Source organism: Auritidibacter ignavus (assembly GCF_029853775.1).
In the GTDB taxonomy this organism is placed as follows: Bacteria; Actinomycetota; Actinomycetes; order Actinomycetales; family Micrococcaceae; genus Auritidibacter; species Auritidibacter ignavus.
This window is the reverse complement of the sequence record NZ_CP122564.1, coordinates 1,268,776-1,498,280: the sequence shown is the minus strand read 5'-3', so window position 1 is coordinate 1,498,280 and position 229,505 is coordinate 1,268,776. Positions and strand designations below refer to the sequence as shown.

At 58.7% G+C, this 229,505-nt stretch carries 214 protein-coding genes, 4 tRNA genes and 6 pseudogenes (2 of these 224 only partly in view); 134 read left to right on the top strand and 90 right to left on the bottom strand.

Translation table 11 applies throughout. The features are described 5' to 3' along the window. The 4 genes in view from QDX22_RS06845 to mnhG are tightly spaced (at most 6 nt apart) and all read left to right on the top strand, a layout consistent with a single transcriptional unit that may run on beyond the window. Positions 1-956 carry the 3' portion of a Na+/H+ antiporter subunit D gene (locus tag QDX22_RS06845; protein ID WP_279717662.1) on the top strand. The gene continues 784 nt to the left of window position 1, outside the view, so 956 of the gene's 1,740 nt are visible here — the last part of the coding sequence; its start codon lies beyond the left edge, outside the window; it ends in the stop codon at positions 954-956. Next, positions 949-1,593 (top strand): Na+/H+ antiporter subunit E, encoded by a 645-nt coding sequence (locus tag QDX22_RS06840; protein WP_122548935.1) that lies wholly within the window; start codon positions 949-951, stop codon positions 1,591-1,593. The genes QDX22_RS06845 and QDX22_RS06840 overlap by 8 nt, the downstream gene beginning before the upstream one ends. Continuing rightward, on the top strand, positions 1,593-2,000 hold the full coding sequence (locus QDX22_RS06835; RefSeq protein WP_110098050.1) for an MrpF/PhaF family protein: 408 nt from the start codon (positions 1,593-1,595) through the stop codon (positions 1,998-2,000). The genes QDX22_RS06840 and QDX22_RS06835 overlap by 1 nt, the downstream gene beginning before the upstream one ends. 6 nt (positions 2,001-2,006) lie before the next feature. Further along, on the top strand, positions 2,007-2,426 hold the full coding sequence (mnhG, locus tag QDX22_RS06830) for a monovalent cation/H(+) antiporter subunit G (RefSeq protein WP_110098049.1): 420 nt from the start codon (positions 2,007-2,009) through the stop codon (positions 2,424-2,426). On the opposite strand, the gene QDX22_RS06825 is transcribed toward mnhG, so the two are convergent. The 3 genes from QDX22_RS06825 to QDX22_RS06815 all read right to left on the bottom strand — a co-directional run bounded on the left by QDX22_RS06825 (position 2,423) and on the right by QDX22_RS06815 (position 6,773). After that, entirely contained in the window at positions 2,423-2,728 is a 306-nt protein-coding gene (locus QDX22_RS06825) for a DUF4235 domain-containing protein (RefSeq protein WP_158278442.1), read from the bottom strand. The genes mnhG and QDX22_RS06825 overlap by 4 nt on opposite strands. Before the next feature lie 113 nt (positions 2,729-2,841). After that, positions 2,842-4,020, bottom strand: a complete 1,179-nt coding sequence (locus QDX22_RS06820; protein ID WP_279717661.1) for a glycerate kinase — start codon at positions 4,018-4,020, stop codon at positions 2,842-2,844. 128 nt (positions 4,021-4,148) lie between these two features. Next, positions 4,149-6,773, bottom strand: a complete 2,625-nt coding sequence (locus QDX22_RS06815) for an MMPL family transporter (protein ID WP_279717659.1) — start codon at positions 6,771-6,773, stop codon at positions 4,149-4,151. Between the two features lie 238 nt (positions 6,774-7,011). Here QDX22_RS06815 and QDX22_RS06810 point away from each other — a divergent pair, with 238 nt between their 5' ends. Together QDX22_RS06810 and cls are read left to right on the top strand one after the other, a co-directional pair. Then, the gene (locus QDX22_RS06810; RefSeq protein ID WP_279717658.1) at positions 7,012-7,551 is read left to right on the top strand and encodes a TetR/AcrR family transcriptional regulator; all 540 of its coding nucleotides are present in this window, start codon (positions 7,012-7,014) and stop codon (positions 7,549-7,551) included. A 101-nt stretch (positions 7,552-7,652) separates the two neighbouring features. After that, positions 7,653-9,152 carry a cardiolipin synthase gene (cls, locus tag QDX22_RS06805; protein ID WP_279717657.1) on the top strand — a complete coding sequence of 500 codons (1,500 nt, stop codon included), beginning with the start codon at positions 7,653-7,655 and terminating at the stop codon, positions 9,150-9,152. Between the two features lie 48 nt (positions 9,153-9,200). On the opposite strand, the gene QDX22_RS06800 is transcribed toward cls, so the two are convergent. The 3 genes from QDX22_RS06800 to QDX22_RS06790 form a co-directional block, all read right to left on the bottom strand. Next, positions 9,201-9,392, bottom strand: coding sequence for a hypothetical protein (locus QDX22_RS06800; RefSeq protein WP_110098044.1), 192 nt, complete (start codon positions 9,390-9,392; stop codon positions 9,201-9,203). Positions 9,393-9,400: 8 nt separating this feature from the next. Then, a complete protein-coding gene (locus QDX22_RS06795; RefSeq protein WP_110100713.1) occupies positions 9,401-10,015 on the bottom strand; it encodes a nucleoside/nucleotide kinase family protein in 615 nt (204 codons plus the stop codon). 205 nt (positions 10,016-10,220) lie between these two features. Further along, on the bottom strand, positions 10,221-10,739 hold the full coding sequence (locus QDX22_RS06790; RefSeq protein WP_110100712.1) for a Dps family protein: 519 nt from the start codon (positions 10,737-10,739) through the stop codon (positions 10,221-10,223). Positions 10,740-11,245: 506 nt separating this feature from the next. Here QDX22_RS06790 and dnaK point away from each other — a divergent pair. From dnaK to QDX22_RS06760, 6 genes are all read left to right on the top strand, one after another. Beyond that, entirely contained in the window at positions 11,246-13,105 is a 1,860-nt protein-coding gene (gene dnaK, locus QDX22_RS06785) for a molecular chaperone DnaK (RefSeq protein ID WP_110100711.1), read from the top strand. A 124-nt stretch (positions 13,106-13,229) separates the two neighbouring features. After that, a complete protein-coding gene (locus QDX22_RS06780) occupies positions 13,230-13,886 on the top strand; it encodes a nucleotide exchange factor GrpE (RefSeq protein ID WP_110100710.1) in 657 nt (218 codons plus the stop codon). A gap of 121 nt (positions 13,887-14,007) precedes the next feature. Then, entirely contained in the window at positions 14,008-14,988 is a 981-nt protein-coding gene (locus QDX22_RS06775) for a DnaJ C-terminal domain-containing protein (RefSeq protein ID WP_110098040.1), read from the top strand. Next, positions 14,988-15,611 carry a heat shock protein transcriptional repressor HspR gene (locus QDX22_RS06770; protein WP_110098039.1) on the top strand — a complete coding sequence of 208 codons (624 nt, stop codon included), beginning with the start codon at positions 14,988-14,990 and terminating at the stop codon, positions 15,609-15,611. Before QDX22_RS06775 ends, QDX22_RS06770 begins: the two co-directional genes overlap by 1 nt. Then, positions 15,584-16,531 carry an alpha/beta hydrolase gene (locus tag QDX22_RS06765; protein WP_110098038.1) on the top strand — a complete coding sequence of 316 codons (948 nt, stop codon included), beginning with the start codon at positions 15,584-15,586 and terminating at the stop codon, positions 16,529-16,531. The genes QDX22_RS06770 and QDX22_RS06765 overlap by 28 nt, the downstream gene beginning before the upstream one ends. Positions 16,532-16,621: 90 nt before the next feature. Further along, positions 16,622-19,486, top strand: coding sequence for an ExeM/NucH family extracellular endonuclease (locus QDX22_RS06760; RefSeq protein WP_279717656.1), 2,865 nt, complete (start codon positions 16,622-16,624; stop codon positions 19,484-19,486). Between the two features lie 186 nt (positions 19,487-19,672). Here QDX22_RS06760 and trmB read toward each other — a convergent pair whose 3' ends face one another. Further along, the gene (gene trmB / locus QDX22_RS06755; protein ID WP_279717655.1) at positions 19,673-20,524 is read right to left on the bottom strand and encodes a tRNA (guanosine(46)-N7)-methyltransferase TrmB; all 852 of its coding nucleotides are present in this window, start codon (positions 20,522-20,524) and stop codon (positions 19,673-19,675) included. 122 nt (positions 20,525-20,646) lie between these two features. Between trmB and QDX22_RS06750 the strand changes: the two genes are divergently transcribed. Beyond that, the gene (locus tag QDX22_RS06750; protein ID WP_110100708.1) at positions 20,647-21,294 is read left to right on the top strand and encodes a hypothetical protein; all 648 of its coding nucleotides are present in this window, start codon (positions 20,647-20,649) and stop codon (positions 21,292-21,294) included. A 78-nt stretch (positions 21,295-21,372) separates the two neighbouring features. Here QDX22_RS06750 and QDX22_RS06745 read toward each other — a convergent pair whose 3' ends face one another. Both QDX22_RS06745 and QDX22_RS06740 read right to left on the bottom strand, forming a co-directional pair. Continuing rightward, on the bottom strand, positions 21,373-22,074 hold the full coding sequence (locus QDX22_RS06745; protein WP_110098035.1) for a class I SAM-dependent methyltransferase: 702 nt from the start codon (positions 22,072-22,074) through the stop codon (positions 21,373-21,375). Between the two features lie 3 nt (positions 22,075-22,077). Then, positions 22,078-23,373, bottom strand: coding sequence for a YihY/virulence factor BrkB family protein (locus QDX22_RS06740; RefSeq protein ID WP_279717654.1), 1,296 nt, complete (start codon positions 23,371-23,373; stop codon positions 22,078-22,080). 123 nt (positions 23,374-23,496) lie between these two features. On the opposite strand from QDX22_RS06740, the gene QDX22_RS06735 reads away from it, so the two are divergent. Together QDX22_RS06735 and clpB are read left to right on the top strand one after the other, a co-directional pair. After that, positions 23,497-24,372, top strand: coding sequence for a hypothetical protein (locus QDX22_RS06735; RefSeq protein WP_166769852.1), 876 nt, complete (start codon positions 23,497-23,499; stop codon positions 24,370-24,372). 99 nt (positions 24,373-24,471) lie between these two features. After that, positions 24,472-27,063: an ATP-dependent chaperone ClpB gene (gene clpB / locus QDX22_RS06730; RefSeq protein WP_279717653.1), complete on the top strand. Its 2,592-nt coding sequence runs from the start codon at positions 24,472-24,474 to the stop codon at positions 27,061-27,063. A gap of 125 nt (positions 27,064-27,188) precedes the next feature. Here the strand turns inward: clpB and QDX22_RS06725 are convergent, their stop codons facing one another. Next, the gene (locus tag QDX22_RS06725) at positions 27,189-27,950 is read right to left on the bottom strand and encodes a septum formation family protein (RefSeq protein ID WP_110098031.1); all 762 of its coding nucleotides are present in this window, start codon (positions 27,948-27,950) and stop codon (positions 27,189-27,191) included. Between the two features lie 264 nt (positions 27,951-28,214). Here QDX22_RS06725 and QDX22_RS06720 point away from each other — a divergent pair, with 264 nt between their 5' ends. After that, the gene (locus tag QDX22_RS06720; protein WP_110100702.1) at positions 28,215-28,439 is read left to right on the top strand and encodes a DUF3073 domain-containing protein; all 225 of its coding nucleotides are present in this window, start codon (positions 28,215-28,217) and stop codon (positions 28,437-28,439) included. A 54-nt stretch (positions 28,440-28,493) separates the two neighbouring features. Beyond that, on the top strand, positions 28,494-29,492 hold the full coding sequence (locus QDX22_RS06715; protein WP_279717652.1) for a Sir2 family NAD-dependent protein deacetylase: 999 nt from the start codon (positions 28,494-28,496) through the stop codon (positions 29,490-29,492). On the opposite strand, the gene purM is transcribed toward QDX22_RS06715, so the two are convergent. From purM to QDX22_RS06690, 5 genes are all read right to left on the bottom strand, one after another. After that, complete coding sequence (gene purM / locus QDX22_RS06710) at positions 29,489-30,649, bottom strand: phosphoribosylformylglycinamidine cyclo-ligase (RefSeq protein ID WP_244924652.1); 1,161 nt, start codon at positions 30,647-30,649, stop codon at positions 29,489-29,491. The genes QDX22_RS06715 and purM overlap by 4 nt on opposite strands. 26 nt (positions 30,650-30,675) lie before the next feature. Further along, on the bottom strand, positions 30,676-31,134 hold the full coding sequence (locus QDX22_RS06705; RefSeq protein WP_146206239.1) for a hypothetical protein: 459 nt from the start codon (positions 31,132-31,134) through the stop codon (positions 30,676-30,678). Between the two features lie 110 nt (positions 31,135-31,244). After that, positions 31,245-31,649 (bottom strand): sterol carrier family protein, encoded by a 405-nt coding sequence (locus QDX22_RS06700; protein ID WP_110098026.1) that lies wholly within the window; start codon positions 31,647-31,649, stop codon positions 31,245-31,247. Further along, complete coding sequence (locus tag QDX22_RS06695; protein WP_279717651.1) at positions 31,649-32,707, bottom strand: asparaginase; 1,059 nt, start codon at positions 32,705-32,707, stop codon at positions 31,649-31,651. Before QDX22_RS06695 ends, QDX22_RS06700 begins: the two co-directional genes overlap by 1 nt. Further along, a complete protein-coding gene (locus QDX22_RS06690; protein ID WP_110100698.1) occupies positions 32,704-33,033 on the bottom strand; it encodes a hypothetical protein in 330 nt (109 codons plus the stop codon). The genes QDX22_RS06695 and QDX22_RS06690 overlap by 4 nt, the downstream gene beginning before the upstream one ends. Positions 33,034-33,180: 147 nt before the next feature. Between QDX22_RS06690 and purD the strand changes: the two genes are divergently transcribed. Further along, positions 33,181-34,467 (top strand): phosphoribosylamine--glycine ligase, encoded by a 1,287-nt coding sequence (gene purD / locus QDX22_RS06685; protein ID WP_110122954.1) that lies wholly within the window; start codon positions 33,181-33,183, stop codon positions 34,465-34,467. Between the two features lie 68 nt (positions 34,468-34,535). Continuing rightward, complete coding sequence (locus QDX22_RS06680) at positions 34,536-35,471, top strand: phosphoribosylaminoimidazolesuccinocarboxamide synthase (protein ID WP_110122953.1); 936 nt, start codon at positions 34,536-34,538, stop codon at positions 35,469-35,471. Here QDX22_RS06680 and QDX22_RS06675 read toward each other — a convergent pair. Beyond that, positions 35,449-36,417, bottom strand: a complete 969-nt coding sequence (locus QDX22_RS06675) for a metallophosphoesterase (RefSeq protein ID WP_341849177.1) — start codon at positions 36,415-36,417, stop codon at positions 35,449-35,451. The genes QDX22_RS06680 and QDX22_RS06675 overlap by 23 nt on opposite strands. A gap of 18 nt (positions 36,418-36,435) precedes the next feature. After that, positions 36,436-38,628, bottom strand: coding sequence for a transglycosylase domain-containing protein (locus QDX22_RS06670; protein ID WP_279717650.1), 2,193 nt, complete (start codon positions 38,626-38,628; stop codon positions 36,436-36,438). A 158-nt stretch (positions 38,629-38,786) separates the two neighbouring features. Between QDX22_RS06670 and sp36 the strand changes: the two genes are divergently transcribed. Both sp36 and QDX22_RS06660 read left to right on the top strand, forming a co-directional pair. Next, positions 38,787-38,987 (top strand): Sp36 family protein, encoded by a 201-nt coding sequence (gene sp36, locus QDX22_RS06665; RefSeq protein WP_110100694.1) that lies wholly within the window; start codon positions 38,787-38,789, stop codon positions 38,985-38,987. A gap of 59 nt (positions 38,988-39,046) precedes the next feature. Beyond that, entirely contained in the window at positions 39,047-39,511 is a 465-nt protein-coding gene (locus tag QDX22_RS06660) for a RidA family protein (protein ID WP_122548922.1), read from the top strand. Between the two features lie 98 nt (positions 39,512-39,609). Here QDX22_RS06660 and QDX22_RS06655 read toward each other — a convergent pair whose 3' ends face one another. Next, entirely contained in the window at positions 39,610-40,287 is a 678-nt protein-coding gene (locus tag QDX22_RS06655) for a Crp/Fnr family transcriptional regulator (RefSeq protein ID WP_110100692.1), read from the bottom strand. Between the two features lie 384 nt (positions 40,288-40,671). Here QDX22_RS06655 and QDX22_RS06650 point away from each other — a divergent pair, with 384 nt between their 5' ends. The 13 genes from QDX22_RS06650 to QDX22_RS06590 all read left to right on the top strand — a co-directional run bounded on the left by QDX22_RS06650 (position 40,672) and on the right by QDX22_RS06590 (position 51,664). Beyond that, positions 40,672-41,853 (top strand): MarP family serine protease, encoded by a 1,182-nt coding sequence (locus QDX22_RS06650; protein WP_279717649.1) that lies wholly within the window; start codon positions 40,672-40,674, stop codon positions 41,851-41,853. A gap of 156 nt (positions 41,854-42,009) precedes the next feature. Continuing rightward, positions 42,010-43,620 carry a sodium-dependent transporter gene (locus QDX22_RS06645; protein ID WP_110100690.1) on the top strand — a complete coding sequence of 537 codons (1,611 nt, stop codon included), beginning with the start codon at positions 42,010-42,012 and terminating at the stop codon, positions 43,618-43,620. Then, complete coding sequence (locus QDX22_RS06640; RefSeq protein WP_110100689.1) at positions 43,617-43,778, top strand: methionine/alanine import family NSS transporter small subunit; 162 nt, start codon at positions 43,617-43,619, stop codon at positions 43,776-43,778. The genes QDX22_RS06645 and QDX22_RS06640 overlap by 4 nt, the downstream gene beginning before the upstream one ends. Positions 43,779-44,006: 228 nt before the next feature. Next, a complete protein-coding gene (locus QDX22_RS06635; RefSeq protein ID WP_110100688.1) occupies positions 44,007-45,365 on the top strand; it encodes a hypothetical protein in 1,359 nt (452 codons plus the stop codon). Then, a complete protein-coding gene (gene nth, locus QDX22_RS06630) occupies positions 45,362-46,159 on the top strand; it encodes an endonuclease III (protein WP_110100687.1) in 798 nt (265 codons plus the stop codon). Before QDX22_RS06635 ends, nth begins: the two co-directional genes overlap by 4 nt. A gap of 53 nt (positions 46,160-46,212) precedes the next feature. Continuing rightward, a complete protein-coding gene (locus tag QDX22_RS06625) occupies positions 46,213-47,022 on the top strand; it encodes an NUDIX hydrolase (RefSeq protein WP_233487902.1) in 810 nt (269 codons plus the stop codon). A gap of 117 nt (positions 47,023-47,139) precedes the next feature. Continuing rightward, positions 47,140-48,198, top strand: a complete 1,059-nt coding sequence (locus tag QDX22_RS06620) for a hypothetical protein (protein ID WP_110100686.1) — start codon at positions 47,140-47,142, stop codon at positions 48,196-48,198. Further along, positions 48,195-49,400: a TadA family conjugal transfer-associated ATPase gene (locus QDX22_RS06615; RefSeq protein WP_110100685.1), complete on the top strand. Its 1,206-nt coding sequence runs from the start codon at positions 48,195-48,197 to the stop codon at positions 49,398-49,400. The genes QDX22_RS06620 and QDX22_RS06615 overlap by 4 nt, the downstream gene beginning before the upstream one ends. Beyond that, positions 49,397-50,056: a type II secretion system F family protein gene (locus QDX22_RS06610; protein ID WP_110098011.1), complete on the top strand. Its 660-nt coding sequence runs from the start codon at positions 49,397-49,399 to the stop codon at positions 50,054-50,056. Before QDX22_RS06615 ends, QDX22_RS06610 begins: the two co-directional genes overlap by 4 nt. Beyond that, entirely contained in the window at positions 50,049-50,498 is a 450-nt protein-coding gene (locus QDX22_RS06605; RefSeq protein ID WP_110100683.1) for a type II secretion system F family protein, read from the top strand. Before QDX22_RS06610 ends, QDX22_RS06605 begins: the two co-directional genes overlap by 8 nt. Positions 50,499-50,560: 62 nt before the next feature. Beyond that, a complete protein-coding gene (locus QDX22_RS06600; RefSeq protein ID WP_110098009.1) occupies positions 50,561-50,776 on the top strand; it encodes a DUF4244 domain-containing protein in 216 nt (71 codons plus the stop codon). A 160-nt stretch (positions 50,777-50,936) separates the two neighbouring features. Further along, positions 50,937-51,266 carry a TadE family type IV pilus minor pilin gene (locus tag QDX22_RS06595; RefSeq protein WP_110098008.1) on the top strand — a complete coding sequence of 110 codons (330 nt, stop codon included), beginning with the start codon at positions 50,937-50,939 and terminating at the stop codon, positions 51,264-51,266. Then, positions 51,263-51,664, top strand: coding sequence for an Rv3654c family TadE-like protein (locus tag QDX22_RS06590; RefSeq protein WP_110100682.1), 402 nt, complete (start codon positions 51,263-51,265; stop codon positions 51,662-51,664). The genes QDX22_RS06595 and QDX22_RS06590 overlap by 4 nt, the downstream gene beginning before the upstream one ends. On the opposite strand, the gene QDX22_RS06585 is transcribed toward QDX22_RS06590, so the two are convergent. Further along, the gene (locus tag QDX22_RS06585; protein ID WP_233487901.1) at positions 51,558-53,915 is read right to left on the bottom strand and encodes a DEAD/DEAH box helicase; all 2,358 of its coding nucleotides are present in this window, start codon (positions 53,913-53,915) and stop codon (positions 51,558-51,560) included. The genes QDX22_RS06590 and QDX22_RS06585 overlap by 107 nt on opposite strands. 134 nt (positions 53,916-54,049) lie before the next feature. Then, positions 54,050-54,808, bottom strand: a complete 759-nt coding sequence (locus QDX22_RS06580) for a GNAT family N-acetyltransferase (protein WP_158278511.1) — start codon at positions 54,806-54,808, stop codon at positions 54,050-54,052. 92 nt (positions 54,809-54,900) lie between these two features. On the opposite strand from QDX22_RS06580, the gene trhO reads away from it, so the two are divergent. The 6 genes from trhO (at position 54,901) to proC (ending at position 63,224) form a co-directional block, all read left to right on the top strand. After that, the gene (gene trhO / locus QDX22_RS06575) at positions 54,901-55,839 is read left to right on the top strand and encodes an oxygen-dependent tRNA uridine(34) hydroxylase TrhO (RefSeq protein WP_279717648.1); all 939 of its coding nucleotides are present in this window, start codon (positions 54,901-54,903) and stop codon (positions 55,837-55,839) included. Continuing rightward, complete coding sequence (locus QDX22_RS06570; protein ID WP_279717647.1) at positions 55,836-57,515, top strand: DUF7059 domain-containing protein; 1,680 nt, start codon at positions 55,836-55,838, stop codon at positions 57,513-57,515. The genes trhO and QDX22_RS06570 overlap by 4 nt, the downstream gene beginning before the upstream one ends. An 88-nt stretch (positions 57,516-57,603) precedes the next feature. Beyond that, on the top strand, positions 57,604-60,354 hold the full coding sequence (gene topA, locus QDX22_RS06565) for a type I DNA topoisomerase (protein WP_110100679.1): 2,751 nt from the start codon (positions 57,604-57,606) through the stop codon (positions 60,352-60,354). A gap of 57 nt (positions 60,355-60,411) precedes the next feature. After that, positions 60,412-61,449 carry a Ppx/GppA family phosphatase gene (locus QDX22_RS06560; RefSeq protein ID WP_110098002.1) on the top strand — a complete coding sequence of 346 codons (1,038 nt, stop codon included), beginning with the start codon at positions 60,412-60,414 and terminating at the stop codon, positions 61,447-61,449. Between the two features lies 1 nt (position 61,450). Further along, positions 61,451-62,383: a sugar phosphate isomerase/epimerase family protein gene (locus QDX22_RS06555; RefSeq protein WP_369859708.1), complete on the top strand. Its 933-nt coding sequence runs from the start codon at positions 61,451-61,453 to the stop codon at positions 62,381-62,383. Further along, complete coding sequence (gene proC, locus QDX22_RS06550) at positions 62,376-63,224, top strand: pyrroline-5-carboxylate reductase (protein WP_208392142.1); 849 nt, start codon at positions 62,376-62,378, stop codon at positions 63,222-63,224. The genes QDX22_RS06555 and proC overlap by 8 nt, the downstream gene beginning before the upstream one ends. A gap of 41 nt (positions 63,225-63,265) precedes the next feature. Here the strand turns inward: proC and QDX22_RS06545 are convergent, their stop codons facing one another. Both QDX22_RS06545 and QDX22_RS06540 read right to left on the bottom strand, forming a co-directional pair. Continuing rightward, positions 63,266-63,940 (bottom strand): potassium channel family protein, encoded by a 675-nt coding sequence (locus QDX22_RS06545; RefSeq protein WP_110098001.1) that lies wholly within the window; start codon positions 63,938-63,940, stop codon positions 63,266-63,268. Continuing rightward, complete coding sequence (locus QDX22_RS06540) at positions 63,940-65,364, bottom strand: TrkH family potassium uptake protein (RefSeq protein ID WP_110098000.1); 1,425 nt, start codon at positions 65,362-65,364, stop codon at positions 63,940-63,942. The genes QDX22_RS06545 and QDX22_RS06540 overlap by 1 nt, the downstream gene beginning before the upstream one ends. A gap of 102 nt (positions 65,365-65,466) precedes the next feature. Here QDX22_RS06540 and QDX22_RS06535 point away from each other — a divergent pair, with 102 nt between their 5' ends. The 4 genes from QDX22_RS06535 to QDX22_RS06520 all read left to right on the top strand — a co-directional run bounded on the left by QDX22_RS06535 (position 65,467) and on the right by QDX22_RS06520 (position 67,880). Then, positions 65,467-66,720, top strand: a complete 1,254-nt coding sequence (locus QDX22_RS06535; protein ID WP_122548913.1) for an acetoin utilization protein AcuC — start codon at positions 65,467-65,469, stop codon at positions 66,718-66,720. 226 nt (positions 66,721-66,946) lie between these two features. Continuing rightward, positions 66,947-67,162, top strand: coding sequence for a helix-turn-helix domain-containing protein (locus QDX22_RS06530; protein ID WP_110098187.1), 216 nt, complete (start codon positions 66,947-66,949; stop codon positions 67,160-67,162). A 173-nt stretch (positions 67,163-67,335) separates the two neighbouring features. Then, positions 67,336-67,431, top strand: coding sequence for a 30S ribosomal protein bS22 (locus QDX22_RS06525; protein WP_110097998.1), 96 nt, complete (start codon positions 67,336-67,338; stop codon positions 67,429-67,431). A gap of 140 nt (positions 67,432-67,571) precedes the next feature. Further along, entirely contained in the window at positions 67,572-67,880 is a 309-nt protein-coding gene (locus QDX22_RS06520; protein ID WP_110097997.1) for a glutaredoxin family protein, read from the top strand. Positions 67,881-67,903: 23 nt separating this feature from the next. Here QDX22_RS06520 and QDX22_RS06515 read toward each other — a convergent pair whose 3' ends face one another. Next, the gene (locus QDX22_RS06515) at positions 67,904-68,857 is read right to left on the bottom strand and encodes a hypothetical protein (protein ID WP_122548912.1); all 954 of its coding nucleotides are present in this window, start codon (positions 68,855-68,857) and stop codon (positions 67,904-67,906) included. Positions 68,858-68,965: 108 nt separating this feature from the next. Here QDX22_RS06515 and QDX22_RS06510 point away from each other — a divergent pair, with 108 nt between their 5' ends. From QDX22_RS06510 to QDX22_RS06480, 7 genes are all read left to right on the top strand, one after another. After that, positions 68,966-69,631: a histidine phosphatase family protein gene (locus tag QDX22_RS06510; protein ID WP_279717646.1), complete on the top strand. Its 666-nt coding sequence runs from the start codon at positions 68,966-68,968 to the stop codon at positions 69,629-69,631. Positions 69,632-69,766: 135 nt separating this feature from the next. Beyond that, complete coding sequence (locus tag QDX22_RS06505; protein ID WP_110097994.1) at positions 69,767-70,381, top strand: TlpA family protein disulfide reductase; 615 nt, start codon at positions 69,767-69,769, stop codon at positions 70,379-70,381. Positions 70,382-70,398: 17 nt separating this feature from the next. Continuing rightward, positions 70,399-71,205: a cytochrome c biogenesis CcdA family protein gene (locus tag QDX22_RS06500; protein WP_110097993.1), complete on the top strand. Its 807-nt coding sequence runs from the start codon at positions 70,399-70,401 to the stop codon at positions 71,203-71,205. Further along, positions 71,205-72,884: a cytochrome c biogenesis protein ResB gene (resB, locus tag QDX22_RS06495; RefSeq protein WP_110097992.1), complete on the top strand. Its 1,680-nt coding sequence runs from the start codon at positions 71,205-71,207 to the stop codon at positions 72,882-72,884. The genes QDX22_RS06500 and resB overlap by 1 nt, the downstream gene beginning before the upstream one ends. 83 nt (positions 72,885-72,967) lie before the next feature. Beyond that, a complete protein-coding gene (gene ccsB, locus QDX22_RS06490) occupies positions 72,968-74,140 on the top strand; it encodes a c-type cytochrome biogenesis protein CcsB (RefSeq protein ID WP_110097991.1) in 1,173 nt (390 codons plus the stop codon). Positions 74,141-74,284: 144 nt separating this feature from the next. Further along, on the top strand, positions 74,285-74,686 hold the full coding sequence (locus QDX22_RS06485) for an alanine:cation symporter family protein (RefSeq protein WP_233242919.1): 402 nt from the start codon (positions 74,285-74,287) through the stop codon (positions 74,684-74,686). After that, the gene (locus QDX22_RS06480; RefSeq protein ID WP_244924650.1) at positions 74,604-75,761 is read left to right on the top strand and encodes an alanine/glycine:cation symporter family protein; all 1,158 of its coding nucleotides are present in this window, start codon (positions 74,604-74,606) and stop codon (positions 75,759-75,761) included. The genes QDX22_RS06485 and QDX22_RS06480 overlap by 83 nt, the downstream gene beginning before the upstream one ends. Before the next feature lie 19 nt (positions 75,762-75,780). Here QDX22_RS06480 and QDX22_RS06475 read toward each other — a convergent pair whose 3' ends face one another. Next, entirely contained in the window at positions 75,781-76,251 is a 471-nt protein-coding gene (locus QDX22_RS06475; RefSeq protein WP_110100676.1) for a PLD nuclease N-terminal domain-containing protein, read from the bottom strand. Between the two features lie 80 nt (positions 76,252-76,331). On the opposite strand from QDX22_RS06475, the gene QDX22_RS06470 reads away from it, so the two are divergent. After that, a complete protein-coding gene (locus QDX22_RS06470) occupies positions 76,332-76,703 on the top strand; it encodes a DUF4229 domain-containing protein (protein WP_110100675.1) in 372 nt (123 codons plus the stop codon). Positions 76,704-76,715: 12 nt separating this feature from the next. Here QDX22_RS06470 and QDX22_RS06465 read toward each other — a convergent pair whose 3' ends face one another. The 3 genes from QDX22_RS06465 to QDX22_RS06455 form a co-directional block, all read right to left on the bottom strand. Further along, positions 76,716-77,585, bottom strand: coding sequence for a 1,4-dihydroxy-2-naphthoate polyprenyltransferase (locus QDX22_RS06465; protein WP_122548909.1), 870 nt, complete (start codon positions 77,583-77,585; stop codon positions 76,716-76,718). Between the two features lie 87 nt (positions 77,586-77,672). Beyond that, positions 77,673-78,893: an AMP-binding protein gene (locus QDX22_RS06460; protein ID WP_243857481.1), complete on the bottom strand. Its 1,221-nt coding sequence runs from the start codon at positions 78,891-78,893 to the stop codon at positions 77,673-77,675. Positions 78,894-78,922: 29 nt separating this feature from the next. Beyond that, positions 78,923-79,930 (bottom strand): 1,4-dihydroxy-2-naphthoyl-CoA synthase, encoded by a 1,008-nt coding sequence (locus QDX22_RS06455; protein ID WP_122548908.1) that lies wholly within the window; start codon positions 79,928-79,930, stop codon positions 78,923-78,925. 99 nt (positions 79,931-80,029) lie between these two features. On the opposite strand from QDX22_RS06455, the gene QDX22_RS06450 reads away from it, so the two are divergent. Next, a complete protein-coding gene (locus QDX22_RS06450) occupies positions 80,030-80,731 on the top strand; it encodes a tyrosine-protein phosphatase (RefSeq protein ID WP_122548907.1) in 702 nt (233 codons plus the stop codon). On the opposite strand, the gene QDX22_RS06445 is transcribed toward QDX22_RS06450, so the two are convergent. From QDX22_RS06445 to QDX22_RS06430, 5 genes are all read right to left on the bottom strand, one after another. Continuing rightward, on the bottom strand, positions 80,728-82,086 hold the full coding sequence (locus QDX22_RS06445) for an MFS transporter (protein ID WP_122548906.1): 1,359 nt from the start codon (positions 82,084-82,086) through the stop codon (positions 80,728-80,730). The two genes, QDX22_RS06450 and QDX22_RS06445, sit on opposite strands and share 4 nt — an antisense overlap. Before the next feature lie 980 nt (positions 82,087-83,066). Next, entirely contained in the window at positions 83,067-84,245 is a 1,179-nt protein-coding gene (locus QDX22_RS06440) for a CaiB/BaiF CoA transferase family protein (RefSeq protein ID WP_110123304.1), read from the bottom strand. A 109-nt stretch (positions 84,246-84,354) separates the two neighbouring features. Next, entirely contained in the window at positions 84,355-85,059 is a 705-nt protein-coding gene (locus tag QDX22_RS12095) for an alpha/beta fold hydrolase (protein WP_425248481.1), read from the bottom strand. Positions 85,060-85,113: 54 nt separating this feature from the next. Continuing rightward, positions 85,114-86,493 (bottom strand): 2-hydroxycarboxylate transporter family protein, encoded by a 1,380-nt coding sequence (locus tag QDX22_RS06435; protein WP_110123306.1) that lies wholly within the window; start codon positions 86,491-86,493, stop codon positions 85,114-85,116. 29 nt (positions 86,494-86,522) lie between these two features. After that, entirely contained in the window at positions 86,523-87,419 is an 897-nt protein-coding gene (locus QDX22_RS06430) for an HpcH/HpaI aldolase/citrate lyase family protein (protein ID WP_110123307.1), read from the bottom strand. 202 nt (positions 87,420-87,621) lie between these two features. Between QDX22_RS06430 and QDX22_RS06425 the strand changes: the two genes are divergently transcribed. Further along, positions 87,622-88,551 carry a LysR family transcriptional regulator gene (locus QDX22_RS06425; protein WP_122548905.1) on the top strand — a complete coding sequence of 310 codons (930 nt, stop codon included), beginning with the start codon at positions 87,622-87,624 and terminating at the stop codon, positions 88,549-88,551. Positions 88,552-88,839: 288 nt separating this feature from the next. Here QDX22_RS06425 and QDX22_RS06420 read toward each other — a convergent pair whose 3' ends face one another. The 4 genes from QDX22_RS06420 to QDX22_RS06405 form a co-directional block, all read right to left on the bottom strand. Beyond that, positions 88,840-89,799 (bottom strand): diaminopimelate dehydrogenase, encoded by a 960-nt coding sequence (locus QDX22_RS06420; protein WP_122548904.1) that lies wholly within the window; start codon positions 89,797-89,799, stop codon positions 88,840-88,842. Between the two features lie 168 nt (positions 89,800-89,967). Beyond that, a complete protein-coding gene (locus QDX22_RS06415; protein ID WP_122548903.1) occupies positions 89,968-92,169 on the bottom strand; it encodes a S9 family peptidase in 2,202 nt (733 codons plus the stop codon). A gap of 40 nt (positions 92,170-92,209) precedes the next feature. Then, on the bottom strand, positions 92,210-93,733 hold the full coding sequence (locus QDX22_RS06410) for an NCS2 family permease (RefSeq protein WP_110097982.1): 1,524 nt from the start codon (positions 93,731-93,733) through the stop codon (positions 92,210-92,212). A 41-nt stretch (positions 93,734-93,774) separates the two neighbouring features. After that, complete coding sequence (locus tag QDX22_RS06405) at positions 93,775-94,947, bottom strand: phosphatase PAP2 family protein (protein WP_110110241.1); 1,173 nt, start codon at positions 94,945-94,947, stop codon at positions 93,775-93,777. Between the two features lie 52 nt (positions 94,948-94,999). Between QDX22_RS06405 and QDX22_RS06400 the strand changes: the two genes are divergently transcribed. Both QDX22_RS06400 and menD read left to right on the top strand, forming a co-directional pair. Beyond that, positions 95,000-96,115, top strand: coding sequence for an o-succinylbenzoate synthase (locus QDX22_RS06400; protein ID WP_279672807.1), 1,116 nt, complete (start codon positions 95,000-95,002; stop codon positions 96,113-96,115). A 10-nt stretch (positions 96,116-96,125) separates the two neighbouring features. After that, positions 96,126-97,892, top strand: a complete 1,767-nt coding sequence (menD, locus tag QDX22_RS06395) for a 2-succinyl-5-enolpyruvyl-6-hydroxy-3-cyclohexene-1-carboxylic-acid synthase (RefSeq protein ID WP_110110243.1) — start codon at positions 96,126-96,128, stop codon at positions 97,890-97,892. Here the strand turns inward: menD and QDX22_RS06390 are convergent. Further along, a complete protein-coding gene (locus QDX22_RS06390) occupies positions 97,879-99,282 on the bottom strand; it encodes an isochorismate synthase (protein WP_110110244.1) in 1,404 nt (467 codons plus the stop codon). The genes menD and QDX22_RS06390 overlap by 14 nt on opposite strands. 190 nt (positions 99,283-99,472) lie before the next feature. Here QDX22_RS06390 and QDX22_RS06385 point away from each other — a divergent pair, with 190 nt between their 5' ends. Continuing rightward, complete coding sequence (locus QDX22_RS06385; RefSeq protein ID WP_110110245.1) at positions 99,473-100,525, top strand: polyprenyl synthetase family protein; 1,053 nt, start codon at positions 99,473-99,475, stop codon at positions 100,523-100,525. Positions 100,526-100,534: 9 nt separating this feature from the next. Here the strand turns inward: QDX22_RS06385 and QDX22_RS06380 are convergent, their stop codons facing one another. The 3 genes from QDX22_RS06380 to QDX22_RS06370 all read right to left on the bottom strand — a co-directional run bounded on the left by QDX22_RS06380 (position 100,535) and on the right by QDX22_RS06370 (position 103,552). Continuing rightward, positions 100,535-102,316 (bottom strand): HNH endonuclease signature motif containing protein, encoded by a 1,782-nt coding sequence (locus QDX22_RS06380; RefSeq protein ID WP_110110246.1) that lies wholly within the window; start codon positions 102,314-102,316, stop codon positions 100,535-100,537. 173 nt (positions 102,317-102,489) lie between these two features. Further along, positions 102,490-103,008, bottom strand: coding sequence for an HIT family protein (locus tag QDX22_RS06375; RefSeq protein ID WP_110097975.1), 519 nt, complete (start codon positions 103,006-103,008; stop codon positions 102,490-102,492). Continuing rightward, entirely contained in the window at positions 103,001-103,552 is a 552-nt protein-coding gene (locus QDX22_RS06370; protein WP_279695956.1) for a hypothetical protein, read from the bottom strand. The genes QDX22_RS06375 and QDX22_RS06370 overlap by 8 nt, the downstream gene beginning before the upstream one ends. A 232-nt stretch (positions 103,553-103,784) precedes the next feature. On the opposite strand from QDX22_RS06370, the gene QDX22_RS06365 reads away from it, so the two are divergent. Together QDX22_RS06365 and htpX are read left to right on the top strand one after the other, a co-directional pair. Further along, positions 103,785-105,236, top strand: a complete 1,452-nt coding sequence (locus QDX22_RS06365; protein ID WP_110110248.1) for an FAD-dependent oxidoreductase — start codon at positions 103,785-103,787, stop codon at positions 105,234-105,236. A gap of 97 nt (positions 105,237-105,333) precedes the next feature. Beyond that, the gene (gene htpX, locus QDX22_RS06360) at positions 105,334-106,230 is read left to right on the top strand and encodes a zinc metalloprotease HtpX (protein ID WP_110110249.1); all 897 of its coding nucleotides are present in this window, start codon (positions 105,334-105,336) and stop codon (positions 106,228-106,230) included. 35 nt (positions 106,231-106,265) lie between these two features. Here htpX and QDX22_RS06355 read toward each other — a convergent pair whose 3' ends face one another. Both QDX22_RS06355 and QDX22_RS06350 read right to left on the bottom strand, forming a co-directional pair. Then, positions 106,266-106,772 carry a hypothetical protein gene (locus tag QDX22_RS06355; protein WP_110097971.1) on the bottom strand — a complete coding sequence of 169 codons (507 nt, stop codon included), beginning with the start codon at positions 106,770-106,772 and terminating at the stop codon, positions 106,266-106,268. A 52-nt stretch (positions 106,773-106,824) separates the two neighbouring features. Further along, positions 106,825-107,313: a YajQ family cyclic di-GMP-binding protein gene (locus QDX22_RS06350; RefSeq protein ID WP_110097970.1), complete on the bottom strand. Its 489-nt coding sequence runs from the start codon at positions 107,311-107,313 to the stop codon at positions 106,825-106,827. A 140-nt stretch (positions 107,314-107,453) separates the two neighbouring features. On the opposite strand from QDX22_RS06350, the gene QDX22_RS06345 reads away from it, so the two are divergent. Both QDX22_RS06345 and trxA read left to right on the top strand, forming a co-directional pair. After that, a tRNA-Tyr gene (locus tag QDX22_RS06345) sits at positions 107,454-107,538 on the top strand. Positions 107,539-107,670: 132 nt separating this feature from the next. Next, entirely contained in the window at positions 107,671-108,030 is a 360-nt protein-coding gene (gene trxA / locus QDX22_RS06340) for a thioredoxin (RefSeq protein WP_110097969.1), read from the top strand. On the opposite strand, the gene QDX22_RS06335 is transcribed toward trxA, so the two are convergent. After that, complete coding sequence (locus QDX22_RS06335) at positions 108,027-109,013, bottom strand: DNA-3-methyladenine glycosylase family protein (RefSeq protein ID WP_110110285.1); 987 nt, start codon at positions 109,011-109,013, stop codon at positions 108,027-108,029. The two genes, trxA and QDX22_RS06335, sit on opposite strands and share 4 nt — an antisense overlap. A gap of 150 nt (positions 109,014-109,163) precedes the next feature. Between QDX22_RS06335 and QDX22_RS06330 the strand changes: the two genes are divergently transcribed. The 5 genes from QDX22_RS06330 to QDX22_RS06310 all read left to right on the top strand — a co-directional run bounded on the left by QDX22_RS06330 (position 109,164) and on the right by QDX22_RS06310 (position 114,606). Beyond that, positions 109,164-110,681 (top strand): pyridoxal-phosphate dependent enzyme, encoded by a 1,518-nt coding sequence (locus QDX22_RS06330; protein WP_279673082.1) that lies wholly within the window; start codon positions 109,164-109,166, stop codon positions 110,679-110,681. A gap of 58 nt (positions 110,682-110,739) precedes the next feature. Continuing rightward, entirely contained in the window at positions 110,740-111,921 is a 1,182-nt protein-coding gene (locus QDX22_RS06325; RefSeq protein WP_122549401.1) for a cystathionine gamma-synthase, read from the top strand. A 267-nt stretch (positions 111,922-112,188) separates the two neighbouring features. Then, complete coding sequence (locus tag QDX22_RS06320) at positions 112,189-113,955, top strand: DEAD/DEAH box helicase (protein ID WP_122549400.1); 1,767 nt, start codon at positions 112,189-112,191, stop codon at positions 113,953-113,955. Positions 113,956-114,048: 93 nt separating this feature from the next. Beyond that, positions 114,049-114,420, top strand: a complete 372-nt coding sequence (locus QDX22_RS06315) for an iron chaperone (RefSeq protein ID WP_279723911.1) — start codon at positions 114,049-114,051, stop codon at positions 114,418-114,420. Positions 114,421-114,534: 114 nt separating this feature from the next. Next, a tRNA-Thr gene (locus QDX22_RS06310) sits at positions 114,535-114,606 on the top strand. An 83-nt stretch (positions 114,607-114,689) separates the two neighbouring features. Here the strand turns inward: QDX22_RS06310 and QDX22_RS06305 are convergent. Together QDX22_RS06305 and QDX22_RS12090 are read right to left on the bottom strand one after the other, a co-directional pair. After that, positions 114,690-115,343 (bottom strand): threonine aldolase family protein, encoded by a 654-nt coding sequence (locus tag QDX22_RS06305; protein ID WP_122549398.1) that lies wholly within the window; start codon positions 115,341-115,343, stop codon positions 114,690-114,692. 22 nt (positions 115,344-115,365) lie between these two features. Further along, a pseudogene (locus QDX22_RS12090) lies at positions 115,366-115,689 on the bottom strand (beta-eliminating lyase-related protein); the annotation flags it as partial. Between the two features lie 205 nt (positions 115,690-115,894). Here QDX22_RS12090 and QDX22_RS06300 point away from each other — a divergent pair. Next, positions 115,895-115,968 (top strand) — tRNA-Met (locus QDX22_RS06300). Between the two features lie 460 nt (positions 115,969-116,428). Continuing rightward, positions 116,429-116,584: a hypothetical protein gene (locus QDX22_RS06295; RefSeq protein ID WP_166769856.1), complete on the top strand. Its 156-nt coding sequence runs from the start codon at positions 116,429-116,431 to the stop codon at positions 116,582-116,584. A gap of 19 nt (positions 116,585-116,603) precedes the next feature. On the opposite strand, the gene QDX22_RS06290 is transcribed toward QDX22_RS06295, so the two are convergent. After that, the gene (locus QDX22_RS06290) at positions 116,604-116,912 is read right to left on the bottom strand and encodes a hypothetical protein (protein WP_110097962.1); all 309 of its coding nucleotides are present in this window, start codon (positions 116,910-116,912) and stop codon (positions 116,604-116,606) included. 600 nt (positions 116,913-117,512) lie between these two features. Between QDX22_RS06290 and QDX22_RS06285 the strand changes: the two genes are divergently transcribed. Further along, positions 117,513-118,193: a DUF4190 domain-containing protein gene (locus tag QDX22_RS06285; RefSeq protein WP_208392144.1), complete on the top strand. Its 681-nt coding sequence runs from the start codon at positions 117,513-117,515 to the stop codon at positions 118,191-118,193. A gap of 476 nt (positions 118,194-118,669) precedes the next feature. Next, positions 118,670-119,521, top strand: a complete 852-nt coding sequence (locus QDX22_RS06280; protein WP_279717643.1) for a DUF4190 domain-containing protein — start codon at positions 118,670-118,672, stop codon at positions 119,519-119,521. Here the strand turns inward: QDX22_RS06280 and QDX22_RS06275 are convergent. Next, the gene (locus tag QDX22_RS06275) at positions 119,493-120,800 is read right to left on the bottom strand and encodes an ISL3 family transposase (RefSeq protein WP_117328628.1); all 1,308 of its coding nucleotides are present in this window, start codon (positions 120,798-120,800) and stop codon (positions 119,493-119,495) included. The two genes, QDX22_RS06280 and QDX22_RS06275, sit on opposite strands and share 29 nt — an antisense overlap. 20 nt (positions 120,801-120,820) lie before the next feature. Between QDX22_RS06275 and QDX22_RS06270 the strand changes: the two genes are divergently transcribed. Next, positions 120,821-121,204 (top strand): hypothetical protein, encoded by a 384-nt coding sequence (locus QDX22_RS06270; protein WP_279717642.1) that lies wholly within the window; start codon positions 120,821-120,823, stop codon positions 121,202-121,204. Positions 121,205-121,284: 80 nt separating this feature from the next. Next, the gene (locus QDX22_RS06265) at positions 121,285-121,746 is read left to right on the top strand and encodes a DUF4190 domain-containing protein (RefSeq protein WP_279695972.1); all 462 of its coding nucleotides are present in this window, start codon (positions 121,285-121,287) and stop codon (positions 121,744-121,746) included. A gap of 59 nt (positions 121,747-121,805) precedes the next feature. Here the strand turns inward: QDX22_RS06265 and QDX22_RS06260 are convergent, their stop codons facing one another. Next, complete coding sequence (locus tag QDX22_RS06260; protein ID WP_279723910.1) at positions 121,806-123,185, bottom strand: Na+/H+ antiporter family protein; 1,380 nt, start codon at positions 123,183-123,185, stop codon at positions 121,806-121,808. A gap of 442 nt (positions 123,186-123,627) precedes the next feature. On the opposite strand from QDX22_RS06260, the gene QDX22_RS06255 reads away from it, so the two are divergent. Beyond that, positions 123,628-125,028, top strand: a complete 1,401-nt coding sequence (locus QDX22_RS06255; RefSeq protein WP_110100653.1) for an L-serine ammonia-lyase — start codon at positions 123,628-123,630, stop codon at positions 125,026-125,028. 144 nt (positions 125,029-125,172) lie between these two features. Beyond that, entirely contained in the window at positions 125,173-125,793 is a 621-nt protein-coding gene (locus QDX22_RS06250; RefSeq protein WP_279672810.1) for a hypothetical protein, read from the top strand. A gap of 36 nt (positions 125,794-125,829) precedes the next feature. On the opposite strand, the gene QDX22_RS06245 is transcribed toward QDX22_RS06250, so the two are convergent. Beyond that, a complete protein-coding gene (locus tag QDX22_RS06245) occupies positions 125,830-127,029 on the bottom strand; it encodes an IS110 family RNA-guided transposase (RefSeq protein WP_279717641.1) in 1,200 nt (399 codons plus the stop codon). Positions 127,030-127,294: 265 nt separating this feature from the next. After that, positions 127,295-128,287: an NAD(P)-dependent oxidoreductase gene (locus QDX22_RS06240; RefSeq protein WP_122549299.1), complete on the bottom strand. Its 993-nt coding sequence runs from the start codon at positions 128,285-128,287 to the stop codon at positions 127,295-127,297. A 432-nt stretch (positions 128,288-128,719) separates the two neighbouring features. On the opposite strand from QDX22_RS06240, the pseudogene QDX22_RS06235 reads away from it, so the two are divergent. Beyond that, positions 128,720-130,029 (top strand): annotated as a pseudogene (locus tag QDX22_RS06235) (ISL3 family transposase). A 226-nt stretch (positions 130,030-130,255) separates the two neighbouring features. Here QDX22_RS06235 and QDX22_RS06230 read toward each other — a convergent pair. Together QDX22_RS06230 and QDX22_RS06225 are read right to left on the bottom strand one after the other, a co-directional pair. Continuing rightward, positions 130,256-130,683 (bottom strand): annotated as a pseudogene (locus QDX22_RS06230) (transposase); the annotation flags it as partial. Positions 130,684-131,194: 511 nt separating this feature from the next. Then, the gene (locus QDX22_RS06225) at positions 131,195-131,761 is read right to left on the bottom strand and encodes a hypothetical protein (protein ID WP_110110954.1); all 567 of its coding nucleotides are present in this window, start codon (positions 131,759-131,761) and stop codon (positions 131,195-131,197) included. 384 nt (positions 131,762-132,145) lie between these two features. On the opposite strand from QDX22_RS06225, the gene QDX22_RS06220 reads away from it, so the two are divergent. The 4 genes from QDX22_RS06220 (at position 132,146) to QDX22_RS06205 (ending at position 136,649) form a co-directional block, all read left to right on the top strand. Further along, positions 132,146-133,447: an extracellular solute-binding protein gene (locus tag QDX22_RS06220; protein WP_183145637.1), complete on the top strand. Its 1,302-nt coding sequence runs from the start codon at positions 132,146-132,148 to the stop codon at positions 133,445-133,447. Next, entirely contained in the window at positions 133,444-134,427 is a 984-nt protein-coding gene (locus QDX22_RS06215) for a carbohydrate ABC transporter permease (RefSeq protein ID WP_244924691.1), read from the top strand. Before QDX22_RS06220 ends, QDX22_RS06215 begins: the two co-directional genes overlap by 4 nt. A 35-nt stretch (positions 134,428-134,462) precedes the next feature. Beyond that, a complete protein-coding gene (locus QDX22_RS06210) occupies positions 134,463-135,326 on the top strand; it encodes a carbohydrate ABC transporter permease (protein WP_110099443.1) in 864 nt (287 codons plus the stop codon). Between the two features lie 66 nt (positions 135,327-135,392). After that, on the top strand, positions 135,393-136,649 hold the full coding sequence (locus QDX22_RS06205; protein WP_279717640.1) for an ABC transporter ATP-binding protein: 1,257 nt from the start codon (positions 135,393-135,395) through the stop codon (positions 136,647-136,649). Here the strand turns inward: QDX22_RS06205 and QDX22_RS06200 are convergent. Together QDX22_RS06200 and QDX22_RS06195 are read right to left on the bottom strand one after the other, a co-directional pair. Further along, complete coding sequence (locus QDX22_RS06200) at positions 136,646-137,185, bottom strand: gamma carbonic anhydrase family protein (protein WP_110099391.1); 540 nt, start codon at positions 137,183-137,185, stop codon at positions 136,646-136,648. The two genes, QDX22_RS06205 and QDX22_RS06200, sit on opposite strands and share 4 nt — an antisense overlap. Before the next feature lie 44 nt (positions 137,186-137,229). Continuing rightward, on the bottom strand, positions 137,230-138,108 hold the full coding sequence (locus QDX22_RS06195) for a formyltetrahydrofolate deformylase (RefSeq protein WP_122549542.1): 879 nt from the start codon (positions 138,106-138,108) through the stop codon (positions 137,230-137,232). 163 nt (positions 138,109-138,271) lie between these two features. Between QDX22_RS06195 and QDX22_RS06190 the strand changes: the two genes are divergently transcribed. The 5 genes from QDX22_RS06190 (at position 138,272) to QDX22_RS06170 (ending at position 140,795) form a co-directional block, all read left to right on the top strand. After that, positions 138,272-138,649: a hypothetical protein gene (locus tag QDX22_RS06190; protein ID WP_279717639.1), complete on the top strand. Its 378-nt coding sequence runs from the start codon at positions 138,272-138,274 to the stop codon at positions 138,647-138,649. Positions 138,650-138,656: 7 nt separating this feature from the next. Then, entirely contained in the window at positions 138,657-138,821 is a 165-nt protein-coding gene (locus QDX22_RS06185; protein ID WP_166769891.1) for a hypothetical protein, read from the top strand. Next, a complete protein-coding gene (locus tag QDX22_RS06180; protein ID WP_166769890.1) occupies positions 138,802-139,086 on the top strand; it encodes a hypothetical protein in 285 nt (94 codons plus the stop codon). The genes QDX22_RS06185 and QDX22_RS06180 overlap by 20 nt, the downstream gene beginning before the upstream one ends. Further along, positions 139,062-139,622, top strand: a complete 561-nt coding sequence (locus QDX22_RS06175; RefSeq protein WP_166769889.1) for a fibronectin type III domain-containing protein — start codon at positions 139,062-139,064, stop codon at positions 139,620-139,622. Before QDX22_RS06180 ends, QDX22_RS06175 begins: the two co-directional genes overlap by 25 nt. 525 nt (positions 139,623-140,147) lie before the next feature. Beyond that, positions 140,148-140,795, top strand: a complete 648-nt coding sequence (locus QDX22_RS06170; protein ID WP_122549539.1) for an LPXTG cell wall anchor domain-containing protein — start codon at positions 140,148-140,150, stop codon at positions 140,793-140,795. A 125-nt stretch (positions 140,796-140,920) separates the two neighbouring features. Here QDX22_RS06170 and QDX22_RS06165 read toward each other — a convergent pair whose 3' ends face one another. Continuing rightward, entirely contained in the window at positions 140,921-142,378 is a 1,458-nt protein-coding gene (locus tag QDX22_RS06165; RefSeq protein WP_110099388.1) for a catalase, read from the bottom strand. A 45-nt stretch (positions 142,379-142,423) separates the two neighbouring features. Next, entirely contained in the window at positions 142,424-142,972 is a 549-nt protein-coding gene (locus QDX22_RS06160) for a Fur family transcriptional regulator (RefSeq protein ID WP_122549538.1), read from the bottom strand. 400 nt (positions 142,973-143,372) lie between these two features. On the opposite strand from QDX22_RS06160, the gene glyA reads away from it, so the two are divergent. Both glyA and QDX22_RS06150 read left to right on the top strand, forming a co-directional pair. Next, positions 143,373-144,653, top strand: a complete 1,281-nt coding sequence (glyA, locus tag QDX22_RS06155) for a serine hydroxymethyltransferase (RefSeq protein ID WP_110099386.1) — start codon at positions 143,373-143,375, stop codon at positions 144,651-144,653. Positions 144,654-144,680: 27 nt separating this feature from the next. Next, positions 144,681-145,568 (top strand): bifunctional methylenetetrahydrofolate dehydrogenase/methenyltetrahydrofolate cyclohydrolase, encoded by an 888-nt coding sequence (locus QDX22_RS06150; protein ID WP_122549537.1) that lies wholly within the window; start codon positions 144,681-144,683, stop codon positions 145,566-145,568. Here the strand turns inward: QDX22_RS06150 and QDX22_RS06145 are convergent. Then, the gene (locus QDX22_RS06145) at positions 145,565-146,026 is read right to left on the bottom strand and encodes a MarR family winged helix-turn-helix transcriptional regulator (protein WP_279717638.1); all 462 of its coding nucleotides are present in this window, start codon (positions 146,024-146,026) and stop codon (positions 145,565-145,567) included. The genes QDX22_RS06150 and QDX22_RS06145 overlap by 4 nt on opposite strands. Before the next feature lie 121 nt (positions 146,027-146,147). On the opposite strand from QDX22_RS06145, the gene QDX22_RS06140 reads away from it, so the two are divergent. The 4 genes from QDX22_RS06140 to trpS all read left to right on the top strand — a co-directional run bounded on the left by QDX22_RS06140 (position 146,148) and on the right by trpS (position 150,559). Further along, a complete protein-coding gene (locus QDX22_RS06140) occupies positions 146,148-147,728 on the top strand; it encodes an MDR family MFS transporter (RefSeq protein ID WP_341771021.1) in 1,581 nt (526 codons plus the stop codon). 70 nt (positions 147,729-147,798) lie between these two features. Then, positions 147,799-148,362, top strand: a complete 564-nt coding sequence (locus QDX22_RS06135) for a hypothetical protein (protein WP_183145635.1) — start codon at positions 147,799-147,801, stop codon at positions 148,360-148,362. A gap of 35 nt (positions 148,363-148,397) precedes the next feature. Next, the gene (locus QDX22_RS06130) at positions 148,398-149,321 is read left to right on the top strand and encodes an exodeoxyribonuclease III (RefSeq protein WP_424923552.1); all 924 of its coding nucleotides are present in this window, start codon (positions 148,398-148,400) and stop codon (positions 149,319-149,321) included. 167 nt (positions 149,322-149,488) lie between these two features. Beyond that, positions 149,489-150,559 (top strand): tryptophan--tRNA ligase, encoded by a 1,071-nt coding sequence (gene trpS / locus QDX22_RS06125; RefSeq protein WP_208392220.1) that lies wholly within the window; start codon positions 149,489-149,491, stop codon positions 150,557-150,559. An 18-nt stretch (positions 150,560-150,577) separates the two neighbouring features. Here trpS and eccCa read toward each other — a convergent pair whose 3' ends face one another. From eccCa to QDX22_RS06105, 4 genes are all read right to left on the bottom strand, one after another. Continuing rightward, a complete protein-coding gene (gene eccCa, locus QDX22_RS06120; RefSeq protein WP_279717637.1) occupies positions 150,578-154,831 on the bottom strand; it encodes a type VII secretion protein EccCa in 4,254 nt (1,417 codons plus the stop codon). Then, positions 154,828-155,763, bottom strand: coding sequence for a P-loop NTPase family protein (locus QDX22_RS06115; protein WP_122549533.1), 936 nt, complete (start codon positions 155,761-155,763; stop codon positions 154,828-154,830). The genes eccCa and QDX22_RS06115 overlap by 4 nt, the downstream gene beginning before the upstream one ends. Positions 155,764-155,826: 63 nt before the next feature. Then, positions 155,827-157,134 carry an EsaB/YukD family protein gene (locus QDX22_RS06110; protein ID WP_166769887.1) on the bottom strand — a complete coding sequence of 436 codons (1,308 nt, stop codon included), beginning with the start codon at positions 157,132-157,134 and terminating at the stop codon, positions 155,827-155,829. Continuing rightward, a complete protein-coding gene (locus tag QDX22_RS06105) occupies positions 157,131-157,412 on the bottom strand; it encodes a hypothetical protein (RefSeq protein WP_183145634.1) in 282 nt (93 codons plus the stop codon). Before QDX22_RS06105 ends, QDX22_RS06110 begins: the two co-directional genes overlap by 4 nt. A 480-nt stretch (positions 157,413-157,892) precedes the next feature. Between QDX22_RS06105 and QDX22_RS06100 the strand changes: the two genes are divergently transcribed. The 8 genes from QDX22_RS06100 to QDX22_RS06065 all read left to right on the top strand — a co-directional run bounded on the left by QDX22_RS06100 (position 157,893) and on the right by QDX22_RS06065 (position 162,899). Continuing rightward, a complete protein-coding gene (locus QDX22_RS06100) occupies positions 157,893-158,228 on the top strand; it encodes a hypothetical protein (RefSeq protein WP_110099380.1) in 336 nt (111 codons plus the stop codon). Positions 158,229-158,301: 73 nt separating this feature from the next. After that, the gene (locus QDX22_RS06095; protein ID WP_110099379.1) at positions 158,302-158,610 is read left to right on the top strand and encodes a pore-forming ESAT-6 family protein; all 309 of its coding nucleotides are present in this window, start codon (positions 158,302-158,304) and stop codon (positions 158,608-158,610) included. Between the two features lie 181 nt (positions 158,611-158,791). Beyond that, the gene (locus tag QDX22_RS06090; RefSeq protein WP_110099378.1) at positions 158,792-159,130 is read left to right on the top strand and encodes a DUF6507 family protein; all 339 of its coding nucleotides are present in this window, start codon (positions 158,792-158,794) and stop codon (positions 159,128-159,130) included. 119 nt (positions 159,131-159,249) lie between these two features. Next, complete coding sequence (locus QDX22_RS06085) at positions 159,250-160,401, top strand: hypothetical protein (RefSeq protein WP_279723909.1); 1,152 nt, start codon at positions 159,250-159,252, stop codon at positions 160,399-160,401. A gap of 72 nt (positions 160,402-160,473) precedes the next feature. After that, a complete protein-coding gene (locus tag QDX22_RS06080; RefSeq protein ID WP_279717633.1) occupies positions 160,474-160,989 on the top strand; it encodes a hypothetical protein in 516 nt (171 codons plus the stop codon). Next, positions 160,986-161,780 carry a hypothetical protein gene (locus QDX22_RS06075; RefSeq protein ID WP_279717632.1) on the top strand — a complete coding sequence of 265 codons (795 nt, stop codon included), beginning with the start codon at positions 160,986-160,988 and terminating at the stop codon, positions 161,778-161,780. The genes QDX22_RS06080 and QDX22_RS06075 overlap by 4 nt, the downstream gene beginning before the upstream one ends. Before the next feature lie 47 nt (positions 161,781-161,827). After that, positions 161,828-162,220, top strand: a complete 393-nt coding sequence (locus tag QDX22_RS06070) for a hypothetical protein (RefSeq protein ID WP_279717631.1) — start codon at positions 161,828-161,830, stop codon at positions 162,218-162,220. Between the two features lie 286 nt (positions 162,221-162,506). Continuing rightward, positions 162,507-162,899, top strand: a complete 393-nt coding sequence (locus QDX22_RS06065) for a hypothetical protein (RefSeq protein WP_279717630.1) — start codon at positions 162,507-162,509, stop codon at positions 162,897-162,899. A 530-nt stretch (positions 162,900-163,429) separates the two neighbouring features. On the opposite strand, the pseudogene QDX22_RS06060 reads toward QDX22_RS06065, so the two are convergent. From QDX22_RS06060 to QDX22_RS06045, 4 genes and pseudogenes are all read right to left on the bottom strand, one after another. Further along, positions 163,430-164,470 (bottom strand): annotated as a pseudogene (locus QDX22_RS06060) (IS256 family transposase); the annotation flags it as partial. After that, positions 164,466-165,433: pseudogene (locus QDX22_RS06055) on the bottom strand (IS481 family transposase). The pseudogenes QDX22_RS06055 and QDX22_RS06060, both read right to left, overlap by 5 nt. Before the next feature lie 97 nt (positions 165,434-165,530). Continuing rightward, positions 165,531-165,848, bottom strand: a pseudogene (locus QDX22_RS06050) (transposase); the annotation flags it as partial. A 430-nt stretch (positions 165,849-166,278) separates the two neighbouring features. Beyond that, positions 166,279-166,503: a hypothetical protein gene (locus QDX22_RS06045; protein ID WP_110111064.1), complete on the bottom strand. Its 225-nt coding sequence runs from the start codon at positions 166,501-166,503 to the stop codon at positions 166,279-166,281. A 2-nt stretch (positions 166,504-166,505) separates the two neighbouring features. Between QDX22_RS06045 and QDX22_RS06040 the strand changes: the two genes are divergently transcribed. Next, entirely contained in the window at positions 166,506-167,009 is a 504-nt protein-coding gene (locus QDX22_RS06040; protein ID WP_146206316.1) for a hypothetical protein, read from the top strand. A 170-nt stretch (positions 167,010-167,179) separates the two neighbouring features. After that, positions 167,180-167,521: a hypothetical protein gene (locus QDX22_RS06035; RefSeq protein ID WP_110101163.1), complete on the top strand. Its 342-nt coding sequence runs from the start codon at positions 167,180-167,182 to the stop codon at positions 167,519-167,521. Here QDX22_RS06035 and QDX22_RS06030 read toward each other — a convergent pair whose 3' ends face one another. The 5 genes from QDX22_RS06030 to QDX22_RS06010 form a co-directional block, all read right to left on the bottom strand. Then, the gene (locus tag QDX22_RS06030) at positions 167,522-168,073 is read right to left on the bottom strand and encodes a hypothetical protein (RefSeq protein ID WP_110099653.1); all 552 of its coding nucleotides are present in this window, start codon (positions 168,071-168,073) and stop codon (positions 167,522-167,524) included. It abuts the gene before it with no gap. 469 nt (positions 168,074-168,542) lie between these two features. After that, positions 168,543-168,941 (bottom strand): NUDIX hydrolase, encoded by a 399-nt coding sequence (locus tag QDX22_RS06025; protein ID WP_158524647.1) that lies wholly within the window; start codon positions 168,939-168,941, stop codon positions 168,543-168,545. A 38-nt stretch (positions 168,942-168,979) separates the two neighbouring features. After that, positions 168,980-169,519 carry a cob(I)yrinic acid a,c-diamide adenosyltransferase gene (locus QDX22_RS06020; protein WP_110099651.1) on the bottom strand — a complete coding sequence of 180 codons (540 nt, stop codon included), beginning with the start codon at positions 169,517-169,519 and terminating at the stop codon, positions 168,980-168,982. Beyond that, complete coding sequence (locus QDX22_RS06015; protein WP_279717629.1) at positions 169,516-170,631, bottom strand: ABC transporter ATP-binding protein; 1,116 nt, start codon at positions 170,629-170,631, stop codon at positions 169,516-169,518. Before QDX22_RS06015 ends, QDX22_RS06020 begins: the two co-directional genes overlap by 4 nt. A 19-nt stretch (positions 170,632-170,650) precedes the next feature. Then, positions 170,651-171,007 (bottom strand): ABC transporter permease subunit, encoded by a 357-nt coding sequence (locus QDX22_RS06010; protein WP_279718183.1) that lies wholly within the window; start codon positions 171,005-171,007, stop codon positions 170,651-170,653. 64 nt (positions 171,008-171,071) lie between these two features. On the opposite strand from QDX22_RS06010, the gene QDX22_RS06005 reads away from it, so the two are divergent. Next, positions 171,072-172,430 (top strand): IS256 family transposase, encoded by a 1,359-nt coding sequence (locus QDX22_RS06005; RefSeq protein WP_425248464.1) that lies wholly within the window; start codon positions 171,072-171,074, stop codon positions 172,428-172,430. On the opposite strand, the gene QDX22_RS06000 is transcribed toward QDX22_RS06005, so the two are convergent. The 7 genes from QDX22_RS06000 to sdhC all read right to left on the bottom strand — a co-directional run bounded on the left by QDX22_RS06000 (position 172,400) and on the right by sdhC (position 180,457). Next, positions 172,400-173,560: an ABC transporter permease gene (locus tag QDX22_RS06000; protein WP_279717627.1), complete on the bottom strand. Its 1,161-nt coding sequence runs from the start codon at positions 173,558-173,560 to the stop codon at positions 172,400-172,402. The two genes, QDX22_RS06005 and QDX22_RS06000, sit on opposite strands and share 31 nt — an antisense overlap. A 263-nt stretch (positions 173,561-173,823) precedes the next feature. Then, positions 173,824-174,906 carry an ABC transporter substrate-binding protein gene (locus tag QDX22_RS05995; protein ID WP_166769883.1) on the bottom strand — a complete coding sequence of 361 codons (1,083 nt, stop codon included), beginning with the start codon at positions 174,904-174,906 and terminating at the stop codon, positions 173,824-173,826. Between the two features lie 330 nt (positions 174,907-175,236). Continuing rightward, positions 175,237-176,544, bottom strand: a complete 1,308-nt coding sequence (locus QDX22_RS05990; protein WP_117328628.1) for an ISL3 family transposase — start codon at positions 176,542-176,544, stop codon at positions 175,237-175,239. A gap of 321 nt (positions 176,545-176,865) precedes the next feature. Next, positions 176,866-177,657, bottom strand: a complete 792-nt coding sequence (locus QDX22_RS05985; protein WP_110099647.1) for a succinate dehydrogenase iron-sulfur subunit — start codon at positions 177,655-177,657, stop codon at positions 176,866-176,868. Next, positions 177,657-179,450, bottom strand: coding sequence for a succinate dehydrogenase flavoprotein subunit (gene sdhA, locus QDX22_RS05980; RefSeq protein ID WP_110099646.1), 1,794 nt, complete (start codon positions 179,448-179,450; stop codon positions 177,657-177,659). The genes QDX22_RS05985 and sdhA overlap by 1 nt, the downstream gene beginning before the upstream one ends. An 82-nt stretch (positions 179,451-179,532) precedes the next feature. Continuing rightward, positions 179,533-180,036 carry a succinate dehydrogenase hydrophobic membrane anchor subunit gene (locus QDX22_RS05975; RefSeq protein WP_110099645.1) on the bottom strand — a complete coding sequence of 168 codons (504 nt, stop codon included), beginning with the start codon at positions 180,034-180,036 and terminating at the stop codon, positions 179,533-179,535. 1 nt (position 180,037) lies between these two features. Beyond that, the gene (gene sdhC / locus QDX22_RS05970) at positions 180,038-180,457 is read right to left on the bottom strand and encodes a succinate dehydrogenase, cytochrome b556 subunit (RefSeq protein ID WP_255410766.1); all 420 of its coding nucleotides are present in this window, start codon (positions 180,455-180,457) and stop codon (positions 180,038-180,040) included. A gap of 283 nt (positions 180,458-180,740) precedes the next feature. Here sdhC and QDX22_RS05965 point away from each other — a divergent pair, with 283 nt between their 5' ends. From QDX22_RS05965 to ilvA, 18 genes are all read left to right on the top strand, one after another. Then, positions 180,741-181,865 carry a mannose-1-phosphate guanylyltransferase gene (locus QDX22_RS05965; RefSeq protein ID WP_244924687.1) on the top strand — a complete coding sequence of 375 codons (1,125 nt, stop codon included), beginning with the start codon at positions 180,741-180,743 and terminating at the stop codon, positions 181,863-181,865. Between the two features lie 149 nt (positions 181,866-182,014). Beyond that, complete coding sequence (locus QDX22_RS05960) at positions 182,015-183,271, top strand: amidohydrolase (protein WP_122549530.1); 1,257 nt, start codon at positions 182,015-182,017, stop codon at positions 183,269-183,271. A 5-nt stretch (positions 183,272-183,276) separates the two neighbouring features. Further along, positions 183,277-183,699, top strand: coding sequence for a cytidine deaminase (locus tag QDX22_RS05955; protein ID WP_244924688.1), 423 nt, complete (start codon positions 183,277-183,279; stop codon positions 183,697-183,699). Between the two features lie 46 nt (positions 183,700-183,745). Continuing rightward, on the top strand, positions 183,746-185,044 hold the full coding sequence (locus tag QDX22_RS05950; RefSeq protein ID WP_279718166.1) for a thymidine phosphorylase: 1,299 nt from the start codon (positions 183,746-183,748) through the stop codon (positions 185,042-185,044). A 25-nt stretch (positions 185,045-185,069) separates the two neighbouring features. Further along, positions 185,070-185,786 (top strand): DedA family protein, encoded by a 717-nt coding sequence (locus QDX22_RS05945; RefSeq protein ID WP_110110595.1) that lies wholly within the window; start codon positions 185,070-185,072, stop codon positions 185,784-185,786. Further along, positions 185,783-186,985: an adenosine deaminase gene (locus tag QDX22_RS05940; protein ID WP_110110594.1), complete on the top strand. Its 1,203-nt coding sequence runs from the start codon at positions 185,783-185,785 to the stop codon at positions 186,983-186,985. The genes QDX22_RS05945 and QDX22_RS05940 overlap by 4 nt, the downstream gene beginning before the upstream one ends. Then, positions 186,978-187,766: a MazG nucleotide pyrophosphohydrolase domain-containing protein gene (locus QDX22_RS05935; protein WP_110099639.1), complete on the top strand. Its 789-nt coding sequence runs from the start codon at positions 186,978-186,980 to the stop codon at positions 187,764-187,766. The genes QDX22_RS05940 and QDX22_RS05935 overlap by 8 nt, the downstream gene beginning before the upstream one ends. Positions 187,767-187,774: 8 nt before the next feature. Next, positions 187,775-188,020 carry a hypothetical protein gene (locus tag QDX22_RS05930; RefSeq protein WP_147472562.1) on the top strand — a complete coding sequence of 82 codons (246 nt, stop codon included), beginning with the start codon at positions 187,775-187,777 and terminating at the stop codon, positions 188,018-188,020. Positions 188,021-188,078: 58 nt separating this feature from the next. After that, positions 188,079-189,359, top strand: a complete 1,281-nt coding sequence (gene eno, locus QDX22_RS05925; protein WP_110122817.1) for a phosphopyruvate hydratase — start codon at positions 188,079-188,081, stop codon at positions 189,357-189,359. Positions 189,360-189,594: 235 nt separating this feature from the next. Next, positions 189,595-190,212, top strand: a complete 618-nt coding sequence (locus QDX22_RS05920) for an FtsB family cell division protein (protein ID WP_110099636.1) — start codon at positions 189,595-189,597, stop codon at positions 190,210-190,212. Positions 190,213-190,255: 43 nt separating this feature from the next. Further along, positions 190,256-191,935 carry a DUF501 domain-containing protein gene (locus tag QDX22_RS05915; RefSeq protein WP_279718165.1) on the top strand — a complete coding sequence of 560 codons (1,680 nt, stop codon included), beginning with the start codon at positions 190,256-190,258 and terminating at the stop codon, positions 191,933-191,935. 1 nt (position 191,936) lies between these two features. After that, positions 191,937-193,373, top strand: coding sequence for a S8 family serine peptidase (locus tag QDX22_RS05910; protein ID WP_279718164.1), 1,437 nt, complete (start codon positions 191,937-191,939; stop codon positions 193,371-193,373). Positions 193,374-193,495: 122 nt separating this feature from the next. Further along, entirely contained in the window at positions 193,496-194,905 is a 1,410-nt protein-coding gene (locus tag QDX22_RS05905) for an NAD(P)/FAD-dependent oxidoreductase (RefSeq protein ID WP_110099633.1), read from the top strand. A gap of 132 nt (positions 194,906-195,037) precedes the next feature. After that, a tRNA-Leu gene (locus QDX22_RS05900) sits at positions 195,038-195,111 on the top strand. Positions 195,112-195,252: 141 nt separating this feature from the next. Beyond that, positions 195,253-196,113 (top strand): SurA N-terminal domain-containing protein, encoded by an 861-nt coding sequence (locus tag QDX22_RS05895; RefSeq protein WP_279675387.1) that lies wholly within the window; start codon positions 195,253-195,255, stop codon positions 196,111-196,113. 145 nt (positions 196,114-196,258) lie between these two features. Next, positions 196,259-197,077 carry a Bax inhibitor-1/YccA family protein gene (locus tag QDX22_RS05890; protein ID WP_279718163.1) on the top strand — a complete coding sequence of 273 codons (819 nt, stop codon included), beginning with the start codon at positions 196,259-196,261 and terminating at the stop codon, positions 197,075-197,077. Positions 197,078-197,300: 223 nt separating this feature from the next. Continuing rightward, a complete protein-coding gene (locus tag QDX22_RS05885) occupies positions 197,301-198,491 on the top strand; it encodes an AI-2E family transporter (protein ID WP_279718162.1) in 1,191 nt (396 codons plus the stop codon). Positions 198,492-198,545: 54 nt separating this feature from the next. Then, on the top strand, positions 198,546-199,820 hold the full coding sequence (gene ilvA, locus QDX22_RS05880) for a threonine ammonia-lyase (protein WP_279718161.1): 1,275 nt from the start codon (positions 198,546-198,548) through the stop codon (positions 199,818-199,820). Between the two features lie 15 nt (positions 199,821-199,835). On the opposite strand, the gene QDX22_RS05875 is transcribed toward ilvA, so the two are convergent. The 3 genes from QDX22_RS05875 to QDX22_RS05865 all read right to left on the bottom strand — a co-directional run bounded on the left by QDX22_RS05875 (position 199,836) and on the right by QDX22_RS05865 (position 201,957). After that, positions 199,836-200,504, bottom strand: coding sequence for a GPP34 family phosphoprotein (locus QDX22_RS05875; RefSeq protein ID WP_279718160.1), 669 nt, complete (start codon positions 200,502-200,504; stop codon positions 199,836-199,838). 183 nt (positions 200,505-200,687) lie between these two features. Beyond that, positions 200,688-201,185, bottom strand: a complete 498-nt coding sequence (gene greA, locus QDX22_RS05870; protein ID WP_110099629.1) for a transcription elongation factor GreA — start codon at positions 201,183-201,185, stop codon at positions 200,688-200,690. A 256-nt stretch (positions 201,186-201,441) separates the two neighbouring features. Beyond that, entirely contained in the window at positions 201,442-201,957 is a 516-nt protein-coding gene (locus tag QDX22_RS05865) for a DUF4307 domain-containing protein (RefSeq protein WP_279675384.1), read from the bottom strand. 228 nt (positions 201,958-202,185) lie between these two features. On the opposite strand from QDX22_RS05865, the gene mca reads away from it, so the two are divergent. The 4 genes from mca to QDX22_RS05845 all read left to right on the top strand — a co-directional run bounded on the left by mca (position 202,186) and on the right by QDX22_RS05845 (position 205,784). Beyond that, on the top strand, positions 202,186-203,097 hold the full coding sequence (gene mca / locus QDX22_RS05860; RefSeq protein ID WP_279675444.1) for a mycothiol conjugate amidase Mca: 912 nt from the start codon (positions 202,186-202,188) through the stop codon (positions 203,095-203,097). Next, positions 203,097-203,468, top strand: a complete 372-nt coding sequence (locus tag QDX22_RS05855) for a hypothetical protein (RefSeq protein ID WP_110099627.1) — start codon at positions 203,097-203,099, stop codon at positions 203,466-203,468. Before mca ends, QDX22_RS05855 begins: the two co-directional genes overlap by 1 nt. Before the next feature lie 9 nt (positions 203,469-203,477). Continuing rightward, positions 203,478-204,257, top strand: a complete 780-nt coding sequence (uppS, locus tag QDX22_RS05850; RefSeq protein WP_122549413.1) for a polyprenyl diphosphate synthase — start codon at positions 203,478-203,480, stop codon at positions 204,255-204,257. A gap of 201 nt (positions 204,258-204,458) precedes the next feature. Continuing rightward, a complete protein-coding gene (locus QDX22_RS05845; protein WP_233242962.1) occupies positions 204,459-205,784 on the top strand; it encodes an RNA 5'-3' helicase PhoH2 in 1,326 nt (441 codons plus the stop codon). A gap of 43 nt (positions 205,785-205,827) precedes the next feature. On the opposite strand, the gene QDX22_RS05840 is transcribed toward QDX22_RS05845, so the two are convergent. Further along, a complete protein-coding gene (locus QDX22_RS05840) occupies positions 205,828-206,499 on the bottom strand; it encodes a rhomboid family intramembrane serine protease (RefSeq protein ID WP_110101148.1) in 672 nt (223 codons plus the stop codon). A gap of 141 nt (positions 206,500-206,640) precedes the next feature. Between QDX22_RS05840 and QDX22_RS05835 the strand changes: the two genes are divergently transcribed. The 3 genes from QDX22_RS05835 (at position 206,641) to QDX22_RS05825 (ending at position 208,921) form a co-directional block, all read left to right on the top strand. Then, positions 206,641-207,174 carry a prepilin peptidase gene (locus QDX22_RS05835; RefSeq protein WP_110099623.1) on the top strand — a complete coding sequence of 178 codons (534 nt, stop codon included), beginning with the start codon at positions 206,641-206,643 and terminating at the stop codon, positions 207,172-207,174. Positions 207,175-207,305: 131 nt separating this feature from the next. Further along, on the top strand, positions 207,306-208,553 hold the full coding sequence (locus QDX22_RS05830; protein ID WP_279718159.1) for an amidohydrolase: 1,248 nt from the start codon (positions 207,306-207,308) through the stop codon (positions 208,551-208,553). An 86-nt stretch (positions 208,554-208,639) separates the two neighbouring features. Then, the gene (locus QDX22_RS05825) at positions 208,640-208,921 is read left to right on the top strand and encodes a hypothetical protein (RefSeq protein ID WP_279718158.1); all 282 of its coding nucleotides are present in this window, start codon (positions 208,640-208,642) and stop codon (positions 208,919-208,921) included. A gap of 100 nt (positions 208,922-209,021) precedes the next feature. On the opposite strand, the gene QDX22_RS05820 is transcribed toward QDX22_RS05825, so the two are convergent. From QDX22_RS05820 to QDX22_RS05810, 3 genes are all read right to left on the bottom strand, one after another. Beyond that, positions 209,022-210,449, bottom strand: coding sequence for a class II fumarate hydratase (locus QDX22_RS05820; protein ID WP_279718157.1), 1,428 nt, complete (start codon positions 210,447-210,449; stop codon positions 209,022-209,024). A 73-nt stretch (positions 210,450-210,522) separates the two neighbouring features. Next, the gene (locus tag QDX22_RS05815) at positions 210,523-211,167 is read right to left on the bottom strand and encodes a carbonic anhydrase (RefSeq protein ID WP_279718156.1); all 645 of its coding nucleotides are present in this window, start codon (positions 211,165-211,167) and stop codon (positions 210,523-210,525) included. Beyond that, positions 211,164-211,862, bottom strand: coding sequence for a DUF4245 domain-containing protein (locus tag QDX22_RS05810; RefSeq protein ID WP_279696504.1), 699 nt, complete (start codon positions 211,860-211,862; stop codon positions 211,164-211,166). The genes QDX22_RS05815 and QDX22_RS05810 overlap by 4 nt, the downstream gene beginning before the upstream one ends. 158 nt (positions 211,863-212,020) lie before the next feature. Between QDX22_RS05810 and glpX the strand changes: the two genes are divergently transcribed. Next, the gene (gene glpX, locus QDX22_RS05805; RefSeq protein WP_122549415.1) at positions 212,021-213,034 is read left to right on the top strand and encodes a class II fructose-bisphosphatase; all 1,014 of its coding nucleotides are present in this window, start codon (positions 212,021-212,023) and stop codon (positions 213,032-213,034) included. Positions 213,035-213,043: 9 nt separating this feature from the next. Here the strand turns inward: glpX and manA are convergent, their stop codons facing one another. From manA to QDX22_RS05785, 4 genes are all read right to left on the bottom strand, one after another. Further along, entirely contained in the window at positions 213,044-214,393 is a 1,350-nt protein-coding gene (manA, locus tag QDX22_RS05800) for a mannose-6-phosphate isomerase, class I (RefSeq protein WP_279718155.1), read from the bottom strand. Between the two features lie 15 nt (positions 214,394-214,408). Then, the gene (locus QDX22_RS05795) at positions 214,409-216,133 is read right to left on the bottom strand and encodes an LCP family protein (protein WP_279696501.1); all 1,725 of its coding nucleotides are present in this window, start codon (positions 216,131-216,133) and stop codon (positions 214,409-214,411) included. Positions 216,134-216,192: 59 nt separating this feature from the next. Then, on the bottom strand, positions 216,193-216,714 hold the full coding sequence (gene purE / locus QDX22_RS05790; protein WP_279696567.1) for a 5-(carboxyamino)imidazole ribonucleotide mutase: 522 nt from the start codon (positions 216,712-216,714) through the stop codon (positions 216,193-216,195). 107 nt (positions 216,715-216,821) lie between these two features. Next, positions 216,822-218,009 carry a 5-(carboxyamino)imidazole ribonucleotide synthase gene (locus QDX22_RS05785; RefSeq protein WP_279718154.1) on the bottom strand — a complete coding sequence of 396 codons (1,188 nt, stop codon included), beginning with the start codon at positions 218,007-218,009 and terminating at the stop codon, positions 216,822-216,824. 140 nt (positions 218,010-218,149) lie between these two features. On the opposite strand from QDX22_RS05785, the gene QDX22_RS05780 reads away from it, so the two are divergent. Further along, positions 218,150-218,746, top strand: coding sequence for a GtrA family protein (locus tag QDX22_RS05780; protein WP_110099612.1), 597 nt, complete (start codon positions 218,150-218,152; stop codon positions 218,744-218,746). Here QDX22_RS05780 and QDX22_RS05775 read toward each other — a convergent pair. Beyond that, positions 218,709-219,341 carry a hypothetical protein gene (locus tag QDX22_RS05775; RefSeq protein ID WP_279723946.1) on the bottom strand — a complete coding sequence of 211 codons (633 nt, stop codon included), beginning with the start codon at positions 219,339-219,341 and terminating at the stop codon, positions 218,709-218,711. The genes QDX22_RS05780 and QDX22_RS05775 overlap by 38 nt on opposite strands. A gap of 511 nt (positions 219,342-219,852) precedes the next feature. Between QDX22_RS05775 and QDX22_RS05770 the strand changes: the two genes are divergently transcribed. The 5 genes from QDX22_RS05770 to ahcY all read left to right on the top strand — a co-directional run bounded on the left by QDX22_RS05770 (position 219,853) and on the right by ahcY (position 228,188). Further along, a complete protein-coding gene (locus QDX22_RS05770) occupies positions 219,853-220,416 on the top strand; it encodes a WhiB family transcriptional regulator (protein WP_110099610.1) in 564 nt (187 codons plus the stop codon). A gap of 11 nt (positions 220,417-220,427) precedes the next feature. After that, positions 220,428-224,126 (top strand): glycosyltransferase, encoded by a 3,699-nt coding sequence (locus QDX22_RS05765; RefSeq protein ID WP_279718152.1) that lies wholly within the window; start codon positions 220,428-220,430, stop codon positions 224,124-224,126. Positions 224,127-224,131: 5 nt separating this feature from the next. Continuing rightward, the gene (locus tag QDX22_RS05760; RefSeq protein ID WP_279718151.1) at positions 224,132-225,949 is read left to right on the top strand and encodes a DUF5719 family protein; all 1,818 of its coding nucleotides are present in this window, start codon (positions 224,132-224,134) and stop codon (positions 225,947-225,949) included. A 105-nt stretch (positions 225,950-226,054) separates the two neighbouring features. After that, complete coding sequence (locus QDX22_RS05755; protein WP_180342606.1) at positions 226,055-226,579, top strand: DUF3499 domain-containing protein; 525 nt, start codon at positions 226,055-226,057, stop codon at positions 226,577-226,579. Between the two features lie 82 nt (positions 226,580-226,661). Then, positions 226,662-228,188: an adenosylhomocysteinase gene (ahcY, locus tag QDX22_RS05750; RefSeq protein ID WP_136089522.1), complete on the top strand. Its 1,527-nt coding sequence runs from the start codon at positions 226,662-226,664 to the stop codon at positions 228,186-228,188. Between the two features lie 77 nt (positions 228,189-228,265). Here ahcY and QDX22_RS05745 read toward each other — a convergent pair whose 3' ends face one another. Next, complete coding sequence (locus tag QDX22_RS05745; RefSeq protein ID WP_110099606.1) at positions 228,266-229,063, bottom strand: RDD family protein; 798 nt, start codon at positions 229,061-229,063, stop codon at positions 228,266-228,268. A 121-nt stretch (positions 229,064-229,184) separates the two neighbouring features. Here QDX22_RS05745 and QDX22_RS05740 point away from each other — a divergent pair, with 121 nt between their 5' ends. Continuing rightward, a protein-coding gene (locus QDX22_RS05740; protein ID WP_279718150.1) for a stage II sporulation protein M crosses the window boundary here: on the top strand, positions 229,185-229,505 show its 5' end (the start). 615 nt of this gene lie beyond the right edge of the window; only the first 321 of its 936 coding nucleotides appear in the window; the start codon lies at positions 229,185-229,187; its stop codon lies beyond the right edge, outside the window.

Below are 229,505 nucleotides of genomic sequence, written 5' to 3'. Positions count from 1 at the left end.
CCATCGTGCGCACCGAAACCCTGCTGTTCCCAGGCAACCGGCTCAACGATCTGTTGCTGGTGGTCGCCGGGCTGACCATGGTGATCGGTATCCTCGGTGCCCTGGTGCAGTCGGATATCAAACGTGTGCTGTCGTTTACTTTGGTCTCCCATATCGGCTACATGATCTTTGGGCTGGCCCTAGCCAATGTGGTGGGGCTGGGCGCCACCGTGTTCTACGTGGTCCACCACATCACCATCCAGACCTCGCTGTTCTTGGTCACCGGGCTCATTGAATACCGGGCCGGTACCGCCAATATCGACCGCCTGGGCTCGATGCTGAAGATTTCACCGTTGATCGGGGTGCTCTACATCATTCCGGCCCTGAACCTCGGGGGTATCCCGCCGTTTTCCGGATTTATCGGCAAGGTCGGTCTGCTACAGGCCGGTGTGGGGGAGGGCTCCCCGTTGGCCTTCGCCCTCGTCATTGCCTCGGTAGTCACCTCCCTGTTGACCCTACTGGTGATGGTCCGGATCTGGGCCCGCGTCTTCTGGCGCCGAGCTGAGGACGTCGAAGATGCCACCTTGCGCGTGTCCGAAGAAGCCGAAGCCGCCGAGAATAACCAGCCACCCATCCGCAAAAACCTAGCCGGCCTGGTGGCCCCCACCGTCGGACTGGTCGCCGTGGGTGTAGGCCTTACCGTGGTCGCCGGCCCACTGTATAGCTTCGCGGACCAGGCGGCCGAAGATATGCTCGCTCGCACCCCGTATATTGAATCCGTGCTCGGCGATGAGGCAGCCGCCCAAGCCGCCGAAGACCTCCAGGAACTCAACGGATATGGCATCGAATTAGCTTCCGAGTCCTCGAATGGTGCCGGTGAAGACGACAATGACCCCGAAGAAGCCACCGATGCTGCCACCGGCGCATCGGATGCTACATCAGAGACTCTGGGCAGGAAGGAGGCTCGCGATGAATGATCAGGCACCCCCCGCGTCGACACCCAAGAACGACTCGGACGCGCGCGTCATTGAAAATAAGCCACCCTGGTGGACCCAATGGCCCATGTTCTTGCTCCTGGTGCTGATCTGGTGTGCGCTGTGGCAAGACTTCCGCATCGGACAAATCATCATGGGCGCGATCACCGCGGTGCTGGTGATGTTCATTTTCCGCCTGCCACCGATTCCCTTCGGCGACCGGTTCAACTTCTACTACGCGGTGAAATTCCTGTTCATCTTCCTGTGGAAGATCACCTGGGCCTCGATCGATGTGGGGATTAAAGCCATCGTCCGAGGCCCGCGGATCACCAATTCGGTGCTCGCTGTCCAGCTACGTAGCCACGACGACCTCGTGGTTACCCTGGTGGCTCACGCCTACGCGCTGATCCCCGGGTCCTTGGTCATTGACGTGGACCGAACCACCTCCACCCTCTACCTACACGTGCTGGATGTGCCCAATGATCAAGCCGCTGAAGACTATAAACGCGATTCACACAATATCGAGAGCCACATCATCCGAGCCATCGGGTCTAAGAAGGACTACGCCTTGATTCGTGGGGAACACGACACCAGCGAGCCTGCTCCAGACCAAACTCAACACCCGGGAGGTGAGCGCTGATGCATGTCCTTCAGTTGGCAGGCTGGATCTGCCTGGTTTTCTTGGCGATCGGTGCGCTGGCCTCGGTCTACCGCATCGCACGCGGGCCGGCGACCTTGGATCGTGCCATTGCCACCGACGTGCTACTGATTACGGTCTCCTCAGCGCTGGTGGTCATCATGGCCCTGACCGGGCTGACTGACTACATCATGTTTGTGGTTGTTGCCAGTGTGATTGGCTTCGTCGGATCGGTGACCCTGTCCCGCTTCACCGTGGACGGTACCACCGCCAACCCGGGGGCCTCCGAAGAACGGCTGGAGTCCCAAGACCACAAAGACACCTATGTCGGTCACGCACAGGGGCCGGGCCGACGCGCTTCCAAGATCGGGCCCCAGCAGTCGAAGCCACAGCAGGGAAAGGGGGAGTGATCGACTATGATCGAATTTGAGTCAGGGTGGGAGATCGCCGGCGCGATTCTCATTGTGGTGGGCTGTTCCCAGTCAGCCACGGCAGGAATCGGTCTGTTGCGCTTCCCGGATGTGCTCTCGCGTATTCACGCAGCAACCAAGCCACAGGTATTCGGTCTGTTAACGGCATTGGCCGGCCTGGGATGCATTTGGCAGTCGTGGTGGTGGGTTCCCGTCTTGGTCGTCGCCTGGGTACTACAGCTGGTGACCGCACCGGTCTCGGCGCACCTGGTGGGTCGAGCCACCTACCGTTCCCGGCATCTGGACCCGGAGTTGCTCTATGTGGATGAACTGGCTGAAGTGATTACTCGCCAGGATGAAAAAGATCAGCGCGCTGATCACGATCAACCTGACGAGTCAGCCCAGAAGCCAGCCCAGAACTCCTAGACTTCGGCGTCGCCGACTCGACGCGCGGTCCGCTTGGTTTTCTCCTGCTTCTTGGCGCGGGCTTCCATGGCCTTGCGGACACCGCGCTGAGAACCGGACGTAATCAGCGACGAGATCGCTGCCGAGATCGCCGCGAACGTCACGATTTTCGCGATCGAGGTTTGTTGCTCATCGTCTTCCGACGGAGCTTTCTCACCGGTCATAGCCTTCCAGCCCAGATCGACGATCTTGGTGCCGAGATAACCGCCGGCCAGCGAGACACCGGTGGTCAGAACCTTTTGCATTAGCTTATTGCTATCCATCACTCCTGCTTTCTTCTGTGTTGATGACCGGGTCCAGCGCATCCGGACCGAGCTCTCCTGCGGGAGAGGGTTGCCGACTACCAGCTTAGCGAGTCCACGGCCTTTTGAGACAACTACTGGCTTGCTTGCGGAACGCCGATCGTCCCGACGCGACGCAACAGCCGGAATAAGTTCTCACTTTCTCGTGTGAGATCATCGGTGGTCTGACGTATGGCCGCCTGCAGGCTCTGGGGACCGGAACCAATGGGGAACACCGCCGTCAGACCCTCGGCATAGAGGTCCTCGAGCTCATCGCCCAGTGCCCCAGCTAGGGCAATCACGGGGATAGCCCGGCCGGTACGTGCAGCCACGGTACGCGTCGCGCGAGCCACCCCGACCGGGACCTTACCGGACAACGACTGGCCATCAAGACGTCCCTCACCGGTGAGCACCACATCGCAATCGGTCAGCTGGTCTTCAAAAGCCAGCAGATCGAGCAAGGTTGCAATGCCCGAGACCACGCTCGCCCCGGCCACACTTGCTAACCCTGCGGCGAGACCTCCGGCGGCCGCAGCACCGGGCAGCTGAGCCACGGACACGCCGGTGTCGCGGGCGATCACCGCCTCGGCGTGAACCATTCCGGCCTCCAGGTCGATCAGTTGGCGGTCGGTAGCGCCTTTCTGTGGGGCAAATATCGCAGTCGCCCCCTGCGGTCCGGTCAGCGGGTTGTCAATATCGCACAGCACCTGCAACCGGGCGGAACCGAGAGTGTCGGCCACCGCCGAGACATCAACACGATCGAGCTCGCGCAATCGTGACCCGGTGGGGATGAAATCCTCGCCCTCAGCGGTATAAAACCGGGCCCCTAACGCCCAGGCTGCACCAAGTCCCAAGTCATGCGTCGCCGAACCGCCGGCACCGATCAGTAACTCAGTTGCCCCAGACTCGATTGCGTGCCGGATGAGCTCGCCCACGCCCCGGGTTGTGGTAGCTCCCGGATCCAGATGTCCGGCAGCCAAGGGTAGCCCGGCCGTGGCGGCCATCTCGATCACCGCGGTGGTCTCCGTTAGCAGCGCATAGCTGGCCCTGACAGTATCGCCGGGGAAGACTCCGGTGACAGTTGCGGTGACCCGTTGGCCACCTCGAGCAGCCAACACCGTCTCGACGGTGCCCTCTCCGCCGTCGGCCAGCGGAAGCTGGTGCACGACAATCGAGGGATCAGCACGGTGGATACCGGTAGCAATGGCGTGGCAGACCTCCGCAGCGGTGGCGGCTCCCTTATACGAATCGGAGGCAATCAGCACAGTTTTCATCCTGAGGTCCACAGTACTGGATACCGCGGGTCTGGATACCCCGGTGCCCTTAAACGCCGGTGGCCCGGTAATTCCCCACAGAGGAACCACCGGGCCACCGGAAGAAAACGTGCTAACCGGATCAGTGCTTAGGCCTGAGCCGTTGCGTCGTCCTTTTCCTTGCGACTGATCTCTTCGTCCAGGGACGAGCCCTCGACATCAACGTTCGGCACGATCTTGTCCAGCCACTTCGGGAACCACCAGGCACCTGCACCGACCAGGTGCATCAGAGCCGGCATGAGCAACAGGCGGACCACGAAGGCGTCCAGCAATACACCGAAGGCCAACGCGAAACCGATCGGGCGGATCATCACATCATCGGCGAAGATGAAACCACCGAAGACCGAGATCATAATGATCGCCGCTGCAGTGACCACCGAGCGGCCGGACTTGAAGCCCTGCATGACCGCGGTGCGTGCGTCAGATCCGTGGACGTAGGCTTCACGCATACCGGTAGAGATGAACAACTGGTAGTCCATGGCCAAACCGAACAACACACCGATCAGAATGGTCGGCAGGAAGCTCAGCACCGGGCCGGGGGTCGAGACCTGGAAAATGGTATCTAGCCAACCCCACTGGTAGATGGCGACCACGCCACCCATACTGGCCAAGCAGGAAAGCACGAAACCACCGGTGGCGATCAACGGGACCACCAAAGAGCGGAAAACCACGATCATGATCAGCAAGCTCAGACCCACCACGACTGCCAGGTAGACGGGCAGAGCTTCGGCGAGTTCATCGGAGATGTCGATGAACCCGGAGGTCATACCAGCCACACCCAGGTCAAAGGCATTGGTTTCCGGAGTGGTGTCGCGCAGTTCGTAGACCAAGTCCTCCGTGGAAGGCTCGTTCGGGCCTTCTTCGGGGACGACCTGCAGGGCCAAGATGGAGTTGTCATCATTGGTTCCCGCCGGAACTACCTGGTCCACCCCATCCATCTCGGAGATTTGGGTGGCCAATTCCGCGGTAATAGTCATCGCATCATCATCCGAGGTGTCCTCTTCCAGATCCGCGGTAACCACCAACGGGCCGTTACGTCCGGGACCGAAGGCATCATCGATGGCCATGTAGGACTCATACGCGGCCGATCCTTCAGGTTCAGCCGAACCGTCGGGAAGGCCCAGTCGCATCTGGGAAGCCGGGATGGCCAAGATGCCCAGCACAGCGATCGAAGCCACAGCGGTGACGATCGCACGAGTCCACGACATGGGCTGGGTTTGGGGGTCATGGTGACCGGTAATCTGCGAGGAGGAGCCTTCATCAGATTCCTCGGCAGAGTGCTTGGCTTGGCTTGAGTGCTGTTCGTCTCGCTTCCGGCGTTCCTTCTTGCTCAAGGCACGCGGGCCGATGAAGGACAGCATTGCCGGGGTCAGCGTCAGAGCCACCAGCACAGCCAGTAGCACACAGACCCCACCGACAAGACCCATCAGGCCCAAGAACGGAATACCCGTAATGCCCAGGGCTAGCAGGGCGATGACCACGGTCGACCCAGCAAACAGCACTGCGGTACCAGCAGTTCCGTTGGCCAAACCAATCGAGGTACGCACATCCATGCCGGATTTGAGCTGTTGGCGGTGCCGGTTGATGATAAACAGCGCGTAGTCGATACCCACGGCCGAGCCGAGCATGATGCCCAACACAGGGGTGATGGAGACCATCTCCACCACGGAGGAGAAGGCCAGGGAACCGACGGCACCCACACCGACGCCGACCAGTGCGTTCAGCAACGGCAGACCTGCGGTGACGAAAGTACCCAACATAATGAACAGCACAATGGCCGCCACCACCATACCGACGATCTCAGTCGGGCCAATAATCTGCGGGATCGTCTGGGACACCTGCTGAGTGGGAAGGATTTCCACCCCGTCAATCTCGGCTTCCTCGAGGGCGGCCATGACGCCCTCGCGGTCCTCCTCTTCAATATCGAGCGGAGGCTTATTGAACATGATGATCGCTTCAACGGTGGTACCGTCTTCTGAGACCAGTGAGAAACCTTCTGAGGCATCGAGAAGGTCTTGGGCATCCTGAAGTTGGTCGCGATTGGTCTCGAGCTCTTGCTCCGCCTCGTCCAGCTCGTCCTCTTGAGTCGCTAACTCAGAACGGGCTTGTTCGAGCTGTTCGCGGCCCTGATCAATCTGCTCTTGCAGCGGGGCAGCCTGTTGCTCGGCGGCTTCTTGCGGAATGCCTTGAGCCACGGCCTGCTCGATGCCGGCGTCAACCTGTTCTTGGCCTTCGTCCAGCTCCTGTTCAGTCGCACTCAGTTGCTCGCGAGCGTCGTCAAGCTCCTCGCGACCGGTGGCCAGCTTCTCCTCGCCGTCGTCGAGCTGTTGTTGACCATCTTCGATTTCTTGAATCTGGTCCTGTCGTTGCTCTTCGGTGTCGAAAGGATTCACCGTTTCGTTCACCGCGTCGAGCTCATCGAGATCAGTGAGCAGGTCCCCGATCTCGTTCTTTTGCTCGTCGGTAAATTCCGAACCATCCTCGGTGCGGAACACGACCGGCCCGGTGCCCTTGGCGGCATCGGGGAATTCTTCCTCGAGTCGGTCGGTGACCTGCACGGTCGGAGTATCGGGAATGGTGATGGTCGATTGTAGCTGACCACCAAAAGTGAAAAAGCTAATCACGGCAATGGCGACAAGCGCCAGCCAGGATATTAAGACAGTCCACGGGCGCGCAGCGGCGCCCAGCCCAAGTTTGTTCAGAAGTTTAGCCACAGTACATAGTCCTCAAGTTCGAGATATTTAGGCTCGATCGCTACTATAGTTGACGGAGCGTCTCGAAACTAATGGTGAGACTCTTTTCGGCACCGTAAAGATCATCACCTCGGCTCATTCAAAGTCCTGCTTTCGCCTGGGGAGCGGGCAGAATAGGGCTGATGGCCATCCATCTGGTCCGGAAGCAAGTAGGAATATGACCGAAGAACAGAAATCGCGAGGCGGCAGACCACGGTCAGTGGCATCGCATGAAGCGATCTTGCAGGCGACATCCGAACTGCTGGCTGAAGGCGGACACCATCAAGTGACGATGGAAAGCATTGCCACCCGCGCCGGGGTGTCCAAACAGACCATTTACCGCTGGTGGTCGTCCAAAAATGATGTGGTCCTGGAAGCGATCTCGCAGGGAAAGGTCACCTACTATCCGGCACCGGCTCCTCACACTGGTCATCTCAAAGCCGATCTGCTCGCGTGGATGTCCACAGAGTTGGACAAAATCTTCGACGATGCCGACACCCCGCAACTAGTCCAAAACCTGATCTCGATGGTCGCTGCTGCCGGAGAAGATGCTGAACAACTCTTCCGTCCGATCTCCGATCCACTGATGAATGTGCTGATCGGTCGGCTCCGACATGCTGAGCGAGAGCGACCCGGAACCTTGCGATCCAGCCCCGAGATCATCGCTGAAATGGTGGCCGGAGCACTGCTCTGGCGACTTCTGATCAAACGCCCCGTCCCCGAGCACTGGGCTGAATCCATCCTTGATGCGGTCCTGTAGGTTGAGTGCCTGTAGGTTGAGTGTTATTGACTGTTGACCGACCGCCGTCTCCGAGCTGGCGTTACGGTACTGAGCCCGCTCGATGAGTAGAATGTCACCCTATGTACTGGACCCTTTCCGAGATTGCTGATTGGCCGATCTGGCTTGCGATCCTCGTGGTGATTCTCGACCTGGGCATTCGTATTTTGCTGCTGGGAATTGTTCCGGGTAATCGGCGTCCCGCGGTGGCGATGGCCTGGCTGTTGGTGATTTTCTTCCTGCCCTGGATTGGGGTCTTGCTCTTCTTGTTGCTGGGCTCGTTCAAACTCGGCGGTCAGCGACGCTCGCGCCAGAAAGCCGTTAATGAGGAACTCCGGCGTGCTACCGCGCACTGGACGCTCCCTGACCAGATCCACGAGGTACCCCAGTACGTCGAGTCCTCGGCTGCGTTGACCCGTCAGCTGACGGGGTTCCCCATGCTGGATGGCAATAGCTTCCAGTACTACACCGACTACCGCAATTCCTTGCACGCCATGGCCCAAGATATCGACCGGGCCCACGACTATGTGAACATGATGTTCTACATCTGCGCGGTAGACCCCGTAGACCGACGGGGTTATAGCTCAGTGGTTTTTGATGCGTTGATCCGTGCTAAACAACGTGGCGTCACGGTGCGCGTCTTATTTGACCATATTGCCTCGCTACGCGTGCGCGGCTATCGGGACTTGTTGAAACTCTTGCGGGAGCACGACATTGAGTATTACCGGGCCATGCCGGTGCGTCCCCTACGCGGCCAGTATCAGCGACCCGACCTACGCAATCATCGAAAGTTGATGGTGATTGATGGAACCGTGGCCTACACCGGATCTCAGAACCTGATCGAACCCGGGTATAAGAGGGCCTCGGCTCACAAAATGGGTCGAGAATGGGTCGATGTCATGGCCCGGATTACCGGGCCGATCGTGGCTTCACTGGACATCGTTTTCGCCACCGACTGGTACTCCGAGACCGGACAACCCACTCAAGAAAATCTGCGTGATCTCACCACCGAAGAGATTGAAGATCACCGGGGTATCTCCGCGCAGGTTATCCCCTCCGGCCCGGGTTTTGCGAACGAAAACAACCTGCGGGCCTTCAACCATCTGTTCTACTCCGCCACCCGCACTCTGCGGGTGGTGACCCCTTACTTGGTGCCGGATGATTCCATGCTTTACGCGCTCACTACCGCAGCCCAGCGCGGAGTGGATGTCGAGATGATCGTGTGTCGTCGCGCGGACCAGTTCATGGTTCACCACGCCCAGCAGTCCTACTACGAGGCGCTCCTACGCTCCGGGGTGCGGATCTTGCGCTATCCCGACCCCAATGTCTTGCACTCGAAAATGTTCACGGTCGATGACGATGTGGCCGTGTTTGGATCGTCGAATATGGATATGCGCTCGTTTTCGCTCAACGTGGAAGTTACTGTGCTGGCAGTGGGCGCGGAGATCGTAGCGGCGACCGAACGTGTCATGGACGAGTATCGGGCCGAGTGCGAGGAACTCACCTTAGAACAATGGTTGGCCAGGCCACGATATAAACGATGGTTGGATAACGTCTTCCGCCTGACCTCGGCCTTGCAGTAACGCTAGGTCGCCACGTATTTTGTGCTGGTCCTCGCTGGTCTCAGCTGGCTAGTCTAAGTCGGAATCCACGTCGTCTTGTTGGTGTTCCTTGCTCAAAGCCGGCCACAGCAGGATGATGAAACCGATGGCCAACAGAGCAAACCCCAGCGGATAGCTAAACGGCGTTGAGGGTGCAAAATTCAGCACCGACATGCCGAGGGCGATAATGAGTAATCCGCCGTAGATCTGCAACTGAGTCATCACGGGAGCTAGTTTAGTCCCTGTGCTGAGGAGCTAGAGGCTCCGTTGGTGGAGATTTCAAGGCGCAACATCGTATAGGCGGCTTCTTGGACCGACTCGGCGGGACCTGAGGTGTCTAGGACCAAATCGGCAACCGATTCGACTCGGTCGCGGTCGGTAAAGTCTTGCTCTTGAGATGACCACCGTTCCCAGTTTGGCCCGTAGTTCTCTCCGCCTCGACCCACAGCGCGGTCCCGGCGGGATAGTTCGGGGGCATTCAACCAGATCAGAGAGTTGAGATGTTCCCGGGCTGCGCGAGCGCCGGTTCCAAAACCCTCAATAATGGTGATCTGGCCTGGAGCGAAGGTCCTCTCCGGCCCCAATGCTCCGTCGGGGGCATTACTCGACCAGTCCCAGTCTCGGTAGGTGACGGTTTCACCCTGTGCCAGGGCTGGGAGCAATTCGTGGGTATACAGAGCAACTCCAGCCTCCAACCCGTCCCAGCCACGGTAGAGCTGGTCGAGGCCGAACACCGCAACGGAGAGTTCGGGGTGTTCCGCGTGGATCCGTTGTTCCAAGGCGTCGGCGAGTTCGGTCTTGCCGGCCCCGGAACGGCCGTCGATACCAAGAATCAGGGGTTTCATGGCTCCATCCTAGTCTCCGGGCTGAGAACAACCCAGAGGTTACTTCTGAGCCGTTCACATCAGCAGGCCACCGGGTGCGATCCGATATGACAGACGTGACGCCAAGCGATCATCGCTTGACGCCACGTCGTCGAGTCGTGTCTCAGTGCGCTAGGCCCTCACGGTAACTTGCGCACCGGCCGGTGGCAACCGACTGAGCGGGTCATTAGTCCTGCACGTGTTCGATGTCGCCCTCGGGGGAGGTGATGAACGAGCGCAGGAACCAGTGGAATAGCTCTAGGCCACGAGCCTGCTCGATCAGGATGTCCTCGGACATCGGGTCAACCTTGCCGACCTCGGAGATCGCAGCGCGCAGGTCAGCGATAATTCCGGTGTAGACCTCGTCCAGAGCGGAGATATGAGCCAGGGTCGAACCGCGCAACAGGGAGTAGTCTTCCCAGGTACGCTCGGAGACGATCGCGCCCGGGGTGCCCTTCGGAGCAACACCCAGGGTGGCGATGCGCTCAGCGAGGGTGTCGGCGTAGTCGCGGACCAGGTCGATCTGCGGGTCCAACATTTCGTGCACGGAGATGAAGTCGCGACCCACAACGTTCCAGTGAGCCTGCTTCAGGGTCAGTTGCAGGTCGTTCATTGCGTGCAGACGAGTCTGAAGAACCTCAGCGACGCGGTGGCCTTCTTCAACTTCCAGGCCGGGGGTGGTGTAGTTTGCGTTTGCTTCAGTCATGTTGCTCCCTTTCTTCAGAAAGTGCCCGGTGAGTGCATCTCACTCACGGCGGTTTCTGCGGTCGGGGCCACGATTCCGGCGGAATCCTGGTGCTCCCTGCGACCTTGGTTATAACTAAACCGTGTTCTCAGATCGCCGGCAAGGTACGTAAGGCTACCCTAGGTAATTATGAATGGCTCAAAATAAGGGCTGTTGCGAAATCCTCAGATCTAAGTTCACTCCCGGCGAAAAAAGAGGCGCAACGAGAGGGCTCCAGCTAGTTTTCTGCGGGGTTTCTGCGCGTATTCCAGGTGTTAGGGGCCGTGATGTCGGGCCTCTGGTCCGTCTCTCCAAAAAATTTTCCCACCCGGGAATGTTTTTCGAGGTGGCATGGTTGCACAGAATAAGAAAACTTGAGTCCCTGTCGCTCAAGGTTATTTGACCGGATGAGCGATGGTGGTTATCTTGAGTGGAGAAGGCTCAAGGAGCCACAAGGGATTGATAATCCGATGGAAAGGATGACTGGAATGGCACGTGCAGTAGGTATTGACCTCGGAACGACGAACTCTGTCGTTGCCGTGTTGGAAGGTGGCGACCCCACCGTTATCGCAAACGCTGAAGGCGCTCGCACTACCCCGTCGGTGGTGGCGTTCTCCAAGTCTGGTGAAGTTCTCGTTGGTGAAATTGCCAAGCGCCAGGCTGTGAACAACCCCGATCGCACCATTTCCTCGGTCAAGCGTCACATGGGGACCGACTGGACCGTCGATGTTGACGATAAGACCTACACGCCGCAGGAAATTTCAGCGCGCATCCTGATGAAGCTCAAGCACGACGCTGAAGAGTACTTGGGCGAAGACGTGACCGAGGCCGTGATTACGGTTCCGGCGTACTTCAACGACGCAGAGCGTCAGGCCACCAAGGAAGCCGGTGAAATTGCCGGGATGAAGGTCTCACGCATTATTAACGAACCGACCTCGGCAGCTTTGGCCTACGGTCTGGACCGCGGTAAGGAAGAAGAGCAAATTCTGGTCTTCGACCTCGGCGGTGGTACCTTCGACGTCTCCCTGCTGGAAATCGGCAAAGATGAAGACGACTTCTCGACCATTCAGGTTCGGGCTACCGCAGGCGATAACCGACTGGGCGGTGACGACTGGGATCAGGCCATCGTGGACTGGTTGCTAGAGAAGGCCAAGGCCTCTGGTGCGGATCTGTCCAAGGACAAGATCGCTTTGCAGCGTCTGAAGGAAGCCGCTGAGCAGGCCAAGAAGGAACTGTCCTCGGCTACGTCAACCAATATCTCCCTGCAGTACCTCTCGGTCAACGAAAACGGTCCGGTGCACTTGGACGAGCACCTGTCTCGGGCGAAGTTTGAAGATCTCACCTCGGACCTGTTGCAACGGACCAAGAAGCCCTTCGAAGATGTCATCAACGAAGCCGGCATCACCGTGGGCGATATCGACCACGTGGTGCTGGTTGGTGGCTCGACCCGTATGCCCGCGGTGGCCGATTTGGTCAAGGACCTAACCGGTAAGGACGCCAACAAGGGTGTCAACCCCGATGAGGTCGTAGCGGTCGGTGCTGCGATCCAGGCCGGCGTGCTCTCGGGTGACCGCAAGGATGTGTTGCTGATCGACGTCACCCCGCTGTCGCTGGGTATTGAAACCAAGGGCGGCGTGATGACCAAGCTGATCGAGCGCAACACCGCCATCCCGACCAAGCGGTCCGAGACCTTCACAACCGCTGAGGACAACCAGCCTTCGGTGTCCATTCAGGTCTTCCAGGGTGAGCGGGAGTTCACCGCCGACAACAAGCCACTGGGCACCTTCGAGTTGACCGGTATTGCTCCGGCTCCGCGGGGGATGCCACAGATTGAGGTCACCTTCGACATCGACGCCAACGGTATTGTCCACGTCTCGGCGAAGGACAAGGGTACCGGTACTGAGCAATCGATGACCATCACTGGCGGTACCTCGCTGTCGGATGAGGACATCGACCGCATGGTCAAGGACGCGGAAGCTCACGCTGAGTCCGATAAGAAGCGTCGTGAAGCAGCGGAGCAACGCAACGCTGCCGAGCAGAGCGCCTACTCGGTTGACAAGCTCATCAAGGATAACGACGAGAAGCTTCCGACCGATGTGAAGGAAGAAGTTCAGGCCGACGTCGACGCGCTGAAGGCCGCATTGGAGAAGGAAGACAACGACGACGAGGTCAAGGCTGCCTTCGAGAAGTTGCAGGCTTCCCAGACCAAGCTGGGTGAAGCGCTGTACGCTTCCAGCCAGGATGAAGCCGGCCAGGCTGCCGGTGGTGAGGATGCAGGATCCTCCGACGATGAGGATGTTGTAGATGCCGAAGTTGTCGACGAAGATGACGACAATAACAACAAGTAAATCCTGCGCCCAATCACTAGCGGTGTCAGTCCATCCGGGCTGAGGCCGTGTGAGCCAGCGATGGGCCGGCCAACCGGCCGGCCCATCGCGCTACCGCCCCGGCTTTGTAGAAAAGGAATGTGTGATGACAGACCAGCACAACTCCCAGGATCCAGACAAGGGTCGCGACGAGGAAATCCGTTTCACCGATAAGCGCAAAATTGACCCGGAGACCGGAGAGGTTCGTGACCCGGTCACCCAGGCAGAAGACATTCTCAGCCAGGCCACTGACCAGCAAGGCACCGATGCGGGACAGGGCATCGACAACGAGCACAGCGAGCCGGCAGACAGCTCTGGCGAGGCCTCAGCTGAAGCCGCCGAGTTGCGCGACGATCTGCAGCGTTTACAGGCGGAGTTTATTAACTACCGTCGTCGTGTCGAACGGGATCGGGACGTGGCGAGGGATAACGCCACGGTGGCCATGCTTGAAGCGCTGTTACCAGTGCTTGATGACCTCGATGCGGCCCGTGAGCACGGTGATCTTGTTGACGGCCCCTTCGCCGCGATTGCCCAAAAACTAGACTCAGTGTTGAGCCAGTTTGGCCTCCAGCGCCAGGACCAGCAGGCTTTGGCAGGAGAAGAGTTCAATCCCGCGCACCACGAGGCCATGTTGCGGCAACCCTCCGACGAGGTACCTGCCGAACACATTGTGCAGGTCTTCCGTAACGGCTACGTGCGCCATGATCGAGTGATTCGGGCAGCGCAGGTGATGGTTTCGGCCGGACCGGCCGACGAACAGTAGGGCGCGCAGTAGGACGCGCAACAGGACGAGACGACAACGATTCGAGACCACATCGAGACCGGCCGGAGGTGACAGCATGGTCGGTCGTGGTGGTCACTGATGATGAGCGAAAGGAGGCACCATGGCCTCACAGGATTGGGTGGATAAAGACTTTTACGCCACCCTGGGTGTCTCCAAAGACGCCTCTGAATCCGATATTAAAAAGGCCTACCGGAAACTGGCCCGCAAATACCACCCGGATCAAAACCCCGGTGACGAAACCGCGGAGAAAAAATTCAAGGACATCACCGAGGCCAACGCGGTCTTGAGTGATCCGGAGCAACGTCAACAATATGATGCGATTCGGGCCATGGGCTCTGGCGCTCGGTTTACCGGCGGACCGGCCGGTGGTACCGGTGCCGGAGGAGCCGGGACTAGTGGTGCTGGATTCGAGGATATCTTTGGCGGCCTGTTCAATCGTGGCGCTTCGGGAGGATTCTCCCGGGGCGGGGCACAGGGCCCGGACTTTTCGGACCTCTTTGGTGGATTTGGAAATTACTCGCCACCCCGGCAAAAAGGCGCTGACCGCAAGGCCGAGACCAGTATTTCCTTTGGCGGAATGGTGCGTGGCACCACCGTGCAACTACGGGCCGCCGACGGGGAAATCACCGAGGTTAAAATTCCCGCCGGCATTAAGGATGGGCAGACGGTGCGCGCTCGCGGTAAGGGCCAGCCGGGCTCGGGCGGACGCGGGGACCTGTTGGTCACCGTCCACGTCACATCTCACCCCTATTTTGTCCGCGACGAGCGACACCCGGAAAACGTACGCGTGAGGGTACCGATCTCCGTGGACGAAGCGATCCTCGGGGCGACCGTGGAAGTACCGACTCTGGATTCTTCCGTGAAGGTGAAAGTCCCAGCCGGATCGTCCTCGGGTAAAATTCTGCGACTGAAGAAGCGCGGTATTAAAACCAAGAAGACGGAAGGTGACTTGCTGGTCGAGCTGGAGATCGCCGTTCCGGATCAGCCCAACGATGAGGTTAAGGCCGCCGCTGAGGCCTACGCGCAAGCAACCCAGGGCAATAATCCCCGAGCCGGGCTAGCACAGAAAGCGAGCCTGTGATGACAGCCCGCTCCGGACGGAAAGATTGGGAGAACCTGTTCGCAGAGTTTGAACAATTCGACCCCGACCACCCGGCAGCCGCCGACCCGATCTTTGTAATCTCGGTGGCTGCCGAGCTGGCTGATATGCATCCCCAGACCCTGCGCCAATATGATCGTCTGGGATTGGTGGTCCCGCACCGCCAGGGTGGGGGACAGCGCCGCTACTCGGTGAGCGATGTGCACCGGTTGCGTCGCATTCAACAGCTCTCCCGCGATGGTATTTCGCTGGAAGGCATTCGTCACGTAGTGGAGTTGGAACGTGAAGTCCACTCGCTCCGGCAAACCATTTCCCACCTGGTTGATCAGGTGAACCTCTTGCACGCCTACGGTCGTGTTCCCCGGACTTTCACTGCAGCGGCCGGGGGAGACGTTGTGACAGACTTCCGCTCGGCAAACATGGATGTGGAACCGGAACAAACCCAGTCTCCACCAGCACACCGGCAGTCGCCACAGCGTCGCGGTGATCACGATCAGCGACGCGAAGTGACAACCGTGCAACGCGCTCGCGTTTTGCGGGCCCTGGATTCCCGCCTCTCCAGCTCTAAAGCACTGCCATGGCGCCCCGTGGATTACGTGGATTAATAGAGCGCCACGAGCAGGCCTCAGCCCGGCTCAAGACCATTCAGCGTCACCGGGAACGCCTCTCGCCCGAGGAACGGCGCGTCCTGGACGGAATCGTCCACGCACTGAAACCGGACTCCATGAAAGACCTGCTCGCCCCGCGCCATCTGCTGGACTTTGACCTGGCCCGGGAACGGGTGCTGATCGGGGTTGGCGAGCTCGACGAGCCCACCCACGTCAGTTGGCAAATCTCCGGGATGAGAATTAGCGCCTCGAACAACACCTGGGGTGCTGCGCGGGAGGCGGCCCAACTGCACCTAGCTCAAACCATGGTGTTACCCCATGCTCGTCCCCTGGTGATTAGCTGGCTGGGGCACCCGGCCACCTCGGCGGTCGATGTGCTCGGGGTGCGGGCGGCCTATACCGTCGCGGACCATCTCGCCACGGACTTATGGGACTATCTGGGATACTGCCCACAGATCACTCCGGATGTTCACATCGGGTTAGAAGCCCACTCCTACGGTGGATTATTCACACTGAAGGCTGTCCACCGCATCGCGTTGTGGGCACAAACTCGTAGCGACCGAATTCACCCGTGGTACTGGTGGAGAATCAATAGCGTTATCTTTTCCGGCCCGGTGGGTATTCCTCAGTCATTACATGTGCAATTGAAAAGACTCCGAGAACTTCAGGTGCCGGTGATTCAACAGGCCTGGCAAATCCGTGCTCGCGGCGACTGGCTGTCAGTCATTGGCCGGGTATTCTCGGGACGCCGACGCCTGAAAGTGCCCTCACTTTCATCCGGCGCAGCTCGCGAGGTTCCCGAACTGGTCGTGGCCACCGGGCATAACACCACCAGTGGGACCGGGTATCGAGATCTGGGGACTAGCACGCTATACCGGCTGGCACAGGCCAGCCTGGGAATTGTTGAGAAGACTTAATCCGTTGTTCAGTGAAACTTCTGTCGCCGTCTAGGTGTCCCTCCTAAGGTCGGTATGTCTCAACACCATTACTTGCCTTGAGGAGGGTACATGAGCGTGCGCAACAAAGTTGTTGCTGTTCTGACAGCATCAGCACTGAGCGCCTCGGCACTGGTGGGGTTATCCCAGATCAGCCAGGCAGCCGTCGTTGACGAACCGGTGATCAATGAATTTGTCACCGATGAACAGGGAACAGATACCTACGAGTTCGTTGAAATCCTGATCCCTGAAGGATTCGACACGACCGAGCTACGCATCCTGGGCGTTGAGGGCGATAGCAATAATAACCAGGGCAACGTCGTGCACAACTACGACGCCAGTGGTCTTGACTATGACGCCGACGGCCGCGGGTTGCTCACCGTTCCGCAGAATGGCTTGCAGAACGGGTCACTGAGCTTGTTGCTGGTACGCGGCAACCCGGGCACCAACGCTGTGGTCGACGCTGACCGCAACGGTGAGATTGACGCCGACGTCAACTTTGAGGTTCTGGACGCTGTCGGAATCCACGACGGAGATAATGGCGACTTGGCCTACGGAACTGAATTGCGCGCCTCGACCTTCGAGGGCTACACCGGTGCACTGGGTGGCGCCTCCCGGGTTCCTGATGGATCTGACACCTGGGTGCCGAACGCCTACAACGGTGCTGGTCTGCCCGGTAACACCGACCAGCCTCGGGGTGACTTTGAAGTGGCCAGCACCCCGGGTGAACCAAACGGTGAACAACCCTCCGAAGACCCGACGGAAACTTCGACGCCGACCCCGACCGATCAGCCCACCGAGGTTTGCCAGGCGGAGGCCACCCCGATTAACCAAGTGCAGGGTGAAGGCACGGAAACGCCGCTCAAAGGCCAGAACGTGACCGTCCGTGGTGTGGTTATCGGTGACTTCTGGAATAAATCTGGGGGTTCCAACGGTTTCTGGATCCAGTCGCTCCCCGATGATGTCGATGACAACGACCAGACCTCCGAGGGCCTGTTTATTCACAATCCCGGTCACGATGCACCCGAGAACGGCACCGTGGTGACTGTGGCCGGCACCGCCGGTGAGTACTATGAGCAGACCCAGCTCTCGAAGACCACTGTCACCGAGTGCGATACCGCTGAGCTTCCCGAGCCGGTCGAGATCACCTTCCCGGTGGAAGACGACCTGGAGCACCTGGAGGGCATGCGTGTCAATGTTGCTGAATCGGTCGTACTGGAGACCTACCAGTTCGCTCGGTTCGGTGAGATCGTCGTGGGACCGCAGCGCCAGTATACGCCGACCGCTATTCATGCCCCGGATTCTGCCGAGGCCGAAGAGCTGTACGAATCCAACCAGGCCAACCGCCTCACCATTGATGACCGCAACTCGATCCAGAACGTGCACCCGGCTATGCACCCCAATGGCGAGCCCTTCACCGTGGACAACATCTTCCGCGGTGGGGATCAGTTCAACAACATCACCGGTGTGATGGATTACCGCAACAACAGCTGGAAGATTCAGCGCACCGAGGCTGCCGAGCACCTTGCCGCGAACCCGCGTGACACCGAGGTACCCGAGGTGGGTGGAGACATCAAGGTTGCTGCCTTCAACGTGCTGAACTACTTCACCACCTTCAACGAGCGTGGGGCTCGCAACGAGGAAGAGTTCCAGCGCCAGAAAGAAAAGCTGGTAACCGCTATCGCCAAGATGGACGCCGACGTTGTGGGCTTCATGGAAATCGAGAATAACTCGGATGTGGCATTGCAAAACCTTGTTGACGGTGTCAACGAGTACTTGGGCGAAGAGCGCTACGTCGCCGTGGAAACAGGCAAGCTGGGTACCGATGCGATCACCACTGCCATGATGTATAAGCCCGATGTGGTCACCCCTGTTGGAGACCACCAGGTACTGGACGCTGGCGTCGATGCCCGGTTTGACACCAACCGCAACCGTCCCGCCCTGGCCCAAACCTTCACCGCGAACACCGAAGACGGTGCAGATAACGAGCTAGGCGAGTTCACCGTGATCACCAACCACTTGAAGTCCAAGGGCTCCGAGTGCGGTAACGAAGCTGATAACACCCACCTCGTCGGTAACTGCGATCCGGTACGCACCGAGGCCGCCAAGGCGCTAGTGGACTGGTCCAAGGACATGCCCAAGCCGGTCATTATGGGCGACCTGAACGCATACGACCATGAGAACCCCATTACCACCCTCACCGATGGCGGATTCGTGGACCTGAAGAAGAAGTACGAGGGTGAATACGCTTACTCCTACGTCTTCGACGGCCAGCTGGGCTACCTGGATTACGCACTAGCACACGACTCCTTGGAGCCATTCGTCACTGGCGCTGCGTCCTGGAGCATCAACTCCGACGAGGTGCCAATTCTCGGTTACGAAACCCGATACAATACCGATCCTGCACAGTCGGAGATCTACGAGCCGAACGAATTCCGTTCTTCTGATCACGATCCTGTAGTCTTCGGGCTACGGTTGACTGCTACCGATGAACCGACTGAAGAGCCCACCGAGGAGCCGACTGAAGAGCCCACCGAGGAGCCGACTGGGGGTACGCAGGATCCGACGGAGGGCACTGAGGAGCCGACTGAGGGTACTGAGGATCCGACGGAGGGCACTGGGGAGCCCACTGAGGTGCCTACCGAGGGTCCGACTGAGGGTACCGAGGGTCCGACTGAGGGCACTGGGGAGCCGACGGATGCTACCACCGAAGACTCGACCGAGGACACTTCCGACGGTGCTCAGGATCCATCCAAGGATGGCGACGAGTCAACTGAGAACCAGGGCGACCAGGTCGCTGGTGAGGATCAGTCCAAGTCTGACTCGGACAAGGGTGGTGCACTGGCATCCACCGGTGCCGGCGTCGTAGCGATCATGCTACTGGCAACTGGACTGGTATTGGCAGGCATCTTGCTGACCCGTCGCCGGGCTCACTAATCACTGACCCGGTACTCTAAATAGTCCGCCCGCGGGGCCACCTGATGCAGGTGACCTCGTGGGCGGACTGCTACCTGCTCCGTAAAACGAAGTGGCACGACGTCGCGTGAAGAGACTAGGCGGGATCAGCGAACAACAGCTACGCGAGCCGTGCGATGGCCGTTAGCCGCCGAGAGCAGACGTTGGTTAGTGATCTGCCACGCGTTGATAGCACAAGTCGAAAATATAGCGACCTGCCTCAGTTGCTTTCCGCTCGAAACTAGTGACCGGACGGGTTGTAAATCGTGGTGCCCAGCCACCGATGGTATCCAGAGCTTCGGCTTCTTGTACGGGCTGGTTATTATCAGTGCCCTCACGCTTCGCACGTGTCAACGGAGAGTCTGGGCCGCGCAAACGGTGCGGATGAAGATTCGTGAATTTCGGGTGCTGGTCCATGACGGCGCGCATTTGCTCGGCGTAATTGGACCAATCAGTGGCCAGCCGTAGAGTGCCTCCTGGACGTAGCACGGTGGCAAGTTTGGTGACGAAACCGGTCTGAATCAGCCGACGCTTGTGATACCGGGCTTTTTGCCACGGATCGGGGAAGAAAACCCAGACCTCCTGGGCCTGGCCTTCTATAGCGTCAATGACCTCCGGGGCGTTGGCCTCAATTCCCCGGATATTGTCGAGCCCCTCGTCCACCATCGCTGCGAGGAGTTTACCTAATCCTGGCGTATAGACCTCCACGGCCAGAAAATCACGTTCCGGGTGGGCCTTCGCGCCGGCGATGGTGGATTCCCCGTGACCAATCCCGATGTCGATCACGAGCTCAGCGTCACGACCAAAGAGTGCAGACGGTGAAATCACAAAATTAGGGTCTACCGACATCGAGGTGTGATGCCGTGGCACATCGACGATCCACTGGCCCAGCGATTCATCCCAGAGCTTTTGGCGGTTAGGGGAGAGCTTCGTTGAACGGCGCACAAAAGACACCGGAGTCCGATGATATTTCTCCGGAATAGCGTTGTCAGAGGTCGGTGAAGAGTCTGAAGAGGTCATCCCCATCAGTTTAGGCCGGTTAATATCCTCGCTCAGCCGAAATTGTGAGAAGGGTCGTGATATTTCCAGTGCAAACCCTATAAAGTGGGATCCGGAAAACGTTTCTTGAGGAAGGACTTCCGATGAGCATTGTTCAAATCCCTCTCCGCCTAGCGGCCGGCGCATTTGTGCTGAACTCCGGGCTGAATAAGCGCAAGATCTCCGATGAACAAGCTGAAGGTCTGCGCGACATGGCTGCCCGCGGTGTCCCTGCTGTGAAAGATATGTCCGGCGAAGAGTTCAAGAAGTTCATTACCACCACCGAGATTGGTGTGGGTGCTTCGTTGCTGGTTCCGATGGTTCCTGGTTGGGTCGCTGGTGCTGCCCTGTCCGCCTTCTCCGGTGGTTTGGTTTCGATGTACCTGAACACCCCAGAAATGACTGAATCCGACGGCATCCGTCCTTCCGAGTCGGGTACTGCGGTTGCTAAGGACATCCTGTTCTTGGGTAGCGGTATCGCCATCACTCTGGACTCGCTGTTCAACCGAGGCGGTAAGAAAAAGAAGGCCGCGGCCAAGCGGGCCAAGAAGATCTCGGCTGCCAAAGACGATCGAGTAGAAGCTATCCAGGAAGCCACCGACCAGAAAGTCGAAGCGATCGAAGAAGCTCGCCAGAAGTTCAAAGCCGATCGTAAGCAGGCCCGTCAGGAGCAGAAAGAAGCCCTGAAGAAGGCTGCCAAAAAGGCGAAGAAAGGCTCCAAGAAAGTTGCTAGCAACCTGAATCTTGGCTAAGTCTGAGAGACTCTTGCTGTGATAGGCACAGCAGAGGTGTAGTTGTCACCGGTGCGGGATGGGACTTCTGTGGAGGTCTCATCCCGCACTGCTATTCTGGCACTTGGCTGTGGCTGACTGATCGGATCGAGTCAGCACCGCGACCAAGAAATCGGAGTCCTCGTTAAAGGGGTGGGCTTGCCAGGAGGAGAATAGTTGCTCGATGTCAAAGCCACAGGCTCTAGCCTCGGTAAGAAAATCTCGGAAGTCCCAGCCACGGCCGGCGCCGAAGCCAATGATTGCGCGCGAGTGTGCCTGCGGTGCCAGTAGCTGACAGAGGCTCGTGAGAGCGGGGTGCCGACCGTTCTTCGACAAAAAGCCCATAACGTTGCCCGCCGAAACGATGAGATCAAACGGTTCAGACAGATCGAGTCGAGCTTGTGCTGACAGGCTGGCCGGTAGTTGCTCCAGATCGGCTACATGCCAGCGACCATTCGGGAAATCCTCACGGGCCACGTCAATCAAGTACTCGTCCAGATCAAGGCCAATGACAGTATGCCCGCGGGTGGCAAGATAGCCTCCGGTCCGTCCGGTCCCGCACCCAGCATCCAGGATTCGGCTGGATCGATCGGCTAACGCATCCACCAGTCGGGCCTCACCGTCAAGGTCTTTCCCCTCACGGTCGAGGTCACGCCATCGTTGCGCATAGCGCACCGAATGTTCCGGGTCGCGAGCGATCATAGAACGCCAGGTGTTGTGGTCGGGTAAAGGGCAGCCGGATGATTCAGCCAAGAGGTTCATGAACTAGTCTCCTGTTCTTTCTTCGAAGCCGCTGGAGTCTTCTTGAAGTTGCTGGCGACGTTCGTTGATATTGGACCGGGTTGGTCGCTGGGGCGGATAGACCAACCGTGCCCCGGTCTCTGGATGAACTCGTTGGCCCTCATAGATGTTGTCTCCGAAATCTTCGGGAACAAAGACGGACCGGTAGGGCTTTCCGGTCGAGCTGGACCTGCGGGGCCTATTGATGGCGAAAATACTTTTATTCTCGGCTAATTGCGCGGTCTTCAAAGTGGTGATGGGTTCTTCAGTGTGCACCGAATAAACCACGACGTGGCCGACATAGTCGGTGAACCGTGACCGGTAGTCCAGGACCTCGAGCTGTCGAGTGTGTTCGGGAGACAACTGCAACCGGTCCCATGCGGGCAATCCCTCGGCCAACTGCTTGGCGCGCAGATACTCAGCATCCCAGGCGGCCCCAGCAATCATCACGATCGCACCGACCCAGAGAAACAGGATCACGTAAATCGTTCCGTAGAAGGTGTCGAGTACTCCGTCAAAGATGGAGAAGTTCTCTAGCAACCATCCAGTGAGGACTAGCCCGGCGAACAGTGTGAGCACGGTGAATGCCCCGCCCGCAGTGATAAACCGGTAACGGGGCAGATTCACATTGGGCCCGCGGTAGTAGGCGGCTGTAATCAGCAAGATCAACACCAGCAGGATGATGGGCCATTTGACCGTATTCCAAGCATTGACCGATTCTTCGGAGAGGTTCAGCATCCCACCGATGCGACGGGAAAAGTCGCCTCCAATAATGATCAAACCGACCAAGGCCAGTGAGGACACCATCAGCACAATGGTTTCGACGAAGACCACCGCGCGCATCATGAAGAAGTTACGTCCCTCACGGGTCCCGTAGAGAGTATTCATGGCGCGGTGGAAGGCGGCAATGACTCGTCCGGCTGAGAACATCGATCCCAAAATGCTGATCACAATCGTCAGGACAGAACCAGATGTTTCTGAAAAAGCCATCAAGGTCGTGGTAATGACCTCGGTATCTAGTGTCGGAATCAACTCGTGAATGAGCTCGGCGACCGTCCCGATGGTTTCATCGGCCAAACCGAGAAGTGAAACGACCGAGACCAAAACAATCAGGGCCGGCAGGACCGAGAGCAACAGAAAGAACGTCATCGTGGCAGCAACATCCCACACCTGAAGTTCGAGTAGTCGCGTGATCGTACAACGCAGTACGAACCAGACGGTGGGCCGAGGGTTTTGATACGTCTGACGTTGTTTCCTGGCCAACCGGCGGGTGAGAGGCATAATATGAGCCTATCGAATCATCGCCGGTCAGCCGAGAGAACGTGCAGGGCCAAGGACAGGTACCGCGTCGATACTGCTGGGGGTATGGGATAAGACGGTACGATATTGACTATGAAATTGACTATGAAGAAACGCGGTCACGTTCCCTCCTCACCGTTGCAGCCTATGGTGCTGAGCGCCCTGTTCCTGAGTCTTGGGCTGGCCCTGAGCGGTTGTCAAACAGAAGAAGGCGGTCCGGAACCGGAGGACTCGGCCAATACGTCTAGTTCTCCCAGTGATGAATCGTCTGTCGAAACCAGCCGTGATGACCTATCGGAAATCCTGATTCCGGCAGAACATTTGCCTGAGGGGGGAGCCACCGAGTTTTCGATTGAAAGTTTCCAGAGCCAGCCATTGAGCCTCTACCTGACACTGACCGGTTTTGAACCCGAGGGTACATGTGGTGAGGCGATTGATGCGGTCAACTCCTACACCTCACAGGTATCGCACGGTGTAACCGGCGTATACGACTATGGCGCCGACGCCTCTGACTCCCCGTCGCCCTCCGAATCTGAGGAAACCTCGGATACTAGCTCCGACGGTCCCGAGACCCAGGAGCTCTCCGGAGAACCACACGTGGAGATCATGGTGTTTGAAACCGCTGAGGAAACCCGGCCAATGAAGTTGTTCTCCGAGGTTGCCGAAAGTTGCGACACCATCGAATCCGATAGCGTCGACGGAGCCGAAGCGACCTTCGAACAACTGGAATCCTTGCACGCGGTGCACGTGGGCATTAAAGCCAGTCGTGATGATGACCTCGAGAACCTCTATCTCGGTGGTGGTTCCGTGGGTGGACAATACCACGTCTATATTGTGGCCAATAACATCAGCCCCGACGACGCGTTGAGTCTCTATACCGAGCAGATTCAACGTCTCGAGCAGCTCGTGGACCCCGCAGAAGTTGACGATACCTCCTCAGCAACAGAGTCTGCCTCGCCGGACGAAAGCTCCAGTACCTAACGGCTGCAACCCGGATCCTGTGGAATAAAACCTCCCACCGCAGGGTTGAGTTAATTAGACTCAAGTATTATTCGTGAATGAATCAAGGGAGGAGATGTGATGGACGCGCAGTTCACCACAAAATCTCAAGAAGTGCTCTCGGCGGCGTCGATGAACGCTTCGACAGCCGGTAACCCCCAAATCGAACCGGCACACGTTCTCAAAGCACTCATGGACCAGCGCGGTTCCATTGCAGTGTCCATCCTGAAAGCAGCCGGGGCTAACCCCGATGTGGTGTCCACCGCTGCTTCGACAGCAATCCAAAAACTCCCGAAGACCTCGGGTAATTCCGTGGCTCAGGCGAAGCTCTCTCGTGCCGGCTTACAGGTGATCCAAGCGGCTCAGAATGAGGCCAGCTCACTGCAGGACGAGTTCATCTCGACTGAACACCTGTTGCTGGGCCTGGCGGCTGACACCGGTGAAGCTGGAGTGGCCCTGCGGGACGCCGGTGCACAGATTGACGCGTTGCGTGCAGCGCTGACAAGTGTGCGTGGCGATCAGCGGGTCACCTCTGCTGATCCGGAAGGCACGTTCCAGGCACTGGAAAAATACGGCACCGATATGACGAAACTAGCCGAGTCTGGCAAGTTAGACCCGGTTATTGGTCGTGACGCCGAGGTCCGACGGTTGATTCAGGTGCTCTCGCGCCGGACCAAGAACAACCCGGTGCTGATCGGTGAACCCGGTGTGGGTAAGACCGCAGTCGTTGAAGGACTGGCCCAACGCATCGTGGCCGGCGACGTTCCTGAGTCCCTGCGAGGCAAGAAGCTGATCTCTCTCGATCTCGGCTCGATGGTGGCCGGTGCGAAGTACCGCGGTGAATTCGAAGAACGTCTCAAAGCCGTCTTAGAAGAGATCAAGAAATCCGACGGTCAAATCGTGACCTTTATCGACGAGATCCACACGGTGGTCGGTGCCGGAGCCTCGGAAGGATCGATGGATGCCGGCAACATGCTCAAGCCCATGCTGGCCCGCGGTGAGTTGCGCTTGATCGGGGCGACCACGCTAGATGAGTACCGAGAGAATATTGAAAAAGACCCGGCACTGGAACGCCGGTTCCAGCAGGTGTACGTGGGCGAACCCACGGTGGACGACACCATTGCGATTCTCCGTGGTCTCAAAGAGCGCTACGAAGCCCACCACAAGGTCGCGATTTCCGACAGTGCGTTGGTGGCTGCCGCGAACCTCTCGGATCGATACATCACGGAGCGTCAGTTGCCTGATAAGGCCATTGACCTGGTGGACGAGGCTGCCTCCCGATTGCGGATGGAAATCGACTCAGCCCCGGAAGAAATCGATCAGTTGCGCCGTGCGGTCGACCGGTTGACGATGGAGGAAATGGCCCTGGACGGCGAAACGGACCAGGCCTCGGTGGAGCGTTTGGCTGCCCTGCGCGAGGAAAAAGCCAATGAGCAGGAAAAACTCACCGCGCTGACGGCCCAATGGGAGAACGAAAAGGCCTCCCTGAACCAGGCCGGTGACCTGCGTGCTCAGCTGGACGAATTGCGCTCGCAGGCCGAGAAGGCTCAACGTGAAGGCGATCTGGGAGAAGCCTCCCGGATACTCTACGGTGAGATTCCTGATGTCGAGCAGCAATTGCGTGCCGCAGAAGCCAGTGAGCAGGACCAAAAATCCGAAGAGACCATGGTCTCTGAGCAGGTCTCAGCTCACGATATTGCCGATGTCATCGAATCCTGGACCGGCATTCCAGCTGGACGGATGATGACCTCCGAGCAAGAAAAGCTCCTGCAGATGGAGGACGTGATCGGCAACCGGTTGATCGGGCAACAGTCCGCGGTCACTGCTGTGGCTGATGCTGTGCGACGTAGTCGGGCAGGGATCTCGGATCCGAATCGGCCGATCGGTTCGTTTATGTTCCTGGGACCCACCGGTGTCGGCAAGACCGAGCTGGCTAAGGCGCTGGCGGAGTTTCTCTTCGATGACGACCGAGCCATGGTCCGGATCGATATGAGTGAGTACTCCGAGAAGCACTCGGTGTCCCGACTGGTCGGTGCCCCTCCGGGGTATGTCGGTTACGACGAAGGTGGTCAGCTTACCGAGTCAGTCCGACGTCGGCCGTATTCGGTGGTATTGCTCGACGAGGTGGAAAAAGCTCACTCGGAGATCTTCGACATCCTCTTGCAGGTTCTCGACGATGGGCGCTTGACCGATGGTCAAGGTCGGACCGTAGACTTTCGGAACACCATTCTGATCCTGACCTCGAACCTGGGGTCGCAGTATCTGGTGGATTCCGCGCTGTCGGAGGAGGAGAAAAAGACGTCCGTGGAGGCAACAGTACGGGCGGCTTTCAAACCCGAATTCCTCAACCGGTTGGATGACATCATCCAGTTCGAGCCACTCTCGCTGTCGGACCTGACCAAGATCGTGGATCTGCAAGTCAAAGACCTCGGCGAGCGACTGGCACAACGTCGGCTCACTTTGCAGGTCGCCGACGCTGCCCTGACTTGGCTGGCCGATACCGGCTACGATCCTGCCTTCGGCGCACGTCCGTTGCGTCGGTTGGTGCAACGCGAAATTGGTGATCAACTCGCCAAGAAGATTCTGGCCGGGGAGATCACCGACGGCGACACCGTGGCAGTGGACCGGACCCCGGACGGGCTTGACGTCCACGCGGTGAGTACCCAGAACTGATCCTGGTCTCTGCCGTGCTCAGCAACCACCGCAGAGACCAGCGACAACGGCCAGCTAGCCTGTACCAAGCAGGGTAGCTGGCCGTTTGCGTCGCTGAGGCTACGGTGCCCAGGAGGCTACAGAGATTAGCCCTCAGAGGTTTCCTCCTGGGTGGCAGCGCTGGTTTCTTCGCTGGTAGTTTCTGCGTCGTTGCTGTCGCGGGAGGGCTGCTCGGAGAGGTTCTGATCCTCGGCGACATCCAACACCGGCTGGCCGATCAAGGAATTTGTCAGAGTCCCAGATTCTTCAGCTTCGACGAAGCAGTCAATTCGGCGGTCACCGGTCTCATTCCAGGACGCCTCCGAGGGGCTGGAGACTCGGGTGACGACGCTGGCATCGGTAGAACCGGTCAGCTCAATAGCCGCGCAGAATTCGTCGGCACGGGTGCGCATCTGATCCGCACCGGGATAGGTCTCCGCTTCGGACAGAATCTGACGTCCCACCAGCTGTGCGTCGTGAGCGTAGTCGCAGTCCACGATCGTCGAGACAGACTCAGTATCGGTAAAGTCCGTCAAACAATCTCCGGGCTCCAGGTCTTCGGGCCACACCTCGGTGGCAACAACACCATCCAAGCCAGGGGAGGGGTTGCGGGAGACGTCCTCGGAGGCTTCCGGAGAGTCATCTCCGTCGAAGACACCGGAGCGGATCAACCAGCTGGCCCCGATACCGATGAGGAGAATGACCAGCACGATCACGCCGGTGAGAATCCATCGGCGACGGCTTTGACGACGCCGACGCATCTCACGACGCGAGGGACGCTGTGACCGAGGCGAGCGTTCAGAACTGGTCTCGGACGGCACTGCTCTGCTACCCCGGCGGGACGGTTCCTCGTTGACCGGCTCTGTCATGGGTTATCCAGTCCTTTCGTCAAAACCGAAGACGGCAGTGCTCAGCGGTGGATGAGTAGTTTAGCGTGACGTAATTGACACATGTGACAGTCTACTGCCAATGCTTCGCTATCGGTTGAGCACCACGATATGTGGCGGCACAACACCTGAAAACATGTTAAACTGGTGAGCACGAACCAGTTTGAACACATGACCTCCGGCACCAGCATGAGCCTTATGTTGTGCCCATTGGAGGGCTAAGAGACCGCGAAGGGGGTCACGCTCATGGGGCGCGGCCGTCAAAAGGCAAAAGCAGCACGTCAGGCTCGGGATATCAAGTATTTTTCCCCGGCAACCGATCTCGCAGCACTGGAGCGAGAACTCTCTGGGAAGAAACATGACGAACCCACGGTTAGCGACGAATACGCTGACTACGCGGATAAGTACAACGTCTACGAGGACGAAGACGATCACGACGAGGATGACTACGGGTACTCGTCACCTCGGTAGTTTGTGTGGCGTCGGTGTTCCACGCCCAGCGCGCTTGATAACCGATCGGATCCGATGAACTCTTCATCAGACCGATCGGTTCCTTACGTTGATGAGGCGATCTCTGTTGATCATCCGGCCTACGCAACCCACCAAGCGGCCCTGCGTTCCATCGCTCGCGTCGTCGACGATTCCCGACCGCTGCAAAATGACCGGGTGGCCTCAGCAGGAATCGGGCAACTCCTCCGTTTGCGCCCAGCGGTGCTGACCGGAGCCGGGATTTCGACCGGTTCTGGCATCCCCGACTATCGGGGGCCCAACGGTTCGTTGCGCCACCACCGCCCGATGACCTATCAGGAGTTCCGATTCGACCCGGTGGCCCGCCACCGGTATTGGGCTCGATCGTTCGTGGGGTGGCGTCACCTGGAGCATGCCCAACCCAACCCTGGACATCAGGTCTTGGCCCAATGGGCTCAAGCCGGCATCATTTCCGGCATCGTGACTCAGAACGTCGACGGGCTCCATCAGCGAGCCGCTCAAGAACTCGGCGATGATTACTCCACCGTGGTTGCTCTGCACGGTGATATGAGTGAGATCCAGTGCCTGAACTGCGGGGCCGTGGAATCACGAGCGAGCTTGGACCGTCGGCTGGAAGAGGCGAATCCAGGTTTTCTGCAACGAGCCGATACCGGCACAGAAGACATCAACCCGGATGGCGACGCACGCCTAGAGTTGCGGTGGATCAACGAGTTCCAGATGGTTGGTTGTCTGCGATGCGATTCCACCGCGTTGAAGCCCTCGGTGGTCTATTTCGGTGAAGCCGTTCCGGCTGAGCGTAAGCATCGCGTCAACGAGCTGTTGGCTGGCTCCGGAGCGCTGTTGGTGGTGGGATCCTCCGTGGCGGTCATGTCGGGCTACCGAATGGTGCTCGATATGGTCCACCGCCACCAACCGGTGGGGGTTATCAACGCCGGCCCCTCCCGAGCCGATGCCCGGGCGACCTTCCGGTGGCGGGCCGATACCTCCCAGGCCTTACAGTGGCTGGATGACCAGGTGAAAAAAGAGTTCCCCTAAGCGACGGCGTAGGTACCCTGCAACACGACCGTGCCACCGTCAACACCCTTTGCACCCTGCACGACGTCTTCGGCGACAGTGTTGTCGATGAGTTGTTGGTCGAGCGTATCGACAGTACCGATCTGCCAGGATGGCACCTCGTGGTCGCGTAGATATGCCAGTGCCTTTTCGACGTGATCCGCCTCAACCACGGCTACCATGCCCACCCCCAGGTTTAGGGTCCGTTCCGCATCGGCCTGGGGCACACCGCCGGCCTCGGTGAGCACCGAGAACACCGGGGGAATGGACCAGGTTCCGCGGTCCACGATCGCCATCAGCCCAGCAGGTAACACACGTGCGAGGTTTGCGGCTAGCCCGCCCCCGGTGACATGCGAGAAGCCGTGCAACGGTGCTGGCTTTCCGGCGCGGTGAGCTTCACCATTGAGGTGATCGACCAGTCCGGCACAGACCGAAGCATAGATTCTGGTGGGCTCGAGGAGCTCTTCACCTAGGCTCCGACCAAATTCGGGCAGGTGCTGGTGATAATCCCACCCCTGAGCGCTGACAATCCGGCGCACCAAAGAGTAGCCGTTGGAGTGAATACCCGAGGAGGCCATGGCAATGATGGCATCCGAGGAGGTGACCTTCTCTGGCCCGAGGATGTGGTCAGACTCGACCACTCCGGTCACAGCTCCGGCCACATCATATTCATTCTCCGCGAGTAGTCCGGGGTGCTCTGCGGTTTCACCACCGATCAGTGCAGTTTCGGCCAGTGAACAACCGGTGGCGATGCCCCGGACAATATCGGCGATACGCTCTGGGATGACCTTACCGGTGGCAATGTAGTCGGTCATGAACAGTGGCTTGGCCCCGACCACCACAATGTCATCAACGACCATTCCTACCAGATCTTGGCCGATGGTGTCGTGGATGTCCAGCGCCTGGGCAATGGCAACCTTGGTGCCGACCCCGTCGGTGGAGGTGGTCAGCACCGGACGCGAATAGCTGGTCAGCACCGAGGCATCCCACATTCCAGCGAAGCCACCGAAACCGCCAAGAACGTGCTCACCGTGGGTGGCTTTGACGGCATCCTTCATCAAAGCCACGGCAACATCACCGGCTTCGACATCGACACCTGCGCCTGCGTAGGTGATGTGTTGATCATCTGGGCTGGTCACGAGTTCTTCCCTTCCCGGTGAGCTAATCAGCTGGATTTCTTCTGGTTTTTGCGTGCCTGTTTGCGGGCTTGAAATTGTTCGTCGGCTAACCGCCGGGCAGTTTGGGAGCGCCATGCCGACCACTCGTCATCGGTGACCGCATAATCAGCTTGGCGGGGATCATCGACAGGACGCGAATAGTAGGTGCGGGTATGTTTTTTCGATTGGCGATCCAAGACCAGCCACAACAGGCCACCGAGAGCAACACCGGGAACGGCGAACAGCACCGCGAAGAACCCGAGGGTGGCCATCAGCGTGTAATCCTCGCTGGTGCCTTGGATCCCGACCATCACCAAAGCAACCAGGACTCCCAGCAACGCTCCGCCGACGAGAAATGGGGCGATCTTGGGTGCCCGACGAAACACGACGGTTTCCTGCTCGGGTTGTGGGGATCCGTCGGGCTGGTCAGGATCCGGCGCGGATTGTGGAGAAACTGGTGAGGACATCGGGACCCAGTTTAGCGAGAAAAACCTCTGCGCCGGTTCGTGTGTAGCCGGCAACAGTCAGGATCGAGTTGGCACACAGCGCGATAGGACAAGGCGGTCAACAGTTCTGACTAGGTGCGGTCTTCCGAGGGTGGCGCCGTGCGGGGCGGGTGAAATAGTGGCAACCAATCAGTGAGGTCGGCTCGTGAACCGGAGGCCTGCAGCCGGCCCGAGGCCACCGCTTGGTCCCAGTCGATTTCCCCGGTGATGAGCTCCATCCAGGTCTCAGGATTGGTTTCGATCACGTTCGGGGGAGTGCCCCGTGTGTGCTCGGGGCCGTCGATGCACTGGGTGACCCCAAACGGCGGGACTCTGACCTCTACGGTTTTTCCCGGGGCACGATCGGCCAACTCCTCGAGGCTGAACCGGATGGCCGTGGCTTGTACCGCACGGGGGAGGCTGGCGTAGTCGGCATGGCTAAATAGCTCATCGACGGCTGCTCGCCCCTGGTGAAGATCAATTTTGCGACGTGCCATCAGGAACCGATCACCCTCAGGACTTCATCGGAGAGTCGGGTGCGACCGACGTGGCGGCCGGCAGAGGTGATCTGGGGAGAGACCGTCTCTAACACCTGTGTCAGTGCGGAGACATCCGGTCGCGGGTCGCTGAACTGGGCTAGCAACACGGCCGCGACGGTATGGGCTGCCCGGGAGGAACCGGACAGCATCTTCACCGCTACCGCGGTGCCGTCGCCACTGGCCATGGCCACGACCCCTTCGGACCCGGTCTTACACAACACCTGGAGTTCTTTGAGCACCACCGAGTCGAACCCGGTGGGGGACTGCACTGCATCAGGGGCCTCCAACATTGAGCGGGCCACCATCACTGCCGTCCATTCCGCCGTCCGGTCATGCACCGAGGCTGCCAACTGCGAATACCCACGGGCCAGGGCCGTCAGTGAGGTGATAGCCGCCGGAGCGCCACACCCATCGGCGCCGTGCCGTGCGATGGTGGTTTGCAAGTATTCTTCCAGCACCCGGTCCACTTCGTGTTGTATCGGATGTCCCGGCTCGCAATAGGATTTCACCGGATCACCGGCGGCGACGCTGGCCGCGAGGAATGCGGCGTGCTTTCCCGAACACGGGTGAGCAATCCGTCGCGGATTCAAGTGCACTGGCGCTTGAGCGGCTGCCATGCGGGCGACTTCTTTCGGGGAAGACGGCCACGACGGTGGGCACTGTAGTGCGGAACTGTCTAACTCGTAGTCGGACAGCATCGACGCTGCCAGTCGCTGGTGGTATTCCGTGCCGGTATGCGATCCAGTTGCCAGGGCTAACTGTTCGGTATCCAGCGTTGCCCCGTGGCGCAGACTGGCCAAGGCCTGAAACGGTTTCAGTGCCGAACGCGGGTAGATCAATGCCGCCGGATCACCCAGCTTGGCCTGGATAGCCCCGGTGCGATCGACGACCACCGCGGAGCCGATAAATCGGGTCTCAATAAAGTCGTTGCGAATCAGCTGGGCCAGCTCCACGGAATCCGAGCCCAGCGCAGTACCGGCTAACGGTTTTGAGTAGTTCGAGGTCCGGGAACTCATCGTGCCCTGCTTTTGCGGAAGAGGATCAGCGCTACGGTGCCAATAATCAGCCCACACACGATGCTGATTGTCGCTTGCGTCATATCGCCACGTTGGGCGCCAGTAAACAACCGGAATAAAAACCACGGGACGATCGAACCGGCTAGGGCACCCATGACCCACACGAACAGGGATGCTGCCCAGTCCGGCAACATCGATTCACCGGGGGCGAGCTGGTTGAATAAATCGGCGCGGTGTTGCACCCAGCTTTTTGATCGGGGCTCGTCTCCGGGCCGGCGTGAGCGGTCATTGGAGGGCTCGTGGTGGGGATCGTGCTGATCTGCCATACCTTCCAGTCTAAAGCCATACTGCCGTCGCGGGGCGAATTCTTGGCAGCTACTCTGGCGGGCTTTTCTCGGTGGATTTCTCCCGGTCTGCCCGTCGCAGTCATTGCACCGCGACGGCAGGGGAGGGAAACGACTACCCTGGGAACTGTGAAAATTCTTGTGCTAGGCCCCGGCGGGCGTGAACATGCGTTGGTCCGTACCCTGTTGGCAGACCCCGACGTCACCCAGGTTGATGCTGCTCCCGGTAATGCCGGGATTGCGGCCGAGGTCCCCGTGCACCAGATTGACGCCAATGACCCCGAAGAGGTCGTGGCACTGGCGCAACGGCTCGGCTCGGACCTGGTCGTCATTGGCCCCGAAGCGCCTCTGGCAGCCGGGGTTTCCGATGCTCTGCGAGCTGTGCACATCCCGGTCTTCGGCCCCAGCGCCGCCGCTGCGCAACTGGAATCCTCCAAGGTCTTCGCCAAGCAAGTCATGACCGTTGCCGGAGTACCCACCGCTGCCTCGGTGCACGCGAAAACCGCCGAGCAAGTCCGGGCCGCCTGTGTCGAGTTCGGTGCCCCCTACGTGATCAAGGATGACGGGCTGGCCGCTGGTAAAGGCGTGGTGGTGACCGAGGATCTCGCGGCTGCTCTGGCTCACGCAGAATCCTGTTTCGCCTCCGGCTCCACCGTGGTGGTCGAAGAATTTCTCGACGGGCCCGAAGTTTCGGTATTCGTGATCGCCGACGGTACCCCGGACGGGGCAGTTGCGCTCAGTCCGGCTCAAGACTTCAAACGCATCCATGACGACGACCAGGGTCCCAATACCGGGGGAATGGGGGCCTACACTCCGTTGGACTGGCTGCCGGAGAACTTCACCGAGCAGGTGCTGGACCAGGTTGCCCGGCCGGTGCTGGCTGAGATGGACCAGCGTGGCACCCCGTTTTTGGGTGTGCTCTACTGTGGACTGGCTGTGACCACCCGGGGGATCCGGGTGATTGAGTTCAATGCTCGCTTCGGTGATCCCGAAACCCAGCCGGTATTGTCTCGATTGACCACACCGCTGGGACAGCTGTTACTCGCCGCGGCACGCTCGGAACTGGCCGAGCGTCCGGAGCTGACTCCGCGGTTTACTGATTCCTCCGCCGTTGCAGTGGTGCTGGCCTCCCCGGGATACCCGGGAACCACTCGCACCGGTGCGGTGATGACCGGAATTGCGGATGCTGAGGCTCTGGAGAAGGTCGCCGTCTTCCACGCCGGGACAGCCGCCAACGACAGCGGTGAGTATCTCTCCGCCGGTGGACGAGTGTTGGCTGTTGTCGGTCAAGGTGACACGCTCGCGCAGGCACGGCGACGGGCCTATCAGGGCCTGGAGCTAATTCATCTGGAAGACGGCCAGTACCGCACCGATATCGCCCGCCGTGCCGTGGCTGGCGAGATTCAGCTTCCCTAACTAACGCAGTGCCCGCCCGGGCTACTGTTGTCCACGTGAACCGTCAATCCGTCCGCGATGAAAGTTAGATGATGACCTCTCACGACGTCCTTGAACTTGCTGGCTGGCGCCACATCTATTCCGGCAAAGTCCGTAACCTCTACGAGCCCAGCGATCAGCCCAGCGGTGAATCAGATCGCCTGCTGGTGGTCGCTACCGACCGGGTTTCGGCCTTCGACCACATCCTCAGCCCCGGTATCCCCGATAAGGGCAAAATCCTCACCCAACTGTCGTTGTGGTGGTTCCAGCAGCTCGCCCAGCCAGCCGAAGACCTGGATCCGATTCCGCATCATGTGATCTCTGTGGACGTTCCGGAGCAGGTCGCCGGACGCGCCATGATCGTCAAGCGTTTGCAGATGCTACCGGTCGAATGCATCGCCCGAGGCTATCTGACCGGCTCCGGGCTGAAGGAATATCAAGCTTCCGGTACTGTCACCGGTATCCCACTACCCGATGGGCTGGTGGATGGCTCTCGTCTAGACCCACCTCTTTTCACCCCTTCCGCCAAGGCAGCGGTGGGCGAGCACGATGAAAACATCACCTTCGAGCAGCTGAGTGAACGCGTCGGTTTGCTACGGGCCGCCCGCTTGCAGGAGATGACCCTGCAACTCTACAGTCAGGCCGAGGAGATTGCTCGCAACGCCGGGATCATCCTGGCCGATACGAAGGTCGAATTCGGTATTGATGTCTCCACCGGATTGATCACCTTAGGTGATGAGGTGCTTACCCCGGACTCCTCACGGTTCTGGGACGCCGGAGATTACGAACCAGGACGCCCCCAGCTCTCCTTTGACAAGCAGTTTGTCCGTGACTGGCTCAGTTCCGAAGAGTCCGGCTGGGACCCGGCCTCTGGGCAACGGCCTCCCGCATTGCCTGAGCATATCGTGGAGAAAACTCGTCAGCGGTACCTGGAAGCCTACCGTCGGATCACCGGGGAAGAATTCAGCGCGACACCGCAGGGATAAGATCCAGCACCACCGCTTCGGGGCGGCAGGCAAAACGGACCGGAACTTTGGGGGCCGCCCCGATACCGGCGGAAATATTGACGATGGTCGTAGCAGATTCGACGGGTGCGTTCCGCCCTGGCACGAGATCAGGCCATCCGAACAGGCCTGCGGCTTGCCGGGGTGGTAAATCACAGTTAGTCACCAGCGGTCCCACCACGGGTAGAGCAATTTGTCCCCCGTGGGTGTGTCCGGCCAGAATCAGTTGCGCGCCGTCGGCGGCCATGGTATCGAGTACCCGGGTATAGGGGGCATGAGTGACCCCGAGGGTGAGATCTGCTGTTCTCGCGTGAGAACCAAACCCGGGCCAGCGGTCACGGTCGAGGTGGGGGTCATCGGTGCCGGCCACCGCGAGGCGATGACGGGCGAGGTGCAGATCGTGATGTGCGTTAGTGAGGTTCACCCAGCCCCGGTGCTCAAATTCGCTAAAAAGCTCCCGGTAGGGCAGGACCTCGCGGTCCGCTAAACGTGCTGCGGATCCGTGCTTGCTCGAGGGCCCACGGAAATACTTCAGCGGATTCGCTGGCTGAGGAGCGAAATAGTCGTTGGAACCGGGAACAAAAACTCCGGGGAGATCTAAGAGCGGACCCAGTGCATCAAGCACCGGTTTCAGACCGTCACGGTGACCGAGATTGTCACCAATATTGACCACCAGATCGGGCTCTAGTTCAGCCAGCGAGCGGGTGAAGTCGATCTTGGCACGGTTGGATGGGACCATGTGCAGATCGGCAATATGCAATACCCGCAACCGAGGACGACCAGCGGGCAAGACCGGCACCTGTTCGTGACGGATTTTAAACCAGCGGGCCTCCAGACACGCGCCGTATACCAGGCTCGCAACACCCGCGACGGCCGTAACGGCTGTGGCACCGGCGAACCGGCGCCACAGCGTGGCGGATGTGATCACCTCTACCACCCCAGGGTCTTAGTTCGAAGACTCTGCGGACTCTGCTGAAGGGTCGTCCGAGGACTCGTTGTTCTCGTCGTCATCGGAGGAGTTTGAACCACCCTTTTTGGCTGAGGAAATGCTTCGCGGGCTCGGCGACCCATCATCACGGATTTCTCCATGCGGGTAGTCCTCGGCGACCTGTTTCATGTAGTCGATCCACATCGGACCGGCGATCAGCGAGCCCCACACGTCTTCGTAGTAGGTGCCACCGATGGTGTTACCCTTCAACGTTTTGGCCACCGACTGGTAGTTACCCACCCAAGCGGCGGTCGTGAGGCCTTCGGTGTAGCCGACGAACCACGTGGAGGATTCGTTGTTGTTTGTACCGGTCTTGCCAGCAATGTCAAAGTCAATATTGCCTTCGGCGATACGGTCCTTAGCGATGGGTTTCAGCGTGGAATTCAGCTGGACGATGTGGTCCTCATTCAGCACATTCTCGTTACACTGCACCGGTGGCACTTCATACTCGTTGCCGGCGGCATCGGTGACCTCGGTCAGGGCACGCGCTTCACAGTAGTTACCGTAGGAGCCCATGGTTGAGAAGGCCGAGGCCATCGTCAGCGGGGAGACTTCTTGCGCACCCAACAAGAACGACGGGTGTTGCGGGTCCAAACCTTCTTCACTCACTGCGCCGTGAACACCGGCAGCATCGGTGATATCGGTAATGGAGCACAGATCGGTGGCGAAGGCGGCACCGACGGTTGCGGTGTTAATCGACCAGTACAGACCGTAGTTCATCGGCATCGGTTTCTTCATGTTGCCAATGGCGTTATTGATGTTCCAGCCGTCTGTTCCGATCTGGGCTTTGCCTCCGTCGAGGCAGTAAGCGGGGAATTTCGCTCCCGTGTAGTCATCGCGGGAGGCGTTGACCGTGTCGGACATGGAGTGACCGGCACCGAGCCAGGCCAGTGACACAAACGGCTTCAGAGTCGAACCGGCCTGGAATCCCTGGCCACCACCGTCGGCGTGGTCGACAGAATAGTTGATCTGCGTGTTACCGGCTCCATCCTCGGGGCTATAAACAGTGTTCTGAGCCATGGCCCGGATATTTCCGGTGTCCTGCTCAACAGTCACAATGGAGGAGCCGAAGCCCTGAGTCTCTTCGCGAGGGACGGCCTTATTCGCTTCTTCGGCAGCTGCCTTCTGCATTTTCGCATCAAGCGTGGTCTTGATGGTCAGGCCACCGCGGTCCAGCAATTGCTGACGCGACTCCGGGTCCGGGCCGAACGCTGGATCGTTGAGGATCTGGCGGTGCACGTAGTCGCAAAAGTAACCCGAATTGTGTTGCGCTGCGATGCAGCCGGAGTTCTTTGGAGTGATATCCAACCCGAGATCTTGGGCCTGAGCTTCCTCTTTCTCTGCCGTGGTAATGAATCCTGCATTCTCCATTGATTGCAGGACAACGTTGCGACGGTTCTGTGTGGCCTCCGGATTGGTTTCGGGGTTCAACGCATTGGGTGATTGCACCATACCGGCCAAAATCGCCGCGTCCGACAGGTCCAACTCTGAGGCAGACTTATTGAAGAAGTGGTTGGCTGCAGCTTCAACGCCATAGGTCCGCCCGGAGAACAACACAATGTTGAGGTAGCCCTCGAGGATCTGCTCTTTAGACATCTTCTTCTCTAGCGCTACAGCCAGCTTCATTTCACGCAATTTATCGGCCGGTGTCTTGGTGCCCGACACTGTGGTGCGCAGGCCGTTGAGGTTCTGGTAGTTCACCAGCACGTTGTTGACGTACTGCTGGGTCAAGGTTGAAGCACCCTGACGGGTATCGGAGGTGGCATTATTGACCACCGCGCGTGCCAGACCCTGAGGGTCCACACCAGAGTGCTCGTAGAAGCGCTCATCCTCAATGGCGATAATGGCCTGCTGCATTTCTTCAGATATCTCATCCAAGGACACCGGTTCGCGGTTTTCCGCATAAAACGTGGCCAATTCGGTACCGTCCTTGTCAACGATCCGAGAGGGAACCGACATGGGCTCTTCCTGTAGTTCAGCAGGAAGCTCATCCAGCAGTTCTGTGCCGGTCGTTGCGGCAGCGCCGGTAACCATTCCCAAGGGTAATGCCAGTCCCGCTGCCAGCCCCCCGCAGAGAGCAGAGACGCCGAAGAAGGCAAAAATCTTACCCATAGTGGTCGCCATGTCGAACATTGCAAATTTTTTGGCCATGGTGCAATTCTATCTACGTCAGGTGATCTACTGACCCGGGGCCACCGGGGTGGAGGCGTGACAATCCCCACCGGTTTCGCGTTTTGTGTCCGGGTGTGGTGCAAACAGTGCGAGCGTCATGTCTATTCTTGACGGCCTTTCAATTATAGCCTGGGGAGATGACCGAAACCCAAAAAACACCAGAACCCGCGTCGGCTCCGGAACCAACTCGCTGGGAGTACGCCACGCTACCGTTGATTATTCACGCCACCAAACAGATTCTGGATCAGTGGGGCGATGAAGGATGGGAACTCGTCACGGTATTGCCAGGACCAGATGGTAACGCTCCGGTGGCTTATCTCAAGCGTCCTAAACCCTAGCCACCCAGATCGTCGCCGTGCTCTACCCCTGAGATGTTCAACGATACCGAGGAGGATTTATGTCCGCAGTTGAAGACCGTCTCCAGGAAGCTGGATTCACCCTTCCCGAGGTTGCCACCCCGCTGGCTGCCTACGTGCCTGCTTTACGTGAAGGTCAGTTGATCTACACTTCTGGTCAGTTGCCCCTGCAGAACGGGGAGCTGGCTACCACCGGAAAACTGGGCGCTGATGTCAGTGTCGAGGAAGGTCAAAAGTTGGCGCAGTTGTGTGTGTTGAACGCTATGGCTGCCGTGAAAAACCTGGTCGGCGACCTCGATCAGGTTGCTCAGGTGGTCAAGGTGACTGGCTTTGTCGCTTCGGCCCCGGATTTTTACGGGCAACCGCAAGTCATCAACGGCGCCTCAGAACTGCTGGGCCAGGCTTTCGGTGCGGCTGGTTCCCATGCTCGTGCTGCCGTCGGGGTGGCTGTTCTTCCCATGAACGCCCCCGTCGAGGTCGAAATCACCGTCAAGGTTCAGGACTAATCAGCGCACAGTCCTACACAAGACATGGGTGGGCCGGAACATGCTAGGTGTTCCGGCCCACCCATGAGGAAGAGACGAAGAGAAGAAGAATTCTCCGGTTAACGTGCGCGCTGTCGTAGTCGTTGCAGGTCCAGAATGACCACGGCTCGGTTTTCCAAGCGCAACCAGCCACGCTGGACGAATTCGGCCAAAGCCTTGTTCACCGTCTCGCGGGAAGCACCGACCAACTGGGCCAGCTCTTCCTGAGTTAGATCGTGAGCAACGAGCAGGCCGTCGGAGGCGGTGCGACCGAAACGGTCGGCCAAATCCAGGATGGCCTTGGCAACGCGACCTGGCACATCGGAGAACACCAGGTCAGCCATCGACTCGTTGGTGCGCGTCAGGCGCTTAGCCAAGGCGCCCAGCAACTGCATGGAGACCTCCGGGGAGGAGTAGATGACCTTGCGAAGGTTTTCGTGACGCAGACCGGCCAAACGGGTTGCGGACACAGCAGTGGCGGTTGCGGTGCGTGGCGCGGGCTGGAAAAGGGCCATCTCGCCGAAGACCTCGCCGGGACCGAGGATGGCAAGCAGGTTTTCACGTCCATCGGTAGCTGTGCGACCAACTTTGATCTTGCCGGAAATAATGACGTAGAGCTGATCACCATCGTCGCCTTCGTGGAAAGCAGACGCCCCGCGAGACAATTCAACTTCGGTCAGCTCTGCAGTCAACGCATCAAAGACTTCATCGTCAAGATGGGTAAAAAGCGGAGCATTGCGCAGAACATCCAAATCCATATGCGAGATCTTCCTAACTGGCCAGAACGGCCGGGTAAACGTTTTTCGGCGTAAGCTCGTTGTTAATTCTGCATCATCGGGATCACACTGTGAATACCTCGAGTGCAGTTACTCACATAATTATTCTACAGGCAGTAGAAATTGCCGGATGATCTGCTGGTATTCATCTGTGAGCGATCAATGTGGTCGTCAACCGTTCCACCGAAAGATGGTTACAACGCTGGACAATGCAAGTCTTCACGGCATTTTTCCAGTCGTAGGGTTTAGGGTGGAGACACTGCGGAGATACGCGACGGTGTAGAAGACGCCACCGGATGCGCGTCGGGACGCGTAGCACGGAGAGAGTCGGGACGCGTAGCACGGAGAGAGGGGTGGCGCAGCGTAGTGTTCTTGACCTGGCTGGATTGGGTTCTTCTTGTCGTACTGGTCATCGTGTTCATCAATGGCATTCGACAGGGTCTCTGGGTGTCGGCCGGACGGATGCTGGGATTCGTTCTCGGCACCATTGCTGCCTTCTTTTTGATGCCCGAAGTCAACCGTTTCGTGGATTCTCCGATGTGGCGCATCGTGGCTATGGTGGTGTGCGCAGTTGTCCTCGTCGGCATCGGGATGGCCATTGGAGTGGCCGTTGGTCGAGCCGTACGACTACGGGTTAACGCTCCGATTGCCCGACGTGTGGACAAGGTGCTTGGAGGAATTGTCAATACCGCCATCGCCTCGGTGTTGATTGCCCTATTGGCCTTCTCTTTGTCATCGATGGGTATGCCACAACTAACGCAGACCATTAAGGAATCCCGGGTCATCGCTTTCGTCACCAAATTGACTCCTGAGTCTGGACGGACCTTCGTGGCTTCATTGTGGACCGATTTCTTGGATTCAGGGGTGATTCCCGAGTTGGGGCCGATGCTCGAGTCGCAAGGCCCGGTGGAGGACAATGCTGTCCGCCCTCCCAATGATGCCGTGCAACAGGCCGGACAGGCTACGGTCCGTATCACCGGAACTGCATTTGAATGCGGTCAGAACCAAACCGGTTCAGGATTCGCCGTGGAGCCGCAACGAGTGGTGACCAACGCCCACGTTGTTGCCGGAGTTGAGGGACCGACCGTCGAAGATCTCGACGGAAACGTCTATCGTGCTTCGGTGGTCTACTTCGACCCGGAGACCGATCTTGCGATTCTCCAGATTCCCGACGCCGATCTTCCAACGTTGGAGGTCGGTCGTGGATTAAGCATCGATGATGATGCCTACGCTCTCGGGTTTCCTGCCGGTGGTCCATACCGCATTACGACTGGCAAAGTGCAAGCTGAAGGTCCGGCCACGCTGAATAACATCTATGGTCAAGATCCGCATTTGACCGGCATTTATCAGTTGGCCTCCGATATCCGTGAGGGGAACTCGGGCGGCCCACTCGTCGACGACGCCGGCCAGGTTGCCGGCGTCATCTTCGCCAAAGCTCCCGATGCCCAGGTCGGCTACGCAATCACCGCCGAGGAAGCTGGGTCGGTGCTGACCTCAGCGCAGAGCTACACCGAACCGGTATCAACGGGGCAGTGTTTGGCTGATTAATTCATCACCGATGAACTAACGGTTGCATGCCTGCTGTTTCCGTGCGAGGCATGGTTTTCCGCGCGTTGCTCTTGTGAAATTTCATGTTTCGTCATACTCTTGTGATCACTATCACACTCATCACGCTGGTAGGCCCTGAAGATAAAGGAGTTGGGCATGGCCCTGACACAAGAATCACTCACCGCGGGGAGACAGCAACGCGAACAATTCAGTACCCGCTGGGTCTTCCTGTTGGCGGCAATCGGATCTGCCGTGGGACTCGGAAATATTTGGCGCTTTCCCTATGTCGCCTACGAAAACGGTGGTGGCGCATTCATCCTGCCGTACATGGTGGCGCTACTGACCGCAGGTATTCCGCTGTTGTTCTTTGACTACGCCATTGGACACCGCTTTAAAGGATCCCCACCACTGGCCTTCCGTCGGCTCAGCCGGTGGACTGAAGCCATCGGCTGGTGGCAGGTGATGATCTGTGCCGTGCTTGGACTGTTCTATGCCGCCATCCTGGCCTGGGCCACTTCCTATATTTGGTTCTCGGTGACCGAAGCCTGGGGAGATGACCCAGAAGGCTTCTTCTTCGCGGACTACCTGCAAGCCACAGAACAAGCCGAAGTGAGCTTCCAGATCGTTCCAGGAGTCTTCTTCCCGCTACTAGCTCTGTGGATCCTGGTGCTGACCATCCTCGCACGCGGGGTGGGCAAAGGCATCGGGGTTGCTGCCACGATCGGTATGCCTCTGCTGGTGATCATGTTCGTGATCTTAGTCGGCATTGGTTTGAGCCTGCCGGGCGCAGCCACCGGTTTGGATGCGCTGTTCACACCGGATTGGTCGGCACTGACAAGACCAGAAGTGTGGGTGGCCGCCTACGGTCAGATCTTCTTCTCCCTTTCGGTCGGCTTCGGCATCATGCTGACTTACGCTTCCTACCTGAAGCGACGCTCTAACCTGACCGGATCAGGTCTCGTTGTTGGATTCTCCAACTCCGGTTTCGAGCTGCTTGCCGGCATCGGCGTCTTCTCGGTACTGGGCTTTATGGCCCAGGCATCTGGGCTTCGGGTCGACGAGGTCGCTAGTTCCGGCATTGGTTTGGCTTTCGTGGCGTTCCCCGCCATCATTTCCGAAGCCCCCTTGGGGCTGGGCCCGATTATCGGCGTCCTGTTCTTCGGGTCGCTACTGTTTGCGGGAATCACCTCGCTGATCTCGATTACCGAAGTGGTGATCTCCGGCATTATGGACAAAACTGGTTGGTCCCGCGCACGGGTGGTGGCTATTGCTGGTGGGCTCTCCGCTGTGGTCTCGCTCCTGGCCTTCAGCACCACCTCCGGAATCCACCTCCTTGACGTCACCGACGCCTTTGTGAACAACATCGGTATTGTCGGGGTCAGCCTGGTGGCGGTCTTCGTGGTCTCCTGGGTGCTGTTCCGACTCAACGAATTCGTCGGGCACCTGAACTCGGTGTCTTCCTTCCGCCTGGGCTGGATCTACAAGATCTTGATCTCCGTGGTTATGCCAGTCGTGCTGGGTATTACGCTAGTCCAGTACATTCTGCAGGTTGTCAATGAAGGCTATGGGGGAATGCCCTCCTGGTATGTCGGCACCTTCGGATGGGGCATGTCAGCGCTACTGGTGGTGCTGGCCGTCGTGGTCGCACTGATCCCCTGGGCGAAAAACTCCGGGATGCAAGACGATCAGCACGAGCAAGATTTCGACATCAAGAACACACCCCGGCACGCAGACCAACCGGTCACTACTCAGGAGGTCAACCAGTGAGCACCATAGCAATTGTGATGATGATCATCTGCCTCGGGGTCGTATGGGGTGGCCTGGCCGTGGCGATCGTCCACCTGCGAGGCAACCCGGATGAGACCACGGGAGAGCTCGGCGCCGACGGAGCTGTTCCCCCCGCCCAGCAGATCAACCAGAGCTGACGCGCAGGTTGTCGCATCCCCATCTGTTGCGGCCTGAACCCGCTGAACCACCGGTTCTGAGAGTTACCCAGGACCGGTGGTTCAGCGGGATCGGCAGTTAAAAGCAGATGAGGAGCAGACTTTTACCCAAAAGATATCCCGCATTCTCGACAGATGTGGTTCACTGGGAGAAGATCTTCAGGAGCAAACCTGAGGCCCGAGAGACCTGAGATGTTAAGAAGGGTTACCGTGTCGAATCAGAATTACCAGCCACCGCAGGGATATCCACATCAGCAGCAACCCGGTGCTGGTGCTTCGCAACAGTACTCGGCGCCTCGTCCGGGCGTGCAGAATCTGCAAGGCGGCTCCTCCATGCCGGCCGTGGCCGTGATGATTACGGCAGCCGCCGCCCTGGTAGCCGGTGCCGGTCTGTGGGCGATGATCAACGACATTACGTATTACAACCAAACACGCGGATACATTGGTGATCAGGCGGCGAGCTTCAATATCCTCTGGAATGCGGAGTTTTTGCTCAACCTTGTTCTGAACATCGGTGGTGGAATCGTGGTGATGGTCCTGGTGCTCAGGGCCAAGGGATTGGACGGATCTCGTCCCATGTTGGGGTCGTTCACCTCCAAACACCTGGTGCAAGCCATTTCCTGGGCCATTGGCGTTTACGCGCTCTTGAACTTCATTGCTTTCGACTACTTCTACTGGGCGTCTGAAGCGTTGATGACAATCTTGCTGTTCTTGGTGGCAACAGCCTTGGTGTTGTTCGTCACCTGGCCACAACTATTCAACGGCTCCGCTAGCGCACAGCCTGCAGGAGTACAGCCAGCAACGCCACCGTACCAGCGCCATGCTTACATGGGGTCAGCCCAGCCTGTCCGAGCACAACAGCCCGTCGCCTACCAGGACTTCGGTCAGCCGGTAGCGTCTCAGCAGACCGGCTATCAGCAATTCCAACAAGGTGGCACCGACCAGGTCACACCGGGGGCACCGTCTCAGCAACAGCCCGAACCGGTAGACCCCTTTGTCGCCGCCGCGTCTGCACAGCAGAACCAGACTCAGGCCCCGCAGCAGGTTCACCAGGAGGAAGACAAGCCGTCCGGGCGTCGGGCTGCCCAGCCTTCGACTGAACAGCACGGCGAACAGCCCGGAGGCCAACCCGCTCCGACTGAAGCCGAGCCCGTAACACCGGCACACCCTGGCCAGGATGCCTCCACCGAATCCCACGACGAGACCGAACCTGACCAGAGCTGGAACCGTCCTGAAACGTCTGCCGAAACCCACGAGCCAGCAGTCGGTGTCGACCCAGTGGTCGACGCGCAGGTGGAAACCGGTGGTCGGTCCTCGACAGTCGGGGCCGACTCAGCACTTACCTCGGGCGGACTGACTCCCGCCGACACCGCCCAGCCGTTCTGGTTTGCGGTCTACACGCCCCGCCGGGCCGTGACTGAGCAGGGCGAACCGGCATTCGCGCTGGAACCGGGCCAGTGGATTCTGGCCTTGGAAGACCGTGGACACGAATTCCTCGTGCAATCCTACGATGGACAGCGTGGTCTGTTGCGTGAGCTCGAGGGGATTGAACGGGCACCGCAACAGTGACCGCTCGTGATCCCGAGGATGAAACACCACTAGCTCGAAAGCGTCGCGCTCGGAAAATCAATCGGGTGTTGGCGGAGTTCTTCCCTTATGCGGTCGCGGAACTGGATTTTGACAATCCCTTTGAGTTGCTGGTGGCCACCGTCCTGTCAGCCCAAACCACCGATGTGCGGGTCAATTCCGTTACCCCGGACCTTTTCGCCCGATTCCCGGATGCCGAAGCGCTCGCTATGGCCGATGAACGCGAAGTCCAAGAGTTGATCCGGCCGACCGGTTTTTATCGGTCCAAGACGAGCTCGATTATGAAACTCTCCCAAGCGCTGGTGGAGAAGTTCGCCGGATCGGTCCCGGACAATCTCAAGGATCTGACTAGCCTGCCCGGGGTGGGACGGAAAACCGCCTTCGTTGTGTTAGGCAACGCTTTTGGCAAACCCGGTCTGACCGTCGATACCCACTTTGGTCGAGTGTCCCGCCGTCTAGGCTGGACCACCGCTGAAGACCCCGTCGCTGTGGAAACCGCGGTGGCAGAGCTGTTCGAACCCCGCGAGTGGATCATGCTCTCCCACCGGCTGATTTTTTTGGGCCGGCGCATCTGTCACGCGCGAAAACCGGCCTGCGGGGCCTGCCCGGTCGCCCGCTGGTGCCCTTCGGCCGGGATCGGCCCGTTGGACCCCTACAGTGCCAGTAGGCTGTTGAAGTATGAGCTAGCACCTGGGCGCGAAGAACTCCATCAGCGCATGCTCGAAGGAGCAACCCGTCGCCAGCTCCGTGCCGAGGGCTACTCGCTACAGGCCTAACTCCGCCACGATGACAGTCTGCACCACCCGCACCTCAGGAGGCGACCCAGCCCGTGCAGCCCGAGAAGACCACCCTGGAGACCGTCCAACAAGATTTGGTGGACCTGGTCAGTCGCTACGGCACGCTCAACGCGGAGCTTCCCGAGTGCGCATTTAGCACGCCCACTAAGGAACTCGATCCACGGGGTTTCCGATTTCCCCGCATGACCACCGAGAACGCCACACCGTCGGCGGTGCTGATTCTCTTCGGCGCCCTCGACGACGTGCCGGCCGACTATCGGAGCGAGACGGTGCCTAGTTCACTGGATGTCTTGCTCACCCAACGCGCCGTGACCTTACGCAAACACCCCGGCCAGATTTCCTTCCCGGGTGGTCAGCGCGATCCTGCCGATGCCGATGACACCGCCTGTGCATTGCGGGAAGCTAGCGAGGAAACCGGCCTCGATCCATCCTCCGTCACCGTGTTGGGACAACTACCCACCGTGGGACTGCCCGTGACCAATTTTTCGGTCACCCCAGTCATCGGATGGTGGTCCACCCCCGGCAGTGTTGACGTGGTCGACGATCATGAAGCGACCCGCGTTTTTCGCGTCCCCGTCGCCGATCTGATCGACCCCGATCACCGAGTCTCGGTGCTGATGACCTCACCGCAGACCGGAGAACTTCTCCGCCCGGTCATGCCCGGATTCCTCGTGGCCGACACGCTGGTGTGGGGGTTTACCGCCTTGCTCATCGACCGCATCCTGGATCTTCTGGGATGGACGCATCCTTGGGATCGGGCCCAGTGCGTAGACGTCACCGGGTGGGACGCGACGCAACCCGCCCCGAAAATTTTTACCTGCCACGAGCACCTGTCTGACTAGCTGGGGCCGTCACGGCGCGACCCGCCCGTCCACAGTTGGACGGCGAGCGACGATCCTGTTCCACAGTCGCGGGCACCTGCTGGGACGGGCCTGGCTGTGCCAGGCACAGTAGAGGGCATGAGAGCACTCCCGAAACGTCCGCGTCACCAGCGCGCTATCGCAACAGCGACGATAGACCGCCCGAGCAGGCTCAGTGCCGAACAGCAACAGACCTACCGTTACCTGCTGGGGTTATTAGCCAGCCTGGGTATTGAGATTCTATCCGGTGACACGGCCACAGCACCCCAGCCGTCCTCGGCGCGACAGATGCAACCACGCCAGCTCCAAATCCGGCTGAACTCAGGTCATCACCGCAGGGTGAGTATTGGTCCATTCAGCTGGAGGCTACCCGACGATACCGAGGCGCTACTCGAGCATTTACACCACGACCCCGCCGACCCCGGTCACCCGCCAGGTGCTCGCGCCAAGCACCCAGACCAGGTGGTACTGGTGCGGACCACCACCGCCCCGGCAACACCCTGGGCCGGATGGAACCTTGCTCGGGTGACCCGCTACGGCGCTCCCACACTGCTGGTCGACGCCGACCCCCAGGCCGCCTGTTCGCGCGCGCTCGTGCCCCGGTTGCATCACCCCTCACGGCGGGGCTGGGTGTGCTGGGCTACCGTGCAGGACGGGCTGGCAGTTGGAGAACGATGTTTTACCGGGCTCAGCTCGCGACATCGGGACACACCGCTGGCCTTCCTGGGCTTCGAGGTTCCCGATGACACGGACTCTGTCGTGGGGGCCATGCCAGATCAGCACGATGTGGTTCAGGTTCTTGAGGCAACCGCCCGCATGGGTATCACCACGGTCACCGATGTTGGGTTCGACGCCAATCGAGCAACCGAGTTGCAGTCCCGTGGCGCCACCCTGGTTACTCTCGCCACCACCGGCGTCTCTCCCGCTGGGCTGACTCCCGACATCGTGGTGCGCTTCCCGGGCCCGGGAGGGGTGGTGCCACGTATCCGTCACCGGGTACTGCGCCTGTTGACTACCTCGCTACCCTCGACAGACCCTCCGACCATCTTCCTCCCGCTCAGTTGGGGGTGCCGTCCCCGCAATCTGGACATCACACCACAACGAAGCGACCGACGCCTCTACACCACCCTGTTTGGCCACCGGAGGTGGCCTCGATGAGACATTTCGTCCCTGACCTGCCTCCGGCTCCAGCGACTGACCGGTGGGCTCAGGCAAAACTCTGGCTGGCTTCACGCCTGGCCGGCGCCGGGGAACAATCCCAGGAGGAGCACACCGCCGAAGCCATTGGCCGACATGTCGATTCGTTGGGACCGACACACGCCCGGCATTTGATGACCCGGCTGCTCGACGACCTGCAAGGACTCGGGCCGCTGGCCGACTATCTCCGCCAGGAAGGCGTCTCCGACATCATGGTGACCGGAGAGGGGCACGTCTGGCTTGACTGCGGGCATGGGGTCGAACCCACCGAGCACCGACTGCCCCGGGCAGAGGTCATGAACCTGGCCCGGAGGCTACTTTCTCAAGGCGGACGACGCCTAGATGAGGGCCAGCCCTTCGGTGACGTGTTTCTGGCTGGGGCTCGCATTCACGCACTGATCCCACCGGTGGTGGAGCACCCTCAGCTCAGTATCCGCTTGCCCCATCCGGACACCCCGCGACTTGAGCAACTCAGTCAGCAATGGCCCCACCGCGAGTACTGGTTACGCGTGTGTGAATTCCTTGTCCAATGTCGCGCAAATGTCCTGATTTCCGGAGCCACCGGCTCGGGCAAAACGACGCTAGCCTCCAGCCTGCTCTCCACGGTGGACGACCACGAACGCATCATCACTATTGAGGACACCCCTGAACTACGTATTGACCACCCACATGTGGTCAACCTGCGCACCCGGGAAGCCAATATTGAAGGGGCCGGCGCCATCGAAACGCGGGAGCTGATCCGACAGTCGTTGCGTATGCGACCCGATCGGTTGATCGTCGGAGAGTGCCGCGGAGCCGAAATCGCCGAATTCCTTACGGCGATGAATACCGGGCATCAAGGCGCGATGGGAACCCTGCACGCCAACTCTACGGCCGATGTCCCAGCCCGCCTCCACGCGATGGGCGGTTTAGCCGGGCTTTCCCCAGAGGTCCTCACCCTGCAAGCCCGGTCAGGCGTCGACGTGCTGATGCATATCTGCCGAGACGAATATGGCCGGCACCCCGCCGAATTAGCCGTGCTGGCGCCGGAAGAACGAGCCGGTCAAGCCTTGACAGTACTACCGGCTCTGACGCAACGCGGTAGCACGCTGTATGAAGGCCCGGGCCTGGCCGTCGTCGAACAACTGGGCACCAAACCAGAATGGAAGGGGCTGCCCCGATGAGCCGAACACCAACCACGCTCGCCCACCGTAGCAAAAACCTCCTCGCCACTACCCCGCTCGGCCCATTGCTGGGCCTAGCCGAACCAGGAGAACTGTCCGAAATTATCGAGATGCTCCGCCAAGCCGCCGCGTTGCTGGATGCCGGACGCGACCCCCAACGTGTCTGGAGCGAACTAGCCCTAGGTTACCCGGCGTGCCCACGCTCCGTAGCTACCGACGATACCGACCCGGGATGTTGTCTGCACCATACCTTGGCAGCCCAGCAGGGATTGGAAGTCCTCGCCGAAACCCCACTACAACACGTCACCGGTCCAGGAGAACCACACTATTGGCAACAGATCAGTGGCAGCCTCGAACTCGCCAGAGATACCGGAATGAAACTCTCCACACTGCTCAGCCGACTTGCCGACGCTCTTGAAGCCGGAGAAGATGTACACCAAGCTCGGCAAACCGCGGCCGCCGGGCCACGTTCGACAGCCACACTTTTGGCGTGGCTTCCCGTAGCGGGCATGGCCCTGTCCGCGATGATCGGGGTCACTGTCTTCCACCTGTTACTCGAACCGATCGGGTGGGTGCTGTTGGCCACTGGCATAGGCCTGGCCACGCTAGGTCGGTGGTGGAGCCAACGGCTGGTGAAAGAGGCCCAGAATGTCTGAAAGGTCTCGCGATTACCTGGACCCCGCTCTAGCCATGGACCTGTTAGCTGCGTTGTTGTCCTCCGGCATCGGTCTGGCGAGCGGTCTGCAACACATCGGTACGCGTTTTCCCCAAGCCCGCGAGCTCTCCGAGGTCGGGCTTCGGCTCCATCACGGATTCAGTTGGCAGCAAGCCTGGGAACCGGTTGCCGGTATCACTGAGTACCAGACCCTGGCCGAACACCTGTATTTCCCGTTTACAGCCGCCGTCCCTAGCGCCACCGTGATTCGCGGGGCGGCCTCCAGCCTGCGTCGACACCGACAACGAGCCGCCGAGAAACGCGCAGCCGAGCTGGGCATCAAACTCGTGGTGCCCATGGGCGTTTGTCTGCTTCCCAGCTTTATCTGCCTGGGCGTGATGCCACTGGTGGTCACCCTGTTTCCCGACGTGATGAACCTATAACTGAATAGTCCCTGTCCGTCAAACAACATCACAACATCCCATACAACAGAAAGGAGCTCGTCATGAGCGACCACATCCTGTCCTCGCACAACACTGCTGCTGTTTCCGACCAGGAATTTCAGGTTGATCTCAGCGACGAATCTGGAGCTCAAACCGCCGAATACGGCATCGTGATGCTCGCCGCCGTAGGATTCGCCGGCTTGCTGGCCGTCATTCTCTCGGGTGGGGCCGTCCAAGACCTGCTGAATGGTCTGGTTGAGCAGGCCTTGCAGTTCTAAAACGGCGGTGTGAATCGGGTTGCCGTGGCATTCAGCGGTGAGTGCCACGGCAACCCGGCCACCATATCTCCATCTGACAACCAGCCACGATGTGGCCCGGAAGGTAGGGACGACGATGTCTCAGGCATTTAGATACCGAGTAGGCCGAGATACTGGGTCGGTGACCGCGGAATTCGCGGTGGTGCTCCCAGTCGCCATGATAGTGGCGGCGATGCTGGTCAACGCCGTGGTGATCGGTGTCCAACAAGTTCGGCTCGAGCAAGCTGCCGCCGCGGCAGCTCGAGAACTGGCCCGTGGGGAGCCCGCCGATGGGGTGACAGCTACCGTATCGCGGATGGCGGGAAGCCAGGCCTCCGCCCAGCAGGAGATCTCCGGTTCGTGGGCCAGCGTTACCGTGTCGAGGCCCACCCCGGGTCCGGTTGGCTGGCTCAACATCGGCACGTTGGAAGCTCGTGCTCATGCACCGTATCAGTGGGTGATTTCCCCATGAACATCCCACCAGCGTCATGGGACGACCAGCAGGGTTCTGGCACCGTTGTGGTGGTTGGCATCATCGGCTGTTTAGCCACACTGCTTATAGGAGGGTTGATGCTCGTCCAAGCCACGGTCGCTTCCTCGCGGGCTGCTGCGGTCGCAGACCTAGCAGCCTTGGCTGCCGCCGATGCTGCCCGGTCACTGATTCCAAGCGAACCGTGTCAGATTGCCGAACAGACCGCAACGCGCCATCACGTCAGGATGGAATCCTGCCAGTGGGAATCCGACGATACGGTGCGGGTCTCGGTTACCAATGAGCTCGTCGCCGGTTCCGGGACCCTCGGGTTGGTCGCAACAGCGGAATCACGGGCTGGCCCTGACCGGATGATGGAAGGTACCGCAACAGATGAGTGAGTACTGCCACGGCCCCGGGTTTATCCAAGGGCGAGTTACGGTTCCCACATTTAGGTGATTGCACGCAGGAAGGGCATCCTTGCTCGCATTCACAGGCCAGAATTGCGTCACGGGTGGCCTTGACCCACATCCGCGCCGTGTTAAAGCCACGACGAGCGAATCCCGCCCCACCGGGGTATCCATCGTAGATAAAGACCGTGGGTTGGGAGGTGTCCGGGTGCAACACCATCGAGACCCCTCCGATATCCCACCGGTCGTTGGAGGCCACCAGTGGCAACATACCAATCATTGCATGTTCAGCAGCGTGTAATGCTCCAGGCATCCGGTCGGTGGTCAGCCCTGCGGCGATCAGCTCGTCGGAGCTTGTGGAAAACCACACCGCTTCGGTGAACAGCTCTTGTGCGGACAGTTCGAGTGGTTCTTCTCCGAGTATTTGAGAAGTGATCACTTCTCGCCGCTGGTAGGACACGACTCGGGTCGTGACCTTGACGTTGCCGAGGTTCCAGGTCAGTCGGGTTGGTTGTGTCGCCGAGTCCGGAACGACTTGTTCGAGCGTGTTGAGAATCGCGACCTGTGTGGTTTCTCGAGCCTGGGTGTAGAAATTGGGTTCAGCACGAACGACGAGCACTACCCCGTTGTCCTCATCGAGGACGGTAACCAGCCACGTGCGCCCCTGGTGGACATACACCGCTCCGGGGTGGGCTTGGGAATGTGATTGTTCGGCGCTGATGGTACCTAAAACGGTGCCGGTCTCTTCGTCGACGATCTCCAACGGCGCTCCGCCGATATCGCGCAACCCGATCGTTGCGGCCGGCCGGTCGGGGTGGGTCCAGAACCAGCCGGCGGGACGGCGCCGCAGATAGCCTTCTGCGGTGAGGTCCTCAAGGAGGCGGTGAACGTGTTCTTCGGGACCAAAATCTGGCAGATCCTCGGGGGTGAGTGGAAGTTCAGTGGCCGCCGCGCACAGGTGTGGACCGAGAATATAGGGGTTCGTGGGATCAATAACCACGTCTTCGACCCCAATGTCGAAAATTCGTTCCGGGTGATGCACCAGGAAGGTATCTAGCGGATCCTCACCGGCCACATAGATAGCCAAAGAATCTTGACCGCTACGACCGCTACGTCCCAGTTGCTGGAAAAAGCTGGCGCGGGTGCCAGGCCAACCGGTAATGATCACCGCATCCAGCCCCGAAATATCAATGCCAAGTTCCAAAGCGGGCGTGGTGGCCACCGCCAGGAGCTTCCCATTGTCTAAGGCTTGTTCCACCTCGCGCCTTTCCTCCGGCAAGAGTCCAGAGCGGTAGGCTGCTACCCGCGAGACAAGATCCGTCTTTACCTCGCTGAGCTGTCGCTTGGTCGATTGCGCCATGGCCTCCGCCCCGCGACGGGAACGGATGAAGGCCATGGATCGAATCTGCTGGATGGCGAAATCAGTGAGAAAGTCTGCTCCAGTAGAGATCAGCGAACGACGCCGTTGAGCACCGTGTTCTCCGGTGTCATCGGAGAATTCGGGCTCCCAGAAGCCCACTGAGACGGCGCCGTGCCCGGATGTATCACAGGTGACTGCTCGCACCGGTGCACCAATGAGTTCTGCGAAACTCGTCGCGGGATCCGAGGAGGTCGCAGAGGCACCGATGAAATGCACGTCGGTGTTGTGATAGTGAGCGCAGACTCTGCGCAGACGGCGCAACACTACCGCCACATGAGAACCAAATACGCCGCGATAGGAGTGGGCCTCGTCGATGATCACCCACCGCAATCGCCGGAAAAACCGGGTCCACTGGTGGTGCTGGGGCAAAATCCCAAGATGCAACATGTCCGGGTTCGTGAGCACAATATTGGCGTGGTCGCGTACCCACCGTCGAGTCTGCGGATCCGTATCGCCGTCGTAGGCTTCAGGGCGTAAGCCGGCCCGGAGACGATCTGCCAGCTGGGACCAGGACACCAATTGGTCGGCACCCAGCGCCTTGGTTGGAGCGAGATACAGTGCCGTCGCTGTCGGGTCCGCGAGAACGCTGGAAGCCACCACGGCCTGGTATGCCAATGATTTTCCCGAGGCGGTTCCGGTGGCCAGAATGGTGTGCTCAGACCCGAGAGCTATCTCGATGGCCTGAGCTTGGTGTAACCACGGGCGGTGAATCCCGCGGTGTGCAAAGGCCTCACGGACCGCTTCAGCAATACCCTGTGGCCAGTCGGCATAAGTTGGTTCGCGTGCGGGAATGTAACGACCGTGGACGAACTGGGCCGGCACTGTGGAATATCCCAGGGCCTCTCGCAGCTGATTGAGCGCAAGACGTTCTGCCGCCTGCCCAGCACTATCCGGGCAACCAGACAGATCGCGGTCAGCGGAGTCGGGATCGTCGAGCGGGTGGATCCTGTGTGCTCCTAGACCTGGAAATGCTCGTGAGTCTGAACATGGTCATCGGAGACATCAGGGTGAGCTAACACCACGACGTCGGCGAGCGGAGTCCAGCCCAGGTGCTTGTACAGTGCCTGACCATCGGCCCCGGCAATGAGGAGGCCTTCTTCGACGGCTTCTTCCAAGGCCAGGGAGCCAAGGTAACGCATCACCAGTGAGCCCAGTCCCTGACGACGGAACTCGGGGTTGGTCCAGATCCGGTCAAAGACGGCGTGTTGACCGACGACACCCACACGTCCGCGAGCGGCGGTGTGGTCCGGACCGGTGGGGTGCTCGTCGGTGGTGATAAAGCTCAGTGAGTACCACCCGTCCTGCCGACGGACATCGGCGATGAACTCGTCGGGGACAACAGGTTCTTCCACATCGTGGCTGGCCATGTCAGTGACCATCAGCTTCTCACCCACACCGATGGCCTTCAGGCCGGTTTTTTCAGCCAGGCGTTGAGCGGCGGCCTCGGCGGGCTCAGGTTGCGCGGGCAGATCGGAAGCAACGATCAAACGACGGGTGGGGTGCTGTTTGATTTCATCGGCCACAGTATTCAATACGTGGTCGTCGGTGTTCGCGATGACGTACTCCCACAAGTCTTCGGTCGCATCATCAGAGATGGCCGGTCGCAACGCAGCGTGGATTTCTCCGTGGGACGTCAGGTGGTGGTTCCGGATACGGGCGCGCCCTGTCAGCCAATTGGTGACAAGTTCGTCAGTCAGCGATGAGGAGATAGCCATGACATTAAGCATACCTGGCAGGGCCGGCCAGGCCCACACACGTAATCAACTTGAGATGAAAAGATTTGTCGTTGTGTCTTACCCTGAGACATGTGAGTTCCGTATCCGCTAGCCCCCAGACCAAGATCGCGCTGTACTATCATTTTGCTCCGATTCCCGATCCGCAAGCAGTGCAACTGTGGCAACGAACCCTGTGTGCGTCATTGGGGCTCACCGGTCGCATCATTATCTCTGAACACGGCATTAACGGCACCGTGGGCGGACCCATTCGAGACGTGAAGGCGTATGTGAAAGCCACCAGGGAGTATGCGCCGTTTACATCGTTGACCGTGAAATGGTCGGATGGTTCGGATGAGGATTTTCCGCGCCTTTCGGTCAAGGTTCGTCCCGAGCTGGTGGCCTTTGATGCTCCCGATGAAATTGAGGTCAACGACCAGGGAGTGGTCGGCACTGCTGAACATCTCTCACCGCAACAGCTCCACGAGCTGGTGGAGAACCAGAAGCGGGCCGGAGAAGACGTGGTGTTTTTTGACGGTCGCAATCGGTTTGAGGCCGAGATTGGTCGGTTCAAAAACGCGGTGGTGCCCGATGTGGACACGACCCGTGACTTCGTGGCCGAACTCGACTCCGGTAAGTATGATCATCTCAAAGATCAGCCGGTGGTCACCTACTGCACCGGGGGGATCCGGTGCGAGGTGTTGACCGTGCTGATGGCCAACCGTGGATTTAAGAACGTCTACCAACTCGATGGTGGCATCGTGAAATATGGCGAGGCCTTCGCTGACCGTGGCCTGTGGGAGGGCTCGCTGTATGTTTTCGACCAGCGGATGCACACCGAATTCTCCTCAGCAGCCAAAACCATCGGGCACTGCATCTTGTGCGAGCAACCCTCGAGTCAGCTACGGAATTGTCACGCCCCCGGATGCCGGCACTTGCAGGTGGTGTGCGACCAGTGCGAGGCAAACCACCCCGACCGAATCTGTGAGGTCTGCGCCTCAACCTTTGAGGACTCGCAGGAGTCTTCAGCATGACTCACTCGAAGCAGCCGGCCCTGGGGCCGATGCCGACAACACCACGGGCCGACCGGGACCTGATCGGTGCGCTGGCGGCAGACCTTGACCAGGTCAACTACCGGGCTGATCCCATCGCCGAGTTGCTGGGGCCGTGGGCGATTGCGGCCTTGGACCGAGAACAGGCAGAACCCGCCCGTGTCGTGGTGGAGACGATGCTGAAAAACTCGACAGAGCAGATCAGCCCGGAACAGGGTTTGGCGGCGGTCATCAGCGTGTGGATGCTCGGCGATGCCGTGGCCACCGAGTATCTCGAGGCTGCCTTGCCGACCCTGGGTGTTGCCGGGGCAGTGCAGCTGGGGCTGGGCACCGTCGTGGAGGGGCGCTTCGTGCCGGGCGTGGACCTGTCCGTCTACGACGCTGATCGTCCCGGACAGCTCTGGGTGGCCAGCGATCAGACCGCGTTGCAACTACGCCAGCCCCTACCGGGCGGACACGTGCTGGGCGCAGGTCGGGCGTCGCTGACCTTGGCGGGGCTCGTTCCGCGCGAACCGGTGGCTACCGCCCTGGATCTTGGAGTCGGGTGCGGGGTGCAGACCTTTCATCTGTTGGACCACGTCCAGCACGTTACCGCTACTGATATTTCCGACCGAGCGTTGGCCTTTACCTTATTCAATGTCCTCCTGAACGCGTCGATGTTGGGCGTTGATCCAGCACACCCGCAGCACCGCCTGACTCTGCGCAACGGATCAATGCTCGAGCCGGTGGCCGAACAGCGGTTTGATCTCATCGTTTCTAACCCGCCCTTTGTGATTGCACCCGCCGGCGGCCCTGCCGGTGCAGAACATACCTATCGGCAAACCGGCGCCACCGGGGACGCGGTGACCGAACAACTTATCCAAGAACTTCCGACAGTACTGACCGACGGTGGGACCGCGGTGTTGATGGCCAACTGGGAAATTCATCACGACCAGCAGTGGGACACTCGGATCCGCCAGTGGTTACCCGGCCCACCGGCCGATTCCGGCTCGGATGCTGTGCTCGTGGACGCCTGGGTGATTCAGCGCGATCAGCAAGATCCGGCTGGATATGCCGAAACCTGGTTGGCCGATTCCTCTGACCAGCTGGATCCGGCCCTGTTTGCCAGCGGATATCGTCGCTACCTCACCGATTTTGCTCAGCGATCCGTGACCGGGATCGGTTTCGGTTGGGTGCGTCTGCGGCGACGGACTACCGGGGCAGCGACCCCGTTACGCCGGCTCGAGTCATATCAGGGTGAGGTGCACCAGCCCGTGGGGCGGGCATGGACTCAGGCTGTGAAGGCCTGGGACACGCTGCAAACCACCGACTGGACGCAACGCCACGCCCGGGTCCCGTACCATGTGACCGAAGAACGGTATCAACACTTTGGGGCTGAGGATCCAGAGGTTATCATGGCCCGGCAGGGTGCCGGCTTCGGGCGGACTGCCATTCTGGACACAGCAACGGCTGCGGTATTGTCGGTAGCAGATGGGCAACTGAGCTTGCGCCAGATCTTTGCGGCGGTTTCGGGGCTCTTAGGCCTGGACAAGACCGCCAGTACCGCATTAGAACGGGCGGTTGCACAGCTGATCGTCGAAGGGTTCGTCGTCTTAGCGGATGACGGTGATTCCGTCACAAACCGTGACGAGCAGACGCAGAGCCGTGGTGAGAATTGAAATAATCGGATAGTCACAAACATTCCGGGTAGTGTGCCTGTCAGTGCATTAGTTGGCGTCATGCCTGGGAAATTATTGGAGGAACCTCGTGCCAGAGAAGTCATCCCCGACCACCGGCGGTACTCACTTGGTGATTGTGGAGTCCCCGGCGAAATCTCGGTCGATCGCCAAATATTTAGGTGACGGCTGGGTTGTGGATGCTTCAGCTGGTCACATTCGAGATCTCCCGCGTCCTTCGGACCTGCCGGCCGAACTGAAAAAGGGCAACTACGGAAAATTCGCGGTCGATACCGAGAATGGGTTTGAACCCTATTACGTGGTCTACCCGGATAAGAAGAAAAAGGTCACCGAGCTGAAGAAATTGCTCAAAGACGCCGATGACCTCTACTTGGCCACTGACGCCGACCGAGAAGGGGAAGCCATCGCCTGGCACCTCTACGAGGTGCTCAAGCCCAAGGTTCCCGTCTACCGGATGACGTTTACCGAAATCACCAAAGAAGGTGTGGCCCGCGGTTTAGACAATATCCGGGAGATCGACCACGACCTGGTCGATGCTCAAGAAACCCGTCGCATTCTGGACCGATTGTTCGGATACGAAATTTCTCCGGTGCTTTGGCGTAAAGTCGCCCCTGGGCTCTCGGCCGGACGGGTGCAGTCGGTGGCCACCCGCCTGGTCGTGGAGCGAGAACGGGAACGGATGGCATTCATCCCGGCCGGCTATTGGGACATTGACGGTCAGTTCGCCACCCAGAGCGAGGAATCCTTTACCGCCCGACTGAGTGCCGTTGATGATCGACGGGTCGCCACCGGCCGTGACTTCACCGATCGCGGTGAGCTCAAATCCTCGGCCACAGACCAGGTCGTGCACCTGGACCAATCCTCGGCTACTGCTCTGGCCGAAGGACTGGCCGATGCCGAATTTCGGGTGACTTCGGTGAAGGATAAGCCGTACCGGCGTCGTCCCGCCGCCCCGTTCACGACCTCCACATTGCAACAAGAAGCCTCCCGTAAATTGCGGTTCTCCTCACGGGTGACCATGCAGGTGGCCCAGCGACTCTATGAGAACGGGTTCATTACCTATATGCGTACTGACTCGGTGGTGCTGTCCACCGAAGCCATCAACGCCGCCCGAGGACAAGCCACCGAACTCTACGGCCAAGATTCCGTGCCCGAGACTCGGCGCTACTACACTTCCAAGAACACCGCAGCCCAGGAGGCCCACGAAGCGATCCGTCCAGCTGGGGACCACTTCCGCACTCCTGCCCAGGTCTCCTCCCAGCTCTCCGGCGACGAATACCGGCTCTATGAGCTGATTTGGAAGCGCACCGTGGCCTCGCAGATGATCGATGCCACCGGGTATACCGCCACCGTGAAGTTGCAGGCTAGCTCCGTTGAAGATACCCCGCGAGTAGCAGAGTTCAGCGCCTCCGGCACCGTGATTACCGTGCCCGGTTTCTTGGCGGCCTATGAAGAGGGCCAGGACGAGTCCAACCAGCAACAACAAGTGCGGCTACCGGATCTCAGTGTTGGTCAGCACCTGGATGCCTCTGAGGTCACTGCCAACGGCCACGAAACCACCCCGCCGGCCCGATACACCGAAGCTTCGATCGTGGCCGAACTCGAAAAGCGCGAGATCGGTCGACCCTCCACCTATGCGCCGACAATCTCGACCATCATGGATCGCGGATACGTCAAGAAACGAGGCACCGCACTGGTGCCCTCCTGGACCGCCTTTTCGGTTATCCGGTTGCTCGAAGAACACTTCGACCGTTATGTGGATTATGACTTCACCGCTCGGATGGAAGATGACTTGGATAAGATCGCGGCTGGGGAAATGGAGCGGGCTGCGTGGCTGGAAGCGTTCTACTTCGGTGCCGAACACGCTGCCCAGACCGACGATGACCAAGCCGCCGACGGACTGAAATCTGTCGTGGAAAATCTCGGTGATATTGATGCTCGTGCGGTGAACTCGGTACATCTCACCGATGACATCACCCTGCGAGTCGGACGCTACGGGCCCTATCTGGAAAAGGCGCTACCGGCTGATGCCTCCGAAGGGACCGACCCCGAACGGGTCAATGTTCCCGAGGATTTGGCCCCGGACGAGCTCACCGCGGACAAAGCCCGGGATTTGATCGATAACGCCGCCCCGTCGGAGCGGATCCTGGGCGTGGACCCTGAGTCTGGGTATGAGATTGCCGCCAAGGACGGTCGGTACGGGCCCTATGTGACGCAAGTGATTCCGGAACCAACCCAGGAAGAAATTGACGCTCAGCCGACCGAATACTATAAAAACGGCAAGCCCAAACCGAAGAAGAAGCCCAAACGACCGAAGCCCAAGACCGCGTCCTTGCTGAAATCGATGGACTTGGCCACGGTGACCTTGGAGGATGCCCTCACGGTGCTCTCATTGCCACGCGTGGTGGGTACTGCCGACGATGGGACCAAGATCACCGCCCAGAACGGCCGATTTGGTCCGTATTTGAAGAAGGGTACTGATTCTCGGTCCTTGGAAACCGAGGAGCAGATGTTTACCATCACCCTCGAAGAAGCCGAAAAGATCTATGCCCAGCCTAAAAAGCGCGGACGTGGTGCAGCCAAGCCACCACTGGCCGAACTAGGGGAGGACCCGAACTCCGGTGGCAAGGTGGTGGTCAAGGACGGCCGTTTCGGCCCCTACATCACCGACGGTACCACCAATGTCACAGTGCCACGCGGTACCGATCCGCAGGCGGTCACCGCAGAGCAGGCCTATCAGTTGCTCAGCGATAAGCGTGCGAAAGCCCCGGCAAAGAAAAAGCGTTCACCGCGGAAAAAGACCACCGCGTCCAAAAGCTAGTAGGGCTTCACCCACCTAGCTCACCGGCGGCCGCCGCAGAGAGAGTAGGCTAGAAGCATGCGCCTTGGAGTACTGGATATTGGATCCAATACAGTTCATCTGCTTTTAGTCGACGCTCACCCCGGAGCTCGCCCCAACGCCTACGCTGATCACAAGCAACAACTGTCGTTGATCCGGCATCTCGATGACCAGGGTGCGATCACTACCGAAGGTGTCGACAAGCTTCTGTTATTCATTCGGGAGGCGGTGAGCTTTGCTCAGCGCAACGGTGCAGAAGACATGATCGCCTTTTGTACCTCGGCGATCCGTGAATCGGCCAACGGCCCAGAGGTCCTGGCCAAAGTCACCGACGAAACCGGAGTGCATCTGGCCGAACTCAGTGGCGACCAAGAAGCAGCGATGACATATTTCGCCGTCCGGCGCTGGCAAGGTTGGCACGTGGAACACCTACTGAACTTTGACATCGGTGGCGGTTCCTTCGAAATTGCCTATGGCACCGATGAGTTGCCCTCCCGTGCAGTCTCGGTCCCGTTGGGTGCAGCCCGGTTAACCCGTGAATTTCTGTCCTCGGACCCGCCGAAAGGCAAGCAACTCAGAAAGCTCTCCGGCCACATTGAGGCGGTTTTAGACGACACACTGGGACATTTGGGGGATTCGATTCAGATGCCCGAGCACACTGTGGTGACCGGCACCTCCAAGACGTTCCGTTCCTTGGCTCGTGTCGCCGGGGCCGCACCCAGCTCGGAAGGTCCCTTTGTCACCCGGACGCTGAAGCGCAAAGACCTGAAGTATTGGATCGGCAAAATGTCGAAGATGACGGTCGACCAACGAGCCCAGTTGCCCGGCGTGTCCGAAATCCGGGCCCCGCAGGTTTTGGCCGGAGGCATGGTGGCCCATGCGGCGATGAAATACTTCGGCGTCAAACGCTTGGTGATTTGCCCCTGGGCGTTGCGCGAAGGGTTAATGATGGGACGGCTCGACGCGTTGTTGATGGAAGGCGTCGTCGGTCGTGATCTGGACCCGTGGGTGGGCTCGCTGAATCTTTCCTCTGGTGCCGAAACTCCCGGGTTCTCGCTGGGGGTTGTCAGTGCCTGAGATTCCGGCCGACGTGGCGCCCATACCCGTCACGCTATCGTCTTCCTCAGTGTTTGCCCTCCCGCCACAACACGTCTTCGGAATGGCCGAAGATTTGGGCTATGACGGCGTAGAAATCATGGTCACCCAAAACTCGTGGACGCAAGACCCGAGGAAACTAGACCAACTGTCGGAAAAATACTCCATGCCCATTCATTCGATTCACGCCCCGACCTTGCTGTTCACCCAACAAGTCTGGGGCTCGGCGTGGAACAAAATTGCCCGCTCGGCCGACATGGCCCGCGAACTGGGCGCTGATATCGTGGTTGCTCATCCGCCCTTCCGCTGGCAGGGGCGCTACGCCAAAGGCTTCAAAGACGGAATCCGCGACATCATGGATGCCACCGGGGTGATGATTGCGGTGGAGAATATGTACCCTTGGAAGGTCTCCGGGCAAGAAATCAAAATGTACCTGCCGCACTGGGACCCCACCCCGGAAGATTATGACCACATCACGTGGGACTTCTCCCACGCTGGAATCTCTGACGCCGACTCGCTGGCGGTCTTCAAATTGCTCGGGTCGCGGCTGAAACATGTCCACGTCACCGATGGGACGACCAGTGCCGGAGACTCCCACTTGATTCCGGGCCAGGGTGAACAACCGGTGGCCGAATGCCTGCAGTATCTGGGAGCCACCGGATGGGACGGAGCCGCCTGCGTCGAGGTTTCCACCCGTAAAGTCTCCTATGCCGGGGAACGTGAAGAAATGCTTGCCGAGGCCCTGAGATTCACTCGCTTCCACCTGGCCGTCGGGCAAACTGCCCAGTGCCAAGCTCAGGCCACAGGGCAGTGCAACGGCCAGCACATCGCCTCACTTCATGAACAGGCTCAGACCCAACCAATGCAGATTATTTCCAACCACCAAAGAAAAATGCCCCGAGGTGACGATGACTAACGCAGCACACCAGCCCGCCGATGTGAAACTAGCCGTGATTGGACTGGGTCATATGAACACCGCCATTGTGGCCGGCTATGTGGCCACCGGCGCTGCGCCGGCGGCCATCCAGGCCACCACGCACTCTATCGCCAGCGCTACCGCCAAAAGCGAGAAACTGGGCATCACTGTCGTCTCCCTGGACAGCAACCCCGAAGCTAACCGCCAAGCCGTGGCTGAGGCAGACGTGGTACTGGTCGGGACCAAGCCGGCCGATATTGTGCCCACCCTCAGCGACCTGGCACCAGCTCTGCCGGACCGGGCTGTCGTGGTCTCGGTGGCTGCAGGCATCACCCTGCAGGCGATCACCGAGGCCGTCGGAGCCGACCAGCCGGTGGTGCGGTGCATGCCGAACCTACCGCTGACCCTGGGCAAAGGCGTGGTGGGTATGGCCGGTAATCAGGCGGTCACTGACCGAGGGCTGGCCCAAGCGGAGGCGATTTTCTCCGGTTCGGGGCGTGTCTTCCATGTGCCCGAAGACCAGATCAACCTGGTTGCTGCCATTGCCGGATCCGGGCCGGGGTACATTTTCCATATCACCGATGTGCTGGCCCAGGCTGGTGCCCAGCTCGGCCTGGACCCTGAGACCGCGGTGGAGCTGGCGCGTTTGACCGTATCCGGTGCGGGGGCGATGCTGGGTGAAGACGGAGCCGACCCCAAGGCGCTCACCGACCAGATTTGCACCCCGGGAGGTACCACCGAAGCTGCGGTGAATGCCATGGATGACTCTGGGCTTCAGGAGTTGCTGGTGACGGCTGTGCACGCCAATATTGCCCGCAGCGAGCAGATCGCCAACTCCTAAGGTTGGCTCACGACAGAACCGCTCGTCCCGGTCCCGGCTGCCTAAGATCGGTCGGCGAAATTCTCAAGGTCTTCGATCGGACCGGCCACAATGAGCTCATCCCGGGTGCGTAGCACCGTCTCCGGCAGGGCCGTGGTGTAGGTACCGGAGTTGCGACGATAGGCCACAATGGTCACCCCGTACCGCGAGCGGGTCTTCACATCAACCAGTGGTTTGTGTGTGATTCGTTCGGGGGCCTGCATTTGCGCAATAGCCCAGCCACCACGGAACTCGATGAACTCCATCATCGTCCCGGTCAAAAGGTGTGCGGTGCGCTCGCCGGCATCTTGTTCCGGCAAAATGACGCGGGAGGCCCCGATCCGTTCCAAAATGGTCCGGTGCGAGGGTGTGACCGCTTTGGCTAAGACTTTATCGATGCCCAGCTCCACCAAATTCACCGTGGTCAGCACCGAGGCCTCGATCGACGTGCCGATACCGCACACAGCAATGTCGAACTCGGCGGCACCGAGCTGTTCCAACGCTTCCGGATCGGTCGTATCGGCCTGGACCACGTGAGTCAACGCGGGCGAGTATTTCTGCACCAAAACCGGATCACGGTCAACGGCCATGACTTCTTGGCCCCGCGCGGTCAATTCTAGCGCCAGGGCGGCGCCGAAACGGCCCAAACCGATCACCAGCACGGGGGCGTGGGAATCAATGGTGCGTTTAGGAGACATCAGCCGATCACGGGCCTTTCTTCGGGATAGTTATACAGCGTGGGGGCATGGCGCGTTGCCAGCCCGGCGGCGAAAGTAATGGTACCGACCCGGCCGAGGAACATCATCACACACAGCACCAGTTGCCCCCAGGCCGGGGCCTGCTCCGACAGACCGGTGGACAGCCCGCAGGTTCCGAAAGCCGAGAGAACTTCAAAACCCACCTGCTCCACACTGGCGCCAGTCAATACCGACAGCACAATCATCGCTGTCAGCACCGCGACTCCGGAACCGACCAGCAGTGCAATCGCCACTCGGATGGTATCAGCAGGAATGGTGCGATGGAAGACGGTCACATGTTGACGTCCGCGGGCCTCGGCGACAATGGCTAAACACAGCACCGCCAAGGTGGTGACTTTGATACCTCCGGCCATGGATCCGGATCCGCCTCCGATAAAGATCAGGGCATACATCAAAAACATGGAGGCCGGCGTGAGCTCTTCGACCGGATAGACGGCATAACCTCCCGAGCGAGGCATCACCGTCGAAACCACCAAGGTTTGGAATTTTTCCATCGTGTTGAACTCACCCAGGGTATCCGGATTATTCCATTCCAACAGACCGAACCCGATAAAACCCACTATCAAGAGGATTCCGGTGGCCCACAAGGTGAGCTTGGCGTGCAGGTTCAGTCGCGCGCGACGTCTCATCACCTGTTGCAGGACCAGCAGGGTGGGGGCTCCCAGTGACCCGATGATCACGCCGAGACAGACGGTGAGAATGATCCACGGGTCATGTGCGTAGGCCGTTAATCCCATCGGGTGAAGCGAAAATCCGGCGTTGCAGAAAGCAGAGATCGCGTAGAAGATGCCGTACCAGATGCCGGTAAGCCCATCGTCGGTGTAGTCAATAAATCGGGGAATCAGCACCGCGGCGAGAACAGTCTCAATGGCGAATGTGGTGACCAGGACGGTAAGAATCAGTCTGCGGGTCGTACCGATGCTGGATGAGCCGGTTGCTTGCATACTCAGCAATCGCGAGCTGAGTCCGATCCGTTCTGACACGGCCATCGCGAGCATCCCGACCATGGTCATCACCCCAATGCCACCGACTTGGATGGCGATCAGAATGATAATTTGTCCGGTCAATGACCAGTGTTCTGCGGTATTGACCGAGGACAGCCCCGTGACTGTGATCGCCGAGACCGCAGTGAACCCGGCATCGTTGAGCGCGGTCGGACGATGGTTGGCTGCCGCGACCGGCAACGACAGCAGTGCGGTGAAAACCAGAATGACCAGCATGAACAGCCCGATGGCTACCCGTGCTGGAGACAGCACAAGTAAGGAGGAGACCATGCCACGCATGGTGGAGTATCCGGGGATGGTTCGTGCGGGATACTCCCGGTCCTGCTGGGTGGGGAACCTACCGGAGCGTTGATGAATCATAGCGACACCATCATGCTCCGGAAACGGTGAAATGCCTAGTCTTTTCCGTTGTATGTCATCACAAACTACCGCCCGGGCCTCGGAGCACTTACCCTAAGAGTGATGACTGACACAGACAAGACCCCGGTGCCCACCGCTGTGATGTGGGATGAAGAGTTACTGAAGTACCGTTTCAGTGATACCCACCCGATGGCCCCCATTCGCCTGGAGCTGACCTACCACCTGGCCGAACAACTTGGCGTGCTGGACAACGACCAGCTGAGTATCATGTACCCGCCGGTGGCCACAGATGCCGAGCTGGCCCGCGTCCATACAGCGGACTACATTGCCGCGGTTAAACACGCCTCGGACTACGATGACGCGGCCCAGCTCGAGACCGATCCTTCCCGCCACCAGGACAAGGAACGCTTCGACCGGGCCGGTCTGGGAACTGAAGACTGTCCGATTTTCGCTGATATGCACACCTCCTCGGCGCGTATCGCCGGCGGTTCCTTGCGAGCAGCCCAAGCCATCGCCTCCGGGGAGGTCTCTCGCGCGGTCAATTTCGCCGGCGGACTCCACCACGCCCACCGGGCTCAGGCCTCCGGGTTTTGTATCTACAACGACGCCGGGCTGGCCATTGCACACCTGCTGGATTCCGGGGTCGAGCGAGTCGCTTATGTTGATCTGGACGCCCACCACGGTGACGGCGTGGAAGCGCTGTTCTGGGACGATCCGCGGGTGCTGACGATCTCCATCCATGAATCCGGACTGATGCTGTTCCCCGGCACCGGTTTTGCCCGGGATTTCGGCGGCGATGACGCCCAGGGGTCAGCGGTGAACGTTCCGATTTCAGCTGGAGCCGGCGATGCCGCGTTTCTGCGGGCGGTTCACGCGGTGGTTCCGCAAGTGCTGAAGGCCTTCTCTCCGGAGGTATTGATCACCCAGCACGGTTGCGACGGTCACCGGCTGGACCCGCTGGCCGACTTGAACCTATCCGTCGACGGCCAACGTCAGATGATGTTGGATGCTGCGATGTGGGCCGAAGATTTCGCCGATAACCGGTGGCTGGCCCTCGGGGGCGGAGGGTATACCCCTTATCAGGTGGTGCCACGTATTTGGGCACATTTGATTGCGATCGTCGCCGGGAACCCGATCCCGTTGCGCACTGGCATTCCGCGTCAGTGGCGCGAAAAAGTTGCCGAAGTCTCCGGGTTGGAGTTGGAAAAAATACCGGAGCTGATGACAGATAATGTCGATGTGTGGTGGAGGTCGTGGGAAGTTGGTTATGATCCGGCTGACCATAACGACCAGTCAGTGATGGCCACCCGCAAGGAGATCTTTCCACTGCACGGACTCGATCCCTGGTTTGACTGATCACAAAGTCATGACAATTCACTTCGGAACCGAACTGAACTTCTGTAACCGGAGTGGATGCACTACAATTTCCAAGGTGACCCAAATCAGGGATGATCACGCGATCACCCCGAACTTCCCCTCGGGTATCACGGCACGGAAACGTTGATGGCAACGCCATCGCGCTCTTCGTCACAACACCGTTTATTTATTAATCAATGTTGAACACCGTGGAGGGGTGCACAACGTGGCACAGGGTGAAAACTTCGCCGATGCGAAATTCATGACCGTCACTGAGGTTGCTGAGATGATGCGAGTCTCCCGCATGACGGTCTACCGGATGATTCATGCCGGTGAACTCCCCGCCGTCCGGTTCGGACGTTCTTATCGTGTTCCCGAAAACGCTGTTGAACAAATCTTGTCGACTGGTTCAGCCGATCAAGCAACGGGCACGGAGGCCTAGTCTGCTGTCGCGAGCCCGCCGAGAATCCTCTGCTAGTGTTGTCATTCGTTAACACCTAGATCGCCGAAACGTTAGTCTTCGGTAAAATAGCTGGGAATCTGTACGTGTTGTGGTGTTGAGAGTTCTCCACTGTGGCGCGTTGCGGGAAAGACGAGACGACAGGAAGGAAGCCCATGGGCTCAGTCATCAAGAAGCGCCGTAAGCGCATGTCCAAGAAAAAGCACCGCAAGATGTTGCGTCGCACCCGCCACCAGCGCCGCAACAAATAGCATCCCGGCGCGTAGGGTCTAGTTGCCGTGGTGCGCTGATTCAGACGCACAGAGCCACCTGATTGTTCGGGTGGCTCTTGGTGTTTCAGCTGAACATTCCTCCTCCGCCCCAAAGCGCTATGGAAGGTTAGGCGATACCGATGTCCACTGACGACTGCGCACCAGACACACCGCCACCGGTATTGCAGGTGCTGGTGAAAAGCGGATGCCACCTCTGCGAGGAGGCAATTGCCACTGCCGAACAAATCGCAGAGGAATTCCACGTGGACTGTGGCGTGATTGATGCTAGTCTCCGCCCGGATCTGGCTGAGCGCTTCGTCGAAGAAATCCCGGTGCTGTTCGTTGACGGGTTACAGCGCGACTTTTGGCGCATCGACACTGTCAGGCTCCGAGCACTCTTGAGCGCCAGGAGACCGTCATCGGACAGACCATCGATAGAGGCCGAATAGCGTGCACCCGCTTGGCGACGTGACTAGTGGTCCTGCGGAGGCTGTGGTGGCAGCTGCATGGCCTGTAACCGCTGGACCTTCTCCCAGGCCTTAAACCGGAAATACTCCTGCGAAGTGGGCGTGAAGGTCAAAATCATCGCCACCACACCCAGTACCACGCTGACGACGGTGAACAGCGAAAACAGGTTGATTAACGACAACCCGGCGAAAACACATCCGATGATGCGGGCGATATTCGACCCGCGTCGCACGCCCCGGGCCACGAGCCAGTACAGCAGACCGGTCACCAGCGCTATGACGATCATCGTGGTCCGGGTCGCCATGCCCATCGGCCCGGCGATCATCTCAGAGAAACTTCCCATTTCTCCGGTGGTATCCATGGCGGCCATCATACTGTCTAGTTGAGCGATCTCTTGCGAGCTCAAACCAAAGTTCGGTAACAGCGCTTGAATAATGGAGGTGAGCACATACAGCAGGCCTGCGATGAGGATCATCCAATACGACCACACCACGTGTTGCGGTGCGGGCATGGTGGCTTGTTGCGTGCTCTGCTGAGCGGTCGGTGGCTGATTGAAACCGGCCGGAAAGGGATACTGTTGTGCGGGCAGCTGTGATTCGGTCGGGGGAGTGCCGTACTCGGAACCGTAGGCCTGCTGGTTGTCCTGCTGTTCAGGCTGTGGCTGGTGTGGAGTGAAAGTGCCGTAGCGGGGTTTGGTGTACCCAGCGTGATGCTGGGCGTTCGATGTCTGGTCGGAAGATCCTGCCTGTGCGCTACGTTCCTGTTGCCATCGCTGGAACTCTTCACCGGTGAGTCGGACACCGTACCGGGGCTGGTCGGATTGATCTTCTTCAGCCGCACCGGAGGTTTTTCGATCGTGATGCTGCTCGTCCTGGGGATGCTGGGAGCCGTGGGTGGGCTCTGAACCGGAGGGTTGCTGATTCTGCTCATCCGGGTCCCGACGGTGGTTCTCACTCACAAGATTGTCCTTATCTGTTGACTGATACCGTGCATACTCTGGTTGTTATCCTAACGATCCGGACGTCATCACGGCGATCTTTCAGCAAGATCTGAGAGACTAGACAGCATGAGTGTTGCCACGATCCACATGGTCCGTCACGGGGAAGTGCACAACCCCGGTCAGGTGCTGTACGGCAGATTACCTGGATTCCATCTCTCGTCGCTGGGATACCAGATGGCAGATGCGATCGCTGACTGGTTTGTCGACCGTGCCACCGAACGCGGCGAAGCCCCCAAGATTCTGGTCTCATCCCCGCTATTGCGGGCCCAAGAAACCATCCAGCCCTTGGCCGAAGCTCTGGGTTTGCCGGTGCGTATCGAGCGTCGTGTGATTGAAGCCGGCAATAAATTTGAGGGTCGCTCCGATATGTCAAGCCAGCTGAAAAAACCCTGGAATTGGCCCCTGGTGCTGAACCCGTCCCGCCCGTCCTGGGGCGAGCCCTATCGGGCCCAGGTACAACGGGTTAGCTCGGCCATGTTTGACCTGCGCGATGAATTGCTGGCTCGGCACGGTGGGGGCGAAGCTGTGGTGGTGTCCCACCAGTTGCCCATTTGGGTCACTCGGCTTAGTGCTGAGCGCGCCAGACTCTGGCACGACCCCCGAGAGCGAGAATGTTCCCTGACCTCGGTGACAACCTTCCATTTTGATCCCGGCTACCACTTGCCGCGGATCGAGTACCGGGAGCCGAACGCCGAGCTGACCGGCTCAGCCGCGGCACTGCCGGGGGCTTGATCGTGAGCATCGCGATATCGGCACCTGAGACCGTGAATGCGAATCAGACCGCCGGGCCCCGTTAGAATAGACGGACCCGTTTGTCAGCGTCGCAACACACCTCGAGTCCTTCGTTCGCGTAGGAGAAACCCAACGATGAGAGATCCTCGCTTGCACACTTCTGCCACCAGTCGCCGTGCGGTCCTGGGCGGCCTCACCGCTGTGCTGGTTGCCCCGGTGCTGGCCGCTTGTTCTTCCACCGATCCGCTAGCAGAACAGGCCGGGAACGCCGACGGCAAAAACTACATTGCCGGTGACGGTTCAGTGCTGGAGATCAGCCCGGAAGACCGTGGCGAACCGATCGAGTTCACCTCCACTACCTTCGATGGCACGCCGGTGAGCACCGCGGATTTCGCCGGATCGCCGGTGATGCTTAATTTTTGGTACGCCGCCTGTGCCCCATGTCGGGTTGAGGCCCCCGACCTGGTGGCGCTCCATGATGAATTTGGTGACCGGGTCGCCTTCTACGGGGTCAACGTCCGCGACACTGCCGGCACCGCCGAAGCTTTCGAGCGCAATTTCGAGATTACTTACCCGTCCCTGGAAGAACGGTCCGGGGAGGTGTTGCTGTCGCTGTCTGACTTCGTGCCGCCCCAAGCAGTACCGACCACACTGGTCTTGGACTCCCAAACCCGCGTGGCCGCCCGCATCCTTGGTATTGCTGAGCGCGCCACGTTGCGTTCCTTGATCGATACCGTCGTAACCGAGTAAACCTAAACTGTACCTTGATGACCCCGCATCTGCCCCTTGCCACCCACTTGACCGGTCTGGCACCGCTGTCTCAGGCCAACTCCTTCGCCGAAATTGCGCTGGACGGCTCGCTGCTATTAGCAATTCCGGTGGCTTTATTGGCCGGTCTGGTCTCGTTCCTTTCTCCCTGTGTGCTACCACTGGTTCCCGGCTACCTCGGCTACGTCACCGGTCTGTCAGGGGCCGATCTCGCCGATGAGAAACGTGGCCGCATGGCCGCCGGCATTGCCCTGTTTGTCGCCGGATTCACCCTGGTCTTCGTGCTATTGGGGCTGGTGTTCTCACAGGTCTTTGTCTGGGTACAAGGCGAGGGACAATGGCTGACCCAAATCCTCGGGGTGGTGGTGATCTTGATGGGGATTGTGTTCATGGGCGGATTCTCCTGGTTCCAGCGCGACCGCAAGATCACCTACCAGCCCTCCGCCGGGCTGGCAGGTGCCCCGGTATTGGGGATGATCTTCGGGCTCGGGTGGGCTCCCTGCATCGGTCCCACCATGTCGGCTGTACTCCTGCTATCCACCGCTGGATCCCCCAACCCCTGGCGTGGCGGTATTCTGGCCTTCGCCTATTGTTTGGGACTGGGTATCCCGTTCCTGCTGATTGCCTTGGGATTCAAGAAATCTCTGGGGGCACTGAAATTCTTCCGCACCCACCGGGTCGCCGTGATGCGTTTCGGTGGGGGCTTGCTGATTGTGTTGGGCCTGCTGATGGTCTCCGGTTTGTGGAGCGCTTGGGTCAACGAGTTGCAGGTGTGGTTCAGTAACGAAGTGAGATTACCGATCTAATGACATCAGAACAGACGAAAAAACCACAGCTTCCGAAACTGGGTGTCACCGGAACCCTCCGCTTCATCTGGACCCAGCTGACCTCCATGCGCACCGCGCTACTGTTGCTGTTGCTGTTGGCAGTGGCTGCCGTGCCGGGATCGATCTTCCCCCAGCGACCGGCCGGCCCCGAAGTTGTTGAGCAATGGATCGAAGACAACCCCGGAATTGGCCCGGTGCTGGATTCCCTGCAGTTCTTTGATGTCTACTCCTCGGTGTGGTTCTCCGCGATCTACCTGTTGCTGTTCATCTCATTGGTGGGCTGTCTGATTCCCCGGGCCAAGCAACACTGGAAACAACTGCGCTCTCAACCTCCGCGGACGCCGCGCCGGCTATCCCGCCTTCCGGAGTACGGTCGCCTCTTGTTGCGCGAGCAGGGGCCAAACCCTACCGAGGCGATCGACCAGGCCACCGCGATCCTGTCAAAGCGCGGGTACCGGGTCGATGTTCGTGACGAATCCGCCGGTAAGGGACACACCAAAACCCGGGCCGCCTCGGTGGGAGCCGAACGTGGCTACCTGCGAGAAATCGGAAACCTGATCTTCCACTTCGGACTCCTCGGCGTGCTGATTTTCATCGCTGTGGGTGGCATGTTCAGCTATAACGGCCAAAAAGTTCTCGTTGAGGGGGAAGGGTTCACCAATAACCTGGTCGCCTACGACTCCTTCACCCCGGGCACCGCTTTCGACGAAGAGATGCTCTCGCCCTTCTACGTCGAGCTTGACGACTTCGAGATCGAGTACGACCGCACTTCCACCTCCCACTACGGGCAACCGCTGACCTACACTGCGACGATGACAGTCCAGAGTTCGCCCGAGGCCGAGCCGTATCACGATACCCTGAAAGTCAACGACCCACTGACCGTCGACGGGGTGCGGATGTTCTTGGTCGGTAACGGCTATGCGCCCACTATTGTGGTCCGAGACGGCGAAGGGAATGTCGCCTTTGACGGGCCGGTGATCGCCCAAATCCAAGAGCCGGGCACCAACACCTCCTTGGCGGTCATTAAAGCCCCCGATGCTCAGCCGGACCAGCTGGGCTTTGTGGGATTGTTTTTGCCGACCTCCTACACCGGCGAGGATGGAGTCGCCGTCTCGGTCGATCCCGATGCGGGCAATCCCGAATTGATCCTGAACTCCTACTACGGCGACCTCGGCCTGGATAGTGGCGAACCGCAGAACGTCTATGTGCTCAACACCGAGAACATGACGGAGCTGAACTCACGCACCAACGACAACGGTGGGATCACCTTAGGACTGGGAGAAACGTACGAACTGCCCGACGGCAAAGGGTCGATCACCTTTGAATCCTTAGATCGCTACGTTGGGCTCGATATTCACTACGATCCGGCCAAATGGGGTGTGGGTATTTCTGCGGTGCTCGCGTTGGGCGCACTGGCGGTGTCACTGTTTGTCCGTCGCCGTCGTGTTTGGGTGCGCGCCACCGAGGATCCCATCACGGGGTCCACTGCGATCGAGTATGGTTTGTTAGCGCGCGGAGAGTCCTTCGGATTGCGCGAAGAAAACATCAAGATTCGGCTGGCCATGGAAGAGATCTGGCCGGTGATTCCACCTGAGGAATCTGGACCGGTACCTGAGGAATCGGCTCGTGGGGCAAAGCGATCTGGCCCTTCGTCATAACTGCGCGTGGTGTGGGAAGAAACGTAGAATACCGGTGACAACTCCCCACCGCGAGTTCGACCATCGACTAACGGAGACCCTCGATGAAACCAGTCAATGAGACCCTCGGCGAGTACAGCGATCTCTTTATGCTCATCGCTGCCCTGGTCTACCTTGTCGCCTTTTTCTTATTCATGTGGGACATGGCCACTGCCTCGAAGACCATTCGCCGCGTCGAGAACGAACTCTATGATGATCACGTGCGTGAACTGGAAGAAGTTGGGGAGCGCAAGGCCCAGAAAACCGCCAACGCGGAGGTGAGCGCACCGGCGCTGGTCGGTGCCGGTGGTGGTAGCTCCACCGCCGCGTGGGACGACACCGGGCGGGAAGACACCGATGTTTCGGGTCCGGCCGACCGTCTCGACCAGCGTCAGACGTCAGGACACACAGCTGATATGTTCGGTGACCACCGGGTGGGTGCTCGACTGGTCTCCGACGATATGGACTATTCCGGCCACACGCGCCGGCCCTGGGCCAATGTGGCCGTTGCGATCACGGTTTTTGCTGCGGTGATCCACACAGCCGCTGTGATCTCTCGTGGCGTGGCAGCCAACCGTGTGCCCTGGTCGAACCTGTACGAATTCATGACCACCGGAGCGTTGGTTATCTCGCTGGTCTACCTCGGGTTCCTGATCCGCAAAGACCTCCGCTTTGTGGGGACCTTCGTCACCGCCGTCATCGTGCTGATGCTCACGGCAGCCACGATTGGTTTCGCCACGCCGGTCGCCAACGAGCAACCGGCGTTACAGTCCTGGTGGCTGGTTATTCACGTCTCGGTGGCGGTGATGGCCACCGGAATCTTCTCCCTGACGTTCGCCATGTCGGTGTTGCAGCTGATCAAACAGCGCGCCGAGGTCAAAGCCAAAGCCGGACAGCAACCCTGGTCTTTCTTGCGCCTGGTCCCCTCCTCCTTCGCCTTGGAGAATTGGACGTACCGCTTGAACGCTGTGGCCTTCGTGATGTGGACTTTCACGCTGATCGCCGGTGCGATCTGGGCCGAGCAGGCTTGGGGGCGCTACTGGGGCTGGGACGCCAAAGAAGTGTGGACTTTCGTGATTTGGGTGGTCTATGCAGGCTACCTGCACGCGCGCGCCACCCGCGGCTGGACCGGGACCCGTGCGGCCTGGTTGAACATCATCGGCTTCACCTGCCTGGTCTTCAACTACACCATCGTCAACCTCTACTTCCCCTCGCTACACTCTTACGCTGGAGTCTAAGCCTCAAAAAGCCCGGACATGGTCGGTCACGAAAGCCTGCATATGACGTATCATGACATGCCGAACAGCGATGTTTTTCCGGATCTCCGGGATTCTGGGAGGGGCACTCGGGACGTGGCCTAAGATCCGGTAACCTCACCTTCTATGAATGCAGAGACCATCTCCGAGATGCTCGGTCAGGTAGAGGACATGGCCTGGCAACTTCTGGGCATGCCTGTGATCATCCTGCTCGGCTTTTATCTCACCGTGCGTACCGGAATGGTCCAGATTCGACATTTGCCCGATATGTTCCGGGCGATCACCGACCGTGCCACGCGCGACGATACGGGACGCACCCGGTCTCTGTCGGCCTTCCAAGCCTTCGCAGTGACCGCCTCGGCCCGAGTTGGCACCGGAAATATCGCCGGAGTGGCCGGTGCCATTGCTATGGGAGGCCCGGGCGCCGTTTTTTGGATGTGGGGTCATGGCGATCCTCAACTCGGCCGCGTCTTTTGTGGAGTCCACACTAGCCCAGCTGTACAAGACCCGTCGTTTCGACACTTTTAAGGGCGGACCGGCCTATTACATCGAACGAGGTCTCGGTTCTCGCGCCGGTGGCATTGTCTTTGCCGTGATCTTTATCTTCTGCTTCGCCTTGAGCTTCACCTCGCTACAGGCCAATACCATCGTGGACTCTGTGACCGGTGCCGCGACCGAACTCGGCGTGGAGGATACCACCGCACTCATCTGGGGTCTGGCCGTGGTGCTGGTGATTCTCACCGGCCTGATTGTCATCGCCGGTTTGCGCCGCGTGGCAAGGGTGGCTCAAAACGTGGTGCCCGTGATGGCGATGCTATACATTCTGCTCGGGCTTGCGGTGATGATCATCCATATTGACCAGCTTCCCACCGTCATGGGCCTGATCTTTGGTGAGGCATTCAATTTTGAGGCGGCCGCCGGTGGCGCATTTGGCACGGTGCTGATGGCCGGTATCCAACGTGGCATGCTCTCCAACGAGGCAGGCATGGGGTCGGTGCCGAACGTGGCCGCCACGGCCGATGTCTCTCACCCCGCGAAACAGGGTCTGGTGCAGTCCCTGGGGGTTTACCTGGACACCCTTGTCATTTGCTCAGTTACGTCTTTCATTATCCTGTTTACGTACCCCGATCCAGTTGCGACCGCAGACGCCAATCCGGGGGTCGAACTGACTCAGATGGCGTTGACCTCAACGTTCGGCGCGTTTGGTGCTGTTGCCCTGGCCGTGATCATTCTGCTGGTGTCGTTCACCTCAATCCTGGGCAACTACTCCTATGGCGAGGCGAACATCTTGTTCCTGTCGGATTCAGAGAAACTGCGCAAAATCTACGCGGTGGTGCTGACCGGCGTGGTCTTCGTGGGATCGACGATTTCGGTGGATATCGCCTGGGCGATTGCTGGAGTCACCATGGTCGTCATCGCGCTGTTCAATTTTGTGGTGATCACTGAGATGTCTGGTACCGCGATCCGCCTACTCAAACACTACACAGCACAACGACGTGACGGTAAAGAACCGATCTTTCTCGCCTCCGATATGCCTGACCTGGAAAACATCGAATGTTGGACAACGGAAGACATCTCAGGACACCGGCAACCCCACACGTAGCGGTGCTTCTGGCTTGTGGCTAGGACCGTTGCGATCCGGTCGAGTCGCCAGGGAAATCCTCGTCGTCGGGATCGTCTGGAGTCTCGGAACTGTCATTGGTGTGAGCAGAATCGTGCCGTTCTCTGAGCTTCCGCTCGTAGGCGTCTAACTTGGCTTCTCGAGCGTCGAGCTGTTCTTCACGAGCTTTCTGGCGACGCTGAATATCGAGACGACGCAAGAATTCGTCATCATCGTCTGGGGACTTCGGCCGGGCCGGCTGTTGTTTGCCACGTTGTGGACTCGACCCCAAACTGCCGGGCTGTGGCAGTGCACGACGGTGGCCAAAGAACAGCCACAGCAAGGCTCCCACGGCAGGAACGAGAGCGATAATCACTAGCCAAGCCGGTTTTGCCAGGGTGCGGATGCGCTCTCGGGGAGTTTGCATGCACTCGACGAAAGCGTAGATCATCACGCCGAGGGCGACGATCGCTAGTGGAATCAGAAAACGCATGGTACCAGTCTACGAAGGAACGGGTCATCGCGCGTGCTCGTTTCTCCGGAAGAACGATCCCGGGTTTAGACTGGGACACTATGAAGTTTCTGGTCTATGGTGGCTTGCGCCTGTTGCTGTTCGGATTGGCCTTTGCAATCACCGCCTATGTCACCTCGTCGTGGCCGTTGGCTGCCTCGTGGACCTTTGCCACGGTGATCGGTCTCATCGTCAGTTTCGCGGTGGGATACCTCCTGTTGGACCGGCTACGCAATGCAGCCGGACAGAACCTGGCAGATATTTTCTCGCCGAACCGCAAAGAAAATGGGGTCCAAGAACTCAAGGACGCCGAAGCCGAGGACAGCTTTACCGCCGGCCGGTTCCACGACGCCCAGCAGCAACGTGGCGAAGCCGAAGCCGAAGCGCAACGGGCCGCAGCCGAACTCGACGCGCAACGCTCCGAGAAGCGGTAGGGCACCAGTGTTCTAGAGCAGAACGCCTGCGGTGAACAACATTGCATACATCAAGCCCAGGATACCGGTGAGTTTCAAGACGGGAATCAGGTCTTGGCGGTCCGTGGACTCAATCATGATGATGGAGGGGCGGATGGAGATGCCCAACACGATCAGTAACAACAGCAACCACGGGTGGATCGGGACGAAGAGTAGCGGGAGTACCACGGCGATGAATAGCATCACCGGATAGCTCCAGCGTGCAGCGGTGTCACCTAGTCGCACGGCTAGCGTCATTTTTCCGGTCTCGCGGTCGGTGGGAATATCGCGGACGTTATTGGCCATCAGCAGCGCGGTGGAGATCAGGCCACACCCGATCGCTCCCATCCACGCCAGCCCGGAGAGGGCGAGCGCCTGAGTGTAGGTGGTACCCAATACCGCGACGAGTCCGAAGAAAATGAAGACGAAGACTTCGCCTAATCCCATGTACCCGTAGGGGTGTTTGCCCCCGGTGTAATACCAGGCGGCCAACACGGCCAGCACGCCGATGACGATCAGCCACCAGGTTCCTGACAGGCCGATCAGGATCAGACCCGCGAGTCCAGCCACGCCGAAACATCCGAACGCCGCCAGCTTGACTCGACGCGGTTCGGTGGATCGTGAACCGGTCAGCCGGAAGGGACCGACCCGGTTGTCATCGGTGCCACGGATGCCGTCGGAGTAGTCATTGGAATAGTTGACCCCGACCTGCATGGCCAGCGCCACGATGAGCGCAAGGACAGCGCGTAGTGGGTTGAAGGAGTCCAGCTCCGCAGCTGCGGCCGAGCCAACCACGACCGGAGCGATGGCCATGGGAAGGGTGCGCAATCGTGCAGCTGAGACCCACTGAGAAAATGTTGCCACCTGGTGTGTTACTCCTTGGTCTGACTCGAGGCATCACGGGATGGAGTGCCTTCCGGTGCCGATGATGGCACCCCTTCACTGTAGTACTCACTCGGAGAGCAACTGTTGAAGATAACGCCGGTCGGGCTTGCCGTTGGCGAGCAAGGGGATCCGATCCAGAACTGTGAAGGACTTGGGCGCGGCCGCCTCACCTAGCTGCGCACGTACCCAACGACGAAGGGCTGTGTCTCGTTGGTTCTCCGACTCGATGGCCGCATCCTCAGCCGGCACGATACCGGCGACAATACGTTGTCCCCAGTGGTCATCGGCCACCCCGGTCACAAAAGCCTCGCGAATTGTCGGATGTGACTCCAGCACCCGCTGGATTTCGGCGGCGGAGACCTTGACCGCTCCCGAGATCAGCACATCATCCACCCGTCCCAGCACACGCAGTTGCGGAGTGTGAGAGGTTGAGGCGGTGAGGATTTCCCCGTAGTCATCGGTGAGGTAGGTGCGGGTGCCATCCGGGCCGGTCCGAAAATGCTCGGCGGTGAGCTTGGGCTGGTCCAGGTAGCCGGTAGCGACCATGGCGCCGGTGAGGGTGACCCGGTCCACCGCGGCCCCGCCGGCGATGGTGTGCCGGGCCAGCCCCAGGTCCACGCCCGGTAGCGGCCGACCGTTGTAGACGCACCCACCACACGTTTCCGAGGAACCATAGGTTAGCATCAGCTTGATGCCGTGCTGGCGGGCTGCCTCGACGCTGGCCTGCGGCGCGCGGGCGCCACCGACCAACACGGCGCTGTAGGACCGCAGGCCATCGATCACCTCGGGGATCGCCTCCCCGGCCTCCAGAAGCCGGGTCAGTTGCGTGGGGACCAGCGAGACGTACCGGGGTTGGTCCACCGGGGTGCGCCCGTTGAGGCCTGCGGTGGTAGCAACGAACTTTTCGGCCGTAAAAGATCCGGAGGGCAGCACCAGTGGCGTGGTTCCGGCCATGATCGATCGAGACAGCACCGCGAGACCAGCCACGAACTGGGCCCCGACCGCCAGCAGCCAGCGTCCCTGACCGGCCAGCGCTTCCGCGGTGGCGGTTGCCGAGGCCTGCAACGCGGAGGTAGACAACAGGGTTTGTTTGGGCCTGCCGGTGGACCCGGAGGTGCGAACCACCGCGGCGATGTCGGGGCCCCCGCCCCGAGCGGGGTCTCTGGCCTCGGGGCGGAAGATCACCTCGCCGGAGCCGGTGAACTCCACCGGATCACCGGTGTGGTCCATCGCGCGTTGCAGCGCAACGAGCATCTGGTCGAGCTGGTGCGGTGTTGGTAAGTCCATGCCGTGACGACCCTATCGCGCGGACGGGATTAGAAATAGCGAGGGAACGCCGACCAGTCCGGGTCCCGCTTTTGCAGAAAGGCGTTCTTGCCTTCGACGGCTTCATCGGTCATATAGGCTAGGCGGGTTGCCTCGCCGGCGAAGACCTGCTGGCCCGCCATTCCATCGTCGGCCAGGTTGAAGGCGAATTTCAGCATGCGAATGGCTTGTGGGGACTGGGCATTGATATCGGCGGCATACTGGAGTGCCACGTCTTCGAGTTTCTCGTGCGGGACCGCTTCATTGACCGCACCGGCGTCAACCATATCTTGGGCAGAATACTCACGCGCGGTAAAGAAAATTTCTCGGGCCTTCTTCTGGCCCACCATCCGGGCGAGCAGGGCTGAGCCGTAGCCGGCGTCAAAAGAGCCCACGGTCGCATCGGTCTGCTTGAACTTTCCGTGCTCGGCCGAGGCCAATGTCAGATCAGCGACAACGTGCAATGAATGGCCACCACCGGCTGCCCAGCCATTGACCAGGGCGATGACCGGTTTGGGGGTGGTGCGGATCAGGCGTTGGACTTCCAGGATGTGCAGGCGCCCGGCACGGGCGGGGTCGATCGTTTCAGCGGTATCCCCGCAGGCATAGTGGTAGCCATCCCGGCCACGGATCCGCTGGTCGCCACCGGAACAGAAACTGTGGCCACCATCCTTGGGCGAGGGGCCGTTACCGGTCAGCAGGATGCACCCCACGTCTGAGGACATCCGGGCGTGGTCCAGGGCCCGGTAGAGCTCGTCGACGGTGCCGGGACGGAAAGCATTGCGTACCTCGGGACGGTTGAAGGCGATGCGCACGGTCGGCAGATCGCCCACCCAGTCCCCGTTGTCATCGCGGAGCACCTGGCGGTGGTAGGTCAGGTCGGTGAAATCACATCCTGGCACCACCCGCCACTGGCTCGGGTCGAAAATATCTGAGACCTTCTCAGGAACGGAGGTATCGGCCGGTTGGGGCCGGGCAGGGTAAGGCTGTGCAGAGTGCGTGGGCGAAGTCTCGGTCATGGAACCCAGTCTAGTCATGATGGTCGCTGGTTAGACTGGTGAGCACAGCAACAGCCAGTAACTACCTCACGGTGTCGAGACCTCAACAGAGAGCACATCATGACTACACACTCGTTGCAACGACTGGATTGGGATGGAGCGGTCAATGCCTGGCAGATTCGTCCAGGGTTCTTCCGAATGGGACGGGCTGAAGCGCTGACTTCTCGTGGCTGGGACCAGATGGTCGATGCCGGCGTGGGGACGGTGGTTGATCTGCGTAATACTCCCGAGATGCGCAGACGGTCCACCGATCCGGTAGCTGGGCAGCGTCCCGCAGCGCTCACTCGGGTCAACACGCCTGTCCACGAGCTGCAGCGCGAGGAGTTTTGGGCCCGGTATGACCCCTACCCGCGGGACCCGAGTAGCTACCAGGACATCATCGAGACCTTCCCGGATATGGTCGCCACCGCGGTGGAGGCGGTGCTGGCTCCGCTGGAGCGTGGGGAATCGGTGGTGGTGCACTGCTCGGCAGGTCGCGACCGGACCGGGTTGGTGGTTACCCTCGCCCTGCAATCCGGCCGCGTTCCCGGCGGTGGTACGACCCTGCACGAGCTTCTCGCCGTGCACGAGGCCGCCTTACGTGGCATCAACGACCACCACTTGCACTCGGCGGTTCCGCATCCGGTCGAGCGTGGGCTCACCGGCGAGGAGTTTGAGCGCGACCTAGCTTTTCGTGCCAGGGCTCTGGAAAAGTTTGTGCGACAATGGACACCGCGCCGGGTTGCGGAGTTCTTGGACCTCGCCGAGCAGGACCGCACCTAGTTCTCCAGCTTGCGTCCGGTGGTTTCCGGTGCCAGGACGAACATGACGATCACGGCCACCACCACGGTGCCGGCTCCCACCAGGAAGCTTCCCGGCAGACCCAGGACCGGGACCAGCGCGGTGATAAAGATGAGCGGTCCAACACCGGCGGAAATACGGGAGATGGTTGAAGCCCAACCGAAACCAGAGGCCCGTAGCTCGGTGGGGTAGATCTCAGAGGCATAGGCATACATGACTGGGATCGCGACCTGAATGACCATTCCGTAGGTCAAGATCACCGGTAGTACCGCGGAGGGGACGTCCAAGACCATCGCCAGTAGCACCAAGAGTAGCGAGCCGATGATCGCCGAGATGGCCAGCAGCGGTCGACGACCGGTTCTTTCGATCAAGTAAGTGGCAATCAGTGCGCCCACCAGACCGGAGGCGGCCATACCACCGGTGGTGATAAAGGCCTGGGACTCGACGTACCCGGCCTCGATGAGGAAGGTCGGCAACCACTGCAAGGAAACGTAGTAGACGAACATGATGGTCAAGAACAGCAACCAGACCGACAGAGTGATTTTCCACGAGTACGCCCAAACACGACGTAGCTGGTCGAAAATCGCCCCCGAGGACATCGTGGGAACATCCGTCATGGTTTCCAGCTGATAGGGTTTCGGTTCGGCCCCGGTGGCCTCGACCAGCCGGTCAATGACGTGGCGAGCCTTGTCGTGTTGGTTAGTGCGAATCAGATACATCGGTGATTCCGGGACCCAGAGCCGCACGAAGATCAGCAGTATGGCTGGCAGTACCATGACCAGCATGGTCGGTCGCCAGTCAGCAAAAATCCCCACGAGCCAGGCGGAGACGAACCCAGCCAGCGCGGCACCGATCGGCCACCACGCGTCCATGGCTGCCAGTACTCGGCCACGTTGTCGACGTGGCGTGAATTCTCCGACCAGGGCGTAGTCGACCGGAATCGCGCCCCCGAGCCCGAACCCGGCAATGAATCGCAGAATCGCGAAGGTGACGACATCGGTAGCAAACACTCCGGCAATGGTGAACAGTGCGAAAGTTGCAATGGTGGCGGTAAAGGCGGCTTTGCGCCCAATGCGGTCAGCGATGGTGGACCAGACAAAGGCACCGACGGCCATGCCCAACAGGTTAGCGGCGCCGATCCAGGCAGCTTGACCTGGCTCGAGATTCCATTCCTCGGAGAGCAGCGGGATTAACACACCGTTGAGTGAGACGTCCCAGGCGTCAAACATGAATCCCAGACCGCCGATCAGGAAGATTCGTCCCTGAACGTTCCATTTCCAGGGCAGATTCTGGACGACATCGCTACCGGTGAGAGTGTGTGATGATGAGTGAGCCATGCCATGATGCTAGGACAGTGCGTCGCCGATTGCATGCCCAGGCCCTGAATGAGTCGTCAGCTGACGACTGCGGACGTAACACCCGTCCCGTCGGTGGAGCAGGGACCGATGCTACGCCCGTTGGTCACACGGTGGCTACTACCTGAGGCGAGCGTTTAGACCTCGCGGGCCAGCAACGTGTCGTGGTCCTGGGTAGACAGTATCGATTTGTTCGGAATGTTATGGCCTTCTAGCGACAGGGGAGACCAATTACCTACCATTCCTGACTATCTCTGCTTGCATCAGACACTTTAGGATCGTTAACCGCTTTTGTCTCGACGTTCGACGTCTTTAGAGTCACAATATTCAGGGATATTGAACTTTATTGGATAGGCTTGAGTGTATTTAACTAACCCTCCCAATTAATGGGCCTTGAATACTTTCTTATGATCGGCGCGTAAAACAATAACGAATTTGCGAGTTAATATGTGTTGGTGACGTACTATAATGGAATATTGAGCGCTTGCAAGTTACTCTGTGTAGGAGCGTCTATCGTCCTGAAAAGTCTATACATGTATCTCAAAATACGGTAAAATGATACGATATTTTTGAGAATTGAGGCGGGGTATGTAAAGAATTACTCCATCTGCGATGAATCCGAGTGGGTCGAATAAATCTGAATTAGTCCGCTTGTCCTTCAATTCATCTGCAGCCGTGGAAATGATTCAGAGTGGCTTCTTCTACTAGTCCCCTTCCACGTTGGGTGGCACTTCTGCCGACTAGGCGTTGTTATAAATGAACGACCATCAAGAAACACAGTCAATGTGTATCCATCTATACCTTGTGGACCGCATCTCTGAACTGATAATGCGTACCTTAGGGGCTCACCCATAAGACTAGGGGAACCACGTATTCAATAACGGGGAATCGAGGATTTGCTAGCTGAACTAATTACTCCCCTTTCAGGGTAGTAGTGGTCTATCATTCTGGTAACGCTAGCCTCACTCTTGGTCGATATGTGATAGAATACGTTCAACTTCTTGGTCGAAACATACTTCAGCCAATATTTCTCTGGTGTGTTCACCTAGGCTGGGTGCTACAGACCGTATCCGTCCTGGGTTGTTCCTCAAACGGGGAATAACATCATGGATAAGGGTACCCGTTTCATCGCCCGAGTCCCTACAAAGGATTTGCCGCGATTCAAAAAAATCTGAGCCAATTAGATCCGCAATAGTTGTGACCGCTCCGGCGGTAACCTGCAAGGCCTGCAATTTAGACAGCACCACTTCTCTGGGGTTTTCGAGGAAATAGGATCCTAAAATTTCATCGAGTTCTTGCACATGTTTCAAGCGTTGGTTGTTGCTCGAAAAACGGGGGTCCTCGATAAGCTCGGGGCGACCTATGGCAGTAAAAATTCTCTCGCTCATGGCCTGGGTCGACCCGGATAAGGCGATCCATAGACCGTCCGCACACTTATACACGTTACGAGGTGCCGCGGAAGTAATCCGGCTACCGATACGCTTAGGTGCTTCGCCTGTTAGTTCAAAGTCAGCCGCTTGCGGGCCCATGATGGCGAACATAGGCTCGAACAGGGAAAGGTCAATGATCTCACCACAGAAACCTTCACTTGAAAACCGTCGCGCTAAACAGGCTGTAACAGCGAATGCGCCATACGTTCCCGAGATCATGTCAGCAAACGAACCTGGAGGAAGCTGGGGCGGCCCGTCTGCTTCTCCAGTCCTGGATGCTAATCCGCTGGCAGCTTCAACTAGAGTACCGAAGCCGGGCATGTTAGAACGCGAACCCGTACTTCCCCACCCCGAAATGTGAACGATTATTGCCTTTGGATTGCGTGTGAGTAGTGCATTGTCAGATAAGCCGAAACGCTCCATGTCTCCAGGTTTGAAACTGTCGACCACGACGTCGCAACGCTCAACTAGTCGCAGAAGTATTTCCTTGTGATCTGGGTGTCTAAGATCAAGCTCAACACTTCGCTTGTTCCGTGAATACGCCTTCCAATGGGTTTCCACACCACGGACTCTCCAATTTCGGAGCGTATCGCCAATTCCTAAACGCTCGATTTTTATTACGTCGGCGCCGAAATCGGCAAGGAGAGAAGTCAACTGATTTCCCGCTACCAGCCGTGACAAGTCCAGTACGCGGACACCGTCGAGTAACATACTTACACCTTTCAAAACGAGGTGACGGATAAAAGGGGCTGTATAATATTCCCTTGTATTGTCACAATTTGAAGAACTAGAACCTTGGTAAGCTAATCTGAACCAAAATTCAGAGCCATTGACGTATAGCGGTGGCTACAGTAGCGGGCTTTGATACATGGGGCCAATGTCCTCCGCGAATTTCTACGTGAGACACAAGGTCATTCACTTCTGCCAGCTCTGAGGCAGTCAATGAACGCGTACTACGAATATAGAGTCCCCTTACATTGAGTGACTTCCACAGTGCTACCGAATCGCAGTTGAGAACGGAATTCCATATGTATCTCATTGGTAAGTCGGGGGTGCGGTCAAGATCGTTAAAAATACGGTCTTTCCACTCGGCTGGGCCGTCCCAATCTCGAGCTAGAGACGCCCGCATCGCCTGTCGCCAATCAGGTTGACTTGCTAGATTGGCTTTTCTCTCGCGCGCTTTCAGGCTCGAACTACCAACGGGGGCGTTGGAATCAATAATCACTACAAGTCTGGGCGCTACCATACCCCAAGCTACTGATTGGAGAGCCACTACGCCACCGGTGCTATGGCCGACGAGCACGTCACATGAGTCGACTTGACGAGCAATGTACTCGACGGCTGCGAGTAGCCCTACATCCTCTCTGCCATGCGTTAGTGAATTCCAGTGTTTTAGCTCGCTGACGGGGACCTTCGTTGGCAATTTAAGTCGGGTGTCTCGATCCAATTGGGTCAATAGCTCCGACACAAGTGGGTCAAAGTGTTGCGGGGTACCACCTATCCCATGCAGGAAACAAAAATTCATGCCCTCTGAAGATCCGTTTGTTTGGGCATATGCCATTGAGAGTCCTCCTTTACCCTAGATTGTCAAGCCGAGCGGGCCCAGAAGAATTGACACAACTACCAACACAAACGCTCCCCCAAGGCGACTCGAAATCTGCATGAATGGCATAAGCTGAAGCCTCTTCGCGGCAGTTACAACGGCTACGTCGCCCGTGCCACCAGAATCGGTCATACCAAGCCCAATACATACAACCGACTCCATAGCATAGAAACGAACGAGAAGACCTAGGAGACCGGCGATAACGGCGGAGATAATAGGCGTCAGTACCACCAGAAATAGGTACAGAGGGTTGGTTAGAATTTCTAGCATGGAGCTCACGTCGATGTATGCAAAGCTCACACCGACGAGTAGTGCTGGCGTCCATGCCCCTGCGACAAATCCAAACCACGAGGAGGCAGCCGCTTCGTAATTCTTTGGAAGTAGTCCAAAGATCTTTATAAAGGCTGCGAATAGAATGGTCCAAGCATAACCGTGAATCGGAGGTACCACAGCATTCATCAGGCTACCGGCGATAAAAAGCGCGCCGGACAACAATACGCCCACTGCTAATGCATTGAAATGGTCTCGCAATGGCCTCTTCGGGATGGTGAGGTTCTCAGACGAGTTCCTCGCTTTAAGGAGATTACCATTGCCATTGAACCCTTTGAACGGCTCCCCGCGCTGGTTGATCCCGTTAAGAACTCCGGCAAGCACGATCGCTACAATATTTGCTAGAAGTACGGCGGGGATTAGTAGCGAAAGATAGTCGTCGGAGGAACCACCAAGATTCTCTGCGTACATCTCTGACATGGGTATAGCACCAGCGCCTACCCCGCCACCAACCACCGGTGCAGCGACCAGAAAGATAGCACTGGTGAAACCGAAACCTAAAGCGGCGCCAATTGTTCCTATCACAGCGAACACAAGTAGAACGGTGCCGACAAGTGGTATGCCATAACGAATTCCAACGGAAATAAGCATTCTTCGGGGCATGCCCAAAATGCTGCCAGCGATCAGCGCAGCAATGTAAAAATCAATAAACTCGTACCCTGAAGTCCAGTTCTCAATTGCAGTTCCGACCGTCTCTGGGATTAACCCAGCCTCAAAGGCTAGAATCGGTACTAATAAACAGAGTAAAACCGGGCCACCGTAGTCGCGGAAATATGGAATGGCACTACCAACCCACGTAAGAAGAGCTCCCAGCGCAATGGCGCCAACAAAGCCACCAATCATGTTGTCCGGGTAGATACCGGCCCACCCGGCCACAAAAACAATAGCTAATACAACTATGAAGTACGACCAGTGTATGCCACCGATCAAACTAAATTTATTGGTTGCGTCATATAAGTCGCCTGATTCTGGTATATCGAATCGAGGCGTGTTACGTTGCCGTGATTGAGTTGATTTATCACTCATTATATCATCCAGTCTTTTTCTTGATGGTGTTATTCGTGTGAAAGGAATGTATTGGCGAGTTGAAGTACTTTCTTTGCGCGAGTTGCTACGGGATAGTCAACGAATGTTCCGTCACTTAGTTTTATTGCTGCAAATCCCCTCATCTCCGCCCTGGAAAACGCCGTCCATATTTTGCGTGCTCTACGGATTTCGTTGAGGGAAGGTGTAAATACTGCCTTGACGGGAGCTACCTGACTCGGATGTATACATATTCGCCCGAACATTCCGCATGATTTTGCATGTTGTGTAGAGGCTAGGGCTCTATCTGGGTCCCCAATCTGCAATGGAGGCCCGTCTAAGGGTGGCGTAATCCCCGTAGCAAGAGACGCCATCACAAGCTTGATTCGTAAAGCGTCGAAAAGTGTGGGTGCTTCTTCTTCAGATAGACCAACCTCTGCTGAGAGGTCAGCTACGCCTAACCCGAGCCGCTCCACATTCTTATGGGTTGCAATCTGATGAGCATTAAGAATCCCCTGTGTTGTTTCGAGGAGTGCGAGTACAGGAATCTTAGGGATTGATGGGTTAGCGTTCTCTCTAGTTAGGCGTGCTATCGCATAGTCGATGTCGTTGACGCTTTCGACCATCGGGAGCACAAGATAGTCGATGCGGTGAATGACTGAAGTCAAGGAACGCAGGTCGTCTACAATGTGGGAACTCTTGATTCCGTTTATTCTCACCCCGGTCTTAATATCGATGTTATTAGATGACCCGCTGAGGTAAATTTTGACGTTATTCCGGGCGGTCTCTTTCTTGGCTCTCGCAATAGAGTCCTCTAAGTCGAAAATAACGCTGTCGGCACCGGACGTCATGGCTTTTTGAAATCGTTCTGGTTTATCACCGGGAACGAAAAGTGGACAGAGGATACTGCTTGTACCACTATCTGACATGTTTCAATACCCCCGTGGGTTGGGACGATAGTTGAGGATTCTCTCCGAACACTTGAGCCTGGTTCTTCCTTGGGGGGTTAGCCCGTATGTCGGTTGTGGCCACCGACTGAGTATGAACGCCATCACACCACGTTAAAAGCGACAAGTCCAAGAATAAGTGTTATACGACCCTATAGGATGTACTTATGGGTGAGGTGGAGTGATGGATTTCAGGCAGTTGCAATATTTTCTCGCCGTTGTTGATAATCGTGGTGTTAGTCGCGCCGCCGAGGCTCTTTATATTTCGCAACCCTCTGTGTCTCAAGCGATACGCGCCCTTGAACGGGATCTTGGTGTGACGCTGTTTCACCGAGCGTCCGGACATATGGTGTTAACGGCCACGGGCGAAGTCTTCCTGGACCACGCGCGCGATGTGGTACGTGGCGTAGAGCTTGCGCGTGCACACGCAGAATCTGCTGAGCGGCTCGAGCAGGGTAGGTTGGTTGTGGCTAGCACGCCTTCACAGTCAATTGATCCATTAGCGGATGTCGTGGCAGATTTCCTTCGCGACTACCCTGGTATGCAAGTAAATGTTGATGCCGCCTCGACTGTGGATCAGATGTTTGATTCAGTTCGTTTTGGTCGTGCGGAGATTGGGATATACGCGCATCACTCGCCCGTTTCACTGCCCACTAGTCTGCGTAGCTGTAGAGCTCGTCGCGATCCTTTCATCATATTGGCGCGGTCTCAGAAAGAACTACCGCCCGCGCGCCAGAATGAAGATGGATCAATTGTTCCAATCACAATTGATGAGTTGGCTGGTTCACGTTTGATCGTTGGCCAAAGGGGAACCGGTATGCGTCGAGTCGCGGACTTGCTAATCACTGAGGGTGATCGTATTCAAGCTGTAGTGCAGATCGAACAACGTGAGGCTCTGATACCGCTGGTGCGCGCTGGCGCAGGCCTGGCAACTGTAGGCGCTTCGTGGAGAGGGCTTGCTGAAGCTTCTGGCCTGGTAACTCGAACTCTCGATGTCCCGATCGGGTTGGAAATTGAATGGATATACCGAAATGCAAAGCTCAGCCCGGCGGCCACCGCCTTTCTGAGGATAGCGCTGTCGCGAAGGGAAAATAAAGGTTTCCCTAACGCCTAACCGAGGGGCAGAGGCGCTGGCGTTGACGCCCTAGTGGTTAGGTTAATATTCAATTCGTCATAGCCTATATCATTAGCCTGCGGTTCTCTTTCATTTCATGCATATATTCAATATATAGTAAGTTTGCCTGGAGGTTTGGCGCTCGCCAATGTGTATTTCATGTCGCTTGAGTGCATTGCGATCGCAGTGATGCCATTGTGATGCGGACGTAACACCCGTCCCGTCGGTGGAGCAGGGACCGATGCTACGCCCGTTGGTCACATGGTGGCTACTACCTGAGGCGAGCGTTTAGACCTCGCGGGCCAGCAACGTGTCGTGGTCCTGGGTAGACAGCAGGTACAGGGGAATCTCCAGCACCGAACGTGCGCCAGTTTCACCGGCTTCGGCCAGCCGTGCTGCGGCACGAGCGAAGGCCACCATGGCGGCGGCAGTGAAATCTGGGTTGGACTCGAGCTCGAGGGTGAACTCCACGCTTTGCTGGGAACCGCCCAGATCGCCGGTGGTGATCACATGACCGCCGTGTGGCATGCCGAGGTGGTCACGTTCGAATTCTTCCTCAGAGATGAAGTTCACGGTGGTCTGGTATGGGGCGAAGTAAGCCGGCATGTTCACAATCTCTTCGCGAATCCGGTCGTGATCGGTCTCATCGGCGACGATGTAGCACACCCGAGCGTGAGCCTCGGTGGAGACAATGTCCTCGCCTTCACCGGCGCGAGCCTCGGCGATGGCATCTTCGCGGGGCACGGTGTATTGCACCCCGCGCTTGACCCCTTCCACCCGGCGCACCGCATCAGAATGACCCTGTGACAGTCCCTTACCCCAGAACGTATTCTGCACCGGCTGAGGGAATAGTGCCTGGCCGAGCACGCGGTTCATCGAGAAGAGGCCCGGGTCCCACCCAGTGGAGATGATCGACAGGTGGCCGGAGCTTTCAGCGGCTGCGTTCATCTTCTGATAGTGCTCGGGGACCTTCGAGTGGTTGTCGTAGGTGTCCACGGTGGTGAAGTGCTCGGCGAATCCAGTAGCTTGTTCCGGGATATCGGTGGCTGATCCCAGGCAGAGCAGGAGCACATCAACCTGGTCGGCATACTGGGCGGCATCGGCGACGGGGTAGACAGGAGTCTGTGTGTCAAGATTGTCCCGACGAGAGAAGATGCCGAAGAGCTCGAAGTCCTCGGTGGCCTTGATGAGTTTTTCAGCGGAACGGCCCAGGTTGCCGTATCCAACAATGGCAGCGGTGATGGTCATGAGTACTCCTTGATCTGGTGCTCTTCACGGTTCTCTGGCCTGACACCCTGCTGATGCCGGGCCGGCTAGGATACACCCCAAGCCTAACAGCAATTGCCCGTGTCTAATAGGAGTGGATACTGTGTCTTTGCTGTAGAAGTGCTGATGGTGCGTGCCTGGGGATTTTTCTTACCTCCGCCGTTCGGTGGCGTTCAAGGCGGTGAGCAGAAACGCGTACTCCCAGGCCTGGTCTTCCCACATGCGATAGCGTCCGGAGGCTCCGCCGTGTCCGCCATCCATTTCAATCTTGAGTAACACCGGCGATCCGCCGGCCTCCACAGGGGCGTCGTGGCGGCTGGTGACGGTTTGTCGCAGTTGCTGGACCCACTTGGCCGGTTCCACATACAGCACCCGGGTATCGTGCAGTGAGGTCACCGCAGCGATGGCCGGATAGTCCACGGGCCGAACATTGGTATAGGGCGTATAAGAGGCCATATAGTCATAAGCCTCGGGATCCTGCAGGGGATTACCCCACTCATCCCATTCCAAGGTGGTCAACGGCAAATCTGGGTCCAGCATCGAGGTGAGCACGTCCACGAAGGGCACATCGGCCAAGATGGCCCGGTAGAGCTCGGGAGCGAGATTGGCAACCGCACCCATCAGCAGTCCACCGGCTGAGCCACCCATGGCTACAATCCGGTCGGGGTCGACCCACCCGGAGGAGGCGACAAATCGGGTGGCATCGACGAAATCGGTGAAACTATTTTTCTTATGTAGCTTCTTGCCGTGCTCGTACCAGGGACGTCCCAGTTCCCCGCCGCCACGGACGTGGATGACCACGAAGACCACGCCACGGTCCAGCAACGACAGTCGGGACGGGGCAAAGAATGGATCCATGGAGATCTCGTAGGAGCCGTAACCATACAGCAGAGCGGGATTGCTACCATCCCAGGCCACATCACGGTGACGGATGATCGAAAGTGGAATGGCCACGGACTCTTCGGGGCGGGACGTGGGCGCCCACCAGCGTTCCACCAGATAGGCGCTCGGGTCGTAGTCGGGGACCTCTTGGCGGCGTCGCACTGACAACTCGCGGGTGGTCGGGTCATAGTCCAGGACGTGAACCGGGGTGACCCAGGAACTGTAGCTCAGCCGGATCAGCGGTGATTGGTAGGGAGCCGAGACCAGCTCACAGCTAAAAAGCTCTTCGGGAAACTGTGGTTCCACGGCCGGCTGTTGGTTCTCGGTGCCTAACCCGTCCAGCGGGATCACCATGGTGCGCGGGGTGGTCTCCACCCGGGCGGAGACGATCGCGTGAGTGCGGTTGACGTCGACCTCATCAATCTTGGTCGCGGTCGAGTGCGGCATCACGGTTCGCCAGGTCTCGGGTTCGGTGACGGTCTGCGCGGCCACCATCGAGACCGTGTTGTTCGGAAGCGGTGTGCCATCCAGTGGGTTCCGGTCATGAACAATGAGGTAGAAGCGCTGATCGTCGATGACGACTGGGGTGAGCGTGTGCAAACTGTTCAGCTGGCGACTGACGGCCAGCTGCGGGGCGGGAATACTCGGGTCGGTCTCCGACAGTGCAAGCACTCGGGTCTCGGAGATCTCTGAGGTCCCAGAGGAGATGATCAGCTCGGTGCGGTCGGCTGAGAGGCTGAACCCGGTCCAGTACATCTGGTCGGGTTCCTGATAGATCAGCTGGTCCGCACTGCTCGAGGCGCCCAGCCGGTGGACCATGACCCGGTTGGGGCGCCAGGAATCATCGGGCAAACAGTAGAAGACCTGCTGGCCGGTGCGGTCGAAGCTCAGGCCGGCGAAGACACCGGTGAGATCCTCCTGGTGGTCCTCACCGGTGGTTAGATCACGGACCAGCAACCGGTAGAGCTCATTGCCGGTGGTGTCGACCAGATAGGCCAGCGTGTTGCCGTCGGGGGAGACGCTCATCCCACCCAGCGAAAAGAACGGATGGCCCTCGGCGGCTTCATTGGCGTCAAGAATTACCTGTTCACCGGACAGGGGCTGGTCACGTTCCACCACCGGCGGGGTCCAATCGGCTACCAGATCACCGGTGTTCTCGGCTGCTACCCGGCAGTGAATGGGGTACTGACTACCTTCGCGCGTGCGGACAAAATACCACCAGTCATCCCGGCGTATTGGCACCGAAAGATCTGTTTCGATGGTGTGGGATTTGATCTCGGCGAAAATCTGCTCCCGCAACGGTTGTTGATCGGCAGTGAGCTGTTCGGTGTAGGAGTTCTCCTCCCGCAAATGCTGCAACACCTCGGGATTATCGGCATCACGTAACCACTCGTAGTGGTCCGTGAGGGTCCGGCCGTGGTGAGTGACCGTGTGGGGACGTTTGGCTGCGAGGGGTGGATTAAAGCTCATAGCCCCATGCTACGCAACCGAATGGACCGAGTCTGGTGGGCTAGTTCAGCCCTAATAATCCGCGGAAGACGCCCATACCGAAGAAGAGTACGAAAGCCACCGCAACCACCCACATCAGCGGGTGGACTTCTTTGATGCGTCCTTGACCGGTGCGGATGACCGCGTAGGCAATCATACCGGCCCCGATGCCGTTGGCGATCGAGTAGGTGAAGGGCATCAGGATGAACGTCAAGAAGGCCGGGATAGCAGCACCCCAGTCGGAGAAATCAATATTGGTGACCTGGGTGACCATCATGAAACCGACCACCACCAAGGCGGGGGCGACGGCTTCGAAGGGCACCAGGTAGATCAGTGGGGAGAGGAACATCGCCAGGATGAACAGCAAGCCGGTAACCACTGACGCGAAACCGGTGCGGGCCCCTTCACCGATGCCGGTGCCCGATTCGACGAAGATCTGGTTGGAGGAACCGGAGCCAGCACCACCGGCGGTGACCGCAATGGCATCGGCCATCAGTACCCGGTTCAGATGCGGAATATTGCCCTGGGCGTCCACGTTGCCAGCCTCCCGGGCCAGACCGGTGGAGGTGCCCATGGCATCGAAGAACACCGACAGGAGGATCGCGAAGACCAGCAAGGTAGCCATCACCGCGCCCACGGAATCGGCGGTAAAGGCACCGAAGGAGATCTTGCCTAGCAGGCTCAGATCCGGTGCGGTCCATTCCGGTACTGAGGGGGCCACCAGCGACCAACCGACCGGGTTGACGTTACCATCATCATCCACGGCGGGGCCGATCTGGAAGATGGCTTCGAAAATATTGGCCAGCACCGTTCCGGCGACAATGCCGATCAAGATCGCTCCGGGGACCTTGCGAATGACCAGTAGCGCGGTGATGACCAGTCCAATCACGAAGACCAGCACCGGCCAGCCCTCGAGTTCTCCGCCGGTTCCGAGACCAACCGGCACGGTCGTACCGGCCTCATCGGGTAGACGGCGCACGAAACCGGCGTTGACGAGCCCGATCAGGGAAATGAACAGGCCGATTCCGACCACGATGGCGGTTTTCAAAGAGTCCGGAATTGCACGGAAGACCGCTTCACGGAAACCGGTAGCAACCAGGATGATCATCACCAGGCCCGCGACCACAATGAGGCCCATGGCCTGGGGCCAGGTCAGCTCCGGGGTGGTCGCCACGGTAATGGCGATAAATGCGTTGATTCCCAGTCCCGCCGCCAGCGCGAAGGGGTGTTTGGCCCACAAGCCCATCAGGATGGTGCTCAGCCCGGCCAACAGGGCAGTCACGGCAGCAACGCGAGGAATGCCAAGCACCTCCCCGGCGGCATCTTCCCCGGAGAGTACCAAGGGATTGAGCACCACAATGTAGCTCATCGCCAAAAAGGTGGCGATCCCGCCTCGAACTTCGCGTCCGAGCGTGGAACCACGTTCGGTGATTTTGAAGTAGCGATCGAGAGCGTTGCGAGGACGGGCATCGGCGACCGAATTGACGGTCACGAGATGGTCGGAATCGATCTTGGCAGAGCCGTGTTCAGAGCTGTTGTTGGCCATGCCGATTATGTTATAGCGCTCAGCCTTCAGCAGAAAATTCTTTATCGACTTCCGCGCTGGCCGGTCTCAGCGCGGAAGAACGTGGAGAGCACTCCGTAGATCACAAAGCAGGACCCGGCAATAAACAGTGCGCCATAAGCCAGGTACCACATGCTGGCCAAGGACTCGGGGTTGAACTGTTCGGGGACCATATTCAGTCCGGTGGCAATCGCCACGGTGGCCGCGGCTCCCAGGAGCACCATGATCCCCAGAGTCCACAGCAAAGCGTTCCACCCCAGATCGCGGGGGCGGCCCCGAGCTGAGAAAGCATTCCACTGCGGTTCGACACGGAAAATGATCGCTCCGCCGATCAGCCCCCAAATGCCCGAGACCAGCAAGGCCGCGACCATATCGGCGGGACGGTGCCAGGCCTCGAGGAAGGTGGCTACTCCCACCGCCGAGACAAAAACCGCGCCTAAGAACGCCACCAGTGACCGCCAGCGTGGTGCCACCACCAAAAAGATCGCAATCACCGCAGCGGCAGCGAAGGTGGTGTGTCCCGAGGGCATGGAATTGCCGGTGTAGTAGGGCACGCCATTGGCGAGATCGGGACGGGTCAGCACGACATTCTTGAGCACTTGTGTGCTGATGTTGGCCCCGGCAAATACCACTACCGCGATCAGTGACGCCAGCCAGCGCCGGCGGAATAAGGTGATCACCACAAACGTCAGCACCGCCAAGACTGCGACCACGGTGGGCAACTCGCTCAGCACCATCTGGGAGTAGCCGTGCAAGGACTGCAGGTTTTGCGTGGCCGAGTTAATGGCGGCCTGTTCGATGATTTGGCCGGTATGTGAGGTCACGAAGAAGGTATAGATGCCCCACAGCGCCAGTGCCATCACCAGCGCCCAAAGGGCCCAGAGTCCCAGACGGGAGGCCGGCTGGATGGCCATCGGAGCGTGCCCCGGCTGGTGTTGAGGGTGGCGTTCGCGTCGGCGTGAGCCAGCCGATTCATCCGAGACATGGGAGACGAGGCCGGGCTCGGATAGCCTGTCTGGTGAGGCAGGGGAGGAGGGGGCGTTCGGATGTAGCTCATCCACCTGAAAAATGTCGGTTTCCCCGTATTGGTTATATGTCTTCTTCGGATCAAAGGGCACCTGTTTTTCGGCGGAGATCGGTTCAGATTCGGGGTCCTGTTCCGGGTCGTGCTGGGATGATCGATGCCGAAAGTTCACAGCGCCATTATCCCGTACCTATCTGGGAATTGACGCAATTACACTGGAGAGGATGAAGACTGTCGGTGATCACACACCTTGGAGCGATGACCGGTTACCCGATTTGATCTCACCGGTGGGGCTGGTTTCGCGGGAGGAACTGCACCGTGTGGCAGTGGCGGTTGGGCTTCCGATGCGGACCCGTTTCCGCGGGCTGACGGTGCGGGAAGCGATGCTGATCAAAGGGCCACGAGGGTGGGCAGAATTTTCACCCTTCGCCGAATACGGGCCTGTGGAATCCTCGCGCTGGCTGTCGGCCACTCTGGAAGCTGGCTGGCTGGGTTTTCCCACGCCGCGGCGTAGCACGGTGTTGGTCAATGCCACCGTGCCAGCTATTGCCGCCGATCAGGTTGAGACTGTGTTGCGTGGTTTCACTACCGACGGTGATCTATCGAGCCTTTCGGCGGTGAAGATTAAGATCGCCGAAAAACTCCCGGCCGATCCGGCCCAGCTCGATCGACACATACACGGTGTACAGGCCGACTACGAGCGGGTGATGCGGGTCCGGGAGTTGTTGCCCGAAGCGCAGATCAAGGTTGATGCGAACCAGGCGCTGACCGTCGACGAGGCGGTCCACCTATTGGGCGTCCTGCAACAGGCCGGGCTGGAATATGCCGAACAGCCGGTGCCCGGTCTGACCGCCATGGCAGAATTACGTTCCCGGCTGGCTCGAAATGGTATCGACCTACCCCTGGCCGCCGATGAGTCGATCCGCAAAGCCGAAGATCCCTTCGCCGTCGTTGCCGCCGAAGCTGCCGACATCGCGGTGGTCAAAGTCCAGCCACTGGGCGGGATTCGTCGCGCGCTGGCGGTCGTCGAGACCACCGATCTGCAGGCCGTGGTCTCCTCGGCACTGGATACCTCCGTGGGAATGAGCGCTGGGCTGGCCCTGGCCGGGGCGTTGCCCGAACTGCACTATGCATGCGGTCTGGGGACGGTGGCGTTGTTCTCCGAGGACGTCTGTTCGCCTCGGCTCATCCCCGAGCACGGAGAGCTTACCGTTCCGGCGTCTCATTCCGAGGTGCCTGAGCCTGACCCAGACAAGCTGGCTCGCTTTCGTCTCCCAGAAGACCGCCAACAGGTATGGCACCAGCGTTTGGAGGAGGCCTATTCCGTGCTGGCAGGTTGATCGGTCTACCATGGTGAGCATGGACTCCATGCTGACCGCGCGCACCATTGTTGGTACTTTGCAACAGGCGGGTGTTCGTCACGTCGTGATTGGGCCCGGCTCTCGTTCGGCCCCAATGGTTTATGCCTTGGCCGAGGCCTCCCATCTGGAAGGGTTCAAGCTCTACGTTCGCGTTGATGAACGGGCAGCAGCTCATACTGCCTTGGGGCTCAGCCTTGGTTCCGGTGCCCCGGCAGCGGTCCTGACCACCTCTGGGACGGCGGTTGGCAACCTGATGCCGGCGGTGATGGAAGCCGCCCACGCCGACGTGGCACTTATTGCTCTGACTGCAGATCGTCCCGCCGAACTGCAGGGAACCGGGGCAAACCAGACCACCGATCAGCGCAATATTTTCGGTGTCCATGCCCGCGCGAGCGTGACGATCGACTCCGAAGACTACGATCCCGCCAGCCTGCGAGCCACCGTGAAGGCCATGGTATCCCTGAGTACCGGGACCGCCTCGGAACCGGCCGGACCGGTCCATCTAAACCTCAGGTTCCGTGAGCCGCTGGTCCCGAGCCCGGATAGCCTTGCCCCTACCGATTTCGCGACCGGACCACTGCCACTGGTTCACCGGATTGCCGACGAACAATGGGATCCCAGAGACCACGACCCCGGTCGGGCTCTGATACGGCAACATACGCTGGATGTTTCCGAGCTACCCGAACACCACAGTGTGGTCATCGCCGGGCATGGAGCTGGCCCCGTTGCCGCCGAATTTGCTCACGCACTCGGACTGCCGCTGTTCGCCGAGCCCAGCTCAAATGCCCGCTACGGACGTAATGCGGTCGCCGGCTACCCGCTCCTGCTGGGCACCAGCGCCGGTCAGGACGCTCACCCGCTGGCTGAACATATTTCTCACGCCGTCATTTTCGGACGCCCCACCCTGTCGCGACAAATTGCCGCGCTGTTGAAACGGCCCGATGTGAAAGCTGCCATGTATTTGCCCCGCCCGGTCGGATGGTTCCACCGCTCCCGCCGGCGGGAAACCATGATTAAAGAGCTCCCCCAGCTGGCACGCTTCGCCGGCCAAGGAGCACCCGGATGGTTGGCCGCCTGGCAAGCGGCTTCCAACCACGCCCAAGCTCGAATTGAATCAGCGTTGGAACAGGTTGCCGAGGACCGGCACCGCGAATGGTCCGCACTGACCGCCATGCGGGCAGCCCAAGTCGTGGCCGCCACCGCTCGCGGAAACCTTGTGATCGGATCCTCCTCGGTGATCCGCGATATCGACATCGCCTGGCGACCGCCGTTCACCCCGCACTCCACCATTTACGCCAATCGGGGGCTGGCCGGAATCGACGGGACTCTTTCGGTGGCCTCAGGAATTGCTTTGGCCACCGATCTTCGCACGGTGGTGTTGTGCGGAGACTTGACCTTCCTCTATGACTCCCTGGCTCTCGGGTCGTTAGAAACCGAGCCGGATCTGGACATCGTCGTCATCAACGACACCGGTGGGGCCATCTTCGCCGGTCTGGAACACGGCCAGGTGGCCCAGTATCCCGGGATGTCCCCGGTTGTCGAGCGTTTCTTTGGGACGCCGCACCGCACCGACATTTCCGCGCTATCTCAAGCCTTTGATATCGACTACCAGCTGATCAACAACGAGTTTCAGCTGATGTCGTTGCTGGCAGAACCCACCACGGGACGTCGCGTGATCGAGGTCCGTTCCGATCGCGAGCTGCGTCCCAGCACCCGGAAGGCAGTCCAGGAAGCGGTACGGGCTAGTTTTGTGTAGGTTTCGATGTGCTGTCTCGAAGCTTGACACCCAGAGCCTGCAACATAGGTTCTAGCTTTGCGGTCGTCTCCTCTAATTCCTGATCGGGAACGGATCCAGGCACAATCCCGCCACCGGCAAAGAGTCGCATGGTTTGGGCGGTTTCTTGCACCCCGCCACGAAGTGCAATACCGAACTCACCGTCTCCGGTGGCATCACACCAGCCCACCGGCCCGGCATAGCGCCCGCGATCGAGACCGTGAGCACGGTATTCCAGATCGTGGATGACTTCGCGGGCCTCAGCGGTCGGGACACCATTGACAGCCGCGGTGGGATGAAAGATCTCGACCAGGTCCAGTACCGAGGTGTTTTCCGTCATCGTCGCGCTGATATCAGTGGCCAGATGCCATACATTGGGTAACTCGAGAATGTAGGGCGTGGTATCGGCCTGCACTGTCTCAGCCAGTGGGCGGAGCCGACCTAACAGGGACTCCACAGCAGCCTGGTGCTCAAATCGCTGTTTACGATCCTCCAAAAGCTCCCGGCCCACATCGACCGGTTCGGTTGACGTCTGAGCCAGGGACTCGACCTGTTGTCGGGACAGCGTTCCAGCCAGGACCCGTGCGGTCATCCGTCCATGGGTCCGGCCCACCAGTAATTCGGGGGTAGCGCCTACCAGCCCATCGACCAGATAGGTCCACGCTTGCGGATAATTTTGAGCCAGTGCGGAGGCAGTCGTGGGTAGGCGGAAGCCCTCAGACCGCGAGACCACCACCAGGTCCCGACTTAATACCACCTTGTCCAGGTTCGTGGTCTCAAGGTGGTCCAGGGCCCGGCCCACAGCGGTCCGGAACGTTCCGCGGCTGATACGTGACGCCGAGACGGTCTCGGCGTCACGGGTTGCCGACCAGCCCTCGGGCGTCTGTATCGGCAGGTGGGCTGCGCCCTGTAGCTCACGCCACCGGGCACGGAGTTGCTCTATCGATAGGCTGAATTGTGAGCCTTGATTCAGACGTGAATCTGAGTCATCAAGCTGCCACACCAGTGTGCTTATTCCAGGCGTATGAATCAACAGGACCTCTGGAACGAGTGCAACGGTGTCGGTGGCCGAGCGGGCATCGAAGGTGGCAGAAATCATCGCCCGCGGGGGGATCATCCCCAATGATAAGCCCGGGGTACGGGGGACTGGGTAGTGGGTACCAGGTGCCGGGGTGTGTGCTTGCTGAGACCACCACGACGCTAAACTCTGAAACCGTTGCGCATCATTGGTGTGGTGCTGGGCGGTGATGCCCCACCCGACGGTGCCGTAGCCCTCACGCACCCAAGCGGCCGAAACATCCGTGGCTAATAAGGCAGACAGATCAGAGGAAAACTCGGCGGGGTCGATCGCAACAGACAGAGTATAAAGCATGGCATCTTTCAAGATACCGGATTCTATGCACCGGTAATCAGCTCACTGTCTGGACGGTGATCGACCATCCCCGGAGGTGTTCGTCACATCGGGTCCGAGGATGTCCGGAGTATACTCCAGACAGAACCGTTCGCGACATGTGGACTGACCAAGTGCCAACAATCTCAACGCATGGGATAGGGTTGAACGAGTGACCGAACCATCCATTGCTTCATTACCGGCAGGCTTCTCGGTACTAGACGACTACCCTGACCTGTTGGCGGTGCTCGTCGAGTCTCTCAGCGCCATTGAAGAGGAACTTGCCGAGGCGTTGCGCAATGCAGATGAGCTCGCTGAAGCAACCACCCGACACCTGCTCGATGCGGGCGGAAAACGGTTACGCCCCCTGCTGGCGGTGCTGGCCAGCATGTTGGCCGATCCCGGAGTTGCCAACGGTCAAGTTCATGCCCCGTCAGAGAACATTCGAAGTGCCGCGGTGGCGTTGGAACTGACCCATTTAGCGACGCTTTATCACGATGATGTGATGGATGAAGCCGATATGCGTCGTGGGGTGCCGGCAGCACATAAGCAGTGGAATAACTCTTTGGCCATTTTGGCCGGTGACCTGATCTTTGCCCGCGCGTCGATGCGAATGTCGCAGATGAGCGCGGAAGTGATCCGGGTCCATGCCCAAACCTTTGAAAGTTTGGTCATGGGCCAGATGTGGGAGACTGTCGGACCGCGTGCAGACCAAGATCGGTTGGATCATTACCTGGCGGTGATTGATGGTAAGACCGCTTCTCTGATTGCTACCACCGCGCACATTGGCGCGTTGCTCGGCGGGTGCTCGTCCGAGGTTGTGGCCATGATGCGCAACTACGGTCATAACGTTGGCATGGCATTCCAGCTGGCCGATGACATTATTGATCTGGTCTCTCCAGGTGAGAAATCAGGAAAGGTCCCCGGCACTGATCTGAAAGAACGCGTCCCGACTTTGCCGACCCTGCTGCTGCGTCAGGTAGCTGCGGAGGGTGATCAGTCGGCACAGCAAGCTGTGGCTTTGATTGATGGTCCGCTGGACACCCAAGAACAGGTTAACCAGGCCTTGGAAGCCATCGCCACGCACCCGGTGCTTGAGCGGGCGTGGGAACTGACCCGGGTCTGGGAGCGTAAGGCTTTGGAATCTATCGAAAACCTCGACGACTCTCCGATTAAACAAGCCCTGATTGCTTTTGCCCACTACGTCGTGGAGCGCCAAAACTAGCCTGGAAGGCTAGTGTTTCCAATAGCGATTTCGCTGCGGGGTGGAGTCCGGATTTACCCACGGGGCTGGAATAAACCACGCGCCGTGGTGATCGAGCGCGACGAATCGCCACGTGCCGTGATGGAGATCGGCGTGGTGGGCTGCGCAGACCAGAATGGCATTATCCACCGCGGTTGAACCCCCGTGACTCCACGGCTGACAATGATGGATTTGGCACCATAGGGCCGGGATCGTGCACCCCGGAACGGTACACCCTCGATCTCGAGCAACCACGGCCTGATACTGCTTGAGCGAAAACTGACGCCGAGCCCGCCCGATATCTAAAACCTCCGAACGACCACCGAACACCACGGGAATGAGTTCTGCCTCACAACTGGCGATCCGCAGTTCCGCTGCAGATAGTGGCCCCAGGAACTGGCCCTGGCTTACGCGTTGTTCCGCCATGACAGTAGGCACCCTGTGTGGTGCGTTGTGATGGTTGCGGTAGGTGGCCAGTAGCGACTGGTAATCCATCAGGGTCAAAATTCTGGTTGAGCTACCCCGGTGGCGGGGGAGGCCGTTGGTTTCGGCGTTGAGCCCGACAGCTGCCAAGAGTGCTGCTACCACCACATCCAAGGTCCGTCGGGTGCGTTTGCGTGTATCGAACCACGTATGGTGATGCGCAGTCAGGGTGTTGCCGTGGCGGTCCTCGACCATAACCGTGTTTGGATCCAAAGTTGGGAACGCAACGCGCAATGCGGTGCGGATGGGGTGGGGAATGGAATCTGGTTGTTCGGGGAATTCCAGGCGTTGCTGAATACCGCCCCCGGTAGCGTGAGCGAATTGATTAGCTGCAGCGTCTAGTGTCAGCAACAGTTCGGCGCCCAGCCCGAAAACGGTGCCACCAAAATCAACGCCACGGTCGGATCGTTTGGTAACCCAAAGGCGTTGTTCCGTCCGGGGAGATAGCACTTCGGCAGGTTCTGGCCCGTCCTGATCGATCGTGGATGCTATGGTGTGCAACCATCGCCGGCACATCTTAGCGAAGACGGCGGGGTTCATGGTTTGTGCGGATTCCACCAGTTCTGGTTCGACCGCCTCGATCACCCGGTGTACCAGTTCCGGATCAGTGGCTGTCTGCTGGCCGTATGTCCGCACGTCGTAAATCAGCCGCACCAGCCGATCAACGTTGGCTGTGGGTACCCGACCGGCGTGAAAAGATCGCGCCAAGAGCGGAAGGACAGGAGCAGAAGGGGATCGTCCTAATCGGGCCGGGCTCGGTTCGAGCAGATCCGCTCGCCGAGCCCGTTTTGAGGCCTCGGTTCCGGCAACACCGAGTGTTTGGCTGAGATACCGTCGGACCTGAGTTATCCCTGTCTGCTGTTCTGGTATGCCAAGTAGTCTCTGGCGATCGACATTGGTTTCTAAGGCGTGCTGGGTCACCTGCGTGAGTCCGGTCTTGATGGCGTCGCAAAGATACGAGATCTTCTCCAGCCGATGGTGCATCTCTGGCAACGCATTGTCCAGATCTTTCGGTGGGGTGATAACTCGTGACTGCACCGGATCATCGGCTACCCGTTCCGCGCTCGCCCACAGGGTGTCCCAATCTGTAGCCGGTTCCGTTCCGAAGTGCGCCAGTTGTGCCGAGATGCTGGGGTTTTTCGCTTGTTCTGAGGCCAGCAAGACGAGGTGCTCGATGGTGGTTAGTAACTCGCCCAGACTGACACTCGGGGCCCCCTCGGTGTCGACAAACCAACTTTTCCAATCTGGCCCCTGGCTTTGGTTAGCCTGGAAATTCTGCGTTTTTGCCATGACACACCGCCTGGTCGTGGTCGAGGATCTGGTCAACGTGCGAGGCGTGACCCGTTTGTTGCACCCAGACTAGAACCGCCTCTGGCATCGGGAGGACTCGCTCAGGAGCAACTGTGGATAAGGACAACGCTGTCCACAGGTGGCTGTCAGCCGGTGACGCCAGGGAGCACGAGTCAGGAGCAGGCCAGGTTCAACCGGGTGGCCGAGGCATTGAGATGCGGGCGTAGGCCCTCGGCGATGCGCTGGCGGTCAGCTACTTCGACCGGCTGACGGAGCTGACGATACAGGCTGTCGTCGGAGTAGCGCGGGAAAATGTGGAGGTGGTAGTGCCAGACATGTTGGTTGCCGGCCGGCTCATTATGTTGTCGCGTGGAGATGCCCTCAGGATTCCAAGCACGCTTCATCGCCAGGGCGACCTCACGGGCCATCAGGGCAATGCGGGTCAGCACCCGGTCCGGGAGGACATACAGTGATTCGTAATGTTCGGCCGGGGAAATCATGACGTGTCCTTTATGTGGGCCGAAACCGTCAACGGCAACAAAGACGATCAGATCATCGTCTTGATAGACGACATCGGAGGCTTCACACCGGTTATTGGGATCAGCCACGTCTCCGGAGACCAAACCGCAAAACGGGCAGACGTAACCCTCTGGGGCATGGGAGGTGAGGGGAACATCGTGGAAATCAGGCATGGTCCTCGGCATCTTCGTCGGGATCACTCAGGGCCCAGGTGATGACGTCAGTAACGACTTCTGAGATCGTGCCATCTTCACAGAGCCAGTCACCTTCACCATCTGGTGTGTCTGCACCGACGGTACGTCGCCAGAGCAACGGGTCGGGCAGTGGTAACTGATCGACGGGGATCCCCCAGGCTGCAGATTCTTCCTCATCTTCGAGAAATACCAGGTGGTCATCGACGATGAAAAACTCATCCGGGTCGAAAAAGAAATGGGTCGTTTCCAGTAGCTCCGGACAGGACCCTAAACACAGATAGAACTCAACGAGAGAAATCGGTAGGTCGTTGACGCTGAGAACCGGCTCATGTGCGTCGCGCAGTTCGGCGGAGATCGGTCCAGCAGCCAGCCGTTCGGCCAGTGTCTGCAACGGCATCCCGTCGGCAGGCGACCAGGCTCGCCCTAACAGATTGTGGGGTAGCTGTTGGTAAAGCTCGGTGAAGACCCCGGTGCTCGTGGAAGATTCATCGGCCATGCCCTTTAGTCTAATCATCTGCGTCATGTGTGTAAGGGCCCACTGGCCTGATCCGGTCCGTTGTGAATCCACCCACACGGGTGTTCGCCCTGGGCCAGTGTGGCGGATTTAGCGTCGGGGTAGCGTTCGGAAATCGGTAGAGTGAGCTCATGACTTGGGGTGTACCCGCCGAGCTGGGCACGGGGCGTGCGTCGTAATGCTCACCGGTGAGTCAGCCGACCGCATGCTCTCATAGTGAACTGGCTACACCCCGTGGCAGATGGGTGAGACGACTCAAACTGAAGGATGGCTTGTGACTGCTAGTGATAACCGACCGTTGCGCGTAGCGATTATCGGCGGAGGGCCAGCTGGAATTTACACGGCGGATCTGCTGACTAAGGCAGAACGAGATTTCGAGGTCAGCATCGATATTTTCGACCGCTATCCGGCCCCATTTGGACTAATCCGTTATGGAGTGGCTCCTGATCACCCGCGTATTAAGGGCATTATTAAAGCCCTCTACCGGGTGATGGACCGTGGCGATATTCGTTTCTTTGGACACGTTGACTATGGCACTGACCTCACCTTGGCAGACCTGCACCACTACTACGACGCGGTAGTCTTCTCGACCGGTGCGGTACACGATGCAACGTTGAACATTGCTGGTGCTGAGTTGGAGGGCTCTTTCGGAGCTGCGGAATTTGTCAACTGGTATGACGCCCACCCGCATACACCTCACGAGTGGGATCTGTCTGCAGAATCTATTGCAGTAATTGGCAACGGCAACGTGGCCCTGGATATCTCTCGTGTATTGGCGAAATCCGCCGATGAAATGCTGACGACAGAGATCCCAGACTACGTCTACCAGGGCCTGAAAAACTCCCGGGCGAAAGACATCCATATCTTCGGCCGTCGTGGTCCGGCCCAGATGAAATTCACGCCTTTGGAATTGCGTGAATTAGCGCACTCGCCCAATGTGGACATCGTGCTCTACCCGGACGACTTTGAATTCGATGAAGCCTCAGAACAGGTTGCGCAGAGCAATAACCAGATCAAGAACATGGTGGGAACGCTCAGCAACTGGATGTTGGAGCAAGAAGAGCGTGAGGAATCCGGAGAAGACACCGGGGCAACTCGTCGATTGCACCTGCACTTCTTACAAGCACCGCAGAGAATTCTGTCGGATGAGTCCGGCACGCATGTCGCCGGAATTCGAATGCAACGCATGGAACTGATCGGAGACGGCACCGTACAGGGCACCGGGGAGTTCATCGACTATCCGGTGCAGGCCGTCTACCGGGCCATCGGCTACTTCGGTTCCCCGTTGGCTGGGGTGCGGTTCAACGACAAAACCGGCACGATTGTTCACCGCGAGGGTCGGGTGCTGGATGAGAAGGACCAGCCGGTGGTCGGGCTCTATACCTCTGGATGGATTAAACGCGGTCCCGTCGGGCTGATTGGTCATACTAAAGGCGATGCCCTGGAGACCATCGGGCACATCATCGAAGACGAACCGCACCTTTATACCGCCGAGCAACCGGATGAACACGCCATTATTGACTTGTTGGAGTCTCGTGGAATCCGCTACACCGACTGGGAAGGATGGCACCGGCTGGATGCGCACGAGGTGAAACTGGGAGAAGAGTTCTCGCAGACCGCAGGGATTAGTCGGGAACGGGTTAAAGTCTTCTCCAATGAGGAGATGGTCTCGATCTCCCGTCAACACAAATAACTGCTCTCACCAGCACGGAAGATCAGTTACCACTCAGGATGGGCGCCTAAGCTGGGCATAATATTAATGTTAACGCGGTCTACACAGGGGGTCACCGGTGCATAGTCACAACAACCGCTTGAAAACCTTTGTGCTGTTCATGGTCTTGGTCGTGATCCTGCTGGCAATCGGCTGGCTGATTGCACTGGCAACCGGGAGAATGATATGGATCGGAGTCTTTGGTGCCATGTCGTTGATTTCGATCGCGATCTCTTACTGGAATTCCGATAAGATCGCGCTGAAATCGATGCACGCCTACTCGGTGTCGCCACAAGACCAACCCGAGATGTATCGAATCGTGGAAGAATTGTCGCAACGGGCCCAGCAGCCCATGCCCCGGCTTTATGTCTCGCCGACCTCATCTCCCAATGCTTTTGCGACCGGACGGAACCCGCAGAACGCCGCGGTGTGCTGTACTGAAGGGATCTTGCACATGCTCAATGCCCGAGAACTCCGTGGAGTGTTAGGGCACGAGCTGATGCACGTCTACAACCGCGACATCCTCACCAGCTCGATCGCTGCGGCCATGGCCTCACTGATTACCTCGGTGTCTCACATGTTGCTGTTCGTCGGGGCCGGTCGTGGCGGTCGGGATAACGGCGGTAATCCCTTGGCAATCATCGGGCTCATCCTGACGATGATCTTGGCGCCTTTGGCGGCCAGTCTGGTCCAATTGGCCATCTCCCGGTCGCGCGAATACGATGCGGACCAGGATGGAGCCAGCCTGACCGAAGATCCCCTCGCTCTGGCCTCGGCGCTGTACAAGCTCCAGCACGGTGTCCAGGCCGCACCACTGCCCCAAGAAGACAATAAGTTGGTCAGCTCAGCTCACATGATGATCGCTAACCCCTTCGGTGGTCAAAGCGCCAGAGCCTGGTTCTCCACGCACCCGCCGATGGAAGATCGGGTGCAACGTCTCGAAGGAATGGCGCGGTCTTTGGGGCAGCTCGATTAGTTGACTAACTAGCCGAAACACAGCCTCTCTCGTCGTTAGTCATGGTTACTGGGCTCCGGATAGGTTTCCACCGGACGCTGAGTAACCGCGATCCAGTGCTGTTGTAGCTCGTCTTTGATGGGTTCAGCCACGAATTCTTGTTTGGCTGCCACCGCAGCCTTCAGAGTGGCCTCACGGGTGGAATCAGCGCGCTCATCGATCTCGGCCTGGTGGCGGCGAGCCTGTTCGTAAGCAGGCTGGTTTCCCGTCCGGCGCACCGAGGCCAACTCGTCCTGTAGAGCACGTTGTTGTGCGCGGGCATCCTCGAGGACATCGGCGGAAATGAAGGTCTTGACGAAGCCCTCGTCGACAATCAGCCCGCGACCGGTCTTAATACCGCGACGGAGCGCGGCGGGCAGAACCTCCGAAGGTTGGTAATCGTCCGTGGTTTCCCACTCGAGCGTGTCCAAGCTACGGTTTTCGACATTGCGACGCACCAATGCCCGGCCGACGGTCATATCGACATAACGTACCGGGTGATGGGGTTCCACGAGCAACAGCATGATTCTCCTTGCGTGATCGTCTCTCAGGCTTTGTCACACTAGCGTTGAGCGGTTAACGGAAATTGACGAATTGCAGATCGGCATCTTCGAAGTCTTTGAGCAAAGCAATGGTGGCCTGAAGATCGTCGCGGGATTTCGAGGTCGCCCGCAACTCATCACCCTGGATCTGTGTTTTGACAGACTTGGGTCCCTGATCGCGAATGAGCTTAGAAATCTTCTTCGCCGTCGCCTGGTCGATGCCCTCTTTAATGGTGGCGGTGATCCGGTACTCTTTACCTGAGGCAAAGGGCTCGGAAGACTCAAGAGACTTCAGTGAAATACCGCGACGGACCAACTTGGACTGGAACACATCCAGCACAGCCTTGACGCGATCCTCTGAGGCAGCGTGCATGGTGATCACCTGATCATTGTGTTCAATCGAGGCAGCCGCATCCTTGAAATCGTAGCGTTGTGCGATCTCTTTGGTCGCTTGATTCAGCGCATTCGCGACCTCCTGCGGATCGACTTTGGACACGATGTCGAAGGTGGCATCCTTAGCCATAACGGTCTCCTCTGAACCATGGTGGGGACATGCTGTCACGGTGATGGTGAACATCACGGTGACTCTAGCTTAGTAAGATTAGGGTTTTTTTCGCATCTGCGGTAGGGTGGGTTGTCGTTCGCGAGAAACGCGGACCTTGCGGCAGGTTACCCAAGCGGCCAACGGGGGCTGACTGTAAATCAGCTGGCATTGCCTTCGGGGGTTCGAATCCCTCACCTGCCACCATCCAGACACATACGATGTTTTTTCCGCGTGGTATCCGGTGTCATTGCGGTCTGTGGGCGTAGGTTGTCCACAGGTTTCAGGCCTAGAGCTGAGCCTGGCCAACCAGATATCCCGATCCTTTAGGCTGGGACCATGGCAACTATTGATCTGACTGAATCCACGTTTGAGCAGACCGTTACCGACAATGACATTGTGTTGATCGATTTCTGGGCTGAGTGGTGCGGGCCGTGCAAGATGTTTGGCCCGATCTATGACAAGGTCTCGGAAAACCACCCCGATATCGTTTTCGGCAAGGTCGACACCGACGCCGAACAGGGGCTGGCTGCCGCGGCCAATATTTCCTCGATCCCAACCCTTATGGCCTTGCGCGACCGGACCCTGGTCTTCGCTCAGCCCGGCGCTATGCCGGCAGAACAGCTTGAGGATCTGATTTCGAAGGTTCGGGATCTGGATATGGACCAGGTGCGGGCCACTCAGAACCAGGACTCCTAAAAACCTCGAAAATCCATGGGCGCAAGCTTCGGCCCGAAACGCGAAAAACGCAGCCCTGAGAGGTGAATTAAACGCACCACACGGTGCCGGTGGCCGGCGAAAGGTGCTAAGAGTTCCAGCATCTGGTGGTCATCCACTCTGCGCCCGATGAGTGCTTCGCCGACGTGGTGAGCCAGATGATAGTCCCCAACCGAGACCAGATCAGCGGCCCCATGAGTCCGTTGCAACGTCTCGGCGACAGTCCAGGGGCCGATACCAGGTAGGGCGGTCAGCCGGGACGCAAGTTCGTCGATACTCACTGTCTGGCCCAGCGTGGCGAGTGTGTCGGCTCGGGAAGCAACCACAGTCATCGTCCGTGCCAGCGGCGGTTGCACACCACCCCGGTGCCATGACCAACTCGGTATCTGCCATACACGCGATGCGCTGGGCGGAACCATTAGCCGTGGTGCGCCTGTCAGGGGCACCTGCGGAGCAGGCGTCCCATAAGAACGCACCAACCATCGCCAGCTCGCCCGGGCCTGATCGTGGGTGACTTTCTGTTCTAGCACCACCCGAAATAGCTCGCCCACCAGATCGGATGTCGCCGGCAGTCGCAGTCCAGGATGCTCATGGTGGGCTCGGATGACCGCAGACGGCAACAGTCCACGCCAAGCATCAGCCTGTAGCGCCTGCGCGAACTCCGCCCACCCGTGTAGCGCCGACTCGTCGACTCCTAACAACTGTGGCACACCAGCGAGGACCTGCTCGAGGGCCTCCGGCGCGGAGCCAAACGCATGGGCGGTTACCGTGGTCGGCTGTGTGGTACTGGCCGGAGGCTGGATCCATAACACGGTGGGACTGTTGGGGCACAGAGCCGTCCAGAAACCGTCCTTGCGTAGCTGAGTGGTCGGATCGCCCGTGCCACGTTGCAGGGGTTTCAGCGTATGCGCCAAGGAAATTGCTGCCTCGGTCGTGAAGCTACGCACACGATGGGTTACTGTCATGGGGTTCTTGTGGAGTTTCGAGTCAAAGATGTCGTTTCGTTCCGAAGTCGCTGACACCCCGGGGGCGAACGCGGTACCGTGGTGGCTATGACTGAACCGGACCATACCACCGAACAGCACACCAGTCAGCCTGATCACGAGTCATTACAAATGCGCTACGCCCAGAACGTGCTCGACCTCATTGGCTCAACCCCGCTGGTGAAGCTCAACTCGGTGGCGAAAGACGTTCAACCAACCATTCTGGCCAAACTCGAATATCTCAACCCCGGTGGCTCGGTCAAAGACCGCATCGCGCTGAAGATGATCGAGCGAGCTGAAAGCGAGGGAAAGCTGGCCCCGGGCGGAACCGTGGTGGAACCCACGTCAGGTAATACCGGTGTGGGATTGGCCCTGGTGGCTCAACAAAAAGGCTATCGGTCGGTTTTTGTCACTCCCGATAAGGTCGGAGCTGAAAAACGCGACGTCTTGAAGGCTTACGGTGCCGATGTGATGGTCTCCCAGAGCGCGGTCGCGCCCGACTCGGAAGAGTCTTACTACGGGATCGCGAACCGCCTGGAGGAAAGTATTCCCGGGGCTTATCAGCCCAACCAATTTTTCAACCCGGCTGCTCCCGAATCCCACTATGAAACCACTGGGCCGGAAATTTGGAAAGACACTGCCGGGGCAATTAGCCATCTGGTTGTCTCGGCAGGCACCGGTGGGACCATGACCGGTACGGGACGTTATCTGAAGGATGTCTCCGCGCAGCGTCAGGGTGGCCCGGTCAAGATCGTGGTCGCTGACCCGGACGGGTCGGTATACTCCGGTGGCGCCGGCCGGCCCTACTACGTAGAAGGTGTGGGCGAAGATATGTGGCCGGACAACTATGACCCGGACCTTCCCGATGCAGTGTATGCTATCACCGACGCCGAAGCCTTCGCGATGACGCGACGGCTGGCTGCCGAAGAAGGGCTCCTAGTGGGCGGATCATCCGGTATGGCCGTGGTGGCAGCGCTACGGGAAGCCGAGAAGCTCTCCGCCGATGACGTGTTGGTGGTGATCCTGCCCGATTCCGGCCGTGGTTATCTGGGCAAAATCTTCTCCGATACGTGGATGAGCACTCGTGGGTTCTCCACCGGCGAGCGAACTCCCGTTATTCCCGATCGCCTGGGAACAGCCTACCGGGACGGCCTCGCCGCGGGTGCCGACAGCCCCAAGGGCCGAGCCTCCGATACTGCCGATAGTACCGCCGCTGAGCAACAGCTGGACGAGACCACGGTGGCCGAGCTCTTGGACGATAAACACTCCTGGTTGCCGGGATCACTGCCCGAGGTCGTCACCGCCCGCACCGAAACCACAGTCGGTGAGGCCATCTCGATCATGAACCGGTACGGCATTGACGCGCTGCCGGTGGTGAGTGCCTCAACCGCCGACATTCGGGTCAATGAAGTGCGCGGGATGATCACGACTGCAACCTTAATGGCGGGGTTGGCTCAGGGACGGTTCACTCCGGCCGACCCGGTCGGCACTGTCAAGCTGGATCAACCGGTATTACTCGGGGCTCGGTCCTCACTGAGCGATGCCCGCCTCGCGCTGGCAACCACCTCGGCAGTGATCGCCACACGAGACGGCCTCGCGGTTGGAATTTTGACCCACCACGACCTGTTAATGTTCTTGAGCCCCCGTTAAGACGGGCGAATACGAGCTATCACAAGCTACGACGAGTAAGGATTTCACGAAGGTCATCATGACTGAGCAACGTGCCCACGGTTTCAACACTCGAGCTATTCACGCTGGCCAAGACATTGACCCGAATAACGGGTCGGTCGTGCCCCCGGTGTACTTGTCAACCACCTATGCGCCCGAAGCGATTGGCCAGTTGCGGCAAGGCTATGACTACAGTCGTGGCACCAACCCGACCCGTGATGCCCTGCAGAACCAGATTGCTGCCCTGGAAACCGGTAATTCTGCGAGCGGACGCGCCATGACCTTCACCTCGGGATTGGCCGCCGAAAACGCGCTGCTGATGGCAGTGGCGGCTCCCGGTGATCACCTGGTGATGGGTAATGACGTCTACGGCGGTACCCACCGCCTGATTAACAAGGTCTTGGGACAGTGGCACCTGGCTCACACGGTGGTGGATACGTCCGACCTGGACCAGGTCGATCAGGTGATGACCGCCCGGGAGACCAAGCTGTTGTGGGTCGAAACGCCGACCAACCCGCTGATGAAGATCGCCGATATCGCCGGGCTAGCGGAGCTAGCACACCGGCACAGAGCGTTGTTGGTGGTCGATAACACTTTCGCCACCCCGTATTTGCAGTTGCCACTGCAACTGGGCGCCGATGTGGTGGTGCACTCCACCACCAAGTACATGGGCGGACACTCCGATACAGTCGGTGGCGCCGTGGTGACCGAAAATCAGGAGGTGGCCGACAAAGTTCAATTTCAACAAGCTGCCGCGGGGGCCACCAACAGTCCGATGGACGCATACCTAGTGACCCGCGGGCTGAAGACCCTGGGTGTCCGGATGGACCGGCACGTGGCCAATGCCACCGCTGTGGCAGAATGGTTGACCGAACAGCCACAGGTCTCCCAGGTGCACTATCCGGGACTGTCGACTCACCCGCAATACGAGCTGGCCTCCCGGCAGATGAAAGCCGGAGGTGGCATGGTCTCGGCCCAGTTCAGCGGTGGTGCCCCGGTCGCGAAGAAGATTGCCGAGTCCACGCGCCTGTTCCAGCTGGCTGAATCCCTGGGGGGAGTGGAGTCACTGATGAATTACCCGGCAGAGATGACCCATGCGTCGGTAGCCGGGACCGAATTGGCCGTTCCCGACGACCTGGTTCGACTGTCGGTGGGTATTGAAGACGCCGATGATCTCGTCGAAGACCTCCGTCAGGCCTTCGCTCAGCTACGAGATTCCTGATGATGCTGGCGTATTTGCAGGTGTCACCGCTGGTTGCTTGTGGCGTACACTAGAGGAATGACCGTCCGGTCTGCCCCCGAAATATCCTGTGATAGCCCGGGATGTCCTGTGGCAAAGAACTAGCTGTCTTCTCGCGCCTGAGGCGAGCGAGGTTCTCGGTGCCAGAATTGTGGCGCGGTGCGCTGTTGGAGCGTACCAGGGGTGTTCCGGAATACGTGTGAAAAACGATCCCAATTCGTTTCCTTGCCCCCTATAGAGGACCCCACGATGACTGAATCATCACAGCACATGTCTGTGCCCGAAAACTCCACGACCCGTGGCCACGTGACCTTCTCGGACCTGATCAGCGACCAACGACTGTTGGCTCCCTTAGAGAAACTGGGATATGAGAAGCCCTCGCCAATTCAGGCCGAAACCATCCCGCTATTGCTCCAGGGCCGCGACGTCGTTGGTTTAGCCCAAACCGGTACCGGCAAAACGGCCGCCTTCGCGCTTCCGGCCCTGGCTCGGTTGCTCGACACTCTAGCGGGGGACCCTGAGGTCCAGGCTCCCCGCATTCTTGTGCTTGCTCCCACTCGTGAGCTGGCGCTGCAGGTCGCTGAAGCTTTCACCAGCTACGCTGCCGAAATCCCGCAAGCCACCGTCGTCCCAGTTTACGGAGGCTCGGCCTACGGCCCTCAGCTGGCAGGACTGCGACGTGGCGCCGCCATTGTCGTGGGAACTCCTGGACGCGTCATTGACCATTTGGAAAAAGGGTCCTTGGACCTCTCTCAGGTGCGTTACATCGTCTTGGACGAGGCTGACGAGATGTTGCGGATGGGATTCGCGGAAGAAGTCGACCGGATCCTGAGCGGAACCCCCGAGAATAAACAAACCGCGCTGTTTTCAGCCACCATGCCACGCGCGATTCAGCGGATCTCTGGGGACTACCTCAACGACCCGGCCCAAGTGGAAATCGCAGCTGAATCAACCACCGCCCAGAACATTCGGCAGCGCTACATCCAGGTGTCTTTCCCGTGGAAGCTCGAGGCCATGACCCGGATCTTGGAAACCGAGGACACCGACGGGATCATCACTTTCGTACGCACCCGGAACATGACCGAGGAACTTACCCAAAAACTCCAAGCCAGAGGCTTTCGCGCGGCCGCGATATCGGGCGATATTCCACAAAACATTCGAGAAAAGACCGTCGAAGATCTCCGTGCCGGTCGTATCGACATTCTGGTCGCCACTGATGTGGCCGCCCGCGGGCTCGACGTGGAACGGATCTCCCACGTGATCAACTACGACATTCCGCACGACACCTCTTCCTATGTGCACCGCATCGGTCGCACCGGTCGTGCCGGACGGGCCGGGGACGCCATCATCCTGATGACCCCACGCGAACGTCACCAACTGCGAGCAATCGAAAAAGCTACCGACCAACGGGTAGAAGAGATGCAACTGCCATCCCTTGAAGAAGTCAACGCCTCCCGGGTACAGCGTTTTGCCGACCAGATTACTGCCACCCTGGGTGAGGAAGAAGATTCCAATATCGCCTCGTTCCGCGAGCTGGTCACCAGCTACGTCGACGAACACAATGTGGCTGCCGTTGACGTCGCTGCAGCGTTGGCGATGATGGCCCAAGACGGCCGACCGCTGTTCGCCGAAGAACCCGATCTACCCCCCATGAAACTCGATCGGGGGAAGAAAAACCGCACGGCACGTGGCCACCGCAAGAACCACGATCGTGGGGTGGCTACCCCAGCCGATGGCAAGGCCACCTACTGGATCGCAGTGGGACATAAAGACCGCGTGCGTCCTGGCAATATCGTCGGCGCTATCGCCAATGAGGCCAACCTTGATGCCCACGAGATCGGCGATATCAGTATTCGTCCCACGCACTCGCTGGTGGAGTTACCCGAAAAGCTCTCCAAAGAACAGCTTGCTACCCTGCGCGATGCCACGGTGGCCGGACGACGTCTTAACCTGCGATTGGACCGGGGGGCGTCCGGAAGACCGTGGTGGGCTGGCTCCAAGTCGTCGAGATCGTGAGACCACCTCGCGTCGTGAGGGCCGGACCGCAAAGAAGAAGGAACGCTGGTCCAAGGCGAAGAAGCGGGCTGCGAAGAAATGAGCGCTGCGATCGTGACCTTCCAGGACTATCTCGAGCTGATAGCGGACACGGAACATCAGGGAAAACTCGCTGCGCTCGTCAGGTCTACTGAGGCCATGCACGCTGGCTTGACAGTGGAAATCAAATGGAACACCCCCATGCTGACTCTGGACGGAACATTTATTATCGCCTTCAGCGTGGCGAAAACTCATATCGCGGTGGGACCCGAACTCGTCATCCTGGAGCAGTTCCGCGCTCGAGTAAGCCAGGCCGGCTATCAGTCGACCAAGAGCCAATTCACGATTCCGTGGGATGCTGAGGTGAACTGGTCTCTTTTGCGCGAGATGGTCGAGCAGACCATCATGCTCAAAAAAGGCTCGAAGACGTTCTGGTACGCCGGTTAGCCCTGGCTGAGACCCGACCTATCTGAAGGAAATCGTGACGTTCACCATGTTCGTCGCGATTCTGCCCTCTCGATTTCACTTCTGCGAAATTCATTGGTAAACTCATTCCTCGTTGCCCCGATAGCTCAGTGGTAGAGCGCCATCTTGGTAAGATGGAGGTCCCGGGATCGATTCCCGGTCGGGGCTCAGAGACTAAAGACCCGCACAGGCCAATGTGCGGGTCTTTGTGTAGGTCCCGGCACTTGTCAATGAGCCAAAAACAGGTGCCTTCAGTCGGTGAGGTCGTTCCACAACGTCTCGATATTTTCCGGCGAAGTTTGCCAGGGGCACATCAGGCGTACCACCGGCCACCCTTGAGCATCCGTGTCCCACTGCCGTAATCGATAGCGGTGGCGCCCACGCTTTAGCTTGTCGGGATGTAGTGCGATGAATACTCCACTGACGCGGGGCTCGCGAACCGGACGAGCCCAGTCGTAGTGTGTGGCGCACTCGGCTAGGTAGCGCGCCATATCGTTAGCGTGCTGAGCGTTGTTTAACCAGGTGTCGTTATCAAGCAGAGCCAACAACTGGGCCGATAAGAACCGCTGTTTGGAAGCTAACTGCGTGGTGTATTTGCGAACCCGCTCGACGACACCGAGAGTGTCGCCCTGGTCCCTCGTGTGAAGCACGACGACCGCCTCGGCTCCTAACGCGCCGAGCTTGGTCGCGCCCAGGGTAAGGACATCGATACCAACATCAACGGTCAGTTCTGCTAACGAACAGTTCAAACTCGCAGCCGCTTGGGCAAGACGTGCGCCGTCCATGTGGACCTTCAACCCGTGCCGATGTGCTAACTCGGCCAGCTGGCGCAGTTGCTGTGGCGAATAGAGACCGGCGCGTTCGGGGGGCTTGCGCCAGTGTGACCGCTTCCGCACGTGGTACATGAATATTGTCTCGAACTACTGACGGGGTGAGCACCGTCTCTAACTGCCCCATATCATAGGTGCCGTCCGGGTGGGCCGGACAGGGGCGGACACGGATCCCCGCCAGCCCTTCGATCGAGGTCGACTCGGTGCTGAGAATATGGGAACTCGCAGGTGCGTATACCATGCCGAAGTGGCCACAAATTGCCTGCAAAGCCACCATATCTCCACCGGTGCCATTGAATACGGCAAACATCACGGCATCAGGACCGAATAAGTTTGTCGCTAAACGACTGAGTTCCCCAGTGACATCGTCATCCCCGGAGGGGCCGGCATAGCCGGAATTCGCCCGCTCGAGCCCGGCCATCACCGTCGGATGTATACCGGCGGTATTGTCTGAATGGAATCGGTGGTCAACACGATCTGGCATGGTAGTCATTCGTGCTGATCCAGATCTGCGTCGCTACCACCGATGATCTACAGAATCCGTCGTCGCGATCACGCCACCCCAAATTGACTCTCTGATATTAACTATGTGAAAATATATAGGTTGCTTGATCAGAGCACACTATGGCTGCGTAGCTCAGTTGGTGAGAGCGCACGACTCATAATCGTGAGGTCGACAGTTCGAGTCTGTCCGCAGCTACCCTTGTCAACACGCGGAACCTCTCCGAGGCACTAACGACGGCCCACACGACATGAGGTCAAGCCTCGATGCAGTAGATGAGATCCTCCACGACTGCTCCTGCGCTCAGGATGTTTCCCATTGACGAAGGCGCCCGTCGACGATCTACTCTGGCACGGATTTCTTTCTCCTCACACTGATGGTCCCTGCGTTGGGTAGGTCCACTGTGTGCCGAAACACTAAGGAGAAACATCCCTGAGTGCGGGATCACTCACACACCAGAGGACCGGCACTTCGTGTTGGCATACCTAAGGTACTCTTTCACGTGTTCTCCAGCATAAAACGGGTCGTCGCTGGTGGCCACGCGAGCAGTGAGCACGGGCATAGCCGGTGGGCAGTGAAAGTTGGAACCGACGGGTGCCAGGCCGGCCTTCGGGGTGGCGTTCGCGAAAATCCGGTAAACCAGTCAGGACTGAACACGGTGAGCGTTGTTGCGTTTTTTATGGGCTTTATGCCCTCGCCGATGGGCGTGATGATTTTTACCTGTGCGCTCGCGACCGTCCTTCTCTGGGGCGTCGCCACGGGACGTTTTTTGGGTTGGTTAACCGATGCAATAGAACCGGGAGCTGAGAGCTGAAGCATCTCACAGGGCAGAGTCAGCGGTGGATGCCGACGTGACTCTCATAATTTGCGAAACCTGCTACGGCATCAGCGAGCAGGGAAGCAGTGCCCTCCACGATCCGAGAAATAGCCAAATGTTCGCGGATGAATACGCTCGTTGAGCTCGCACGAATGGTCGCTCGCACGCGGCTGCAGTCCCTAAGGAATTCAGCGGATTCTTGCGCAATCCGTCGAATGGTGGTCGGGCTGGCGATACCACCGTGATAGGCGACGTTGTTGTTCAAGGCATCGACGATCCTTAGTGCTTGCCAGGTCCAAGGGCGGTACCAAAAGTCGGTGTTCATCCCCACCGTTTTGTGGGGTGTTTTTTCTGTCGAACTTGCTCGCCTGCTCATTCGACGAATGGGACGTGCAGGCCGGCTCGACCAAGCTGGAACCGACCGGACACCTCCAAGAACCTATGTTCTTGCCGGATCGTGATCATCTCTCGGTGATGGTCCCAATGAGGCTCCTTGGCTCAGTCAGGCCAGATGGCAGAGCTGAATCGGTGACGAAGAATGGGCAGACACCATTAACTCATCGGCACAAAGTACATACCTTGAGTTCAGAGAACCGAGAAGCATCTTTTCTTTATGATCTTGTCTTCTCAACGCTTACTTGTGATTTGATGTATTGGTAACAGCCGAGGCGTATTCCGGCTGTGACGATTGAAGGGGCACGATATGTCGCATAATAACCCTGCCTACGGCGACGGTTCCGCGAGAAACGGTGATACGGACCCACCGAGGCCGATACCGCCATATCCAGTACAGGATCCTACGCAGTTTTCTGGTGACCCTAACTCCTATGGCCAGATTCCACCTGACGGTGGATGGGGCGGGACGGCGCCAGGTGGTTACTACGGTGGTGGCGTGCCTCCGTATCCGCAACAGCCGATGAATACTATGAGTATCGTCGGTTTCATTCTCGCTTTTCTGCTCGCGCCGGTGGGTGCGATCCTGAGTCATATTGCCCGGGGCCAAATTAAACGTTCCGGTGAGCGTGGTGAGGGCTTGGCGCTGGCTGGAATCATCATTGGATGGACCCAAACCGCCGTCGCTGTTTTAGGTCTGGTCGTGTTTTTTGTTGTCAGTGGCTTTTTGTTCTCAATGTTCACCCAGACAATATCGGAATTGGAAACCGAAGTTACTGCAAGTGCCGACCCTGACGAGAACACTAGTGAGGGTTCAACGGACACGTCCGCTGAGCCAACGCAGACCCACGAAGCGTCACGGCCGAACCCCCTCGGGGGAAAACCACATGTCGTCCCCCCGCATGAAACTGACGGCGCCGTGGCTAGCAAAGATCCGAATGCGCCACATTGTGATGCGGTCAACGAGGTCTTGGACAACATGGCGGGGTTAGATTCTTCTGAGCAAGGCGAGATGCAAGAGATCGCCGGTTCATATGATCGTTTGGCAGATGGTCATAATGATCCCAGCGCGACAGAACTCTACAGAGACTACGCCAGAGCTTTGCGCGATCTCGTAGGTAACACCGATGTCGATTTCGTGGAACTCGGCGAAGAGGCTGCTGAGCAGTTAGGGCAAGACATTGTCTCGTGTGACATAGTGCAGGTGTACTAACGAGGTCGCCCTGACGTGCATTCATTTGGGAACATATGTGAACCAAGTCCATGCGCGGGAAGCGCTGGAGAGATCTGTACACGCGATCTGCACAGAGGCAGAGCCAAAGGCACAGCATCTACTACAGGGCTAACTGGGGGTGGTGAGGCTGGCATAGCGACAGGCCGGCCCTAGCGCTCTATCGGGGCCTTGGCTGGAGAGTCTCGTTTCGCCAAGATCGTCCTACCCCGAGAACTGTGTTGGCAGGTTTTGTGCGCGATCATCGGAAAAATTTTGCTGGCGTAGGAACAAAGGTGTCGAATGACGCATTTCATAGCTGACATGAGAAGTTGAACACTGCACACCCCGCAACATGAGGACAATGTATCAGGGATAGGCGCTTGACCCCTTGACGAATAAGCGCTGGCTCATGGTTTGATATCGTCAGGACCTCTTGAGGTGGATTTCAGCGGTAGAGAGCGAAGGAAAAAACGGAGATGTCGAATAATTACCCTCCCTACGGACCCGATTCTGAAGGGCAAGAGCCTTCCGAGGTCACGCGGCCGATGCCACAGTATCCTGCCCCAAATCCCCCGCAGGTTCCACCCCAGTACTCTGCGCACAGTAACCCTTACGAACAATTCGGGGATCAGCAACAACCACCGTCCGGCCAGTCGCCCTCTGGCGACCCGAACGCCGGCTGGAACGCGGGTGAGCAGTTCGGAGGTCAGGTGCCCCCTACCGGCTGGGGTGCAGGCCCAGGCGGGGGTTATTACGGTGGCGGAGATGACGGCAACTTCGGTGGTGGTATGCCACCCCAGCAACAGCCACCCATGAATACGTTGAGCATCATTGGTTTTATTCTGGCTTTTCTGTTTGCTCCTGTGGGTGCGATTTTGAGTCACGTTGCCCGGGGCCAGATTAAGAAGTCTGGGGAACGAGGAGGAGGCCTTGCCCTGGCCGGTATTATTATCGGCTGGGTTGTCACTGTTCTTGCTATTGTTGCTCTGGTGGTGGCTTTTGCATTCGGGAGCCTGCCATGGCAGTCCGATGATGAGCCGAGCGAAGAGGCTACAGCTGAAGAAACAGAAAGTGCTGAGCCAGAGCAAGAAGCCAGCCCAGAGCCACAGGACACGGCCCCAGAGCCACCGGAAGTTGCAGATCCCTTTGGACAAGACTCCATGAGTGAGGACCCCTTGAGCCAGGATCCGCTGGGTGAAGATCCTTTCGGCGGGGACTCGTTTAACTCGACCGCCGATGCCACTGACGGTGCGAGAAGTGACACTAGCGGTCCGGTCGGAGGCGACGTTAACCGGCTCTTCACAATCGAGGGTGTAGACGGGGCTTGAATCCTCCGCTCTCGAGCAAGGACCTGGCGATGTAGTTGGTGAGATTCCGGAAGCCCAGGGCGGATCCGCGCAGGTGTTCGAGTCGTCCGTTGATGGCCTCGGTGGGTCCGTTGGAGGTTCCGGGGCGGTCGAAGTAGGCCAGGATGTCTGCCGCCCTTTTCTTCAGCGTCCTACCCAGACCGGCCAGCTCGATGAGCTTGGTCGGCACTGCCCGGCCCAGCTTGGCGATCAGCTGCTCCATCATCGCCCTGCCCTCGGCCCTGTCTGTCTGGCGGTAGGCGGCGACCATGTGCTGGTAGAACGCCCACGTGGCCTCGACCTCCACATGCTCGTCAGCCTCGAAGAGGTCCTGGATCCTGGAATACTGCTTCTCGGTGAGCAGGTCGGCCCCGGTCAGCAGGGTCCGGCGGGCCTTGTAGAGCGGATCCTGTTTGCGGCCCCGGTGGCCGTTCACCTGTTGCTGGACTCGCCGGCGGCATCGCTCGAGCGCGTCTCCGGCCAGGCGGACCACATGGAAGGGGTCCATGACCGTGGTGGCTTCGGGGATCTCCTCAGTGGCTGCGGTCTTGAAGCCGGTGAACCCGTCCATCGCCACCACCTCCACGCCATCCCGCCAGGAAGCCGGACGCTCGGCCAGCCAGGTCTTGAAGGCCTGTTTGGAGCGGCCCTCGACCATGTCCAGCAACCTCGCCGGACCGGTGCCGACGCGCAGTGGTGTGAGGTCGATGATCACGGTGACGTACTTGTCGCCACGCCGGGTATGGCGCCAGACGTGTTCATCCACGCCGATCGCGGTGACCCCGTCAAACCGGGCCGGGTCGTCGATGAGCAGACGCTTGCCCTCGGCCAGCACGGCGTCGTTGGCGGTGTTCCACCGCACCCCCAACGCCTCGGCGACCCGGGCGATGGTCAGGTGCTGCACGACCAGAGCTTCCAGGGCCCAGCGCAGGGCACGGCGGGAGAGCTTGGCCTTCGGCTCTGCCGCGGCGGTGGTGTCCTGGCGCCAGACGTGGGCGCAGTCGGCGCACCGGTAGCGCCGAACCGTGACGTGCAGAGTCGTGGGCCTCCAGCCCAGCGGCTCGTGCGCCAGCCGGCGGATCACCGTGCCCCGCGCGGTGCCCTGAGAACCACAGCGGTGACACCACTCATCTGGCTCCACCACCCGACAGGCCAGTACCGCCCGCCCGGGCTCCACCCGTTGCCCGGTAGCTTGAAGGCCGAGCTCGTCCAGCCGGCAAAACTTGGTCAGGTCACAGTCGTCGAAGGTAGCGTTAGGCACGTCGAGGTCTTTCAGATGGCTTGTGTAGGAACTTCCATCATCGGAAGGCCTCGACCTCTATCCAGCTATCGACGCGCCACTTCCCCGAGACCCCCGTCTACACCCTCGATTGTGAAGAGCCCGTTAACCAAGCCTTCTGCGACGCGCTTGCTGACTATCAGCAGCTCGCATGGGAATTGGATTACACGGATCCGTCGGCTACAGATGAGTATGCAGATGCGATGGAGCGTCTCGCAGATACTCGCGATGATGCAGAGGCCGAGAAAGTGTACCGGGACTTTGTCGGGCACTTGCGCGACCCTCTCGGTGATCACGACACCCAGCTCTTTGTCGCATCGGAAGCGCTCACCGAACAAGTGTTGGCTGATACCGGCAAGTGCCATTCAGAAGGGTCTGCCCAGTAGTTTGGTCTCGCACTACGCTCATGATACGGACTATTCTCAGGCCAACGCACTAGGGTTCTTTTTCGGTCCGGTTTTACGTTATGAGCATCAGAAACTTAGAAACGATAGACACGGTGCCCGGGTCGGGCATTCGGCAAGACAAGGACGACCCCTACGGCGGATGGGCCACTGGTTCTTCTCAGCCCACGGATGCTCCAGGAGACAGCTACCGGGCGTACAGTACCCCGCCACCTGCGGGATATCCGCAACAAGAGCCCAGCACTGTTGCCAACGGCCAGAGCGTCTATCCACCCATCGGGCAACCGATGTACTATGCGCCGTTTAACACTATGGCTATTGTTGGGTTTGTGTTCTCGCTACTCATTCCCGTTGTCGGTGTGATCTGCTCGCATATTTCGCTCAGCCAGATTACGAAAACTGGAGAACGGGGCCGTGGCCTTGCGCTAGCCGGCGCCATCATCGGTTGGGTTGTTATCGGTTTGGTGGTTGGCTTCCTGCTGTTTATGTTCATCTGGTTCATGGCCGTGGTGGCGACGCTTTAGTCGGCTGGGATCTGTGAGCGCCCCGGAGCCATGGGGTTCTGGGTATAGTTCATGGTGGCTTAGAGGACCATGGCTGCGATCCAGCCAGCTACCAGCAACGGAATATTGAAGTGCAGGAACGTCGGAATCACCGAGTCTTTGATGTGATCGTGTTGGCCATCAGCGCCCAAGCCCGCGGTGGGACCTAAGGTGGAGTCCGAGGCGGGGGAGCCGGCGTCCCCCAGGGCGCCGGAAGTACCGACGATAGCCACGGTCGCAGCCGGTGAGAATCCCAAAGCCAAACACAGCGGAACGTAAATGCTGGAAATGATCGGTAGCGTGGAGAACGAGGAACCGATGCCCATGGTCACGACCAGGCCAACCACCAGCATGGCCAATGCGGCCAGGGCCTTCTGATCACCCACTAGTTCCTGAGTACCGGCCACCAGTGGCTCGATGGCTCCGGACTCCGCCATCACCGCGGCAAAACCCTGTGCGGTGATCATGGTGAAACCGATCATGGCCATCATGCGCATGCCTTGATTGAATACGTTATCGGCTTCGTTCCACTTTACCGCTCCGGAGGCCAGAATGATGGCCAGTCCCAACAGGGCACCAACGAGCAAGCCGTTGGCCTCGGAATCAAGAATATTCAGGATCACCTGGACCCCGAAGCAGGCGAGGATCGCCGCAAGAGAACAGATGATCTTATAGGTGCTGGGCTGGGGCTCGGTCGGGGTGTTATCGGTCGGTTCGGTGGCCGTGTCGGTGATGTTAAGTTGTCGATAAGTACGCGGCTTGCGGTAGGTAATAAACACCGCCACCAACATCCCTACGAGCATGCCCGTAGCCGGGATAGCCATGACCGACATGATGTTGATATTGGCGGTATCCAATCCTGCCAATTCGATATTGGAGAGCAAGATGTCGTGGAGGAAAATCTGCCCAAACCCTAGCGGGACATACATATAAGTTGTGACCAGGCCGAAGGTCAGCACACAGGCGATGGCGCGCCGGTCGAGACGCAGTCGGTTCAGCACCCCCAACAGTGGGGGAATCAGCAGAGGAATAAACGCGATGTGGACCGGAATCAGGTTCTGGGAGAAGACCGACATCAGTAACACGCCAGCAATCAGGGTATAGCGCGTTGCTACTTCGATGCGTTGGGACTTGTCCTCGCTGGAGTGATCTAGGCGTTTGACGATCGCGTCGGAGAGCAATTTCGGTAACCCGGAGTTGGCCACGGCCATGGCGAAAGCACCTAACAGGGCGTAGCTGAGTGCGACGCGCGCGCCCCCTCCGAGCCCGTCTTGGAAGGCAACCATCGTTGATTCCAGTCCCATGCCGGCGACGAGGCCTCCGACGAGCGCACCAATGAAGAGTGCAATCACGACGTGCAGACGGCAAACGGCCAGCACGAGCATAACGACAACGGCGATAATCACTGCATTCACGAGCATGAAATTATGCCAGATCACACTCCGGCTGTGCATGATGTTGAGACTTTATGTAGTGCGCAGGGTTAGCCGACACAGGATGTTTGGTCAGCCAGGGCGGGAATGTTGACTTGACCACCAAAGTTAAGCGTTGTGGTGAGCGGGCCACCGCTGGTGCGTGACGGCTGAGGTAGGTTCCAGGAGCTCGCATGGATAGATATGGCCACGATATAGGCAACTATGGTCTGCTACGGGCACAGCCACACCGGCCCGCGGACGCCGGTAGCAGACTCACCCCCAGGTCAGGCTATTGTGACTTTCTGATCGCACCGGTGCGAGGGGTTTATGCAAGACTGGAATGACACCATCCGGTGTCGTGGTGAAAGCTGTAACTCGCCATCACGCGGGGTGGTGAAACCTCGATGCGATGCAGGCTGTCCCTGATCGGCGAAATACAGGAGTAATCATGGCGCTGAGTGCACTCGACATGTTTTCCATCGGCCTGGGGCCTTCATCCTCCCATACGGTAGGACCGATGCGGGCCGCTGCGACGTTCATTAATGATCTTGACCCCGAGGTGTTGAGAAGAACGCACCGAGCAGTCGTGGAACTGTTTGGTTCTCTGGGTGCCACCGGTGTGGGTCACCACTCCGACCAGGCGGTGGTGCTCGGACTGGCCGGATATGATCCGGCCACCATCGATGTTGAAAAGGTCGATCATATTATCAACCAGGCCAAAGAAGAACAGACTCTTCTGTTGGCCGGTACACAACGGGTTGGTTTCGACTTTTACCGTGACGTGGTGTTGCACCAGAACAAATCCTTGCCAGCACACCCCAACGCGATGCGGTGCGCGATCTACGATGACCAGGGCGAGGAGTTAGCCGCTCAGGTGCTGTATTCGATTGGTGGGGGGTTCGTCGTCACCGAGGACGAACTGAACGCTCCGTTGACGACCGAACGCCACGCTCGCCATGAATACACCACCGGTAAAGAACTGTTGGCTCACTGCCGGTCCCAGGACAAGTCGATTGACGAGATCGCCTGGGAGAATGAGATCGAGTGGCGCAACCCCGATGAAGTGCGCGAACGGTTGTTGGAGATCTGGCACGTGATGCAAGAGTGCGTGCATACTGGGCTACACCGTACCGAACAGATGTTGCCGGGCACGTTGCTGGTGATGCGGCGGGCCCCGAAGCTCTACGCACACCTGCAACAACTTCTGGAGGAACAGAAAGCATCGCCGGAAAACGTTGATCCCCTCAGCGCGATGGAGTGGGTGAACCTCTATGCGCTGGCGGTCAATGAGGAAAACGCCTCTGGGGGACGTGTGGTGACGGCCCCGACCAACGGCGCGGCCGGGATTATTCCCGCCGTGATGCATTATTTTGTGCAGTTTTACCCGGAAAAAGCTGACGACGACGCCATCGTGAAGTTTCTGCTTACCGCCTCAGCGATTGGGATCATCATCAAATCGCAGGCTTCCATCTCTGGGGCTGAAGTCGGGTGCCAGGGAGAGGTCGGGTCGGCCTGTGCGATGGCTGCTGCCGGACTGTCCGCCGTCCTCGGTGGCACACCGCAACAGGTTGAGCACGCCGCGGAAGTAGCGCTAGAGCATAATCTGGGCCTGACCTGCGACCCGGTGGGTGGTTTAGTACAGATTCCGTGCATCGAACGCAATGCGATCGCATCCGTGAAGGCCATTAACGCCGCGCGGATGTCGAATTTCGATGATGCCGGCGAGCACCGAGTCAGCCTCGACATGGCCGTGGAAACGATGCGTGCCACCGGTGCCGACATGATGGATAAGTACAAGGAAACCTCCCGGGGCGGTCTGGCTGTCACTGTGCGGATGCCTGACTGCTAAACCACCAACCGCACCACATGTGCTGGAAACTGCTCGTGAGGGTCGGGAACATTCCTACTGATTGCTGAATTTCACCAGTGACAAGGAACCGGCGAAAGGTTTGCCGGGTACGCTCCCTATCCAACCAGCAGTCAGGACCAGACCATGAATGACCGTCATCCGTGGAACAACAACAATAACTCCTCGTGGGGTAGTCCGCAGGATCATCTCTCCTCCGGCGAGCACGGTTCAACGGACCCCACGGTACGTTTCGACCCTCCGGGAGCGGATGATGAGGTCTATGACCGACACCGTCCGGATTCTTCCTATCAGTCCGGTGCTGAGGGGTATTCCGAACCACTCCACGTGAGCCGATCCGGGGACGTCATGGAGCCTGATCAACCGCAGCGGGGCGGAAAGTCGTGGATCTGGTGGGGATTGATCGTGGTGGTTCTGGTGATCGTGGCCGGTGTGTTGCTGTGGATCTTTTTGTGCCCGGATGGTGGCGAAGGCGATGCCGAGCCCAGCCCGTCGCCTGCCGAAGAAATCGTGGAAGAAGACAACGGGCAAACCGGGGAAGGTGACCAAAACAACCAGAACCAGCCAGGCCGGCCGAACCAGCCGGGGCAACAGGACCAGCAATCTGGTCTTCCGGGAGAACAACAGCCCAGCCAAGCCCCAGACGAGCACGGACAGCAACTCTCGCCCGACAACCCTGGCAACCAGCAAGGCTCCGGTGGCGAGCCTGGCATTGGCGATGACGTCAATGAGGTGATCGAGCCCTAGATCTGATCCAGGTGGGGGGTGCTTCTATCGTTTTCGTCAAGCTGCTGGGGCTAGTTGGGCTGGTCGAGATTCGTAGAAGGTACCGTCTCTGAGCATCGCGAACAGGACGTCAGTTCTTCGACGGGCTAGGGCGATGACGGCTTGGTTGTGACGTTTCCCTTCGGCGCGTTTCTTGTCGTAGTAGGCCCGCGAGGCGGGGTCGCCTTTAATCGAAGCAAAGGCAGACAAGAACAGCACTCGTTTGAGGACTTTGTTGCCGCGCCGAGATGGGGATTCTCCACGAATGGAGGTGCCGGATTGGCGGGTCACGGGTGCGATGCCAGCATATGAAGCTAGGTGTGCTGCGGATTTGAAGTCTTTGCCGACGACTTCGGTGAGGATGCGTGCGGCTGTCCTGACCCCGATGCCTGGCATGGAGGTCAGGACTTCGGTAAGAGGGTGCGCATCAACGACTTTCAAGATCTCTGTTTCGATATCTGTTCGTTGTTGGGTCAGCTGTTGAAGTTGAGCCGCCAACCGCCCGACGATGTGTTCAGCAGCGTGCGTGCCAGTCACGATGGTGGTTTGTTCAGCTAGCGCGGCAAAGATCTCGTCGGTGAGTCGCGCCGCCATTCGGGGCGCTAATTTCTTTAACCGGGTTCTGACATGTCCTCGCCCGGCGCGCTGCAAAGCGGCCGGAGTTGGATACCTACCCAGCAAATCTACCACGGCCGGGTGGGCCAGCCTGGGTCCAAGCACCCGTTCCAGCGTTGGGTGAATCTGGGTCAATAATCCTCGCAGCCGGTTGCGGACTTGGGTCAGTTGCGCGGCGAGATCGTCATCAAAACCACACAGCATCGATAGTTCTGCAATCCGCTCCTCAGCCACGGTGATGCCGCGCAATGTGTGGGGCATGGTGCGCGCTGTTTCAGCAATTATGTAGGCATCTCGGGCATCCGTTTTAGCCTGGCCCGGATGTAAATCGGCCACCCGGCGCATCGTCAATCCTGGTAGGTAGGCGACTTGGATCCCGAGTTGTTGGGCAACCGCGATCACTAACGCGCCGATGGTTTTGGGCTGATCTACCACAACCAACAGCTCACCGTATTTGGCCGCAAGATCTTTCAACAGCTCCTGAATCTTTGGTTCAGATTGCGGCAATGGCTTGTCATATACAACCTTGCCATCGTGGTTGACAGCGGTGGCATGATGGTCGGACTTGCCGACGTCGATTCCAAGAAACACTTGAGGTTCCATCGGGTACCTTCTTTGACTCGTTCCACTAAAAGACCAGGTCACCGATGGCCCGTCCGCTCACAACCACGTTACAAGGGCCCGCAAGTTCCAAGAGCGTGCTTCTATTAGCGATCCGAACGAACCAGACCGGTTCCGGTGACAACACCCCCCGGATTATGGTCAACTGGGGGCAAACATCATGCCGGAACCAGCCGGCTCCCTACACTGCATATCCTGCCGGAAAACAGTGACACCTAAAAGGTAACGGGGGAGACGGTGAGAGAACTTAGTAACCCGCGTCGAGATCGACCCGCCCCTGCAGGTCGGCCTCAGCCAGGTCACGATGGCGTAGAGCTTCGATGAGATTGTGCTGGATCCGCTCGTCCAACAGCGGAATGCACATTTCTGCGGTATCGGCCGAGTGTGGGGTGATGATCACGTTGGGTGTTGACCACAGCGGGTGGCCATCGGGGAGTGGCTCCGGGTCGGTGACATCCAGGCCGGCAGCCGAAATCTCCCCGGTTGTCAGGGCCTTGAGTAGATCGTCGGTGACGACCAGGCTCCCGCGCGCCACATTGACCAGCACCGCTGAGGACTTCATGACAGCAAACTCTCGGGCCGAGAACATCCCGGCGGTTTGATCTGTGGCAGCAGCTGCCAGGACGACGACGTCAGCGTCGGTGATGGCCTCGTGCAGATGCTGTTGAGTCAAAGTCCGGTAGGCGCCTGGGACCTCGGCTTCGGTCCGGCGCACCACAGTGATCTTCGTATCCCAGGTGGAGAATAATCGCACGAGTTCTCGGCCGATGCCACCACCACCGATAATGGCGATATGGCAACCGTCCAAGGTGGTTCCTTTGGGCTGGCCCCAGCTAGTGGCACGAAGGCGTTCGGGCAGGTGGCGCAATAATGCCAAGGTTAGCGCCAAACCATGCTCGGCCACCGGTGGGGCGTAGCTACCGGCCGCCGAGGTGTAGGTGATCTCGGGGGCCTGACGAATCACCGGTAAAAGTGGCTCGATTCCGGCGAAGGGGAATTGGACCCAGCGAAGGTGCGGGTTCTGCTCCAGCGCGGTGCGTAATGTCGTCGGGGAAATGGTTTGGACAATGACCAGTAGCGTCGCGGTGCCCTCGGACTGCTCGACTCGCGGGATGCCGTGCTCATGGGCCAACTGCTCGGTGACCCGGTGCGCCTGGTCGTACCGGGTACCGCGTCGGTCCTCGTCACTGGGCAAGATCAACAGGCGATCTGTCGTCTGCGCGCTACTGTGCTGTGTCATGATTCTATCGTTGCATATCAGGCTCCCTGATGTCAGGGACTCTGCGGCAAGCAGAGACCAGATTGCAGGTGTGGTGGCGAGCGCTGACCACGTAGTGGTGGAAGCCGAGGTGGGGATGACCAGAAAAAACTCACCCGCGAGTGTCGATGAGCCCGAGATCTGTATTAGAAGTCGGGACCCTATCCTTCTCTGGTAGAGCTCGGCGAGGTTGCCTTGGCCCACCGCGCCAACGAATCGGAAGCTTTGACTGAACTAATTGCGCTGGTCCGGAGCTTGGTTAAGAGTCACTCATGTATGTGCTGGTGTAATGTGGCTCTTCGTAATTGAGGGTGTGGATCAGTGATTCCAGGACACGGCGTGGCGCTGTCCGGATAGACGTCGAGGTCTTCCGATGATGGAAGTTCTTACACAGTCCATCCGAAAGACCTCGACGTGTCCAAGCTTACTTTCTCATCTCCTGATCTCACGACGTTCTGCCGGCTCGACTCCCTTGACCTCACGTGCATTGGCCAGCACATCACCGGGCACAAAGCCATTCTGGAATGCCAGCCCAACACTGCCGATGACTGGTGCCGACGGTGTGGCGGACACGGGATCGTCCGCGACACCGTCGTCCGCCGCCTCGCCCACGAACCCTTCGGCCACCGGCCACCACGCTTCACATTCGCCTCCGCCGGTACAAATGCGTCGAATGCGGCCGCGTATGGCGTCAGAACACCACTGCTGCGGCGCCACCACGAGCGAAGATCTCGCGAACCGGCCTCGACTGGGCGCTGCGTGCCCTCGTCATCGACCACGACACCGTGTCCGTGATCGCAGGCAAACTCGCCGTGTCCTGGCACACCGCGAACTCCGCGATCCTCGCGCAGGGACATCGACTGCTGATCGACGACCCGGCCCGGTTCGACGGGGTCAGCGTCATTGGTGTCGACGAACACGTCTGGCGGCACACCAGGCGCGGTGACAAGTACGTCACCGTCATCATCGACCTTACTCCCATCAGCCAGAAAGCAGGCCCGGCACGCCTGCTCGACATGGTGCCCGGACGATCGAAACAGGTGTTCAAGCAATGGTTGAAAGCCCGACCGAAAGACTGGCGTGATGGCATCGACGTCGTCGCGATGGACGGATTCTCCGGCTTCAAAACAGCCTCCGTTGAGGAACTGCCCGAGGCTGTCGAAGTCATGGACCCGTTCCACGTCGTCAAACTCGCCGGTGATGCCCTCGACGAGGTACGCCGCCGCATTCAGCAGGAAACCACCGGGCATCGCGGACGAGCAACAGACCCGTTGTATCGAGCGCGCAGGACTCTGCACACCGGTGCTGATCTGCTCACGGCCAAACAGCAGGAGCGGATCGTAGACCTCTTCGCCGACGCCAACTTCACCGCCGTCGAAGTCACCTGGGCCGTCTATCAAGACATTGTGCGCGCTTACCGAACCAACGACGGCAACGAGGGCAAGAAGCTCTTACAAACAGTCATCGACGATCTGACGACGAATCTGCCGACAGGACTGGCCGAACTCAAGCGGTTAGGACGGACTCTGAAGCGTCGAGCTGCTGATATCCTGGCGTTCTTCACCCGACCGGGAACGTCGAACGGGCCTACCGAAGCGATCAATGGCAGGCTCGAACACCTACGCGGGTCAGCACTCGGCTTCCGCAACCTCACGCACTACATCGCGAGATGTCTGCTCGAGTCCGGCGGCTTCAGACCGGTTCTACACTCTCAATTACGATGAGCCTGTAATGTGGTGTTATTCTTTCGATTCATTCCTAAAAAGGAATTTAACTAAAAATCCGATCGCGATTGGCATGAGAAAATAGGCAGAGATAGAAAACGGTGTTAATGGGTCATTTGACAGTGCAATGGCTAATATATTTACAAGGCCTAGTAGTGCGCCGAATATAATGATCTTGGTAGTGCTCATGAGCGCATCCTAGCGAGATTGCATTTTGGGCTCATTGTTACTGAGGGTGCAGGTGGGGTCTGGATCGGCCGGCCTTGAGCAGGTTTCTGGTGATGTAGTTGGTTGGGTTCCGGAACCTGAGGGCTGAGCTACGGTGGTGTTCGAGTCGGGCGTTGATTGCTTCTGTGGGCCCGTTGCTACTGCCGGGGTGGTCGAAGTAGGCGAGGATGTCTCCAACTCGTTGTTTCAGGGTGCCGGCGAGCTGACGAACCTCGCCTAACACGCTCGAGATACCACTGGTTAGAGAGTTGATGACGTGTTGCATGGTTTGTTTGCCTTTCTTTGGGTCCCGGTCCCGGTAGGCGGTAACCATCCACTGATAGAACGCTCTCTGGTGGCTTCAACCTCAACATGCTGGTCGTTATGGAATAGTTCGTCTAAGCGCGTCTGCTGACGTTCAGTGAGCAATCCCGCACCGGTGTGTAGGGGCACCCCCTCAAACACGAAGAGCCGCATTTTGCTATTCCACGGCTGTGACCGATCTGGTCACGCACATGGTTGTCAACTGGCAGATCAGGGGTACAGCTACCTTACGCGCAACACGTCGAGGTGTTCTGCAACCGGCTCGACGCCACTCGGTGCTAAAGTGCCAGACGCCCTGGCCCGATCCCTGTGTGACATTCGCAAATGTGGGACACCAAGCTATGTCTTCGAATTTGAAGACTCGCCCACACGCCAGTGTTATTCTGGGGGCCCCTTAGCTGAGTGTTTCTTAGATATAAATGTAGCTGCAAGTCCTATTGCTATTGGTGTTATTAGAAATATAGGGGCGGTAACTACCGAGAGCGTGTCATCGAAAATATACACTAGCAAAATACTTGCAAGGCCTGTCAATGTGCCAGATATAAAGGCCTGTAGGTAGTTCATGTTTGGCTCCAAGGTATCCAGTCATAACGCAATCAGGTAAAGGCGCACGGGTCATGACGCGATTCTTGGCTTAGCATTCAATTGCGGCGGCGATGCCGGACGTGATGGCTCCACCTAATGCTCCGAGTGCAGCGCCGGCTGCCCCGCCGCCTAGTCCCTGTAAGGCTCCGCCACCTAGCCCTACGAGAAGGCCAGGGAGGCCACATTCGACCTCATACGGCACAGCCACAATATCCGTTTCTGAATTACTCTCTGAGTGTAACGATGGGAGTGATACGGTTATATCTTGACCGTCGTCGCTGACTTCGTATGACACCTCGACTACTTCGTCGTAGGCAGGGACGGGGATTTTCGTATCTAGCTTTTCGACAAGTTCACCATTATCGGAGGTAACGATGACGGTTCCGTCTTCTTGAAGAGAGGCTTTGCCGTGCGACAATTCTAGATGGATATACTCCGAGCCCTCTTCGGTGCGTTCAAAAAATGCATTGTATTCGACTGTATTGCCTTCTCCTTGAGCTGTGGAGACAGCTGGAGAATTGTCTTGGTGATGATCAGTCTGCGCAATTGCCGCGGGGGAACCTGCAAGTAGGAAACACACAGCGAAGCCCGCAGACGCTAGTACTTTATTTTTCACGGCTAACCTCGCATTCTTTGATTGTATGGTTCACTAACTGACTGTATGACCTAAGTTACATCACGATGCGCCCCAATGTGAATAGCGGCGTATCTTTTTGTTAACAGGGTAACCTGATATGGTGGATATCACACTTTTGTGCGAGATGATTGGCCTGCTGGCTGGGTGGCACCGGCGTCCGCCCGAAGAGGTGGGGGAGATCAGCACAGAATGGTTTGAGCGGCGTATTATTCCCTGACAACAACCGAGTAGCGGTACCAGTTTGGTGTGAAATATTTCAAATTGCGCCATGGTGGGTCTAAGGTTAGGCCATAAACGCTCCTCATGATCGGGCAGAGTCACCTGGCGTGAGGACCACCGATATTGTGAAGCGAAGTGATTGTTGTGGCACATCAGTCCACCCGGCGCCACCGAGCGGGCACCCTCGCTTGCCTGGGTGTCGCCTTGTCTCTCGTGGTTTCCGGATGCGGTCCGCAAGACGAAACTCCGGTGCTGACCTGGTACACCAACCCCGATGACGGCGGACAAGCCGAACTGGCCCAACAGTGTACCGCCGAAGCTAACGGCGCCTACCGCATCGAAACCTCGATGCTACCGCGTGATGCCTCTTCGCAACGCGAGCAACTCACCCGACGGCTGGCCGCCGGCGACTCCACCATGGACATCATGAGTCTGGACCCGCCGTATCTGCCTGAGTTGTCCGAACCAGGGTTCTTGGCTCCGGTACCAGATGACGTGGCCGAGCGAACCACCCACGATACCCTCGACGGTGCGCTGGAAGGCGCGACGTGGAAAGACCAGCTCATGGGCGTCCCATTCTGGGCCAACACCCAGCTGCTGTGGTACCGCAAATCCGTGGTTGAAGAAGCCGGACTGGACATGGATGAACCGGTCACCTGGGATCAACTCATCGAGGTGGCTCGTGATCAGGACAAATTCCTAGCAGTCCACGGCGCACAAGCCGAGTCGATGACGGTCTGGGTCAACGCCATGATGGAATCCGGTGGTGAACAGATCGTGGAGAACCCTGAAGCTTCGGTGGAAGATACGGAAATTGGTCTGGACTCTGAGGCAGGTCGCAAGGCTGCCGAGATCGTCGGCACGATCGGGTCCGAAGGCCTGGGAAGCCCTGGGCTACCAACCCAAGCCGAGAACGAAGCCATGTTGGTCTTTCAGCAAGACCGTGGCTCCTTTATGGTCAACTGGCCGTTTATCTGGCCGGCCACCCAGTCTGCAGTGGAAGAAGGCCAGTTCGACGAGTCGCTACTCGACGATATTGGTTGGACCACATACCCGCGCACCTTCGCTGATCAGCAAGCCACCCCACCCACTGGAGGCATCAACCTCGGTGTAGGTGCCGAATCAGAACACCAGGAGTTGGCTTGGGACGCCATTGAGTGCATCGTGAGTCCCGAGAACCAAGCCGAATACTTCATCAGCAACGGCAACCCGCCGGCCTCGGCGTCGGCTTATGACTACCCGGGCATCGATGAACAGTACCCGATGAAAGACGCCATCCGGGATTCTCTGGACATCGCAGCCCCACGTCCACAGACCCCGTACTACAACGAGGTCTCGACCGCCATCCAGCAAGAATTCACACCACCGTCTGAGGTGAGCGAAGAGACCGCGGGACGTACCGGGAACTTCATCACCGAAGTACTTCGAGGCGAGGCGTTATTGTGAGCTCAGCTACTCCTACTCAACAAGCCCCAGAACCCGGCCGGCCGACGACAAACGCGCCGGCACCAGGGAAACAGAAACGGTCCCAACGCTCAAAATCCGAAGCCCGTCTCGGATGGTTCTTGGCCGGACCGGCTTTCTTCATCATGGTGCTGGTGATCTTCTACCCGTTGCTCCAAGCGGTGTGGGACTCGCTGTTCTCCTACCGTCTGACCGCACCCGATGACCGTGCCTTCGTCGGATTGGGTAACTATGCCACAGTGCTTACCGATGCGGTGTTCTGGCGGGACCTAGGAGTCACCGTACTGATCACGGTGGTGACGGTGTTGGTGGAGTTGGTATTGGGCTTCGCGCTCGCACTGGTGATGCATAAGGCCATACGCGGGACCCGTGGTTTCGTCCGCACCGTGATTCTGATTCCTTATGGGCTGGTTACCGTAGTGTCGGCCTACGCCTGGTACTACATGTTCTCCTCCGACTCGGGATACATGAACTCGTGGCTGGACTTTCTGCCTGGAGTCGATGAAAACCTGAACTGGTTTGCCCAGGCCGGTACCGCACTCACAGTGATCATGTTGTCCGAAATCTGGAAAACCACGCCGTTCATATCGCTGCTGCTCTTGGCCGGGCTTGCCCAGGTGCCTCAGGAACTGGAGGAAGCTGCTGCGGTTGACGGCGCCAATTGGTTCCAGCGACTCTGGCGAGTCATCATCCCCAATATGAAGGCTTCCATCATGGTGGCCGTGCTGTTCCGCGCGCTGGATGCCTTCCGCATCTTCGATGCGGTCTTCATCATGACGCAGGGCGCCTACGGCACCGAGGTGCTCAGTCTGTTGGCTTATCGCACGTCGATCGGACGACTCGAAATTGGTTTGGGATCTGCTGTCTCGGTACTGCTGTTCTTGGCAGTCGCACTGATTGCCTTGGTCTCTATTAAGATCTTCAAAGTCGATCTGACCGGTCAAGGAGGATCCAAGAAATGAGCACCACGGTTCGCAACACTGGTGAGGCTACCTCCATGGAGGCCACCGCGGAGAAAGCCAAACGTCGCGGTTTATGGATCAAGGTCGGTTGGATCGTGCTGGTTGGATTTGTCACCCTATGGTGCCTGTTCCCGGTCGCCTCGATCTTGGCCACCAGCTTTAAGACCCCGGCGGATTTGTCCAACCGCAATTTCCTGCCCACCAACTTGTCCCTGGTCAACTACGAAGAAATCATCGTGGGTGACTCCCGTGAGCTCTTCCTCTCCGCCTTGTGGAACTCCATCGGCATTTCGGTGATCGCCACCGCGATCGCCGTCGTGTTAGCCACTATCGCCGCCTATGCCATCGCGCGACTGGAATTTCCCGGCAAAAGGATTGTGCTCGGGGTGTCCCTGATGGTCTCGATGTTCCCGGTGATCTCTTTGGTCACACCACTATTCAATATGTGGCGGACCGTCGGTCTCTACGACACTTGGCTCGGGTTGATTATTCCCTACCTGTCGCTGACGCTGCCGATCTCAATCTGGACACTTGCGGCGTTCTTTCAGCAGATCCCCTGGGAGCTGGAAAAAGCCGCCCAGGTCGATGGCGCCACCCCATTCCAGGCCTTCCGCAAAGTCATTGTGCCGTTGGCTGCCCCCGGAGTGTTCACCACCGCGATCATCGCGTTCTTTATCGCCTGGAACGATTTCGTCTACGGCATGTCCTTGACCTCGACCGAATCTGCTCGTACCGTACCGGCGGCGCTCGCCTTCTTCTCGGGCGCCTCCCAGTTCGAGGACCCCACTGGTGCGATCTCCGCCGCGGCGATAGTGGTCACCATTCCGATCATTATTATCGTGGTGCTCTTCCAGCGCCAGATTGTCTCGGGCCTGACCAGCGGTGCGGTGAAGGGCTAGTCCAGCGCCGGCCCCGGCGGTAGCATGACAGAACATCCAACCAATAGATAGGACACCAGCAGGATCATGGCATCGATTACTCTGGACCAGATAGTCAAACACTACGACGACGGATTCCCCGCCATTAAAGGCGTCTCTTTGGAGATCTCGGACGGAGAATTCGTGATCCTTGTCGGTCCATCCGGTTGCGGCAAGTCGACCTTGTTGCGGATGATCGTGGGACTGGAAGACATCACCGCCGGCGACCTGTACATCGACGGTCAGCGCGTCAATGAAGATGCGCCCAAAGACCGCAACCTGGCCATGGTGTTCCAGAATTACGCGCTCTATCCGCATCTGAGCGTCTTCGAAAATATTGCTTTCCCCCTTCGTCTGGCTAAAGCCAGCGATGCTGAGGTGACCGAAAAAGTCACGGAGGCCGCTAAACTTTTGGAGCTTACCGAACATTTGGAGCGCAAGCCCGCCAACCTCTCCGGCGGTCAGCGTCAGCGCGTGGCCATGGGGCGCGCTATCGTCCGGGATGCCGACGCGTTCCTGTTTGACGAGCCACTGTCAAACCTCGATGCCAAGTTGCGTGGTCAGATGCGGGCTGAAATCTCTCAGCTCCAGCGGCGTCTCGGAGTGACTTCGGTCTACGTCACTCACGACCAGACCGAAGCGATGACCCTGGGCGATCGGGTCGCGGTGTTGAAAAAAGGTGAACTTCAGCAGGTGGGCTCGCCCCGTGAGCTCTATGAACAACCGCTGAACCTCTTCGTAGCCGGATTCATCGGTTCCCCGTCCATGAGCTTCTTACCTGCCACGCTGAAAGATACAGAGGATGGTCCGGTGCTGTCCTCGCCGGTGGCCGATATCCCGGCAACCGAACGACTGCGCCAGGCAGCATCTGGTCGCGATATCGTCTTGGTGGGGTTGCGCCCTGAATTCTTCGAAGACGCCAGCCTGGTTGATGAACGCAAACTCGACAACGGTTCGGTGTTCTCCGCCGATATCAGCCACGTGGAGTGGCTGGGCTCAGAACAGTATGGATACATTCCTTTCGAACAAGATCCGCGCGTGGCAGGACACCTAGACCAGCTGGCCAGCGAGCTGGATGCCGATGAGCTACGTCCCCAGATCGTGGCCACGCTGTCTTCTGAGTCGCTGGTCCGCCCCGGGCAGAGCAAGAAATTGTGGCTCGATTCTTCCCGAATCCACATCTTCGACCCGGAAACCGGGGAAAACCTGACACGTGACGCTGAACGTGGGCAGGAGCTGACGCGGCTTAAGGCCGAAGAACGGGCTCGCGAAATGGAGCTCGCCCGCTCTGAGCAACCGCACTAACGGTCAAGGTGGCTTTGGTTTTCGGGAGCGTCTTGATGTTGGGCGGCTAACTTCACGTAGATCTCCCAATTGCGTTGTAGCTGGGCCACTTCTTCGTCGCTCAGCTCCCGGCGCACCTTGGCCGGAACACCAGCGACAAGTGACCGGGGCGGAATAACGGTGCCCTCAGTCACCAGGGCACCGGCAGCAATCAACGACTGCTCACCAATCACCGAACCATTCATCACGGTCGCTGACATCCCGATCAAACATTCGGTCTCAACGGTGGCCCCGTGGATCACCGCGGAGTGTCCTACCGAAACGTTGTCGGCAATGGTGCACGGAAAACCCGCGTCGGCGTGCAAGACGACGTTATCTTGGAGGTTGGTATTGCGCCCCACACGGATCGGTGCCGTATCTCCACGAACGGAGACGCCGTAGAAGGCCGAAGAGTTCTCCTCCATCGCTACATCTCCGCTGAGAGTCGCGGTTGGGGCCAAGAAAACGGTGGAATCAATTCTCGGGCGTGCGCCCGCAATCGTCACAATGTGTGCCATAACACCATCTTAACGGGTGGGCCGGCGGTTGTCTGCCGGCGGGACTACTCGAAAATCACCGTGCGACGTCCATCCAACAGCACTCGGTGTTCAGCGTGCCATTGAACAGCTTGCGCTAACGTGGCCCCCTCCACAGAGCGGCCGCGGTCGACAAAATCGCCTGCGGTGAGTCCGTGGTTAACCCGGTGGACGCGTTGTTCAATGATCGGGCCTTCATCCAGGTCCGCGGTCACGTAGTGTGCGGTGGCACCAATCAGCTTCACACCCCGAGCGTGGGCCTGGTGATAAGGCTTGGCACCCTTGAAGGAGGGTAAGAAGGAGTGGTGAATGTTGATTGCCTTGCCTTCGAGCTTCTGCACCAGCTCATCGGAGAGAATCTGCATGTACCGTGCTAGCACCACCAGTTCCACGTTGTATTCGTCGACCAGTTGCATCAGGCGGGCTTCGGCATCGGCCTTGTTGTCGGTACCATCGGCGTTTTTCACCAGCGGGATATGTACGAAGGGGATGTCGTAGAAGTATGCCATCGGCTGCAGGTCGAGGTGATTGGACACGATGACTGGGACATCGATCGGCAAGGTCCCGGCGCGCTGCTGGAAGAGTAGCTCGTTCAGTGTTCGGCCGTCTTTGGAGCACATGATGATGGTCTTGGTCCGTCCGTTGGCGTCCCAGACATTCAGGTCCATAGAGAATTCTTCACGGACCTGGTCGAATACCGGGTCAGCTTCGTCCCGCCTGTAGGGGGATGTGAAGGTCACCCGCATAAAAAAGGTCCCCGTGTCTGGTGAGCCGAATTGCTGTGATTCGGTGATGTCACCTTCTAACTCGAGCAGACAGCCGGTGATCGCATGCACGATTCCGGGTTGATTGGCACATGACAGGGTCACGACCAGACGGTGCTCAGCGGCGGTATTGGCGGGCATTCAAATCCTTATCATCGTCAGGTGCGCTCGGCGCAGCACTGTGTGTGGCGAACAAACGGTTCGGTCGGTGTCAATCCTACGCTCCGAGGAGACTTTGACCCGCGGGTGTCGTACGTTTGACTTTCCTGTGAAAGTGGTGAGGTGGTTAATCGCGGCTATTGTAGTGGCCGCTGTCGTTGCGGCCGGCGTCGTGGTCACTCAGCCAGCTATGGCGATGATGCAACGAGTCGAGGGGAAACTTTCAGCTGGAGAATCAATGACGAGTCGCCAGGCCGGGCCCCCCTTGGGCCACAATCTGTTGATTGCTGGGGAGGTCCCGAATGCCAACGACGGCATCTTCCACAGTGCTCGCACATTGTCGAATGATGAGTTTGAACGCTACTTCAGTGGTCAAGAAGGCAACGTCTCAATTACCGGGCCTGACGGTGATGTTAACACCGTGACGAACCGCTACACACCGGGATCGTCCGTCAATATCGCGAACGGAACGGGCTATCTGGACCCCAGTAACGAACTCTGGTCCCGTCCAATGGGAGGGTAGCTTCACCGTGACGTTTTACTCCGGCATGGTCTACTTCACCAACCACGATCGGGTTCTCACCTGGGAGAATGGCCACGGCGCAGTCACTGCTGATATGACCGTTTTCGGGTCAGCTATTGATGATTTCTCCAAGGGGGAGGTGCGGGAACGAGGTGCTGGAACGCGCCGATGATGTGGACATCGCAACTTTCCGCAACGGCGCCATGGATCTGGCGGACGACGGGTTCTCCGTGACTCCCGATTTCCAGGGCGTCGCGGTGGAGAACGTCGCGACACCGCACAAGCGAGACGGAAACACCTGGGGGACTTTCCCGCAGAAGTTCGTGGATTTCGTCGAAAAGACCAGTTGGGAGCTTACTGGTACAGCTCTGGCGACGCTGCTGACCCGAAGAAGCCACCGAAGGCTATCTCGGTGTCCCGCACGCTCTCCACTGTAGAAGATGATGCCCTGTTTGCGGCGCCCAGCCTGCAGGTCAAAGACGTGACAGATACCAGTGCGGTGGCGACATGGTCGACCGCTTACGGCGCTACTGGGTATGAGGCTCAATACGGTGCGTCTGGTGAGCAGCGATGGTCTGAGCTAGCCGTTGCGCAGGACAACACGGCCAAAGTCACCGACCTAAAGCCCAAGACACCATACGTGAGGCGCGTTCGTTCGCTGGCCGGTGGAAACTCCACAGCATGGAATACCAAGACCTTCACCCCGGAAGCGAAGAACGACGGAGTTGCGCACCGGATTACTAAGGCTGAGGCCACCGATGGTCTCAGCCTTGAACTGACTCAGCCCGGTTTGTCGCTTGATGATTTACCGGCGCCGACCGGACGCATGAAGATCGCGATGCTCATGGGTATTTTTTCTCGGCCGGTCTCCCATGCCCCGCTGTCGACCGCGGACACATTGACCTACGGCATGCAGACACCCAATCAGAAGCAACAGCGCTCCACCCTGAGCGTTCCGGCGGATCTCTGGTGAATACTGGGTGGCCGCCCGGGCCGGTGTGGGGAAGCTGACCCCCGACACGGTGAGCTATCAGGCCAAAATCGAGCTCACGGACGAACAGGGTGAGGCCCTGTTTGCGGAGCAGGCGGCGGATTGAGCCACGGTCCCTGAGAACCTGACGGTAGACGGCGTGTTTGATGTTCGGGCCACGATCAGCTGTGGCAAAAATGAGCGTCGCAGTGACCTGGTGGAAATCAAGAAGGTAGCTGAGCCAGACTCCGTACTGGTAAGAGTGCACGCCGGGTTGTTGTTGCAGAAGCCGATACATCCCACTACACGTTGAGCCGGCTAGAGCCGGACACAGAGTACACCGCAAACGTTTACCTGCGTTTTGTGTGAGACCCACGATTTACCGGTAAGGGTACAGATATCACTTTCAAGACTGCTACCGAGCCTGGCTCTCCGTCTTCCGTTGAGTCTGCCCAGCCTGGTGAAACTCTGTCACCAACGGCTGGTGCTGAGAACAGCGACGATGCCAACGCTGAGGGCAGTGATTCAGTGAGCGATCAAAGCAACGATCAGGCACCGGATCACCTCAGCGATCAGGTTGCTCAAAGTGCGGAGGATAGCTCCCAGGACGTCGAAATCAGTATCGAGATGCCAGATATTCCCGGGGTCTCAGAACCCAGCCAGAGTGCACCGGCGGAGACCACCGCGCCCGGCGCCGATTTCTCTGAATCACAAATGCCAGAGCCGCCGCAACGCCCCTCGATTGATGTCGGCACTGAAGGGTCTGCGAGCGAGAGCCCTGCCCACGACAGTGCAGGCGATCATCAGCACCTCGCGTTGACTGTCGACCCAACACAGACTCCTGCCGGAAGCGCTGTCACCTTGGGTGGTCTGGAATCACTGGCTGGCCAACAGGTCGATGCGTGGTTCCATTCGGGTCCGACCCAGGCTACCTCGGACTCGGGCTCTACCAGTCAGCAGCCGGGTGGGGACCAGACAACGACTGCCTCAAGGCTGGATAACGGGTCGGTCGTCAGCCAGGCGCGCGGTAGTGCTGAAGCCAGCGATGAGCACGAGGCCTCGGCAGGGTCCTCTCTGGCCAAGACCGGTGCAACCGCCAGCGGGTTGGTCCTGTTGGCTGGTGCCTTGGTGGGCTGTGGATGGCTGTTGAGACGCAGACACGCTCATCAACACTAGGTTGATCTTAGGGCCGTGTCGATCAGAGGCCAGACAGCAAAAGTCCCGGTTCGGGAACCTCACGGGAGGCCCCGAGCCGGGACTTTATCATTATTCCAGGTGGGGTGGAAACTTATCGACCGAGACTAGCCACGAACCTTCTTCTCGATGGCTTCGCCGACTGTCTGGTCAATGTTCTTCCAGTACTCGATGGCGTTGGAGACCACCGGCTCAATGACCTGGCTGAGATCACCGGAGACGGTGTCTACCAGGTCGTCGCGCTCCTGCTGGCTGAAGACCTCGCGCACCATGGCACCGGGCTGACTAAAGTCATCGTCGTCCTCACGCAAGGTGTAGGCCTGACGAACCAGCTCGCCATCGGCCTCCCACGAGCTAGGCACAACGCCTTCTTCATCGGAGTAAGAATCCTCGAAGGAGTTCGGCACGTAGTAGGAGCGGGCACCGGTGTGCTCGTACCACATATTTCCCTCGAAGTTGTAGGTGTGGACCGGAACGATCGGCTTGTTAACCGGTAGCTGTTGGAAATTGGTACCGATGCGGTAGCGCTGTGCGTCAGCGTAAGCGAAGTTACGGCCCAGCAACATCTTGTCGGGTGACATTCCCATACCGGGAACCATGTTCGCCGGGGAGAAGGCAGCCTGCTCGATCTGTGCGAAGAAGTTCTCCGGGTTACGGTTCAGCTCCATCACACCAACCTTGATGCGGGGGTAGTCCTTCTTCGACCACACCTTGGTCAGGTCGAAGGGGTTCACGCGGTAGGTTTTGGCGTCTTCATAGGGCATGACCTGAACGTAGAGGTCCCACTTCGGGAAGTTACCTTCGTCGATGGCTTCCATCAGGTCGCGACGGTGGAACTCAGCGTCCTCACCGGCCAATTGCTGGGCCTCTTCGTTGGACAGGTACTCCACGCCCTGCTGGGAGATGAAGTGGTACTTCACCCAGAACTTCTCGCCGGCTTCGTTATACCACAGGTAGGTGTGGGAGCCGTAGCCGTTCATGTTGCGCCACGACTTCGGCAAACCACGCGGTCCCATCAGGTAGGTGACCTGGTGTGCGGACTCGGGATTCTGAGTCCAGAAGTCCCACTGCATCGTTTTATCACGCAGGCCGCTGTCCGGCAGACGCTTCTGGGAACGAATGAAGTGCGGGAACTTCATGGGGTCGCGCACGAAGAAGATCGGAGTGTTGTTACCAACCAGGTCGAAGTTACCGTCTTCGGTATAGAACTTCAGCGCGAAGCCACGAACGTCACGCCAGGTGTCGGGAGAGCCCAACTCACCGGCGACGGTGGAAAAACGGGCCAGCATTTCGGTTTCAGCACCGGGCTGAAAGACCTTGGCCTTGGTGTACTTCGAGACATCTTCGGTCACGGTGAACTTACCGAAAGCGCCGGAACCCTTAGCGTGCGGGCGACGCTCGGGAACGTTCATCCGGTTGAAGTGTGCCAGAGTCTCGACCAGGTGGTGGTCGTGCAGGACAATCGGACCATCGGGGCCAACGGTCAGCGAGTTCCGGTCACTCACGGCAGGAATACCTGCCTGGGTGGTGGAACCACCGGGATTGACGTTCTTGGAATCAGCCATGTCAATACTCCTTGAAATAGTGGGGTGGATAGTAGGGGCAGGAAATCATTCGGGTGCGGTTTCGTTGTTCTGTGACCGTGATGCAACCGCAGACGCTGGGTCGAGAACTTCAGGTTCGGCCTGTTGAGCTGCGCACTCAGTGCAGATCCCGTGGTAGACCACGTGGGCCACGGTGATCTTCATCCCGTGGTAGCCCTCCGGGTGCATACATGGGGCATGGCCGACCGCGCAACTGACATCATCGATGCGACCGCACTCCGTGCAGACCACGTGGTGATGGTTGTCGTTGAGTTCGGGTTCGTAACGGGCGGGGGAATTTGGCAATTCCAGCTTACGGAGCAGGCCAACATGAACCAACGAGTGGATCACGGTGTAAATCGATTGGACCGTGATACCTGGCAGAGTGCGTCGGACCATGTCTAAGACGTTGTCGGCCGTTTGATGGGGTGTGGCCTCAAGAGCTTCCAACACCGCAAGGCGCTGTTTGGTGACTCGAAGCCCGGCCTCGCGAAGTTCAGGACGCCAGTCATGCGACACCGGGGCTTGAAGCGTCCCCGGAGCATCATGAGGTCGGTGTCCATGCTCTGCGATCATGTTTCTAGTCTCCCAATTTTGAATGACTCAGAAAAGTGAGGTGCACCTAAGCATGAATGATTCAAAATAACCGTTTCTCATGGGTTGGAGTGACCCCTGAAACTGATGTCATCGACAGCGTAGCTGGGGTGCGAAGCCAGCTAGGATAGAAGCGGTTGCACACTGCGTAGGTGGCCACACCAGCGGAAAGTGACCAGCACTAGCTGTGCGAGGTGTGATCTGCCAGGCGTTTTTTTCGTCAGGTACGTTGCACTGTGTCACCGCTACTGCGCTGAGATAGAGCGGGTGATGGAGCCGTTCACCAGGGTTCCGCACTCCTGAAACGAACGTGCGCAACGAGTCGCGCACCCGTGAGACCACCTTGCCGGTGGCTGACGGCCCACGATTGTGAAGGATCACGATGACAGAGCAGAATTCGCTCAACACCCAACCTCTAGCAGAGCTCGACCCCGAAATTGCTACCGCCATTAACGATGAATTAGGCCGGCAGCGTAACACCCTCGAAATGATCGCATCGGAGAACTTTGTTCCGCGGGCCATCCTGGAAACTCAGGGTTCGGTATTGACCAATAAGTACGCCGAGGGTTATCCGGGGAAGCGCTACTACGGTGGGTGTGAATTCGTCGATGTCGCTGAGAACCTGGCGATTGATCGGGCTAAGAGCTTGTTTTCTGCCGAACACGCCAATGTTCAGCCCCACTCTGGAGCTCAAGCCAACGTGGCCGTCATGCAGGCACTGATGGACCACGGTGACACCATGCAGGGCCTATCGTTGGCTCATGGTGGTCACCTGACCCACGGGATGAAGATCAATTTCTCTGGACGCAACCACCGCGTGGTCGCCTACGAAGTAGACCCAGATACCTACCGCATCGATATGGACCAGGTGCGCGAGCAGGCCAAGGCCGAACGCCCCGCGGTGATCGTCGCCGGCTGGTCGGCTTACCCGCGTCAACTGGACTTCGAAGCCTTCCGGTCGATCGCCGACGAGGTTGACGCCAAACTGTGGGTCGATATGGCACACTTTGCCGGTTTGGTTGCCGCCGGTTTGCACCCCAACCCGGTGCCCTACGCTGATGTGGTCACCTCCACCGTGCACAAGACCCTGGCCGGCCCCCGTTCTGGCTTCATTCTCTCCACCGCGGATTTGGCCAAGAAGATCAACTCCTCGGTCTTCCCGGGTCAGCAGGGTGGTCCGTTGATGCACGCCATTGCCGGTAAGGCTGTGGCCTTTAAGATCGCTGGTACGGAAGAATTCGCCGAGCGCCAGAAGCGCACACTGGAAGGCGCGAACATTCTGGCCGAACGTCTCAGCGCCTCAGATGTGGCTGAGCACGGTGTTTCTGTGCTCACCGGTGGTACCGACGTCCACCTGGTGCTGGTGGACCTGCGCAACTCGGCCATGGACGGTCAGCAGGCGGAGGACTTGTTGCACCGCGCCGGCATTACTGTCAACCGCAACGCTGTGCCGTGGGATCCGCGTCCGCCGCGGGTCACCTCCGGCCTGCGCATTGGTACCCCTGCACTGGCCACCCGCGGATTCGGCGCTACCGAGTTCGAAGAAGTTGCCGATATCATCGCAACCGCCCTGAAACCTGGTGCCGATGAAGAGCAGCTACGTGCTCGCGTGGTCAAGCTGACCGAGAACTTTCCGCTGTACTCGGGACTGGAAAACTGGTAACGACGCTGCCGGAGGAGACTTCATTTCATGACGGCTCAGAAACTTGATGGCCGAGCTACAGCGGCTGCCATCAAAGAAGACCTGAAAAACCGCGTGGCAACTCTGCGTGAGCGGGGCAGGACACCGGGGCTTGCGACTGTGCTGGTCGGCAATGATCCAGCGTCACAATCCTATGTGGCTGGTAAGCACCGTGACTGCGCTGAGGTGGGCATTAACTCCATTCAGAAGCAACTGCCTGCAGATGCCACCCAGGATCAGGTGTTGGCTGTGGTGGAAGAACTCAATCAGGACCCCAACTGTACCGGGTACATTGTGCAATTGCCCTTGCCTGCGCACATTGACACCCAAGCTGTGCTGGAGGCGATTGATCCGAGTAAAGATGCCGACGGATTGCACCCCATGAACCTGGGGGCACTGGTTGCCTCGGCCTCAGCGGAGCTGAACTCTCCTCTGCCATGTACGCCTAAAGGGTGCGTGGATTTGCTCAAGCACTACGGCATTGACCTAGCCGGCAAGCACGTTGTGGTGATTGGTCGCGGGGTGACCATCGGTCGCCCCGCGGGCCTGGTACTGACTCGTAAAGATGTCAACGCCACGGTGACCCTCGCTCATACCGGCACCACCAATCTCGATGAGCTACTTGGCCAAGCCGATGTGATCATTGCAGCTGCGGGATCCCCGCATATGGTCACCGCCGACAAAGTCAAAGACGGTGTGATCGTGCTGGATGTGGGCGTCACGCGCGCCGTCGGTGAGGATGGCAAGGCCAAAATTACCGGAGACATTGACCCTGCTGTGGCAGAAAAAGCCTCGTGGATGGCGCCCAATCCCGGTGGCGTGGGACCCATGACCCGGGTTGAGTTAGTCTCCAACGTGGTGGAAGCTGCCGAACGAGCCGTGGCCAACGCCGGCTAATCACGGGGACCGTCGAAGGTATCTAACACCTTCGACATAGCCTGCCGAATAGTACGCTGTTCGTCCTCCGTGAGCACGTCCAGGAAGTGCTTTTTCACCGTGGAACGATGATCAGCTAGCACACTGGTATACACTTGTGCGCCGAGTTCGGTAATTTGGGCCACCACTGCCCGCTCGTTATCTGCGTTGCTTGCCCGTTGCACCATTCCACACTTCTCTAGTTGAGAGATCTGGTAGGTCATCCCCGAGCGCGAATGCGCCAAATAATCAGCCAGGGTATGCATACGCAAGCCCTCCGGGTGGCGATTGAGCCGATCCAGAATATGAAACTGTACCCGCGTGAGCTCGTGGTTCTCCTGCATGAGGCGTTCTGTTTGACGCCTCAAATAGGCGGCCGCGGTCATCAACGCGGTGTAGGTCTGTACCTGGTCATCGGACAGATCATGAGCGGGCATCATGAGGCTATCCTACGAGCTTTCCGCGCTGAGTTTGAATTCGAATTAGCGGGTGTTACAGTAGCCTGAGCGGAAGAGAGTTCGAAATCGAACTGACGGTGAGGTTTCCTGTTCAGGAGTTTGGGTGAGTACTGCCAGTAGCCAGCACAGATCGGCCGAGGATTCCGGGACGACTTCGGTCATCATGGTCTTTATCGGCCTGATGATTACCATGCTGTTGGCTTCGATGAACCAGACGGTTCTCTCCACCGCTCTACCCACCATCGTCGGTGAACTCGGTGGCGTTGACCAGATGACCTGGGTGATCACCAGCTACATTCTTGCCACCACTATTGCCATGCCTATCTTTGGGCAGATTTCCGATATTTTTGGCCGAAAACCCCTGCTGTTTTTTGCGATTGGGTTGTTTGTGGCCGGTTCCCTGGTCGGTGGTTTAGCGCAAAGTATTGAGTGGCTGATCGTTTCCCGCACGGTCCAAGGTATCGGCGGTGGCGGATTGATTATTCTCTCCCAAGCAGCCATCGCAGATGTGGTCCCAGCCCGACAACGCGGTAAGTACATGGGGCTGATGGGGGCAGTTTTTGCCCTGTCCTCGGTAGTAGGCCCCTTGCTGGGCGGTTGGTTTACCGAAGGTCCCGGCTGGCGTTGGGCTTTCTGGATCAACCCGCCGCTGGGACTGGTAGCGGTCCTTGCTGTGGCCTTCTTTATGCGCCTGCCCCGCCACGAACACGCCCGTTACGTGAAACTGGATTATTTGGGCATGACCGTGATGGCCACCGCCACCACCTGTCTGGTGCTGGTGATCACCTGGGGTGGACACCAATACGCCTGGAACTCACCGACCATCCTGGGGCTGATCGGTGCAGTGGTAGTACTTGCCGTCGCATTTATCTGGATCGAAGCCAAGGCCACTGAACCGGTCATCCCGCTGTCGCTGTTTAAGGAACCGAATTTCGTCTTGTCCTCCCTGGCCTCGCTGATGGTCGGGATTGCCATGTTTGGTGCCTTGGGGTATTTCCCCACGTATATTCAGATGGTCACCGGCGTCAACGCCACCCAGGCCGGACTGCTGATGGTCCCGCTCATGGGCTTCTTCCTGGCCAGTTCCATTGTGACCGGTATGCTGGTCTCACGCACCGGACGCTATAAGATCTTCCCACTGGTCGGAACCATCGTGATCATCCTTGGGCTCGTGTTGATGTCCGAGTTGCGTGTGGACTCACCGCTGTGGTGGCTGTGCACCACACTGGCGATCTTCGGTATCGGGCTGGGCATGTCGCTTCAAATTCTCACCCTGATTGTGCAAAACGCCTTCCCGCATTCCATGGTCGGAACCGCCACCGCCTCCACCAACTTCTTCCGACAAATTGGTGCCACCACCGGATCCTCCGTCGTCGGGTCACTGTTCGTTCAGAGACTCACGGCAGCATTGCAGGACCGACTCCCGGAACTTCTTTCTGGGGAGGTCGCCGGTGTTGACGGCGACGCGAACTCCTTGACCCCGGAGGCAGTCCACCAGCTACCCGCACACCTGCAAGATGCGATTGTGGTCTCGTATAACGACGCGCTGTTGCCGATTTATCTGTTTCTCACCCCACTAGTGGCTGTGGCCTTTATCGCTTTACTGTTCGTGCGCAAGACGCCGTTGGCCACCAGTGTTGACCACGATCAACCTGCTGAGGTGATTCACCGCACCGGTGGGTAGAGTCCGGCCCGGTGGCAACATTGCAGACCCAATTGGCGTGGCACGCGATGGTTCAGCGATACTAAATAGCATGCAGTCCTTGGATTCATCCCAGCAACAACAATCCCGCCGTACCACTCTGACGGTTTCTCGGCTGTCGTTGACGGTCATGATTATCGTGTTGCTGGTGGCCATCGTGTTCGCGGCCAACCAGAATGACGTGATCGGGTGGCTGGTGGTCATCATCAGCGGTGCCTGGTTAATCCTGGCTATTATCGCGATGTTCTGGGTACGCAAAGGTGCCCGAGCCATTAGCCGGCAGGCCACCACCCTGAACGCCAATTTGGCTGCTCAGGCCAATCCCGGTTCTGCTAGTGGTGGGGGAACCACCGTGGTGGATGAGCCGGCAACCGATCCGATGCGTGATACCAAACTGGACCACTCATTCAAGATCGTTGAGGTCCAAAAGCGGGTGATTTCCCAAGAACTGGCCAAAGGTCAGCACGCCGATATGGAGATGATCGACCGCGCCCTCGACACCATCGAGATGACTGCCGCTAACGCCCGAGACATGATCCGCCCGGATCGCCACCGTCGTTCTGATGACGATCAAGACTCCGGTGGGGGAGCGGTCTCCGGGACCGTCATTAACTAATCCGGGTTGCTGGCTTCACGCGGTAGGCTAGTGGGGTGACTGATTCGCCGCAGACCCCAAGCCCAGAGACCACCGCACCCGCCCGGGGCACAGCCAGCGTTCGCCACGCCCATGCTGGGGCCCCCAAACCCCAAGGTGCAGTGCGGGTGGCTACGGTCAACGTCAACGGCATTCGTGCCGCCTACCGGCGAGAGATGAAGTCCTGGTTCGATGGGCGCGGAGTAGACATTCTCGCGTTGCAAGAAGTCCGGGCCAACGGAGAGATCCTGCGCGAGTTGCTCGGCGAGATCACCGGCGACGAATGGGATGTGACCCACATTCACGACGCTGAGGCAGAAGCTAAGGGCCGTGCCGGGGTGGCCGTCGCCTCCCGTTGGGAGTTTGACCAGACCCGCACCGGCATTGGGGATAGCTACTTCGACAACGCTGGGCGCTGGGTGGAAGTCGATCTCACGCTTCCGTCAGGTCAGCCGGTCACCGTGGTGTCCGCCTATGTGCACTCCGGTGAAGTCGACACCCCGAAACAAGATGATAAATACCGGTTCCTCGACCAAATGTTGGTCCGCATGCCCGAATTGGCTACCGAGCATCGCTTGGCTGTGGTCACCGGTGACCTCAACGTCGGACATACCGAACTCGATATCAAGAACTGGAAAGGCAACGTGAAAAACTCCGGCTTTTTGCCCGAAGAGCGTGCCTATTTCGACCGGTTCTTTGACCCGGACCAGCTGAACTGGGTTGACGTGGGGCGTCGCCTGGCCGGAGATATCCCCGGCCCCTATACCTGGTGGTCCTACCGGGGCAAGGCCTTCGATAACGACGCGGGGTGGCGGATCGACTACCAGATGGCCACACCCGATCTGGCCGACAAAGCCATCACTGCCGTGGTGGATCGAGCCCCCAGTTACGACACCCGGTTCTCCGACCACTCGCCGCTGGTGGTGGACTACCAGTTCTAAGACTCTCCCTGGTGTCGGTGATGTTGATGCTGTAGTCCTGATTGTCCTGTTTTCCCCTGTTCTTCTTCTCGACGCGCCACGAGCTCAGAAAGGCCAAGATTCCCGTGAGTGATGCATCCAGCACTTCCTCGACCCCCGCAGCACCGACCGAGATCGGATCGGGACCGCTGGGCCCGGCCGACGTGCTCGCCACTGATCTGTCCAAGACCGCCCACCTGGTTGGGGCCTCTGGCACCGAGCACCGGGTGCTGTCAGGCATGCAGCCCTCGGCGGATTCCTTGCACCTGGGGAACTACTTGGGGGCGTTGGTGAACTGGGTAAAGACTCAGCAGAATTTCCAAACGCTGTTCTTCATCCCCGATCTACACGCCATCACCGTTCCCCAGGATCCGGAAAACCTCCGGCAACGCACACGGGTCGCTGCTGCTCAGTACATTGCCGGAGGAATCGACCCGGAACGCTCCATCCTCTTTGTCCAGTCCCAAGTGCCTGAGCACGCCCAGCTGGCCTGGGTGCTGGAATGCATGACCGGGTTCGGCGAAGCCACGAGGATGACCCAGTTCAAGGACAAGTCCGCCAAGGAAGGTACCGAGCACGCCGGGGTGGGGCTTCTGGCCTACCCGATGCTGATGGCCGCCGACATTTTGCTATATCAGCCACAGGGAGTCCCAGTTGGTGACGACCAGCGCCAGCACATTGAACTGACCCGTAACCTGGCGCAACGGTTCAACTCCCGCTACGGGGAGACCTTTGTGGTCCCCAACGGCTTCTACCCCGAAACCGGGGCCCGCATCTACGATCTGCAACAACCGACAAAGAAAATGTCGAAGTCCGCAGAGTCACCGAATGGGTTGATCAACATTCTCGACCAGCCCAAGGTGATCGCCAAGCGCATTAAGTCTGCGGTGACCGATGCGCAGACCGAGATCCGCTTCGACCCGGAAACTAAACCCGGGGTATCCAACTTGCTGTCGATCTTCGCTGCGATCACCGAGTGCGAGATCGATGAGATCGTCGCCGAGTACCAGGGCAAGATGTACGGGCACCTGAAGGTCGATCTCGCCGAGGCAGTCACTACCCGGTTGCAGCCGGTGCGCACCCGAGCGCTGGAGTTACTGGATGACCCCGCCGAACTAGACCGCATTCTGGACGCCGGTGCCGAGAAAGCGCGCGAGATTGCTACCCCGGTGCTGGCCGAGGTGTACGCCAAGGTCGGGTTCCTGCCTCCGCGCGGCTAACCGGGTAGTGAGTCCCGGCTAACCGCGCTGGGCGATATCGGAGGGGGCTGCCAACTGAATGGTGCGCGGTTGCAGATCATCACCGATGATCATCCCGCGCCCGACCGGGAATTTCCGCGGCCTGTTGCGACCGATCAGCCGGCCCTCATCCGGATCCCCATCCAGCATGATCGTGGTGGCACCGGTCTCGCGCACACTGGTGATAAACGGCTCGAACATCGCCCGGGAGGCCCCCCGGATTCGGCGCGCCATCAGCACGTGGAAGTTGATATCCACGCCCATGGGCACGAAAGGCACAAACGGTGTCAGCGGAGAAACCCCGCCGGCTGCCAGCACATCGTAGTCATCAACCAGCAACACGATCTGGTTCTCACTCGAGGGCTGGAAGGCCCCGGGCGTGGGATCCTGCGGGACCCGGTTGGTCAGCTCCTTGACCACCGCCTCCGAGAGCTGGGTGGCCAGTGATGCCGAGGTGGCATAACCGCCCATATACGGCTCCGGGATTACCTCGTGCAATTCCCGGCGCGGGTCGCAGACCGCGAAGACGAGTTCCTCACTGGTGTACTGGGACATCAGCTCCTGGGCCAGCGCGATCAGCGTGGAGGTCTTGCCGGAATCGTTATCGCCCATCATCAACAGGTGCGGGCTAGACCCGGTGAGATCCAGATACCGAGTTGAGGAATCCCGCTCCATCATGCCCAAGCGCAGGGTGCCCGGCGTGGTGGGTGCGACGAGCTCATCCTGGCGGATCAGGTGCGGTAGCAACCGGACCGTATGCGGTGAGGAGACCGGGTTCTTCTGGGTGATTTGAGTAATCGTGACCGACAGCCCCTGACCCAGGGTGGCCGGATCGGGGTTGGCATCCAGGCGGGGTAGTGCGATTTGACCGATCAGCCCATCGGTGTGGAACCCGCGGCCCGGTTTATCACCGGGGATATTCTTGGCGATCTTTGAACCGTGGACAGAATCGGCCGGTTCGGAGAGTTTCAGTTCCAACCGGGTCCCGAAGAAGGACTGCTGGGCTAGCCGGATTTCATTCCAGCGGGTCGCGGTGGCGATCACGTGGATACCGAATCCGCCACCGCGGGTCAGGATGGAGTAGACCGCGTCCTGGAGTTCATCGAACTCCTCGAGCAGCCCACCCCAGCCATCAACGATCAACACCACATCGCGGACATCAATATTGGGCAGTTGCCCGTCGTCGAAGAGCTGACGCATGGTGGCCAGCGAGTCGATTTCGCGCTCTTCAAAAATCTGCTCGCGTTCAGTGAGTAGATCGGCCACCTCTTCGACTGTACGGCGTAGCCGTTCGCGCCGGGTGCGCCCAGCGACCCCGGCCACGTGCGGTAGCTCCGAGATGCCCAGCAGACCGGTGCCCTTCAGGTCCAAGCCGAAGATGCTGACCTGGCGGGGGTCGTAGTTATCGGACAGCGATAGGGCCAGGGTTTTCAACGCGGTGGACTTACCCGAGGAGGGTCCGCCCAGGATCACCACGTGCCCGCCCGCGCGGGTCAAGTCCAGCTGCCAGGGCCCCTGCCACTGGTGGGCCGGATCATCGAGCAGACCCAGGGTCGCGGTCAGCGGTCCCGGCACCGAGGAATCATGGCGGTGGGTGCCACGCCCCGCAGTGGGAGTCTCGGCCAGGGCGGCAGTGGAGACCCCGGGGGCCTCGGTGCGCCCGGTGGAGGCCACCGCGACATCCAAACTCACCGAATCCGGTAGCGGGGCCAGCCAGATCGGGTCGGTGACCCGCGGTTTGGAGCGCATGAGCTCCACCGCGGCGCCCAACACCGTGGGGCCCTGGGTTTCAGGTTCTAGCCCGCCACCGGGGACCAGCTCTTGTTCGCCACAGCCTTCGTCTCCCTCGGCTTCGGCCAGTTCGTGCTGGTGCTCGGCCTCCAGCTCCTCGGCCCGGACCCGGGCAATATCGTCGAGCAGCTCACTGGCGTAGTAGAACTCGGGGATCGCACCGGGGTGGTCGGTGACCGGAACCGAGTCGTCCGTGGTTTCGGCTGCCATCGGTCCGGAGACGAAACCGGCCCGGAACCGGGTATAGACGGTGGTATCGACCTTGAGATAACCGTAGCCGGGTAGCGGCGGCAGGTGGAAGGCATCGGGGGTCTCCAACACCGTGCGGGATTCGGCCTCCGAGAGGGTTCGCAAGCCCAGCCGGTAGGACAAATAGGTATCCAGTCCGCGGATCTTCCCGCCTTCCAGGCGCTGGGAGCTCAGTAGCAGGTGCACCCCGATCGAGCGCCCAATACGGCCGATGGACATGAACAGTTCGATAAAGTCTGGCCGGGCCGAGAGTAACTCGCCGAACTCATCGATCACCAAAAATAGGTGCGGTAGCGGGGGCATGGCCTCACCCTCAGGCGTATCGGCCAACCGGTGGCGTAATTGCTGGTACTCGGTGATCGAGGACAAGTTGCCGGCCTGGCTGAGTAGCTCCTGGCGGCGTAGGATCTCGCCCTGCAGTGAGGAATAGATGCGGTCCACCAGCGAGACATCATCGGCCAGATTGGTGACAATACCAGAGACGTGAGGGATCCCGGCAAAGGGCGCGAAGGTCGCACCACCCTTATAGTCTACCAGCACCAGGTTCAGCATATCGGGCGGGTGGGTCAGCGCCAGCGAGAGCACCAAGGTGCGCAAGAGTTCAGACTTACCCGAGCCGGTGGCCCCAACACACAGCCCGTGCGGGCCCATACCGTTATGGGCGGACTCTTTGATATCCAGCAACACCGGGTCCCCGGCATCATCCAGGCCGATCGGGACTTTGAGAAAGTCCGGGCCCATCCGGGGCTGCCAGGCCCGCTCCAGGGCCTGATCGGTCATTTCGGTCATATCCAAGAGCTTGGTAAAGGACTGGGCCTGATCATTTTCCGTGTGCTCCAGCGAGTCATGATCTAGCCGCATCGGGGCGACCATCCGAGAGATCCCGGCGGCCAGTGCCGGATCGGAATCATCCAGTGCGCCCAAGAAGGTCTGTGGGGTTCCAGTGCCGGCCAGACCGAAATTTTCGATCCGGGTTTGGGTTTCCCCGATATTTCCGGTGGCCTTGATGCGGGCTGAGATCTCCCCGGGCTCATCCAGCTGTTCGGCAACCGCGTGAATCACGGTGACACCCAGCTGGTGGCTGGTCTCGGTACCCGGGACCGAGAAATTCTCTACCGAGCGGGACCGGGTCAGATCGATAATGATCAACCGGGGAACCGCGGTCTGCAGAATCTTGGCGTGGATGGTATTGCGGCGCGATTCGGCCGAGGACTGATACCGGTGGGCCAGATCCTGTTTGAGTAGCTTGGCTAGCTCCGGCATGCTCGGGGCCAGCCGGGGCAGCGGGCCACGTTGGGTGGGCTGACGCTGATCCAGAATATGGGGAACCCGGCGCAGCCAAGACCATTCGGCCTGAGCATGCCGGGGTACCGCGACCGCTAAGTGCACGTCTTCGGGAGAGTGCAGGCTGATCAGCTGCAGGATGATATTCCGGATCGCCGTCGAGCAGAAAAGCGAGGATCCGATCACCGAAACCGTGTGTTGTTGGGCAAGATTCAGCGTCAGTGGCAATTCCGGGGTGGTGGCGAATCGGTCCTGGAGCACCTGCAGTTGTTCGGTCAGGTGCGGGTCGGTTTGCTGGGAGTAGTCCTCTTCGCCCTGCAGGCGGATCGGGAACCCGGCGCCATCGCCGACACCGAGACGAATGTCGAGAAAGTCGGAGTGATGCCGGCGACGTTCCCAGGCACGCCAGGGCGTGGCCAGATACTCGATCAGGGCATCCGGCGGCGGATTGACGTCGGCAAGTTCTTGGCGGCGCTGATTTTCTTTGGCGGTTAACTCATCACGGACGCTCTCCAAGTATTCCAGATAGGAATTCCTGGCGCGCTGGCGCTTGCGGGTTGCCTTACCGGATTGGGACATCATCATCACGATCGCCCCGATCACCGTCACCACCATCATGATCGCCCCGACGGCGGCGAACGGGGAATTGCGTAGCAACATCATCACCGACATGGCCGCGGCAATACCGATCAGCGGGATCAGCCCGATAAAGCCCATTCCGGCTGCACCAGTATCCTCGATCATCGGGGGTTTATTGACGTTATGTGGCTCCGGTTCGCTGACCGGAACCGTGGAGCGGGCCGGACGGTGGAAGAGCCCGCCGGTGTCGATCCGGCTATCGGTCAGGGCGGTGGCCTCGTGAATGGGGGTGGCCGATTCTTCTGCCTGTGGTTCTGGGTTCGCGGTTTTGGTCGTTGCTCGTAGGCTCACAGTTCTCCGTCCGTGGCAATTTTCAGGGCGCGGCCGGCAATCGAGGCCACCTGGAGGCGCGCCTTCTCGGATAACAGTGATAGTTGTACCGGGGCTCCGGCGGCCAGGTGGAGGTCGTAGCGCAGTGTCAACAGCGAACGCCGTCGGGTGGCCGCGAAATGGTCCTCTAAGCGTGAGTGGCGCGCCATCTTCCAGAAATCGCGCCGGGTGGCCCGGCTGGTTCGGTAGCTATCGACAAGCAACGGCATCATCGCCAGCTCCGGGTAGGCCGCGGCGACCCGGGCGCAGAATTTCTCAGTGGCTTCCACGGCAGCCGGATAACACGGCACCGGAATGATCAGCTCGTGTAGCCCGTGGTGCAGTGGCTCGAGCAGGTCCAGGCGTGGTGGCAGGTCGAAGAGTGTCACCGCAGCGTTCTGGGCGTAGTACTGGAAGGCATCGTTGATGCACTCGCGATCCAGATCATCGGGGTGGGCGGCGAACTCGCTGACCACGGTGAGGTTCTCGGCCGGATCCGGGTCGATCCGTCGTTGCAGGCCGGCCTCAGCGGATAACGGGTGGTTGAGCTCAACGGCATAGATCGGCTCGGTACGAATCGAGACAAATTGGCGTGCCATCAAGGCCACCAGGGTGCTCACCCCAGCCCCGCCCACCGGCGACATCACCGCGATCCGGCGCCCCGAGGTCACCGGGGCCTGGCACATCTCCAGGGCGTCCTCGAGCTGTTCCGGGAAGGGATCGGAGGCGAACAGGTATTTCACCGCTCGCCAGCCACGTAGCACCAGGCTATCGCCGCGACGCGCCGGCAACTCCGGGGAGGAGGGCGCGGATTGTTGGTGGCGACGTTGGCTACGCGGAGTTTCGGGTAGCGGGTTCTGCTGTTGGGGTGGGGGAGTGGAATTGAGGCGAGAAACATTTCCGTGAGAGTTCATCTCGGTAAGTCCTCTCAAATTTGGGACATGATGTGGTGGTCACCGGCGGGAGTCAATGACCGGCTAGAACACATTGACCAGTTGGCCGTAAATACCGAAGGTTCCGATCAACAGCGGGAAGATCGTGATGGCCAACAGCATCTCTGCCCGGCGGGCGGCAATCCGCAGCCAGGCGGCGATATGCGGTGGCAACTGAAGCAGCCGCACGGCCACAACGATCACGATGGTGGCGATCAACAGCACCATGGTCAGCCAGCCGGGCACGTCGTTACGGAACAGCCAGGCGTAGTAGACCAAGCCCAGTAAGAGGGTCGCGATCATGGCGGTACGTTCAATCACCTGCGGCATGGTGCGCGCTCGCAGTCCGATCAGTGCCAAGAGCACCAGACCCAATCCGATGGCCCAGCCATTATCCCGTAGCTCACGGAGGAGATACAGCCCAGTCACAAAGGACAGGCAGCATACCAGTACCGCGGTGGAGAGACCTTCGTGGGCCTGGCTGACCGCCCGGGAGATGCGGACTCGCTGGGGTCGCTCACCGGCGGCTAGGTGATCGTCGATGCTGGTGAGCCCGGAGAGGATCAAGGCGAAGCGTGGCAAGATCCCGATGATAATCACGGTTGCGGTGGCCAAAGACATGCCCCGGTAGCCCAGATCATCGATCCAGGTGATTCCAGCCCACCACAGTAGTCCGAAGAACACCATGGAGGTCACCGCGATCACGATGGTGTGCATCGCTCGATGCGTAACGGCTAGACAGAGCACTAGCAGTCCGAACCATAGGCAGGATTCAAACCACGCCGAGGTGATCCCGTCGCGGTAGTTCCACTGGGTGAGCGCGAAGATCAGTGCTGAGGGGATGACCAGTTCCAGGTCGCACTTGACCAGTTCCTGCCCCAGGCCGGCCATCAGAGCGAGGAGGCCGGCGGAGATACCTAGTCCGATATTGCGGGCCAGATCGGGCTCAAGCTGACCTTGTAGGCCGGTCACGAGCACGGTGAGCAGCATCGTGAGCAGAGCAATCGTGGTCAGCCGGCCTCGGCGAATGGTCCACGTGGCGGCGGAATCGGAGGTGAGTTGCCCGGTGGTATCGGCCAGGTCGTAGACGATGGGGGCATGAATGGCGTGATCTCGACGATCCAGCCGAATTTGTGCGCCATCAATAATCGAGGCGTCACTCAGGGTCTGAGAGGTCGATAAGGAGCGACCACCAACCGGAGTCAAGGTCAGTTCGCGGGGGTTCGGCGGAGATTGTGGGTGGGTCAGCTTGAGAACTTCGGGCATCAGCTCACCGACTGGAACGGACTCCGGAAGCATCAGCTCGACATTGCGCTGGTCAGATAAGACAGTAAGGCGTAAGTATTTGCTCATGACTCGACGTGCATTCCATCCTGATCGATCATCATCACCACTACCGCACCGTGAGGATTCAGTCGTTGCCGCTCTTGTTGTTGAAACAGATGCATGATGAAGGAATATCCCACGCATCCTGCGCAAATCAGAGCGGCCACCACGAGGCTAATAATGGCGTGTTTGATTCCGTCGTTGTACTTTCTATTGCGGCGTTCGCGGCCAAAAAGAAAAGCCATCGTTAGTCGCTGGCGACGAACCGAGAGAGACTCTAGGAGTTGTTCGTCATGATCGAGCATCAACTAGTCCTGTACTTCTGTCATGGGGGCAAAGTTGTCCCAGGTGGGCACACTTCATTTTTGACGGTTTAGTCGGAAAAATCAATATAACCCCAAGCCGTGCCAGGTATTTCAAATCTGCAAACGAAAATAAATCCCCTCGGAGTGGATAAGTGTTTCTCTCCGATGAATAACGGGTTAAATCTGAGTAACCTGCGTTTGGGTGGTCGTTACTCTCCCAGGTCAGTGCAAAGTTATTCAGAATCACGACAATCTCGCTACGTCCCCATGCTCATGCGGAAGCAGCGTCTCGATCCGTCGCTGACTTCGGAATACTCAGGAAATTATCAGGGATGAACGGTGGATTCTGGCGGGGCGTATCTGCAATAGTTGCATCTGTACCCGGAAAGTTCGGTCGACAATGTGAAGACAGTCCGTGAATCATTAAATTTTTAGACTTTCGATGTATTGCGTCGTAGAGAAGATCAAAGGAGAGTTATCGTGAAATTCGATATGGGCTCAAGCACCCTGTCCACCTTGAACCAGCAGACCTCCGGTTCCAATGATGATCTGGGCGGACTGGTCCGTCAGCTTGTTGATGCCGTGACTCCGCTGGAAGGTAAGTTCAACGGTCAAGGTCGCGCTCGGTTTGACGAGTTCAAGGCTCGCACCGATGAGGTAGCTGATGACCTGAACTCCTCGTTGGCCCGCATCGTCCAGGGGCAGTCCGAGATGGATACTGCCACCGTGACCGGTGACCAGGAGACCGCAGACAACGCCAGCCAGAGCCAGAGCAAGGCCAACTTCGAAGGCGCCCGGTTCTCCTCCAGCCGCTAACCTCCTCCCGGTGCCTGTCAGGTCACTGCTGAGAGATAACCCAGACTTTTCTACTTCACAGGAGTAATTCATCATGGCAACTATGGATCGTATTTCCTACGACACCGACGTCTCCGCAAACGTTCAGTCCGATATCCACGGCATTGTCGGCCGTTTGGAAAACCTGATGAGCCAGCGAGACCAACAGGTCGCTCAGGCTATGTCTGATTTCCAGATGGATGGCGTTGACGCCGAGTACCAGCATGTGGAGACCCGGTGGCGCAATGCCTCCAACGAGGTCAAAGCCATTATCGCTCTGGTTCGTGAGACCCTGTCCACCAACGATCAGACCGCCACCACGACCCAGTCGCGGACTCGTCAGGCCGTGTCCAACATCGGGTAGTCGTTACCGACGTTCCTTGCTTATGGGCGGGCGCATTTCCTTCGGCGATGGCGTCCGCCCGTTTGCGAGACAAGGGTTCTTTTGTACCCCGTCGCCTCTACAACTGTGCTGTGAGTTTTGGCGAGGATGACTGACTACTACTTCTTGTATTTCAAAGCCCCAGAAAGTCGCGAGATCTAAGATGTTCTACGAAATTCACCCCGAAGCAGCCCGGTCCACCATTTCGCAAACGAGTAGCAAAATACCTGAAATCGAGTCCGCTAACGATTCGCTGGAATCTCAGGCATCGTCCTTGGGAGGCCAGCTTTCCTACAGTCCGCAGACCTCGGGCGCATTGAACGGCGACGTCAGCCAGGCGTTCCAGTCCGCTGGAGAAGCATTGGTCTCAATGCTCCAAAACAATATTTCCGCCACCACGGAAGCCGTCAATGAGTATGGCAACGGTGATCAAGCTATGTGCGTGGCTGCTGATGGGGCACTGCAACAGGTCAACGTTACTGATATGCCAGGTGTTCGGTAAGAGGGATTGACCAGAGAGGAATTGAGATGGCTTTTGATGTCCCGGAGGTGGACAGTCCGTCGGTCGTGAGCTCTGGTGCCCAGGAGATTAGGACTGCTGGGGAGAAGATCGACCAGAAGATGAAAGATGCTTCCAGCGCTTGGCAACCGATTCGTGGCCAATATCGTGCGCCTGAAGCAAGCCAAGTGTATCGCGCAATGAGGACACCTGAAGAGATGGCGACAGAATTGATGTCTGCCGCGGATAAAGTTGGCACTGAGTTGGACCAATACTCTTCTGAACTGGCGGTGTTGAAACAACGTAGAGAAGCCCTTTTAGGGGAAATTGCCGCTTACCAGGCGGCGAACGTGGCGGCTGATCTTAGCGATCCTGCAGTCCTGGAGTATTTCAAGCGGTGGGAAGCCGAACTGCATAGGAAGTGTTTTCACCTTAGGGTAGGCGTAGAAAAAGCAGATTCAGAGTGTGCCACCTCGATCCGGTCGGCTGCTCAAGGCGCTGGTGATGGCATTGGTGAAACGTTGTTGAATGCCATTTTCCGCAACAATAATGTCGAGGGAGCCTTGGGCACATTATTTCAGGTTGGTCGACTGGGTGCTGATTCCGTCAAGTACGGCAGTATGGCGTATTTCGTCAGGAACGGTCGTGTTCAACTGCGGCAAGGTTGGGCCCCTCAGCTCTTGCAGAACCTTGCAGGGAGGGGGAAGTTTGGCGAAGGTCTGGCCAGGATCCTGTCCAAATGGGACGCTAGCGCTGTCACGAACAACGGTCAGTTCCTTGCCAAGAACTCGCCAATGAATCCGATGGCACACCCGAAGGGCCCCTTTGAAGCCCTTCAGACGGTGATTGCACGGAGTACCCTCAAGCTTGATGGTAAGAACTCGCGAATCCCCAATGCGGGTCATGGTGGCAAAGGTGGCACGTGGGACAGAGTCGCGAAGGGGTCCAAGATTGCCTCCCGTACCGGGAACGTCTTGTCCTTTGGAACTTCTATCGTGGAGTCTTGGCAGACCGACTCCAGTACACATCCCAATATGGGTACCGGTGAAAAAGGCACACGGGCAGTTGCCTCTGGTGTTACTACTGCCGCTGGTGGATGGGCCGGTGGCAAGGCCGGTGCGTCAATTGGCGCCGCCGTTGGTTCTTTCGCAGGCCCCGTTGGCACTGTGGTTGGCGGTGTCGCAGGCGGTATTGTCGGCGGTATTGCAGGATCTAAGGCTGGTGGCTGGATCGGCGACAAGGCCAAAGACCTCGTCAGCGGATTATTTAACTGACGTTGTTGAGGCGTTCAAGTTCCGGCGCTATTCAGGGAGCTCGGGAGTAGCGATAAGTTGTAAGGAGATGGAATGCCTAACTCAGGCAAGGCAGGGTCAACGGACAACACAACCTATACCCATCCGGAGATGGTCTTTGAGGTTTTTGCACCTCGCGGGTGGGAAGAGGACCTCTCCGGAGCTGACCGTGGGGTCTTCATCTACCTTTCCGATGAGATCTGGAACCAGCAGTTTCGTCCCAATATCGTTGTCATCCAGCGAGCAGCTGAACCTGGCACCGAATCGTTGGAAGGTTTAGCACGCGCCCAAGAACCTGTTGAAGCTTCATATCCCGAAGCCTTAGCGGATTATCGGCTACTGCATCTGGATGCAGACACCATTGGAGTGCAAGGTCTTCCCGGGTTGCTTCGTGTAGCGTCCTATAAAAACCCCGATGACCTTCCTCTGACGATGTTTCAGTGGGTGGTAGTACAAAATAACGTCCAAGTTGACCTCACCATCACCTACCCGACAGAGATGCTCGGAGAGCGCGCTCAACTGGTTTTAGACATGGGGCATGGACTGTTGTGGAAGGAGTTGGCATCATGATTGAGCAACGAAACACCGGCCGGGAAGGCTCCGGTGTAGAACTCAGCGCTGAGACTTTCATGACCCTGCTGGATCAGGGAGTGCCTCACGATGGATCTGAAATTTTCGATGTGAACGAGCGGGTTGTCTTTAGTAGCCAGCACGTCGCTCAGGGCACGGAAGAGATCTGGAATACGCTTCAGACACAGCGCTACAACGTCACAATTTCTTCCACAAATGGTGTCGGAATTGAAGACAATAGGTTTTTGTGGCTGGGGAGAGACGCGTGCGTGACTGCTGAAACCATCCAGGTTCAGCCAGGGTCTGATGCTCCTACCTTCTTATTGCGATCTCATCCACTCTCAAGCCGGTATACCGTGTTGATTGATTTGATGGGACTGGTGGCTATTGCCGATACGAACTTCGTGTCGGTAGATGCTGTCAAGATCCCAGCCAAGACATGGGAAAGTCTGGTAGTCGGTCCAGATGCTGGACGACAACAGCAACTAGCCCAACAACTAGCCCAACGACAAGCCTCAGAGCTGGTCGCCCAAGTATCACCTGACATGGCTGACGATATTCGTCGAGGTTTCTATCAGCAGGTTGTTGTTGTCTCTGAATCGCCTACTGAGCAGGGACCAACGCCGATTGCGACTGCTTGGATGTCGACTCCACACGGTTATCTGTCCTTCTTTTTGCAACCTGGGAAATTTTTTGGAAAAGCGCACTATTTGGAGCCGGTCGACGCCTGGATGTTGTTCATGATGGCTTCTTATCAGCTGCCGAGACAGCGAATGATTTCTACGTGGTAGGCCTGCGGATTGGTCCAGTGACGGTGTCATAAAAGGGGCGTGAGCTGGTGGAGATTCTTCTCTGGATAGGTATCCTCGTCGTTACCACGGCGGTATTCATTTTCTATATGTTCCATGTTCGGTTTCAAGAGAACGCGGAATGGTATGACGATTGGCGCGAGCCGGGGAATCTTTGGATTATGCCCTACTGGACTCCGGCGATGATTGTCACTGCATTGGGTCAGCTGTACGAACTGTCGGGGTATTGGGGCGGTGTTGTCGTCTTCAATGTGTTGCGGGTTGTCGCAATAATTGCCATCCTCATGATTCCGATTGGGCTATTGGGGGTGCTCGGTATCCCCTTACCGTGGCCTTTCGTTCCCCGCTGGGTGGTTGAGCGACGTAAGAAAGATCGTGCTGAAAGGAAGGCGCGTCGTCGGAGGCGAAAAGAAGGCGAATAGCCTAGATTCGTCGAGGTTTCTATCAGCAGGTTGTTGTTGTCTCTGAATCGCCTACTGAGCAGGGACCAACGCCGATTGCGACTGCTTGGATGTCGACTCCACACGGTTATCTGTCCTTCTTTTTGCAACCTGGGAGATTTTTTGGAAAAGCGCACTATTTGGAGCCGGTCGACGCCTGGATGTTGTTCATGATGGCTTCTTATCAGCTGCCGAGACAGCGAATGATTTCTACGTGGTAGGCCTGCGGATTGGTCCAGTGACGGTGTCATAAAAGGGGCGTGAGCTGGTGGAGATTCTTCTCTGGATAGGTATCCTCGTCGTTACCACGGCGGTATTCATTTTCTATATGTTCCATGTTCGGTTTCAAGAGAACGCGGAATGGTATGACGATTGGCGCGAGCCGGGGAATCTTTGGATTATGCCCTACTGGACTCCGGCGATGATTTGCGGTGCATTGTTTGGGCTGTACGAACAGTCGGGGTATTGGGGCGGTGTTGTCGTCTTCAATCTGTTGCGGGTTGTCGCAATAATTGCCATCCTCATGATTCCGATTGGGCTATTGGGGGTGCTCGGTATCCCCTTACCGTGGCCTTTCGTTCCCCGCTGGGTGGTTGAGCGACGTAAGAAAGATCGTGCTGAAAGGAAGGCGCGTCGTCGGAGGCGAAAAGAAGGCGGATAGCCTAGGCAGTGCTGGGAAGGAAGGTCGTTTCTCATGGAGATTTTGCTCTGGATCGGGCTGTTCGTTGTTTCGACCGCGGTGTTTATCTATTTCATGTTCTTTGTGCGGTTGCAAGAGAACACCGATTGGTATAGGGACCACCGTGAAATTCCTAACCTGTGGGGTCATCCCGTACTGTTCCCCGTTTCATGGCTATTGCCGTATTGATGTTGCACGAAATCTCGGGATATTGGGGCGGTTTAGTCACGGACTTTGTCGGTACGGCTCTGACTATTGGCTCCTTGGTCATGGCTGTGATCGGTTTGATTGGTGCTGTGGGAGTGCCACTTCCGTGGGTGTCAGGAGTTTTGTGTGTGAGGCTCTGATCCAGAAGGAGTTTCACTGATAATGACTACTGTGTCACCGAAGAAAGGCTATGACCCGAGCAGGGTCAATGAGATCAGCGCGAAGCTGATGGAAAACCCGGAAATCGCCGAACTGATCGGCGAGCTGTCGGAGGTTGTCAATTCTGTTGTGTACGGGGGTTGGGTTTACAGGTATGGGTTCATTCGGTCGGGGTAGGCTGCCGCGAGTTGGGCTAGTGCCTGTTTCCAGTTCGTGGTGACTTGTCCTTCGACGAGTCTGCCGGCGGCTTTGCGCTGGCTGGCGGGTTTGCCGCGTTCCTTGGCTCGTTGGCGTGCGTGTTTGTCCTCGATCGTGCAGATCGCTAGCCACAAGAGTTTCACCACCGCGTCGTCGGTGGGGAACTGAGTGCGGTTCTTCGTGACCTTGCGCAGCTGATAGTTCAATGACTCGATCGCATTCGTCGTATAGATCACCCGCCGCAGCGCTGGCGGGAACGCCAAAAACGGCACGAAACGCTCCCAGGCGTTTGTCCAGGTCGCGACCGCTGACGGGTATTTCTGACCGAGTTCAGAAGCTGCGAAATCCTCCAGGGCAGCCTTGGCAGTATCCTCGTTGCTTGCGGTGTAGATGGCCTTCAAAGCCTGTGAAACCGCCTTGCGATCGCCGTAGGTGACGAACCGGTTCGCTGCCCGGATCAGGTGCACCACGCACGTCTGGACAAGCGAGTCCGGCCAGGTCGCTTCGATAGCCTCTGGCAAGCCGGTCAGCCCGTCACAGCAGACGATGAGCACATCGCGGATCCCGCGGTTGGCAAGCTCGGCACAGACATGGGCCCAAAACGCGGCGCCTTCGGTGTCCTGGACCCAGATGCCCAGGACGTGCTTGATGCCGTCCATATCGACGCCGACAGCGATGTGTGCCGCTTTTGACCGCACATGCCCACCATCGCGGACCTTCACCCGAATCGCATCGAGGTAGATCACGGGGTAGAACTCTTCTAACGGCCGGTTCTGCCATTCCACAACGGCTTCCAGCACGGCGTCGGTGATATTGGCGATCGTCTCGTGAGACAGCTCCGTGCCGATCGTGACAGCCAGGTGATGCTGGATATCGCGGATCGTCATTCCACCGGCATACAAGCTGATGATCATCTCATCCAGCCCGCCCAGCCGGCGCGAGCCCTTAGGCACCAGACGCGGGGTGAACGACCCGTCACGATCCCTAGGTGTAATTCCCCGCGAGGTTGTGAACGCGTTCAGCTGGGGTGAGACCGCCGATGCCGGTGTGGGGTCGGTGATGATTGTAGTAGTGCAACCAGTCGGGGTAGGTTGCGGCGTGGGCTTGATCACTGTAATAGGTTTGGGCATAGGCCCATTCCTGGGCCAGGGTGCGGTTGAAGCGTTCGACTTTGCCATTGGTTTGGGGTCGGTAGGGTTTGGTGAAGCGATGCTTGACGGTGTCCCCAAGGTTGGCCTTGAACAGGCGTGAGCGGTGACAGGCGCCATGATCAGTCATCACGGCCTGCACGGTGATCCCAGCATCGGCGAAGAATGCTTGGGCGCGTTGCCAGAACCCTGCGGCGGTCTCTTTGCGCTCATCGGACAGGATCTCAGAATAGGCCAGCCGCGAGTGATCATCCACGGCGTGGTGTAAGAACGCATAGCCGCGGCCCGTGTTGCCGTACCCGTTGTTTTTGCGGCCTGCGACCCCGAGTTTCCGATGGCCACCGCCGTCAGGGATTCGGCCCAGTTTCTTGATATCCACGTGCACGAGCTGCCCGGGAGCCGATTTTTCATAACGGATGGGGGCTGGTGTGCGCACCGGCAGCCCGGTGGCCTGATCCACGTGCGCTAACCGGGGCATCCGGTATCGGGCCAGCACCCGACCCACCGTGGAGCGGGCGATACCCAGGTGATAACTGATCCGATGCGGGCCCCCCGGCGGGTGAACCGCAACGCAATGATGCGCCGCTCCTTGCGAACAGACAACCGATGGGGTGACCGATGCGGCCGCGACGATCGATCCGTCAGCGGCTCCCCGGCCCGATAGCGAGCGGCCCACTTCGAGGCCGTGGCCGGTGAGACTTGCAAGCGTTCGGCCGCTCGACGAATCGTCCAGCCGTCCTCAACAATCAACACAGCAAGGCGACGACGGCCTTCAGGAGTCAACGGTGCATTAGGGTGGAACATGAAGACCTCCGGTTTTCAGACGCAGGTTGTGCTAACCCCATCTGTACCGGAGGTCTTCTTCCTACCGCGAGTGTTCACAACCTCCCGGGGAACTACACCTAGGCACCGTCAGCTCGATATCGCCGACCTCGCTGGCGACCGTCTTGGAATACGAGCCATTACGGGCATTGACCGGCCGGTCCGTGACGGCTTTAGCCTCCCGGTCACCAGGCCCGTAACCCAGATGCGAGGTCATCTCAGCCTGCAGGCCCCGTTCGAGTGCTTCCTTGATCAGTTCAGGAATCACTCCACCGTTGCCGGTCAGCTCGATCTCACCGGCGTCGATCCGAGCGAAAAGCTCGTCCAAGGCGCCACTGGCCTTCAACTGCGCAACAACATCAGCCCCACCAGGCTGATCAACACGATCATCTGTCATGGTCATCATCATGTCCTCTCATCGATGACTCTGTACACAAACAATCTGACACCCTCGTCTTTGCCACAGTTCTCAACATAAAACGTTGTTCGAAATCCTCGAACTCCTATGGCGGGTCACCAAGCGGAGAAGTTCTCGGTGACCTGCCTTTGACTAACACTGTCTTTCTCCCAACGCGATCGAAGAGATCGCAGAGGAAGAAACACAGCACCACAGGCGCGCTCCATGCTATGCGTGAGCGGGGCGAGATGGTGGACTGTTCAGGAACGTATCATTGAATGATTTTGCCGCATGTCAAAGCCAGGATCCTCTCTTAGGTGAAGGGTAATCCGCTAATGACACAGCGAGAAAAGGTCTTTTCCAAGCGCGACGAAACGAATAAACTATGGTAAGACCAGAGTTTCACAATGTATTTGGAAGGTAGAACGCATCATGTCGTGGCAAAATAATCCTGGCCCGCAGGGTTCCGATCAGCAGGGTCCCCAACCAAATCCAGGTCAGGGCCAACCTTCTGGCTCAGGACAGTGGCAACAGCCTCAACAACCGGGACCATATCAGCAACCGCAACAGCCAGGTTTCCCGCAGGCAGGCCCTGCCGGTCAACGTTTTGGTGCTTCTGGAAGTGCACCCGGTGGTTTTCCGGGTGCAGTGACAAAGATGGAAGAACCTCAGGCATCCAAGATCGCCAAACTATTAGTGTTGGCCTCGGCCGCGGTGATGGTGGTGCATGCCATTTTGCAGATGGTCATCCTGGACGTGCGCGGAATCGTGACTAGCAGTTTTGTTGAAATTGACACCACCGGTACTGGTGTAACAGAGCGAGAGGTCATTGACGGTGCAACGGGTGCCGTTTCCGCATTGGCCTACGGAGTAGCGGCTTTCGTGTTGCTCATCAGCCTCGGTTTGTATGCTCTTGTGTATTTCGGCATGCGCGCCAATAAGAACTGGGCCAGAATCCTCGGTATTATCTTCGCGATTTTGGGAGGTCTGTCCTACCTGGGGACGCTGTTGACAAGCTTTGGCCGCGTCGACACGGCCGGGATGATTATCGACCTGCTTGCAGGTCTGTTAGGTACGGCGATTGCGGTGTACTTCCTCGTGCTCGTGTTCCGCAAAGACGTCGCGGACTGGTACCGTGTCCAGTCTTTGCCAAAGTTCTAATCAATACCAGCTCCTCGGGTTCTTGGAGCTGACGTGTGGGCCATGAAGCGATATTTGGCTTGATGGCCCACCGTTTTAACCTGGAACTTGACGTTTGTTGGCACCTGCCGGCAGAAGCCGTGAGTCAGTAGAATAGTGGTCGCAGAGTTTTTCGCGTGAAAGGCCCTACTGTGAGCGACTTCCTGCCAGACAAGCACCCCTACACGACATGGATGCGACGTTACACCTTGGTGCCTGAACTCGCCGAAGAGTTCATCCAATTTTTGATTCACGAGGTCTTCCCAGCTCGCCGTGAATTTGGTTTCGAGCCATTACATGTATGGGTTGACGCCGATCGATCGCAGGTAACCTGGCTTGTTGGTGCAGCGTTGGATTCTCAAGATTTCGCCAGGCTGGAGGAGAACTGGGAAAACTCGGAGATCCGGGCCGATGTTTTTGACGGCAAACCCGCATACGTTGTAGCCAAAGACCTCCGTGAGGTTCAATCGGTGCCCATTGGCCCAGAGATCTAGTTAGTCCTCCTGTGGCGTCCGTGCCTGGGCGCGTGCCCGTTTTGAAGCCAAGCTCCTCACCAGCTCGGTTGCTGTGGCCATTGCGGCCATCCCTGCCATGACTCGGCGGGGTTTAGACAGACCCAACCGGAAGAGGCCGTAGCTGACCTTCCGATCCAGGCTCAGGAGCGGTCGGCGTGCCACCAAGGTAATCGTCGATGCCAACGCTCCGGCCACCCATGCTGGGACAACGGCCCGGGGCGCTTTTGGGTGATGCCTACGCAGACTGTCGAAGTCTGCGGTGTCGTAATAGTCCTGGGCAAATTCTTTGGCCAGATTGTCGTTGGCCGTTTGGATTGCGTGCGCCGTGGTCAAGCCCACAAGTGCACAGGTGGCGCCCCAGTACACCCATGACTTCAGGAAGGAGAGCTGATGTGGGTTAATAAGCGTGAGAGCAATACTAGTGGCGTTGAGGCCGACAGAGGTGAGATCGTTGTAGTCCGCATAGGAAATTAAGGTCTGTGGGGGTGCTTCAGCGTATGCTTGCTGTGGGCTTTTTGGGGTATGCGTCATCACACATCCGGTTCCGTCTACCAGGCGAACGCGCTGATCAGAGCATGCTAGTTGTACTCTTTTGTAATACTTATAGTTGATTTTACAATTGTCAAATAAAAGTAATGGATCTAAATAGGGTGTATCTTGAATCACGAAGTGTTCAGTGTATCGAACTGATTTAAATTAGGTTGCTCGTGCTGACTGCTTCAAAATGCCCTCGGTCGCAACCATGTGAGTGGCTACCTTACAGAATAACCTTTGAGGAACAATTCAGTGCCACCTAGGGTTCAAGATAAGAGGTTAGATGAAACGTTAAATATGCGAATGCCCATGTGTGGCAGAGTGGGACGACTGATATGTACGTGACGCGTTTGGGTAGAAATCAATTCTGTATGCCGATGCTCACTGTGCAATAAACACTAGCGCTTAACAGTGTTGGTTCAGATCCTGTGGCCTGGAATACAACACTCAGGGGCTCGTTGGTGCATTATTTGGTGTGAGCAATTTCTTCTAAATACTGCTGGAGTAGTTCACGGTCCTGAACGTGAGTTAAGGTTTTAAACGCTATAGGTGCGGTTACCCACTGAATTTGGTCGATTTCGTCGTTGGCGACAAAGGTGCCTTCTTCGGCCACGGACATCACCCAGTAATGGACTTCTTTATTTGGATACTTCTTGGTTCCTAAATCGTGCCGAGGAATGCAAACACATGCCGTTTCTTCATGTACTTCTCTTAGGGCAGTTTGGAGAATATCTTCACCAGGATCTTGTTTTCCCTTAGGAAAAGACCAGTCGGAATATCTAGGCCGGTGTACTAAAAGATAGTGGAGTTCACCATTGATATCTCGTGCAACCAACCCTCCTGCGGCGATAATGGTATGATTCAATCGATCAATCCTTCTCTAAAGATGGCTGAAAAGCATGGTTATGTGAGATCTAATATTCCCTTCACGCCACCATCTTTTTCTTTTACAAATAACGTTACTGAATCTGCGGCCTCGATGATCTTTGTGGTTGCGTATCGTCCTGTCATGATGATGTTTGTTTCGGAAGACCTCACACCAATGGCTTCCGTGACTGCGTTTTCCGAGAGCCAACCGTGGGATACCGCATTTGTGATTTCATCTAGCACTACAAGTTTCTTTCCTGGACGTCCAATCTCTTCTTTGGCTGTTACCAGCGCTGTTTGAGCTAGAGATCGAGGATCTTTTGCACCCCACGTTAACGTTCTTGAAAATGTCAGCCATCGAATGCCTAGTATTTTTGCTCCAGAGGATTCTGCTAAATTCCAGGGGACACCCTTAATAAATTGGATGACGATGGTGTCCTGCCCTTGTCCTACCGACCTAAGGGCGTAACCGAAAGCTGCGGTACTTTTGCCCCATCCTTCGCCGTAAAAAAGCATAACTATGCCTGGCGATTCGGACCTTAGACTAGCATTAATTGTTGGTTGGTTTTCGTTCATGACATATTTCCGAAAAACACTGCGCCACTAGCTTCTATGTTTGCGCTGACTGATTGCCCAACGTCAAAGTTGCTTGTGCTTGTAGCGATAAGATCACGTTGGTCATGCAGGCGTACGCGAATACGGTATTGGCGACCCTCAAAATTGCAACTTACAACTGTACCGGCAATTCCATCTGAGTTTTCAGACAGAGTGACTGCATCAGGATGGATGTATGCAACCGGTTCGTCTGATCGTCCAGCACCGTCCTCGCCTGGACCGCACCATCGCCCTACTATTTCCTTATCGTTTAGAAGTGCGGTGGAGGAGGACATGGGGGATGTAGAGATGTCTAGTCGGTCAAGTTCTAGACGGGTCGTGAAGCCTGTTATATTCGCTACCCAGCCGCTGGCTGGGGCGGTAAATAACTCCTCTGGTTTGGCAAGTTGGACCCTTTCGCCTTCGTGTAGTACAAGGATTTTGTCCGCGAGGCTGAGTGCTTCCGTAATGTCGTGTGTAACGTAGAGTACCGTCGTGTCGATTACTGAGAAGAGTTGCTTTAGTTCCTCTCGCATTTCGTCTCGTAAGGAGGCATCGAGATTCGATAAAGGTTCGTCGAATAATAATAAACTCGGCCGTGTTGCAAGTGCGCGAGCTATAGAAACACGTTGTTGTTGGCCTCCAGATAACTCCCCTGGTTTTCTGTTCTCTAATCCTGAGAGTTGTAGCATTTCCATAAGCTCTGCAACTCTTCGAGTACGGAGTTGAGAGTCTGTTTTGTTTCGACCGTATTTTAGTCCATATCCGATAGTTTGCCTGACGTTCAAGTGTGGCCACAAAGCGTAGTCTTGGAACACCATGCCAAGCCCTCGCCGTTCGGTTGGTACTTGGCGGGCAGGCGAAGATATCGTCTCGCCAGCCATTGATATGGTTCCCGCCACCGGTCGCAAAGATCCCGCGACAATTTTCAATAAAGTGGACTTTCCACATCCTGATGGACCGAGAACTGCGAGCGTTGTGCCTTTTCCGACTTTCAGGGAAATGTTATGCAGTGCCCAGTCGTCGGTGCCATATTTAGCGCCTATACCATCAAGACGGAGACCTTCAGTAGGGTAATCACTGCTAGACGTCATCGCTGACCCCTTCCATGTTCTATTTCTGACGCATGAGTCTCTTGCCGACTATTTGGGAAAAGGCGACCAATATGATCATTAGGACCATACTGATCATCGCCCCTGCTGTTGCGTATCCGTAGTCACCTTTTTCGTACTCGGCGAGAATCTCAACCGGGAGTGTGTCGAAGGAGGGCGGCGCAAGCATCGTTGCGCCTGCGAGGTCAAAAACGCTTGCAGCAAGAACTGCCGCAAATGCTGAAATCACAGCAGGACCTACCAGAGGTAGCAGGATTGACCTAATTCTCCGAAAGAAACCCACACCTGTAACACTTGCAGCGGTCACTAAATTTTCTGATACTTGACCAAGCGCACCCATCTGCAATCTGACTGCTATAGGTAGTGCTGCCGGAGGGTGTCAGATTGTTTGTGTACAGAGTTATCGATGAGAGGACATGATGATGACCATGACAGATGATCGTGTTGATCAGCCTGGTGGGGCTGATGTTGTTGCGCAGTTGAAGGCCAGTGGCGCCTTGGACGAGCTTTTCGCTCGGATCGACGCCGGTGAGATCGAGCTGACCGGCAACGGTGGAGTGATTCCTGAACTGATCAAGGAAGCACTCGAACGGGGCCTGCAGGCTGAGATGACCTCGCATCTGGGTTACGGGCCTGGTGACCGGGAGGCTAAAGCCGTCACGGACCGGCCGGTCAATGCCCGTAATGGCTCGTATTCCAAGACGGTCGCCAGCGAGGTCGGCGATATCGAGCTGACGGTGCCTAGGGATCGTGACGGGTCGTTCACCCCGCGTCTGGTGCCTAAGGGCTCGCGCCGGCTGGGCGGGCTGGATGAGATGATCATCAGCTTGTATGCCGGTGGAATGACGATCCGCGATATCCAGCATCACCTGGCTGTCACGATCGGCACGGAGCTGTCTCACGAGACGATCGCCAATATCACCGACGCCGTGCTGGAAGCCGTTGTGGAATGGCAGAACCGGCCGTTAGAAGAGTTCTACCCCGTGATCTACCTCGATGCGATTCGGGTGAAGGTCCGCGATGGTGGGCATGTGCGGTCAAAAGCGGCACACATCGCTGTCGGCGTCGATATGGACGGCATCAAGCACGTCCTGGGCATCTGGGTCCAGGACACCGAAGGCGCCGCGTTTTGGGCCCATGTCTGTGCCGAGCTTGCCAACCGCGGGATCCGCGATGTGCTCATCGTCTGCTGTGACGGGCTGACCGGCTTGCCAGAGGCTATCGAAGCGACCTGGCCGGACTCGCTTGTCCAGACGTGCGTGGTGCACCTGATCCGGGCAGCGAACCGGTTCGTCACCTACGGCGATCGCAAGGCGGTTTCACAGGCTTTGAAGGCCATCTACACCGCAAGCAACGAGGATACTGCCAAGGCTGCCCTGGAGGATTTCGCAGCTTCTGAACTCGGTCAGAAATACCCGTCAGCGGTCGCGACCTGGACAAACGCCTGGGAGCGTTTCGTGCCGTTTTTGGCGTTCCCGCCAGCGCTGCGGCGGGTGATCTATACGACGAATGCGATCGAGTCATTGAACTATCAGCTGCGCAAGGTCACGAAGAACCGCACTCAGTTCCCCACCGACGACGCGGTGGTGAAACTCTTGTGGCTAGCGATCTGCACGATCGAGGACAAACACGCACGCCAACGAGCCAAGGAACGCGGCAAACCCGCCAGCCAGCGCAAAGCCGCCGGCAGACTCGTCGAAGGACAAGTCACCACGAACTGGAAACAGGCACTAGCCCAACTCGCGGCAGCCTACCCCGACCGAATGAACCCATACCTGTAAACCCAACCCCCGTACACAACAGAATTGACAACCTCTGCTGCCGCGACCCCAGAGAAAACGAGGAGCACCGGAGTTCCGTATAAATCTAAATTAATTGTATTTAGAGCTGGCTGATTCCAGACGAAAATATACCCCACGGCCAACACGATGCCGGGGACTGCTAAGCTTACCGTTCCGGCCAGATCTAACAACTTGTTGCCCGCAAAATTCGTGAAGGTCATCGAAATCGCCATCATGAGGCCGAGAAGAGTAGTTAAGAGGGCAACCACGACAGCGATAATTACTGAATTTCGAATCCCGTTCATCAAATTGGACCCCATTTCTAATGCCTGCTCGTAGTGGGCAAGCGTTAGATTGCTTATTGTGAATCCGTCTGCCAGTCGCTCGGACAGCGATACCTGAAGGGATGAACCGATTGGTATCCCAAGCGTTACAATAAAAGCAACTATCGAAATTAGGCTATATAGTCCTGAGATCCTGCTTTGTCTCTTTGTATTTTGAACCGAGCTCCCGGAGAGAAAACTGAAGGAGGAGCTCCTCAAGATTCTTAAGTATATGAATATCGCAATGGCAACGATTATTACTAAATAGAGGGATAAAACGCCTCCAAGTGCAAAGTTTACTGGACTTTGGCGCACGGACGCGTATATCGAATAGGGGAGAGTCGGAAAATTGTATTGAGACGATATGGCAGCAGGAAGACCAAAATCACCCAGCGTCTCTACGAAGACAAGCAACGCTCCGGATATCACTGCGGGGGCTAACAAGGGGAGGCGAAGGGTCCAGAAAACGGTCCAGGGGGATACCCCGAGCGAAGCGGCAGCTTCCCAGAGAGATGAGGTGTTCCAGTTTAGCGCAGCTGAAGTCGCCAGGTAAGACAACGGGAAACTGGTGAGTGCCATGACCGCAATTATCCCACCCGTGCTAAAAACTAATTGCGATACGTCGATTCCAAAAGTGTTTAGGGCAACTCCGCTTGGAGAAGCAAACATCACCCAGCCCTGGGCAATAATAAAGGATGGGCTGACAAGCAGAATCCAGACACATGCATCTATCAAGCTGGCAAATCGGAATTCCTTCGTGTGTCGTATGTAGGCGAGGGACATACCGATTAGGGTGCCTATGACCATGGAACCTGTGGCAAGCGTCAAGGAATTGAATAAACTCGCTTGCCAAAGCGGTCGTTCAAATATTTCTAGCAGAAGTTGTGGCTCGATCTGCCAGTCCCTTGTTAATCCCAATCCCGGGGCAAAGCCTTGTGCTATTACGAATAAGAGTGGTAGGCCGATCAAGACAAAGCAAATCGAGACCAGGATCCAACCAGCAGTCCGCGAACTATCGAGTGTTTTCAAAGTTGAACGTTCTGACCTTTGTGGTAGGAGGGATCTATCTCTTACTGAAGCTGCATATTGGCGAACCAGTCTTTTATCTCGGCTTCGTTTTCAGCGGCGAATTCAGCATCGGTGCTTTGGATATTTGGGTCTTCGGGTCGCGCGTCGGGCAGGCTGGATTGGTCTACGCCCTTCACATACGGCGTGATGATTCCATCGTCTTCACCCTCTTCCATCAAGTAGGTCATGTTGTCTGAATCCAGCATCCAATCGATGAGTGCGGCAGCCGCGCACGGTCGTGGAGTGTTAGCGCTAATCGCGGCTGCCCGGACTACTCCGGGTGATCCTTCGTCAGACCACACGATTTCGATCGGTTCCCCAGACTCCATAAATTCGTATGCGTGTTGCTCTTGGAGGATGGCGGTTTTCACCCCGCCCGTTGCCAATGCGGTCGCCACTGGGCCATTCTTGTCGTACAGGTTTAGCCCATTCTGATTTATCGTACTGAAATATTCCTCGGCTTCTTCTGTTCCGAGCTCTTGAAAAATCCAAGAAACGATGGGGTATGCCGGTGCTGCGACTGCCGGATCAGCGATGCCAACTGGCGCGTATTCAGGTTTAGTCAAGTCTTCCCAAGTTTCAGGGGCGTCACTTTCTTCAAACTCTTCAGTATTGTAAGCGATCACCCCAGCGGCGTGCTCGGAAATCGGGATCCACGCTCCATCTTCTGGAAGTAAATCTTGTGCCTCCTCTTCAAGATTATTCAGATTTCCTACAGGTGGGTTTTCGAGGAAATAACCTTGCTGACGCAACGATTCCAAACTGCCGTGGCCGTCAAGGAGCACTACATCCCATTGAGGATTGTTGGCCTCTGCTGAGATACGCGCGAGTACCTCTCCGCCGCCTAAATCGGCAATATCCGTTTCGATGCCTGTATCCGCTGTGAATTCATCCGTCAGGGTTGGTCCCCAAGGGTTCATATACACCCTAAGACTGCCTTCTTCAGTGGAACATTCTTCGGCATCTAGGGCTGGAGCTGAAGCAGCTTCTTGCTCAGCATCATTTGAGGCAGGCCCACATCCCGCGAGTGACAGCGTTACGGTGATGGCCAAGCCGCCCACAAAAACCTTCCCTGCGTTGTTCATTAAGACCACAAGCCTTCCTGTCCAATTGATGTCCCTATTATTCATTAGCTTGTCTCGGATGGCGAAGCGTCACATCAAAAAGTGCTTACTAAGCCTCGTACGTGTCCATGCTAAGTGGAGGTGTTGCACTGAGTATTTATTGTGTAACAACACGGTGAACAATCGAGGTAAATTGCCGTCAAATTTTCCGAGTGATATTTACGTGTATTCCATCAAGAGTTTTCTATTAGATACTCTAAATTTACTGGAGGGACACTTTTCGGTAGATATGGCAGAAGCAGGCGAGGTGTGTGGGCAGATGAGCCTGAAGGAAGAGAATTTAGTGGCTCTTCACAATCGAGGGTGTAGACGGGGCTTGAATCCTCCGCTCTCGAGCAAGGACCTGGCGATGTAGTTGGTGAGATTCCGGAAGCCCAGGGCGGATCCGCGCAGGTGTTCGAGTCGTCCGTTGATGGCCTCGGTGGGTCCGTTGGAGGTTCCGGGGCGGTCGAAGTAGGCCAGGATGTCTGCCGCCCTTTTCTTCAGCGTCCTACCCAGACCGGCCAGCTCGATGAGCTTGGTCGGCACTGCCCGGCCCAGCTTGGCGATCAGCTGCTCCATCATCGCCCTGCCCTCGGCCCTGTCTGTCTGGCGGTAGGCGGCGACCATGTGCTGGTAGAACGCCCACGTGGCCTCGACCTCCACATGCTCGTCAGCCTCGAAGAGGTCCTGGATCCTGGAATACTGCTTCTCGGTGAGCAGGTCGGCCCCGGTCAGCAGGGTCCGGCGGGCCTTGTAGAGCGGATCCTGTTTGCGGCCCCGGTGGCCGTTCACCTGTTGCTGGACTCGCCGGCGGCATCGCTCGAGCGCGTCTCCGGCCAGGCGGACCACATGGAAGGGGTCCATGACCGTGGTGGCTTCGGGGATCTCCTCAGTGGCTGCGGTCTTGAAGCCGGTGAACCCGTCCATCGCCACCACCTCCACGCCATCCCGCCAGGAAGCCGGACGCTCGGCCAGCCAGGTCTTGAAGGCCTGTTTGGAGCGGCCCTCGACCATGTCCAGCAACCTCGCCGGACCGGTGCCGACGCGCAGTGGTGTGAGGTCGATGATCACGGTGACGTACTTGTCGCCACGCCGGGTATGGCGCCAGACGTGTTCATCCACGCCGATCGCGGTGACCCCGTCAAACCGGGCCGGGTCGTCGATGAGCAGACGCTTGCCCTCGGCCAGCACGGCGTCGTTGGCGGTGTTCCACCGCACCCCCAACGCCTCGGCGACCCGGGCGATGGTCAGGTGCTGCACGACCAGAGCTTCCAGGGCCCAGCGCAGGGCACGGCGGGAGAGCTTGGCCTTCGGCTCTGCCGCGGCGGTGGTGTCCTGGCGCCAGACGTGGGCGCAGTCGGCGCACCGGTAGCGCCGAACCGTGACGTGCAGAGTCGTGGGCCTCCAGCCCAGCGGCTCGTGCGCCAGCCGGCGGATCACCGTGCCCCGCGCGGTGCCCTGAGAACCACAGCGGTGACACCACTCATCTGGCTCCACCACCCGACAGGCCAGTACCGCCCGCCCGGGCTCCACCCGTTGCCCGGTAGCTTGAAGGCCGAGCTCGTCCAGCCGGCAAAACTTGGTCAGGTCACAGTCGTCGAAGGTAGCGTTAGGCACGTCGAGGTCTTTCAGATGGCTTGTGTAGGAACTTCCATCATCGGAAGGCCTCGACCTCTATCCAGCTATCGACGCGCCACTTCCCCGAGACCCCCGTCTACACCCTCGATTGTGAAGAGCCAATTTAGTACGCACTTGTCTGGTGTAAACGACGCTGTCTCCCCTGCGGTGAATGCGGGCGACCAGTAGATTTATGTAGCTGTCGGAACTAGGTTCGATTAGGTTGTCACCTATGTAAGTTGCGGGATAAAAAGTCTTGGCCCGGGGCGAGTGCGCGACGTGCGTACTCACCCCGGGCCAAGGGCCAAGTTTACTGGAGTGTTAGAAGCTACGGGCCAAGATAGCCTGCTTGACTTCAGCGATAGCCTTGGTCACCTGAATACCGCGGGGGCATGCCTCGGTGCAGTTGAAGGTGGTGCGGCACCGCCATACGCCCTCTTTATCGTTGAGGATTTCCAGGCGCATGTCGCCGGCATCGTCACGGGAGTCGAAGATGAAGCGGTGAGCGTTCACGATCGCCGCCGGACCGAAGTACTGGCCATCGGTCCAGAAAATTGGGCACGAGGAGGTGCATGCTGCGCACAGAATGCACTTGGTGGTGTCATCGAACCGTTCGCGCTCAGCAGCGGACTGGATCCGCTCCCGAGTCGGCTCCTGATTGTCGTTGGACACCAGGAACGGCATGATTTCGCGGTAGGACTGGAAGAAGGGCTCCATGTCCACGATCAGGTCTTTCTCGCACGGCAGACCCTTGATCGGCTCGACGGTGATCGGCTTGGTGTGGTCAAGATCCTTCAGCAGGGTTTTGCAGGCCAAGCGGTTGCGTCCGTTGATGCGCATCGCATCGGAACCGCACACACCGTGAGCGCAGGAACGACGGAAGGACAGAGTACCGTCGTGTTCCCACTTGATCTTGTGCAGGGCATCCAGCACACGGTCAGTGGGGTACATTTCCAGTTGCCAGGTATCCCAGTAGGCATCTTCCTGGAACTCGGGGAGGTAACGACGTACCTGAACGGTGACGGTCAGGGTTTCCAGTTCTCCGGCGCCACCCTGATCGCCGAGGTCAATCTGTGATGCCGGCTCGGCCGGTTCAGCATATGTTGCAGTCATCAGTACTTACGCTCCATCGGTTCGTATCGGGTTTGGACGACGGGTTTGGTCTCGAAGCGGATACCTCTAATGCCTTCGGTTTCCGATTCGGAGTCGCGGTAGAGCATGGTGTGCTTCATCCACTTTTCGTCATCACGATCGGGGAAGTCCTCGCGGTAGTGACCACCGCGGGACTCTTGACGGTGCAAAGCGGCAACGGTCATTGCCTCAGCGATATCGAGCAAGTAGCCCAGCTCCAGCCCTTCGAGCAGGTCAAGGTTGAAACGACGACCCTTATCCTGGACCGAAACGTTTTCGTACCGCTGACGCAGGTCGCCGATCTCGTCCAGGGCGCGACGGATCGATTCTTCGGTGCGGAACACCTGCACATCGGCGTCCATGACTTCCTGCAGGCGGGCACGCAGGTCAGCGACCTTCTCGTTGCCGGTCGCCGAGCGCAATTTCTCGATCTCGTCGACCACGAAGGATTCGCCGTTCTCAGGAAGTTCTACCCACTCAGCATCTTCGGCATAGCGAGCAGCGTCAATGCCAGCGCGACGACCGAAGACGTTGATGTCGAGCAAAGAGTTGGTGCCCAGACGGTTCGAGCCGTGCACGGAGACGCAGGCAACCTCTCCGGCAGCGTAGAGGCCGGGAACAACGGTGTCGTTGTCCTGCAGTACTTGGGCATCAATGGTGGTTGGAATACCGCCCATGAAGTAGTGACAGGTCGGGAACACCGGAACCGGTTCGTAATAGGGCTCCACGCCCAGGTACGTGCGGGCGAACTCGGTAATGTCAGGAAGCTTGGCGTCAATGTGGGCCGGCTCGAGGTGGGTAAGGTCCAATAGGACGTAGTCCTTATTCGGGCCACAACCGCGCCCCTCACGCACCTCGTTGGCCATGGAACGAGCCACAATGTCACGTGGTGCGAGGTCTTTAATGGTCGGTGCGTAGCGCTCCATGAAACGCTCGCCCTCAGAGTTACGAAGAATACCGCCCTCACCGCGGGCGGCTTCAGAGAGCAAAATACCCAAGCCAGCCAGACCGGTGGGGTGGAACTGCACGAATTCCATGTCTTCCAGTGGCAGGCCGTGGCGGTAGGCGATTGCCATACCATCACCCGTCAGGGTGTGGGCGTTGGAGGTGGTCTTGAAAACCTTGCCGGCACCACCGGTAGCGAAGACAACAGACTTGGCCTGGAAAATGTGGATCTCTCCGGAGGCCAGATCATAGGAAACAACGCCAGCCACGCGCTTCTGTGTGTAAGGCGTGCCGTCTTCGCGGGTGGCTTCTTCATCAACCAGCAACAGGTCCAGCACATAGTATTCGTTGAAGAATTCCACGTTGTGCTTCACACAGTTCTGATACAGCGTCTGCAGAATCATGTGACCGGTACGGTCTGCAGCGTAGCAAGACCGTCGCACCGGGGACTTTCCGTGTTCGCGAGTGTGACCGCCGAAGCGTCGCTGGTCGATTTTGCCTTCCGGGGTGCGGTTGAAGGGCAACCCCATCTTCTCAAGGTCGAGCACCGCATCGATCGCTTCTTTAGCCATGATCTCCGCGGCGTCCTGGTCCACGAGGTAGTCGCCACCCTTAATGGTGTCGAAGGTGTGCCACTCCCAGTTATCTTCTTCAACGTTGGCTAGCGCCGCACACATACCACCCTGGGCAGCACCGGTGTGAGACCGGGTGGGGTAAAGCTTGGTCAGTACGGCGGTGCGGGTGCGTTGGCCGGCTTCAATAGCTGCACGCATCCCCGCGCCACCGGCACCAACGATGACAACATCGTATTTATGTACCTGAACCTGCATCTGGTGGAATCTTCTTTCTGTTAGGTCATCGAGTGGCTCGGAGTGATTCGGTGGGTCCGAGCGTTACGGAAAGATCCGGTCTTCAGCCGAATTGCGGCATGGAATAGCAGAAGCTCGGCGAACGGTCGAGCAGGTTGCCTGCGTCATCGACCATGCAGGGCTCAAAGGTGAAGATCACCAGGGTGCCCAGGACGATGATGGCGACCGAAGCCAAGTACAGAGCCATCTTCAACCAGAAACGGGTGCGGTCTGAACTGGTGTAGTCCTCAATGATTGTAGCCACACCAAACGTTCCGTGGATCATGGCCAACCAGAGCATGACGAGGTCCCAGATCTGCCACAACGGGTTTGCCCACTTGCCGGCAACGAGACCAAAGTCAATCCCGTGCACACCGTCACCAATCATCAAGTTGGAAAACAGGTGAACAAAAATCAGCACCAGCAGGATGGGGCCTGAAATGCGCATAAACAGCCATTTCAGCATTTCCTTGCTGGTATTCGAGCTGGAAGATTTCCGAGTGAATTTCGGGTCAATGGCACCGGTGCGCGGTGCTGCGATATTGGTTTCTTCGGTAGTAACGCTCATCCTAGACCCCCGCAAACGCTAACATCAGGTGGCGAACGGTGAAACCACCGACCACGACGACCCAGGCAATCAACACGATCCACAGCATGGTTTGGTGGTGTTTGGTGCCCTTTTTCCAGAAGTCCACCAACACCAGGCGGATGCCGTTGAAGGCGTGGAAGACGATGCAGGCCACCAGCCCGACTTCGCCGATGGCCATCAGTGGATTCTTATACGTGCCGATCACTGCATCGTAGGCTTCCGGAGAAACCCGCACGAGTGCGGTATCGAGCACGTGGACCAAAAGGAATAGGAAGATGACGACACCGGTGATTCGGTGGGCCACCCAGGACCACATTCCTGCTTTACCGCGATAAAGCGTGCCCCTGCCGGATTTTCGAGTGGTTTCGGCAGAGGTGTCCGCGGTTGTCACAGTAGACACTTTGTAACCTCCCAAGGATGCAAGGGCGCTGGAGACACCCTCAATGTCTACGTGTCAGCGCCGGTGCGAAAATGCTTCCTTCGAAGATAAGGATAATCGCACCGGGGGGTCTGTACCCAAATGAGTCACACTGTGTGTTAGCTAACGAAGTGTTTGCCCGCTACCAGACCACAAGCAAACACGTGGGGATCGGCGCATCCTTTCCTGAACAATTCCTGAGGAAGTGCCGGTTTCAGGCCACGTTAATCACCTGACAACGTACCGGTGGCTTACTGTGGGAAGGGTGAATGCTGATCCAATCAAGAATCCCGAAGACCGTTTTTGGGCGGTCATCCCAGCCGGCGGTGTCGGCACCCGCTTGTGGCCTCTATCCCGCGCTGCAGCGCCGAAGTTCCTCCACGACCTGACAGGGTCTGGACAAACCTTGATCCGAGCGACCTACGAACGTTTGGTGCCGATCTCCAAAGAACGCACCATGGTCGTGACTGGTCGGGCGCACCACGACGCCGTGCGCACCCAGTTGCCCGATATCTCGGAGTCCAACCTCTTACTTGAGCCAGAACCGAAGGATTCCGCCGCTGCTATTGGGCTGGCGGCTGCGGTGCTGTATCACCGAGATCCAGAGATCATTATGGGATCTTTTGCTGCAGATCAGGTGATTGGTCCCGACCACGTTTTCCGTCAGGCAGCTCGGGAAGCCATCGCTACCGCTGCCGAAGGATACATTGTCACAATCGGTATCAAGCCAACGTACCCGTCGACAGGTTTTGGATACATTAAGGCAGGCGCACGGCTGGACGTGGATAATGCTCCGACTGCCCACGGCGTACAGCGCTTCGTGGAAAAACCCGAGCAGCACCTGGCGGAAGAATATGTTGCCTCGGGGGACTACTTATGGAACGCCGGAATGTTTGTCGCTCCGGTGGGACTGATGCTGGAACACCTGAAACGCACTGAACCTGAGCTATATGAGGGACTGATGGAAATCGCCGCGGCGTGGGGGACCCAGCACCAAGAAACGGTGCTGGAACGGATTTGGCCGACCCTGCCGAAAACTGCCATTGATTACGCGGTGGCAGAACCAGCCGCCGACGCCGGCGTCGTGGCCGTGATTCCCGGAGACTTTATCTGGGACGACGTCGGCGATTTCGCCGCCATCGCTCGGCTGAACCCGGCCCGCGATGATTCGGGAGTGACCGTTATTGGTCCCACCCCGCGGGTCTATTCTGACGATTCCACCGGTGTGGTGGTTACCGACACGTCGCGAGTCATCGCACTGATCGGGGTCGAGAACATCGTGGTGGTTGATACCGGCGATGCTTTGCTGGTGACCACCACCGACGACGCTCAATCCGTGAAGCAAGCAGTGGAAGCACTCAAAGCCCACGGTGACGACGATGTTCTTTAAGTAACATCAGATGGCGGTTGCGTTGCTAGCGCCTTGACAATCTCCTTAAGATAAAACCCATGCACGAAGGATTACCAGCATCATTACCCGCAACTGAGACCGCCGAGCAACGGGCTCGGATCGCTGAAGACTCAGCACATGGCGGGGCAATGAATGTGGAATCTCCGTTTCGCAGTTCCGCCGAGAAACCAGTGCGCGATGACCCGGATCTCCCACGGGTCTCACCAGTCGTTGACGGACTATTGCCGAGAATTCGGGCGTTTCGTCGAGATATTCACCAGCACCCCGAGCTGTCTCTGGAAGAACACCGCACCACCGCGAAGATTCTAGAGTTACTCAACTCCGCCGGACTGCAACCACAACAAATGGAATCCACCGGTGCGTGGGTCGATATTGGCCAGGGGCCGATCGTGTTAGGGTTGCGCGCCGATATTGACGCGTTGCCGTTGCAAGAACGCACCGGACTGGACTACGCCTCGGTCCATGACGGCATCGCCCACGCCTGTGGACACGACATGCATACCGCCGTGATGGCCGGGACCGCGTTGAGCCTGCAACAGATTCTGTCCGGACAGAGCGTGCTGAATACATCCGGGCTGGAACTCAACGGCCGGGTACGTATCATCTTTCAGCCTGCTGAAGAACGACTACCCGGTGGTGCCTTGCAGGTTATGAAAGCCGGACTGTTGGATGAGGTGCCACGGATCTTGGCGGCCCACTGTGACCCGGCCTTTGACGTCGGCACCATCGGTACCCGCATCGGTGCTATTACTTCGGCTACCGACACGTTGCGCATTACGGTCACCGGTCACGGTGGCCACACCTCGCGCCCGCAACAGACCGAAGACGTGGTTTATGCGTTGTCCAAAATTGCTTCTGAGGTGCCAGCGGTGCTGTCGCGACTGGTGGACGTGCGCTCGGCAGTTCAAGTGGTCTGGGGACATATCTCCGCAGGGGCTGCCCCGAACGCGATTCCCTCGATTGGTCAGCTGTCGGGAACCTTGCGCTGTTTGGACGCCGATGCCTGGGGCGCAGCAGCAGATTTGCTCGACCAAGTCATTCGGCAGATCGCAGCGCCCTACGGTGTCGCGGTGGAAATCGACCACGTCCGCGGTGTGCCACCGGTGGTCAGCACAGAGAAAGAAACTGATCTGATCGAAGATGCAACCCGTTTTGAGATTGGGTCTCGTGCCATTACGTTGACCCCGCAATCGATGGGTGGCGAAGACTTTGCGTGGATGACCCAAAAAATCTCTGGAGCCATGTTCCGGCTGGGCACCCGAACCCCAGACGGGCCGATTTACGATCTGCATCAAGGGGATTTCAATCCGGATGAACGAGCCCTGGGCGTCGGGGTGAAAATCTTCACCGCCGCTGCGTTGCGGGCCTTGGCCGGGGTACAGTGAAAAGCGTGGGTGAAGGCATACGCACAGACGTCCCGGTTTTTGAAAACCAGTGGCAGGATCTCCACCGGCACGCGGTGGAAGCCACGAGGAAAGCCTACGCGCCGTACTCCCACTATCCGGTCGGGGTAGCCGGCCTGACCCAATCTGGTCGGATCCTCACCGGGGCCAATATTGAAAACGCCTCCTACGGGCTGACTCTGTGCGCCGAATGCACGCTGATCTGTCAGGCCATCATGCTCGAAGCTGACCCGCTCATCGCGGTGGTGATCGTTAATGCGTCCGGTGAATTCATCACCCCCTGTGGTCGGTGCCGACAGCTACTGATCGAACACACCGGGCCCAGGCTACAACTCACCACGGCTGAGGGGCTCACTACTCTGGGACAACTGCTACCTCAGGCCTTTGGCCCGAAAAACCTCGCCACCTGAGCGAACCCCAAGACACCGATGTGAGCAACTGGAAAGGCAACACCGGATGACATCGCGGCACTTTCACCCCGTAGAGCTGATCGCCACCAAACGCGACGGAGAAGCGCTCACGACCGAGGCCATCACGTGGATCATCGAACGCTATACCGCCGGGGGCCTGCCGGATGAACAAATGTCGGCGTTGCTGATGGCGATCTACTACCAAGGCCTGAATGCCCAGGAGCTCCATGCCTGGACCCAAGCGATGATCAACTCTGGGACCCGGATGGACTTCTCCACTCTGGGGCACCCTACCGCCGATAAACATTCCACCGGGGGAGTCGGCGATAAAATCACCCTCGTGTTGACTCCGTTGGTCGCCAGCTACGGGGTGGCAGTGCCCCAACTGTCTGGTCGCGGATTGGGCCACACCGGTGGCACCCTGGACAAGCTCGAGTCTATCCCCGGTTACCGGGTCAATCTCACGCCCGAGGAGATGACCCGCCAGCTGGAAGACATCCGGGCAGTGATTTGTGCGCCCACCGCGGCTCTTGCCCCGGCCGATCAGAAGATCTATGCGCTCCGGGATGCCACCGCGACTGTTGAGTCGATCCCGTTGATCGCCTCCTCGATCATGTCCAAGAAGATCGCCGAGGGAACCGACTCGCTGGTGCTCGACGTCAAAGTCGGCTCTGGTGCCTTTATGAAAGACCTGGGTTCAGCTCGCACACTGGCCCACACGCTAGTCCGCCTCGGCACAGATGCGCAGGTCAACACCACCGCACTGGTCACTGATATGTCCACCCCGCTGGGTCGCACCGTCGGCAACGCGCTGGAGGTCGAAGAATCCCTCGAGGTTCTCTCCGGCGGTGGCCCCCAAGATGTCCGTGACCTTACCGTCGCGCTGGCCACTGAAATGCTGAGGGCTGCTGGAATCACCGGCGTGGATCCGGCCGAGCACCTGGACTCCGGGGCCGCCATGGATACTTTCGCCGCGATGGTTTGTGCTCAAGGCGGCGACCTGCGCGCCACGCTACCGACAGCACACCACGAGCACCAGGTGGTGGCGGACCGTTCCGGGAGTGTGACGAGCGTGGACGCGCTGACTGTCGGGCTGATCGCGCGCCGGCTGGGCGCCGGTCGCGCCCAGCGTTGTGATGCTGTCCAAGCTGGAGCCGGGGTGCGACTACACGTGCGCCGAGGCGACTCGGTCACCGCCGGTCAGCCAGTGGCGACTTTCTACACCGATGACACCAAGCTGATGGTATCGGCTTTGGAACTCACCGAGCAGATGATCGAGATCGGTCCTGACGCGACAGATACCACCGTCCCCGATGGCGTGATCCTTGATCGAATATCCAACTGATCTCGAGGACCCGTAGGCTAGAAGGGTGTTTGCATTCCTCGAAGATCTCATCCTGCGGGCGGCCACCGCGTGGTGGACCCCGCTGGCGCTGTTTATTCTGTGCTTCATTGATGGGTTCTTCCCGATCGTTCCCTCGGAATCGTTGATCGTTGCGCTGGCCGCGATCGCCGACCGAGAGAACACGGTGGGATTGACGACGCTGTTTTTTGTGGGCTGGTTCGGAGCCACTCTGGGTGACCAGGTTGCGTTCCGGCTGGGCCGTGCGATTGGCGTGACCCGATTCCGGTGGATGCGTTCCCGTCGGGTAGCCGGTATCGTCCAGCTAGCCAGACGGTCCCTGCACCGCAACGGGGCGCTACTGATCATCACGGCCCGGCATGTGCCCGGTGGACGGGTCGCCGTGAATTTTGTGGCCGGAGCGACCGGATACGCCTGGTGGAAATTCTCGCTCTTAGATTTTGTCTCAGCCGGGGTATGGGCCGGGTACTCCATCGCCATCGGGGTATTGACCACCGGATGGTTAGACAACGTCTTACTGCAAATTGTGGTGGCGCTCATCTTTGCGGGACTGTTGGGCCTGCTGATTGATTTTGTTGCTCGCAAGGTGGTGGCCCGGATTTCCTCGACGCCGGCTCAGGCGCCGGCCGAGGTAATCCGCCCGGCCGGGTTTAGCGAAGACTTCTCCGAAAATGGGCATGGCTCTAACGTGCGGGGCCGTTCTGGCATAGACTCGCAAGAGTGAGTCCAAAACACGCTGCTTCTGCACCCGTTGTCACCAATCCGCTCGCGCTTGATCTCGCCGCTCTGCCCAAGGTGAGTCTGCACGATCACCTCGACGGCGGATTGAGACCAGCCACCATCTTGGACCTGGCCCAATCCATCGGTCACCAGCTGCCGGCCGATACCACCGAAACATTGGCTGAATGGTTCCAGGTCGCTGCCAACGCCGGCAGTTTGGAAAGCTATCTAGAAACCTTTGAGCACACCACTGCGGTGATGCAGACGGCTGATGCGCTACAACGGGTGGCCCGAGAATTCGTCGAAGACCTCATCGACGACGGAGTGGTCTATGCCGAAGTGCGGTGGGCTCCGGAACAACACACCTACCAAGGACTCAGCCTGGAAGACGCCGTGGAAGCAGTCCAAGCCGGCCTCGAACAAGGGTGTCAACAAGCCAGCGATCAAGGTCAGAGCATTCAGGTCCAGCAATTACTGTGCGCCATGCGTCAAGCTGACCAGGCTCAAACGATCGCTGAACTGGCGGTGCGCTACCGCGACTCCGGGGTGGCCGGCTTTGACATTGCCGGGCCCGAAGACGGATTCCCGCCCCACCGCTTCGCTGAGACCTTCACCTGGCTGACCGAACAATTCATGCCCATCACCGTCCACGCTGGCGAAGCAGCCGGAATCGACTCGGTGGCCGATGCCATCATCTCCGGCCGGGCCCTGCGACTAGGCCACGGCGTCCGGGTCTCCGATGACATCATGATGGAAGACACTGAGACCGGTGACGCGCTGGTCAGTCTGGGTCGAGTCGCTGAAGGCGTATTGCAACGCCAGATGGTGCTAGAACTGTGCCCCAGCTCCAATCTGCAAACCGGTGCTGTCGAGCCCGGGACGGCAGAAGACCCACTGGCCAACCACCCCTTCGGACTGTTGCATGAGCTTGGATTTGCCGTCACCGTCAATCCGGATAATAGGTTGATCTCCGGCACCACCGTGACCGATGAACTCTACTTACTGACCCACTCCTATGGTTACACCCTGGAAGACCTGCTGGAGTTCCAGCTCAACGCCGCTCGCGGAGCGTTCATCTCGCAGGCCGAACGCGATAACTTATTGGAGAAGATCAATCGCCACTGGTGTGCTGTGATCGAGGATCACCTGGACCCTCACGATCCGCACCGCCCGACCTGCTTTACTGCCCTGAACGATGACTGATACCACCCAGCACGCCGGCCCCGTGACCTCGAGTGAATTAGCACGATTGCGCTGGATTACCGCACAATTGCGTCGGTGGTGCCCCTGGACGGCACAGCTGACCCACCGTGAGCTAACCAACTATCTGATTGAAGAAGCCCACGAAGCCGTCGACGCCATCGAAACCGGGGATATCGCGGAGATACGCGATGAGCTCGGTGATGTGCTCTTCCAAGTTGCCTTGCACTCTGCCCTGGCTGAAACGAACCCGAAACCAGCCCAACGGTTCACCATCGAAGACGTCGCAGCAACCATTAACCAGAAAATGATTCGGCGCAACCCCCACGTGTTTACCCCGGAAGGACAGCTACAGGACCCCTCCGTTCTTGGGCAATCCACGGTCGAGGATGTCGAGCATGCCTGGGAACACATTAAACAGCAGGAAAAAGCCGATACCACTCCTGACAGCACCGATGAGTCCAGAGCACAGGCCGAACGCGTCGCTCACGCCTCGATTTTTTCAACCCCCTCGGGATACCCGAGTCTGGCGGCCGCTGCCAAGATCCTGTCGCGGGCCCGCAGACAAGAGGTCAACCCGCTTGAGGAGACCGCGGGTAACACACCAAATCCCCCGGAGTCCATCGAGACCGAGCATCAGTTGGGGGCGCAACTGTTCGCGTTGGTTGCCCAAGCCACCCAACGGGGGTTGGACCCAGAAAGAGCCTTGCGGGAATATCTGCACTGGCTTGAGGCTCAGTCTGCGCCGAGCTCTGCTCAGCGCACTGATAGGGTGACACCATGATCTGGCTGATGAATTCCACGCAAACCATCGAGGCACCGTGGGGTGTTTGGGTGGCAGTTGCACTCATCACCGGTGTGCTGGCGGTCCTGGTTGTTATGGTCGCCGCCGTTCTGCGCGGATCCTCTAATTATCGTCGCTCCAACACGTTGAAGGATTTCCGTGCCCGACAGCGTGCCAACGATACCACACAGTGTCACGAACCCAGAGAATCCACTGAACCCAGCGAATCCTCCACCGATACTTCCGAGAACTGACCGATCGATCCCTCAGATTCCCTAATCCGTTGATCTCTAAGGAGAGGACCCCCACACCATGTCCTTTATCGATGCAATCCACGCACGCGAAATCCTCGATTCCCGTGGTAACCCCACCATCGAGGTCGAAGTCCTGCTGACCGACGGCTCGATGGGACGTGCCGCAGTGCCATCAGGCGCCTCCACCGGTGAATTTGAAGCAGTCGAGCGCCGCGACGGCGATGCAGAACGCTATAACGGCAAAGGCGTGCTCGACGCTGTTGTGGCAGTCAACACCGACATCGCCCAAGAACTGTTGGGCGAAGACGCCACGGATCAACGTCGCATTGACCAGCTGATGTTGGATCTGGACGGCACCGAAGCCAAATCCAACCTGGGCGCTAACGCCATCCTCGGCGTTTCCATGGCAGTGGCCGATGCAGCCGCAGAGTTCACCGACCTGTCACTATTCAAGTACCTCGGTGGCCCCCACGCCCACACGTTGCCGGTGCCGATGATGAACATTCTCAATGGTGGCGCTCACGCAGACTCTAACGTCGACATTCAAGAGTTCATGATCGCCCCGCTGGGTGCTGCATCCTTCTCTGAAGCCCTGCGCTGGGGCGCTGAGGTCTATCACAGTCTGAAAGCTGTGCTCAAAGAACAGGGCTACGGTACCGGCCTGGGGGATGAAGGAGGCTTCGCACCGTCGCTACCATCTAACCGCGACGCCCTGGACCTGATCACCACCGCGATCACCAAGGCCGGCTACACCCCCGGCACCGATATTGCTCTCGCCCTGGACGTGGCCAGCTCAGAGTTCTTTGACAACGGCACCTACACCTTTGAAGGTCAGGAACGCACCGCCGAAGAAATGACTGCGTACTACCAAGACTTGGTGACCGACTACCCGCTGGTTTCGATCGAAGATCCCCTGGACGAAGAAGATTGGGAGGGCTGGGCAACTCTGACTCAGGCCCTGGGTGAAAAGGTTCAGCTGGTCGGTGACGACCTGTTCGTGACCAATAAAGTCCGTCTGCAGCGCGGTATTGACGAGCGCGCCGGTAACGCCATTCTGGTCAAAGTCAATCAGATCGGTTCGCTGACCGAAACCTTCGAGACGATCTCGCTGGCCCAGTCGCGGACCTTCAACTGCATGATCTCCCACCGTTCCGGTGAAACCGAGGACACCTTCATCGCCGACCTGTCGGTGGCCACTAACGCCGGTCAGATCAAAACCGGGGCTCCGGCACGCTCTGACCGTGTGGCTAAGTACAACCAATTGCTACGTATTGAAGAAGAACTCGACGACTCGGCGCGCTACGCCGGTCGTAGCGCATTCCCGCGGTTCCAGATTTAACGAACTTCTGTCGGTAGCCCACAATCAACGGCCGAAGAGTATCAATCGGCACTCTTCGGCCGTTGCTAGTTTACCGATTTCGAGTTTGCGGGCGCGGGCGACGGACAGTCGCCAGTTGTGGTGACTAAGGTAGGGCCAGAACAATTGCGTCAACAGTGCCAGTCAACCGGTGAACTGGTGTGAGCTGGGCGCCGGAACGGACCATCAGAGACGACGCGCCACGGAAGGACTAGCCGTGAGATCTCAAAAGCCCAGAGTACCCAAGAACTCTTCCGGAACCAGCGGTTCCCAGGCCGACAGGGGTGCCCAGCGTCGTCAGGACCAGCGCGAGCAAGCGGTGAAACGAGGCACGGCCGCGACCGGCACCAAACGCGGTCAGCGACAACTAGCCCGGCGCGCCCAAGAGCGCGTCCGGCAACGTTACAGTCACGCCACCCCGGAAGAACAACGTCCTGCCCGCAACTTCTCCGGCCGGATGATTGCGGTGATCATGGTGCTGTTTCTTGCTGTGGTGGTGATGGCACCCAGCCTGCGCACTATGTTGCAACAAAACCAGGAAATCTCCCAGGCCGAGGCCGATTTGCAGGCAGAACAACAGCGCAACGAAGAGCTCACCCAACAACTCAATCGCTGGGACGATCCGGCGTATGTGCAACAGCAAGCCCGAGAACGGTTTAATATGGTCATGCCAGGTGAACATAAGTACCTGGTGGTCGGTGGCGAGGAACTAGCCGAAGGCGAGGAGCCGGTGACCGAGGAAGAGGAAATTACCGAAGACCAGGCACCGGCCTGGGCCGATGACTTTTGGAACTCTTTCGTCCACGCCAGCCAACACCAAACGAGCCAACCATAAAACGCAAGAACCAAAGAATACTCCCGCACAGCATGGAGGATGCGTGGCCACGGTAGACCACCCCACTGAAGCAGACCTGCAGACCCTCAGTCGTCAGCTGGGGCGACCGGTGCGCGATGTGGTGGCCATCGGTGCACGGTGTCAGGGATGCGGGTCACCCCTGGTTGCCACCACAGCGCCACGACTGTCGAATGGTATCCCGTTCCCCACCACGTTCTACCTGACCCACCCGCTGGCTACTACCGCCGTGTCCCGGCTGGAAGCCACCGGGATCATGGCGGAGATGACCGACGAACTGGCTCACAACCGGCACCTTGCTGATCAATACCGGGCTGCCCACGAGAATTACTTAGCCGAGCGTGATCGGATCGGCCAGATTGCCGGGGTGGGCGAGGTCCCCGAAATCGAAGGAATTTCTGCCGGCGGAATGCCCGAACGGGTCAAATGCTTACACGTGCTGGCCGCTCACTCCTTGTCGGTGGGCCCCGGAGTCAACCCATTGGGGGACCGCGTGCTGGATCTGATCTCCGAAGAGTTCTCGGCGCAGAGGTGCCGGTGTGAACACGGATGGGACGATGCATCAGTCGCCCCACGTCAGGATCTGTCCCGCCACGTGCGTCGACTCAACCGGCAGGGGCGGACCAACCCGATCCAGCACCGTCGGGTTAGCGCCGATGAGGCCACTGCGGTGGCTGCTATCGACTGCGGGACGAATTCGCTTCGTCTGCTGGTGGCCCGCCCGGTTGCCGATCCTGACACCGGGGCCAAACTGGTCGAACTGCACCGTGAAATGCAGGTGGTTCGACTGGGCGAAGGGGTAGACCAGAGCGGAGAATTTGCCCCGCAAGCCCTAGAACGTACTTTCGCCACCTGCCGGGATTACGCTGAAGTGATTGAACACCACCGCGCCGAGACCGTCCGGTTTGTAGCCACCTCGGCCTCCCGTGATGTCTCCAATCGCGATGCGTTCATCGCCGGGGTGCGCCAGGCGCTGAACGTGACACCAGAAGTCGTCTCCGGCGCCGAGGAAGCCCACCTAACCTTCTGCGGTGCCCTGAGTGCCCTCGATGATGCACAACTCCAAGCCATTGCTGTCGAGCGCGAAAACCCGGATCAATCGGTGCGGGTCATGGTGGTGGACCTCGGCGGCGGGTCCACCGAGTGCGTGGTCGGCGAGGTGGGTTTTGCCTCGGGACATCGCGAGATTACTCTGGTCGGCTCGGTTTCAGAAAACATCGGGTGTGTCCGCTTCACCGAACGATACCTGCGTTCTGACCCACCGACCGCCGAGGAAATTGCCGTTGCAGACCGTGAGCTCAACGAGGTTTTCACCCGAGTGCACGAGGAACTGGACTTCTCCACGATCGATGCGGTCATCGGGGTTGCTGGGACCGTCACGACGCTCACCGCAGCGGCGTTGGGCCTGAAAGAATACGATGCCGATGCCATCCACGGCGCCCAACTGGATCGAGAAACCCTGAAAGCCACTGCGGCCACCTTGCTTCACTCGACCCGCGCCGAACGGGCCAACCTAGGGTTCATGCACCCGGGCCGTGCCGATGTGATCGGAGCCGGCGCACTGATCTGGTCGACGTTGCTACAGACAGTGCACGACGCTACCGGCGGGGAACTGGCCGCCATTATCACCTCCGAACACGATATTCTCGACGGCATCGCCCTATCGCTGATCGGGCCGAACGACAGCAGGGTCCAGGACTCATAGCATGAAGGTCGTGGTGATCGTCAAGCCACTGAGCGATGCAGTTTTACGTGCGACGACACTGGCTCTTGCTCTGTTGTTATGCTTGGTCAGCACACCGGTGCCCAAAGCGCAGGCCGATCAATGGCGGGACAGCCAAGAGTGGATCACCGAGTACGGTTTCGACCAAGCCTGGAAAGAAACCCGCGGCGAGGGGGTCACCGTTGCGGTGATTGACACCGGTATCGATGACACGCACCCGGATCTGACTGGCCAAGTGGTCGGGGGAACCGATGTGTCGGGGCAGGGTCACGACGACGGTACCAAACCGATTGGTGAGGACCCTCACCACGGCACGAGCGTCGCGTCTCTGGTGGCCGGGCACGGCAATAATCTGCGCGAGGTTGACCAAGCCACTCAGCAAGAGCCCGAGAACGACGACAATGACGAGGAAGATTCCAACGCCTCTGAGGATGCCGAGACGGACACAGAACCAGAATCGGAGCCCTCTGCTGAACCGGGTCCCGGAGACGACGGCATCATCGGGACCGCACCCGAAGCGCAGCTGCTGAGCATTTCGGTCTATCTCGGCGAGGGCGAGGATGTTCCTAGCGCCGAAGAGCAGATTGCTGAAGCCGTGACCTGGGCGGTTGATCATGGTGCCGATGTCATCAATATTTCACTGGCCTCCTCCGAACAAGATTGGCCAGAATCCTGGGACGATGCCTTTCTCTACGCTGAGGAAAACGACGTGGTAGTCGTGGTGGCTGCCGGCAACCGGGCCGGCGGATCGACGACGGTGGGAGCCCCGGCCACCATCCCTGGTGTACTCACCGTGGCAGGACTGGACGCGGATGGATCCGCCAGTTGGGACTTTTCCACTGAGGGCATCACGATCGGTGTGGCCGCCCCGGCCGACCCGCTGGTCGGAGCAACCCCGGATGGCGGGTATCAGAACTGGTCGGGAACCTCTGGTGCCGCACCGCTGGTCTCGGGCCTCGTCGCGCTCGTGCGCTCGGCCCATCCGGAGGATTCGGCAGCACAAGTCATCAACCGAATTTTGTCCAGGGCCCAACCTGCAGGCGATTCCGGCACCGATGCGCTCTACGGTCACGGAGTGATCAATGCCGAACAGGCCGTCACCGCGCAGGTGCCGACCGTAACGGAAAACCCGATGGGCTCGATGGCCGAGTGGATCCGCGTACACCGTCGTTCATCTGACGACGATGCGCTCACCGGTAGGTCTGACCAATATCAGGGCCACGAGCCGGTGGAGGTGCCCACCGAACTGCCGGGGGATGCCACAGCCCAATCCACTCCCGCGACACCGATGACCGGTGCGGCCAGTTGGTGGCAACCTGTCATGGTCATCGGTGGGACGGGCCTGGTGGTAGCGCTGGCCGGGACCGGAATATGGCAATTGGCCACCCGCCGAGCTGCTGGTCGTCCCACGAGTCGTTAGCCCGCCCACAACCTGAATATCTCACCGTGTCAGAATGTGGTATAGATCTCACTGTGTAGTTAATACAATCAACCGTCGCTGTTGAATTCACAACCGCGCGTAACCGGCCTAACATAGGAAACATGGCTATAACTCCTCAATTATCACCGAAACCACGCGTGCTCATTGTGGGCGGCGGTTACGCCGGTATCACTGTTGCACGGAAGCTCCAGAAAAAAGTTCGTGATCGGGGCGGTGTGGTCACCGTCGTTGACCCCAACGCATACATGACCTACCTCCCGTTCCTGCCCGAGGTTCTCGGCGGACACATTGAGGCCCGCCACGCTACGGTGGACCTGCACACTCACCTCAAGCACGCCGAAATCGTTCAGGGCTCGGTCGTCAATGTCTCTCACGCCGAGAAGATCGCGACTGTAGCCGCCGAAGACGGCGAACAGTTCGAGATTCCATATCAGGACATCGTGATGACCGCAGGTTCTAACACCCGTGTATTCCCGATTGACGGTCTAGATAAGACCGGCATCGGTATGAAGACCATTGAAGAGGCAGTCACTCTGCGCAACCAGATCCTGGAACGCGTCGAGTCGGCAGCCTTGATGACCGACGCTGCTGAGCGTCGTCGCGCGCTGACCTTCGTGCTAGTCGGTGGTGGCTTCGCCGGTGTGGAGACCATCTCCGAGATCGATGACCTGGTCCGCAACGCCATCGCCCGTAACTCCCGATTGTCGCAGTCCGAGGCTCGCATCGTGCTCGTTGAAGCCATGGGACGCATTATGCCCGAGGTCTCTGAAGCGCAGGCGGAAGGCGTTGTCGAGCACCTGCGCGACCGTGGCATCGAGGTGTTGCTGAACACTTCGCTGGACAGCGCCGTTGACTACGAAGTCAAGCTCAAAGACATGCGTGACGATTCACCGGCCGGATCCTTCTACGCTGACACCATCGTGTGGTCCGCCGGTGTTGCCGCCAACGGTATGGCCAAAGAAACCGATTTCCCGGTGGACGACCGTGGTCGCATCGAGGTTACTCCGACTCTGCAGATCTCGGATGGAGACGGTGGCGTGACTGAAGGTGCCTGGGGTTGTGGCGACATCTGCGCTGTGCCGGATCTGACCGGTGATGGCCCCGGTGGATTCTGTGTGCCGAACGCACAGCACGCCGGCCGTCAGGCGAAGCGCCTGGCCGAAAACCTATTGGCCGTACGCTTCGGCGAAGGTGTCGTTGAAGAGTACTACCACAAGTCTCTGGGTACCGTTGCCGGAATGGGGCTTGGCAAGGGCGTCGGTAACCCGCTGGGCGTTGAACTCAACGGCCTGCCCGCCTGGCTGGCACACCGTGTCTACCACGCCTACGCGTTGCCGACCCTTGAGCGCAAGTCTCGCGTGGTCTCCGGCTGGATCCAGGAACTGCTGTGGGGTACAGACACTACCCAGACCAAGCGTCTGGAGCGTCCGTTCAACGCCTTCCGCAAGGCCGCCGGTAAGCCTGAGATTCCGTCACGGTTCACCAAGAAGACCGAAGAAATCGAAGCCTAAGCTCTCGATCACACCAGCGCAGATGACATTTGTGACGCGCTGAGTTAAAACAACGGCCCCGGTCGAGCGCCTCCAGTATGATCTGGAAGGTGTTCTGGCCGGGGCGTTGTGATGTCTCGGAACCACGAACGAGCCCCCATAGCCCAATTGGTAGAGGCAAGCGACTTAAAATCGCTGTGTTGTCAGTTCGAGTCTGACTGGGGGTACCGGCGTCCTGAATAGAGGCTGATGATTCACTGAATCGCCTATTCAGTTTCGGGGACTACACTCGGGGTGATCATCCCAAGGAGACGCACAACCGGCGCGAGGACAGCTCCTGACACCCAACCCGAAGGGACGGTAGACGTTTGCTCGGCAAAAAGATCCTCAGTTCCATCGCACTGATTGCCATGTTGAGCCTGTCAGCCTGTAGTGCAGATGAGGAAAACGCAGATGGGGCGCCCGAAGCCTCTGCATCGGCTGGCGACCAAGGAGCGCTTCCGGAACCAAATCTCGACGACGTTCCCGACGTGGTGGCCACGATCAACGATACCGAGATCACCAAAGAGGAATTTGCTACCAACTATGAGTCTCAGTATCAGCAGATGGCGTACCAGGCTCAAATGAGCGGTTCGGACGTTGACGAAGATCAGCTCAAACAGGAGAGCCTGGAGATCATGATCGGCAATGAGCTGTTGCTCCAAGAAGCAGCGGACCAAGATATCGAGGTCACAGAGGATGATGTCGATGAGTTCCTCGATGACTTTGCTAAACAACAAGGGCTGGAATCTCAGGACGAGCTCATCGCGCAGTTTGAGGAACAAGGCATGGACGAGGAACAACTGCGTGAAGATTCCAAGAAACAAGTTGCCATGGATCGGCTGATCGAGACTCTCGATGTTGAAGAGCCTTCGGAAGAAGAGCTCAAAGATCTCTACGACGACCAGATGGAACAACAGAAGCAACTCATGGAGGCTCAAGCCTCGGCTGATCCGTCCGCACAGGCCGAGGATGGATCGTCGGAATCCGCCTCGGGCGAAGACCAGCTACCGAGCTTTGAAGAGTCCAAGGACGACCTGGAAGAGCAGGTCAAGCTTCAAAACGAGAATGAAGCGATCACTGAAATGGTGGAGGATTTACGCGAGGATGCCGATATCGAGATTTTCCTCGAAACCCCCGCTACTACAGAATCTAGCTCTGAGGACGATAGCGACGAGGACGCAAAGTAACAAGTGTGCCGGATAGTGCCATACAGCAGGGGATTATCACCGCTGGTAGTTAACCTAGCTTGCGGGTAGTTAGCTAACACCGGCGCAGTGGTTACCGTTAGACTGGCACATGAACACCTGACCGTCAGATACGAGAGGACGGCCCATGGCCAACCCAGTCTTTAACTCCGACAATTTCAAGCAACAAGCTTCTGGGGGCGTGCAGACCCCTCAGACCATTTCCGCATCTGAACTCGAAGAGATGTATGCTCGCCCCTCCGCGACTCCACAGGATACCGGGCGAGTCAGCTACAACGATGTGATCCTGCGAACCGCTTCCCAGCTAGCCGTGGTGGTGGTCGGAGCTTTGGGACTGTGGTTTGCCGGAACGATGCTCGGATTGGGCGGAATCGTCGGTCCCGCAACGCTCGTCGGTGCTATTGGCGCGATCGTCCTGTCCTTGGTGAACGCGTTCAAAAAGCAGCCCTCACCGTTGCTGATCACGCTGTTCTCCCTCGCGGAGGGCCTGTTCCTTGGGGGGATCTCCCTCACCTTGGACGCCATGTACCCGGGGGTGGCCAGCCAGGCTGTTCTGGCGACCTTGTGCGTCTTCCTGGTGATGTTGGCGCTATTCTCCTCTGGTAAGGTCCGTGCTACGGCTCGTGGAATGCAGATCTTCATGCTGGCCTCTCTGGGTTACGCCGTATTTGCTTTGGTGAACTTCGTGCTGATGATTACCGGAGTCACCGAGGGGATGTTCGGTCTACGTTCGGGCTGGCTGGGTGTCATCGTCGGCGTGATCGCGATCGTTTTGGCCGCTTATTCGCTGGTGATGAGTTTTTCCATGATCCAGCAGGGTGTGCGCAACGGTGCCCCACGCTCCTTCGCCTGGACTGCAGCATTTGGCTTGGTCACCGACTTGACCTGGCTTTACCTGGAAATTCTGCGTGTGCTGTCGATCTTGAGCGAGATGGCCGATGCGTGATTTCCGGCGCACGGGTATCGTGTTTTCGTCAGGTCACGATCTGAGGTGACCGATAATACGGGCGGTGTCACGCTGAGGCCACCTTTGGTTAGTCTGCGTGACACCGCCCGCGTATGTTCTGTCTTGGGTTTTCTTCACAATTTCCGGGACAGAGTATGCTTACAAGGGTTGAGGCTTGGCACGAGCCTTTACCGTAGTGATCAGCACAGAGAGGACCTGGCCGATGAGTTCAGCCCCTCCGAAAAGGCCTGTCGAGGACTCAGAGTTCGACTCGCCTACTTTGGCTGAAGTCGGGAGAAAACTAGCGACTGACATTCCCTACGGTGTAACTGTCGCAACTGGATGGGCGCTACAGTTCATTATTATTGTCGTCGCGGCAGGTATCGGAATTTGGCTGTTTTCACACGTCTCCCTGCTCGTAGTCCCGCTACTGATCGCTGCTTTGTTGTCCAGCCTGCTCTATCCGGTGCATAGCTTTTTGAAAAACCGGTTTCGGTTCCCGGCCTGGCTGTCGGTAGTTACCGTGATGCTGGGCTTCCTCTCGCTCATCGTGGGACTGCTGTGGCTGGCAGGGCAACAATTGGCCGTCGGGTTCGCTGATATGTGGCAGCAGATCCAAGAAGGCATCGTGGGACTTTTCGCCCTGGCCGAGTCCTACGGTCTCACCACAGACCGATGGCAAGAAATCCTGGCCGACGTCTGGAAGACCTTTACCCAGAATTCCGACGCTCTCGTCTCCGGGGCTATCGGCTTCGGCTCCACCGCAACGAACATCGGTGCCGGAACACTGATCGCGCTATTCGCGTTGATCTTCTTCCTCATCGACGGTTCCCGGATCTGGAATTTTATGCTCAACTTCGTGCCACGTCGCCACCGCCGTGCAATCGACGGAGCCGGACACGCCGGTTGGAAGTCACTGGGAAGCTATGTGCGGGTCCAAATCTTCGTGGCCTTCGTCGACGCGGTCGGAATCGGCTTGGGCGCCTGGCTACTCTCGGTCCCGCTCGCCCTGCCCCTCGCGGTGCTCGTCTTCCTCGGTTCTTTCATCCCCATGATTGGTGCGGTTTTGACCGGTGCGATCGCGGTGATCCTAGCACTGGTTGCCAACGGTTGGGTCAACGCGCTGTTGATGTTAGTGGTGGTGCTGATCGTGCAACAAGCCGAATCACATATTCTGCAACCACTGGTTATGGGGCGCGCCGTGCAGCTACACCCCTTGGTGGTATTCCTCGCTGTCTCTGGCGGTACAGCGCTGATGGGTATCGTCGGGGCGATCTTTGCGGTACCGGCCATTGCCTTCGCTAATTCTTTCGTCAAATATCTGTCGGCGCGACCATGGGAGAAGAATAAAGATCCCCACGCGGTCGACCCGGAAGCACCTGACGAGATGGCGCCCAGCGCTGGCGACCTCTGACGATCCGATCTGCTGCTCTCATCCATCGCGTATCAACCCTCAGGAGACCGACTCGTGACATCCACTGATTCTTCTGTACCTGTATTGCCCGCTGAGGTGCCGGTGAGTTTCGACGATATTCTTGCTGCGCGCGACGTCATTAGCGCGGTAGCGGTGGAAACCGGCATGGAGCACTCCAGAGCGCTGGGGCGGATGACCGGTGCCACGGTGCATCTGAAGTGCGAAAATCTTCAGCGTGCTGGCTCATTCAAAGTGCGGGGCGCCTACAACCGGATGTATCACATTCCCGAAGAGGACAAAGGCAACGGGGTGGTGGCTGCCTCTGCAGGAAACCACGCCCAAGGTGTTGCCTTAGCGGCCTCAAAACTTGGACTGCGCGCCACGATCTTCATGCCCCTAGGAGCAGCATTACCTAAGGTTCAGGCTACGAAAGATCACGGCGCGGAAGTCGTCTTGCTTGGCAATAACGTCGACGAAGCCTTGGCAGCAGCGAAGGACCACGCAGCAAAAACCGGGGCAACGTTTATTCATCCCTTCGACGACGAGAAGGTCGTGGCAGGTCAAGGAACTATTGGACTCGAAATTCTCGAGCAACAACCCGATGTCGACACGGTGATCACCAGTATCGGTGGTGGGGGACTGTTGGCAGGGACAGCAATCGCCATCAAGGAACTGGCGCGGCGACAAGGACGCGACATCACGATTATCGGTGTGCAAGCCGAAGATGCGGCCGCCTACCCGGCCTCGCTGGCCGCTGACGGCGTCGTTTCTCTCGAGCAGCTCACGACGATTGCTGACGGCATTGCGGTGGGCCGTCCGGGCAATCTACCCTTTAGCATCATCAAGGATCTCGTGGATCACGTGGTGACAGTTTCTGAAGACCAAATCGCTAACGCTTTGGTGTTCTTATTGGAGCGGTCCAAGATGGTGGTCGAACCAGCCGGTGCGGTATCGGTGGCGGCGTTGATGTCGGGGAAGCTGAAGGACCTGGGGCTGGCACCGAAATCAGTGGTCGCGCTGTTGTCCGGGGGCAATATTGACCCGCTGTTGATGCTCAAAGTGGTTCAGTCGGGTCTGTTGGCAGCCGGACGCTATCTCACCGTGCGGATTCCCCTCCGAGATCGGCCAGGCGAGCTGAAGAACGTGTCACGGATTATTGCCGAGGCCGAAGCGAATGTCATCGGAGTGGACCACACCTCAATCGGTCCTTCGCTGGGCATGGGCGAAGTGTATATCACCATTAATATGGAAACACGTGGCCATTACCACTCAGACCACTTGCTTGAAAAACTTCGTGAAAGTGGCTATGAGCCCGAAATCACGCACTAAGGCCTGGGGACGTGGCTACAGTGTAGCTGGTCCTAACTGCGACTTAGCCATCAGTGCTGAGGTGCCACTGGTCTGAGCGTGCAACACCGACAGCACCGGGTGGTGCCCATCAAGCTCGTGCACCCGGTTGCTGAAGTCCTTTTGCTCCCAATCAGCGTTGGCGGTCGCGAACATGAGGCCGGTGGCGTTGATGCTCTCAATGATGCCCAATAGTAGACGGTCTTCGTAGGTGGGCTCACGACGCCCCAACAGCACCTGCGTGAGTGGCGTGATGACCTCTTCAGCGGTGGTATCAAGAACGAGCTCGTAGCGCGTTGGCCTAAACGGTCCTGGGTTATGGGTGGACACCAAACCGTTGTGCTCAAAGTTGTCCAAGACACCCTGCAACGGATCGAACTTCTTGGACTTCACGATCCGGGAGAGCTCATCGCCCGTCTTATCGCGCAGTTTCTCGACGACGTCGTTCAAGGCCGGAGAGCTCGGAGTTTTTTCCTTGACGATAATCTTCGGATCATCCATGTTCCACGGTTCGGTCAGCTCGGCGGGGGTAAAGGACACCACGCCATCGGTCTCCAAATCGGCCATGGTGGCTGCCACCCGTGCTTTCGAGAGCAGGGAGGAAACTCCTGCTAGCTCGTCTTGGAACTCCAGGCTGAGTACTACGAAACGCTCTACAATCTTCACAAATCCTAGGCTAGCAGTTAACTGCCACAATCACAGATGGTCTACCAGCCACTTTGTCATCTGCGTGGTTGCTCTCAGCACAGTGGGCAAGGGGAAATAACACCAGGAATATTGTCCCTTAAGCAAGTCCCGGGCCTCGGTGTTGCACGCGAGGCCCGGGAGGAGGCGAAGCTTCTGAAAAAGTTACTTTCCAGGATTGTAGGGAGTAACCTTCTTCAGAACAACTTCGATGTCCTTACCATTCGGGGCAGTGTAGGACAGGGTTTCACCAGCTTGACGACCGTGAATTGCTTCGCCGAGGGGAGAGCGCTCCGAGTAAACATCGAGTTGCTCGTCTTCGGAAGCGATTTCACGGTTACCAAAGATAAAGGTCATTTCGTTACCGCCGACGGTGGCCTCAACGACCATACCGGCCTCAACGACGCCGTCGTCCTGCGGCGTGTCGCCCACAACTGCGTTCTCCAACAGCTGTTTTAGTTCCGCGATGCGGCCTTCGTTTTTGGACTGTTCTTCACGAGCGGCGTGGTACCCGCCGTTCTCCTTCAAGTCGCCTTCATCGCGGGCCGCTTCAATGCGGTCGACGATTTCTTGACGACCTTCGCCAGCGCGGTATTCGAGTTCTTTGCTCAACCGGTCATAGGCTTCTTGGGTCAGCCAAGGAGCTGAGGGTGAGGTGGTCATAATTCCTCCTTGAAGGATCGTTTGGCAGGGAAAGTTTGAGTTGTCCACTGCACGTCAAGTTCTTTACTGCACAAAGACCCGCCGTGGGGCGTGCGGTTTAACCGAATCCGATTTTATCGGATGCGATTCGCATGCCCCCACGACGGGACTTCGTCAACGCTTTTGCGGGGTTAGGGAGAATTCTAGCACTGGACCGCGACACTGTGCAGTCTGGTCGCTGTGGGAGCGTCCGTCGGGCTCTCTTGCGCCAGGCAGGCTACCGTTCGACATCAAAATATGAGATGTTGCTGGGACCGTCTTCGTAGTACCAGCAATCATTCACGCCACCATTGGTTCCTAGCCCATCGGTTCGGACCTGGACGTCGTAGTAACTAGTCAGATCTGAGGGGCTGGAATCAATTTGTTCACCGGCGGCCTCAGGGCCAATGATGACTGTTTTCCATCCCACCACCGCATAATTATCGGCCAGCACCTGCACCGCACAGGAGACCGTGGCGTCGTGCTCTTTAGTGAGCTGGAAGCGAACAGTGGCATGATCTTCGGAGACGATGTCGAAGCCCACGTCTTTATAGCTCAATCGGTCTTCGGTCATCGAGTAGGTCCACACACCGGCGAGCGCTACGGCTAGAATGAGAGCCGTCACCGCAATAATGATCCCCCAACGACGCCGTCGCGCCTGCTTTTCAGGCGAGTTCTTACTTTGGGAGCGACCATAACGATTGGCTAAGCTATCAGAAGCCGATGCCTGCGCCGGAACTGGGCTATTGACCATAGACTTAAACTCTACCCAGCCACGGCGTAGCACAGCCAATGTGACCGTGAAGCAGTGGATCAGGAGTACAGACAACTCGTGAGCGTTTCAACACAACAAAGGTCCGGATCATCGCAACACCCAGAGTTTGGTGTACCCGTAGGATCCGAGGACTACGGTAGCACGCAGCCGAGTGACTATCAGCGTCCAGAAGCCACCGATGTTCCGCCCTCCCAAGGGTTGCGCCTGATGGCTGTTCACGCACACCCCGATGATGAATCCTCCAAGGGGGCGGCGATGATGGCAGCATATGAGGATGCCGGTGCTGACGTCATGGTGGCATTGTGCACCTCGGGAGAAGCTGGGTCGTTGCTGAACCAGCACTACCAGGGTGAGGTTGCCCGTTTGCACCGAGACATGACCGCGGTACGGCGAGTCGAGATGGAAGAGTCCTCTCAAGCGCTCGGCATAGACTACCGCTGGCTCGGATTTATTGATTCGGGCCTGCCAGAAGGCGACCCGGTTCCCGAATTACCCTATGGGGTTTTTGCCAATTCTGATCGTGATACTCAGGTCGCGGTGCTCGTACGACTGATTCGAGAGTTTCGCCCCCATGTGCTGATTTCCTATGATGAGATCGGTGGCTACCCGCACCCCGATCACCTGCGCGCTCACGAGATCACCGTCAAGGCGTATCAAAGCTCAGGCGATCCGCAAGCCTATCCGGGCACAGGGCAAGCGTGGGAAGTATCCAAGCTGTACTATGACCGGGCTTTCAACCCGGATAAATATTTTGCCCTGCACAAAGCCTATGAAGCCTCCGGCCAGACCTCGCCTTATGCGGATCGCATTCAGTGGTACGAGCGGTTGCAATCCGGTGAAGACCCGGACGCGTGGCGGTTGACCAAGCACCAGGTCACCACACAGATTCCAGTGGGGAACTACCTGGACCGTCGCGATGCTGCACTACGGGCTCATGCCACACAGATCGATCCGCACGGGTTCTTCTTCACCCCCCACGACATTGTGCGGGATGCCTGGCCCTGGGAAGACTACGTGCTGATTGACTCGCGCGTACCAACTCACCTGCCCGAAACCGACCTGTTCTCCGGTCTGCGCACCCCCACCCCAGACCAGGCAGATCAGGGAAAAGAGGCCTGATGACAACTGCCCTGCAGACCGCGGTCCTGCTGGCCGCTGAGGAATCGAACTTGCGCCCTGGACTCGACCAGGAAGAGGTCACTCCGGGTATTGAAGGGTTTCTGCTGACCTTTCTGATGGTGGCGCTGTCCGTGGTGGTCATCCGCATGATGGTGCGCTCGGTCCGCAAAGTGAAGCTACGTTCCAAAACCGCCGAAGATATGCTGGTGGAGCGAAACCAGCCAAGACTTTCTGAGAAACAACGCCAGCGCCCTGAGATCGACGAGCTCAGCCCTGACCGTCTCGGAATGATGCGCAAGAAGTACCCCGGCTATTTGGACTCGCCTCCGCTCGAGCCACAAGAGCCTGAATCTGGGCGGGAGCATCGCTAGAGTTGGGGTATGGACTATCCCGACCTGTTTTATCGACTTTACGAGCGCCGGTTAACTCAAGGCCTTGACGCCTCCCGTTTGCCCGGGCATATCGGTGTCGTCCTGGACGGCAACCGGCGCTGGGCGAAAGCCGCGGGGGAGCCTACTGCCCGGGGCCACCAAGCCGGTGCCGATAAGATCCTCGAGTTCTTGGGGTGGAGCGCAGAGATCGGGATCCCGATGGTGACTCTCTATATGCTCTCCACCGATAATCTGAATCGGGATGCCTCCGAGTTGAGGTCCCTGGTCGCTATTATTTCCGATACGCTCAAACGGCTGGAAGAAGGCGAAATCAACGGTCGGCCGATCAAAGTCCAACCCGTGGGGTCGACCGAGATTTTGCCAGCATCGCTCTCCGAACAAATCCGTCACCTTACGCGGCGCGGTGCCCAACACAATGAATCCGGGATGCACGTGAACGTGGCAGTCGGTTACGGCGGTCGTCAAGAAATCGTGGACGGGGTCAAAGAGCTTCTGATCGAAGCAGAAGAACAAGGACAAACCCCCGGTGACGTGGCGGAAAAACTCAGCATCGAAGAAATCTCGAACCGACTGTACACCCGAGGTCTTCCGGACCCGGACCTGGTGATTCGGACCTCCGGTGAACAGCGACTCTCCGGATTTTTGATGTGGCAGTCAGCCTACGCCGAATTTTACTTTTGTGAAGCTCTATGGCCTGATTTTCGGCGGGTTGATTTCCTGCGTGCCCTGCGTGATTATGCCTCACGACAGCGCCGGTACGGGAGTTAAAGCCACAGCTGCGCACCTGCGGGATTCACCGGGAGTTCATGTCCTGGTTAGCTCTTTCTCACTGAATGCCCGTACCCTCTGACTCGTCAGGAAAGGTACGTAACCGAGAGACCTCTTACATTAACGGCAGGAGCTTCCACCGTGTCGCTTACCCCTCCCCGTTCTGTTTCCGTTCCGCAGACCACGGCGGCAGAACACAATATCGACCAAAACCAACAGACCCCAGCATCAGAAACCGAGGTCAGGACTTATCTCCTGGATACCTCGGTTTTGTTGTCTGACCCGCACGCTCTGCTGCGGTTCGCCGAGCACAAAGTCGTGTTACCGATCGTGGTCATTTCTGAGCTGGAGAAGAAACGTCACGACCCGGAACTGGGTTATTTTGCCCGCTCAGCATTACGGTTGTTGGACGATCTACGCGTCCAACATGGGTCGCTAAACCAGCCGGTCCCGCTCAATGACGAAGGCGGTCAACTGGTGGTCGAGCTCAACCACATTTCGGTTGACGTTTTGCCCTATGGCTTCCGTGGAACCGATAACGATTCCCGCATCCTCGCGGTGGCTCAGAACCTCTCTGATGAAGGTGAACGCGTCACCGTCGTGTCCAAAGACCTACCCATGCGCGTCAAAGCCTCCTCCATGGGGCTGGAAGCCGATGAATACCGCAACGAACTGGTCAAATCTTCCGGGTGGACCGGCTTGGACCGCCTGGACGTCACCGACGAGCAACTCTCCCAGCTTTACTCCGGAGAGAACCTGCTGGATGATCGTGTGGCAGAGATGCCCATCAACACCGGGCTGGTTCTCAACTCCGGCACCGGCTCCGGACTAGGGCGCGTCACCGAAGACCACCAGATTCAACTGGTCAAAGGTGACACCGAAGTCTTCGGCGTGCACGGCCGCTCAGCCGAACAGCGTCTCGCCATCGACCTGCTCAACGATCCCAGTGTCGGGATTGTTTCGCTGGGCGGTCGCGCCGGCACCGGTAAGTCGGCGCTGGCACTGTGTGCAGGTTTGGAAGCAGTGTTGGAACGTGGCGATCACCGCAAGGTCGTGGTCTTCCGTCCGCTCTACGCAGTGGGCGGACAGGACCTGGGATACTTGCCCGGTTCAGAGGGTGAGAAGATGTCTCCGTGGGCCCAGGCGGTCTTTGACACCCTCGGAGCGTTGGTGTCTCCGACCGTGATGGATGAAGTCATCGAGCGCGAATTACTTGAGGTTTTGCCCTTGACTCATATTCGCGGCCGGTCTCTGCACGAGTCGTGGGTGGTGGTCGATGAGGCCCAATCATTGGAGCGCAATGTGCTACTCACGGTGCTGTCCCGGATCGGGCAGAACTCCAAAGTCGTGCTGACCCATGACGTAGCGCAGCGCGATAACCTGCGTGTGGGCCGTCACGACGGTATTGCTGCAGTTGTCGAGACGCTGAAGGATAACCCGTTATTCGGCCACATCACGCTGACCCGTTCGGAGCGCTCACCGATTGCAGCGCTGGTGACTGAACTACTTGAAGACCGCATGCACTAAGCCCCGGGCCGCAGCCCCACACATCGTACACAAGCCAGGCAGGTCAGGACACGATACGTCGGGCCTGCTTGGCTTCTTTTAACGCCTTGCGTTCAGCCCGGATATCTTTGGTGAGCGTCAGCGCGGCCACGATGCCGGCAATCACCCCGCCCAGGTGTCCTTGCCAGGACACACCTGCCTGCGGGAACAATCCCCATACCAGTCCGGCATAGCCGATAATCGTGATCACCGAGATCAGCATGGCCCAGAATTTACGGACCAAGATGCCGTAGATCATCAAGAACGCGGCATAACCGTAGATCACCCCGGACGCGCCAGTATGCACCGAGTTGGAACCGCCGATCAGCCACGTGATGACACCGGAAATCAGCCAAATCTGAAGGGTCACCTGACCATACTTGCGCGTGATCACCGCCAGGAGTGTGCCCAGGATGATCCAGGGCACCGTATTGGAGAGCAGATGAGAAAAACTAAAGTGCAGCACCGGAGCGGCGACAATCCCGACCAACCCCTCGAGACTGCGTGGTTGAATACCGGCGGCATTCGATAATGCATACCCGGTGACGGCGTTGATGATCTGCAAAACCCACATGACCGCCAGCGGCACCAAGACCGGGGCCCACGCCCACAGAATGCGACGGGTTAGGGAATTGTCATCGCTGGACTGCTCGCGTGACTCGGCGGATTCATCTGTACGGGAACGAAAAAGGGCCATAACCGGTCCGATCCTTCAGGGGACAACAAAGGGTAGGTGAGTTTCTAGTGTCCAGTCTACTGAGAACTCCCTACCGGTCAGCTGTGGCGAGATACCCACAGGGGGCGCACTCGCGCTCGTGAGACCGCATGTCTCTTCGGTATGCTCGCAACTGTGTTCAGCCTGCTGTCGGAAATGACCTTCTCAGCCCACACCCCGGGGTTCGTGTGGCTGTGCTGTGTCATCGCGATGCTGATCTATGTGGTCAGCTGCATCGTGTTGTTCACGGTTGATGTGCGGCAACACCGGCTACCCAACGGGTGGACTGCGACCTTGGCCATCGGCGCAGTGGCCTTCTTAGGCGTGAGCACGTTGATCGCTCCGCAGGATTCTGTAGCCCATGGCAGACTAGCCACGATGGTCGTGGGCTTGTTCGGATATCCCGCGGTGATGTTTGTGTTGCATCTGATCACCCGGGGTGGCTTGGGCATGGGGGATGTGAAACTTGCCGCCGGGCTGGGCGCCTATACCGGTTTTGTCGGCTGGGAAGCCACGGTGGTGGCGCTAGTGTTGGGCTTCGTGTTGGGTGGCCTCATTTCCCTGGTTGCGGTGGTGTTCACCTCGGCGACCTGGGCCTCACGCATTCCGTTCGGGCCAGCGATGATCCTCGCAGCCACCTTCGCTTTGCTGGGATAAATGTCACCTGGGGCTCCAGAGGCGATGTGTCCTAGCACGAACACCGGTTCTGATCCTAGAGTGGACATCACGTCCACCGACGCCTGTCGGGTCCACTATTCCGATGACCGACTTTTTGGAGGGTTGCCATCATGTCATCAGCTCTTTCTGCTCTGTTCGATGACCTGAAAGACATCGTTGCCCAACGTACTGAGCTCTATCAACACCTGCACCGCAACCCTGAACTGAGTATGCAGGAACACGACACCGCCAACACTATTGACAAAGAGCTCTCCGACCTGGGGTTGGAGACACAGCGTATTGGTGGCACGGGAGTCGTGGCGGTCATCACGAACGGCCCGGGTCCGACCGTGCTGGCCCGGGCAGACATCGACGGACTACCGGTGACCGAGAACACCGGGTTGGATTACACCTCGGAACGTGAGGGCGTGATGCACGCCTGCGGTCACGATATGCATATGGCCACGTTGTTCGGAGCCATCGATGTGCTACTCCAACACCGCGACGCCTGGTCCGGAACCTACATCGCCCTCTTCCAGCCTGGAGAAGAAAAAGCTGCAGGAGCCAAAGCCATGGTTGAAGACGGCTTGGTCGACAAGATCCCGACCCCCGATGTGTGCTTTGGCCAGCACGTGATGGTTTTTGAAGCCGGACATATCGGCGTCGTTGCCGGCCCGGTCATGTCGGCCGCCGATTCGGTGAAGATCACCGTCCACGGTCGAGGCGCCCACGGATCCTTGCCCCAAAACTCCATCGACCCGGTCGTGATCGCCGCGACGATCGTGTTGCGTTTGCAGACCTTGGTCTCGCGGGAGATCTCCCCCTCCGACTTTGGTGTGGTGACCGTCGGCGCGCTCAACGCTGGGTCCAGTGCCATCATCATTCCTGATAAAGCCGAGCTCCGTCTTAATCTGCGCACCTACGACAGTGCGGTGCGTGACAAACTGGTGGCCGGCATCGATCGTATTGTACAGGCCGAATGCGAGGCTGCTGGAGTTGAGAAAGAACCGGAGATTGAATACTACGACCAGTTCCCGCTGACCACCAACGATGAGAGCCTGACCGAGCGAGTGGCTGAGGCCTTTGAGCAGGTCTTTGAGGATGGTCAGGTGTTCCGTAGCGCGCGGGTGCCGGCCTCGGAGGACTTCAACATCATCCCTGATGCCTTCGGAGTGCCGTATCACTACTGGCAACTTGGTGGCACCGACCCGAAGCTATTTCGCTCGAGTCTCGAAAACGGCACGTTGGTCGAAAACATCCCGGTCAACCACTCACCGGGTTTCGCTCCGGTCATCGATCCCACGCTGGAAGCTGGCATCAAGGCGCACCTCGCAGCTGCGTTGACCTATTTGGGACAGGACCAAGCCCCCCAAAGCTAGCGGATCGATCGTGTTCCCCCTCTCGTTCTGAACGTCGTGACGCGGTTATGCTCCATGGCGTGAACTTTACTCCAGAGACGGCCGTTTTGGTCTCACAGATTGTCGTCATGCTACTCGTCGCAACGATGCTGGGCCCTTGGGCCAAACAGGTCTTAGCACCGCGCCGACGCCACCGGAGGCATCGGTGGTTGCAGGTGACCTCGTGGCTGTCCTACTTCTCGAAGGTTTTTGCGCTGTTTGGCTTGCTGATCAACATGCAGGCGGTGTCATTGCTGTTGGTCGCGCTATCCCACATGGGCGTATTTGCTCTCGCACAGCCTGATACCGCCGGGAGGAGACGTCCTCGGCGTGCGCTGATCAGCCAGTAGGAACTCCACAGGCCCCGGAGCAGTAACGCTGTCGCGAACTGTTCGGAGCCTGCGGTGGTCGGTGCGTGGTGATCTTGGGACGATGCTGGTCCCGGGGAGCTTACTCGCCGGGGTGGGTCATCGACATCAAATCCAGGGCCTCGTCGAGCTGTTGTTCGGTAACGTCACCTCGGTCCACATAGCCCAGGGCAATAACGGCTTCACGCACGGTGACCTTTTCGTTCACGGCGTGCTTGGCGATCTTGGCAGCTGCTTCGTAGCCGATCAGCTTATTCAGCGGGGTCACGGTCGACGGGGACGCACCAGCCAAGAAGGCAGCGCGCTCAACGTTGGCCTGAATGCCAGCAATCATCTTCTCCGCCATGACCTTCGCAGAGTTGGTCAGCAGCCGAATGGACTCCAGCAGGTTCGCTGACATGACCGGGATACCCACGTTGAGTTCGAACGCACCGTTGGTAGCAGACAGCGACACAGTGGTGTCGTTACCGATCACCTGCGCGCACACCTGGATGACAGCCTCACAGATCACGGGGTTGACCTTGCCCGGCATGATGGAGGAACCCGGTTGAAGGTCCGGGATCGCGATTTCGCCCAGACCGGTGTTGGGGCCCGATCCCATCCAGCGCAGGTCGTTGTTGATCTTCATCAGCGAGTAGGCGATATTGCGCAACTGTCCAGAGGCCTCCACCAGGCCGTCACGGTTGGCTTGAGCCTCGAAGTGGTTGCGAGCCTCGGTGATGGGCAGACCGGTTTGTTCCACTAAGAGCTCGATCACGCGCTGGGAGAAGCCCTTCGGGGTGTTGATCCCGGTACCGACGGCAGTACCGCCCTGGGGAACCTCGGCTACTCGGGGTAGCGAGGCGTCGATACGCTCGATGGCGTAGCGCACCTGAGCGGCATAGCCACCGAATTCCTGGCCCAAAGTCACCGGGGTGGCATCCATCAGGTGCGTCCGACCGGATTTGACGACCTCGGCGAATTCTTCAGCCTTGGCTTCGAGCGAGCTGGCCAGGGTATCCAAGGCCGGCTTGAGGTCGTTGATCAGCGCTCCGGTAACGGCGACGTGCACCGAGGTGGGGTAGACGTCGTTGGAGGACTGGGAGGCGTTGACGTGGTCGTTGGGGTGAACCTCGGTGTCCGAACCGGTCTCAGCCAGAGCGCGGGTGGCCAGAGTAGCGATGACCTCATTGGTGTTCATGTTTGAGGAGGTTCCGGATCCGGTCTGGAAGACATCGACCGGGAAGTGGCCGTCGTGTTCACCGGCAATGACCTGATCGGCTGCGGCAATGATGGCCTCGGCACGCTCGGCGTCGAGCACACCCAGTTCCTGATTGGTGCGGGCAGCGGCCTTTTTGACCTGCGCCAGGGCGTGAATGTTCTGCGGTTCGATCGGCTTGCCCGAAATCGGGAAGTTCTGCACGGCCCGCTGGGTCTGGGCTCGATACAGCGCGTTGATGGGGACTTGAACCTCACCCATGGTGTCGTGTTCAGTGCGGTACTGTTGCTGGTCGTTGTGCTGTTCGGTCATTGGTTGTGTCCTCTCTGACTGATCTGACGGATGTGACGGATCGAAGGGGGGCCTGGAGTGGGGACGGTGGGGCTTAGGCAGTGACAGGTCCTAGCGTATCGCCGACCTGCACGGTGCCGTCGGCTAGCGAATAGGTCAGGGCCATCACCGCGGTGCGACCGGCTTCCACGGCCTCGGCCACCACCCGGTTGGAGTCAACCAGCCGGTGGACCATCTGGTCGGTGTGTTCTAGCACGGTGCCGTCGACGTCGGTGATGCCGGCCTGGCGGGCCGCCATGACCGATGGCGTGATGCGCTCGACCAAAGAACGCAGAAAGCCACCGGGGACGGTGCCGGACTCATAGGACTCCACGGCGGTGGTGACTGCACCGCAAGAGTCGTGGCCCAGCACCACGATCAGCGGTATATTGAGCACGCCAACACCGAATTCCAATGAACCCAGCACGGCATCGTCGATGACTTGCCCGGCGGTGCGAATCACGAATACATCGCCGAGACCGACATCAAAAATAATCTCGGCAGCCAACCGCGAGTCAGCGCATCCGAAAATGATCGCAATGGGTTCTTGAGAGGTGGCCAGCTCTTGGCGACGGGCAGCATTCTGGTGCGGGTGGGTGACTTGTCCGGAGACGAATCGGGCGTTGCCGTCTTTAAGCGCTTGCCACGCCTGGTCAGGGGTCAGTGTAGCGTTGGCGTCCACGGTGGGGGTATCGGTCATGCGTCAGCCTCCTGGGGCGGGGTAGCAGTGGATGGTGCGGTAGCCGAGGTGTTCTCCACGGCGACCTCACGGTCTTCGATCAATGTTGCGGTCAGCTGCGATAACTGGTCGTCGGGTAGCGAACCTGACACCACGAGGGTGACCGGTTCGGTGGCCTTCGGGTCGGGGACCTCTCCAACTAAGTAGGTGTGTCCATCTTCTGCATAGTAGACCTCGAAGGGATAGTTCCAGATTTCTGTAGCACCCTGGGGCTCGCCACTTTTGACCCGGTCATCAATCCACAACTCTCCAGCCTCAGCCGCCTGATCGACACCAAAAAATTCGTCGTCGTCGCTGGAGTACCCCACCGACCAGTAGGGTGTGTCATCATCGGCAGAGGGATTGTGCCAGCGGGCGTAGTTGGCCGACCAGTCCTCGGGAAGTTCGGGAATGACAGGATCAAAGCTGGCCACACTGCTGGCCTCGGACGCGGTGGCTGCGACGTCAATGTCCAGGTCGTAATTGCCACCTTGGCGCGGGTTAAAAGCGATCACAATACCGACCACGACCAGCGTGATTAACACCGAATAGGCGATTCCCTGAATATTTTGACGCATCCGCTGTGACTGGGATTTCGTGACCCGCGGTTTGGGCGCCTCCATGGGTTGCTCGGATGCCCCAGCGGGGCGGGACTGGTCTTGGCGCTCAGAACTCACCCCTCCATTCTGCCAGCAATGCGGACCGTGGGGTGGCTAGCTTACGACGCGGCGAGTGCGACCGACGGTGGCATCGAGGACGACGGACTACGATGGAAGAACAACTACACGAGCCATCATTCGGCTCACCGAACATGATCCACAGCTGGGAGCACACTATGACGAGCGAAGACATTGGCACCACCGACCCGACACGCCCGGACCGAAACTTGGCAATGGAGCTGGTCCGGGTCACCGAGGCCGCCGCGATTGCTGCCAGTCATTGGGTGGGCTACGGAGATAAGAACCGTGCCGATGGCGCCGCGGTCGACGCGATGCGCGCCTTCATGGACACCGTGAACATGCGTGGCACCGTGGTGATCGGTGAAGGTGAGAAAGATGAAGCCCCGATGCTGTACAACGGCGAAGAGGTCGGCGACGGTTCTGGCGCTGAAGTTGACGTGGCGGTGGACCCCATCGACGGCACCCGGCTGACTGCGATGGGATACAACAACGCGTTGTCGGTGTTTGCCGTGGCAGAGCGGGGTACTATGTTTGACCCCTCGGCAGTGTTCTACATGGAAAAGATGATCGTCGGACCCGAGGCTGCTGAAATGGTGGACTTGCGTCTGCCGGTTAAACAGAACGTGCACCTGCTGTCCAAGGCCCTGGATAAGCCGGTCTCACAACTCAACATCTGCGTATTGGATCGTGGCCGTCACGAGGGTCTTGTGCGAGAAATTCGTGAAGCTGGTGCTCGCGTGAAGTTCATTATGGACGGCGACGTGGCCGGCGGTATCGCCGCGGCCCGGCATAACACCGACGTGGATATGATGCTCGGCATTGGTGGCACCCCGGAAGGCATCATCACTGCGTGCGCGGTGAAGGCCATTGGCGGAATGATTCAGGGCCGGCTAGCTCCCACCGATCAAGCCGAGCGCGAGAAAGCACTTGAATACGGCCATGACCTGGATCGGGTGCTGACCACCAATGATTTGGTGTCATCCGATAACTGCTATTTCGCGGCCACAGGCATCACCGATGGTGACCTGTTGCGTGGTGCTCGGTACTACCGGGACCGGGTTGAGACCCAGTCGATCATCATGCGTTCAACGTCCGGAACGGTGCGCATCGTTGAAGCAGAGCACCGGCTGGATAAGTGGAATAAGTGGGTGCCGGCGCCAGAGCGCTAAACGTGGGCGCTAACTCCGCGCGGTGGGCACGCCAGTGGCAAAGACCGTGGAGTTTGCGGATTGGGCGACCATCGATACCGGGGCTCCGGCTGCGTGGGAAGCGCTGGCGTGCGGGAGCACGGCCGCCTGACCGGGGTTGAGCTCCAGCTGGCGGGTTCCACTGGAGAGCATCACTGACCCGGCGGTGCAGACCAGGATCACCGGCTGGGCGAGGTCCGGGACTAAGACAGTGGCAGGGTCGAGAGTTAAGCTGAGGTTCTCGGTCTCGAAATCAGCGCGAAGTACGCAGAATTCCTCGACCGGTGGGCACAGCGAGCTGAGCGTAATGCCTGTGGCGAGGTCGGTGTTGGCACGTTCATCACGGGGGTAGACCAGTGGTTCACCCACCGGCGCATAGTCGAGCATGGTATCGAGCTGGTCTCGGTCAATATGCTTGCTGGTCAGCCCACCACGCACGACGTTATTCGAGGCAGCCATGACTTCTAGCCCGAGTCCTTCCACATAGGCGTGGAGCTGCTGCGCGGCGAGGAAGATGGCCTGTCCCGGGGCCAGTTGTACCCGGTTCATCAGCAACGTGACCAACACGCCCGGGTCTCGGGGGAAGAAGTCCGCTGCCAAGGCGGCGGTATCGAGGCTTTGGTCATCCCGACGAAGTTGTTCGGCGTGATGGATGACTTGGATCACTCGTTCGACCCACCCGGATTCTGGATCGACCCAGGGTCCGGAAGGGTCCAAGAGCAAGTGTAGGGCTTGCCGGATGTTGCCACCGCTAAGAAGCAAGGAAATCCGGGCCAGGGCTGCTGAGAGGTCGGTGGTGACCTGCTCGTGGTGTTCTGCTTCGGCCTCGGCCAGACGCTGGAAAGAATAGGAGGCCTGCACCGGATCCCGGAAACCACACAGGGCGACGAAATGCGTGAGTGCGATCAGCATCTCAGGTTTGTGCTGATCATCCTGGAAACACCGGCGCGGGTCTGATAGCGCGATACCGGCGGCGTTTTCTCGGGCGAAGCCCTCGCGAGCCTGCTGTTGGTTGGGGTGAGCCTGCAACGACAGGGGCTGGGCGGCTGCCAAGAGCTTTGTAAGAAAGCCAAGCTCTCCGGTGATCTCGGTCAGCGGGACCGTGGGGTGTTCCTGACCTTGCGGGGCTGAGTCGAAAGGATTGAGATCGTGCTCGTCGATGTGCACAGCGGAGATTCCCGACGGGTGTGTGCCGAACCACATCTCAGCTTCGGGTCGCCCGGTGGGTTCGCGGGATTGCAGGTCCGCTAGCAAAGTGACTGAGCCCCAGTCGTAGTCTTTCAGAGTGCCCTGAAGCGCGAAGAACGCAGGCATGGGCTCGGTCTGTGTGTGGGAAGTCATGAAATCACCGGTGTCCTAGTCCCCGGGGTGGCAGTACTGGTTGGTGGAGGAAGCTTCCTCCAGGATCGCGGTTTGTCCGGCATCATCGGCTTGCATCAGAAATTCTTCGGTGAGCGGTTCACCATTGGGTTGCTTGGGCGGTTCTGGCCAGTCCTCGGAGTCTTGCGAGGTGGCGCCACCACGTTCCCGCCCGGTGATCTCATCACCTTCAATATCGGTGGGAATGTGCACCGAGACAGGGGCCAGATGCGTTGCTAGGGGAGTGACATGGGTACCGGTCGCCGCGTTGAGCGGAGTGCCGTCCTCAGCCACAAGGGAACCTACCCGCTGATGAATCTGATCGAAATCAGGATAGGTGGAGAACTGGTCGCCTTGTTCGCCGAAGTCGGGCGCACCAATCGTGAGACGTTTCAAGGGCAACTTCTGTGACTGGGCGCCGAGGTTCAAGAACGTACCCAGCTGTTGACCGGGCAGATCGGTTTCGACGATCTGTTCGCCGGCGCTCAGAATGTCTTGGAATTTCGTCAAGAGTGTTGGCAGATCAAATTGGGCGAGCATCGCCTGTTGGATACATTGCTGACGCCGGATTCGAGAATAGTCCGAAGAGTATTTACGCGATCGTGCATAAGCCAGCGCGTCATCACCGGAGAACGTGTAGGTTCCCGGACCCCACCAGATATTACCCCATTGTCCGGTATCCGGGCGGGTACCGCGGTGAATGACCCAGCCACCGGAGGTCACCGTGACCCCGCCCATGGAATCAATGAGTTGGGCGAAACCGTCCATATCGAGCATGATGTAGCCCTGAACCTCCAGGTTGAGAATGCCGCTGGCCGCATCCTTCATCGCTTCAGCGCCTGGATCGTCAGCGTTGGGGTAGAGGTCGGCGTGATTGTTGGTCACATCGGTGTACAACGCGTTGATGATGCACTCATCGCCACAGTCGAATCCGTTGGGGTAGACGTCCCAGAGCGGAGAACCCTCCCGGAACTGCGCGTTCTGGAAGTTGCGCGGAATGGAGAACAAAATGATCTGACCGGTTTTGGCATTGATGGAGGCGACCGAAATGGAATCGGGCCGTAGACCGGCGCGCCCCTCACCGGCGTCTGCACCCATGACCAGAAAATTATAGCGCCCATCGACCGGGGCCAACGCCGGGCCGGAGGCGAAGATATTGCCGATGGTGGTTCGGGAAGAGTTCACGATCAACGCGGCAGCGAACATGGACCCCGAGGTCAGCAACATCGCCAGGGTGGTCACCACAGCCACGATGGGTTTCATCCCCGGCGCTAAGGCACGTAGGCCAATGATGGAAAAAGTTGAGATCCACAGCACGAGCCACACCAGACCTAAGAAGGTCAGCACGACCACCAAGAGCAGCTGAGCGGAGGGATAGCTGAGGATGTGAAGCAGGAAGCCTCGCGCAAACAGAGCTAAAAGCGCGGTGACCACAATTAACGCCCACACGGCAACAGTCACGCCCAATCCGAAGCGCCCCAATTTTCGACGCCCAGTAATCGACTGCGCGCCACCAGGGACAAAAATGGTCAGCGCGATCATGATGAAAGCGCGTTTGGTGCGTTGTTTCCAAGTCCCAGCAGAGACGTCAACGAGAGCATCGTCGCTGCGATAGCCCTCGAATTGGGCTTCGAAGCGCTCATAGCGTTCACGCCGGGCAGCAGCTGATTCCTTAGCAACTCCGCGTTGAGTAGCGGTAGGGCGGGGAGGGGGAGGCGTCATAGTACTACCGGAGTTTAGTCGTTGGTAACAGACCTACGGTGGTATGTGAGGTGGCGAGTTTAGGTCGTCGCTTGCCCAGCGTTACCAGGACGGTCAGCCAAAGTTGAGCGCAAACGTTGGCCTTTGGCATGAGCCGCATCGCGCAACTCGGCGGCGAAGGTGTGCAGCCGGTCACGCAGAGCTTGTGCTGTCTCGGCATCGTGGTGCGAAGCCCCCAGGATGCGGGCAGCCAGTAATCCGGCGTTGCGTGCTCCGTTGATCGAGACGGTGGCCACCGGAATCCCGGCGGGCATTTGCGCGATGGACAATAATGAGTCTAGCCCTTCTAGGGACTTGAGCTTCACCGGTACGCCAATAACGGGTAGCACCGTGGTCGAGGCCAACATGCCGGGCAGGTGCGCTGCTCCGCCGGCTCCGGCGATCAGCACTTCGAGCCCATTGGCTTCTGCCTGGGTGCCGTATGCGATCATTTCGTGTGGCATCCGGTGTGCGGAAACGACATCGGCCTGATAGCTGACCCCTAGTTCTTCGAGAACTTGGGCCGCCTCCTGCATGACCGGCCAATCTGAGTCCGAACCCATCACCAAGCCCACGCGAGGAGCCGTACCACCGTGTGGTTGCGGTGCTGTGGTTTGGGCGGTGCTGTGCTGTTCAGGATGGTCGGATGAAACCATGAGCCAGAATATCCTTATCTATCCGGAAGTTCGTCTGTTGCCGGCTCGGAGCCGTCGCGGATGATGGCCGCGGTGCGTTCGGCGATGCGACGGGCATCGTCTAAGGAACGCTGCGGGTTCGTCAGGACGTTGACATGGCCCACTTTACGCCCAGGACGTACCGATTTGCCGTAGGCATGGATCTTCGCCTGCGGATAGCGTGTCATCGCAGTATTGAAAGCACCGTAAAGGTCTTCGTTCGCCCCGCCTAGGTAGTTTTTCATCACCGTGAATTCAGCCACCGGCGTGGTTGACCCGAGAGGCAGATCCAGTATCGCGCGTAAGTGCTGTTCGAACTGGCTGGTTGTGGCTCCATCCATGGACCAGTGCCCGGAATTATGGGGCCGCATTGCCAACTCGTTAATCGAGAAACCCGACTCAGAATGGGGGTCCTCGAACATCTCCACAGCCAACATGCCGGTCACGCCCAGTTGCTCGGCAATAGTGACAGCCGCCTGCTGAGCTGCGCTAGCGATGGTCTGGTCAAGGTTCGGGGCCGGTGCGGTCACCAGATCACAGACCTCATTGGTCTGGATGGATTCCACCACCGGGTAGGGGGCGGTTTCTCCGTTGGGCCGACGCGCTACCTGAGCGGAGAGCTCCCGGGTAAATTCCACACAGTCTTCGACCAACAGTGCGTCGAAGGGCAGGTCAAACCAGTTAGCGCTTTCGTGAGCGTCCTCTGCACGGCGAATCAGACGCACACCTTTACCGTCGTAGCCACCGCGCGGGGTCTTTAATATCACCGGGTACCCAATGGACTGCGCTGCGGAAATCAATTCCTCCACGTTGGATACGGCCCTGTATGCCGGTTGTGGCAGGCCTAAGGCCGTCATTTTCCGGCGCATAGCCAATTTGTCTTGGGCATAAAGCAATGCGTCAGGGCCGGGGTGAAGCGCGACACCCTCAGCCTGCAGGGTCCGGAGGTGCTCACTGGGGACATGCTCGTGGTCAAAGGTCAGCACATCCACTGATCCTGCGAAACGTCGCAACGTGTCCAGATCGTGATAATCACCCACGGTGGACCGACAAGCAGCTGTGGTGGCGCTGACGCCCTCAGCTTCAGCAAGAACGTGTAATTCGATTCCTAACTCAATGGCGGGTGGGGCCATCATACGGGCCAACTGTCCGCCGCCAACTACGCCAATCTTCGGAAAACTCACCCTCTTAGGGTACCCACTTCTGGTGCGGTAGCGTGAAATTCAGGAATTTGGCAGGTGAAGGTACTAGAGTATCGACGTTATTCAGCAGCCCACCTTGGCTTCACCTATCGACGCACTCAAACCAAGGAGAGACAAACACGATGTTGTCCAGCCTCTACCAGCGCATTCGAGGTCTGGTGGCCTTGCTGTGGCGCGAGGTTGCCAAATTCGGTGTGGTGGGTGGCATCGGATTCTTTATTGACACCGGTGTGTTTATCTGGCTGATATCAGGACCAATGGAGGGGTCCAACACCAAAGCCAAACTGGTGGCCACTGCGGTGGCCACCGTGTTCTCATGGGTTGCGAACCGCTACTGGACGTTCCGACACCGGCGACAGTCCAACGTGGCGCGTGAGCTGGTGCTCTTCCTGGTGATGAACGCTATCGGTGCGGGTATCCAAGGCGCGTGTGTGTTCATCGCCGACTACCTGTTGGGTGTCAACTCTGCCTTCGGGCTGGTCATCGCCGGTAACGTTATCGGGTTGTTCTTTGGCACCGTTTTCCGGTTCTTTGCCTACCGCTTCTGGGTGTTCAGCGAAACCGTCGAAGCCGACCCCGCCTTTTCCGATGACGAAGTCCTGATCGGCTCGCGCAGCGGAGACACCCCTGCAGACAACGCCAGCACCCCGCAGACGTCCTCGTCTGGTGGAGCCCGCGGGACTAACGGGACAAACGTTGCTCGGCCAGAATCTGATTAACGAGCCTCTGCTCCTCAGGGGCCTGTAGCGAGCTGAGTCCGAGCAACACCACCACCCCGTGGTGGCTCCATGTGTGCAGGATAGCTTCGACCAGCTGGCGTGAGCACCGTAGCCCGTCGGTGGCAATTAGCACCCCACCGGTGACTAACTCCACGCGGGAGCTCAAGCCGGCCTGGGACAACTCCCGCGAGAGAGCAACCGGATCCATGGGGGGTTGCCAGGCGGAAAGGATACTCTGGGGCGGATAAGTCGGCTGATCGGGCTGAGCGAGAACCTCTTGGTCAACCGAGATTAAGGACGGATCGTCGTCGGCGCTAGCACCTACCACAAAGATCTCAGCTGAGGTATCTAACCACCGCTGGGGGCGGTCTGTGATGACCAAATCTGGCTGGTCACCGGTCTCAGTAGACTCACCCAATACGCCATGGTCATTCGGAGCGGGAGATGCCAATGTTACGTGGCGTTGATGGAACAGGGCCCCGAAGACTAAACACGTTGTGAGCCAATCAACCGGTAGGTCAATGACACACGTGTGATGCGGATCGTCGCATCCAGTAGCACTCAACAGGTTCGCGACCTTATGTACCCAGTTCATGACCACCGTTCCTGAGAGTTCGGTGCGAACTGTCTCAGAATTAGCTGAGGAATCAGGGCCCGGATCAGGTGTCGCACTGGTCGCATAATCGACAATGACGGGGGTAGGTCTATGGGCCACTTCGGCGAAAAGATCGTCCTGGTCACCTAGCGGGTCTCCCGGTATAGAGCCGGACGAAAACAACGATGTTATCGATACCACGATCACTGCCCTTTCACGGCAAACACCTTGAGATTTGGTTTCTTCTCACGCCGGATCTGCAGTTAATTGTAACTTGACCTCAGGGAGTTACAACGGTGTAATTAGAGGAAATACGACGTAGAGAAAGTGGCCCTACCGGTCTGATCTACGGCTTGGCGCTACCCGTGCTTCACATCGTTATGGCGGTCAGCTCTGCTGGACGAGCTGTGGTCCTGTTGTGGATAGGTTCCACCTTGCCAGAGCTGTCGGTGACTTCGGGTGAGCCACGCCGTGACCGACGGGTCGGTCATGATGAAAGGAACCTGAAGGTATGGACAACGCACAACGGCAGGAAGAATCCCGCCGCGGCGCACAGCATCGGGGGTCAGCCTCGCGTGCCGTGCCATCAGACTGGTTTCTCGACCCGGCCGATCCAGATGCGGCCGAAGCGATCGAGGCGAGCCTCGACGATCAGGCCACCGCTTTTTTGGCAGCCCACGAAGCTCTCGAGGATCTTGACGAGCAACAACAAGCCGACCTGGAGGCTGGCCAGTCTCATAACGTCACAGCACTGCACTCCGTTCCGACCGCCCCGCAAAAACAGGCGCCTTCCGCAGGGGTACAAAGCATCTGGCTGGGCTTGCCCGGCTTCGGTGACACTGCCGATGACGGCGAGCTGGCCTGGCAGGCCGATGCGCTATGTGCTCAAACCGACCCGGAAGCCTTTTTTCCCGAAAAAGGTGGATCAACGCGCGATGCCAAACGCGTCTGCGCCCAATGCACGGTGCGCCAAGAATGCCTGGACTACGCCCTAGCTCACGATGAACGCTTTGGGATCTGGGGCGGAATGTCAGAACGCGAACGGCGCCGGTTGCGTAAGAAAATGTCCTCGTAGTTCCCATTATCGTGCCTACACCCCACGTCACCGCTGTCGTTTTAGCTCAAACCATCACCGGTGGTCTGCCCGAAACTGTCGCTTCCGTCCTGGGACAGCATCGGGTTCCCGACCAGCTGGTGGTGGTCACCTCGGCAACTGTCGACGCTGAGGAGCTCGACCGTGTCAATGTCTTATGTGTTGATGCGGACATGGACTGGCACCATCTGATCCACCCCGACCCCTCGTCCACGTCGCTGGCGACGGCGTTGCGCAATCTCCCCAAGAACGGCCAGGTAGGAGAACCGGCCGAGCAACAGTCTGATTGGCTGTGGCTGATGACCAACTCGACCGTGGCTCAACCCAACGCGCTGCAAGCGGTACTGAACGAAACGGAAGTCTCGCCTTCGGTGTATATTGCCGGGGCGAAACAGGTCGCCTTTGAGGACCCGCGCCAGCTTCACGACGTGGGTCTGACCGTCTCCACCCGGGGTGAGACCTACACGCTGGTGGAACCCGGTGAATTAGACCAGGGGCAGTACGACGACCGGTCTGATGTCTTTGCCGTCTCGGTGCCCGGCATGCTAGTTCGGGCAGATATCTGGAACAAACTCGACGGTTTTGACCGCCTCAGCCCCGCGCTGTCTCGCGGAGTAGATCTCTGCTGGCGGGCCCGGCTGGCTGGTGGTCGCGTCGTGGTGGTTCCCTCGGCGGTGATCGAGAACTTCGACGACGACCAGATTCTGCAACGAATTGAAGCGATCAACGAAAGTCGCCAGCACCAGGCCGAGCAGGACCAGTCTGACCAAGGGCAATCCGAACAAGACCACGTCGAACAAGACCCCACCTCAACGTCAACGACGACCGTGCCGATGCCCGACAGCCCGGGGGTGGCCGAATACCAAGAGTCGGCAACCTGGTTGCGTATCAAACACTGCCCCGGTGCCACCCTGATTGTGCTGTGGCTGTGGGTGCTGATCTCTAGTTTCGGTATTTTGCTCGGCTCTCTGGTTGTGAAAGCGCCCGGCGTGGGCTTTGACCGTTTCCGCGGGATCTGGCGCGCCGGAAGTCACCCGATCCGGCTGGCTCGCTCCATCTCGCGGGCCTCCGAAACCCGCACAATGAGCCTCTCGGCCGTCGATGACCTCCGGGCAGATCCTGCCGAAATCCGCAACTTCCGCCGTTCGCTGGTCGCAGAAGACGAACCTGAGTTCACCATCGGTGACGGTACCGGCTCCACCAGCGCGCCAGCGCAAGACGAACCCACCGGCGGGCACGACGAATTCGTCGCACTGGCCACCCCCGAGCGCAACTGGGTCGGGCTCGGTGCGGTCGCTTTGCTCCTTGGTTTGGGTGCGCTCAGCCTGATCGGGTTGCGTGCCTTTTTTGGCACACCGGCCCTGAGCGGCGGGTCCTTAGTGCCGGTGACAGCCGGCATCACCGAGCTGATCGACACCGGTTTCGCCGCCTTCGCGCCCGTTGCCGCCGGTGCGTCCGGCTATACGGGTCCCTCCATCTGGATTCTGGTGTTGCTGGCCCTAACCGGCTCGGCCTCCATCGCCGTAACCACCCTAATGATGCTAGCGATGCCACTGTCCGGTATCGCCGCTTGGGCCATGGCTGGGGCGATCACCCGACGCCGGGGCGCCCGCGTGGTGATCGGACTGTTCTGGGGGCTTGCACCCACTTTGTTGATCTCCCTCGGACAGGGCCGGCTCTTCGCTGTTGTGGCCCACCTGCTCTTGCCGTTGCTCGTGCTGGCCGTCATCCGCGCCACCGGTTCCGCCAGGCCCCGCCGGGCGCCGTCACTGATCGGAGCCTCCGCCAACCCCGATGTGAGGACCGTGACCTCTCGCCCCGGATTTGGCGGGGCATTATCCTGGACCGCATCCGGCTGGGTAGCGATCCTGATGGCGCTGATTACCGCCGCTGCACCGGTGTTGCTCCTACCCCTCGTGCTGATCGTGGTCCTGCTGGCATCCTTTGTGGGCACCCGTGGCAAAACGCTGTGGTGGACCCCGCTACTAAGCCTGTTACTGATGGTCCCGGTGCTCTTCACGCAGTGGAATAATCTGCGCGCGATCTTCGCCGATCCCGGTGTACCCCAGGGCTATCTGCCCGCCAACCTTCTGGAACAGCTCCTGGGTTTCCCCGAAGCCCTAGACCCCCACGGCGGAGTCGCCAGCCTGCCCTGGCTGAGTGACTGGTTACCGCAGATCCCGTGGGCCGGGATTATCGTGGCGGTGATCAGCCTGCCGGTGCTACTCTTGGCGATCTGCGGTGCCTTCCACCGTGGTGTCAGCGGTGTCCATGCGCGTGTGGGGTTGCTGATCGCTGCCGCTGGGTTGCTGACCGGTTGGTTGGCGACCACGGTTCCCGTCTCGGTGGATAGTGCGGGAACCCCGGTATTGATATACACCGGCACTGCCGTCTCGTTGACCGGAGTCGGGGTTCTCATGGCCGCCTGTAGCGGACTCGAGGTCCTCATTCGGGCCTCGACCTCTCTTCACGTCATCGCGGTCAGCACCGGATTGGTGACCAGCCTGGTCGCGGCCATGGTGTGGTTGATCCCCTCGGTGGTTCCGCACGACATCTTAGACGATGCCCGCCAAGACGCCGCGACCACGGTCACCTTGGAAACCGCCAACCCAGACCCGAGCTTTGCCGACCTGACCGCCCAACGTCTGATCACCGGTTCCCCAGTGCGCACCCTTCCGGCTACCGCCGCCGATCAGGGCACCTCACCGGTCAACACCCGCACGCTGGTATTAGAACGCACCCATGACGGCATGAACGCCACCCTGGTCACCGGTGCCGGTGCTTCGCTACAGGACTACTACGGAACCTGGACCTCGCGGGCGCTGACCGGGCCCCTCTTCAATCCCGAAGTCGCCACTGCCGATGAGGCCGATGAAACCCTCCGCTCGGTGGCAGCGACTCTGACCTCTGAGTCTGGTGGGGACCCCCGCCAGCAACTAGAAGACCTCGGCGTTGGCTTCGTCGTGCTCCGCGACCCTGATGGGGGAGAGGCTTCCATCGCGTCCTCGGTCGACGCCATCACCGGGCTGGCCCCGGTCGGACTGACCTCAGAAGGATGGCTGTGGCGGGTGAACGCTCGCACCGATGACCAGCAAGACCAAGGTCTCGCCGTGCTGGCCACAGAGTACACCGGTCAGCACAGTAGCGGCGTGAACACCGCAGCGATGCGTATCACCCGCGAGGACGGACAACCGGTCTGGCTGGTGGGCTCCGATGGTCTGGATGGCCAGGCCCAGTTCCCCGAGGTCCTTCCCACCAACCTCACCGAGGACTCCGAGCAACCGTTACGCTTGGCCCTGGCCTACCGCGCCGATCCCGGATGGCACGCCGAGCTTGACGGCGAACCGCTCACTGCCGTTACCGGCGAGAATTCTCGTTGGCACCAGCAGTTTGAGCTACCGGACGACGTGGCCGGCAAACAGCTACGGGTCAGCTACGATCCGGGGCTGTTCACCTGGTATTGGCTGATTCCTGCCGTGGCGCTACTGGCCACGATACTGTTGGCCATCCCCTCGCCGGTCACTCGCCGTCGCCCCAGTGCCCCGTCCTCGCAGGCGGGTCCCGGTCAGACCAACGACCTCGGTCTGTCCGATTCCGAGGACCCCTCCCATGCAACTCCCGCCGATGCCGAGGCCGATGCCTTCGGGTTTGGCCCCGACACGCCTGATGACTCCTGTAGCGGAAGGCAATGATCCCCATGACCGACCACGAAACACCATCGTCCGATCACACCGACCGCACCGAGCCTGTCGAAAACGCTGAGCGCCTCCGCCAGGATCGCTCTCGAGCTAGGCGAGGTCGTCGTGCAGCCTCCGGGGAGAACCTTGTCGCTGAACAATACGCAGAGGCCCGCGGCGCTCGTCGTCGCGCGGTACGACGCGATCAGGCGCTGAAACGGTACCGTAAAGAGTCCGCCCGCGCGAAAACCGGTTCCTCAACCCGACGGATGTGGATCAGCGCCCTAGCGGGTGTCGGTGCACTGGTCGTGGTGGGCGGGATCATCGGTGCCCACCAGGTGATCGATACCGCGCCGGTCTCTCTCGATACCTCGGCCCGTCCAGCCTCCATCCCCTCGGCACCGTCCCAGAGCGTCTGTGCCCCGGCCCCACGGCTACCCGCCGGGGCCGGAGAAGGCGAAGACGTGCAGTTCTCCCCGGTGTCTTCCGACGCAGCCACCTCCATCAATGTGGCCGCCCGATCGGATCTGGCCGGAACCATCCCCGGACTGACTTTGCGGGCCAGCACCGACAGCGGTGTACCCGAAGATGCTGATGCCCAGGCCGGCCAGGACGCCGAAGAACTCTCGGCATCGCAGCCCGAAGAAGTCCAACAGGGTGAACCCGCCAGCGCTGGAGCCGATGGAACCCCGGTGCGCCGGGCCCTGATTTCCCAGAATTCCGACGCGCTGGCAGACGAGGGCATCGCCGGAGTCATCGCCGCTGAACCCCTCGGCGGTTCCCCCGCCGTGGTGGCGGGCTCCTCGGAATTCACCGCCTCAGACGGCGACCTGCACGGCTTGAGTCTCTCCGGTTGTACCCCGGCCAGTCACCAGCAGTGGCTTACCGGCGCTGATACCACAATCGGAACCACCTCGGTGCTGTCCGTGACGAACCCCTCAGCCTCGGCTGCCGCCGTCGACATCTCGCTCTACGACACCGATGGTCCCGTAGCGGCCACGGGAGTCTCCGGAATTACCCTGGCACCGGACCAGACCCGTAGTTTCGTGCTGGGTGGCCTCGCTGCCGATGCCTCCGACCTGGCAGTGGGGATCTCCTCCACCGGCGGGGCGGTTTCCGCCTCGATCCAGCACCACCGCCTCGACGGGGTGGACCCGGTAGGAGTTGACACCATCCAAGCTGTGGACTCCCTGGAGAACCGAGTGGTGATCCCCGGGATTGTCGTGGATCCCGACAACGACACCGCCGGTGCCGACCCCAGCCTCAGTATTGCTTCTCCATTAGCGGACGCATCGGTCGAGGTCCAGATCGTCGACGAAGACGGTGTGGTCGCCGGCGCGGTTCCCGACACGGTCGACGTCGATACCGCAACGGTGTCCACCCTCGATTTGAGCGAACTAGATACCGGGACCTATTCGGTCTACCTGGTCTCCGATGCGCCTGTGGTCGCCGCCGGCACCGGGACCACCTCGGATACCGGACCCGACCACGAAGTGTCCTCGGTAGCCTCGGCCCCGGCTTTAGGCTTCGACCAGGTGGTACCCTTTGGATCAGCCGGTGACTCGCAGCTGGTTTTCACCGCCCCCGAAGACGCCGAAGTCACCGTCACACCGATCGATCACGAGGGCGAGATCGGGGAAGACCAGACCGAAACTATAGCCGCCAACACTTCCGTGCCGGTCAGCTTTGACGACGACGCCGCCGGTGTTGAAATTTCGACAGATTCCTCGGAAGTCTACGCTGCCGTGACCACAACGTCCTCGCAGGGAATTTCGGCCTATCCGGTGGTGGGGCCACAAGCAGCTCCGGCCGGTGCCCCGGTGCGAGTCGGCTGGTAACAGGCCGGCCCTATCCGTCCTGCAAGCGATATCGACGGCCACCGGGCGTTGGGCCGGGCGTGGTGTTGGTGAAATCCACCAGGTACCGCGAGTACAGTATGTGGAGTGGCAACCATACGACAGTGTTCGAAAACAGGGTGTAAATCTCCGGCAGCAGCGACGCTGACCTTCAACTACCGTGATTCCACGGTCGTGGTCGGTCCCATGTCGCAACGAGCCGAACCACACGCCCATGACCTGTGCGCTCGCCACGCTGTGGAAATGACCGCCCCGGTGGGATGGGAAATGATGCGGTTATTCCCCGATGAGAACGCGGTTCCCACCCCGGAACCGGTCGCCGATCCAGATGATTTGCTAGCGCTGGCCCATGCGGTGAGTCGGCCCTCCACCGACCCTGCCCAGACAGAATCCGAGCCACCCGAGGCCTCATCGACCACCGAGGAACTCGACAAAGACCCCGGTCGCACGGATCGTAGTGTTGAATCGGCACACACCGATACTGCCTCCGGTTTACGTCGCCCTGAAGCTATGGGGCCCGAGGGGCCGGCACGACCGTTACACGCCTCCGGTGGAGAAGCTCCCGGGCTACGGCTGGTCAAACAACCCCGCCCCCGGTATCGCGAAAGCTGAATCTGCCAGAACATTCTGGTCGTCATGTCGAAATTTACCGTCTGAGGCCCATCGTCGTCCTGTACCGGATACGCTGGGAGCTATGAGCATTAACCCTGCAGCAGATCCTGCCTTCTCTAATCCCACGACCGTTGCCAACGCGCCCTTTGATTTCGCGATTCGTGACATCAATCTCGCAGCAGCTGGCCGGCACCAAATCCGGCTGGCAGAACAAGAAATGCCGGGCTTGATGGCCCTGCGGGAAGAATACGGGGAATCCCAGCCACTAGCCGGGGCCCGTATTGCCGGGTCGATTCACATGACGGTCCAGACCGCCGTGCTCATCGAGACTTTGGTGGCCCTGGGGGCCGAGGTGCGTTGGGCCTCGTGCAATATTTTCTCCACCCAGGACGAAGCCGCAGCTGCCATTGTGGTCGGTGAGGGCACTCCCCAGGCCCCCGCCGGGGTGCCGGTATTTGCCTGGAAGAATGAGTCTTTGGCCGAATACTGGTGGGCAGCAGATCAAATCTTTGCCTGGCCTGAGGGGACCGAACCAAACATGATCCTCGACGATGGCGGAGACGCCACCATGCTGGTGCACAAAGGCGTGGAATGTGAAGCCGCAGGAGCAGTTCCGTCTCCCAGCGAAGAGGACTCGGAAGAATATGGTGAGGTGCTCAAGGTCCTGGCCGCCTCCCTGGAGGCCGACCCGCAACGTTTCACCCGTCTGTCGCGCGAACTACGCGGCGTGACCGAAGAGACCACCACCGGTGTACTGCGGTTGAACCAGTTGGCTGAATCCGGTGAGTTGTTATTCCCTGCTATGAACGTCAACGACTCGGTCACCAAGTCTAAGTTCGATAATAAGTACGGCATTCGCCACTCGTTACCCGACGGCATTAACCGTGGCACCGACGTGTTGCTGGGAGGCAAGACGGTCGTGGTGGCTGGGTATGGTGACGTGGGCAAGGGAGCAGCCGAGGCCCTCTCCGGTCAAGGCTCTCGAGTGATCGTCACCGAGATCGACCCGATTACCGCCCTGCAGGCGGCCATGGATGGCTACCAAGTGGCTCGGTTGGAAGACGTGGTCTCTACCGCCGATATTTTCATCACTGCTACCGGTGGCCGGGACATTATCATGGCCGAGCACATGCAACAGATGAAAGATAAAGCCATCGTCGGAAACGTCGGGCACTTCGATAATGAGATCGATATGGCCGGTCTCGCCCGGATTCCCGGAATTAAGAAAGTGGAAATCAAACCGCAGGTCCACGAATGGGTTTTCGAACCCGGCACTGAGAACGAGCACTCGGTGATTGTGCTTTCTGAGGGGCGACTGCTGAACCTGGGCAACGCCACCGGCCACCCTTCTTTCGTGATGTCAGCATCGTTCACAAACCAGGTGATGGCTCAGATCGAGCTCTTCCACTCTCAAGGTGATGCCGGTTCGATTACCGGCCAGACGTATCCGATCGGGGTCTACACGTTACCGCGCATTCTTGACGAAAAGGTCGCACGGTTGCACCTTGGGGCCCTTGGGGCGCAACTGACCGAATTGACAAAGACACAGGCCGAGTACCTGGGCGTCGACGTCGCGGGGCCGTATAAGTCCGAGGACTACCGCTACTGACCCCTGTTGACGAGTAGCGACGGCCGGTACCGGAGCGGGTATAGATACTCCTTTTCCGGTGCCGGCCGTGGTCGCGCTTAGTGTTGGTTGAGCTCAGCTGAGAGCTGGCGCTGGGACTGCTGACGGCTGATCAATAGCTGATAGTCACGATTGCGTCGTTCGGCCACCACCGCGTGGAGATACACCGTCGGAGGTGTTTGAGCAGGTGGCGCCGGGGAGACATAAGGATCCACTAGTTGAAGCAACCGTTGGGTATGCAGGTTCTGGGCCTGTGGGGTCATCCGCGAAAAGTTTCGCAAGTACTGGTTGATTTCTACCAGTAATTCATCGGGTATGCGTCCTACATCGGCGATCTGAGCCCAACGATGTAGTTCTGCTGGCACGGTCGGCAACGGCTCAGGAAGTCGCGGTTGCCGGTCGTGAATCACATAGGTTCCTGCCATCATGTCGCCGAGACGTTTTCCGCGATCATTGAGAATGGCACTGATGAGTGCCACGGAGCCCAAGGTCAGCAACAATTCGAAAAACCCGCTCAGCGTCCGGATGAGGCTGTGTCGAAAAACGACGGCTCCGCCGTCGTCACGGATTACTCGGGTGCCGAAAACCAATTTGCCCACCGATTTTCCGCCCGAGACCGTTTCCACCGTGAGGGGAATCAGCACGAACCAGAAGACAACGGTCAGAAGGCTAAACATTCCCAACGCGGCCATATCTAACTGTTCGATGACGCTGGCCAAGACAACAAAAGTGGCCCACAGTCCGACCGCACTGAGCAAAATGTCGATGATTGTCGACATGCCACGCACGAAGACGGTAGCTGGGTTCAAGTGCAGAAGAACCGCCTGACCGGTCACGACCGAGGTGGAGTTGCTCACGGCGCCAAACTTTCGACTCGCTGAAGTGATGGTACTTCTTCAGCATAGCGGGTAGCCTGGCCTCGTGGACTTAGAGGCATACACGGCAGTGAATCGCGGTGACTGGGAGCGGCTTCAGACCTTGTCGAGAACCCGCCGACTCACTGCGGCCGAAATCGATGAGCTGACCGAACTCTATGGGGTGGCATCCACTCACCTGTCGGTCATCCAAGCCCAAGACCCACATGGCCCCCAGGCTCGCGGACTCTCACTCATTGTCGCCGGCGCCCGACAACGGCTCAGCTCTACCCCGGGAGATTTTACCCGCGCGTTTACGGACTTTGTGATCTATCGGCTCCCGTATGCTTTCTATACGATTCGCTGGTTGACTCTTGTGCTCGGGGCGCTCTTTTGTGCGGTAGCCACCGCTTATGGGGCTTGGGTGTATCAACACCCCGAAGTC

What these genes read in the sequence shown, in the direction of transcription:
- QDX22_RS06400 (WP_279672807.1), top strand. Translation starts at nt 95,000, where the DNA reads ATGAAGACTGTCGGTGATCACACACCTTGGAGCGATGACCGGTTACCC.
- QDX22_RS06535 (WP_122548913.1), top strand. Translation starts at nt 65,467, where the DNA reads ATGACTGACACAGACAAGACCCCGGTGCCCACCGCTGTGATGTGGGAT.
- mca (WP_279675444.1), top strand. Translation starts at nt 202,186, where the DNA reads ATGGCTGTTCACGCACACCCCGATGATGAATCCTCCAAGGGGGCGGCG.
- sp36 (WP_110100694.1), top strand. Translation starts at nt 38,787, where the DNA reads ATGACCGAAACCCAAAAAACACCAGAACCCGCGTCGGCTCCGGAACCA.
- resB (WP_110097992.1), top strand. Translation starts at nt 71,205, where the DNA reads ATGACATCAGAACAGACGAAAAAACCACAGCTTCCGAAACTGGGTGTC.
- QDX22_RS05775 (WP_279723946.1), bottom strand. Translation starts at nt 219,341, where the DNA reads ATGAACTGGGTACATAAGGTCGCGAACCTGTTGAGTGCTACTGGATGC.
- QDX22_RS06570 (WP_279717647.1), top strand. Translation starts at nt 55,836, where the DNA reads ATGACTCACTCGAAGCAGCCGGCCCTGGGGCCGATGCCGACAACACCA.
- ahcY (WP_136089522.1), top strand. Translation starts at nt 226,662, where the DNA reads ATGAGCATTAACCCTGCAGCAGATCCTGCCTTCTCTAATCCCACGACC.
- QDX22_RS06410 (WP_110097982.1), bottom strand. Translation starts at nt 93,733, where the DNA reads ATGGCCAACAACAGCTCTGAACACGGCTCTGCCAAGATCGATTCCGAC.
- QDX22_RS06210 (WP_110099443.1), top strand. Translation starts at nt 134,463, where the DNA reads ATGGAGGCCACCGCGGAGAAAGCCAAACGTCGCGGTTTATGGATCAAG.
- dnaK (WP_110100711.1), top strand. Translation starts at nt 11,246, where the DNA reads ATGGCACGTGCAGTAGGTATTGACCTCGGAACGACGAACTCTGTCGTT.
- QDX22_RS06725 (WP_110098031.1), bottom strand. Translation starts at nt 27,950, where the DNA reads ATGACAGAGCCGGTCAACGAGGAACCGTCCCGCCGGGGTAGCAGAGCA.
- QDX22_RS06355 (WP_110097971.1), bottom strand. Translation starts at nt 106,772, where the DNA reads ATGCTGTTGCTCGTGGAACCCCATCACCCGGTACGTTATGTCGATATG.
- QDX22_RS06670 (WP_279717650.1), bottom strand. Translation starts at nt 38,628, where the DNA reads ATGGCCAAAAAATTTGCAATGTTCGACATGGCGACCACTATGGGTAAG.
- QDX22_RS06455 (WP_122548908.1), bottom strand. Translation starts at nt 79,930, where the DNA reads ATGACCGAGACTTCGCCCACGCACTCTGCACAGCCTTACCCTGCCCGG.
- QDX22_RS06240 (WP_122549299.1), bottom strand. Translation starts at nt 128,287, where the DNA reads ATGACACAGCACAGTAGCGCGCAGACGACAGATCGCCTGTTGATCTTG.
- QDX22_RS06540 (WP_110098000.1), bottom strand. Translation starts at nt 65,364, where the DNA reads ATGATTCATCAACGCTCCGGTAGGTTCCCCACCCAGCAGGACCGGGAG.
- QDX22_RS06655 (WP_110100692.1), bottom strand. Translation starts at nt 40,287, where the DNA reads ATGGATTTGGATGTTCTGCGCAATGCTCCGCTTTTTACCCATCTTGAC.
- QDX22_RS12095 (WP_425248481.1), bottom strand. Translation starts at nt 85,059, where the DNA reads ATGAATTTTTGTTTCCTGCATGGGATAGGTGGTACCCCGCAACACTTT.
- QDX22_RS06280 (WP_279717643.1), top strand. Translation starts at nt 118,670, where the DNA reads ATGTCGAATAATTACCCTCCCTACGGACCCGATTCTGAAGGGCAAGAG.
- QDX22_RS06840 (WP_122548935.1), top strand. Translation starts at nt 949, where the DNA reads ATGAATGATCAGGCACCCCCCGCGTCGACACCCAAGAACGACTCGGAC.
- QDX22_RS05890 (WP_279718163.1), top strand. Translation starts at nt 196,259, where the DNA reads ATGGCCAACCCAGTCTTTAACTCCGACAATTTCAAGCAACAAGCTTCT.
- QDX22_RS06505 (WP_110097994.1), top strand. Translation starts at nt 69,767, where the DNA reads ATGAGAGATCCTCGCTTGCACACTTCTGCCACCAGTCGCCGTGCGGTC.
- QDX22_RS06425 (WP_122548905.1), top strand. Translation starts at nt 87,622, where the DNA reads ATGGATTTCAGGCAGTTGCAATATTTTCTCGCCGTTGTTGATAATCGT.
- QDX22_RS06330 (WP_279673082.1), top strand. Translation starts at nt 109,164, where the DNA reads ATGCGCTACGCCCAGAACGTGCTCGACCTCATTGGCTCAACCCCGCTG.
- QDX22_RS06820 (WP_279717661.1), bottom strand. Translation starts at nt 4,020, where the DNA reads ATGAAAACTGTGCTGATTGCCTCCGATTCGTATAAGGGAGCCGCCACC.
- QDX22_RS06205 (WP_279717640.1), top strand. Translation starts at nt 135,393, where the DNA reads ATGGCATCGATTACTCTGGACCAGATAGTCAAACACTACGACGACGGA.
- QDX22_RS06620 (WP_110100686.1), top strand. Translation starts at nt 47,140, where the DNA reads ATGAGAGCACTCCCGAAACGTCCGCGTCACCAGCGCGCTATCGCAACA.
- QDX22_RS06580 (WP_158278511.1), bottom strand. Translation starts at nt 54,808, where the DNA reads ATGGCTATCTCCTCATCGCTGACTGACGAACTTGTCACCAATTGGCTG.
- QDX22_RS05780 (WP_110099612.1), top strand. Translation starts at nt 218,150, where the DNA reads ATGTTGTCCAGCCTCTACCAGCGCATTCGAGGTCTGGTGGCCTTGCTG.
- QDX22_RS06030 (WP_110099653.1), bottom strand. Translation starts at nt 168,073, where the DNA reads ATGACGCATACCCCAAAAAGCCCACAGCAAGCATACGCTGAAGCACCC.
- QDX22_RS05820 (WP_279718157.1), bottom strand. Translation starts at nt 210,449, where the DNA reads ATGACCGAACAGCACAACGACCAGCAACAGTACCGCACTGAACACGAC.
- QDX22_RS06080 (WP_279717633.1), top strand. Translation starts at nt 160,474, where the DNA reads ATGCCTAACTCAGGCAAGGCAGGGTCAACGGACAACACAACCTATACC.
- QDX22_RS06775 (WP_110098040.1), top strand. Translation starts at nt 14,008, where the DNA reads ATGGCCTCACAGGATTGGGTGGATAAAGACTTTTACGCCACCCTGGGT.
- QDX22_RS06325 (WP_122549401.1), top strand. Translation starts at nt 110,740, where the DNA reads ATGACTGAGCAACGTGCCCACGGTTTCAACACTCGAGCTATTCACGCT.
- QDX22_RS05760 (WP_279718151.1), top strand. Translation starts at nt 224,132, where the DNA reads ATGACCGACCACGAAACACCATCGTCCGATCACACCGACCGCACCGAG.
- QDX22_RS06350 (WP_110097970.1), bottom strand. Translation starts at nt 107,313, where the DNA reads ATGGCTAAGGATGCCACCTTCGACATCGTGTCCAAAGTCGATCCGCAG.
- QDX22_RS06290 (WP_110097962.1), bottom strand. Translation starts at nt 116,912, where the DNA reads ATGAACACCGACTTTTGGTACCGCCCTTGGACCTGGCAAGCACTAAGG.
- QDX22_RS06765 (WP_110098038.1), top strand. Translation starts at nt 15,584, where the DNA reads ATGGCGCCCCGTGGATTACGTGGATTAATAGAGCGCCACGAGCAGGCC.
- QDX22_RS06475 (WP_110100676.1), bottom strand. Translation starts at nt 76,251, where the DNA reads ATGCGTTTTCTGATTCCACTAGCGATCGTCGCCCTCGGCGTGATGATC.
- QDX22_RS05795 (WP_279696501.1), bottom strand. Translation starts at nt 216,133, where the DNA reads ATGACGCCTCCCCCTCCCCGCCCTACCGCTACTCAACGCGGAGTTGCT.
- QDX22_RS06790 (WP_110100712.1), bottom strand. Translation starts at nt 10,739, where the DNA reads ATGACTGAAGCAAACGCAAACTACACCACCCCCGGCCTGGAAGTTGAA.
- QDX22_RS06480 (WP_244924650.1), top strand. Translation starts at nt 74,604, where the DNA reads ATGGCGATCCTCAACTCGGCCGCGTCTTTTGTGGAGTCCACACTAGCC.
- QDX22_RS05910 (WP_279718164.1), top strand. Translation starts at nt 191,937, where the DNA reads ATGAAGGTCGTGGTGATCGTCAAGCCACTGAGCGATGCAGTTTTACGT.
- QDX22_RS06460 (WP_243857481.1), bottom strand. Translation starts at nt 78,893, where the DNA reads ATGGACTTACCAACACCGCACCAGCTCGACCAGATGCTCGTTGCGCTG.
- QDX22_RS05905 (WP_110099633.1), top strand. Translation starts at nt 193,496, where the DNA reads ATGGCTATAACTCCTCAATTATCACCGAAACCACGCGTGCTCATTGTG.
- QDX22_RS06780 (WP_110100710.1), top strand. Translation starts at nt 13,230, where the DNA reads ATGACAGACCAGCACAACTCCCAGGATCCAGACAAGGGTCGCGACGAG.
- QDX22_RS05865 (WP_279675384.1), bottom strand. Translation starts at nt 201,957, where the DNA reads ATGGTCAATAGCCCAGTTCCGGCGCAGGCATCGGCTTCTGATAGCTTA.
- QDX22_RS06470 (WP_110100675.1), top strand. Translation starts at nt 76,332, where the DNA reads ATGAAGTTTCTGGTCTATGGTGGCTTGCGCCTGTTGCTGTTCGGATTG.
- cls (WP_279717657.1), top strand. Translation starts at nt 7,653, where the DNA reads ATGTACTGGACCCTTTCCGAGATTGCTGATTGGCCGATCTGGCTTGCG.
- QDX22_RS06145 (WP_279717638.1), bottom strand. Translation starts at nt 146,026, where the DNA reads ATGATGCCCGCTCATGATCTGTCCGATGACCAGGTACAGACCTACACC.
- QDX22_RS06720 (WP_110100702.1), top strand. Translation starts at nt 28,215, where the DNA reads ATGGGGCGCGGCCGTCAAAAGGCAAAAGCAGCACGTCAGGCTCGGGAT.
- QDX22_RS05815 (WP_279718156.1), bottom strand. Translation starts at nt 211,167, where the DNA reads ATGACCGATACCCCCACCGTGGACGCCAACGCTACACTGACCCCTGAC.
- QDX22_RS06750 (WP_110100708.1), top strand. Translation starts at nt 20,647, where the DNA reads ATGAGCATTGTTCAAATCCCTCTCCGCCTAGCGGCCGGCGCATTTGTG.
- QDX22_RS06680 (WP_110122953.1), top strand. Translation starts at nt 34,536, where the DNA reads ATGATGACCTCTCACGACGTCCTTGAACTTGCTGGCTGGCGCCACATC.
- QDX22_RS06605 (WP_110100683.1), top strand. Translation starts at nt 50,049, where the DNA reads ATGTCTGAAAGGTCTCGCGATTACCTGGACCCCGCTCTAGCCATGGAC.
- QDX22_RS06485 (WP_233242919.1), top strand. Translation starts at nt 74,285, where the DNA reads ATGAATGCAGAGACCATCTCCGAGATGCTCGGTCAGGTAGAGGACATG.
- manA (WP_279718155.1), bottom strand. Translation starts at nt 214,393, where the DNA reads ATGACTTCCCACACACAGACCGAGCCCATGCCTGCGTTCTTCGCGCTT.
- QDX22_RS05840 (WP_110101148.1), bottom strand. Translation starts at nt 206,499, where the DNA reads ATGGCCCTTTTTCGTTCCCGTACAGATGAATCCGCCGAGTCACGCGAG.
- trmB (WP_279717655.1), bottom strand. Translation starts at nt 20,524, where the DNA reads ATGACCTCTTCAGACTCTTCACCGACCTCTGACAACGCTATTCCGGAG.
- QDX22_RS05975 (WP_110099645.1), bottom strand. Translation starts at nt 180,036, where the DNA reads ATGAGCGTTACTACCGAAGAAACCAATATCGCAGCACCGCGCACCGGT.
- QDX22_RS06615 (WP_110100685.1), top strand. Translation starts at nt 48,195, where the DNA reads ATGAGACATTTCGTCCCTGACCTGCCTCCGGCTCCAGCGACTGACCGG.
- QDX22_RS06090 (WP_110099378.1), top strand. Translation starts at nt 158,792, where the DNA reads ATGTTCTACGAAATTCACCCCGAAGCAGCCCGGTCCACCATTTCGCAA.
- QDX22_RS06645 (WP_110100690.1), top strand. Translation starts at nt 42,010, where the DNA reads ATGGCCCTGACACAAGAATCACTCACCGCGGGGAGACAGCAACGCGAA.
- QDX22_RS05855 (WP_110099627.1), top strand. Translation starts at nt 203,097, where the DNA reads ATGACAACTGCCCTGCAGACCGCGGTCCTGCTGGCCGCTGAGGAATCG.
- QDX22_RS06590 (WP_110100682.1), top strand. Translation starts at nt 51,263, where the DNA reads ATGAACATCCCACCAGCGTCATGGGACGACCAGCAGGGTTCTGGCACC.
- QDX22_RS05985 (WP_110099647.1), bottom strand. Translation starts at nt 177,657, where the DNA reads ATGACTGCAACATATGCTGAACCGGCCGAGCCGGCATCACAGATTGAC.
- QDX22_RS06110 (WP_166769887.1), bottom strand. Translation starts at nt 157,134, where the DNA reads ATGAGCAAATACTTACGCCTTACTGTCTTATCTGACCAGCGCAATGTC.
- QDX22_RS06370 (WP_279695956.1), bottom strand. Translation starts at nt 103,552, where the DNA reads ATGACGCAGATGATTAGACTAAAGGGCATGGCCGATGAATCTTCCACG.
- QDX22_RS05950 (WP_279718166.1), top strand. Translation starts at nt 183,746, where the DNA reads ATGACATCGCGGCACTTTCACCCCGTAGAGCTGATCGCCACCAAACGC.
- QDX22_RS06600 (WP_110098009.1), top strand. Translation starts at nt 50,561, where the DNA reads ATGAGCGACCACATCCTGTCCTCGCACAACACTGCTGCTGTTTCCGAC.
- QDX22_RS06165 (WP_110099388.1), bottom strand. Translation starts at nt 142,378, where the DNA reads ATGGCTGATTCCAAGAACGTCAATCCCGGTGGTTCCACCACCCAGGCA.
- QDX22_RS06415 (WP_122548903.1), bottom strand. Translation starts at nt 92,169, where the DNA reads ATGAGCTTTAATCCACCCCTCGCAGCCAAACGTCCCCACACGGTCACT.
- QDX22_RS06610 (WP_110098011.1), top strand. Translation starts at nt 49,397, where the DNA reads ATGAGCCGAACACCAACCACGCTCGCCCACCGTAGCAAAAACCTCCTC.
- clpB (WP_279717653.1), top strand. Translation starts at nt 24,472, where the DNA reads ATGGACGCGCAGTTCACCACAAAATCTCAAGAAGTGCTCTCGGCGGCG.
- QDX22_RS06430 (WP_110123307.1), bottom strand. Translation starts at nt 87,419, where the DNA reads ATGTCAGATAGTGGTACAAGCAGTATCCTCTGTCCACTTTTCGTTCCC.
- QDX22_RS05930 (WP_147472562.1), top strand. Translation starts at nt 187,775, where the DNA reads ATGAATTCCACGCAAACCATCGAGGCACCGTGGGGTGTTTGGGTGGCA.
- QDX22_RS05835 (WP_110099623.1), top strand. Translation starts at nt 206,641, where the DNA reads ATGCTCGCAACTGTGTTCAGCCTGCTGTCGGAAATGACCTTCTCAGCC.
- QDX22_RS05770 (WP_110099610.1), top strand. Translation starts at nt 219,853, where the DNA reads ATGGACAACGCACAACGGCAGGAAGAATCCCGCCGCGGCGCACAGCAT.
- QDX22_RS06265 (WP_279695972.1), top strand. Translation starts at nt 121,285, where the DNA reads ATGAGCATCAGAAACTTAGAAACGATAGACACGGTGCCCGGGTCGGGC.
- QDX22_RS06525 (WP_110097998.1), top strand. Translation starts at nt 67,336, where the DNA reads ATGGGCTCAGTCATCAAGAAGCGCCGTAAGCGCATGTCCAAGAAAAAG.
- QDX22_RS06705 (WP_146206239.1), bottom strand. Translation starts at nt 31,134, where the DNA reads ATGTCCTCACCAGTTTCTCCACAATCCGCGCCGGATCCTGACCAGCCC.
- mnhG (WP_110098049.1), top strand. Translation starts at nt 2,007, where the DNA reads ATGATCGAATTTGAGTCAGGGTGGGAGATCGCCGGCGCGATTCTCATT.
- QDX22_RS06715 (WP_279717652.1), top strand. Translation starts at nt 28,494, where the DNA reads ATGAACTCTTCATCAGACCGATCGGTTCCTTACGTTGATGAGGCGATC.
- QDX22_RS05935 (WP_110099639.1), top strand. Translation starts at nt 186,978, where the DNA reads ATGACTGATACCACCCAGCACGCCGGCCCCGTGACCTCGAGTGAATTA.
- QDX22_RS06095 (WP_110099379.1), top strand. Translation starts at nt 158,302, where the DNA reads ATGGCAACTATGGATCGTATTTCCTACGACACCGACGTCTCCGCAAAC.
- QDX22_RS05995 (WP_166769883.1), bottom strand. Translation starts at nt 174,906, where the DNA reads ATGAACAACGCAGGGAAGGTTTTTGTGGGCGGCTTGGCCATCACCGTA.
- QDX22_RS06305 (WP_122549398.1), bottom strand. Translation starts at nt 115,343, where the DNA reads ATGTACCACGTGCGGAAGCGGTCACACTGGCGCAAGCCCCCCGAACGC.
- QDX22_RS06015 (WP_279717629.1), bottom strand. Translation starts at nt 170,631, where the DNA reads ATGACGTCTAGCAGTGATTACCCTACTGAAGGTCTCCGTCTTGATGGT.
- QDX22_RS06500 (WP_110097993.1), top strand. Translation starts at nt 70,399, where the DNA reads ATGACCCCGCATCTGCCCCTTGCCACCCACTTGACCGGTCTGGCACCG.
- QDX22_RS06135 (WP_183145635.1), top strand. Translation starts at nt 147,799, where the DNA reads ATGCAGTCCTTGGATTCATCCCAGCAACAACAATCCCGCCGTACCACT.
- QDX22_RS06195 (WP_122549542.1), bottom strand. Translation starts at nt 138,108, where the DNA reads ATGCCCGCCAATACCGCCGCTGAGCACCGTCTGGTCGTGACCCTGTCA.
- QDX22_RS06690 (WP_110100698.1), bottom strand. Translation starts at nt 33,033, where the DNA reads ATGGCAGATCAGCACGATCCCCACCACGAGCCCTCCAATGACCGCTCA.
- QDX22_RS06660 (WP_122548922.1), top strand. Translation starts at nt 39,047, where the DNA reads ATGTCCGCAGTTGAAGACCGTCTCCAGGAAGCTGGATTCACCCTTCCC.
- QDX22_RS05885 (WP_279718162.1), top strand. Translation starts at nt 197,301, where the DNA reads ATGAGTTCAGCCCCTCCGAAAAGGCCTGTCGAGGACTCAGAGTTCGAC.
- QDX22_RS06445 (WP_122548906.1), bottom strand. Translation starts at nt 82,086, where the DNA reads ATGGCTCACTCATCATCACACACTCTCACCGGTAGCGATGTCGTCCAG.
- QDX22_RS06040 (WP_146206316.1), top strand. Translation starts at nt 166,506, where the DNA reads ATGGAAGAACCTCAGGCATCCAAGATCGCCAAACTATTAGTGTTGGCC.
- QDX22_RS06375 (WP_110097975.1), bottom strand. Translation starts at nt 103,008, where the DNA reads ATGCCTGATTTCCACGATGTTCCCCTCACCTCCCATGCCCCAGAGGGT.
- QDX22_RS06390 (WP_110110244.1), bottom strand. Translation starts at nt 99,282, where the DNA reads ATGCTTTATACTCTGTCTGTTGCGATCGACCCCGCCGAGTTTTCCTCT.
- ccsB (WP_110097991.1), top strand. Translation starts at nt 72,968, where the DNA reads ATGAAACCAGTCAATGAGACCCTCGGCGAGTACAGCGATCTCTTTATG.
- trxA (WP_110097969.1), top strand. Translation starts at nt 107,671, where the DNA reads ATGGCAACTATTGATCTGACTGAATCCACGTTTGAGCAGACCGTTACC.
- eno (WP_110122817.1), top strand. Translation starts at nt 188,079, where the DNA reads ATGTCCTTTATCGATGCAATCCACGCACGCGAAATCCTCGATTCCCGT.
- QDX22_RS06700 (WP_110098026.1), bottom strand. Translation starts at nt 31,649, where the DNA reads ATGGCACGTCGCAAAATTGATCTTCACCAGGGGCGAGCAGCCGTCGAT.
- QDX22_RS05960 (WP_122549530.1), top strand. Translation starts at nt 182,015, where the DNA reads ATGAATGTGGAATCTCCGTTTCGCAGTTCCGCCGAGAAACCAGTGCGC.
- QDX22_RS06075 (WP_279717632.1), top strand. Translation starts at nt 160,986, where the DNA reads ATGATTGAGCAACGAAACACCGGCCGGGAAGGCTCCGGTGTAGAACTC.
- QDX22_RS06105 (WP_183145634.1), bottom strand. Translation starts at nt 157,412, where the DNA reads ATGCTCGATCATGACGAACAACTCCTAGAGTCTCTCTCGGTTCGTCGC.
- QDX22_RS06695 (WP_279717651.1), bottom strand. Translation starts at nt 32,707, where the DNA reads ATGAGTTCCCGGACCTCGAACTACTCAAAACCGTTAGCCGGTACTGCG.
- QDX22_RS06510 (WP_279717646.1), top strand. Translation starts at nt 68,966, where the DNA reads ATGAGTGTTGCCACGATCCACATGGTCCGTCACGGGGAAGTGCACAAC.
- QDX22_RS06560 (WP_110098002.1), top strand. Translation starts at nt 60,412, where the DNA reads ATGCGCCTTGGAGTACTGGATATTGGATCCAATACAGTTCATCTGCTT.
- greA (WP_110099629.1), bottom strand. Translation starts at nt 201,185, where the DNA reads ATGACCACCTCACCCTCAGCTCCTTGGCTGACCCAAGAAGCCTATGAC.
- QDX22_RS06440 (WP_110123304.1), bottom strand. Translation starts at nt 84,245, where the DNA reads ATGTTACTCGACGGTGTCCGCGTACTGGACTTGTCACGGCTGGTAGCG.
- QDX22_RS06740 (WP_279717654.1), bottom strand. Translation starts at nt 23,373, where the DNA reads ATGCCTCTCACCCGCCGGTTGGCCAGGAAACAACGTCAGACGTATCAA.
- QDX22_RS06255 (WP_110100653.1), top strand. Translation starts at nt 123,628, where the DNA reads ATGGCGCTGAGTGCACTCGACATGTTTTCCATCGGCCTGGGGCCTTCA.
- menD (WP_110110243.1), top strand. Translation starts at nt 96,126, where the DNA reads ATGGTGAGCATGGACTCCATGCTGACCGCGCGCACCATTGTTGGTACT.
- QDX22_RS06380 (WP_110110246.1), bottom strand. Translation starts at nt 102,316, where the DNA reads ATGGCAAAAACGCAGAATTTCCAGGCTAACCAAAGCCAGGGGCCAGAT.
- glyA (WP_110099386.1), top strand. Translation starts at nt 143,373, where the DNA reads ATGACAGAGCAGAATTCGCTCAACACCCAACCTCTAGCAGAGCTCGAC.
- QDX22_RS06420 (WP_122548904.1), bottom strand. Translation starts at nt 89,799, where the DNA reads ATGACCATCACCGCTGCCATTGTTGGATACGGCAACCTGGGCCGTTCC.
- purE (WP_279696567.1), bottom strand. Translation starts at nt 216,714, where the DNA reads ATGGGTTCGGACTCAGATTGGCCGGTCATGCAGGAGGCGGCCCAAGTT.
- QDX22_RS06435 (WP_110123306.1), bottom strand. Translation starts at nt 86,493, where the DNA reads ATGAGTGATAAATCAACTCAATCACGGCAACGTAACACGCCTCGATTC.
- QDX22_RS06000 (WP_279717627.1), bottom strand. Translation starts at nt 173,560, where the DNA reads ATGGTCATAGGCACCCTAATCGGTATGTCCCTCGCCTACATACGACAC.
- QDX22_RS06745 (WP_110098035.1), bottom strand. Translation starts at nt 22,074, where the DNA reads ATGAACCTCTTGGCTGAATCATCCGGCTGCCCTTTACCCGACCACAAC.
- QDX22_RS06005 (WP_425248464.1), top strand. Translation starts at nt 171,072, where the DNA reads ATGACCATGACAGATGATCGTGTTGATCAGCCTGGTGGGGCTGATGTT.
- QDX22_RS06160 (WP_122549538.1), bottom strand. Translation starts at nt 142,972, where the DNA reads ATGATCGCAGAGCATGGACACCGACCTCATGATGCTCCGGGGACGCTT.
- QDX22_RS06545 (WP_110098001.1), bottom strand. Translation starts at nt 63,940, where the DNA reads ATGTCTCCTAAACGCACCATTGATTCCCACGCCCCCGTGCTGGTGATC.
- QDX22_RS06200 (WP_110099391.1), bottom strand. Translation starts at nt 137,185, where the DNA reads ATGGCACACATTGTGACGATTGCGGGCGCACGCCCGAGAATTGATTCC.
- glpX (WP_122549415.1), top strand. Translation starts at nt 212,021, where the DNA reads ATGACGAGCGAAGACATTGGCACCACCGACCCGACACGCCCGGACCGA.
- QDX22_RS06260 (WP_279723910.1), bottom strand. Translation starts at nt 123,185, where the DNA reads ATGCTCGTGAATGCAGTGATTATCGCCGTTGTCGTTATGCTCGTGCTG.
- QDX22_RS06770 (WP_110098039.1), top strand. Translation starts at nt 14,988, where the DNA reads ATGACAGCCCGCTCCGGACGGAAAGATTGGGAGAACCTGTTCGCAGAG.
- QDX22_RS06795 (WP_110100713.1), bottom strand. Translation starts at nt 10,015, where the DNA reads ATGAAACCCCTGATTCTTGGTATCGACGGCCGTTCCGGGGCCGGCAAG.
- QDX22_RS06450 (WP_122548907.1), top strand. Translation starts at nt 80,030, where the DNA reads ATGACTACACACTCGTTGCAACGACTGGATTGGGATGGAGCGGTCAAT.
- QDX22_RS06150 (WP_122549537.1), top strand. Translation starts at nt 144,681, where the DNA reads ATGACGGCTCAGAAACTTGATGGCCGAGCTACAGCGGCTGCCATCAAA.
- uppS (WP_122549413.1), top strand. Translation starts at nt 203,478, where the DNA reads ATGGACTATCCCGACCTGTTTTATCGACTTTACGAGCGCCGGTTAACT.
- QDX22_RS06020 (WP_110099651.1), bottom strand. Translation starts at nt 169,519, where the DNA reads ATGAACGAAAACCAACCAACAATTAATGCTAGTCTAAGGTCCGAATCG.
- sdhA (WP_110099646.1), bottom strand. Translation starts at nt 179,450, where the DNA reads ATGCAGGTTCAGGTACATAAATACGATGTTGTCATCGTTGGTGCCGGT.
- proC (WP_208392142.1), top strand. Translation starts at nt 62,376, where the DNA reads ATGACTAACGCAGCACACCAGCCCGCCGATGTGAAACTAGCCGTGATT.
- QDX22_RS06365 (WP_110110248.1), top strand. Translation starts at nt 103,785, where the DNA reads ATGGGTGAGACGACTCAAACTGAAGGATGGCTTGTGACTGCTAGTGAT.
- QDX22_RS06245 (WP_279717641.1), bottom strand. Translation starts at nt 127,029, where the DNA reads ATGGAACCTCAAGTGTTTCTTGGAATCGACGTCGGCAAGTCCGACCAT.
- QDX22_RS06335 (WP_110110285.1), bottom strand. Translation starts at nt 109,013, where the DNA reads ATGACAGTAACCCATCGTGTGCGTAGCTTCACGACCGAGGCAGCAATT.
- QDX22_RS06285 (WP_208392144.1), top strand. Translation starts at nt 117,513, where the DNA reads ATGAGTATCGTCGGTTTCATTCTCGCTTTTCTGCTCGCGCCGGTGGGT.
- QDX22_RS06735 (WP_166769852.1), top strand. Translation starts at nt 23,497, where the DNA reads ATGAAGAAACGCGGTCACGTTCCCTCCTCACCGTTGCAGCCTATGGTG.
- QDX22_RS06320 (WP_122549400.1), top strand. Translation starts at nt 112,189, where the DNA reads ATGACTGAATCATCACAGCACATGTCTGTGCCCGAAAACTCCACGACC.
- QDX22_RS06115 (WP_122549533.1), bottom strand. Translation starts at nt 155,763, where the DNA reads ATGAACTCTCACGGAAATGTTTCTCGCCTCAATTCCACTCCCCCACCC.
- QDX22_RS06800 (WP_110098044.1), bottom strand. Translation starts at nt 9,392, where the DNA reads ATGACTCAGTTGCAGATCTACGGCGGATTACTCATTATCGCCCTCGGC.
- QDX22_RS06250 (WP_279672810.1), top strand. Translation starts at nt 125,173, where the DNA reads ATGAATGACCGTCATCCGTGGAACAACAACAATAACTCCTCGTGGGGT.
- QDX22_RS06835 (WP_110098050.1), top strand. Translation starts at nt 1,593, where the DNA reads ATGCATGTCCTTCAGTTGGCAGGCTGGATCTGCCTGGTTTTCTTGGCG.
- QDX22_RS05830 (WP_279718159.1), top strand. Translation starts at nt 207,306, where the DNA reads ATGTCATCAGCTCTTTCTGCTCTGTTCGATGACCTGAAAGACATCGTT.
- QDX22_RS06520 (WP_110097997.1), top strand. Translation starts at nt 67,572, where the DNA reads ATGTCCACTGACGACTGCGCACCAGACACACCGCCACCGGTATTGCAG.
- QDX22_RS06085 (WP_279723909.1), top strand. Translation starts at nt 159,250, where the DNA reads ATGAAAGATGCTTCCAGCGCTTGGCAACCGATTCGTGGCCAATATCGT.
- QDX22_RS06760 (WP_279717656.1), top strand. Translation starts at nt 16,622, where the DNA reads ATGAGCGTGCGCAACAAAGTTGTTGCTGTTCTGACAGCATCAGCACTG.
- QDX22_RS06825 (WP_158278442.1), bottom strand. Translation starts at nt 2,728, where the DNA reads ATGGATAGCAATAAGCTAATGCAAAAGGTTCTGACCACCGGTGTCTCG.